This window comes from Rhodococcus sp. KBS0724, assembly GCF_005938745.2.
In the GTDB taxonomy this organism is placed as follows: Bacteria; Actinomycetota; Actinomycetes; order Mycobacteriales; family Mycobacteriaceae; genus Rhodococcus_F.
Map to the genome: position 1 here is coordinate 3,001,370 of NZ_VCBX02000001.1, position 230,686 is coordinate 3,232,055.

Here is a 230,686-nt window from a genome sequence, read left to right on the forward strand (position 1 = left end):
TTGGTTGTATTCACGACAACCACCTCCTTCGTCGACCATTTGAATCCTTGTCACTGTGTCAAGGTCAAGCGTGTCAAGGTCAAGCCTGGTTGTCAGGAGTGGTCCACGCGCCGCTGCGGTGTGGAAAGCTACCAACCGCGCCTACGGAACGTACAAGGTCGCGATGCCCGGGGTGATCGCTCCGGCCACAAATGTGACGGCGATTGCGAGTTGCCCCGTGCCGGTCCGTAGGGTCGCCTCGGCAGGGAATCCGTTGAGTCCGTCCGAAAGCCGGGCGAAACCGGATGCTCCGGTCGACAGGTTCAGCCAGCGCACTTCTGACGAAAGCAGGCAACCCCACCTGCCATCTTTGCCGCCGGTGATTGTCACTTCCCCTGGTTGTTCGCCTACGACGGCCACACAGCGGACTGGAGGAGCGTCGAAGCTACCGTTCGGGTTACCGTACGGCGCTGGGTTGATCTGGAACGGAACCGTCACCGCTGCGGAGGCTGCGGCTACCGACACCAGAGCCGAAGCGGCCACGACGGACGTGCAGACGGCCAGTCGGCGAACGAGATTCAACACGGTGACCTCCGGTGGGCGGGCAACTAGGCGTGGCGCTCATCCTACGCCGGGACCGTCTCGAAATATGCAGTGTCCGCACATGTTCCCGTGCTGCCGAGGAAGCAATTACCCGTATTTTCCTCAGGAACAGCCACACCCCGAGTTTGGGATTCTTAGCGCAGGATGCGGCGCAGTTGTCTGGCCTGCGCTGCGAGTTCACCTGTTGCAGTGAATAACTCTGTTTCGTCGACGCAGAGCGTCTCTGTTGACCACACTGTGCGATGACGCAGGCGATGCCACGGCGAATCTGTGTCCGTTGTCGGAGCGAAATGCGCACTGAACTCGACCGTCGGGATAGCGACGGGCATCGTGAAGGTGGCAAAAAGGCCAGGTGGCAAGGCATCGAGCAAGACTGCGGAGCGTTCTACCGTGGTGAAATCGAGATCGGCGTGCAAGCGAATCCAGACGTCGAACTCGGGGGATTCGCCGCCCGCAAAAGGGCGTGCGGCGTTAATCGGACGAATGTCGAGATGCTGTGAGAACGGGACGAAGTCGACCGGAATTTCGAGTTGCGGCAGAGTCGACGGGTCGTCCAGCGCCGGCGCGACAGACGATGTCGACAGGACGGTGGGACCGTTGTCGCGGACAAGTCGAACAAGGGCAGTGGCGGAGCTATCAAGTGTGACATGGCAACTGACGGTGCGTCCGCCATGCGCGTCGTCGACGGTCAGGTTGGCTGGGCCGGGCGGAATCGGCCGATCGAGATGTGCACTGACCGCAGCCGGGACGGCGCCGGTTGCGTCGGCTGCTGCCCGCATCATGCTCGCGACGACGAGCCCCCCGTGAATTCCGTCGAAGCTTCTCCAACTCGCCTCGAAGGCTGCGGTGTGGGGTTTTGCGGCGGTAGCGGTCATCAACGTCTCCATGGCTCGACCAGAAAGCTGACTTGCAATATGTATAGCCAGAACCATACGAGCTGGCTTCGCATTTCACAAGTCAGGTAGCGGGTCGGTCGATGGGAGATCGCATGGTTGAGATTCCATGAGGCCTTGACCATTCTCGGTTCCGGCGATCTTGCACCCGAGATGGCCGAACGCGTCGGCCAGTTCGACAGTAAGCGTCAGTGCGCGCCTAGATCACTGCTCCGCCGCTAAGTACGCTGACCAGCCCGATTGCGATGAAAGCCACGACGTAGAGCGGACCCCTGATCGGATCTCCGGCACTTGCTCCCTCATGAAGCCAATTGAGAACGTCGATGGAACCCATGTGTGTACCCTCCTGATCCAGTCCGGACAATCGTTCACGGGTTCAATCGCGCCTGTGCTCATCAGTGTTACTCAAAACGGACAAGATTGACGTGACTCAGTTGCTCAGAGTTCGGTGAAAAATGCCTGATCGGGATCTTCGGATCCGATCACCGGGGGAGTGACCATGGGGAGTTCCCCGATGACAGCGTTGTTGTCCGATACGTCGATCAGGTAACCGGGTGTCGTCCTCGAACCGTCCTGTTGTCCCCGAGGGCCACCCATCGCTCCGGCTCCGCCACCCATCATGGCGTTTCCTGGGCCGGTGCTCGTCACAGCGCCACCGCCGGTTCCCGACTGAGACAAGGCGGCGGAGGATTGGCCGGCCGACGAAAGGGGTTGTCGCGCCGCAATTCCCGAAGGCCCGACGATGCCACCGCCGCCTGAGGCGGCTCCGAATGTTCCGCTGCCCGCGCGTGCGGTGGCTACGGACCCGATTGCACCACCAGGGTTTCCGAGTTGGAGCGACGCACCTGCACCGGAAGCGGCGAACGGACTTCCAGCGCCCCAGAGTTTGTCGACGCCGGAGTTCAACGCCGCTGCGGCCTGAGCTGCGCTTGTTTGCGCCGGTCCGGATTGTGTGACGCCGGCCGGTGATCCACCGACGGCTGACTGTAATTGTGTGTCCCCGCCACCGGTCGCGCCGTCAATGAGCTGTGATGATTGTCGGGCGAGCGGTGCGGCAGTGAGTGCGTCGCTGATCGGTGGCGCCGGAACCGGGATCGACCCGGCGAGGGAGTTCATCGTGGCAGTGTGCGCAAGCATTTCCGACCGGGTCGCAGTGACGGCTGCGATCGCGGCCTGCATATGTTCTGCCGCGGACGCTAGGAGCATGGCCTGCCCGGGCGGGGTCCACGCTATCGGCGCTGCAGCCACCACAGCCGAGGCGAATGACTGTGCGATGGTCGCCAATTGAGCATTGCCGCGTTGCACTGATTCTGCCGCTGCAGCAGTGGTGTCGGCGATTGCATTTCCGCGCCCACTGAGTTCGGATCCGCTTCGTTGAGCTTCCTCGTTGATCTGTGTGGCGGCCTCGTTGCCTGCACCGTTCCATGTCTGGCTCACTGAGGACAGTCCTCGAGTGGACAATCCGGCGGCCTTGTCGATCAGCGCACTGGCCTGGCTGAGGACGTTGACAGGATCAACGCCGCGGAAGACTCCGGAACCGAGACTCTGGGCCAGTTGGATCAGCGGTGTGAACAGCTGCTCCACGCCGGGCAGGGACGGTAGTGAAATTCCTTGCATGATCAGCTCGGTGGCGTCCGGAGGGAGTTCAGATGCTGGTGGCGCCGTGAGGAAGTCAGGAATCGTCGAGTTCTCGACGGGCTCGGGGAGTTCCAGCCCGAGAATGGGTGCGAGCGCACTGCCCTGGACAAATTCGAGGACCGTCGTGGGGTCCTCCGGGGTGCTCATGCGAGGTCCCCGTCACTGGCAGCGGCGCGTCGGAGGTCTGCGGCGCCGGTTTGGTCGGTGCCGTCGTACGCGGCGGCAGCCGCACCTGCCGTCGCAGAAGTTCCGGCATAGTAGGCGGCAAGTGCCGCAACGTCTTTGGTGTGTGTTGCCTGTGCACGTGCGAAGGCTTCGAGGAACTCGAGTCCGACGGGTCCCACTGCCGGCGCGACGGCCGCGAGATTGGCGTTCAGATCCACTACTGCGGCGTGGGCAACGTGACCGGCAGCTTCTGCTGCAGTAGCACCGTACGTGCGGATGTCGTCGGTGACGACAGAAAGCTCGCTCATCATTACCCCCGTAGTTGGTAAGCGTCTGCTCAGGACTCTAACGGAACGAATTGGTCGAGTGCATGTTCGTGCGCGCCGATACCTTTGAGAGACTGAACCCATGAAAACTGCTTCGGACGTAATTGCCCGACTCGCGTCCGATCCCGCCCGTTCCGCATTGGTGATGGATTTCGACGGTGTGCTTGCTCCCATCGTCGACGATCCGGCGACGAGCGCTCTGCTGCCGGGCGCAGCCGGGGTACTCGACGTGTTGTCACGTCATCTCGGAATGGTGGGTTTACTTTCCGGTCGTCCCGTCTCTTTTCTTCGTGAGCGGGTGCCAGGAGAGAGTGTTGTCCTCATGGGCTCGTACGGAGTGGAGACCTGGGTTGACGGCGGGATCCGAGTATTACCGTCGGTCGCGCAGTGGAAGCCGGCGGTTGCGGAGGCAGAAGCCGAACTGCGACGCGTATTTGCGGCGGCAGATTCGCCGGGGATTCATGTCGAGGGGAAGGGGCTTGCCGTCGCTGTGCATTGGCGGCAGGCAACCGATCGGGTCGCCGCTCGGAGAATGGTCGAACAGGTAGTGACCGACATCGCGGCGAGAACTGGACTGCGGCGCGAGCCGGGCAAGCTCGTCGAGGAGTTGCGCACTCCTGTGGACGAGGACAAGGGGACAGGCTTGCGGCGTGCGATCCGGGCCGCCGGCGTCGACGCGGTGGCGTACGCGGGCGACGACCGGGGCGACTTGCCGGCATTTGCGGCTGTGTTGGCGCTCGGCGGTGACGCATTGGTAGTAGGTGGCATCGATATCGCACCTGAAGTTGCCGCAGTGGACGGTGTTGCGTTCAGTGATCCGGAAGAGTTTTTGGTGTGGATGAAGGAACTGGCGACGGTTCTCGATGCACAGATTTGATAACGAGGCCGAGATTTCGGTGCGGCGAGTCACAAAAATCGCGTGATGGTCGTCACATAACGGTGGGATAACGATCGGTATGGTTGAAGCTCGAATCAAACCATCCACCTGCAGTTATCTTCCCATTTCGGACCAATTAATGATACGGGCGTACCGAAAAATTGCCCCGTGACCTTTCCGTGACCATCGCCTAGCGTCGTTGGCAGTCCGAAACAGCCGGACAAACACCGGCCCGCAACTGCGTGCTTCTGCCCCGCGGGTCCGGTACTCCCCAAACCTTCGCGGGGCAGGAGTGAAACAGGCGAGTCGTTCGATACGGCACACATGTGCCAGGTCCGACGTCGTCCGCGGTAGCGGAGAGGATTTACCTGATGACCAGCATTACTTTCAAGCGCGCCCTCGGCGCAGTTGCAACGGCCGGCGCAGTAGTAGCCATCCCGCTCGCGATGAGCACTGGCACCGCCTCCGCTGCAGGCCACGACTGGTCCGGAGTCGCGAACTGCGAGTCCTCCGGAAACTGGGCAGCCAACACCGGAAACGGCTTCTACGGCGGCCTGCAGTTCACGCAGAGCACGTGGGAGGCATACGGCGGATCGGGCAACGCTGCCAACGCAAGCCAGTCCGAGCAGGTCCGTGTCGCCGAGAACGTTCTCGAAGGCCAGGGTGTCGGCGCATGGCCCGTCTGCGGCCAGTACCTGACCGGCGGCACCACTGCTGCCACCTACCAGGAAGCGTCGGCACCGATCACGGCTGAGACCACCGTCGAATCCGCTCCTGTTGCCACCACCGGCGGCAACTACGTGGTCAAGGCAGGCGACACCCTGTCCAAGATCGCTGCAGCTCATGGCATCTCGCTCGATGCGCTCGCAGGCCAGGTTGCGAACATCAACCTGATCTTCCCCGGACAGAGCCTGTCCGTCTAAATCATCGTTGTGGTTGAACACTTCTGAATGTGTCCGGAGCTATCACGCTCCGGGCACATTCGGCGTTTGTGCAGCAGACGGGTACCTACGGTTCGATATCCGGTAGCGGCGACGCCGACGCGTCGTACTCGAGTCGGCGCTGAACCCCGGCTACTTCTCTCACCGCGTTACCGAGCAGGCTGCGCGAGAGGGGAGTGAGGTCGGCAACCACGATCTCGTCCGTGGGCGCAATGCCCATGGCAAACTGATCCGTCTGGTGGCGCACTCGGATTTGCTGGAGGACCTCGAAGGACTCGATAAGCACTCGTGCGTCGTCGCTCGGGAGGAAGCCGGTGTCCGCGGCAACCTTCAGGCGTTCGACGGTGGTGCTCGTACGTGCGCCGACGGATGTGCCGGCCCAGCGCGCGATATTCACGATCGGTTGCACAGCTGTCGATTTGAGGTTGACGGTCCCGGTACGACGCGTCACCACATCGCGCAGCGAATGCAGTTTGGCCTTCTCGCCCACGGCTTCTCGAAGCAGTAACCGCATGACGGCGGGGTTGAGGCGAAGCTGATCCAAGGCTTCGGGTCTCGGATCGAGGGCGGGATCTCCGGCGACAACGCGGGCATCTGCCAGCATCGACAACATGACGAGGGCTTGGTCCTGGTAGGGATTGGACACCCACTTGCGTAAGGCGTTGCGCCACTGCGGAAGTGTGCGCGCGAACCTGGCCTGAGTTGCGACCGCGTTCTGCGCGTCGCGAGGGAATCCGCACCGGTCGAGAATCTCGTGGATGCGCTGCGCCGCATCCGCACCTTCGCGGTGGGATTCTCCGCCCCACACCAAGGCGCTGTCGATATCCGACGATGGCAGTGCCTCGCGCCGGGCTGCGCTGCCGAGGGACAGCCAGGCAAAGTCCGGGCGTTCGTCGCCGCCGACCACCAGTTCGATCGCGCGCCGCACCGTCACGTCGATCAAGACCGACAGTGTGCCGCTGATGTCGATGGGCGAGACCCGGGCGTCGACCAGGCCGGTGACCAACTCGGGTACAGCGCGGGCGGTGGCGATGAGGTCGACGTCGGTCCTGGCAGTGGCGAGGGCAGCGCGCAGTTCGAAGCCTTGATTTGTTGCCGACGTCAGAAGGTCGCTCAGTTCGAGCACGCCGAGCAGTTCTCCGGACGCCGTGACAACGGGAAGATGCCGCAATCCGTGTTCGAGCATATCCGTGACCGCGTCGGCTCCGAGTCGATCCGGATCCACCGTTACGGCAGACGGCGTCATCACCGTCGAGACGGGGAGAGCGCTGTCGATTCCTCCGACAACAACTCGGCTACGGAGATCGCCCTCGGTGAAGATTCCGTAAGTGCTTGCATCTGTGGGAATTACGACGGCTCGACGCCCGGCTTCTGTCATCAGTGCGGCAGCAGTGCGTATGGAGGATTCGCCGGAGCACACAATTGCCGGACCCCGCAACAGATCTCGTACCGCACGCATGGCTGGGTTCGGTACTGAGATTCGCGCGGTATAGCCCGTCATGTCTTTATTGTCGCAGGCGTACCCGTTGACTGATCGGCGACGTCGAAACTTGTGATCACAGTGTTCGGATTCGGCCGAGGCGCAAAATAACTCTTGCCCGGACCCGGCATTGCGGATCCGGGCAAGAACGTGATCAGAACTGCGTCAGCTCAGAACTGCGTCAGCTTCGATCTCGATGAGCAAAGCGGGGTCGATCAACGAGCTGACCTCGAGGATTGTCGTAGCCGGACGGATGTCGCCGAATACTTCACCGTGTGCGAGTGCAGCCTGCTCCCACTGCGACATGTCGCGCAGGTACATGCGGGTGCGGATGACATCACCGAGCGAAGCGCCGGCTTCTTCCAGTGCAGCCTTGATGGTGGCGAGTGCCGCACGGGTCTGATCGTTGAGGGTTTCTCCGGGGGCGGTGGTGCCGGAGACGGCAACCTGGTTGCCGATGCGGACGGCGCGGGAGTAGCCGATCTTCGGTTCCCATTCGGAACCGGACGAGATGTTGATTCTGTTGGACATGGCGTTGATTCTGCCAACAACTCATCGACCGTAGTGAAGCACGGGTCGCTTCCACGGTTCATCTTGACATAGCATAGAACAAGTGTTCGACTTGGGGCTATGAGGTGGTCGGGTCAGGCATTGGATGCAGACGACGGAGCGTTGCCCGGGCTCGAGCGAGCCGGGTTGGTCCGCTCGGTGCAGACGCCGGAGTTCGAGGGCATCACGTTCCACGAGGTGCTGTGTAAGAGCGCACTCAACAAGATGCCCGAAGCGTCGACGCTGCCGTTCAACTTCACGGTCAACGCTTTTCGGGGCTGTTCGCATGCATGCCGTTACTGCTTCGCTCGGCCAAGTCATGAGTACCTCGACCTTGACGCGGGCCGCGATTTTGATTCGCAAGTTGTCGTCAAGACCAACATTGCTGCTGTCCTACGCAAGGAACTTGCTCGAAAGTCCTGGAAGCGTGAACCTGTTGCGCTGGGTACCAACACCGATCCGTATCAACGGGCCGAGGGCCGATACCGATTGATGCCCGGCATCATTCGAGCGCTGACAGAATCCGGTACACCATTTTCGATCCTGACCAAAGGGACTTTGCTGCGGCGCGATCTGCCGCTGCTCAAAATGGCAGCGACCCAGGTCGATGTCGGTATCGGAGTGTCGCTGGCCATTAACGATCCCGTCTTGCAGAAGCAGATCGAGCCGGGCACACCCTCACCACGAGCTCGACTGGAGATGATCCGGGCAATCACCGACGCCGGATTCTCGTGCAACGTGATGGTCGCGCCGGTCATCCCCTTTCTCACAGATTCGAGCCAGCACCTCGACGGACTGTTCGCTGCGCTGGCCGAGGCCGGGGCCACCGGGGTGACAGTCTTCCCGATGCACCTTCGTGGCAGTACACGCGGGTGGTTCCTGAACTGGCTGGCTGAAGAGCACCCGGCACTGATTCGCAGATATCGCGAGCTGTACGGGCGAGGTGCGTACGTCACGCCGGAGTACAAGAGTTGGCTCAAGAAACGCGTCGAGCCGCTGGTTGAGCGTCATGGATTGGCGGGGCCGTCGCAGCATCGTGAGCTCGAGAGCCCACCTGTCGAGCGCGAACTTGTCGGTGCCGGAGCAGCATTGACACTTTTCTGAGAGCGCTGCTTGGTACGGTCGGGCATGAATACTCCAGTGGTGATCGACCGGTTCCGCTTTCGGTGGTTTGTGCCGCCGACGCTGGGAGACACCATCCGCTGGGGGCTGTCATGGAACTCCGACAGTCCACGAAGGTGGGCTGTGCTGGAACCGGACTGGACGTGCACGGCAGACGTGCGAAGAAGTTCGGCACCGACGACACGAAGGTTGACCGCCGACCCGGATGTCGATGTGACGCAACAACCTTCGATCGGCCGTGTCGGTAACCTGCAGTTCATGTTCAACGCCGACCTGCCGGTTCCGACGCAGATCGAGGTGTCAGGGGCTCTGCATCTTCTGGCGGGCACCGCGCGCGAGAATTCGAATGCGCGGCAGGCCTGGCGGGATTTCGACGCCGACGCCCTCACAACAGGAGTTGTTCGTGGGCTTCGGCTCGTGTCCATCGCTTCGGATATGCAGTTCGATCCGCGTCAACCGCACGGACCGAACTGGGGGTGGACGTCGATGCAGTTCGTTTCCGGGACCGCTCAGTTCTACGAGTTGGCACACCCGCCACAGGGGTTGCGTTCCTACCGGTTGACCGATCGGGAGAACGGGCCGTACCGGGAGGATTTCCTGGTGGTCGACCTCGAGACGGATTAGATCACGCTGCCCGTAAATACGTTGCGTGAGGTAACGATCGTGCGTAGCGTCGGTTCGGCTTGATTCACCTGTCGAAATGGAGTTCCATCGTGCGCCCGCTCACCGAACGCGAAATCCGCGCGTCGTTCGTTAATTGTTCGAAAGGCGACGCCAAACGGTTGCCGGTGCCGCGGGATCTCGAGAAGCGCCCATGGGAAGACCTGGACTTCTTCGGTTGGAACGATCCGACCATGCCCGGTCGGGGATATCTGGTGATACCTCAGGGCGACGAAGTGGTAGGCATCGCTCTCCGGTATCAAACCGGCAAATCGGGTCGCGCTCAAATGTGCACCATCTGCCTCACGACGCACGGCAGCGGGGGAGTATCACTGCTGTCCGCCGCCAAGATCGGTGAGGCCGGCCGACGCGGCGACACAATCGGCACCTATATGTGCACTGACCTGGCCTGTCCGCTGTACGCGCGCAACAAGCGTCGACCGTCGGCGGGCAATCGTTACCAGGAGAATCTGACCGAGCAGGAGAAGGCTGATCGCGTTGTTGCAAACATCTCTGCGTTTGTGGCCATGTTGCGGTCGTAGGTAGCTTCGCCCCGATATCGGCGAGAACGTGCGCGGACATGGCACGATCGAACCTGTGACAAGTAGACCCGCGGCAGCGCAACAACTGCGCGATCTCGCGCTGCTCCGCCGTGTTCGTGACCGGATCGACCGCGAGTACGCGCAACCCCTCGACGTCGAAGCCCTTGCCCGCGGAGTGAACATGTCGGCCGGGCACCTCAGCCGCCAGTTCAAGGTGGCGTACGGCGAGCCGCCGTACTCCTACCTGATGACCCGGCGCATCGAACGCGCGATGGCGCTGCTGCGTCGCGGTGATCTCAGCGTCACCGAGGTGTGTTTTGCCGTTGGCTGTTCATCGCTCGGTACTTTCAGCACTCGTTTCACCGAGTTGGTCGGCGTTCCACCCAGCGTCTACCGGGACGAGGCTGCCGGCGTGACCGAGGGCATGCCGTCCTGTGTGTCGAAACAGGTGACAAGACCGATCAGGAATCGAGAAGCGCCGGCCGCCAGCCGCAGATAGCGTGACATTCATGGACATCACCATTGCATCGAGTTTCCTTCCGCAGGACGACCCCGAGGCCGCCCTGTCCTTCTACCGCGACACGCTCGGCTTCGAGGTCCGCCTCGACGTCGGCTACGACGGGATGCGCTGGATAACCGTCGGGCCGCCCGACCAGCCCAACACGTCGATCGTGTTGCATCCTCCGGCCGTCGATCCGGGCATCACCGACGAGGAGCGTCGCACCATCGTCGAAATGATGGCCAAGGGCACCTATGCCGGTATTCTGTTGGCCACCAAGGATCTCGACGGTACCTTCGAGCGGCTGCAGGCCGGCGACATCGACGTCGTCCAGGAGCCGACCGAGCAGCCGTACGGTGTTCGGGACTGCGCCGTCCGCGACCCAGCAGGCAACTTGATCCGCATCCAAGAGCTCCGCTGAGTCAACTGAAGAGATCCGCGGCCACCCGCACGGGGCGACACTGTGTGGGTGGCCCTCACCTGAGAGATGGAGACATGATGAGCACGGCTGAAATGGCGGAGCGAGAGCTACATGTCGCGGACACCCACGACCTGATCCGCGTGCAGGGCGCGCGCGTGAACAACCTCCAGGACATCAGTGTCGAGATTCCCAAGCGCAGGTTGACTGTCTTTACCGGAGTCTCGGGTTCGGGCAAGAGTTCATTGGTGTTCAGCACCATCGCCGCGGAGTCGCAGCGGATGATCAACGAGACGTACAGCGCCTTCGTTCAGGGTTTCATGCCGACCCTCGCGCGGCCGGACGTCGACGTACTGGATGGGTTGACAACGGCGATCATCGTCGATCAGCAACGGATGGGCGTCGACCCTCGCTCGACGGTCGGAACTGCCACCGACGCCAATGCGATGCTTCGTATTCTCTTCAGTCGACTGGGTAAGCCGCATATCGGTTCGCCCCAGGCATTTTCGTTCAATGTCGCCTCGGCCTCCGGCGCGGGTGCGCTCACCGTGGAGCGCGGTGGGCGTCAGACTAAGGAGCGACGGACCTTCAGCATCACCGGTGGCATGTGTCCGCGGTGCGAGGGGCGCGGTTCGGTCAACGATTTCGACCTGACGGCGTTGTACGACGACACCAAGTCGCTCAACGAGAGTGCGATCACGGTTCCGGGCTACAGCATGGACGGCTGGTACGGCCGGATTTACCGGGGGTGCGGCTTCTTCGACCCGGACAAGCCGATCAAGAAGTACACCAAAAAGGAACTGAACGATCTGCTCTACAAGGAGCCGACGAAGATCAAAGTCGAAGGCATCAACCTGACGTACACAGGGCTGATTCCTCAGATCCAGAAGTCGTTTCTGTCCAAGGACGTCGATGCGATGCAGCCGCATATCCGGGCGTTCGTGGAGCGGGCAATCACGTTTACTACGTGCCCCGAGTGCGACGGAACGCGGCTGAGCGAGGGCGCCCGTTCGTCGAAGATCAAGGGCATCAACATCGCCGATGCCTGTGCGATGCAGATCAACGATCTCGCCGTGTGGGTGAGCGGTCTGAAGGAACCGTCGGTGGCGCCGCTGCTGACGACGCTCGGTGAAACGCTCGACTCGTTCGTGGAGATCGGGCTGGGCTACCTGAGCCTGGACCGCCCGTCCGGGACACTGTCGGGTGGTGAAGCTCAGCGCACCAAGATGATTCGACACCTCGGATCCTCGCTTACCGACATCACGTATGTTTTCGACGAACCCACGACGGGTCTTCATCCCCACGATATTGCGCGGATGAACGACCTTCTGCTGCAGTTGCGCGACAAGGGAAATACGGTGCTTGTCGTCGAGCACAAGCCGGAGACGATCGTCATTGCCGATCACATCGTCGATCTCGGTCCCGGCGCCGGCTCCGCGGGTGGAACTGTCTGCTTCGAGGGCAGTGTCGACGGCTTGCGGGCCAGTGACACGGTCACGGGACGGCACTTCGACGACCGCGCCGCACTCAAGGCGAGCGTGCGAAAGTCAACGGGTGCAATGGAAATCCGCGGCGCGACGTCGCACAACTTGCAGAACGTCGACGTCGATGTGCCGCTGGGCGTGCTGGTCGTGGTGACCGGCGTCGCCGGGTCGGGGAAAAGTTCGTTGATCCACGGATCGCTTGCGAAGAGAGACGGCGTGGTGTCGATCGATCAGGGCGCGATCCGCGGTTCGCGTCGCAGCAACCCGGCGACGTACACCGGTCTGCTCGACCCCATTCGCAAGGCATTTGCAAAGGTCAACGGTGTGAAGCCGGCGCTGTTCAGCGCCAATTCCGAGGGCGCCTGCCCCACCTGCAACGGCAACGGCGTCATCTACAGCGATCTGGCGATGATGGCCGGTGTTGCGACGGTGTGCGAGGAGTGCGAGGGCAAGCGGTTCCAGGCCGATGTCTTGGAGTACAAGTTCGGCGGGAAGGACATCAGCGAAGTGCTCGCGATGTCGGTCGCCGAGGCCGAAGAGTTCTTCGGTGTCGGTGAGGCGAAAACCCTGGCCGCACACAAGATTCTGGTGCGACTCGTGGATGTGGGACTCGGCTATCTCACCATCGGCCAGCCGCTCACGACATTGTCCGGTGGTGAACGCCAGCGCATCAAGCTCGCCACGCACTTGGCTGAGAAGGGCGGCGTGTACGTCCTCGACGAGCCGACCACGGGACTTCATTTGGCTGACGTGGAGCAACTGCTCGGCCTACTGGATCGACTCGTCGACTCCGGGAAGTCAGTGATCGTCATCGAGCATCACCAAGCGGTCATGGCGCACGCAGACTGGATCATCGATCTCGGTCCGGGAGCCGGGCACGACGGCGGACGGATCGTATTCGAGGGCACGCCGACCGATCTTGTCGCTGATCGCTCGACCCTGACCGGCCAGCATCTCGCGTCGTACGTCGGCGCCTGATCACCGTAAATTGACCCGCTTTGTCCTGATCCACAAAATCAGGACAAAGCGGGTCTTTCGTGCCTAGGCTCGAAGTAACTGGGCCGACGCACGGTGCAGGGGCCCTGCTCTGGAGTTCGCATGACGACTTCACACAGCCCTGCCGCAGGGTGGGCAATCGCCGCAGCAGTGATGACGCTGGTCATCGCCGGGTGTTCGTCGTCGATCGACACCACCGGGCCGACTGTGCTCACGACGTCCACCATCGACAGCCGAGGTGGAATCCCGCGCGGCTATCCGACCGAAACCGATGCCACGTCGCCGTTGGTGATCTCGGCGCTCGGGCCGAATCCGATTCCGGTAACCGGGACAGACGGAATGCTGCATGTGGCCTACGAGATCGAAGTGCTGAACTTCTCGCCGCGACCCGCGACCATCACAAAGGTCGAGACGCTGGCCGGGGGACCGGACGGGACGGTCGTGTCGACGCTCGATCAGGGCCAGGTCTCGGAACGCTCGATTCTGGTGGGGAACTTTGCCTGGGCGCCGTTCACCGAGATCCCGGTGGGGCGCACTGTGCTGGTGGTGCTCGACGACGAGTACGAGAGTCCCGACGATGTTCCGTCAATAGTGACCCATCGACTGACCGCGACGTTCGGCCAAGCGGCGCCGGAGGACGCTGCACAAGCCGCGCGGTACCCCGAAGTGATTACCCAGATCGGCGGAACGGTGACGACAAGTACAGACGCGCCGGTGGTGATCGGTCCGCCCCTCGCCGGCGACAGTTGGGTGGTCGGGGACGGTTGCTGCGGGCTCTCGCAACACCGCGCCGGAATGATGGCGGTCGGTGGCAGAATCAACGGCACCGAACGGTATGCCGTCGACTGGCTGAGGATCGACCCGGATGCAGTGCCGCTCATCAGATCTCGTGGTGATGGATCGAAGAACGAGGACTACTTCGCCTACGGTGCGCCGCTGCTGGCGGTGGCCGACGGCACCGTCGTGGCCGTGGTGTCCGGTGAGCAGGACGAAGTGCCGCAACAAGTTCCGGCCGACATGCCGTTCGATCAGTTGGGCGGAAATTACGTCATCATCGATATCGGCCACGGAAACTATGCGTTCTATGCCCACCTGAAACCGGGATCGGCGTCAGTAAATATCGGAGATCAGGTGACCAGGGGACAGGTGATCGGGGACCTTGGCAACTCCGGTTACAGCTCAGAGGCGCATCTGCACTTCCACGTGTCACGGGCGGCGGTGCCGCTGTCCGGGGACAACGTGCCCTACGAGATCGACAGCTTCACGTTTGTCGGATCGGCAGCCACCGGGGTTCTCGTCAAGGGACCGAACGAGGGCGACCGCACGGACCAACTGCCGCTCGACGGGGCAGTCGTCAACTTTCCGCCTGTGCCCTGATTTCACTGACCCTTGGTGTTTGCCGGTCTACTGTGACCCCATGGGGAGAAGGATCGGACACGCTGCAGTGGCGCTCTCAATCGGGACGATGGTGCTGACCGGTTGTGTGTCGAATACCGATGATCCGACAACCTTCACCGCCGTGGTGACCGTCGTCGGGGACGCCACCCGAGCCGACCCCGATTCCGGGCAGTGCATTGTCGGAACAATCCCGGTCGCGCCGAACGACACCGTCTTCCTGTACGGAGAAAGCGGAGCCGCATCGACAAAGTCTGTGCTGGAAGTCGACTCCGTCGAACGAAATCCCGACGGCATCGGTGTCTGCACTTATGTGGCGCGCTTCGATGCGATCCCCGCGAATCAACGCAACTACTCGCTCACGGTGAGCAGCGCGGTGCCTTACGCGGGGACTTTCATGTCGTCGGACTTCACGTCGGACGAGCTCGAGAAAGGCGCGACGATCTACCTTCGTGCGTCCACGCCCGAACCATGATTCCACCTCTCGCGTGGGCTACGGGCGTCAGGAACGCGGCCGGACCGGCGCCGCCGATCGAGCAGAAGACCTCCGAGTTTTGTTGTCGCGCGGGGGCTATCCGTCTCCCATGGCCGCGTGCATGACGTCCCCTCGCGATATTTCGCAAGAGGACGTCGCCGTGGTCTAGTAGACGGTGATGACAGTTTTACCAACGAGCTTGCCGCTCGCGGCGTCTTCATGAATGGCTTGTAATTGCTGCAGTGGCCGGTGATCAACCACGGTGAGCTCGAGGCGGCCCTCGTCGAGACGGGACACCAGGTCGGCCAGATGGGAACCGTTGGGCGTCACCCACACGCTCGCAGTTCGCACCGCTCGCTTGTCGTCGGCGGGCACGGCGCCCGCGGAGCTGACCGCGATGCCGCCGTCGGAAACGTACGAGGTCAGCTTCGCAAGTCCGTCCGCATCCAAACGCACGTGATTGACGACCACGTCGAAAGGGCCACCGACCGCGACAGGCCCCGCATCGAGGTCCAGAGGGCCGACAACATTCGTGGCCCCGTAACCGTGTAGACGAGCGGCGTGCTGCGCTCCGTCGACAGCGGTGACGGTAGCGCCGGCGTCGACCGCAAGCTGGACGACGAGGCTGCCCACCGCGCCACCGGCTCCGTTGACGAGCACATTCTGCCCTTTCTGGATGTCGGCCAGCTCGATCGCGGCCTGCCGGGCGGCGAGGCCGGCGAGGGGAAGTGCTGCGGCATCGGTCAGGGAAACAGTGCTGGGCGCGGCGGCGAGCAGATCGGCCGCGATCACTGCGTACTCTGCCGCGCCGCCATGCTGGTCGAGGGGAAACATGCCAACGACCTGGTCGTCGACCTGCAGGCCGCTGACATCTGCGCCCAGTTCGATGACCGTGCCGGCAACGTCAAGACCGGGCGTGATCGGCAATGGGGTGGGAATGGCTTCTGCGAGCACCCCCAGGCGGATGTGGTCATCTACCGGGTTGAACGACGTGGCGGCGACCTTGACCAGCACCTGGCCGAGGCCGGGCACGGGGCGTGCCACTTCCTCTTCTCGCAGAACCTCGGTGCCGCCGAACTGGTGGTAGCGAATCGCTTTCATGGACTCTCCTCGTGTGTGTCGTTGCCGGGTCGAGCACTAAGTAGGGCCGCCTGCCCGGGCTATTCGGTCGGACTGTCAGCCGTCGTGACAAGGCGCTCGACGAGTGCTTGACTGCGTCTACTGACTTGCCTAGGCAAGTGAGAGAAGGATGACTGACTTGCCTAGGCAAGTCAAATGGTGGTGAAGGATGTACGCTTTGACACCATGACAACTTCGCCGCGATGGCTTGACGAAGACGAGCAGGCGGTGTGGCAAGACCTGCTCACCGTTGTCATCGCACTGCCAAATTTGCTCGATCGTCAGTTGGAGCAAGACGCCGAGACATCGAACTTCGAGTACAGCGTCCTCGCACGCCTGTCCATGGCCGCCGACCTGACGATGCGACTCAGCGACCTGGCCGCGCAGTGTGACAGCAGTCAGCCCCGACTGTCGAAGGTGATGGTCCGTTTCGAGCAGCGCCAGTGGGTCACGCGCCGCCCCGACCCGGATAACGGGCGCTACACGCTTGCCACGCTGACCGAGACCGGCTTGCAGAAGGTCGTCGACAGTGCGCCGGGCCACGTCGAACGTGTGCGCGAGCTGGTCTTCGACCCTCTCAGTGGGGCGCAGCAGCGTGCTCTCGGCGCCGCGCTTGCCCGCATCGCAACCACGGTGCGCCAGCAGTTGAATGGCACCGAACCTGAAACCGGCAGTTCCCGCTCGCAGGCCTAGCGAAGATGAGCGGCCTCTCCGCCGCAACGAATGACCGCACTGCGGTGGTCCGTCGGATTCTTCTTCGCCAGTGGTTTCGTGTGGGTGGTCGACGAGCGTTACCCCGTGCGGCGCTTATTGATCCGCACACAGACGTTCGAACGTCACGGGCACGTTCAGTACTGCCTGAATGGCCTCGGCCGAATGCGCTTCTCGGACAAGGTCGGCCTACGTCAGGTGTGCCATCGTGTTCGTAGGCGAAGGTATGACGGGTTGGCGAGGGAGGATGAGCGTATGAGCCTGAGCGTGTGTACTGATGTGTCGGCGTCCGATTGGTTGGTGAGGCAGGATATGCCGTTCCGTGGCGCGCTCACGGAGTGGAACGACTGGGGTCGCGATGTCCAGTTCGACCCGCGGGGTGCGTCTGACGCTTACCCGGCCTTCCTGTGGCCGGCGGATCACTCGTGGTGTGTCGCAAACGATGTCGACCCCGACTTCGCAGTGATCGGAGGGCCGGCCGCGGCGATCGAACTCCTCATCGCGGATCCGCGGATCGACGCGGTGACCGTTGCCCCGTATACCCCTAGCGACCCAGACCGCTACTACTGAATGCAATCGGATCACGACCTCGAGATGGTGTTCGCAATTTTGAAGAGGGGAACCTGTGAGCAATTTGTTTAGTCGCTACTCGGCTGTTCTGTTCGATTGTGATGGTGTACTTGTTGATTCGGAGCCGATCACGAATAGGGTGCTGCGCGCCATGCTCCGCACACTGGGATGGCAGATCTCCGCAGATGAATGCGTCCGACTGTTCGTCGGGCGGGCGTTGAAGGACGAATGGGCGGTGATCGAAGAGCACACTGGCTTCGTCATCACTGATGATTGGCTTGGTGAATTCCGTTCGAGACGCAACGCAGCACTCCAGGCGAACCTGAGTGCCATCGATGGGGCCGCTGATGCGCTCGCCGAGGTTGCGGAGGTGTTCGGAGACCGGATCGCATGCGTGACCGGTGCCGATCGAGGCAAAGTCGAGATGCAGCTTTCCGTTACCGGGTTGGACCGCTGGTTCGGCGATCGTGTGTTCAGTGGGATGGAGGTGCCGCGGAGCAAGCCCGCGCCGGATGTGTATCTGGCTGCCGCGCAAGCGCTCGGAATCAAGCCGGTAGAGGCGATTGTTGTCGAGGACTCGGTTGCGGGGGTCACTGCGGGTGTCTGCGCTGGAGCGACTGTGTTCGGCTTTGCGCCTGAGAGTCCGGTTCACACCACGCCGGAGGTGCTCCGAGCGGCGGGCGCGAGCGTGATCTTCACCCACATGTCCGAACTGGCAGCGTTGATTCGGAGCTGACGAAGATACCTTGCAAACGTCGTGGCGTCGGGAAGTGTTGAGGGTCTGCGGGGTTCAGATGAGACTCAACCCACTGAACTCTGGAGGGATAGGCGATGAATCGCCCCAGCCATGACGAAGCGGTCCGAATTCTGTCCGGCCTGACCGGCGGGGCATAACTTTCGACTGCTGAGCCAAGCGATGGAAGGCGCCGTTTATGCGATCGACCATGCTCGAGTTGCGAAGATCTGGGTCGGGGAGTCGGAGATGTCCCTGCAGCAGGATCGGACCTTCTATGACACGTTGGCGGTCAAGTCGTTTCGGTTCGCGACCCCTCGAATCCTCGAAGTTCATTTGATTGAGAATCGCTGCGTCACGATCGAGCAGCGACTGCCCGGCACGACCATGTCCCACCATCTCCGGTCCGGCCGGATCACCCTCGACAGGGCACGGTCCACGTTCGTCGACGTACTGGCAGATCTTGCGGCGAGCGGGCCACTGCCCGCGGCGCGAATCCTGCCCGCGGCGCGAGTCCTGCCCGTCATGGACGAGCACATCACGCACTATCACGCAGCCCAGAACTTCCCGGAGGCTCTCGGGGCCTTGGTGCAGCGTCGCGTCGGCCGCTTTCGGCAGGTTCTCGACAGTGCCGTCGAGGCACTCGATGCCGAGGTCGACGCACTGCGTGGTCGCTTGTATGAGATCGACACTGGCGACAGGACAGTCATCCATGGAGACCTCACGCTGGACAACATCCTGACCAACGATGACGGTGCCCTGACCGCAGTTCTCGACTGGGGTTTCTTCACCACGGAAGGCGACCCGGCGTTCGATGCCGCCGTGGCCGCCTCGATCTTCGACATGTACGGAGAATCCGCCCTGGACACCGAACTAGGCCTCTACACGGAAATCGAGGAGCGGCTGGGCTATTCGCGTGAGGCCCTCCTGGTGTACCGAGCGGCGTATTCGTTGATCACGGCGAACGCGTACGACGCCGACGGTAACGACGGTCACTTCGCCTGGTGTGTAGCTGCGCTGAACCGCCCGGACGTCGCACGCGCGCTCATCGGCTGAGCCATCGAGACTGCCCAGCAAGCTCCCTGCGCTTCGCGAGCGGTGTTGTGGAAAACCATCGTTTACAGCTTCGGGTCAGGGTGCTCGGTTCGGAATAGCCGAGTTGCCGTGACACTGCCGAGAGCGGGACGTCTGTGTTGGCGAGCAGGCTGTGTGCTAGTTCGCGTCGAGAATCGTCGACGAGTGATTCGAAGGTTCTGCCTTCCGAGGCCAGTCGTCTCTGCAATGTTCGCGGGTGCAATAGCATCAATGACGCGACTTGATCCAGCGTAGCCACGCCGGCGGGCAGGGATCGCACTATCAACGCGGACACAGCGTCGTGGAACGCGACATTCGGATTTCGACCTGCCATGAAGCGCACGGCAAGGTCGTACGCCAGCGGATCTACACGAGGTAGATGGCGATGCATGACCCCACGCGGAAAAGTCAGTAAATTCCGGTCCGAGCCGAACTCGACAGAACACCCGAAATAGTCTGTGTATACACGCATCTCGGAGATGCGTGGATGCTGGAACGAGATATGCGTCGGATGGAAGTCGTGGCCGGCCATCATCCGGAACGTCTGAAGCGTAACTCCCAGTGCCAGTTCCACGACGTGCGACCGGTGCGGCAGTCGATGCAGCACGGTGTCGAGCCCATAGGACACTTCGGTGTCCCCCATAATCAGCTCGACCGCCAACGCTGGGCTGTACACGTGGGCGTATCGAGCAACACCGTGCAACGCGTCGCCGATTGTCTCGGCACTGCGCACCGCGATCGCCACCGGGCCGAGGATGTCCGGGTCTTGCCTGCTCGCGAGCCTGAGAGCGAAGTCCGGCGTCCCTAGCTCCTGCGCGCAGAGTCCGAGCAACGTAGACAACGCACTGAACGGTACGAAGTTGTCGTAGGTGCCGATGATGGCCGGATTGATGCCTACCCGATCGCAATACTCGTGCGAATCTCCGCCGAGTTCGGAAATCAACTCGGGCAGCCGGGTCAGTGACGAGGCGCTGATGAGATCGGCCATGTGTCGAAATGTAAATAAATTGGCGCCTGATGTCAATTTTACTTACGCCTGGGCAGTGATGATCGACACAGGTTGGATTGTTCAACGTCGAACGCCGTCCCTGGAGGAGCCAAAAATGACATCACTCACCGACCGAACTGCGCTGTTCATCGACGGAGCGTGGAGAGCGCCGGACAGTTCCGAAACCATCCGAGTCGTATCGCCTTTCACGGAGCAGGAGATAGGCTCGTTCCCCGCTTCCGCGCCGACGGACGTCGACGCAGCGGTATCAGCGGCTCGAAAAGCATTGCGGCGGGCCGACTGGGCCGAACTTTCACCCGCCGAACGTGCGGGTGCCATCCGCAGGTTCGCCGACGAACTCGAAAAACGATCCGAAGACCGCGCGGTGACGGTCACCCACCAGAACGGCATGCCCATCGAGCTTGCCCGCTTCGCCGAGGGTGCCGCGCCCGTCCAGCTTTTGCGCTATTACGCAGGACTCGCCGAGTCGACGCCCACCGAAGAGCGGCGCGCCAGCCAACCGATTCCGGGCACGACAATCGTGCGACGAGAGCCCGTCGGGGTTGTCGCTGCCATAGCGCCCTGGAACTTCCCGGCTGTGCTTTCGATGTTCAAGATCGCCCCGGCTCTTGCGGCGGGCTGCACCGTCGTCCTCAAGCCGTCGCCCGAAACTACTTTGGATTCCTACGTATTGGCCGAAGCCGCCATCGCGGCAGAACTTCCCGCGGGCGTCATCAACATCGTCACTGGTGGACCGGACATCGGTCAGTATCTCGTCGCGCATCCCGGCGTCGACAAGGTCGCGTTCACCGGATCGACGGCGGCCGGTCGACACATCGGCACGGTATGTGGCGGAATGCTTCGCCCCGTTACCTTGGAGTTGGGTGGCAAGTCGGCGGCCCTGGTTCTCGACGACGCGGACGTCGAGGAGACGGTGACCGGTCTGGCAACGGCATCACTGCTCAACAGTGGGCAGACGTGCTATATGTCGACTCGAATTTTGGTTCCGCGCAGCCACAGTCAAGCCTACATCGACGCCATCACTGCCATGGCTGAGAGTCTGCAGGTCGGCGATCCGATGGACCCGTCGACGTTCGTCGGTCCGATGGTGAGCGCAAGGCAACAGGAACGCGTGCTGTCCTTGATCGACCAGGGTCGCTCGGAGGGCGGAACTGTCACCACCGGTGGCGGACGCCCTACCGATCTCGACACCGGATTCTTCGTGCAGCCCACGGTGTTCGCTGATGTCGACAATGCCAGCACCATCGCACGGCAGGAGGTGTTCGGGCCGGTACTGTCCGTTATTGCCTACGACGACGTCGATGATGCTGTCGCACTTGCCAACGACTCCGAGTACGGCCTCGGTGGGACTGTGTGGACCTCCGACGAGGAACGCGGTATCGCAGTTGCCCGACGCGTCGAGACCGGTTCGTTCGGTGTCAACACCTTCAACCTCGACTGGGGTTCACCGTTCGGCGGTGTCAAAGCCAGCGGCCTGGGTCGTGAACTCGGTCCCGAAGGGCTCGCGTCGTACCAGCAGCTCAAATCCATCTTCCTTGCATCCTCGTAAGAATCGAGCCACTATGTCCGACGCAGGACTCGCCGGCGCCCGTGCGCTGGCAGAAAACACAGTGAAAATCGCCGAGCAGTTTGGGACCGCCGAGTGGGAAGCCGACAGTGCGTGCAACGGCTGGCGAGTCCACGACCTCATTGGCCACATGGCGTTTTTCTTCAACTTCATCGCTGATCCGAACCTAGTGTTCCCGCAGAACCCCAGTGGAAAGTCCGAGCGGCTCAACGACGCTGCTGTTCGCGAGCGCGCCGAACTACCGCATGAGCAGATCCTGAACTATTACCGGGAACAGTCCGAAGCCGGCCTCGCGACGTTGGCGGCGCTGCAAGGAGAAGAACTGCGCGACAACCCGATCGAGATGCTCGACCTCGGAACTTATCGCCTTCATCAGCTCAGTGACGCGGTGTCGTTCGACCATCTCGTCCATCTGACGTCGGATCTTCTGGCGCCGTTCGGTCCGATTACCTACAGTGAGATCGATTTGGCGGCCGCTATCGATCCGGCGATCGACTGGATGGTCTCAGGACTCCCGCAGATGTGCGGCGAATCAGTCGCTGTCGCTCTGACATCCCCTGTGGCACTGCGACTCAACGGTGCCACCGAGCGAACTTTCGTCCTCGCCCGTGGCGATGGGGGAGTGACCGTCACCGAAACCGACGACGTGCCGGAGAACGTCGCGACAACCCAGGCCACCGAATTCCTGCGGTGGGGGACCACCCGCTCGGCATGGCGATCCGCCGTCGAGGTTTCCGGCGACCGCACAACCGTCGCGGCGGTTCTCGATGCCATCGACATCGTCTGATCCACAAGAACCCACGATTTTGAAGAGGAAATAACTATGTCTCAGTACTTGCAGGACAAGGTCGTTCTCATCACCGGTGCAGGCGGTGGATTCGGTCAACTCATCGCAGAGAAGGTGGCAGCGCAGGGCGCCAAGGTCGTTGGCGTCGACATCAACGAAGCCGGCCTGAAGACCGTGTTCGACGGCATCGCGGCCGCCGGATTCACCGGCACCTACAAGGTCGCCGACGTCACCGACATGGAGCAAGTCTTCGCTGCAGCGCAGCACGGCATTTCGGAGTACGGAGCGCTCGACGTACTGGTCAACAATGCAGGCGTCATGCCGCTCGCATATTTCGCCGACCACGAACGTGCGTGGCAGAAGTGGCACAAGGCAATCGACATCAACATCAAGGGCGTCGTCAACGGAATCTCTGCCGTCTACGACCAGATGATCGAACAGGGGCGCGGCCAGGTTGTCAACATCTCGTCGATCTTCGGAAATGCCGGCATCGACGGTTCCGGCGTCTACAGCGCGACCAAGGCTGCAGTCACCACGATCTCGGATTCGCTGCGAATCGAGGCCAAGGGCAAGATCAAGGTCACGACGGTCAAGCCCACGGGTGTGACGGGCACAAACTTGGCGAGCTGGATCGTCAACGAGAATGCGATCCTCGGTCTCACCGGCCAGCGTGCCGCGACCTTCACCGAGAACATGGGCGCGGCGACCACCGACTCGTTGCGCCCGGAGCAGATGGACGTCGACAACATCGAATACTGGCTCATCAAGCCCGACGACCTGGCCGACGCCGTAGTTCACGTCATTGATCAGCCGTGGGGGATCAGCATCAGTGACATCACCGTCCGCGCCAGCGGTGAGGACTACCTGTACTGACGGATGCATAGGAGCCCTCTCCCTTCGGACTTGGTGCACCAGAGTTCGAAGGGAGAGGGCCGGCCGCAGATCGAATTTCCTGGTCACGCGGACAGAGATTCGCTACCTGAGTCCGAGCGGCGAATGTCGAAATTTAGCCAGGTTTACCAGGTTTGAATGCTGTTGAGAGAGAATAGAATTTCAGCTCATTTGTAAGTTGTTGTGTACTAATCAACTGGGCATCTCGAAAATCGTCTCGACGAGTTTTGTAACCGGTTGGGGATCAGAAGATTCCGCCGATTCCCTTGCCGATCAGGACAACTCCGATCACCAAGATCAGCACACTCATTACCGTGGTGTTGTTCTCCTGGAGCCAGACTTTGAGCTTGGCCAACGGTTCGCGGAGTCGATCTGCAGCCACCAGGTACCCGAGGACGGGGATCGCTACGGTGGAAGCAGCGATGATCGTGAACACCAGAATCGAGATGATCACCTCGCCGGTTGCCAGCGACGCCGAACCGATCGACACGCCTGCCGCGATGCACATGAGCAGGTTCTTCGGATTGATCGCCGCCAGCGCGAATCCGAGACCTAATCCCTTGAGTGCGGTCATTTCGTCGATGGCGTGCATCCACTTCGGTGTCTCGTGCTCGCCGCCGCGGCTACGCCACTGCTTGACTCCGAAGGTCAGCAGGAGGGCGCCGAGCGTTAGTTTGATCCATGAGACTGTGGTGGACTGTCCGTCGTCGGAAGCGCTGATGGTGCTGGACAGGACGACGAAAAGAACTGTCGCGATGATGATTCCGAGTATCCAGCCTGCGGCGAATCCGATGCTGGTGCTGCCGGCGCGTTTGGAGAGCAACATCAATATCGTGGCGATGATGGGAACCGGCGACACTGCGACTCCGATGGAGAGGGGGAGGAGGTCTCCGATGACGGAACCCATGTCGAAACTCATTTCTCATCGTGGTGGTAGAGACGGTGGTCGAGCGAACGCGTCCGGTTCGCCAGTACAGGCAATCAGGACGCGTGGTGGAGCGGGAACGATTCTTCTTCTAGGCGAGGTTTGTCGAGATCAGCCCGGAAGAGTGCCCGGCGAACGCCTCGCGGACCTGGCCGACCGTCGAATATCAGTCCCTTGCTTCCGTGTTTTCACGGTGCCGATCGCCTCGTGCGCCCTTGTGTGGACGGGAACCTCCACACAGTAAGTGTGCGAGCCACAGAAAAGCCTCCAACCGATAATGCCGCCAATGCTGCTGCGGGACAATGCTGACACGATGGATGTCGACGTAGTTCGCGCCTCATTCGAAAGGGATGAGAGGTTCATCCCCATCTGTCTCCTCTCATACGATTCCCACATGAAACGTGTGTGGGAAGGTGTGCGGCGCTATTGCAAGACGCTGCATTCGGTCGGCCTGTCGTTCGGTTTGGTGTTTTTCGTCCTCTCTATGAGCCCGTCCCTGTTACCACGCGCGTGGTATCTGCAGGGCGTGGCAACCGGTATTTCCGTCGCCACGGGATACGGCATCGGTGTGACCGTGGCGTGGATGATCCGCAAATGCGGAGTCCAACCAACCTGGTCGGCTCGGACAAAGAAGATTGGCTGGATCGTACTCGCGGTTCTGGCAGTGATCCTGGTACCTCTCTTCCTGATCCTGGGATCGTGGTGGCAGCAGATCGTCCGTGATCTGGTCGAGGCACCGCGCGCCAACCGGGCGAACTACATACTGGTACTGCTGATTTCGGCAGCAGTATGGTTCATCCTGCTCGAGGCGGGTCGCGGTCTTCGGTACCTCACCAGAGGGCTCGCTGCCGTCGCTCTGCGGTTCATTCCCAAGGAGGCAGCGAAAGTTGCCAGTTTGGTCGTCGTCTTCGCGTTGGCGATCTTCGTCGTCAACGGTGCCCTCTACAACGGGCTCATCGCTTTCGCGAACTGGAGTTTCTCCGGCGCGGACAACGACACACCGGACGGCATCAACCAGCCGCCGATCGCCGAACGCAGTGGTTCACCCATGTCTGCTGAGGCATGGGATTCGCTCGGCAAGGAAGGGCGCACCTTCATGGGTAGCGGCCCGTCCGCCGAGAAGATCGCCGCAGTGACCGGCCGGGACGCAAAGCAACCGATCCGCGTGTACGCCGGCCGCGAGTCGTCCGATTCGGTCAACGGCGTCGCACTGCGGGTCGTCGACGAACTCGAGCGTACCGGTGGCTTCGATCGCGGGACCCTTGCCGTCGTGACCACCACCGGCCGCGGCTGGGTCAACGACGATGTGGCGTCCGCCTTCGAATACGTCCAGGGCGGAGACACCGCCATCGCGGCGATGCAGTACTCGTTCCTTCCCAGCCCTTTGGCGTTCATCGCTGACCGTGAAACCCCGATGGCGGCCGGCCGGGCGCTGTTCAACGCCGTCTACGCGAAGTGGATCGATCTGCCGCTTGACAAGCGTCCCAAGCTTGTCGTCTTCGGTGAGAGTCTCGGATCGTACGGTGGGCAGGCTGCATTCGCGGGAGCACAGGACATGGCGACGCGTGTTGATGGGGCATTGTGGTCGGGGACACCGAACTTCACCGCACAATGGCAGGAGATCACCGATAGTCGGGACTCCGGCTCGCCGGAAGCTGTGCCGGTGATCGATGGCGGTCGGGCGATCCGGTTCGCCGCTTACCCGGAGGATCTCGCGTTGGATGCGCCATGGGACGACTCACGTGTGGTGTATTGGCAGCATGCCAGTGACCCGATTGTCTGGTGGTCCTTCGACCTGCTTCTCAACAAGCCGGACTGGCTGGCCGAGCCTCTCGGCCGTGACGTCGACCCGGGTATGAGGTGGATACCGCTGGTGACGTTCTGGCAGGTGACTCTCGACATGGTGTTCTCGGCTGATGTGCCGTCCGGTCACGGCCACAACTACGGTGCCGAGGCAGCGGACATGTGGGCGCAGATCCTGCACCCCGAGGGCTGGTCTCAGTCGGACACCGACACGATCCGCGAGGCCCTGACGAACAATTTCCAACCCACCAAGTAGTAGTCGCTTTCCAGATCTGATTCAGGAATTCCCGGCGGCTATTTCGTCGAGATACGGGGAAAACTGAGCTACTCACATGGAAATTGGTCAGTCCGGATTCCGTAAGTAGCCTGAGCGCCAGGTCATTTGCGGACTCGTACCTGCCCGAGTTGGCACCTAATGCCGTGCGGTGGTTTGACGGTGAAAACGCGAGATCAAGTTTGTTCGAGACGCTGATCGATATCACAGTGTGAAAACGAAACCAGTGCCCGGACTTTTCGAGGCGAAAGATTCCGGCCTCTCGTGCGCGGAGATAAGTGAGGCTGGACAGATAACAACACGTATTTTTCCGGGTCTACGCAATTCATTTTTTGAAAGGGTCTCTTCATGCTCATCATCGGAATTATTCTGTTCGGAATCCTCGTCGGTGCGGGAGCCCAGTTGATCTTGGGTACGGACACTGCGCGACTGGACTGGACCTTCGCCTTCATCGCCGGGATTGGTGGTTCGTTGGTGGGTGGGTTGCTCGCGAGTCTGATCGCGGGTGACGGAGTATCGCTGCGCCCGAGCGGAATTCTGGGCTCACTTGTCGGTGCTCTGGTCATTACTGCGGGCTGGCAATGGTACCGCCGGAGCAATACGGGCGCAGCTGACTCTTCCTCGGACCGCTGAACTTTCCCGGACCCGCGAGTTCGTCCTTGCATCAAGGAATCGTGACTTTCACCCTGTCCTGCAGATGATCATCGTCGATGCAATTCGGAAGCGAGGTGGACCTCGTCGATTTCGGACTGTGGTTGTAGCCGGCCGGGGCAGGCATTCGGTGAGGGGATCGTTGTCCTGCCCTCGGACATCGCTTCACCCAGGGGCCGCGACCCCTGAATACCTTGAGGTGCACGGTCGATCGAGGGTAATGGCCTGGATTGGAGTTCTGGTGGATACGGTCGTGGCGTGCGTCTAAGCCACTCGGTGTGGCTCGATCTTTTCACCGAAAAGGCCAAGAAATCATGGGAGAGGTTATCGGTAATGAACCAACCGACGACCGCCGGTAGAGGGGTACTGATGTAAAGCGGGTGCATCAATGCCTGAAATAAAACCAACGAACTCCGGAAAACTCGGGGCACATCAGAGTCTCCGGACTCACCGGTGCGATTCACCTCTTTGGCTAGCGAGGGGTCCGATGGGTCAGTTACGGCCTGGTAGGTTTTGCGAAACTGAAGAAACGGAGTTTCAGCGTGACAATTCGCCGCGTGCTCATTGTTTTCGTCTCGCTCATTGCTGCGGTCGCACTTGTTGCGGCTGGATGTTCGTCGGATTCCGACGCAGGCTCGGGTACCACTGCGACGGCGTCACCGCCGGTCGACTCTATTGTCGGTGTGACTGTGCCGGATGCGTTCACCGCGATCACGCTCAATCCGATCGGGAATTCTCCGCTGCCGTTCCGTGGAACGGACGGCAAATACCACGTCGCTTACGACCTGCAACTCACTAACGCCACTAAGGTGCCGGCGAGTTTGGACAAGATCGATGTCGTCGACGGGGTAGATCCGACAAAAATTATCGCCAGCTTCTCCGGTTTGGCTCTGGTTGATCCGGCCTGTATCTTCGGTGACTGCAATCGATTGCGTGACCTGCCTGCGGGCTACGTCGACAGTGCTGCGATCCCGCCGCAGGAGAGCCGGGTTCTGTTTATCGACTTCACTCTGGACTCGCTCGATCAGGCGCCGAAGGCTTTGCTGCACCACCTCTACGGGACCGGTGCTGCCTCACCGGCGTTCGGTGCGCCGGGGCCGATCGACTACCTGGCGAGGCCGGTTGCTGTGTCCACGCAGGCCGTGCCGGTTATCTCGCCGCCGGTGCGTGGCGACAACTGGATTGCGCTCAACGGTTGCTGCGAACCGGGTTTCCCGCATCGCAGTTCGGTGATGTCGGTGAACGGCAAATTGAACAACAGTCAGCGCTTCGCGATCGACTGGAAGCGCACCAATGACCAGGGCGAGTTCTACACCGGTGACAAGACCTCCAATGAAAGCTACGTCGACTACGGGACCGACATCCTCGCTGTCGCCGACGCTACGGTGGTCTCGATCCTCGACGGTATGGAGGCGAATGCTCCGGGTGTTCTGCCCGCCAGCGACCCGGCATTGGCCGCAAAATTGACTGTCGAGAATGTCGACGGGAATCACGTTGTGCTCGATCTGGGTGACGGCGTGTACGCGATGTACGCCCACATGATCTCCGGTTCGGTCACGGTCAAGCCCGGCGACAAGGTGACCGAAGGTCAGGTGCTCGGAAAGCTCGGCAACACCGGTAACGCCAATGCTTCGCACCTGCATTTTCAGCTGATGGACGGGCCGAGCCTGCTGGAGGCGGATTCGTTGCCGTACGAGCTGAAGAGTTTTGATTATGACGGGCAGGTCGCGCCACAGAAAATCGCTGATGCAGACGATTACCTGAGCGGGATGTTCCTGCAGGGTAGGTTGCCGAAATCGGAGTCGCGGACCAATGAGATGCCGCTCAACTTGGCGATTGTGAACTTCCCGACGGCTGGGTAATCCCGCACCCGCACCTGGGGCACGTTCGAAGGTGGTTCGTGGCGAGATCGCCGAGCACACAGGTGTTGCCAATGCCCAAGAATCTGTAAGTGACGGTCTGGACGCATTGCCCGCGATCATGTGAGATGCGCAGTGGTACCCGGCTAACTTCGGCACGGGAGAACTCGCGATCAGCGTGTGATCAGCACAGGCGCAACGAGATTCCGGTTTCCGCTCGACCTCGTGGACGATTGTGTTCGTTTCGGGGGCCGTCGAGTTAGTTTGGTGCTGGTTCCAGCGCGGGAGGTCGCCAGCTGCTGTCAAGTATTGCGGTCCTTGGCCGGTACAACCGTACGAGGTAGTTCCATCCGTCGGTGGTGGAGATGGCGTTACGGGTTCCGTCTGCAAAGTAGTCCGCGGCGACTGTGTCGTATTCGGTTCGCGTCGTCTGCAGGTAGGAAGGTTCGGTCATGTCGAGGACCATATGGCATACGCGACGGTTTCCCGTCCACCACGAGGAATCCTGAGCCGAAACACCACGCGGACTACGTGTTTGACGGCAATCGATTGGCTAGCGATATCGATCGTCAAACAGGGCGCCAACCGACGGGCGCCCGTGCCCGCGCGGTTACCTGCCCTCGGCCAATTGTCGCTCGAGGAACCAGTCATCGAGGCCGTTGATGTCCGGCGTCGACCTCGCAGTCCCACTACGAACTTAGCTAAGGGGTCCGCATCTGATGTCAAAGCGCTCACGAACGGCGCCAAGTGTCTGCCGATGGTGTTCCCGGTCCCTGTGATGCGTCCGCATGAATCGGAGGGTTTCAAGTATCCTGCGCGGAATGGGGTACCAGCGATCGAAGTCGAGACCGCAGTTCAGGAAGACCTTGTTTGGGACGGCGTCGAAGATGATGCTGAGGTTGTACTGACCAAGCGTAAGCGCTGTCCAGATCAAGGTCTCTTTGGACTTGTGAGCCAGATCTTCACCATCTAGCTCGTAGAGTGGTGTCTCGTCGAGCTTGCCGAGGAACAATAGATGGGTCAGAAAGTAGCTGGCGAACGATGTGAATCCAATCGTCACTGACCGCGTGTTGATCGATAGCGTCGTGCCGTGAGTCGAAACGTAGGGTTCGTATTCAGTGTCAGTTCGGAGAAGGTAACCGGAGCAGTTCACCAGCCAGCTCCCGGGCTGTATGAGCCTCGTTGCTCCACTGCGATATAGGATTTCGAGCCCGTTGGGTTGGTCAATTGCGTCGTCAAAGTACTCCATGTCGACGGTGTTGAGTCCGGACGAGATCGTTGCGGCTTCCGATTCCGAGAGCAGTCCATTGAAGAATCGTCGTGATGGCCGGATTGGTTCGAGTCCGTGGGTAGTCTGAAACCATTCCCTGACTTCGTCCTCGTTGGTCCCATCGAATCGAAGAGCGGTCTCGTTGAACATCCGGGTTGGTAGCTTTCCCTTCCACAATCGTCGGGCACCGTTGGGAAACATGCTGTCCCTGTTGATGAAGTAGGTTCCGGCCCCGGCGATGATGTTGACTTCCCTGCCCGGGTATTCGGTTACCGCAGCGTAGGCGGTATCCATTGCTGTTTTTCCGCCGCCAACGATCCAGATCGGCGTATTGCTTGCATGCATCTCCTCGCTTCGGATGTCGAAGAAGTCGGGCGAAACAGAGTGGATCTGTTCACTCGATACCGACAGCGGTTCGTTTGGGCTGATCCCGAAGCCATTCGCTTTGATGACGCGCTTTGCGGCGATCGCAAGGCGTTGCCCTGTTTCCGATTGCGCAATGATGTGGTTGCCATCCGCCGACTCAGTGTGGGAGTCGACTGTCCACCCGAAGTACTCGACGACCTGGACGCGTTTCTTGATGATGTCGAGACAATGCGTGAAGTGGTCCAGAACCTCGGGCTTGGCCGCCAGATACGATCTGTCTTTGTCCAAGGTCCATTTGATGTTTCCTGCGGTGAACAGTGGGTGGGGCTGGTGCAACCGAACGTAAGGGTAGGTGTCGCCCCACATCCCGCCGGGCTGGTGTCGTCGGTCGATGAGAATGATCTTGTGGTCGCGCGATAGATACTGTGAAGCGACCGCTGCAGCATTCAGACCGGCGAGCCCAGCGCCGACAATGCAGACATCGCACTGATTAATGAGTGGCCCTGGTAGTGCTGGACTTTGACTATTCATCGCAGCCTGCCTAGCTCGGAGTGTTTGGAACAGTTTCGGCCGACCCGACCTGGAGAGGTTGGTCTGTGAGCGACCTGGACGGGGCATTGTGATCGATCCCGGGTTCGGGATCCACCACCAGCACATCACTCGTTGTGGGTTTTGTCCTCGTGTAAACAGATGAGATCAGTGATAATTGAGTGGACTCGCGTGATGCCGTACACCTGACCCCCTAGGGGTGGTCGATGATCACTGTTGATGAATTTTCCCGACTCGTGGCTGCGATCTACGCATCGGCGGTCGATCCCGAACGGTGGAATTCAACGCTTGCCGATTTTGTGCGAGCCTTCGACGGTGTCGGTTGCGGTTTGCTGACTTCGGGACCGACCAACCGGAAATCCGACGTGATGGTGAAGCAGATAGGTAGGGATCCTTCCGCACTCGCGACCTACAACGCCTATTACGGTCGGCTGGACTACGTGGCGGAAGCCGTGGAGAAGTCTCCGATCGGCCATATACACACGGGGACAGAACTGATCCTCCCGAACACGAACACGGAGTTCTACGCCGATTGGTGCCGCCCCAACCGTTTCGGTGATGGCCTGTTCGTTCGACTGACCGGTGGTAAATCGAGTGCATGGTTGGGGATTGCCGCGCCTAGGGGTTCGGAGCCGTTCGGAACCCCTGATCGACTCAGGCTGATCAGGCAGTTGGTTCCGCATCTACGGCAGGCGATTGACACCCAAGGCAAACTCGCAGACCTCAAGCAGGGCGAATGTGCTCTCTCTGCAGCGATCGAGCAGGTCGAGCGCGGTATCGTGATCGTCGGTCTGGATGGTCGATTTATGCACCTCAACTCCGGCGCTGAGAGAATCCTCGCTTCCGGTGACGGCCTGCATCTCAGTCAGCATGGGTCCATTGGAGCGTCGCTCGCTCGTACCGATCGAGAACTACGACACCTCATGCACCTCGCGATGGATTCACACGATGACCGGGTTCCTCGCGGCGGCACACTTTCCTGCCCTCGCCCATCCGGGCGCTGCGACTACGCCGTTCATGTGGTTCCTCTCGCAGCGGACACCGTCGAAGTCGGTACTGTCGGACTGAGTGATGCGCGAGCTGCCGTGCTCATCGTGATCGACGACCCAGATCGCGAACCGGAGTTGAACGCCACCGTATTGCGCCGGCAGTATGCACTCACCGGCACCGAGTCGGAGGTCGCTCTGCGGCTAGCGCAGGGCGACAGAGTGGAGTTGATCGCCGAGAATTTCTCCGTCTCGATCACCACTGTCAGGACCCACCTCCAGCACATCTTCGAAAAGACCGGCACGCACCGCCAAGCTGAACTTGTGCGGCTTCTCCTCTCGTGACCCGTGAGAACGGAGGATCGGTGCTTCGGCGCTGCGCTGTCGACGCGGTGCGTGTCGCTTCCGGTCTGGTCCTGATGATGTTTCGGCTTCCGTGTTCGTCCTCGTCCAAGTTTCCATTGGGCAGTGCCACGAATCGTGTAGTCGAGTTGCCCACAATGTCCTCCGGGCCTTGCGCGGCTTGTGATCACGTAGGTGCCTGACCGCGGTCGAGCCGAATCGGCCGTCCTGAATTGCGACAGTGCGATAGCCTCCGTTCAGGCAGTACTTCTGACACCCAGATCTGCGGTGTGGTGCTGGCCTGACTTGTCGAAATATCGAGCGCAGTATCTCTGCCCTCAGTCCGTTCCAGGCGCCGGGTATCTGGCTCCTCTCCTCTAATGGGCCATCTTCGTGTTAACCCAATCCGACGGATCGATATTCATCCTTGACCCCACGGCAGAATTGAGTGAAAGTCAATGTATACCAACATAATTACCAACGGAACTGAACGGTCAATTATTGAGAACATGCTCGACCGGAACCGTGAGGCACTGATCGAGACAGTCCGTGGGTTGTCCGATGACGACGCCCGTCGACGGCTTGTCGCGTCGCTGACGACACCGATCTCGTTGATTAAGCATGCCGCTGCCGCTGAACGGATCTGGTTCCAACGATTTTGGGCGGGACTCGACGAATCCGAATGCGATGGATACTCACGCCGGGACGAGGGCACCTTTGCCGTCGCCGATGATGAGTCGCTGGCAGAGGTTATCGCGGAATTCGAGCGCGCAAGCCAACGATCACGTGCGATCGCGTCGCGGTTTCACCTCGACGACACCATAGACACTCCCCACGAGGGAACCGTCAGCATGCGGTGGACGCTACTTCTCATGCTCCAGGAGTTCGCCAGGCACGCAGGTCATGGCGACATCCTTCGTGAACAGATTGACAAACCTGGACCGAGGCAGACGATTTCGTGACAAAAAGGGCTGTACGGTCGCAGGGTTCTCACAGCAAACGTCCAGGTTCCTCGCGGTGGGTCTGCAGGATTACCGAATACCTTTTGTGTCATGACGATTCACAGTTCTCCGGTTGGTCCTTCGAACAAACGTGGTCGCCGCCGCATGGCTTTTGTGTCAGCGATGTTGGCCGGCGGTCTGCTGCTGGGCGGGTGCGCAGCCGAGACGACCGACAGCAGTGCGGCATCTCCTGTGTCGGTCGCTGAGAGCGTCGATTCGATTACTACTACGGACGATTCGACGACCACAGCCGAGACCATCACCAGCACCGCAGAAGCGGCCGGGGCATTTCTGCAGACCCTGTCGGATGAGCAGCGCGAGCAGGTGACATACGAGTTCGACGACGAGACCAAGACCACTTCGTGGTCGAATTTTCCGGTGACATTTGTCGACCGTGCCGGACTCAACATCTCCGAGTTGACCGACGAACAGCAAGCGGCGGCATTGAAGGTGCTCGAAGCACTCCTCAGCGACGAAGGATACGAGACCGTCACCGGCATCATGGGCGGCGACGAGTTCCTGCATGAGAACAGCAGTGCGGCCGAGGAATCACTCGGTCAGTACTACATTGCGTTTTTCGGTGACCCGTCGGACTCCGGCGAGTGGCAGCTTCAATTCGGTGGCCACCATCTCGGTATCAACGCCACTTTGGATGGTTCGGCTGACTCCATCACATTCGCCCCGACTCACCTTGGACTTCAACCCGCTGTCTATACGGACTCAGACGGCAATGAGGTGCAACCGTTCGCAACCACATACGAGTCCGCATTCGCGTTCTACGACAGCTTGACCGAAGACCAGCAAGCTCAGCTGTACCAGAGCGAGAGCGTATCCAACCTCGTGTGCGCTCCAGGAAGCACATGCGACTACCCCACGGGAGCGGGTATTGCCGGCTCGGACTTGACGGAGGAACAGAAACAACTGCTGCTCGACGTAATTGCGAACTGGGTGGGCCTGGCCGACGAGGAGACGACGTCAGAGCAACTCGCTGCCATCGAGGCCACTTTGGACGAGACTGACGTGAACTGGTCCGGGGCAACCGAATACGACATGACGCAGGGGGAGGGGATCTACTTCCAGATCTCCGGCCCGAACGTGTACATCGAGTTCGCCAACCAGCAGGGATCGGCCGGCGCCGACGTCGCGGGATACACAACCTCGGGTTGGGGCCATATCCACACCATCTACCGAGACCCCACCAACGACTATGCCAACAGTGTCACGCAGCAGGCAGCTTCGGGCATGGGTGGCGCGGGTGCGCCGGGTGGCGGTGCAGCGCCGAACGGCGGCTGAACCACCGAATTGAGCGTGCGCGGGGGACCGCTCGACACCCTGTATCCGGACCTGTGTACTGTCGACCGTTATGCGAATGTTAGCCTACGCTAACCTAAATCCTGATGTGTTGGTGCAACCCACTCACCACACTGTGGCCTAAATGAAATTGGCCGCCAGGAAGACCCGAGCGCCTAACGGAGACAACGCAATGAGCATTCAGACGGACTACGACCTCGATGAGTCGAGAGACGAGGACGTCGGTCGCTATCCGCAAGCCGCCGTGCCACGCCGCGGTGTTCATTGGCCGACTGTGGCGGTGTCCGCGTGTGCGGCAATGGTTGTAGGGGTAGCGATTCCTGGACTCGTCCTGTTCGGCATGCACCTCGGTGACCAGGAACGTCAGGTCGTCGTGACTATGGCTTCCCCTGCCGGGGCTGGTACCGCGGGCTCTACTGCCGACGCGGCCAGTGGTGGCGTCACCGTGCTCGATCCCCAGGTTCCGGCTGCGGCGCCCACCTCGGCAGCCGCGGCTCCGGCACCGGCTGCAGCCCCAGCGGCGCCTGCTGCGACCAGCGCGCCGGCTGCGAGCGCCGCCCCTGCGGTTGCATCTGCACCCGAGGGGCCGTCGACGCCGGGCATCGCCGAACTTAACGGTCAACTGCAGCGCGGACTTAACTCGGCCACAAGTGACGCGGATGTTGCTGCGGCGATCGAAGGTGGCGCCGCCGGCGTCCCCACCGTTCGCGCAGTAGGAAACGCGCTGAACATCGCAGCCGGTATCTATCGCTGGGATCTCACCGACCCGGTCACGGTGACCGACGAGGTGGCGCGCGCCCAACTCGTGACCTCGTTGCCCGGCACTGCGGCGTCGGAAGCGACTCTCAAATGGTATTGGATGGACGGGCAGTGGAAATTGAGCAACGACAGTCTCTGCTTCCTCGCGCACCGCGCTATGGCCACGTGCACCGTCCCCGGTAATCCTGGCGGACCGAATGGGCACCCGCTGTGAACCGCGCACTGTCTGCGGCATTTGTTGCCCTTGCCCTGCTCCTGACCTCGTGTGGCGGGAACTCACTCAACACCGCCGATGGGGAAACAGTCACTGTCAGTGGCAAGTTCGGCGAAGCCCAGGTACCCGTCGGCGCCGAGCGGGTGCTTCCCTTGTCGCCCCAGGACGCGGACATGGTGATCTCGATGGGTGTCGCACCCATTGCCCTGCCTACGGATGCGAACATTCTCGTCTCCACGAACGGAGTGGGGGCGTGGCCCTGGCAGGTCGACGCCCTGACGGACATGGGGTACCAGGTGCTGCCGCCTAACCCCGGCGGCGGCGTCGACGCACTGCTGTCCACCGGTGACAAGGAGATTCCGTCACTGCTGTTCGAAGGCGACCCACAGTCGTACATCGAACAGATCGTGGCCCTCGATCCTGACGTCATCGTCGCCACTGGGCAGTGGAGTCTCAATGAGCGTGCCTACGAGCAACTTTCGAGTATCGCCCCGGTCGTGCATTTCGACGAACAGGCGAACGTGGAGCCATGGCAGGATTCGACTCTCAAGATCGGCAAGGCGCTCGGTCGAGAGGACGCAGCGCAGACCGCTGTCGACTCGGCTGAGGCCGATCTGGCCGCTGTCCGCGCTGCTCACCCCGAATTCGAGGGCGTGAATTTCAACGCGGTAATCGGAGACCTGAACGGTCAGCTGTACATCCTCGCCGGTGAGGACCGAGGAATCGGAATGCTGATGAAGGACTTGGGCTTCCAATTGACCGACTGGGCGCAGACTGTGCCGACCGATGCAGACGGGCGAGGAGTGATCAGCTACGAGTACGTCGCCCAACTCGATACAGACGTCGCGGTTGTGATCTCACCGGCGGGGGACATCGACTACATGCGCGACAACGAGCAGTGGCGCAACCTGTCGGCGGTCCAGCGCGGATCGGTCGTGTCGATCGCCCGCAACTCCGGAGTGCCGAATGCACTGGGTTTCCCGTCCCCGATCTCACTCCCGTGGGGTGCGGACCGTATCACCGACGCGCTGAGTACTGCGGTCTCGCGCGCCTCGTAAAACTCTCGTGGGGAGGGTTGGCAGAGCATCTGCCAACCCTCCTGATTTTGTTGGGCGCGGAGCGGTTTCTCGCTGGTGGGGAGGTGGCGCACGCGTCCGCGTCCGCGGATTGACTCCGTTGGGGGATCGGCGGACGACGGCCACGTCCAGCGGTCGGCGAATCTGATTGACAGCAGACTTTCATTCACCTGGGTAAATACTCGGACAACGACGGAAACATGGGATTTTCCGAATATAGTGAGTAAGTCTCATCGAACCAACGCACACCAGAATCCGATCACGTCACCAACCATTGCAAAACGTCACACCATCTACGACGCGAGGGAATCGTTGCACTGCGTCGTCAGAACGCGCCGAACCCCACGATGCCGGCAACATCGTCAGGGTTGAACCGGTGAAGCATCACGGAGTTGTTCTCGTTGCCGCCAACAGTGGTGACAACGCCGGCATCATTGCGGAGCACGATGTTGACGTGTTGCCCGAAGGGACTGGAATCGTCGTAGAGGATCGTGTCACCGGTCTTCAGTCGATAGTCCTGACCGAGTGGCACAAAGGTTCCGACGGATTGGTAGTACTCCTGCAACGTGTAGACGCCGGGGATTCGCCACGAACCGGAATTGGGGTTGGAATACGGCGCACCAATCTGGTTCATGTTCCAGCTGACAAAATCGGCACACCAGGATTCTTCGACGCCTTCGGCATACGTGGTGCCGGGCGCACCGGACTCCCATTCGTTCTCGAGGGTGATCACCAGCTCGTTCTGTGACTGGCTGAGTGTGCTGGGGTCGAGAGTGGGGAAGGCGTCGAGTGTTTCGCCGGCAAGCGCATCGTTGCTACGGGTGATCCACCACGATCCGCCGGCGATGACCAGTACAAGCGCAGCGCAGAATCCGACCAGAACCACAAACTTGTGTCTGGTCGGATTCTTCGCGGCGGGCATCACGCCACATTAGCGAACAATCGGTAACTATTCGATCGGTGCTACCGATCGATCGATGGTGGTGGCCAACGGCTTTTCCTTCACGAAGAGCAGAAGGATGACGGCGGCGACTACCAGGGGAACGAGGTACATGAAGATCGGCGCCAGTGCGTCGTTGTAGGCGCCCACAATGATTTCGCGGATTTGATCGGGTAATTTCCAGAGGATTCCCGGAGTCAACGAGTTTTCTTCCCCTCCGACGCCCCCACCGCCGGCAGGCAAGCGCTCCGCGAGCAGGTTGGACAACCGCGACGCGAAGAGGCTTCCGACTATCGCGCTACCCAACGATGCACCGATCTGGCGGAAGAAGTTGTTCGACGCGGTTGCGGTACCGACTTCGGCTGCGGGGAAGGTGTTTTGAACGATCAAGATCAGGATCTGCATCACCAGGCCAAGGCCGATACCCATGATGGCGATATAGATTCCGAACACGACAAGTGATGTCGACGGAGTCAGCCTGGACAGTAAGACCAGCGAGAGCGCGACGATTGTCGTGCCGACGATCGGAAAGGCCTTGTAGCGCCCGGTCTTGCTGACGATCTGCCCGGAACCGATCGACGACACCAGGAGTCCTGCCATCATCGGAATCATCATGAGTCCGGCTTCGGTGGCGTTCTTGCCGGTCACCATTTGAATGTAGGTGGGGAGGTAGGCGAGAGCCCCGAACATCGCTATGCCGATGATCAGTCCGGCGGTAGTGGTCAGGACGAAATTGCGCTCCGCGAACAGATGCATGGGAATGACGGGTTCGGTTGCTCGTCGCTCGACCATGACAAAGGCAATTGCGCTGACGATGCTGCCGATGATCAGCCCGATGATGACGGCGGAATCCCAGTCGTAGGTGTTGCCGCCCCACGTCGTGAACAGAATCAAGCAGGTTGCAGATGTAGCAACCAAGACCATGCCGAGGTAGTCGATCGCCGGTTTGCCGAGCTTGGGCTTGGGTAGATGCAGGAACGCCGACGCGCTGGCTATCGCGAGCAGGCCAAGCGGCACGTTGATCCAGAACGCCCACCGCCAGCCGATGCCTTCGGTGAACCAACCACCCAGAAGTGGACCTGCCACCGATGCGAGGGCGAAGACGCCGCCCATCGCGCCCATGTAGCGACCTCGCTGTCTGGCCGGCACCACGTCGGCGATGATCGCCTGCGACAGCAGAATCAGACCACCACCGCCGAGTCCCTGAACTGCGCGACCGGCGATGAGCGTGGTCATGTCGTGGGACAGACCACCGATCACAGAACCGACGATGAAGATGCTGATCGCACCGATGAACAGGCCTTTACGGCCGATCAGATCTCCCATTTTTCCGTAGACCGGCATCATGATCGTCGACGCCAGGATGTACGCGGTTGTCACCCACACCATGTGATTGACGCCGTTCAACTCTCCGACGATGGTGGGCAACGCAGTGCTGAAGATCATCTGGTCGAGGGATGCCAGAAGCATCGTGATCATCAGGCCGACGAACACCAGAATGATGGATCGCTTGTCCGTCGTGGTGTCGGGTTCGTCTGCGCTTGTGGGCGTGACTTCTCGAGTCGACATGGGGCTCCTTGGAGGCGAGAGCGGAAGGCGAACTAGTGGGTGGGCCGCAGGATGTGGGCCATCAACGTCAATGCGGGATCCACGAGTTCGGCTCGTGGACGATCTTTTTCGCTGTTCTGCCAGGCTCGGAATACGTAGCGCATTGCGGCTCCGGCAATGATCACGGTGGCGGTGGCCTCGTCGGCTGCCGCCATATCGGTGGGTAGGCGGCCACGGGTTGGTCGTTCGATCAGTTCCTCCGTGAGCATCCGGGTGAGCGTGTCCTCGAGTTCGTGGAACGTAGCCAGATGCTGTTGGAGCAAAGTCGGGTGTCGCTCGAACAACTGGCGTCGATGGGCGAGAAGATCGGGTCGTTCGTCCATGATCTTCATGGCTTCGGCAAAAACGGCTAGGGCTCCGCGGAGAGGGTCGCTCGGGTGGGCGTCGAGTAGTTCCGCGATCACGGCCGTGGGCGGGACAACTATCGCGATTCCGCCGATCGCTGCGTCCTTGGTGGGGAAGTAGTTGAAGAACGTGCGCGTGGATAGATCGCAGGCTTCGCAGATTCGTTCCACAGTCACTTCGTCGTAGCCCAGTTCCAGCACGAGTTCGACGGCGGTGCGTTCGATCAGTTCGCGTGTCGCAATTCGCTTACGTTCTCGAAGACCCAGTGTTTCGGTACCCATACCTTCGATAATTGCACAGAATGCAAACTTTCATTAAGTGCAAAATATTTGCCAATCACGGGTTATGAAGTGCAAAAATCGGGCAGACGGGGCGGCAGATAGGGTGATCGAGTGGAAGACACCTTGCCGCCGTGCCCTGAATGTTCCAGTGAGTTCACCTACGAGATGGGTGCGCTCATGGTGTGCCCTGAATGTGCACACGAGTGGGCACCGGACGACTCGACCGCCGAAGAGGATGGCGTCATCAAGGACGCCGTCGGAAACGTACTCACAGACGGCGACACCGTGACGGTTATCAAGACGCTCAAGGTCAAGGGCAGCCCTACCGGAATCAAGTCCGGCACGAAAGTGCGAAACATCCGCCTGGTTCAGGGAATCGGCGATCACGACATCGACTGCAAGGTCGACGGTATCGGCCCGATGCAGCTGAAGTCGAGCGTCGTCAAGAAGGTCTGACGCACCCCGTTAGTTCCGGGGTGCTCCGTCGGCAATTCTGGATCGCTCGGCCATGCCGTCACTTTTCACGATCACGTAGACGAGTCCCGAGACGAACGGGACCAGGAGCAGAAAGCACACCCAGACAGCGCGCATCCACCCCGATATCTGACGATCGCGGAAGAGGTCGGCGCTGATCTCGAATAGCAGAACCAGATACGACAGCAGCGCGAGAGAGATGACGCTGAGCCAGAAGAGTGTCCAGAAGGAATCCATTTCTCGTGCTCCTGCTTACCGGTCAGTCGACGTGTCAGTGTTCCCGCTTCGGCTGCGGAACTCGTCGACGGCAGCTTCGAGGGTGGGGAAGAAGTGCGTCGAGTCGAACCGGTCGCCGACGCCGAAGCGGATGAGTCGGTCCTTGATCGGCCCCTTCATCTCAGCGAACGCGAGTCGGATTCCCTTGCCTTCGAGGTAGATGTCGAGGTCGACCAACTCGTCGACGGCTGTGGTGTCGAGGCCGGTAATCGGCTCTGCCGCGATGACTACCCATTCGACGGGTGTCGGCGCTGCGGCGACTACCGAGCGCACGTACTCGTCGAAGATCTCACCGTTCGCGAAGAACAGGGGCGCGTCGAAACGCACCAAGACCAGGCCGGGAATGCGATGTCCATTCGGATGCCGTTCCACGTCGTGGAATCCCGGTAGGTGTGCGGTTTCGACGAGTTCGGTGCGGTGGGGTTGCCACACCTGTGCAATGACCGCGGCAAACGACAGGCCGATCGCGACGAGAATTCCTTGTAGAACGCCTACCAGTGCAACGCCGAGAAACGCTGCGACGGCGAGTGCAAACTCGACCGTGCTCATGCGCCACATCCGGACCATGCCACCCACATCGATCAGTGCACAGGCCGCCACGATGACCACGGCCGCGAGTGTTGCATCGGGCAGATACGCGGTGAGTCCAGGTGCAATCAAGACAAACGCCAACACTGCGAGCGCGCCGACCACTCCCGCCAATTGTGTACGGGCGCCGCTCTGTTCGGCTACCGGTGTCCGTGAGCCGCTCGCCGAGATCGGAAATCCGCCGAAGAGTCCGCCTGCGACATTGGCGACGCCGATCGCCTTCATCTCGGTGCTGCCGTTGACGTCTTCTCCGTGCCGGGCGGCAAAGGTGCGGGAGAGAACGCCGGTGTCGGCAAAAGCGATAAGTGCGATACCGGCCGCAGGCCCGATCAGGTGCCCGACGTCCTGCCAGCTGACACCTCCAACAGAGGGCAGGGGGAGACCTTCCGGGAGCGCGCCGACCATCCCGATGTCATCCGTCAGACCCGCCGCGGCGGACAAAATGATTGCGCCGACGACGGCCACCAGGACTCCGGGTACAACCGGGACCCAGAGTCGGAACGCGACGATGACAGCAAGCGAGCCGATCCCGACGGCGGCAGCGACGGGATCGATATCCCCGCCTACCACTGACTTTCCGATCTCACCTATCTCACCGAGCAAGCCTGATGCGTCGACGGAGAACCCCAGCAATTTGGGAATCTGACCGACAACAACGACAAGTGCAATGGCATTGAGGTAACCGAGTCGGATGGGCTTCGATAGTAATTCGGTGACAAAGCCGAGGCGCAGGAACCCGCCGATCAGGAGGATGAGCCCGACAAGGATGGCCAGGACGCCGGCAAGGGCAAGTGCGTTGTCTTCGTCGCCGACGATTGCCAGTGGCAGGATCGCCGCGGCGATAAGAGGTGCGAGCGACGAATCCGGTCCCAGGACAAGGATTTTCGACGGCCCCACCAGTGCGTACGCGAGGAGCGGCACGATGGTCGCGTAGAGACCGGCATACGCGGGGAGTCCGGCGGCTTCTGCGTATCCCATGCCGGCGGGGATCAGCAGGGCCGTGAGGACAAGTCCGGCTGTGATGTCGGTTCGCAGCCATTCGCGGTGGTACTCCCGGGCTGTTGCGATCCCGGGTAGCCGACCTAGACCCTCTGTCCACGACATTTGTCGATTATCCTTCCCGTCGCAGCCGCAAAGCTCAGAAATCCGTCAAATCGGTCGCCGAGTATCGGTAGGACGAGTGTGCATCATTGCGCGTGAGCACGCTGAGGGGCGACCGCAGCGGTCGCCGGGATGCGGATATCCGACTTCGGGAGGCGTCGGCGTCGGATTGCCTTGTCCAACTCGACCACGATCGGAATGATCAGCGACCATCCGATGCAGGCCAGCCACTGGCTGCCCGACAACGAGGTTGTCATGAGGAGATCCTGGAGTACTCCTGCCTCCACCGCGAACACGGTGACCACGGTCGGGATGGCCAAGATCTTGAGTGCGCCGAGCACCGGTGCGACGAGGCCGGATTCCGGATCGCGACGCATGGTCAGTCCGGCGAGGATCGAGCCCAACGACAGCACCACAAACGCCATGGTCATGGGAACATTTGCCTCGTCTGTACTCATCTCGCCCGGGGCGAGAAGCATCGCGGCAAGGGTGACGGCAAACTGCAGGATGCCGTACGCCAACCACTGGATGACCGCCCGTCGGTTGGCTATCGGTGTCTTGGGGTCGCGGGGCGGCTTCTTCATCAGGTCCGGCGGCGGCGGGTCGAGCATGATGACCGCAACGGGGAACAGGGTGATGAAGAAGTGCTGGAACAGCACCATCAGCGGGGTGAGCGCTACACCTTCGTTGATATCGAAGATGCTCGCGGCGAGGAAGAGCAGAACCAGCGAGAACAGTTTCGACATCTGGTAGCGGATGTAGGACACGATCTTGCCGTAGATGTTGCGGCCCAAACTGATTGCGGTGATCAGGGTCCCGAAGTTGTCATCGGTGAGCACCATCTTGCCCGCCTGTTTGGTCACTTCACTGCCTGATCCCATGGCGACGCCGATGTCGGCTTTCTTCAGTGCGGCAGCATCGTTGACAGCGTCGCCGGTCATAGCGACAACCGCGCCATCCTTCTGCATGATGTCGACCAGGCGTAATTTGTCGGCGGGGGTGACGCGGCCGAAGACATGCAGATTCGGCATCGCGGCCGCCAGGTCTTCGTCAGTCAGTGCCTGGAGTTCCGGGCCGCCGATGGCGCCCGGTCCAAGTCCGAGTTCGGCGCCGATCGCAGATGCCGTAATTGCGTGATCGCCGGTGATCATGCGGACATGGATGCCGGCCGTGTGTGCAGTGCGGACCGATTCGATCGCCTCCGGGCGAAGCGGGTCGATAATGCCGGCCATGCCGACAAACGTGAGGTCCTCGACAAACGACATGGGGTCCGTCCCCACGGCTGTTTCCTGCCCATCGAGTCGCCGAACGGCGAAGGCCAGCACGCGAAGACCCTTCTCGGACATAGTCCGGTTCGCGGCTGTCAATTCTTCACGGACCTCGTCGATCGGAACGGGTCGACGGCCAGGTAGGAACGCTGTCGAGCACCGAGCCAGGACCACGTCGGGGCCGCCCTTGACCAGTTCCACGAATTGGTTACCGCCGTCCACTTCGAGATGGTGGAACGTCGCCATGAACTTGTATGCCGAGTCGAAAGGAACTGTTGCGACCCGGGGGTACGTCCTTCTGGTGAGTGGAGCGTCGACGCCGATCTTTGCCGCGAGTACAACAAGCGCGGCCTCGGTCGGGTCGCCGACAACCTCTCCGGCATCGGAGACGGTGGCGTCGCTGTCAAGGCAGAGACCGTAGGCGAGCAGCGTGAAATCCGGCGGCGCCTCGCCCGCTACCTGCGTGATTCTTCCGATCTTGGCGTAACCCTCGCCCTCGACGAGGTACCACCGGCAATGGACGTACAGCGACCGCACCGTCATCTGGTTCATCGTCAGCGTGCCGGTCTTATCGGAGTTGATGGCGCTCGTGGCACCGAGTGTTTCGACGTCGGTGAGGTTCTTTACGACGGCCTTCGCGTCAGCCAGTTGGCGAGCACCATATGCCAGCATGGCCTGGACGAAAGTCGGAAGGCCCGTCGGGATTGCGGAGACTCCCATCGCAATACCGAGCAGAAGAAGCGTTGTCAGGTCCTGACCACGGATTACGCCGATGACCACAATGATTGTCACCGCACCCCACGCAATGATGCCGAGCAGTTTGGTGAGCGAGTCGAGTTCGCGTTGTAGTGGCGACTTGCCAGGTGCGACCGCCGACAGCATCGACGCGATCTGCCCAATCTGGGTGTGCATGCCGGTTTCGGTGACCACCATGGTGGCGGTGCCGCGGGTGACCGAAGTGTTCTGGAACACCATATTGCTTCGGTCGCCGAGGGGAATGTCTGTGGTGCCCAGTGTTTTCGGGTCCTTCGGGATGGGTGCACTTTCGCCCGTCAGTGCCGCTTCCTGAGTTTCCAACGTGGTGGACGTGAGGAGGCGTCCGTCGGCGGCGACGATATCGCCCGCTTCGAGTTCGACGATATCGCCAGGCACCAGCTCGGTGGCGTCGAGCTGGATCAAAGTCCCGTCGCGGACAACCCGAGCTTGTGGCGTTTGCATCTTCGCCAATGCGTCCACACTGGCGCGGGCTTTCATCTCCTGGCGGGTGCCGAGGACGATATTGAGCACTACGAGTACCGCAACCACTATGGCAGTGGGGATTTCACCGATGACAATGCTGACTACGGCAACCGCGACCAGCATCAGATTCATCGGATCCCTCAACTGCGCCAGCGCAATCGACCACATCGAGGGCGGCGGCGTCGAGGCAATTTCGTTGGGCCCGTACTGCCGGCGACGGTTTGCGACGTCGTCAGCACTCAGGCCCGACTCCCGATCAGACGTCAGGGTGGCGACAACGGTTTCGACGCTCTGGGCGTGCCAGGTCGCGCTCTGGGCTGAGTCTGTGTGCGCTCGATCCTGCGGCGCGGCCTCCGGGTGGCTCATTGCCGCACGTCCTTTCCGAGCAGATTCTCAGTAGGCAAAATTCTCAGTAGGCAGATTATTCAGTAGGGGGTAGGGATCCAGTGCAGTGGTTGCTGGGGTGCCTTGTATCCGTCGGGCTGTTGTCGGTGTGGCAGTTTGATATCAGGATGTTCCAAAGGTTCATACGGAATCTGACTCAGTATGTGACTGATGATGTTGAGCCGGCCGCGTTTCTTGTCGTCGTTGACCGCGACATACCAAGGCGCCCATCCTGTGTCGGTGTAGCGGAACATCTCGTCGCGGGCCCGCGAATAGTCGTACCAATGGCTGTACGACTTCAGGTCGAGGCCCGACAACTTCCAGATTTTCCGTGGGTCGTCGATTCGGCTCTGCAGGCGCAGCATTTGCTGTTCCTCACTCACCTCGAGCCAGTACTTCAACAGAATGACCCCGGATTCCACGATTGCGCGCTCGACTGTCGGGATGAGCTGGAGGAATTCGTGTGCTTGTTCGTTCGTGCAGTAGCCCATGACCCGTTCGACCCCGGCGCGGTTGTACCAACTGCGGTCGAAGATGACGATCTCGCCGGCGGCTGGTAGATGTGGCACATACCGCTGGATGTACATCTGGGATTTTTCCCGTTCAGTCGGGGCTGGGAGGGCGACAACGCGGAACACACGCGGGCTCACCCGTTCGGTGATCGCTTTGATCACCCCACCTTTTCCTGCAGTGTCACGGCCCTCGAACACGATGCAGACCTTTGCACCGGAAGATTTGACCCACTCCTGCAATGCGACGAGTTCTGCGTGAATCGGCTTGAGATCCCGTCGATAAGTCTTGTATTTCATCGGCTTGTGCGTCGAGGTCGAGGAGGGTTCCACGTCACTGGCTGGGGGAGCTTCGAGCTCAGAGTTCTTGTGTTTCTTGTTCTTCGACTTCTTTCCCACGCTCGCTCCTCGGCATCCATATTCCGGACAGTTCTTCCGCGCAGGAAGTCCTTGGTCATACACACCCTTTGCTTGTGTATGCCCCGTGATCGACCGATGTATTCCTGACTTGATCGAGTTTCGAATCGTGATGCTTTCGAACCTGTTTCGAGTCTTGACGGCCGCGTACCGCTGGGCAGACGATTAGCCGATGACCGGCGACGAAGAGTTGCTCCAGGTCGAACAGGTGATTGCACGGCTGATCACCCGCTATCCGGCCGTCTCACCCCTGGACATCGAACGTAGTGTGCGCAGAAATCACCAGCGCCTGCGGAGTGGGCGGATACGCACTTTCGTACCACTACTCGTGGAGAAGGCCGTACTGCGCGACATCGCCCTTTCCTTCTCCGCGGGCGAATGTGAAATTCAGGGGAACAAGGCATCTCGGGTGTTTCCAAGGCTCGGCCACGCTCGCGGCATCGGGGCCTGAGCGCCAACGTACTAGCGGGGAGTTGAAGCAAAATGGAAGGTTTCTGGGAGTTCTTCTGGTTCATGTTTGTGTGTCTTGCGTTTGTGGCTTATCTGAGCGTGTTGTTCTCGATCATCACCGACCTGTTTCGCGATCACGAGATGTCCGGTTGGGTGAAGGCAGTCTGGATCATCTTCCTGTTCGTCATCCCCTTCTTGTCCGCGATGATTTACGTGATCGTGAGAAATGACGGAATGACTCAGCGGTCGATGGCTGCTGCCCACCGGCGTATGAACGCTCAGGGCGTCTACGTCCGTGACGACGGCGGACAATCTTCGGCTCAGCAGATTTCGGCGGCAAAAGGGCTTCTCGATTCCGGGGCGATCAACGAAGAGGAATTCCGGGCACTCAAAGCGAAAACCATAATGCAGTGATGGACGATCCGGTGTCTGACCGCGATCCATGCTCGGCCTGACCGCGGATAGGTAATCGATACGCCGCCGCCGAAGAATTGGATCCTGGTGAATTGCCTCTGTGAAGGATCAGTCGCCCCGGCGGGCGCCGGTCAGGCTCGGTGGCCGGGAAAAGAGTTGGACGGGATTCGGCTCAGGTTGATAGCGTGCGTCAGACCGTGACATCAGGCGAGGAGGTGAGACCCATGAACGCAACAACCATGTGGGTGCTCCACTCGTGTTCACGGTTCGGCGATTGACGTAGGTGTCGCCGGGAGCGCTTCGACTACAAAGCAATCCCGAAAGGCAACACCATGCATTTCACCTCTGAGGCATCGTCAAACGGTGTCATTGAACGTAATTTCATTCTGGATGAGATCACCGGCGTGCTCTGGTCGCCCGCATCCGGAACCAGCGGCTCGCCGCTGCTGCTGTCGGGGCATTCCGGCGGCATGCACAAGAAGGCGCCAGGGTTGGTGGCCAGTGCACTCCACAGCGTGACCACCTATGGGTTCACCGTCGCCGCCATCGACGCCCCCGGACACGGTGACCGGCCGCGTAACCTTCAGGATCAACGCTGGGCGGAAGCAATACACAGGGCCAGGGCGTCAAGGGAACCAATCGCCCCGATTGTCGTCGACTACAACATGTCGGTGGCGGAACGTGCTGTACCGGAATGGCAGTCGACCTTGGACGCACTGCTGCCAGAGCTTGGCGTCGACGCGCAGATCGGTTTTGGCGGTGTGTCGTTGGGCGTCGTGACCGGGTTGTTGTTGGCGGCGGCCGAAACCCGGATTGCGGCCGTGAGCTTCGGCGGGGTCTTTGTGAACGACGCGCTGATCGAGGCGGCACAAAAGCTCACTGTTCCGGTGGAGTACCGGATCCCTTGGGACGACGAGGAATTCGACCGCGCGTCCGGGGTCGCCTTGTTCGACGCCTTCGGATCGAAGGAGAAGACGTTGCACGCGTACTCGGGCAGGCACTATCCGGTGCCCGAATACGAGCGTGACAGTTCGGCTCGGTTCTTCGTCCGTCATCTCGGCCGGGTCGCTGACACGGCATTGGAGTGACGTGAACCGGTATCGGCGTCCGGCCCGTGGAGGGCGCCGATACCGACTATTGCGGCACCTGAGCACTCCATCGAAGCTCGATTTCACCGCTCCCACACGCCCCAAGCGGTTCTCATCGGATCTGCCGCATGACCTGGCCGACTGCTAGGACGCCGCTCGGATCGTGAGTGTTCGCCAGCGCGCTGAGCCAGTGCGCGGTGTCCTCGTCGTACGTGCGGGCAATCTGCTCGGGGTCGTCGCTCGGCGCGAAGTTGGGCAGTGCGCGTCCGGTGGTCCAGGGTGCCATCGCGCGTCCCAAGGCCTGGGCATGCGGAACTACTGCATCGGCCACAGGCGGCGCCAGAACTCCGATGGTGAACAACGTGAAAGCAGCATCGCGATGACAGAAGGCGCTGCGGTGCTTCGGTTCCCGAGCCAGAGCGCCGCCCAGAAGACGTAGTTCTACGACGGTTTGCGGGGACTGAGACCCGGGCCCGGCGGCGCCGAGAAGGGCGTCGACAGCCTCGTGTGACAGGTCGGTGGTCAGTGCAGTGGATTCGTGTGTCGGCATCGGATCTACGGGATCGGCGTGTACTGCCGCGATGGCTGCATACGGCAACGTGCCGACGGCGTCGATCAGCGGTGTTGCCACCGAACGGATTCGGCTGATGAGTTCTGCTGCCTCGGCTTCGTCAGTGAGACTCGCGAATCTGACGGCAAACGTCAACCGCCCGGCTAGTGGCGGCGGAACCTGGGGGAGCGGCGGGAGTTGAAGAAAGGCGATAGAGGTGGAGCTGTGCTCGGGAAGGTCGGCGCACCAGTCCAGCCAGGCGTGTGCCACGGCGGGTGCATCCGCCCCGTCGAAATAGACCGCGCCGCCGTAGAAGTGGGTAATCGGCATGAGCTCGATGTCGATCGAGGTGACAATGCCGAGAGTTGCCTTGCCGCCACGCAGTCCCCAGAACAATTCGGCATGCTCGTCCGGGGTGACGCGGACGAGTTCGCCACTACCGGTGACGATGTCGAATGACCGGACATGGTCGGACGAGAGTCCGTACGTTCTGACCATCGGACCGATACCGGCTCCCGTGAGGAAGCCGGCGACACCGACGGTGGGCGACGACCCGGTCAATGGCGCCAAACCGTGCGGTGCTGCGGCGTCGATGACGTTCTGCCAGATCAGTCCGGCTCCGATTTTGGCTGTGCGAGATACGGGATCGACGACGCACTCGGTCAGTTTGCCGGTATGCACGAGGAGAACATCATTGCCCAGGGATACCGCACCGTGGCCGGTTCGTTGAACAGCGACGCGGAGGTTGTGCTTTGCTGCGAACCGTACTGTGGCAGCAATGTCCTGCGCGTTTTCCACTGCCACTACGGCCCGCGGGTTCACCGGTACTGCGACGTTCCACGGAGTTGCCAATTCGTATCCAGCCTCGCCGGGTAGCGCCACAGATCCGGTCACCTCTGTGCGCAGCGATTCCAGTGTGGTGTCGAGCGTGGGGGGCTGAAGGTTCATGATCTTCCTCTCTCATCCGTCTTTCGGGTGTGTAGGAAGAATGTCCGAATGCGCTTGGCTGGTTCTTGACGGGAAAACTCGGCAGGATCCAAGTTTTCTCCAAGCGCATCTTCGCAGTTCAGGAAGATTCGTCGTTCAGGAAGCCATGGATAGTGCCCGCTCGGCGATGTCGGTCATCCCGAGATCCTTCGATTCGGCTGCAATGGCGGCCAGTTCCCGATCCCGCTCACTCGACGGCGGTTGGAGCTGAGCCCGAAGCAGTCGGCATCGGAGCAGCGTGGGTACACCATCGGAGTCGGCAGCGATCATTTCTGCCTGATCGAGGAGCGTCGACGCCTGTTCGGCGCGACCCAGGAGCGCGTGCAGGCGTGCGGACGCTTCGGCGACGGAGCCCAGTTCGCCCACATGTCCCACCGTCGCGATGCGATCGGTGTGCGGTGCGAGCAGGTCGATGAACGTATCGGCGTACTCGATCAATTCCAGATCTGCGACGACCCGTGCGAGCAACGTCTGGTGGCCAAGAGTTGTCCACGTCTGCGGCCCGAGATTCATCAGCCACTGTTCGATGCCTGCGGTGACGGATACTCGATCGCCGCGTGCGCCGGCAATGGCGATGCTCCATGAATCAGGCTCGACAACACCGGGATCCGATTGCGCCAAAGCGCCTCGTTCCCATTCCAAGGTGTTGAATGCCAGGTCCGCGCTCCCCGCGGTGTACAACTCGGTCTGCAGGTGGATTTGTCTGGCCGTCTCGTATTGTCGCCGCGCCTGCGCGAAGTCTCCTCGCCACTCGGCGAGAGTTGCTTCCATCCAGCGCAATTGGACTCGAATGACGGGGAGCCTCAACAGATCGCAGCCGATGATGCCGTGCCGAGCGTGTGTGACGGCGGCGTCGACGTCGGCAAGATTCATCAGCGTCATGCTGGCGACCGCGTGGGCTATGACGTCGTCCACGCGCGACTGATGATGTGGTAGCTCGAAAAGCTCGTGCAGTAGCCGCGTCGATTCGATGCTGTGGACTGCGACTCCGGAGAACAGCAGAATCCGCCCGAGAAGGGCGTCGGCTATGACGTCAGGATCGCCGAGATCGCGAGCGATGTCGAGCGCCTGTGTGCTCCAACGGTCGGGGACCGCCGCGTCAGAGTGGTAACAACTACCGACGGCCAAGGCGGCAAGAACCCGTGCATGAGCCGCTCTGTCGTTCTCCACCAGCGGCTCAACCGCTGCGAGCCGTTCGAGTAGTGGGCCAGGATCACTGCCATACGAAACCCAAGGCCAGGCGCCGGCAGCGCGAAGTAATGCACCCGCGAGCCGTCCGACAGCGGACGTTCGATCTTCCCGAACAGCATCGAGGAGACCGGCATTCACGACGTCGAGCACCGTTTGCCCACGCCCAGCCCGTGCAAGAGCCTCAACTCTGGCCACCAACAGATCGTCCCGGGCGTCAGCCGACTGCTGGGAAGCAGGCAGTAGGTCGAATGCGTGCACCGCGGCTTCCCACCACTCCGCGGCCGTTTCGGAACTCCACCTGTCGGTCGCATCCTGCGCTGCTGCCGTGCAGGCCGCCAACACGATGTGTGGATCGACGAGGGGTAGTGCCGACATCAGATGTTGTGCGCGCCGGCTCAACCGGTCCGGATCAGGCGAGTCTGCAAGCACTTCGGCAACTCGGGCATGAATACGTTGAAGGCGCAGAGCGGGTATCGATTCGAGTACTTCGTCTCGAAGAAGGCCGTGGGCGAAGGCATAACCTCCGATCCCCGGGTCGGCAACGATGATTCGTTCGTCGGCGGCTTCGTCGAGATAGTCGGCGAGCGTGTCGAGGTCGAGTCCTGTCGCTGCAGTCAACGTGTCCATCTCGATGGCGTCGCCGATGACCGCCGCAACCCGAAGGGCCTGCAGTACCGCCGGTTCCACGGCAGCGAGCCGACGGCCGAGTACAGACCGAACTGCGCTCGGAATGCTGTCGCCGAGTCGTTCGTTCCGAGGAAGCCTGGCGTACTCCGAGACGAACAGTGGATTGCCGCCAGTCCTTTCTGTGAGAATTCGCGCTTCCGTCTCGTCGAGTTCTTCCCCGGATACACAACTGGCGAGGGCCGCCACCTCGGTCTGGACCAATGCCGGGACCACGATGTGCCGGTTCCCTTCACCGTGGAGCACGGCGTCCTGGAGTTTGCGCACCGTGGGTCCGACCTCCGAGTCGCGCAGTGTCAACACGAACCAGACTCTGCCGCGCGATAGGGCGCCGACGAGATAGGTCAGGCAACGAATCGAAGTTGGATCGGCCCACTGAATGTCGTCGATGACCACGGTCAGTAGGGTGTCGGTGGCCGCCGATTCGAGTGTGGTGCGAACCCGTTCGTAGACAGCGAATCTGGCCTCGTCGGGGTCCACGTCGGTGGGTGGGGTCAACACGATGTCAGCGTCGGCGCCGAGTTCGCGAACCAGCCGCCTGATCGGCCACCATGGCGGTGCTCCGTCGTCCTCGGGGCACCGTGCCCAGACGGCTCGCCCGTGAGCGGATGCTGTTCTGGCCGCGCACTCTTCGGCAAATCGGGTCTTTCCTATCCCCGCCGGACCAGTCAGTGTCAACCAACGGGGCAAGGCGCGCCGGACGTCGTCGAGCATCGCGGCGGTGATGCTCGACTGCGCGTCGCGCCCGAAAAACAGTCGGGTGGGCAGAGGATCAGGGGGCGGCGCGGGTACCGGGGGAGTGGTGGGTGCTGGAACATGCTCTGCGCCGGTCCATCCCGGAACTCGGGGCCAAGCGGCCAGGCCTGGCTCATGGCGCAGTATTGCGCCTTGAAGTGCCGTCAGTTCCCCGCCGGGTTCCAGCCCTAATTCGGCGTCCAGGCGGGACGCATGTGAGTGGAACTGTTCCAAGGCTTCCGGCGACCGTCCCGCCTGGTGCAGCGCCACCATGCGCAGCCAGCAGGTCCGGTCACGAAACGGGTATTCGCTGCAGAGTTGGGCGGCGTCGACCAACGCCGGAGCCAACCGGCCCAAGGCGAGGAGCGCTGTTATCCGGGTCTCGCGGCATTCGGTCCGTACCTCTTCGAATGCCGCGGCCTCCACCTCCACCCAATGCTCGTCGCTCAGGTCGTCGAGGAGTTTCCCGCGGACCGCGCCGAGAGCGTGGCCAGTCGTGGTCAACGCATCCCGCCACTCCCCGTTCTCAGCGTGTTGTCGCGCGGATTCGGCGTCGTCGAGAAAGCCCGAAAGATCGACGTCGGCCGCAGGGATGTCGAGAAGGTATCCGGGTGGTTGACGCACGATCGGTGACGTCGCACCTGTTTCTGTGCGGAGTGCTCTGCGAAGGTTGGAGATGTAGGCCTGGATGCTGGATATCGCACTGGCGGGCGCGTCGTTCTGCCAGAGAGCGTCGATCAATCGGTCGGTGGACACGACGCGACCCCGGTTGAGGAGGAGGACAGCGAGCACTGTTCGCTGCTTCCGTGGGCCCAGATCGATCACGTCACTCGCCGCGGGACTTCGTGCAACTTCCAACGGCCCGAGTAGTCGATAGATCATCTGTATCCCCTCGTACCCGCAGACGCAGGACGGTTCGATTCTAAGGACTGAAATCCATACATGCAGTACAAAACGGTCAACTTGTGGGCGACAGGACCTTGGTGAGTTCCGCGGAAGGAGTCCGGTCGGCGCGGGTGGTGCGCAGCGTCGCCGCGCACACGAGCGCACCGAGAGCAGCGATGAAGGCAGCGACGAACAGCGCGAGTTGAAGTCCGCTGACGAACTCGTGCGGCGATCCACCCGGCAGCATCGACTGCGCCGGCAAGAACGCACCGAGCCCCGCAACTCCGACCGCGATGCCGGTCTGACGGAACGCGTCATTGATCCCCGCCGCCAATCCTGAATGGTTCGAGGTACTTTCGCCCAGAACCAGCCCGCTCATGACGGGATTGAACACTCCGGCGCCCACGCAGGCGACGACGAATCCGGGGAGTATCGCGTACGGAGAACTCGCCTCGTCGACGACGGTCATCATGACCAGACCTACGGAGACGAGGATGAGGGAGCAGGTCAGCGAGATCGCGACGGGGATGCGGCCGTCCAATTTCGCGGTGGCACCCGCGACAACAAACATCGCAACCGTTGCCGGTAGATAGACCAAGCCGGCGTCCACCGGAGACAGATGCAGCACGTTCTGGAGGTAGATCGTCGTGTAGACAAAGACCGCGAACAGGGAGGCCGAAATCGAGAACGCCGCGATCTGCGCTCCGGCGAAGGCTCGGTTGGCGAGAAGATGCGGCGGCAGCATCGGCTCGGCAGTGCGATGTTCGTGCAGGTAGAAGCCGATCAGGGAGACTGTAGCGATCACCGCGGCGGTCACCGGCGCGGGTTCGGTCCACCCGGCCTCGTTGCCGCGCAGCAATCCGAAAACCAGCGCTGCCAGACCTGTCGACACCAGAATCTGCCCGAGTATGTCCGCTCCGCGAGGTCGAGGATCGCGTGATTCGGGAACCCACCGCACCGTCAAAGCCAGTGTGATCAACCCGATCGGGATATTGATCAAAAAGATTGCGCGCCAATCCAACAAATCGGTGAGTAGTCCGCCGACCAGTGGGCCGACGGCAAACGCGCCGCCGATCGTGGCGCCATAGGCAGCCAATGCCGTTGCGCGCTGTGGTCCCTTCTCGAACACGTCCGCCAGCAATGCGAGGGAGCACGCGAAGAGCACTGCGCCGCCGATACCCTGCGCTGCTCGCGCGATGTCGAGTACCCAGATGTTCGGTGCGACCGCGCAGAGCAGCGAAGCCGTGGTGAACCACAGAATTCCGAGGAGGAACACGCACCGTCGACCTCTCCTGTCAGCCCACGATCCGGCGCTGAGAACCACTGTCGCCAGTGCCAAGGTGTACGCGTCGATCACCCATTGCAGGGCACTGACGCCGGTGTTCAGGTCCACCGCGATCGACGGCAGTGCGGTGTTGACCACGGCGATGTCGAGCATGAGCATCGCGGTACTGACGCAGACTGCCAGCAGGGTGGCTCGCCGTACGGCGGCGGTCTTAACTATGGCGGTCTTCGGAATGATCGGTGCGGTCATGGCCCGTCCTGAGGTATCGAAGGAGTGAGTACTCGGCACACTCTGCGCTTCGACGCTTGGGACAAATCGGGCGAAATTCTTGGAACATTCATGGTCTTCCGTCGTGAGCGTGATGCGACGTACAAGCAATGCATTGACACAGAGCGAGCGTCGGAGTTTGACTGAGACACAAGCTCGTGTTGATTTGCCCGCAGGATTCTCCGGGAGGTTGACGAATGCGCGGAATGAGTTCACCAAGTCCGAGGAATCGACGCGGAGCAAGATCCCACCGCGGAGCCGTGTCGGTTCTGGCATTGGTCGGGGTGTGCATTCTGTCCCTGGCATCGACTCAGACGGCTAGCGCCGAGCCAGTCGCAGAGGCAGTCGACACCGGGTTCGTGATCCCCTTTGTCGGGGCACCCGGCTACGAGACCCTGGCACCGACGCAACTCGCCGATCCAAGTCAGCTCAATCAGCCGCTCGGTCAGCAATGGGCGGACGAGATTGCCGGACGGATCGGGCTGGACAGGGCAGACGCATTGTCAGAGCAGCAGTACCGCGACCTCATCACGGGCGGCGGAGTCGGTGGAAGCCGAGACGCTGCCGAGGTGATCGACGCGTGTGTCCGGATCCTGACCAATACCACCGGACTTCCCCTCTATTCGGATGTCGACGGCCGGCCCACACCGTCGGTCTTGGCCAGCTACGGGCTCTATGTGAATACCAGTGGATTGCTGGAAAGCCCGGCCAACGCAGACGCTCCGACGAGGCAGGTGAACTCCTTGATCGCTCCAGGCGGTTTTGTGGGCACCTGGTTGAGGAATAACGGTGCGAGCCGATCGCTGATAGCGCTCTACCAGTCGGCCTACACCGTGCAAGCCGTCTACGGCTTTGCCTCGCAACAAATTTCGGGCACAGCTCAATTGGTGACCAACACCAAAGGGAGTGTGAGTTCGCAGGTGGGCATGTCGATGGCGCCACCGCTCTGGATGGTGAACTTCGCCTTGCTCTACGTATTGAATCCTTCCTTGGCGGCCGCGATGCCTGCTTACTGGTCTCCCATTCCGTCAGTGGTTGCCGACGCCGTGAAGGCGAGCCCCACGGGTCAGGTTCCTTTCGGTGATTATGCGTCCTACTTTCAGTGACAGGTCTCGCCCCGATCCTCTCGGAGATCCTCGCGCAATGTTTGGTTGCGCTTGCGATTGAGGACCGATAGCCTGATTAGCAACCAAACGTTGCACAAGGGGTTGCGGACATGGAGTACGGACGAATCGAGCGGTCTATCTACGTCGAAGCCGCGCCGGACGTGGTTTACGAGGTCATCAGCAGTCCGGAGCACTTGAAGGAGTGGTGGGCCGACGAGGTTGTCGATCTGGAACCGGTCCCTGGTTCAGTTGGTGAACTCGTGTGGGGTGACAGATCCTCGACTGACGGGCATGTCGCGCGGATCACGGTGGTCGACGCTCAGCCGCCTCGATTGTTTTCCTTCCGATGGGTTCATCTGGAAAACGATGCGGCTATCCCCGGGAGCGCCCTGCTGGTGACGTTCGAACTCGTTCCCTCGGGAGAGGGGACGACGGTCCGGATGACGGAAACGGGGTTTCGCGAAATGGGCTGGGAGGTAGCCATTCTCGAGGAGCAATACAACTCGCACGTCGACGGTTGGGACCTGTATCTGCCGCGGCTCGTCGAGTACGCCGGCAGCCTGGGGACGAACCGATGAATTTCATCGTCGACGACGACCTTTGGACGGCGATCGGGGATCCGACACGGAGACGAATGCTCGATCTGCTGCTGGCAGACGGCGAAGGGACGGCGACCACGCTGAGCGAACAGCTGCCCGTGACTCGACAAGCTGTCGCGAAACATCTCACTGCGCTCGACCGCGCCGGTCTGGTGCATGTGAGGCCTGCGGGCAGGGAGAGGCTTTACCGGGTCGATCCCGCGCAACTCGCGCGAGCCGTAGCGCAACTCAATGCTGTCGGATCGACGTGGGACGGCAGGTTGCAGCGCATCAAGCGAATTGCAGAAGCAATCGAACGAAACAATAAGAACTGAGAAGAGGAAGGAAATCGAAATGGTCGACATCTTGCACAGGGTCGCGATCAAGTCGTCCTCCATCGACGATGTGCACGCGGCACTGACGACGATCGAAGGTCTTGCCGGCTGGTGGGCCACCGACACACACGGAGATCCGAATATTGGAGGGACGCTCCAATTCCGCTTCGGAGCGGGCGGATTCGATATGAAGGTGTTAGAGCTCGCGCCTGCGAAACGAGTGGTGTGGGAGGTGATCGACGGGCCTGAGGAATGGATCGGCACCCGAGTGGTGTGGGACCTTCAACGCGACGGCGACTACACAGTCGTTCTCTTCACGCACGAAGGATGGAAAGAACCCGTGGAGTTCATGCACCATTGCAGCACCAAATGGGCGCTCTTCCTGATGAGCCTGAAGTCGATGGTCGAAACCGGCACAGGCGCACCAGATCCCCGTGACGTCAAGATCGACAACTGGAATTAGGCGACCCCTAAACCGGTACGATGCAGCACAACTCGAGTGGATTGGTGAATCATGGACCCGATTACCCTGCTTGGTGACGAGATTGCTCAGCGAGGATTGCTCGCGGAGCTACGCGCCGACGACGGAATCGTCGTCGGCGTGGCTCGGATGCATGCCACAGGAACGGACGTGACGGTGAACGTCGACCCCGAGTTCGACGACCGGTCTGACATGGATACTGGTGTGCTGCTTGCTGCTGTCGAACGAGTGCTGGCCATCACGACCGTGCGATGGGATCAGCTCGTCAACGAGGTAGCCGGGGAGATCGAGGACGCAGTCGGAGATCAGCAGGTGAGTGAAACCGTTGATTTGCGTGATGATCTGACTCTCGAGTCCGTGGTCGTCTTCCACGATGCGATATTGCTCTCGTTCGGTGCGCCGAAGCAGTTCCCGGACAGTTGGATTCGAATCCAACTCGATGAGGAATTTGCCGTGGACGACGTCGTCATCGACGACAAGGACGACGATGACGAGGTCGTAGAGTTCGAGTCTGTCGACGATTTGTTGGATCACCTGAGTTCGACTGGTGAACGCTAGGGCGGTCAACGGCGCGCTTGCTCGACTTTTGAGCGATATACCTCGAGAATCATCGACATGGACAAGATTAAGTTCTTCGAGTGGGTCACCGAATGGTTTGAAGTGCTTGGTGTTGTCTCGATGGTTCTCGGATTCGTTTTTGCATTCGTGGTGGCCGGACGTTCGTGGTTTCGCACTCGCAACGGCGGCGCGGCATTCAAGACTCTCCGGGAAACCCTCGGCGCGGTCATTCTTCTCGGACTGGAGATTTTGGTTGCTGCAGATCTCGTCAAAACCGTAACGTCGTCGCCGTCGCTGACAGATGCCGCCGTACTCGGCATGATCGTCTTGATTCGAACTGTTCTGAGCCTGTCGATTCAGATAGAGATCGACGGGGTACTTCCTTGGCGCAAGGCGTTGGTGTCGAGTCCCCAATTGCTGGTCCGCGCAGCACGCGGATCAGGTGGTGGCGCGACGTCCGACGCCTCGCAGCCGTAGCAGGGCCGTCAACACCGCAGGCCCCGAAGAGTGAAAGGTCGCGCAGATGACTGCAGTACCGGTCGACAAGGTAGCGCCAGCCGACAAGGCAGTTCCTGCGCAGCATCCCACCGTCGACGAGCGGAGGGCGCACGGTCGGCAGGGGCGCCGCGATACACCGCTCGCGATGTTGGCCGAACTTGCCGACAGCGACCGCGACCCGATTTCGCTCCTGGAATCGCAAGCCGAATCTCGAGTGCCCGAGTTGGTGCCGATTCGCTACGGCCGCATGTCGGCGTCGCGGTTCTCGTTCTTTCGTGGGGCCGCGCTGGTTATGTGCGACGACCTTTCACGCAACCGGAATTCCGATATGAATACGCAGCTGTGCGGCGACGCGCATCTGAGCAATTTCGGGGTTTACGCGACGCCCGAACGAAAGCTGGCGTTTGATATCAACGATTTCGACGAGACCTACCCCGGGCCTTTCGAATGGGACGTCAAACGCCTGGCGGCGAGTTTGGCGATAGCAGGTAAAGACAACGGATATTCAGGTAAGGAACGCCGGAAGATCACGCTTGGTTGCGCCGCAGAATATCGGGAAACGATGATCCGTCAGGCGGAACTTGGAAACCTCGCGGTGTGGTACTCGCACATCGAACCAGAGGACGGTCTCGAAGAGTTGAGCAATCAGATCAAGAAGCGAATGCTCGAACGGGCTCGGTCGACTCTTGATAAAGCACGCCGACGGGACAACATCCAAGCTGCGTCGAAATTTACCGAGATAGTCGATGGCCGAAGGCGGTTCATCAGTGATCCGCCGTTGATCGTGCCAGTGGAGGAATTGTACGACGGACCGGCTCTCGAGCAGGTCGAGGAGGTGCTCCGCGGACGAGTTCGTTCCTATCGCAGCACACTTCAATGGGACCGGCGCGTTTTGCTGCAGAGTTTCGAGATGATGCACATCGCGCGCAAGGTGGTCGGTGTCGGCAGCGTCGGCACGCGGGCCTGGATGATCTTGATGAAGGGTCGGGACGCGGATGATCCGTTGATCCTGCAGGTCAAGCAGGCGTTGCCGTCAGTATTGTCCGGCTACGTGAACGGGCCGATATTCCGGAACGAGGGGGAGCGGGTGGTGAACGGTCAGCGGCTGATGCAGGCCAGCAGCGACATCTTTCTCGGTTGGGAGCGCGGGCCAGGTCCGGACGAGGTGGAGCATGATTTCTACATCCGTCAACTTCGCGACGGCAAGGGATCAGCGGTGATCGAAGGCATGAAACCCGAAGGTATGGAAGCGTATGGGCGTTTGTGCGCTCGTGTTCTCGCTTATGCACACTCTCGATCTGGTGACCGCATCGCTATTGCCGAATATCTCGGCGAGGGAACGGAATTCGACTTCGCTATCAGCGAGTTCGCCTCGGCGTACACCAAACGCAATGCTCGCGATCATGCTGCTCTACTGACAGCGATCGACAAGGGACGGGTGTCCGCACAAACCGGAATCTGATCAGCCTGACTTCGGCCACCACTGATGTTCCCGACTGCCCTGCGGGGATCCGGAACAGTCGGCGCGCGGCCCTACGACTGTAGGTTTTGAGGCGCAGCGTAGGCGCCGGCCAGCCAGGCATTCCAGGCTGCCGCGGCAGCTTCGCTATCGACGTTCGAAGCAAACAGGTGGTGCGCGGCATCGACGTTGCCACCGAAGGCATTTCGGCCGTAGAACCGAAGAAGTGAATCGTCGGTGCGCAGTCCGACAAACCAGTCGTTGAGGTAGTCGACCACAGCAGTGATCGTGCCGATTCCAGGAACGTCGAAAGTCACAGAGTCGCCGACGGCGGTGTCGGATCCGATCCCGAGTGCGCTGCGTAGGGTTGCCATCGCTTCGGGTGTGCCGGATGCTTCCGGTCCCTCGGCGCTGACGTAGGTGACGTTCTGCCCGGCGAAGTAGCGCACGTACTGGCCGAGGCTGTGGAGGTAGAAGTCGGTGTGCTTGCCGGCTCCGTCGTACTGGTTGTCCCAGTCGTCGGCAAATACGCCGGCATGGACGTAGCGCACCACGGCCGCGCTGTTGTCGCGGGCTTCGACAAGGTACTCGAGGTGATTGAACCAGCCATCTGGACCATCCATGTGGATGCCGAGTTCGGTGGGCGGTTCCCACGTGGCGATCACGGGACTGTCGGGGCGGGAACCGTCGGCCGGGATCTCGAGAGGCGACGGGAACATCCATCCGGCGGTTTCGGCGGAAATGGCAGCCCAAATCTGCTCGGGAGTTCCGGGTACAACAACTTCGCGGCGGATTTCGAACTTCTTCGACATAGTCAGTTCTCCGAATCAGGTGAGTGTGTGGACGGTTTCAAGCTGGGATGCAGCGCGACGACAAGGCGGTGCCGGCGGCCGTTGTCGGTGTTGCCGTCGTGATATTTGGCGACCAGTCCGTTGACTGCTTCGCCGAGTTCGCGGGCGAAGTCCGCTCTGTCGGTGGCGCTCGCGAAAGTGATGTCGCTGTCGATGGCGTAGGACGCGAGGGGTTTTCCAGCGGCGGTTGCTCCGGCGATCAACTCACCGACTTCGCGGACCACTCGGGCCGCAACAGCGACGAGCCACCGCGCCGAAAGTTGGTCAGGGAACTTCCGTGGATCGGGAGCTAGCGCCGACATCGCGGCGGGGGAGATGACGTACGACGCCGCACTGGCTTGCATGACTCGTTCGGTCATGTTTCCGCGTTTGCGCTCCTCCACGAGATGGACGAGTCCGTGTTCCTCGAGGGTTCGCAGGTGGTAATTGACTTTTTGGCGGGTCAGTCCGATGAGGGGCGCCAGCGCAGCAGCCGACGCCGGGGTCACCAGTGCGGCCAGGATTTGCTGACGGACCGGGTCGAGTGACGCTTCCGCGGCGGCGGGTTTGTCGATGACTGCGACTTCCAACATGAGAAAACCATCCCACCGACAGTAAATCTTGTCAAGACAAAAATAGTTGTCGGTGGAATGGTTTGTGTGGGGGTTCTACTTGGCCATTGCTGCGGGGTTGTTCAAATCGCGCGCCGAGTAGGTGTCGCAAGCGGATACCTGACCGGTCTTGTATCCGGCGGCAAACCACAACTGTCGCTGTTGGGATGAACCGTGAGTCCAGCCTTCGGGGTTGACCCGCCCGCTGGTCGACTGCTGGATCCGGTCGTCGCCCACGGACGACGCTGCCGACAATGCATCGCGGATGTCGTTCTGCGACAGCGTCTTCAAGAAGGGCTGGCCGGTGGCTTCGTCGGGAATCGTATCGGCGTAATGCGCCCACACGCCGGCGTAGCAGTCGGCCTGGAGTTCGGTACGTACGGCTCCGGACTCGGCACCCTGCGGGTCGGCCTGTGCGCGGCTGATATCCCCGAGTTGATTTTGGATGTGGTGACCGAATTCATGGGCAACCACATATTCCTGGGCCAAGGGGCCGGCGCTGGATCCGAATCGGTCGACCAGCAACTGGAAGAAACTCGTGTCGAAGTAGGCGGTCTGATCTGCGGGGCAGTAGAAGGGGCCGACTTCGCTGGTCGCCTGACCACAACCAGTGCTGACCGATCCGCTGAACAGGATTACCTCCGGGCGCACGTATGCCGTCCCGGTCTGTTTCATCAGTTGTTGTTCCCAGACGTCGTCGAGGCTTCCCACCGTGAGCGTGACGCGGCAGTTCACGTCGTTGTTCGCGTCGGTACCGGTGCAGTCGTCGACAGAGGTGAGGCCACTGGAGGAACTCGAGGTTTCGGTGGAAGTGCCCAGGAGTGAACCGGGATCTCCGCCGAACAACAGCGCAAGAATGAGCACGATGATGCCACCTGCGCCGCCGCCGATCGCCAGCTTGCTGCCCCGGCTACCGCCCCCGCCGCCTTGAACCTGAACGCGTCCCGCTTCACCGCGGGCCCCCTCGTTGAAGGTCATCTATGTCCGCTTTCTGCTGTCGTGAACAAGTGCTTGCCGTCACTTCTGGTGCATAGCTTCGCACGCGAGGCGGGTCCGCGTTTCCGGTCTGGGCTGTTCGCTCCGTAGGATCGCAGGCAAAGTAGTCGGTCGTCGGTTATTGAAGTTGTTCGAAAGGAATCCCGTGCTGCGCACACATCTCGCCGGTTCATTGCGACCCGAGCAGGCAGGGCAGACCGTAACGCTCACCGGTTGGGTAGCCAGGCGTCGTGATCACGGCGGAGTGATCTTCATCGATCTCCGTGATGCATCCGGAGTTTCGCAGGTAGTTTTCCGGGCCGGTGAGGTCGCCGAGCAGGCGCACCGTCTGCGCGCGGAATACTGCGTTCGCGTGACTGGTGTGGTCGAGGTCCGCCCCGAGGGAAACCAGAATTTCGAGATCCCCACCGGCGCAATCGAGGTCAACGCCACCGAACTCGAGGTTCTCAACGAGAGTGCTCCGCTGCCGTTCCAGCTCGACGATCAGGTCGGTGAGGAAGCACGTCTGAAGTACCGCTACCTCGACTTGCGTCGTGAAGGACCCGGACACGCAATTCGCTTGCGTTCCAAGGTGAATGCTGCTGCTCGCGGTGTCCTCGCACACCACCAGTTCGTCGAGGTCGAGACCCCGACGCTGACGCGTTCCACTCCTGAAGGTGCCCGCGACTTCCTGGTTCCGGCGCGCCTTCAGCCCGGTAGCTTCTACGCGCTGCCGCAGAGCCCTCAGCTCTTCAAGCAGCTCCTCATGGTGGGTGGCATCGAGCGCTACTACCAGATCGCGCGCTGCTACCGCGACGAGGATTTCCGCGCCGACCGTCAGCCGGAATTTACACAGCTCGACATCGAGATGGCTTTCGTGAACCAGGACGACGTCATCCTGTTGGCCGAGGAAGTCCTGACAGCACTGTGGAAGCTCGTCGGCCACGAGATCAAGACGCCGATCGCGCGCATGACCTACAACGAGTCGATGCGTCGCTACGGCAGCGACAAGCCCGACCTGCGTTTCGACATCGAACTCGTCGAGTGCATGGAGTTCTTCAAGGACACCACGTTCCGCGTGTTCCAGGCCGAGTACGTCGGCGCTGTTGTCATGCCGGGTGGCGCAAGCCAGCCGCGCAAGCAACTCGACGCGTGGCAGGAATGGGCCAAGCAGCGCGGCGCCAAGGGACTTGCCTACGTGCTGGTCGGCGAAGACGGAACACTGGGCGGACCGGTCGCGAAGAACCTCACTGACACCGAGCGTGAGGGCCTGGCCGCTCACGTCGGCGCACAGCCGGGCGACTGCATCTTCTTCGCGGCGGGTGCAACCAAGCCGATGCGCGCGCTGCTCGGTGCTGCTCGCGGCGAAATCGCCCGCAAGAAGGATCTCATCGACCCCAAGGCCTGGGCCTTCGTCTGGATCGTCGACGCTCCCATGTTCGAGCCGGCCGCCGACGCCACCGCGTCCGGTGACGTCGCTCTCGGTCACTCGGCGTGGACCGCTGTGCACCACGCCTTCACGTCGCCCAAGCCGGAGTTCTTCGACACGTTCGATACCGATCCGGGAACGGCACTTGCCTACGCCTACGACATCGTCTGCAACGGTAACGAGATCGGCGGCGGCAGTATCCGTATCCACCGCAAGGACATTCAGGAACGAGTGTTCAAGGTGATGGGTATTTCCGAGGAAGAGGCGCAGGACAAGTTCGGCTTCCTGCTCGACGCATTTGCCTTCGGCGCACCCCCGCACGGCGGAATCGCCTTCGGCTGGGACCGCATCACCGCGCTCCTCGCCGGTATGGATTCCATTCGTGAGGTCATCGCGTTCCCGAAGTCGGGCGGCGGTGTCGATCCACTGACGGATGCACCTACCCCGATCACGGCGCAGCAGCGTAAGGAATCCGGCGTCGACGCGAAGCCGGAGAAGAAGGCTGACACTGCCGGTGGCGACACCGCAGACAGCAAGTAGAACCGACCCCAGATCGCCGTGCTGCACCTGAGGGTGATCTGCCCGTCCGAGCGCACCGAGGCCGTCCTCGGTGCGCTCGAGGCGGTACGTGGTGTCACACACACAGTCATGTTGCGTGGCGCTGCGATCGACCCGCGCGGCGATCTGGTGCAGGCCGATGTCGCCCGCGAATCAGCCAACGACGTCATCGCCGCGATGAAGGAACTCGGAATCCCCGAGCAAGGCGCGGTGACGCTCGTTCCGGTGGAGACGGTGTTGTCCGCGTCGGCGCGCAAAGCTGAGCACGAAGCTCCCGGTGACGGCGCGGAAACTGTGGTGTGGGAAGAACTGTTGTCCCGCACTCGTGAGGAATCAACTCTCAACGGATTGTTTGTCGCTTTCCTAACGATCGCCTGCCTCCTGGCGGCAATCGGTGTAGTCACGGATTCACCGGTTACGATCGTCGGCGCGATGGTGGTGGGGCCGGAATTCGGCCCCCTGGCAGCACTTGCGGTGGCCCTGGTCCGACGTGATCGAAAGCTACGCAGACGGTCGATTCTTGCGCTGGTCGTCGCCTTCCCTGTCGCGATGGGCATCACGCTGCTTGCCACGTTCGTCGTAAAGTTCTTCGACTGGATGGACGTAACCACTCTCGAATCACTGCATCAAGTCGATTTCATCTACAAAGTGGGTCCGATTTCGTTTGTTGTCGCTCTCCTGGCAGGTTCCGCAGGAATGTTGGCTTTGATATCGGCGAAATCCGCCGCGCTGGTCGGCGTGTTCATCTCGGTGACAACAGTCCCGGCGGCCGGTTTCGCGGTAGTTGCTGCAGCTAACGGAGAATGGCGTATCGCCGGCCTGTCGTCGCTGCAACTCGCCGTCAACATGCTGGGTATTGTCACCGCCTGCGCTCTCGTGTTGTGGTTCAAAACGAAGGCCGATGAAGAGTTTGCTGCAGCGCTGAAAGGCATTTCAGGTCTGATCGGTGAAGAGAAAGCGCACTGACGGTGCGAGGCGAAGACGCATGATTCCAGTCACTTACGGGTAAGTTGATCAGTGATGACCGTATTACTGGCAGACCCCGTATCCGAAGTTGTGGCAGCTGCCGAGCAGTTGCTCACACGCCGCACCGGAGCACCCGTCACCCTCGTGGATCCCACGGATCTCGGTGGCAGTGGACGCACCATCGTGCTGCGCGTTCGCGTTGCCGAGAACCCGTTTTCCCTGCCCCGAACCCTGGTGATCAAGCAGGTCCGTGATCCCTATCTCGGTGTGAAGAACGGCGTTACCCCGCCCGCTGAGGCAATCCACGTGTTCGATCCCGACACCGCATTCCTGCGCGAAGCCGTGTCGTACCAATTTGCCAACGCATTGGCCAAGGACGCCCGTCCCGGCGCGGAACTCCTGGCGTACGACTTGAGTGCCCGACTCCTCGTGCTCAGTGACCTCGGTGACGCAACCGCGATCAGTGTCCTCTTCCAGGACAGCGACTCCGACACCGTCACGAATACGTTGATGGCGATGGCCCAGGCAATGGGTCGCATGCACGCCGCCACCGTCGGCCGTGAAGAAGATTTCACAGCGCTGCTTCGACGCGCCGAAGTTGTTCACAGTTCCGACGAAGTGGCTGATCAGGTGGCGCGCGTAGTCACCGACGTGCCGTCGATGTTGGCGAACACGTTGGGTGTCGACGTCGATCCGAATGTTCTCGACCAGGTCCACCATGCGCAGAATCTGTTCAGCGGCGGGCGATACCGTGCGTTCAGCCCATCCGATCTGTGCCCGGACAACATCATCGTCAACGGCGAGGGTGTTCGATTCCTCGACTACGAGTGGGGTGGATATCGAGATGCACTTCTCGATATCACCTACGCGCTCGTGTCCTTCCCCGGATGCCTGTGCAACGTCGATCTGACCGAGGAGCGCGCGTCGGCCATGGTCGACGCATGGCGTTCGGAAGTGGTGGGCCTGTGGCCGGCACTCGCCGACGAAGCCGAACTGGGTCGTGGGCTGGTCGAAGCTCAACTCATCTGGGTATGGCTGAGCACTTACATGTTCCTGCCGAATGATCATTCGCGGATTGCTGCTGTGCGAGAGCACTACCTGTCGATTCCGCGGTCGGATGCGTTGCTGCGCCGGTGGGCACGGTTGGCGCGATCGGCTGAACTCGCGGGCAACACCGCTGTGCAGGCTCACGCGAGCGAGGTTGTCGCTGCTCTTCGCGAACGCGCCGAGTAACACTCCCACGAACCGACAAAGCGCCCGTGCTCAGCACGGGCGCTTTTGTGTGCCGAATCTCAGTTGTCGGCGAGAGCGTCCGCCTCGGACAAGTCCGTTGCCGCCAGAGCCGTCGCGAGATCGGGATGCCGGAAGGTGGATGTGACCTGATCCTCGACCACCCGGAACGCCGACGCAATGGTGGCGCTCTTGCCGGGTTCTGCGGCCCACGTCGCAGTCTGTTCGACAACGACAACTCCGTGGTGGACGTACATTTTGCCGGGAACGAGCGTCAAGCCGGCGTTTGAAGCCCACTCGCTCAGTGCTGCCAATCCTTGCGTAGCCCCATCGGGTCCGCCCACCTCGATGTCGTCACTCGACAACTGCAGGAGCGTGTCGATGTCTTGGCTGTTGAGTGCGTCATGCCACGCGAGGACGGTGGCGATCTCAGAAGTGCTCATGGCGACACGTTATCTAATTCGACTCGGCTGTGCGTTCCAGATGTGACTTCGACGCGTCGGTACCTTCTAGTAGCGTCGTTTTGTGAGCGATTGGCAAGCTGAAGACAGCGTGGTGGCAGAAGACGGCCTGTTCGAGGCAACTCCGGAAGATCCCGAGATCGTGGACGAACCAGATGTGGTCTCGGCAGCCGAGCGTGCCTTGTCCTCGGTCCCGCCCAGTGCTCCTTTGGCTGTCCGGATGCGCCCACGCACTCTTGGTGAGGTTGTCGGCCAGCAGCACCTACTCGGACCCGGAGCGCCGCTGCGGAGAATGGTCGAGGGATCCGGCGCCGCGTCGGTACTTCTGTACGGGCCCCCTGGGACCGGCAAGACCACACTGGCGTCGTTGATTTCCGGCGCGACCGGTCGGCGATTCGAGGCGTTGTCTGCGTTGTCGGCCGGCGTCAAAGAGGTTCGCGGTGTGATCGAACTGGCCCGTCGCCGGCTCCTGAACGGTGAGCAAACCGTCCTGTTCATCGACGAGGTGCACCGATTCTCGAAAACGCAGCAGGACGCGTTGTTGGCCGCTGTCGAGAATCGGATCGTGCTGCTGGTGGGTGCCACCACCGAGAACCCGTCGTTCTCCGTGGTGTCGGCACTGCTGTCCCGCTCTCTGGTTCTGCAATTGCAGGCGCTCACCGCCGCGGACGTCCAGGAACTTCTCGAGCGAGCCGTAAGCGACGAGCGAGGGTTCGGCGGTGCTGTCACCATTGCCGACGACGCGATGGAACACCTGGTGCGACTGGCATCGGGTGATGCCCGCCGCGCACTCACCGCGCTCGAGGCGGCGGCCGGTGCTGCGCTCGACACCGCAGGCGGCCAACCGGGACCCGTCGAAGTTGATCTCGCGACGGTGGAGGCCAGCGTCGACAAAGCTGCCGTTCGGTACGACCGCGCCGGGGATCAGCACTACGACGTCATCAGCGCGTTCATCAAGAGCATTCGAGGCTCCGACGTCGACGCGGCGTTGCATTACCTTGCGCGCATGCTGACAGCGGGGGAGGACCCTCGCTTCATTGCCAGGCGGCTGGTGGTGCACGCCAGCGAGGACATCGGGATGGCCGACCCGATGGCACTGCAAACCGCGATGGCCGCAGCTCAAGCCGTGCAGTTGATCGGAATGCCGGAAGCACGCCTCGCGCTTGCCCAGGCGACGATCCATCTCGCGACCGCGCCGAAATCAGGTGCAGTCATCGAGGCGCTGGGCGCGGCCATGGCTGATGTGGCCGCCGGAAAGTCGGGCCTCGTACCGCCGCATCTACGTGACGGTCACTACAAAGGTGCCGAGAAATTGGGCAATGCGGTCGGCTACAAGTACCCGCACGAGAGCCGCGACGGTGTTCTCCGGCAGCAATATCCACCGGACGAATTGGTCGGTGTCGACTATTACAAGCCGACTGCCCACGGAAATGAGCGGGAGATCGCCGATCGAGTGGGAAAATTGCGCCGAATCGTGCGGGGTTGAAGCTGTAATCGTGCGGGGTTAAAGCTGTAAGGTCCCTGCACGCTACGCTGGACAACGACAGTTCGACGCTCATGAAGGTAAGGACCGGTTAGTGCAAACCCACGAGATCCGCAGGCGATTCCTCGACCACTTCGTCAAGGCCGGCCACACCGAGGTGCCCAGCGCGTCGCTGATTCTCGACGATCCGAACCTTTTGTTCGTCAACGCCGGCATGGTTCCCTTCGTGCCGTTCTTCCTCGGCCAGCAGACTCCGCCGTACTCGCGCGCGACGTCCGTGCAGAAGTGCGTCCGCACGCTGGACATCGAAGAGGTGGGCATCACCACCCGCCACAACACGTTCTTCCAGATGGCCGGTAATTTCTCCTTCGGTGACTACTTCAAGAAGGAAGCCATCTCGCATGCCTGGGCGCTGCTGACCGGTTCGGTTGACGACGGCGGTTACGGCATCGACCCGACGCGTCTGTGGGCCACTGTCTTTCACGACGACGACGAAGCATTCAACATCTGGCGCGACGAGGTCGGCGTGCCGGAAGAGCGCATTCAGCGCCGCGGGATGAAGGACAACTACTGGTCCATGGGCATCCCCGGACCGTGTGGCCCCTGCTCGGAAATCTTCTACGACCGCGGCGCCGAATACGGCGTCGAGGGCGGTCCGGAAGCCGACGAGGATCGCTACATCGAGATCTGGAACCTCGTGTTCATGCAGAACGAGCGCGGCGAAGGCACCAACAAGGGCGACTACCCGATCCTCGGACCCTTGCCGAAGAAGAACATCGATACCGGCATGGGCGTCGAGCGTGTTGCATTCCTCTTGCAGGGTGTCGAAAACGTTTACGAGACAGACCTTCTCCGCCCCGTCATCGAGAAGGCTGCCGAGCTGACCGGAAGTGTGTACGGCACCGATCACACCTCTGATGTTCGTTTCCGCGTCATCGCCGACCACGCCCGCACCGCCGCGATGCTGATTGCGGACGGCGTCAATCCCGGCAACTACGGCCGCGGCTACGTGCTGCGCCGGTTGCTGCGTCGCATCGTGCGCTCGGCAAAACTGCTCGGCAGCGAGCAGCCCACCATGCGCGAGTTCATGATTGTCGTCCGCGACACGATGGCTCCGTCGTACCCGATCCTCGAAACCGATTTCACGCGCATCGAGAATGTTGCCGTCGGCGAGGAAACAGCGTTCCTCAAGACTCTGGCATCAGGATCGGCGTTGTTCGAGAATGCTGCCGAGACGGTCAAGTCGTCCGGAAAGTCGATCATTGCCGGCGATCAGGCGTTTGCCTTGCATGACACGTACGGCTTCCCGATCGACCTGACGCTCGAGATGGCATCCGAGGCCGGTCTCACCGTCGACGAAGACGGATTCCGCACCCTCATGGCCGAGCAGCGCAAGCGCGCCAAGGACGACGCTCAGGCGCGCAAGCACGCGCATGCCGACCTGACGGTGTACAAGGAACTGCTCGATCGTGGTCCCACTGAGTTCACCGGCTTCAACGAGTTGGTCTCCGAAGCTCACGTTCTCGCGCTCATCGTCGACGGCGTTCGGGTGCCGGTCGCCAAGGCCGGACAGTCGGTTGAGGTCATCCTCGACCGCAGCCCGCTCTACGCAGAATCCGGCGGACAGATCGCCGACATCGGATCGCTCACGGCGCCGGGACTCGAAGCCAAGGTCAACGACGTTCAGAAGATCGCCAAGAAGGTCTGGACGCACAAGGTCACCGTCCAGAAGGGCGAGATCACCGAAGGCGACGTCGTCCTCGCACACGTCGACGCCGAATGGCGTAAGGGCGCAACCCAGGGGCACTCCGGTACTCACATGGTGCATGCAGCACTGCGTCAGGTACTCGGCCCCAACGCCGTGCAGGCCGGTTCGCTCAACAAGCCCGGCTACCTCCGATTCGACTTCTCTTGGCAGGGAGCACTTTCCGAGTCCCAGAAGCAGGACATCGAAGTTGTCACCAACGAGGCTGTCGCGTCCAACTTTGCCGTCAACACGTTTGTGACAGACCTCGACAAGGCCAAGTCGATGGGTGCCATGGCACTCTTCGGTGAGAACTACGGCGACGAGGTTCGCGTCGTCGAAATCGGCGGCCCGTTCTCGATGGAACTCTGCGGCGGCACCCACGTCGGAAGCTCGGCTCAGATCGGACAGGTCACGCTGCTCGGCGAGCAGTCCGTCGGCTCCGGGATCCGTCGTGTCGAGGCCTACGTCGGTTTGGATTCCTACCGTTACCTGGCCAAGGAGCGCGCGCTCCTGGCCGGACTGTCCGCATCGCTCAAGGTCCCGTCCGAAGAGGTTCCGGCTCGCGTCGAGGCGCTTGTCGAGCGTCTCAAGGTGGCGGAGAAGGAACTCGAGCAGACCAAGGCCAAGGCCGTTCTGGCTGCAGCCGGCGAGTTCGTCGGCAAGGCCAAGCGCATCGGCAGTGTGCTCGTGATCGCAGAACCCGCACCGGCCGGTGTCGGCGCCAACGATCTCCGCACACTTGTCACCGACATCAAGGGCCGTCTGGGCTCGGAGCCCGCGGTGGTCGCGTTGCTCGGCGACGCCGACGGCAAGGTGCCATTCGTGGTTGCCACCAGTAAGGCTGCGCAGGCGCTCGGTGTGAAGGCCGGCGACCTCGTCGGCTCGTTCGGACCGAAGATCGGTGGCCGCGGCGGCGGAAAGCCCGACATGGCTCAGGGGTCGGGTTCCGACGCCTCCGGAATCCCGGCGGCGCTCGATGCGATCCGGGACCGGGTCGCAGAACTGGCGGGCGGCAGCTAACGGTGGCAGCGGCTGTGCAGGGTCCCGATCGCCCCGGCGTTGACGACCCTGGCCGCGGCCGACGTGTCGCGATCGATGTCGGTAGCGTCCGGATCGGGGTTGCGTCCAGCGACCCCGACGGGATTCTGGCGACACCGGTCGAAACTGTGCCTCGCTCCAAGCAACGTGGACCCGACGCGCCGGATATCCGGCGGATTATCGACATCGTGTCCGAATACGAGGCCGTGGAGGTTATCGTCGGACTGCCACAGACGCTGCGCGGCGAGCAAGGTAAAGCCGCCGGCATCGCCACTGCATTCGCAAAACGACTGCAGCGGGCCGTCGAACCGATTCCGGTGCGACTGTCCGACGAGCGACTGACGACGGTCACGGCTGCGCGCAACCTCCGCGAAAGTGGAGTCAAAGCTCGCGGTCAGCGTCCGATGATCGATCAGGCTGCGGCAGTGGAGATCCTGCAAGGCTGGCTGGACGAGCGGAGTAGAGCAGTGAAACCAGGGGAGTCGTCGGGGGACACACCTGTGTCGGAGTCCGATCGGTGAGCGGGCGGTGGGATGAGGGCGGCTCCGGCCGGCCCACCGGTTCATTCGATTTCGACAACGACGAGACCATGGTCATGCGTGCGCTGCCTCAGACCATCGAGCCGCCGCACATGTCCAGGGCTGAAGCCCGCAAGCAACGTGAAGCGCAGTCCAAGCGAGCGAAACGTGGCAAGAAGGTTGGTGTTCTCGCGGTCCTCGTTTTGGTGATCGCGGTTCTCGGCGTCGGCGCCTACGGCGCCACCTGGTACATGAACCGCACGCAAGCGGCGGCAGATTACGCCGGTCCGGGCGGGGCGCCTGTCGTGATTCAGATCCTTCCTGGTGAAACTGCGTCGGAGATCGGTGCCACGCTCGCCGAAAAGGACGTGGTTGCCAGTTCGGCGGCGTTCTACAACGCGGCTGTGAGTAACTCGGCGGAGATCCAGAAGGTCCAGCCCGGTTTCTACCAGGTGCCTGTGCAAAGCAGTGCGGCAGAAGCTCTGGACACATTGGTGACTCCCGAATCTCGTGTCGGCCTGGTTGTGGTCGCCGCGGGCCGTCAACTCCATGACAGCAGTGATGCGCAAACCGGAGCCCTCAAGAAGGGCATATACAACCTGATCGAGGAAGCCAGCTGCGTCGGATCGGCCAGTGCACAGACCTGTGTCACTGCCGACGAATTGAACACTGCGGGAGCATCTTCCGATCTTGCTTCATTGGGTGTTCCGTCGTGGGCGATGTCATCCGTGCAGGGTGTGCCGGACAAAGACCGTCAACTCGAGGGCCTCATAGCGGCGAGCAGTTGGGATTTCGATCCCACCGCAACGCCGACCGAAATTCTGCGGACATTGGTCCAAGGCAGTGCTGAAAAGTACGAAAGCACCGGCATTCTGACAGCCGGATCCGGTGTCGGACTCTCGCCGTACCAACTGCTGGTCGCGGCGTCGCTGGTCGAGCGTGAGGCTTTGCCCGACGACATGTCGAAGGTCGCTCGCGTGATCGTGAACCGCTTGGCCGTCGATCAGCCGTTGCAGTTCGACTCCACGGTCAACTACTCGCTCGACACCACCGAAGTTGCGACGACCGATGACGATCGTGCCCGAGTGACACCGTGGAACACTTACGCAATGCCAGGATTGCCTGCCACTCCGATTGCGTCTCCGAGCATCGAAGCGCTCCAGGCGGTCGAATCCCCGGCACCCGGTGACTGGCTGTACTTCGTCACCATCAACATGCAAGGCGAAACGCTCTTCACCCACAGTTACGACGAGCATCTCGCCAATATCGTTCTAGCGCAGGAAAGCGGGATTCTCGATAGTGGTCGGTAGTGCGCGCAAGGCAGCGGTTCTCGGCAGCCCCATTCAGCATTCGAAGTCCCCGCTGCTGCACCTGGCGGCATACGAGGCATTGGGTCTGACCGACTGGACCTACGAGCGGATCGAATGCACAGGGGAGCAGTTGCCCGCCCTGGTCGACGGACTCGGACCCGAATGGGTCGGACTGTCTGTCACCATGCCAGGCAAGATCGCGGCCCTCGAATACGCGTCCGAGCGCACCCCCCGTGCCGTTGTCATCGGATCGGCAAACACGTTGGTGCGCATCGACGGCGGATGGCGGGCCGACTGCACCGATGTCGACGGAGTCAGCGGTGCGTTGATCGCCGGTGGTGTCGGTGATCTCACCGGAGCCCCCGCTGTTGTTGTCGGTGCCGGCGGAACTGCTCGGCCGTCGCTGGTTGCCCTGGCGGATATGGGTGTTCGTAACGTGACGGTTGTCGCCCGGGATCCCAGGCGTGCATCGGGCGCCATCGAATGTGGTTCCGCGGTTGGCTTGGACATTGATCTTGTTGCCTTCGACGATCCTCGTCTCGGTTCTCTCTGCGCCGATTCGGCTGTTCTGGTGAGCACCGTTCCTGCTGACGCTGCAGCGCCATTTGCCTCGCAACTCGGTCAGGCCCGGTTTGTCCTCGATGCGATTTACAACCCCTGGCCGACGCCTCTCGCCTCGGCGGTCGAGGCGGTTGGTGGCACCGTGATCGGCGGCCTGGCGATGCTGCTCAATCAGGCCTTCGGCCAGGTTGAACAGTTCACGGGTAAGCCTGCTCCGCGTGAAGCGATGGCTGCCGCGATCGCTTAGCTTCATCCACAGGGGCGGGGTAGTCCACAGCACGATTCAGGCATCTGCGGGTGACGCACGTTCAGTCGCATGCTCAGTGTCATGTGGACGTTGGTGGTGTTGGCAGTTGTGGGTGCAGTGGCTGGTTGTGGTGCTCGTCTTCTCGCGGACCGGTGGATTAGCCGCAACAGTAGTGCGGGAGCGCTCGTCCGTCGTGGAGTTCCCGAGTTAGCTGCCGCCATTGGTTGGGTTCTCGTCGGCGGCGCGACTTCATCTGTGGTGCAGCTTGTTTCGGGCCTCGTGTTCGTGTGGTGGTGTGTCGCGATTTCGACTGTCGATGCATCTGTGCGGCGATTACCCAACAGTTTCACCTTGGCGGGGTATGCCGTCGTGCTGGCGGTTTCGGCGTGCTCGGGCGCGTTGTGGACCGCGGTGATTGGATCGGCTTTGCTGGCGGGAATCCACCTGGTGCTGCACTTGATTTCACCAGGATCCCTAGGCGCAGGTGATGTGAAACTGGCACTTCCGCTGGGCGCAATTACCGGGTTGGGTGGCGCGCAGATCTGGCTGCTATCGGCTTTTCTGGCGTCGGTGATCACCCTCGCCGTTTCAGTTCTGCTGCCTCGGCGATCGCAGATCCCTCATGGTCCGTCGATGTGCGTGGCCGCACTACTGGCTTTGTCCAACTGGTAGCAGTTTTCAAAATTGGTATCGAGGCTCACGCGGGCCGGTGGTCGATGTTCGTCGAAATGCTCACCACGTGCGGCGTGTCAATGGCCATCGTGGACGTAGTCCGGACTAGATCCCCGATGCGCGTGGTGCTTCCCTTCCTGTCCTTCCACATCGCAACTTCACCGATGAGCCCAGAGCTCATGAAACCACCCTCGTCGCCCCACAGCCATGCGGTACACACATCGGCCACCTCGTTTTGAACGAGGTCCGCCATGGACACCAAAATGATCTCTTCATCAGCGTCAACGGGCGCGCCACTTCCGCTGCAGCCAAGTCTGCCCGGCCTGCGGCCGGCGATGGTCACCGAACTCATGAGCCATCCCGCGCCGCCTTCGGGGTCGTATTCGGCAACCCAGTCGATGTGCTCGATACAGCCGCCGTACTGGCGCACCAGCAAGTCGTGGCTCAAGCGATCGAGCGCACTTAGCCACGGGTCAGGCAAGTCTGAGTACGTCACCTCGACTCCGCGTGACGCTGTCCACGTCGCGGTCAGCACTTGCTCTCGACGACCGAAGGGGTACACGATGCCAGTATCTCAGCTGTCGCCTCACAGACTCTGTACCGCAGAAGTTGGGTTCCGTTCTCCGAAACTCGCCGATGAATTTGTTCGCTCCGTCAGGTCAGTATCTGAGTACGAGCGCCGTCGTCTACGTCGAGAGGTACAAACTCATGTCGATCGATCATGTCCTCGCTGTTGTCCCCGTTCGAGACCTTGCAGAGGCAGTGCAGTGGTACACAAGTTTGTTCGGACGCGAGCCTGACAATCGCCCGATGGTGAACTTGGCAGAATGGCGTGTCACTGAAACCGGTTGGGTACAGGTCACGGTGGACGCTAGTCGCGCGGGTCAGGCGTTGCTCAATTTTGCCGTGGACGACCTCACGACACACCGTGAGGCAGTCGGTATGCGAGGGCTGACGATGGGTGCGGTGGTGGATGCAAACAAAGGCGTGCAGTTGTCGAGTATCGGCGATCCTGACGGCAACACCCTGACATTCATCGGCGGTTTCCGGATCCACTACTGACCGGAACTACGCCTCACGTCTGAGTTCGTAGTGTTCAGCTGTTGGGAACGGGACTGGGAAGTAGTGCAACAGTGCACAGGACCGCCCCGGAGTGGGCTATTGGTGTCCGCGGGCCGGCCGCGTCTGCAGTTCGGGCGCGGCGGCGGTCAGTAGGGCGGCCCGATCGCGGGTCAACGGTGGATAGATGCGTTGGGTGTTGATGGTGTTCTTGGTGGCCTTTGCCTCTGCGCCGGTCGCTACAACTTGCCGATCCCAGCCTTCGGTGTAGACCGCGCCCGCCGGGCCTAGGTCCAAAACCGTGACATACCAAGGGATGCGGAGGGTCAGCATCGGATTGCCGAGCAGATCGCTGATCACGTTGTAACCGGCGTATCGGCCCATCGGTCGGCTGTGCTGACAGGACATCACTGACTGATGCTGATCGTCCATCTTCGCGGCGGCGACGTCGCCGGCAGCGAACACGCCTGGCACACCGATCACCTGGAGATAGTCGTCGACCGGGAGCCGCCCGAGCCGATCACGCTCGACCGGGAATTGCGCGGTCAACGGGTTTGCTTTCATGCCGGCGCACCAGATGACCGTCGCGGCGGGCACCAACTCACCCGACGACAGCGTCACCCCGCCCTGGCTGACGGGGGTCACGCTCACGCCGGTCAGTGTCTCTACACCGGTGTTGGACAATGCCGCTTCGATGACCGGCCGGGCCGACGCGCCCATATCTGATCCGACGTGGGGGTTGTGGTCCACCAGCACCACGCGCGACGCCGTGTCGGCGCCGAACAGGGCCGCGAGCCGACCTGGCAGTTCGCACGCGGTCTCGATGCCGGTCAGGCCGGCCCCGACCACCACCACGGTCGCCGCGGCTGATGTCACGGGTCCTTCGGTCAGCAGGGTCAAATGGGCGTCGAGTTTCATTGCGCCGTCGTAGGTATCGACGTCGAACCCGAACTCCGTCAGGCCCGCGATATCGGGCCGGGCTACACGGCTACCCGCTGCCAGCACCAGACGGTCGTAGCTATACGCCTGCACTTGACCGCTGGCGTTGGCGATGACCGTCCGTGTATCGGTGTCGATTGCGGTCACCTCCGCGGCGACATGGGCGATCCCGACCGGGGCGAGGACATCGGCCAACGGGATACGGCAGGCTCTGAGATCAACCTCGTAGTTGCGCACCCGGATGTCGTGGAATGGCTGGGCACTGAGCACCGTGATCGACACCTGCCCGGCCGGTATCCCGAGTTCGTCGAGCTGCCGGGCAGCGCCGAGCGCGGCCCATAGTCCGGCGAATCCGGAACCGATGATGATGACATCGCTCATGCGTACGGCTCGAATAGGTTCCGGACGAAGGAGAGGCTCTCGGGGAGTGCAGCTCGCATGGTCTCGATATGCCCCGTCGGATACGTGCGGAATGTGACTGGCTGGCGGTTGGCGGCGAGTTCGGCCGCGAGTTCCACCGCCAGCGGCGCCGGCACCATCTCGTCCGTCAGCCCCTGCCCGAGGAAGACGGGCCGGTCGTACCCGGTCGTCGGGATCTCCAGCATGCCGCGAGCAGCGGCCAGCACCGCGGGATCGTCGAGCGGCCGGTTCACCAGATCGCCGATCGTGACGTCGCCGAGGTCCGATGCCATTTCCTGGTAGCAGTCGGTTTCGGCTCGGGCCAGGGCGTCCGTGCCGCGCGGTGTCAGGTAACGATCGATGTCGAGATCTGGTCGCGCCGCCCGGAGTCCGGACAGGATGTACGAGACGAACACGGTGCTGCCGGTCAGTGGCAATCGAGGAAAGTCCGGCCCTACGAGTGGTGCAAGGTTCTCCAGATTCGACGGCGCTCCGGTCGCGACCGCGCCCCGGTAGTCCAGTTCGGGTGCGTACCGTGTCGCGATCGCTGCCGTGACCATCGCGGACTGCCCGCCCTGAGACTGTCCGAGTGCCACCCACCGCGGCGAGAGCGACGGTTCGACCGCACGTGCAGCACGCACCATGTCGATCACGCTGTGTGCCTGCGACGGTCCGTCCAGGTACGGGTGGATTCCCGGCGTGCCGAGTCCCACGTAGTCGGTCGCGACGATCGCGTAGCCCTGCGAGAGCCAGTTCGTGAGGTATGGACTGCCGACGGTCCCGGTCACGGTGGGGGCGCACTTGTCGGAAATGCCTACGGTGCCGTGGGCCCACGAGATGACCGGCCAGCCGCCTTCGGGTGGATCACCGGGAGGAAGGAAGAGCGCACCCGTACTCAACGCGGGCCGGCTGAGCGGGCCCGTGGACCAATAGGTGAGCTTTGATCCGTTGACGGCGCCGGGGATCCAGAAGGATTGGGGCAGGGGATCTGTCGCGGTGACTGTGCCCGGCGCCGTGACTGGTGACGGCACCTGCGCTTGGGCGGGTGCGGTCGAGATGACCGCGGAGGCGAGCGCGATCACCATCAATGTTTGGCCGAGCCGTCGTCGGATCATTGCACCGCTCCCGGGGTTCGTCGGTGTGTACGCCAACTCTCATTCTGCGCGTACGGGAGGTGCCGGGATACCGGTTCGACCATCTTCGGGTGCCGCTCCCGCGGTCGAGGGCCGGTCTGTGATCCGAGACGCGGGCGGGTGCAGCGTAGTTCGCGTGGCATTGTCACGGTGGTAGGGGTGGATTCATGGGCCCGGAGAGAGTCCGGGCGAGCTGGTGGTCGTCGCGATGATCCCGATCCTGCCGACGGCACGCGTCAACACGATCGAACCTCGGGCAGCGATGCGATGCTCAGCGAAGGCGCTGCCGCGCTCGTCGGTGATTCTATTCGCCCTGATCAGGTGGAGCCGATAGAACAGACGGTGGAAGCTGTTGTTGCGCTGCGTGACTGCGCACCCTACATCACCGCAGGCCGCTATGTCAGTCTCGATCTGATCGACGAATGATCTTTGGCCGCTTGCGGATTGGACGGACCACCCACTATGGCGGAGCAGCAGGAATCGATCCAGGTGGCAGGACTTGCCATGGAACTGAATGGTTTTGGTGCCGAGATCGCCACGGACGACGTGCTCGCAAACCGTCGACGACGGGAGGCACCGCCAACCTGCTGGCAGTGCCTCCCGTAGTCATGAGCTGCGCACCTGGATCAGTACGGTTCATCTCGGCTGGGATCGATGTCAGTGCGTGACGAGTTCCGCCTCGAGCCGCTGGGCGTTGGTGGGCCAGCTGCTGGCGGCCTCGGTCTCGAGAGCGACCTCACCGATCCGGCCGGTGTACGGATACTCACCGCCGCGGACGTAGTCGGAGGTGACCGGCGTGCCGGGATTTGCACCCACGGTCAGCCGGCCTGAGCCGAACAGCGCCGTGCGTTCGACGCGCCCCTCGCCGACGACCTGACCGTCGATGAGAACCTGACCGGTCCCGCCTCGCCCGATGCCTCCGCCGTCATAGGTGAACAGGTATTCGAGCAGGTGCTCGCCCGCCGACAGCGGTTGTGTGGCGCGCACGTGCGTGACGACCAGGCTGCACAGGTTGTGGGCGAACGTCACTACCCCTTCACGGACGTAGAACGAGAGTCCGTTGAAGGAGTTGCCCAGGCTCACCAGGACGCCGTCGGACCCGTCGCTGTCGGCCACCATGGGCACGCTCAGCCGGAACGACGTGTTCGACGTGCTGGGGAACGCCGCGGTCGGTAGCCGGCGAGTGCCGGCCGGCACGGTGACCCGCCCGCCCAGTTCGGGGCTGCGGCGCCCGGCGACAGCTGCGTCCATGCGTTCGACGCCACGGTCGTCCAGCGGCAGTACCTGGTGCAACCGAGCCTGCTCCAGGAACAGCTCCTGCAGCGCGGCCAGCCGTTCCGGATACTCGGAGGCCAGGTCGGTGGCCTGCGAGAAGTCGCGAGTGATGTCGTACAGCTCCCACGTGTCCTGATCGAACGGGATGGGGTCGGTCCGCGACAGGTCCCATGGCGAACGGTGCTTGGTGACCGCGGTCCAGCCCTCGTGGAAGATCCCGCGGTTGCCGAAGATCTCGAAGTACTGGGTGATGTGCTGGTCGGGCGCGTCGCCGTCGCGCAGCGCGTACAGCATCGAGGTGCCCTCGATGGGGCGCTGGCTGATCCCGTCGACCCGGTCGGGGTGCGGGATTCCGGCGGCCTCCAGGATCGTCGGTGCCACGTCGATGACGTGGTGCCACTGCGTGCGGACGTCACCGCGTTCGGAGATCCCCTGTGGCCAGTGCACGACGAGCCCGTTGCGGGTTCCCCCGAAGTGCGACGCCACCTGCTTGGTCCACTGGAACGGGGTGTCCATCGCCAGGGCCCAGCTGACGGGATAGTTCACATAGCTGGTCGGCCCCCCGATCTCGTCGAGGCGACTACGAATCTCGGCGGCGGTCTCAGGCAGACCGTTGTAGGTCCGCGACTCGTTGAACGTCCCCGTCAGGCGCCCCTCGCAGGAGGCGCCGTTGTCGCCCAGGATGTAGAAGACCATCGTGTTCTCGAGCTCCCCGCTGGCGCGGAGAAACTCGACCAGCCGACCGACCTGCTCATCGGTGTGCTCGGCGAAGGACGCATACATCTCCATGAGCCGCTCAGCGACGGCGCGCCCGTCGTCGTCGAGTTCGTCCCAGTGCGGAGCACCGTCAGGCCAGGGCGAGAGGAGCGTGTCGGGCGGGACGACGCCCAGCTCCTTCTGCTTTTCGAGGGTCTGCTCACGCTGCTCGTCCCAGCCGTGGCTGAACTTCCCGCGGTACCGGTCACGCCACGAGTCGGGAACCTGGAAGGGGGAGTGGGTGGCACCGAATGGCAGGTACGCGAACCAGGGGCGCTCCTTGTCGACGTCGCGCACCGACCGGATCCAGTCCCTGGTCTTGTCGACCAGGTCCTCGGAGAGGTGATAACCCTCCTCCGGCGTCGAGGGCGGCTCTACCTGCGCGGTGCCGGAGTACAGGTTCGGGTGAAACTGGTCGTCAGCTCCGCCGATGATCCCGTAGAAGGTGTCGAAGCCCTCCTGGGTCGGCCAGTGCGTGAACGGACCGACGGGCGTGATCTCGTCTTGCGGTATTTGGTGCCACTTGCCGAAAACGCCTGTCGCGTAGCCGTTCTCCCGCAGGGTCCGGGCCAGGGGAGCGGCGTCCAGGGGGCGGACGCCGGTGTAGCCCGGGGCGCTGGAGGAGAAGTCGGTGACGACCCCCATCCCCACGCTGTGGTGGTTACGCCCGGTGAGCAGCGCCGCCCGCGTCGGCGAGCAGATCGCCGTGGTGTGGAAGCGGTTGAACCTCAGCCCGTCGGCCGCCAGCTGCTCGGCGACCGGCATCGAGCACGGTCCGCCGAAGGCCGACGAGGCACCGAAGCCCATGTCGTCGAGCAGAATCACCAGGACGTTCGGTGCACCGTCGGGGGCGGTGACCCTCGGGGGTCCGGGGAAGGGTTTCTGCTGATGGCGGACGTCGTGCGCGGCTTCGACTGTGTCCTGGGTGAGGTGGATAGGTAGCTGAGTGCGATCCATCGGGACTCTTCCTTGGTTTGTAGGGACGGGCGTGTGAGCGGCCGACGAGATCGATGCGCAGCTGCTTGGTCCTTGGTTACCCCGAAGCCACGCCGCCCGGTAAGTACACGTCAGTTCGTCGCGAAGCCCGGCAGCCGAACCGGCTGGTCCACCACGGAGAAGTGCGAGGCGTCGCCCGTGCGGACGCGGCTGGACTCGCCATGCACGCTCACCGGCACATCTCCGGCGAGAGTGGTGCGGTAGAGCTTCCTGGGCTGCTCGCCGAAGTCGGCGACGCCGTAGTGCTGGGTGGAACGGTTGTCCCAGATGGCGACATCGCCCAGCTGCCAGGTCCAGCGCGTTGTGTTCTCGAGCTTGGTGATTCGGTCTTGAAGCAGCTGGAACAACACCGTGGACTCGGCGGGCTTGAGCCCGACGAACTCCTTGAAGAAGTTGCCCAGCAGCAGCGACTTCTCGCCGGTCTCCGGGTGGATTCGCACTACCGGGTGTTCGGTCTCGAAGACGGTGCGGGTGAACTCCTCTCGGTAACCTTCCGGCTCCACGGCCTGCGCGGGGCCGCCCACGATCCTGCTGGACACCTCGGCGTAGTCGTACGCGTTCGAGTGCACCGACCACAGGTTCTCCACCAGTGCCTTCAGCGGGGCGGGCAGTTGCTCGTAAGCCGCGATGGTCGAGGCCCATGTGGTGGCGCCGCCATAGGCGGGCACGATCGCGGAACGCAGGATCGACGCTTTCGGGATGCGGTCGATGAACGTGACATCCGTGTGCCACACGTTGGCCCGCGCGCCCTCTACGAGCAGAGTCCTGTTGTCGTCCGAGCGCAGCGTCGGGTGGGTGGTGGTCTGGGAGCCGATTCGGCCGCCGAAGTCGTACTGGATCTCATCAGTCAGGTGATGCTGGTCGCGGAAAAAGATGACCCGATGCGCGGCGAGCGCGTACTGGATCGCGTAGGCCGTCTGGTCGGAGATCTCTCCCGAGAGGGCGACGCCGTCGATGATCGCGCCGATGTGGTGGCCGTGCTTGCGGACGGTGATGCCGCCGGCGGCGTAGATGTCGGCGGCGACGTCGGGCCGGATGTCGAGGATGGTCATGGGTTTTCCTTCTTCCTTCGCAAGTTAGGGCTGATCTTGGTGTTATCCGCGGAACGGGCAGCTCAGAGAGGGGCCGACTAGCGGGGATTCGCTGCTAAGCCAGGAAGGTGTTGGTGAACTGCGGCTGACTGTTCTTGGTCCAGGCAAGATCTCGGGCGGTCGCTGCTGCCGATACTTGTGGGACCACCACACCGATCTCGATCAGGAACAATTCGTCCAGCATTTGTGTCCCCAGATCGGCATACAGTTTCTTCGCTTCATCGCTCGAACCGTCCGACACTTGCCACGCTGCTTCTGCGGCCGCCGAATATGCCGGCGAGCTGAACTTCGATGCATTGTGGGCAGCGTTGAACGGGTACGCGCTGACAGTCAATGTCGACGGAACAAATTGTGCAAAACCATGACTGGTCAACCACAAGCCCTTGAACTCGGCTCCGATCAACTGTTTGACGAAGACCGATGATTCGACGGGATCCAATTCGACGGTAATTCCGGCCTCGGCGAGATTTGCCTGCACGATCTGTGCCACTGCTTCGTAATCCGGACTCACACCGGTGTACGTCAACGCGATGGTGGGCAGTGCGCCCACTTCACTCACCAAGGCGCGCGCCTTGGCAACATCCCGGGTGTAGACGGAGTTCTTCGCGGCGTCGTACGCCGGTGACGACTTCGGCCACGGAAGATTCACGGCGTAACCACTATCGCGGTACACCTCACTAATGATGCGATCGCGGTCGATCGCATACGCGACGGCTTTGCGGGTGCGCACGTCGGTCAGTCCGTCGGCAGCCACGTTGGCACCGAGATACGTCTGCATTTCCGCGCCATCGAGAGACGTCGTCTCGAAGCCACTTGTCCTGGATACGGTCTGCGAGTCGCGGAAGGTCAATGATGCCGGCATGACGAGTGTGACCTGACCTGATTTCAGCGAAGCCAGACGTGCTTGCGAATCGGGAATGATGCGTGCCTCTACTCGATCGAGGTACGGGCGCTCCGCAATCCAGTAGTCGGGGTTCCGATCGAAAGTGATCTGACTGTTCGGCGTACGCGAGTTGAACACGAAAGGCCCTGTACCGATGAAGGATTCACCCGCCACGGTTTTGTCGAACGTCTCGGAGTCAAAAATCGGGGCCAACTCGAACAGGTCGAAGATGTTTCCCGTGCGGTGCGCAAGTGTCAGGACCAGCGTATGAGGGTCCGACGAATCGAAGCCTGTGATAGTTGTCGCTGTACTTCTCAGCTGTGCGGAGTACTTGGGATCGGAATAGGTGCGTAGCGAGAACTCGGCGTCCGCCGACGTGAACGGTCGTCCGCTGTGGAATGTAACGTCGTCCCGCAGATTCAGGGTCACGGTCAGCCCGTCGTCGGACAGATTCCAGGATTTCGCGAGAACAGGCTGTGGCACTACGGAATCAAGCGGATACCGGGTCAGCGTCTCGTAGACGAGTCCCATTATGGTGGCACCCGCAGTGGTGGTGTTGGTCAGCAACGCCGACGGACTCACGTCGTCCCGAAGTGCCAAAGTCAGCGTGCCCCCGCGAACCGGATTCGCGGATTCTCCTGCGCTCGAAGCCTGTTCGCCGACAGCCGATGAGCATGCGGCCAGCGATCCGGAACCGAGAATTGCGAGCGCGGCAATGGCACTGCCACGAAGAAATGCACGGCGATCGAGTCCGGCCGTTGAAAGAGTCGAGTTCACGACAGGTGTAGTCCTTCATATCAGGGCGCGCAGCGCCGCGAACTGAGCGCGGGACTACGCAGAAGTGGGATGTCGCCCTACGGGCGAAATGAAATGTGATCGTCCTGGCGCCTCGACCAACCAGAACTGAAAAACAGTTCAGTGGGTAGTGATTGCTACACCAGCAGGTGTGGCGCTGAAGAAGTCAGCGCAGACATCGCACACGGACGAACACGGCAACCTTCCGGTCAGATTTCAGGCTTTTACCTCGGTGAACACACTCAATCATTTCCCCCGTATTTGGGGGAATAGTTGGATTCAGGGTGATCTTAACTGTCGATCCACGTATCCATTCGCCGACGCATGTGCTATTCCTCGGTGCAATTCTGTATTGAATTTCAGGCCGATTGGTCACGCTGGCCAATCCACAATCACGCAGACGTGTCGCTGAAATCAGGACACACTCCCGCGTCGTCGCGCATCATGGTTAGGTGACCGGCGATCATCGCGCGAGATCGACAGCAGGCCGTACGCTCGAGGTAATTCCTCCGGGCGCGGGAGCCGCCGCGATGTCTTCTGGAATCGTGTCGGTTGCATTGCATCTGGTGGGCTTCGAGACTTTTTCGCTGGTGTGGCTGGTGATCGGCGCAGTAATCTGGCTGGTCCTGTCTGTGGTGTTCGCGTCGAGATTGATCGACGATCGCGCCCGCTGGGTCGACGAGGCTGACACTCCGCCGGCCCTCACGGGGGTGGCAGCGACAACGGTGCTGGGTACCCGCGTTGTACTGCTCGATTGGGACCTGGTCGGGTACGCCGCGCTCGCGATCGCACTGGTGGCGTGGATCGTGCTCATACCGGCGGTCATTCGGCATTGGACATCGCCAACCGTCGGCGTGCATTTTCTGCTGTGCGTTGCGACGCAGGGTGTGGCCGTACTCGGTGCCACGCTTGCGGCTACGACCACGGCTCACTGGATCGCGATTCCATCGGCTGCTGCTTTTGTACTCGGCCTGGGATTCTATGTGTTGGTGCTCGTGCGGTTCTCGTTCAATCAGCTACGTGTCGGCGCCGGTGATCACTGGGTTTTCGGTGGCGCCCTGGCAATTTCGACGCTCGCGGCCGGAAAACTGTCCGCCGCAGCACAGGCGGTGGGCTGGCCGGAATCGCTGCACCTTCTGTTTCAACGATCGAGCGTCGTGCTCATGATCCTCGTCCTGGGTTGCTACGGCGTGTTGGTTGTCTGCGAATTGATCTGGCCTCGACTGAAATACGACGTCAGGCGTTGGTCTACCGCCTTCCCGATGGGGATGACGTCGGCCGCATCACTGACTGTTGCGGCGACGGCGTCGGCTCCCTGGTTGAAACCGGTGGGCCAAGTCCTGGTGTGGCCGGCGGTAGCGCTGTGCGTCATTCTGCTGATTGCATCTGCGCGGCAATTGTGGACTGTGAGTTCACCAACCCCGACGGTGGGGGCGTGAGCCGACAGGTTCGCCCTTCCGGGCGTCGTCGCGGCTGCGGTAGACGATGTACGGCCGAAACAGGTATGCGACAGGTGCGCTGAACACGTGGACCAGGCGCGTGAACGGCCACAGGGCGAACAACACCATGGCGATCGTGACGTGAATGTGGAAGTCGAGTGACGCCTGTGCCATGAGGTCGCCGCGGGGTTGGAAGATCCAGATGGATCGGAACCACGGGGATACCGTCGTCCGGTAGTTGGATTCTTCGCCGAACGCTCCGGATCCCAGCACTGTCGTGGCGAGACCAGCGACGATTGCAGCGATCAGCACGACATACATCAGCTTGTCGTTCCAGGTGGTAGCCGTGAACACCGGCCCGCGGGTCCGCCTGCGGTACACCAGAATCCCGGCGCCCACCAGCGTCGCCACTCCCGCGATCGACCCGAGTACGAGGGCTTGCAGGTGATAGACGTGTTCACTCATCCCGATTGCGTCAGTCCACGACTGTGGGATCACCAGTCCGATGAAGTGCCCGATGATGACTACGAGGATTCCGAAGTGAAACAGCGGACTACCGATCCGCAACAGACGGTGCTCGTACAGTTGCGATGACCGCGTCGTCCAGCCGAACTTGTCGTAGCGATACCGCCACCACGTGCCGCTCACAAAAATTGCCAACACGACGTACGGCACTATGTCCCAGTAGATTTCACCGGCAGACATCTCACATACCTCCATCGCGACGAGGTGGGACGGTCAGAGTGAAGAGTGGGAGCCCGACAGATTCGGCAGGTGGTCCCGATGCTGCGAGTTGCTGGGCACGGCGTACGTCGTTGGCGGAAGCCGGCGGCAGTGTGCTGCACACTGCCCTGAGAACCGGCGCGTACGGCGAGTCCGAATCGGTCAGTGACGCACTGATCATGTCCAACGGAACCCGATGCGCTGAAAGTAGTTTCGCACCGGAACTCGGGTCGACGAGAGCAGCGAACTCGAGGACAACCGTCAGGTGATCTGCCGCTTCGCTTTGCGGTGGATCGACGCCGGCAGCGCGGTAGGCGTCGGCAAAAGCGAGGATTTCGCGACCGCGATTGCGTGTGTCGCCCGCGGTCCAGTACGTGAGGTACAGCGTGCTTCGTCGCCGGAGGTCGAATGTCTCGACGTACTGCGCTGCTGCGACAAATTCATCGCAGTCACGCAGAAAACGGTGCGTCTGTGCGAGTTGGTCTCGGGGCGCCGGCGGGAGATGGCTGAGAATGTCCTCGACAAGTCGGAGTCGTTCGCCTTGGCCGCTGTCGGGATACGCCAACAACAGGCCGGCGGCATGCCACACCAGTCGATCCTGCTCGACCCCGCGTCGGCGGCGGCCGAACCCGATCATCGGGTGTCACCTCGATCGGGAAAGAGCCCGGTTGGTGACCCTTTCCCATCCCAATTCAGGAGATTGACCCTGGACGGATTAGTCGAGTTGGCGGACAGTTCGCCCGTGGTCTGACGTTCGCGCAGCGCGTGAAACGTCTCGACTGCCACCGGGACCGGGCCGCCGCTGGTCTCACCGAAAGGACCGGACTCGTGCATGCCCGGGCCACCGTCGAAGTCGAGCGCGCATTCGGTGGCTGTTTCTTCGAGCTTGTGTCCGTCAACGGCGTAAGCGGTGGGAATGATGTAGCGCTCGTCGTACTTTGCCAATGCCAGCAGTCGGTACATCTCGTAGATGGCTTCCTCGGTCATGCCCACGGCCTCCGGTATGTGAGGCTGTGGCTCGCCTCCGAGGTTGATGTCGCGCATATACGAGCGCATGGCAGCCAGCCGTCGCAGAACCCCATCGATCACATCGGTATCACCTGCGGAGAAAAGGCCGGCGAGATATTCGATCGGAATACGCAACGAATCGAGAGCCCCGAAAAGGTTTCCGACATCTTCCCCGTCATGACCGTCGCGGCTAACGGCGTCGACAACGGGGGACAGTGGCGGGACGTACCAGACCATCGGCATGGTGCGGAATTCCGGATGTAGCGGCAGGGCGACGCGGTAGTCCTTGATCAGTGCGTGGATGGGAGACTTCTGTGCTGCTTCGATCCACTCGTCCGAGATTCCCTCTTTGCGAGCGCCTTCGATGACCGCGGGATCACGGGGATCAAGCAGTACGTCGAGTTGAGCCTCGTACAGGTCTTTGTCATCCGGAACCGTTGCGGCCCCCAGAACCTTGTCGACGTCGTAGAAGATGAGGCCGATGTACCGCAGACGGCCGACGCAGGTCTCCGCACACACTGTCGGCAGCCCCACTTCGACGCGTGGATAGCAGAACGTGCATTTCTCGGCCTTGCCGGTCTTGTGGTTGAAATACACTTTCTTGTACGGACATCCGGATACGCACATTCGCCAACCTCGACACTTGTCCTGGTCGACGAGCACGATCCCGTCCTCGGAACGCTTGTACATCGCGCCCGACGGACAGGACGCAACACACGACGGATTGAGGCAGTGCTCGCAGATGCGCGGTAGGTAGAACATGAACGTGTCTTCGAGTTGAAGTTTGACCTCCATGCCGATTTTCTTCAGAATCGGGTCTTCAGGCAGGATTTCGGGTGAGCCGGCAAGATCGTCGTCCCAATTCGCCGACCACTCCACCTTCATGGGTTCACCGCTGATGAGGCTTCGCGGCGCGGCTACCGGCATGTGCTCACCGAGGGGAGCCTGGGTGAGATTTTCGTAGTCGTAGGTCCAGGGCTCGTAGTAGTCCTGAATCGACGGCATCTTCGGATTTGCGAAGATGCGCGAGAGCTTCTTCAATCGGCCACCATCACGAAGTCGAAGGCGGCCGTTCTTGTCGCGAATCCATCCGCCGTTCCATTTCTCCTGATCTTCGTACGTGCGCGGATAGCCTTGCCCCGGGCGGGTTTCCACATTGTTGAACCACACGTACTCGGTTCCGGATCGGTTGGTCCATGCCTGTTTGCACGTCACCGAACAGGTGTGACAGCCGATGCACTTGTCGAGATTCATCACCATCGCCAGTTGCGCCATGACTCGCATCAGTACGTCACCTCCTGCGAGCGACGACGCACCACAGTGACTTCGTCGCGTTGGTTTCCGGTGGGTCCGAGGTAGTTGAAGGCGAACGACGTCTGCGCATAGCCGCCGGCGAGGTGGGACGGTTTGATCAACAGCCTGGTCAGTGAATTATGGATGCCACCACGCTTTCCGGTTGTCTCCGTGAGTGGCACGTCGATGGTCCGTTCCTGGGCGTGATAGACGAAGACCACACCGTCCGGCATTCGATGAGACACGATCGCCCGGCACACGACGACGCCGTTGCGGTTGACGGCTTCGACCCAGTCGTTGTCCGATACCTCGATCTTGGCAGCGTCGCCGGGGCTCATCCACATCGTCGGCCCGCCCCGCGAGAGCGAGAGCATGAACAAGTTGTCCTGGTATTCCGAGTGGATCGACCACTTCGAATGGGGCGTCAGATAGCGGACGCTGAGACCGATTCCGCCGCCGCGGTCCCCGAGTGCAGGTTCGCCGAACAGGCTCGCCATATCGAGTGGTGGCCGGTAAATCGGTAGTTGTTCGCCCAGTTCCTCGATCCAGTCGTGATCGAGGAAGAAATGCATGCGACCGGTCAGGGTGTGGAAGGGTTTGAGTTCCTCGATATTGACAGTGAACGGCGCGTATCGACGGCCACCGGTTTCGCTGCCTGACCACTCCGGGCTGGTGATAACCGGGACAGGTCGAGCTTGTGTGTCCGCGAACGTGATTCGGCGTTCCTCGCTACCCGCAGCCAGATGTGTGAGCGGGCGCCCCGTTCTCTTTTCCAGTTGAGTGAACCCTTCCACCGCGAGCCTGCCGTTGGAGGTTCCCGACAGCGCGAGGATTGCCTCCGCCATCTTCTCGGCAGTATCGAGAGCAGGCCTACCAGCGGCAGCACCCGAATCGAAGACCCCGTGCTTGGCGGCGAGTTCTTCCACTTCTCGTTTCGGGTGCGTCGTGACGCCTTTGGTGGTGAGTCCGGCCTTCTCGACCAACGGCCCGAGTGCTGCCCACTGTTCGGCGACGGCGGGATAGTCACGCTCGACGACGACGAGGGGACCCATCGTCTTGCCCGGGACAGGCATTTCTCCTTGTGAGCGCCAATCTTGTTCTCTACCTGAGGGGTAGGCCATCGCGCCGGGCGTGTCGTGTTGCAGTGTTCCCATCACGACGTCTCGGCGTTTTCCGAGATGCTTCTTCGCTAGTACGCTGAACGCCTTGGCAACCGCGCCGAAAGCGTCGAAATCCGAGCGGGTTTCCCACGGCGGATCGATAGCGGGGGAGAAGGCATGAAGGAACGGATGCATGTCCGTGCTCGACAGGTCGGATTTCTCGTACCACGTTGCCGCAGGGAGAACCACGTCGGAAAGCAAAGTTGTGGATGTCATGCGGAAGTCGATCGACATCAACAGATCGAGTTTCCCTTCCGGGATGTCGTCGGTCCACGTTATGTCATTGGGGCGCAGGTCCTCCGGCGTCGGCTCAGCCTGCAAGTTCGAGTCCGTGCCGAGTAGATGCCGAAGGAAGTATTCGTTGCCCTTGCTTGACGACCCCAGCAGATTGGCGCGCCACACGCTCAGCACTCGCGGCCAGTTCTGGGGATTGTCCGGATCGGTGACTGCGAGTTTAAGTGCGCCCGAGGATAATTGGCTGGCTAAGTGTTCGGCGACGTCACTTTCGTGCGCATCGGCCTCGTCAGCCAAATCGAGGCTCGATCGATCGAACTGAGGATAGAAAGGGGTCCACCCCATCGACACCGCCGATGTCATTACGTCCATCGTGTGTCGGCCACTGAAATTTCCGCGGCCGACGGGACTGGAGAGTGCGTCCGCCTGGTAGCCGTCGTAACGCCACTGGTCGGTGTGGACATACCAGTAGGAAGTGCCTGCCATCTGCCGCGGCGGCCGGAGCCAATCCGTCCCCATGGCCACCGTCGCCCAGCCTGTGACGGGTCTGCATTTCTCCTGGCCGACGTAGTGCGCCCACCCGCCGCCGTTGCGACCCATCGACCCAGTGAGTAGCAGCAGGCTCAGGACCGCTCGATACGTCGCATCGCCGTGGAACCACTGACAGATACCAGCACCCATGATGATCATCGACCGGCCGCCCGATTCCACGGCGTTGTTGGCAAATTCGCGCGCAATGCGAATTACCTGCGCAGCGCTGACGCCGGTGATCGATTCCTGCCACGCGGGCGTATACGGCTCGCTCGGGTCGTCGAAACCGGACGGCCACTGCCCTGGCATCCCGTTGCGCTGCACCCCGTATTGCGCAAGCATGAGATCGAAGACAGTGCACACCAGGCGGTCTCCCACCCGGCGCACCGGCACACCGCGAATCATGCTCTCGCCATGACCATCCGGAGTGTCGAAACGTGGAAGGTGTATTTCTGCTGTTTCGACCCACTCGCTGTCGACAGTCAGAGCGGGAACGATCTCTCCGAGATCGAGGTTCCACTTGCCGACACCTTCATCGCCGTAGCGGAAACCGAGAGAGCCATTCGGTACGACCACTTCATCTGTGGCGCTGTCGAGGAGAACCGGTTTGAACGCAGCGTTTTCGCTCGATTCGCCCAGGTCAGCAGCCGTCAGGTTCTTGCCAGCGACAAGAAGGCCGTCGCGGTCCTCGATGGTGACGAGGAACGGCAGGTCAGTGAACTGCCGCACGTAATCGTCGAAGAACGGCTCACTTTTCTTCACGAAGAACTCGGACAGGATGACGTGGCCCATTGCCATCGCCATGGCTCCGTCGGTGCCCGCAGCGCACGGCATCCACTCATCGGCAAACTTGGTGTTGTCGGCGTAATCGGGGCTGATCGCGACGACTTTGGTTCCGCGATAACGGACTTCCGCCATCCAATGAGCGTCGGGGGTGCGGGTCACGGGAACGTTGGATCCCCACATCATCAAGTACGACGCGTCCCACCAATCCCCGGACTCGGGCACGTCAGTCTGATCGCCGAATACTTGAGGTGATGCCACCGGGAGGTCCGCGTACCAGTCGTAGAAGGACGTCATGACGCCGCCGATGAGTTCGATGAACCTCGACCCCGCAGCGAACGACACCATCGACATCGCCGGAATGGGGGAGAACCCCGCAATACGATCGGGACCGTATTTCTTTATGGTGTGCACATGTGCAGCAGCGATCATCTCGGTGGCCTCCGCCCACGTGACCCGCACCAGTCCGCCTTTCCCTCTGGCCTGCTGGTACTTTCGGCGACGCTCGGGATCGGCCTGAATGTCTGCCCACGCATCCACCGGATCACCGAGGCGAGCCAGGGCCTCGCGGTACATTTCGACGAGAACACTACGGGCATAGGGGTAGCGGACTCTCGTGGGTGAGTACGTGTACCACGAGAACGCGGCACCACGTGGACAGCCGCGCGGTTCGTACTCGGGACGGTCCGGTCCTACCGTCGGATAGTCGGTCTCCTGGGTTTCCCAGGTGATGATGCCGTCCTTGACGTAAATCTTCCACGAACACGAACCGGTGCAGTTGACTCCGTGCGTGGAGCGCACCACTTTGTCGTGGCTCCAACGATCACGGTAGAAGATGTCGCCTTCGCGGCCGCCAGTGCGGTTCACGGTACGGAGATCGTCCGAGAACTTCCCAGGAGTGAAGAAACGACCGCCGCGGAGTAAAGCGTTTTCGACGCCACTGCCGATATGTTCGACCACTTCTGCACTTCCTTCACGTCTTCACGATCACCTCGGGGTGATCGAGAATCTGACGAACGAGCATGCTTGTCCCATAGAACCGTAAATTCGGACTTGTCGCGACCGTTCGGACGAAATGGGCAGCAAGATGGAAGTCGCGTGTAGGAAGAGTGAAAGGTCGAATCGGAACTTCGAATACGCCGATTGCGGTTACAGGTCAGTGGCGTTCTTCGAGTCCAACGGCTTGGCGGAGTCGTCGAGCAGCAGTTCGGAGCTCGGGATCGTCGAATGCGGACGAATCCAGCATCGCCGCGAGTGCTTCGGCGATGACGTTGAGTTTTTCTTGCGACGCTTCACTTGCGCGGCGCCCGGCATTCTCGAGCAATACGACCAGCAGCAGTGTGAAAACACTCGCTACGGTATGGATCGCAACCTGCCAGGTCTTGAGATCCGTCCACCACGGCAAGCTGATAAACCAGGCCACGACAATGACGACACAGAGAAAGAAGAACGGTGCCTGACTGACTCGCAACTCTGCATGCTCGACGAATCTGTCAAACCGCGACCGGCGGTTACCTCCGCTGCGGGTTTGAGCAGCGTCGCTGCTTCGCTCCATTACCGAAACTTTAGTCGCACCGTGTGCTTGCGCGCCCTCAATTGGATGGGCCGGTTTCAAGTGAAATGTGCCGATGCGTCCGTAGATCGGCGACGATTCGTTGCGCGTGCTTGGCTGCAGTGTGAAGTGCCTGGCTGCAGCGTGAATGTGTCAATCCCATTCAGGTCCAGCAGGGCGGCTTGATCCGGACCCACCCTGATGCTGTGGCTGGATTCTCTGCCGAGGGAGACCCTTTAGTGCAGATGACGACCAGCCTTCATACCGGACGCGGTCGAAGTGCGATCAGCCGCGGGCACGTTGACCGATGGCCGCTTGGTTGACGATATGGGCGATTCGACCTTCCCGTGTTGCGTCCCGGGCGGCACTGACGATCCACCACAGCATCTGTTTGCGGGCGCTGGGCGGAAAACCGTCCCAGTTGCTTCGAGCTTGCGGGTCCCGGTCCAGCGCCGCCTGCAAGTCAAGTGGTTCCTCGAGGTCTTCGACTTGGTCGAGAATCGTCCACCAACCAGTGGATTTCGCGGCAGCAATTGCATCGCGACCAGCAACGGTCATGAGGCCACGCACCTCCATATCGGCTGCGCGTTCGCGGTTGAGTCGGGTCCAGGAACTCTTGCGTCTGCGCGGCGTGAACAGTTGCAAATTGCGTTCTTCGTCGGGGTTGGCGTTGGTGGAGTCGATCCAACCAAAGCAGATGGCTTCCTCGACGGCCTGAGGGTAGGGGCAGCGTGGTCGGCTGATGGTGTTGCGCCAGGAGCACAACCACACACCTCGGGCCGACGTGTGGTTGTCCGTCAACCACGTTCGCCACTGTTCCCGAGTCTCGGCGTGGATGATCGGGTAGTCGAACTTCCACGTTGGGGGGTGGACGGAACTCGGTGGCGATGATTTCGAATTGGTCACTTGGTCTCCCAGCTCAGAGTGAAGCGGATATGTGTCTCGATAGAAGAAAAGCCGGCGTGGGGAACATGTCCGCGAACTCGTCTCAGTAATGACCTGAACATGAATGGTCTTGTCGCGCAATCCTCTTCTGACTTTCATGGTGGCGAGACCCTGAGGTGAAGGGCGAGCCGACTGACGGTGTTGGCGAGCTCGGTTGGTTCGATGACGACCACTGGGGCGGTGAGCGCGATGCGCGCAACGGTCATGGTGAGCCTGCCGAGATCTTCGCTGCGGATTTGGACAAGGCAGTGGTCCGCTGCCACTTCGATTGGTGTGTGGTCAATCCATCTGAGCACACCCTCGAGGTCGGCGAATGTGGCTGCGATGGCGAGTTTTGCCTCGTGGTGACGGGGTGGCGGGCCGACGGATCTCGCGACGAAGCCTGCCGCGTCACCGCCCGGGATCTCGCGTGGCGTGAAATGGCTGCCTGCCAGCCAGGGCTCGGAGAGCCGGTCCAGTCGAAATGTTCGCCAGTCGGCACGATGGTGGTCCCATGCTACGAGATACCAACGACGTCCCGCCGTGACAAGGCGGTGCGGCTCGACGAGCCGTCTGCCGCTCTCGCCATCACCTCGCCGGTAGTCGAAACGCACGTGCTCGTGGTCGCGACATGCCGCAGCGAGCACACTGAGCGCTTCGGGGTCGACGATGTCGTCGTCGGCCCGCCGCACGGAACTGACGCTCGAATGCAGAGCCGACACACGTCGGCGTAGCCGATGGGGCAGGAGTGTTTCGATCTTCGTCAGCGCGCGAAGCGACGTTTCTTCGATGCCGTCGATGGCGGCTTCGGCGGCGTAGCGCAGTCCGACGGCTACCGCCACGGACTCGTCATCGTCGAGGATCAGGGGCGGCACGTGCGCCCCCGTTGCAAGTCGGTAGCCCCCGTATTTTCCGGACGTGGAATCGACCGGATAGCCGAGGTCGCGTAGGCGATCGATGTCGCGGCGCACCGTTCGCTGCGTGACATCGAGTCGTGCGGCAAGTTCGGCACAGTTCCAGAAACGATGGGTCTGAAGGAGCGAGAGCAGTTGCAGTGCTCGGCCTGTGGGATCGTTCCGCATTTCTTCAGATTGCCAGCAATCTAGGACTTCATGTGTCCACGATGCTCCCTATCGTCGGAGCAATCGGTCGATCCAGACATTAGATCGGTACTCAACCCAAAGGAGCATCCGTGAATCCATCCGACTTCCCCAGGCCCGTCCTTATCCCAGTCAACGGCGTGGAACTCGAAGTCTTCGAAGCAGGGCAACACAATGCCGGGAAACCCATCGTGCTGTGTCACGGATGGCCAGAGCACGCCTATTCTTGGCGATACCAGGTGCCTGCCCTTGTCGCGGCGGGCTACCACGTCATCGTCCCGAACCAGCGCGGCTACGGCAACTCATCAGGTCCGACCGAAGTGACGGACTATGACATTGAACATTTGTCGGGTGATCTCATCGCACTTCTCGATCACTACGGTTACGAAGATGCCACCTTTGTCGGTCACGATTGGGGCGCCTTTGTCGTGTGGGGCCTGACCCTGTTGCACCCGGACCGGGTAAACAAGGTGATCAACCTGAGCCTGCCCTACCAGGATCGCGGAGAGCAGCCCTGGATTGAGTTCATGGAGGCCGTGCTTGGCAGTGACTTCTACTTCGTCCACTTCAATCGACAGCCGGGCGTCGCGGACGCCGTGTTCGAAGACAACACCTTTCGGTTCCTCCGCAACCTGTACCGGAAGAACGAACCCGTCAGGGAGCCTCAGCCGGGCATGGCGCTGATCGATCTCGCCAGAGCCGAGACGCCACTCGGTGAGCCACTGATGAGCGATAGCGAATTGGCCGTTTTCGTCTCCGCCTTCGAATCGACAGGATTCACGGGCAGTGTGAACTGGTACAGGAACCTTGACCGCAACTGGCATTTGCTGGCGGAGGTGGACCCGATCATTCAACAGCCCGCACTCATGATCTACGGCGACCGTGACGCGATCGCGAGGGCTGAGAACCTGACAGAGTTCGTGCCCAATGTGGAAGTAGTCAATCTCGACTGTGGTCATTGGATCCAGCAAGAAAGACCCGATGAGACCAACCAAGTGATCTTGAACTGGCTGGAACGGCAGGATGCCACATAGTTTCAAGGCTAGGTGCGGTCTCAGTGAAGGGGATGCGGTCACCTCGGTAACCTGTGGCCCAAGGGTCGACCAACAAGGCGATTGCCGCTCAACACGTGATCTCGCAGCGAATCGCTCAGAGCACGTTGAGCACGTGCCCACCTGACTCGCACGGTCGACAGTTGCGACTACGACAAACCACCTCAGAAGTGACCGCCGTGCGAGGTGTCGCGCGACGACCTTTCGAGTTCGGGGGTTTGACGGCCAAGTTGATGGAAATTCTGTTCAGGTCCGAGGAATTGCTCTCGATCGAGACTGAGGCGCAAATTCGACAAAGGGGGCGATGGAATGCTCAACGTGACACTGCTTTTTCTCGTCTTGTGCGTCGGCTTGATTCTGGTTGCGCGCCTTGAATTGCCGCGCCTTGAATTGCACTGACTCCGCTCCACCCCACGATGACCTCTCCGTTGATGCGTCGGCTGACGTGGGCGAGTAACACTCGGGCGGTTGAAACCGACCTTTTGGTATGACACTTTCCCGTACTACCCGAGTTGCATCGCTCGCCGTGGTTGTTTGTGCAGCGGTTGCCACATGGTTTGCGCCAACTGCCTCTGCCGAGGTCGTCGACGTCACGGTCATTCCTGGACTCGGAGGAGGCCCGACCACCCCGTATGGTGCCGGGTGCACGTACCTAGTGGTGGCCAGGACGTCCGATATGTCGGAGCGCGGGGTCTCCATCGTCGACTTCAACCGCGCATCGACGTTCTTTCCGCAGGAACTTATCTGGGACACGATTAATCCCTACTATGTTTCACCGGTGATTTTCGGTCATGCGTTTACTCTGTGGACTCCCACTGCGCCTGGCGAGCATTCACTGATGGCGTACCAGACTTCGGCAGGCGGGCCGATCGAAACGGTGACGGTTAACCCGGGAGTGTCGCTCGGGCCCGGTTGTATCGTCGCGCCCTGACGGCACAACTTGCCGGATGTAGTCGCGAAAACTACTCTGCTGCAATATATCTCACCGGATCGTTGTGCATGGTGCGGGATAGCTGAATCGACTCTGTTGGTGATTGTGGCGACAGAATGCAGGGTCTCGATCAGGCGAGTGTTTCCGGGCGATCGACATATACAACCAATTGGTTGTATGTTTGGGGTGTGAACGGAGACGACGAGGACCGCACGGACGCACTGTTCCGTGCGCTGTCCGACCGGACACGGCGCGACATCATGCGCCGTGTACTGGCCGGCGAGCACTCGGTTACCGCACTCGCTGCGAAGTATGAGATGAGCTTCGCAGCGGTGCAGAAGCATGTCGCCGTTTTGGAGAAAGCCGGCCTCATCACCAAGCGACGCATCGGTCGAGAGCATCTCGCCAGCGGCGAGGTGACGGCGTTGTGGTCGGTGGCGGCCATGCTCACCGAGTTGGAGCAAGTGTGGCGCGGCCGCATCGGACGTATTGACGAACTCATCGCTTTCGACTCACTCCAGGAGGACTGAACCATGCCTGTGACGGACGTCCAGCAGGACATCGATACCCGAACGCTGACCATTGTGGCGGAATTCGCTGCGCCGGTGGAACGTATCTGGCAGGTCTACGCAGACCCACGTCAGTTGGAAAAGGTTTGGGGCCCACCGACATACCCGGCGACCGTGGTGGAACACAATCTCACGCCGGGGGGTCGTACTACCTACTTCATGACGGGTCCGGACGGTGAGAAGTATGCAGGGTACTGGGAGATTACGGCCACCGATGAACCGAGGAGCTTCTCGTTCGACGACGGCTTCGCCGACGAGGATTTCAACCCGAATGCCGAGATGCCGGTGTCGAAGAACGTCTTCACTTTTGCCGAGTTCGACGGCGGTACTCGTGCGACCTACGTGAGCACTTACGAGTCTGCAGAGGCGTTGCAGCAGGTGCTCGACATGGGTGTCATAGAGGGTGCGTCGTCAGCGATCAATCAGATCGACGAACTGGTTGCGTCCTGACTAGGCGACTGCGGTATCGAATTTGGACTCGGTAGCTGCGAACAAACGCAACTAGGCAAAGTAGTCACCGAAGTTGTTGGCGCCGAGCGTTTTCGCTGCGTGTGTGTTGGTGCAACGGTGCTGCGGATGAGGGTTGTGTCTGGAGATTCAGCCAGAGGAGCGCCGGTGGCACGCGATTCGCGCCACCGGCGTTCAGTGCATCAGGATTGCGGCTTGATCACATTCGCGTTCTGGTACTTCGTGGAGATACGATCGGCATCCAGTTCGGTGCCCCAGATGGCCTTGTCCGTGGCGATCAAGTACTTCGGGTCGCACTTGAACTCGCCGGCCGTGGTCGGGAAAACCTGTGAGTATTCGTCGCCTGTCAGCGCGGTCATCAGGCCGCAAGTGGCAGGCATGTTCTTGCCCGGATCGGTCACGGCGTGCAATCCGCCGCCATCCCACTCATGGATGCTCGAGAGCTCGTTGACCATGCACTGACGCGTCAGATCGCTACCGCACTCATCCGCCGCGGTAGCCCACAGCAGGAACGACGACGCCGCCTGCATGCCGAGGAGTGCCGTCTTTCCACCCTGTTCGCTGACCATGTCGGCGTACTGCTTGACGGCCGGAACCTTGTCCGCATTCTCGAGCATCTGGAAAATCATGTCCGCGTTCAGATTATCGAGCAGTCCGGTGTCCTTGTTCCAGGCCGAAACGGCCTCGCCGTACCACGTGGATTCGCCGAAGAAGATCGGATCGATACCGACCTGATCGAGGGACTTGACGAAGTTGAGCTCGGCCGGACTTGCTGAACGGGACGTCCAAATACCCTTGACACCACATTCTTTGAACTTCTCGGCGAACGGGACATAGCTGGATTCGCCCTCGTAGTTGAGAGTCACGCCGCAGTCCTTGAGCTTGAAGCCCGCAGCAGCGGCCATTGACCGAGTCTTGGTGGTGGAGGTGATGATCGTCGGCATCGTGCTGTTGACGACGTCGAAGTCGTTCAGCAAATCCGGATGCATCTCAGCCATCTGGAACCATGCTGCGGCGTTGGCATAATCGACAGGCATCGGGACACCCTGGAATGTCATCGGTCCATTCGTTGCGTCAGGCGACACCGTGAAACCGGGAACCGACACCATGTTGCAGGCCACGCGGGTCTGCTCTGCGGTCTGGTCCATCGCGAAGCCGTAGCCGACCATCATGAACTGGCTGGCGCACGCTTCCTGCATGACCGAGTTGGCCTGCGTCATCGCCGCGTCGTAGTCGGTACCGACAACCTTGCGGCCGTTGATGCCGCCCTGATCGTTGCACCAGGAGATGAGGGCGTTGACCGCGTCGCTCATTTCCTTGTTCAGGCCGGGCGACTTCACGTAGCCGCGGTCGTCGCCGAAGCCGATCTTGATCTCGGTGTCACTGACACCCTGATCCGTGGCGCCCTTCGCGTCCCCCTTGCCGCACGGAGAATTCAAGGTTCCGAACTTTGCATCGGAATTGCTCGATGCGGCCGTTGCATTCGCGCTGGACCCGCCGGTCGACGTCGCCGACGGGTCGTCCCCACGATCGCCGGAACAGGCGGACACCAGAGCGGCGGTGGCAGCAAGCGCCGCAACCAGCTTCGTGGTCTTGTTCAACTTCACTACGAGGTTCTCCTTCTTGCAGACGGCACTTCATGGCAGTCATAGGCAGAGCCGTAGGTAATCAGCGTTCGAGAAATAGCGAATGCGTTTTCCCGATGAGTGAGAAATAAAAGTGAGGCACAGCACAAAGTCGAGGTTGTATGACCCCAGTCATAAGTCTTGGGGCCTGTGCTGACCTGGAAGCATCGTCAGATCGTCTCTGCAAAATTCGTCTCTGGATTCCTGATTGTCTGTCGGGGGTCAGTGGAAACGAGCAGGAAACAGGAACGACGGCTCAGTCGGAATCGGTCGCGGGATAGTAGAAGTGCGGGGCGACGAAGGAGATGGTGGCGATTGCCAGCGCTGACGCACCGATCGCCTCGTCGTCGAGGGTTGTGCAGGAGAGCGCAGTCACGACGATTACTGCCGTCACCACAGCTGTTGTGATCGCGAATGCGAGCCTCCAGCTAGTCGGCGCAGCGGCACGGGAGTTGTGCTCGCCGATTGCGAGGACACCTTTTCCAGCCAGAATTGCGGAAATTCCCAGAAGCGCACCAGCAGGAAGAGAGCACAAAGATCCGAGGGCCACGGCTCCGACGACGCTCCCGATATCGCTCGAGTCTGCGAATTGAAGCGCAAGGTAGCTTCCGAATCCGGCTCCCGCGATCAGTGGCCACGCCATTGCTTGGGTTCGCCATGAAACACCGGAACGGGGCATACGGCGACGCTATCGTTTCGGAGGGCAGAATTGTCGAACTGGCCATCCTTCAAGGATCTGCGTCGGTGCCGCTTCGTCATACAACACGTGGCCGTCGACTCGTCACACTGTCGGACATATGTGGTGACTGCGGCAAAGGTCGCGGACGTTTCGTCGACGACTGTGAAGTCGTAGTGTGTCGTCACGCGAGTGGGTTCACTCTGCACGTGATTTCTTCGGGAAGGTATCGGTAATGAATCGTCGTTCCGTCCCCGCAGTTGCTGGCATGGCCGTCGTTTTCGCCGGATTTGTTTTGGTGGCGTGCAGTCCTGCGGAGAACCCGCACGATGTTGCCGGCACCGAGCAGACGTTGAATCCTAGATACTTCGCCGAACCGCCCGAAGACACACCAAAGGATCCGTCTGCGCGGTGCCTCGATGCGGATATGCCGAACATGAGCATCGACGAATCGGTTGCGTACTGGCAGAACATCTTCGACGACCAACGCAGCCACTACCCTGAGCAGTCGTTTCCCTCGCAACAGGAGGTGGAACGCCAGAAGCGGTCCGAGTGGTCCGACGTGGTAACCGATTTGGTGCCGCCGGGAGGTGACGCCGCCTTCGCCCAGGACGTGTGTGGATTACCGCCGTTGGATGGTGCGTTGTACAGCGGGATCCCGATGCGAGAGGTCCGCGGTCATGCTGCCGAACTAGGGCGTCGGGCATGTACCTCGATCATTGAGCAGGGGGCTGCTGGTCTGTGGCAGTCTTTGCAGGCTCAGGAATCTGATCGTTCGGATATTGCCGCCTACTCATATCTGATCCATTCTGCGATCGTCCATGTATGTCCACAGCTCTCGGATCTCACAGCCGGACCAACCGGCATCGTGAGATGTGCCAACGTGATTCCTGATCCGTCAGCACGGCCGGGTGAAGGCGTCTTCTGTGTCAACTAGTGCTGAGGTATTCAGCGCTATCCCGGCCGCCGCCGGCTACTCGCACGGTGACTACGGGTGGAATCGCTCGGTCACCGCGAACCATCCTGCTGCGGTCCATGTTTGATTCGTGAGAGTGTCGGTTCGTGAACACAAACGAGTGGGCAGACAACTACCGTCGCGCAAGCGAAAGATAGTCCATTCACTCTCATCGTCGACGGCGAGGTTTTCACCGTCACGGTGCGCGACGATGGTAGCGAGGACTACACCTGGGAATCCGGGCCGAACGAGAAGTACGGGTTCGGTGGCGGCCCAGCGCAGGTGGCCGTTGGTCCGGGTGTCAGTGTCCCGACTGCAGAGCTGTACCTATCGACGATCAGTGAACATCGCGAGTCGATCAGAAACTTCCTCGGCATGATCGACCCCGAAACCGGCTACATCGAATGAGCACGCGAGGGTGACGTTCACAGTTCCGGTTCGATTTGTATGCCAGGCGACTTGAGCCGCCGGTTTTTTGCGTTTTTTCGTGTCGCAAACAGGCTCTGGTCAGTGAGTCGGATTTTTCGGCACCATAGGGGTGCGATGGACGAGGCTCTGTCGGCAGCGCTCACTGGGAGCGGATCGAGTGTGATGCCGGCGCCAAGCTCGTCGAACCGTTCGGCGTTCAGTTCCCGATCGGCGGCGACGAAGCCTGGGCAGGGCGCGGCGAACTGCAACATGGCACGTTAATCGGAATCCAACATCGTGAACCGGAACCTACACTGCTGCTCGACGTAGTAGAGATCAGTGGATTCGAGCTTGGGTTGATCGGTGGGGCCGCGACGTTCGCGGCCCCAGCGCGTTCTCATTCGAATGGTTCAGTTGGTGGAGGCGTCCGTTCTCAAACCTTACGGCCGGCCATGTCGAGCGCGGCGAGGTGACTGAAGAGCATGCTGGTTCCAATCGGGTTTCCGCCGCCCGGATAAACGGTGCCGCTGGGTGCGGCCATCGTGTTGCCTGCCGCGTAGAGGCCCGGAATCGGATTTCCGGCGGTGTCGAGTACCCGCGCGGCGGTGTCGGTCCGCAGCCCTCCCTTGGTGCCGAGGTCGGAGATGCCGAAAGTGGCTGCGTGGTAGGGGCCACGATCAATTGCCACCAGGGGTGATTCACCGTTTGTGAACGCGCGATCGTAGGCCTCGTCGCCGCGGCCGAAGTCTTCGTCGACCCCCTCGGCGACCATCGTATTGAACCGCTCGACAGTCGCGACCAGGTGATCGGCCGGCACGCCGATTTTCTCGGCGAGTTCCTCGAGGGTGTCAGCTGTGTGCCACAGGCCGGCCGCCTCGTATTTCTCGGTCTCGACCATGGAGACGTTGGTGGCCCGAACCGGCGGACGCGCGCCTTCCTTGTCGTCGTAGATCATCCAGTACGGCAGGTTGACTGAGCCATCCTTCATCTGGTCGATGACGTCACGGCCGATGCGGTCGTAGGCCGACGACTCGTTGACGAACCGTTTGCCGTCCTGATTGACGAAGATGCCGCCGGTGAACCACAGTGCAAACACCGAGCGGCCGTCCGGATGAGTCATCCCCGGAGCCCACCAGGCTTCACCCATCAAGTCGATGTCGGCACCGACTGCCATTCCAGCCTGGTGCGCCGCGCCGAGGTTGCCCGGTGGGCTCACGGTGTCGCGGGCGATGCCGGGCACGCCGTACTTCAGTCGGAGCTCATCGTTGCCCTCGAAGCCGCCGGCCGCGAGAAGCACGCCTTTTCGAGCCCGAATGGCGCGGCGCCCGCCGGGGTGATCGACAATCGCTCCGACGACAACACCCTCCTCCACCACGAGCTCGACAAGTGGTGCGTCCAACCGCAGGGCGGCATTGGGATACTTCGCAATTGCCTTGAGCAGTCGCCCGATGAGCGACTGGGCCCCGACCAGCACGTCGGGTAGCGGAGCCCCGAGACGTTCCGTGTCGAGAGGTCCTCGCATTGATGTGCGGAGGTCCCCCACTTCTGCTGCCGAAATCGGCCTCGGGACGATGTGCCGCTGGCCGTCGAGTCTGGCCTTGGGCGCTTTACCGAAATAGTCAGGCCACGGCCGCATTTCGAACTCGAGGTTTTCATCCTGTTCGAGGTATTCGATCAACGGTGCTCCACCACGGACATACGTGTCCTGCAGTTCGCGCGGGGTGCGGTCGCCAACCACCGCGTGGTAGTACTCGAGCGCGTCTTCGATCGTGTCGTCGGTGCCGGCACGCCGAAGGACCGGGTTGCATGGGAACCACACACCACCGCCGCCGGAGTAGGCAGTGGTGCCTCCGAACTTGTCAGTGGCCTCGACCAAGATCACCTCGAGTCCTTCTCGTGCCCCGGTATATGCACCGGTGAGGCCGCCGCCTCCCGAACCCGCTATCAACACGTCACATTCTTCGTTCCAACTGACCATCGTGACTGTCCTCTCGATTGATACGGATTTCGGCGGAAGAGATGCTTCTTAGTGCATCGGTTAGGAGACTGTCGCCGAGGAGTTCGTAAGGGAACGTGAATTGCATACCAGGGCGACCCGTCAACGGCTTGCAGGCAACAACTGTCGGAAACCGTTGTGTTGCAATTGTATTTATCGGTAGATCGGATCATCTCCTGCAGTGTCCGGACCGAGAATAGGTCATTACACCTGTTGCGACAAGTGGACTCCGGCGCGGCACGGGACCGTCTAGTGCGCTGGGCTGAACAGTATCGGCGTATCGGCAAATCTGAGGATCAAAGCACCAGCTCGCAGCGTCATCGGAAATACAGAAACGGCGTAATGTCCCGGGCAACAATATAATTGAATATCTGTACTCCACTCGTAAGGACTCGTCAGAGATGGAGCGAGGTAGGTTGGATGAAGGCAAGACCTGATTCGGTTCGACGAACAAGGGATCTTCTCCGGGCAGCAGTGCTGCGTGGAGATTTTGTTGACGGCATCCTTCCTGGGGAGAGCGAACTCGTAGGCTCCTACTCGGTGACTCGGGGGATCGTTCGCGAAGTTCTGACGCTCCTGCGGGACGAAGGTTTGATCGCCCGGACTCAGGGCGTAGGGACGCACGTAGTCGCCCCTACAGCGCACAGGCGACTCGAAGACATTCAAGGAGTCGCAGAATTGAAGAGCGACAATCTCTTCGACGGGAGATTGCGTCTGACATCCTTCGACAGCACAGTGATCTCAGCGCCCGGTGCTGCATCGAGGGCGCTTGAGGTGACAACAGGAACACCATGTTTGCGCGTGGACTACGCGGCGGGCACGGTCAATGGGGATGTAGACGTCGCGGCTACTAACTACGTGTTGTTCCCGGAAGCGCAGCGATTGATCGACACTCCCTTCGTTGTCGACTGGTACGCCTATCTCGCGAGTGCGGGAGTGAAAATCGGCGGGTCTGATTTCACGGTCAGCGCGGTGCTCTCGGATGAAACTCTCGCGTCAGTATTGCGAACCACTGTGGGTGCGCCCTTGCTGTTGTTGGAACAAACCGTCCGGGACACATCGGGACGAATCTTCAACTACGCGATAGCCCACGCACGGCCCGACCGCCTGAGGGTCGTTTCCCATTCTGTGCGGGGCGCAGCCACTTTCGACAGGACGTCTGTCCCTGAACGAGGGGAAAGACCGAACCGAATTCGGTGACAGCACTTGGGTTGCACGAATCGAGTCAAACCTCCCACTTACACCGCAGGTGACAGCTGATGGAGATGTTCGGCGCCTTGAAAGGGGAGCCGGCACTGTGAAGCAACTGCTACTGGGTGCAGGGGTTGAGGTTGGAGTCAGTTGCGCGGGGTGTGTACCTTGCCGGGTATGATGAAGTCGCGCAACCAGATTCGACCTGTGGGTACAGCTTCATCGACTCTGCTTTCGGAGACGAAGGCGATCCGGGCGATGAGCTCTCAAACACAGGCCAGATTGTCGATCATGCCGACGACCTGGCCAGAGCTAGGAACTCCAGCGCAGGTATCGCTGTGCACCAACTCTTCCCGACGGAGCAGCGGACCGTTCGCCGACGTCATCACTTGTGCGAGTATGCGGTTACCGTCAGCGGTGCGCTTTTTGGCACCCATCCCGTCTGTGCGATCGGCCGCGAATGTCGCAGGAACTGTGCGATAGTGCAGGGATGATCACCAGGGGGTCGGCGTGACGAATTTCGAGCAGGATCGTGATCTCCTGATCCGACTGTGGCGGATGTGGGCCAAGCGCGCTGCGGAACTGTCGGACGAGCAGTGGACTGCCGATACCCGCCTACCAGGCTGGAATGTTCGAGACGTGTACGTGCACGTCACCCCTGACGTCATGATCGCGATGCTCGACGCGCCCCTCGGCGACGGTGACGCGAAGATCACGAGTGCTGCGGAGATGCTCCGTGTCTTCAATGCCGACCCGGCGACAGCAAAACCGATGCACGAACAGCTCGCTGAAATAGTCCGACAGATGGCGGCTGACGTCGATCGAGAAGTTATAGTTCAACGGTTCGATACCGAACTGCCGGAGGCGTTCGAAGGACTCACCGGGCTCAGTCGCGCCAGCGTGATTGCTCACCCGATCTTGGAGTCGGTCTCACTCGGTGCCTTCCTCGACATGGCAATCCTCGAATCGACGGTCCACTGGCTCGACGTCATTGCTGCAGTGGGTGGGCCCGAGCCCGAATCGATGGCTCTCGAGCGTGCCAGGGAAGTCTTGGCTGCAGTGCCCGACACGTTGGCATTCGTCGAGGCTGCCACGGGACGTTCGCGCGCGGCCGTGCTGCCGGTGATGCGGTAATGGACAATAGCGGGGCGGCATAATTTCGCGAGATTCAATTCCTCAGAGCCAAATCTGGTTCGATCGTTATATATCGTCGAACCCCGTATTAGAGAGTTGCTCCACTAGGTCTGCACGATGCCCGATACTGCAGATGCTTGTGCGGATCACGTCGAACCCTCAAGTGCCGCAGGCCGCCATGATCGCGCCGCTCGGCCGAGAATCGATCATGTCCTGCTCGGCTTTATGAATTCTCTCGACGATCATGTCGAAGTTCTCGTTGCGGTTGCGCTTGTTCCCTCGGTGATCTGCTCATTTCCAAAGGAATTCGTGTCGTTGCTCATCCATCTCCACTCTTACGCATGGTCAATGAAACCGATGGCTGCGAACAAGCACTGCATCCGGCACCGCCCGATCGTAACCGGATGGGCCACCGTCCCGTCTGAATCGACAGTCCGGGTTGTATTGGCTTTCCGTGGCCTAGGCTTCGAGTTCTCGGTTGGCCGACGGCTGGGCTTTTCGTGGTCTAGGCGGGTTGGCGTGGCGTTCGACCGATTGATGGACGAGCCGGATTCAATCGGAACATCGATCATTTCAGGACTCGACGTTCAGCAGTCAGACAGAGAACGACTGAGCGGTGATGCTCTCTTCTAGCGTGCAGTCGTCCTCTGAAAAATGCAGTCGTCTTATGAAACTTACACCGGGAGTCGAGCAGAGAAATCGGTGTGATGCGAACGTATGTGACATGAACAAGATCGAAGTCAGGTTGGTCGACGTGAACGTGCCGGGGGTGCAGGGATTCTGTCCTTCGCGGTAGGGCCGGGAGACGTGGACCGTCTCGGCAGAGCATCTGACCTCGATCGGAATGGAGATGGCGTTCTCGCTGCGGCGTATGTCTGCGGGAGTGTCGTCGGCGTTGCGGGTTGGCGACAGAGTGGGCAGAGAATCGAACTGCTGCACATCGCCACTGCGATGGCATACAGAAAGCAACGTGTTGCCCAAACACTGGTCGACTGGCTGCAGGGTCGTTCGCCTGAATCGGAAATTGTCGCCGAAACCTATAGGGACGCAGTCGGATTCTACGAGGCGACTGGGTTTATGGTGTGTTCACTTGGATACAAGTATCCAGGCGTCGAGCGTTTCGAGGTGGTACGCCAACCGGCGTCGCGATAATCCTTCACCGAGGGGCGAGACCGTCCTCGGTGGCCATCCCGGAGAACAGAACGTCGGCGGCTTCACAGGTCGGTGCCCGTCTTGCGCCTCTCGCCGATTAGTGTCCAACAATGGATCCTTTTCGCGGCGCATTTTCGTCAGGTGCAGGGACGCTCGGCACATTGGAGGTGTGCACGCCAGCGGCATATGTATCGACTGGGGACAACGGAATTGTCAGCTTGGTGACACCGGCTGTATCAGGACCGGACGGAATCCGCTTCGAGTACCTCGCGATGTCGCTTGATCACGACGAGCCAGCCTTGATGCGTCACGATGCACAGGCGTATCTCGAACACAGCGGAGGAGTGATTCAGGCAGGTTGGGGCCTGTCCGGATCGATGCGTCACTCCGCTATTCAGTTTCACTTCCGCAAGCCCAAAGGTGTTGTACCGGCCTCGTACGCGTTCACTTTGAAAGTGATCGATTCTTCGTTCAATTCCGGTTGGTCTTCGGAGTTTTCGCTTGCTGTCACTTAGTGAGCGATTACGCAGCCGCAAGGAATTATCCGTGCAGATCCGTTGAACCGAATTCTCCTCGGGGCGCCTTCGGTATGGTCCGGGGATGATGGTGCTTGGTGTTGGCTTACTGGTTTTCGGGGCAGGTGTGAACTGGCTGTACGCGGTGCGGTTGTCGATTCTCAATGCCGGGCGTCGATTGCCGATTGTCACTGGGCAGTACCCCGTCAGGCCGCCCGGGCGTACGACCATGCTTCGCGGAGGCGGCGCAGGTATTTCAATATTTGGCTCTTTGATACTGGCACAAGAGCTTTGGTCCGAGCGGCCGCTGCTTGGACCGATTCTCTGCGCGGCCCTCGCAGTACTAGCCGTCGTGGTGCCTGCGCTGGTCGTCACCGTAGCGCACAACCGGTCTCTTCGTGCGCGCCCACAATCTAGCTCCTAGGGTTCTGCGAATTTCACCGATTTTCGCCAGTTCGATCCGCCCCTCGAAAATCTGGCGCCACACTTCGTTCATCGCGCGCCAAGACATTCAACGCCACGCTGTAGACAGATCGGGCACGGGACTTGCTCGAATTGGTACTGTCGTCGATATGAACCCAGTGAAAGGCGCATGACGCGCCAACGCGCGCTTGTCGTGCAGATCGACGAAGTCGCAATCGAGGACGGCGAAATCGCGCCGCCGCGACTCGGTGACGTAATCGAATTCCCGCTCCGCTTCGTGGAACACCCCGCGACAGTTGCCGACACGGTGACGATTTGCGTTCTCCTCGAAGCAAGCAATCACGACCCGGTTTTTCAATACACCGGCCATGATTCGCCTCGCCGGTGGGAATGGAGTGGATTGCTGCGCGGTGACGGTTGGACAGCGTCATTGCGCGGTTTCACACCGCGAACCGGGCACGTCGAACTCACCGGCCGTTTCTACGGAGTGATGGGCTACAACACCCCCTCGTATGTACGTGGACGGGTGACCCGCGTGCAGTTGGTCAGCGAGCGCTACCGGCGACCGCCGGAAAATCACGGATGGAACATCGTGCCCGGCCACCGCACGTTCCGCGACGTCGAGGTGGCGCCACGTTTCTTCGACAACGACATGTTCATGCGCGACGATCTATTCGAGGTTGATCGCGGCGTAGGCGTGCTCGTGGACCTCGATCTCGACGACGTACCACCCGTGCCGGCCCGCCCGTCGATCGTTCCGGGTGACGTGTCGGCGTCGGGCGAGACGTTGTGGGTCATCGACAGTCAATTGCCAATCGTGGTGAGCATCGACCCCGATCACGTTGCCCACGAGCATGTTCTGCCCGGTCCAATCGGACAGTCGAGGCACCTGTGGGCAACCCCGACGGGATGTTGGGTGGGCGGCAACGACGGACTGTACCGGTGTGTGATCGGTGAGGAGCCTCGGAGAGTCTTTCCCCACTCGGTGCATCAGGGAGCAGTGATCGGCGAGCACTTCCTGGCCTGCCCATCCGGCACGAGGTGGTCGCTGCACACCCAGGACCACGAACCTATCGCGGTGGAAGTGCCGGACGGATACGTCAGTTCGATCGCCGTCGTCGATGAGTTCTTTGTCGTTCTGGCAGAGCAGCGACATACCGATGCAGTATCGAGCTACCGGCTGATTCGGGTGAACCTGTCCGGTGATGTGACCGTCGGTCCGGAACTGCCGCCGATGCAAGGTTTCCCTAGGCCATTTCTCGCTGGGTCACCACTTCGAGTTTTCCGCGGCAGTGTCGCGGTGGTGGTGCTTCCGGATCTGACGTACGGGGCGGTGGAGAAACTCGGAGGTGACGTCCGCCGTGGTGGTCAGATCGGGGACTTCGTGTGGATCATCGGTCACCCGCCGGACGGGACGTCGCGAACGCGATGGTGGCCGCTACCCGGCCCTGTCGATTACGACCGCACTCGCCAGTTCTGGCTTTTCACCTTGTTGGATGCGGGCACTCTCGAACCGGTGAAGAGCACACCGATTTTCGCCACAAACCCCGCGGTGACGATCGATAACAAGGGAACCATCTGGGTGAGAGGTGCCGGTGTGCAGTCGATTCCGGCGGAGACGATGCAGTGGCCGGATGACTTGGACGTAGCCGCCCTGCTCGATGAATCTCGCCGGCAGTAATCCCCGTCGACATCACCAGCGATCGAGGACTACGCGAGACATGGTCATCGATTCCGGTAACAGTGTCAGAGCAACGCGGCGGGTGCAGGAGAGCTGTGATCCGCCGAGTGGAGCGAGTACCGTTTCTCGGCTACGCAGTGGGCTGCTTCTCATCGGTGTAGTCAAGAAGTCGGTATCGGTCGAATGCGTCCCCTGATGCAATTCTGCTCAGTTTGGCACGAAGCCGTACGGAGCGTTGATCGCTCCGCACTAATACCAGCATGTCGACGACTGCACGACCTTCGGCCAGAACAGGGCGATGGTGTGCGCGGTCGGTGTCAGAGTCGGATCGACGTAGCGGTGCCGTTGATTGAGTGCAGGGCAAGGTATCTCGGCAAACGTTTTCCTCGGTTGCCCAGAGCTGTGCAGGTTCAGTGGACGAATCGCGGTGGTGGTCAGCTAGGTTCGTCGATTTTGAGTTGTCTTTCGATTCAGTGGCGTCAGCGAGTTGATCATTTCCAATCAGATGCAACACGGTAGCTTTTCGCGACTTCCACTACTACCTCGCCGCGCGGCAACCAGGTCGGCGACTCTGAACTCAGACGGTCACTCGCCACGTCGTTCGAACATGCACACACCCCAACGCCCGTCTTCGGCCACTAGTGAAATCTGTGTTCGACTAGGAGTGGCGGCAGCACCGTCGAATTGGACCGTGACCTCAACTGGCACTCGCGCCGAATCGCCCTCCACGATCGGCTCGTCGACGGCAGTCAGAATCGTCTTCGACGGAGGAACCGTTGCGCTCTGACTCTGCGCGGCGGAACATGAGTTCGCGTTGAGGCCTGCGACGTCGCCGGCGTTGTAGGCGTCGAAATACAGACGGACGGTGTTGGCGATATCACCGGGGTCTGCTGGCTCTGACGACGTGGGCTGGTCGCGGTCGTTGGCGCATCCCAAAAGCCCACCGAGTAAGACAATCGCGACCGCTGGGAGCACGAGCTTCCGCATCGCCGTACCGTACCGTACCGCCTATAGTCGCTTCCCACGTCAACTGGCACGACAAGGACAGCTCTTGGATATAGAAAAGGGCTGTACCGGTACCGGGAGCCGCGAGCCTTACGTTCACGCTGAGTGGGAATTATCCAACCTGCAGGCGGGTGCCGGTGTACTCGGTCTATGCGTGTTGCTGATCATCGCAGTCGCCGGCTAATTCGTCGCCCAAGAGTTCGCCTACATGGCCGTGTACAGGTCCCGTCTCAACGCTCGCAGAATCCGGGGATTCGTGAGCCCGAGTGGTCGATGCTGGTTGATCGGGGGTAGTGAGGTGTTTTCGTCGCGTGTGGTGACGGTTGTTGCCGACGGTTGAAAAGTAGTCCACTCCCGACGAGGCGGGTTCTAGTCAACTGTTGCAACGATGACTAGAACCCGCCCGTCGTTAACAGGCGCATTTCTCGTCGGTAGCGCTGGTTGGGTTCGGCGAGGTGGTTGAGCGGGGGAGTCGGCGGACTACCCTCGAGCGGCCACTGCCTGCTTGGCTGCCTCGACCAGGTGTTCGGCTGCGCGGTTCATCTTCGTCAATTCCGCAGAGGTCAGGTCCTGGTGTGTGGAGGCGGCCTTATTCTTCAAGTTCAGCAGTGTGTTCAGGTGCCGTTCGGATCCACTGTCCGCGCGTTTGAGTAGGGCAATGGCCTCGCTGTGGTTGCCGGTGTTCGAGTACACGCCGAGGCGCAGGCAGCAGAGTACGTCCGAGGCGGCGGTACCTGCGTCGACGTACAAGTCCCCGGCGGCGTTGGGCATCTCCTCTCCGAGATGGTCAGCGGCGTCGAAGAACTCGTTCGCTTTGGACATGCGCCCCGCGGTGACAACGGAGTCGCAGTCGCGTTGTCCCGCCATCAGGACCTCTTCGCGGCTGGGCGCAGTTGTGCGTTGAACCAGCTCCGTGTTCCCGCTACGGTCAGGCCTTGCTTCGCCACGTCGCGGAGCAGGGGTTCGCCGGCGGCGGCCGCGGCGCGGAACTCGTCTTCGGTGTACTCGACGACTCGGCCGTCGTTGCCGGTCCACGCGGTGACCAGTCGGGCGAGTTCGGTTACCTGTTCCTCCCATGCATCGTCCCCGTCGTGGTCGGCGTCGGCGGCGCGCACAAGGAATAGGTCGATGTCGCTGTCGAGTTTCATGCGCCCGGTTGCTGCCGATCCGAACACTGCGGCGTACCGGAGCGTCTTGCGCCACCCGTCCAGGTGCTTTTCGAGGCGCTTGAGGAAGGAGGAGTTCAGCTGTGACAGCGCCATAATGGGCTCGGCCGCGAGATGCTCGGTGTTGAGGCGGTAGGTGTTGGTCCTGCCTACCTGATCGTGCAGCACGACACCCTGCGCGACGAGGCGGGTGAGGACTTTGCGGATGCCTTCGCCGGACCTCATGGTGAGGATGCGCTGGATTTGGCTGATCGTGAACGTGACCTCCGCGCTCGCCAAGACGGCAAGTACGTCGCCGTCCAGGGTCGGCGTTACCGTGGCGAATGGTCTGTTCAGCTGCATGGCAGGGACCTCCTCGATTCCAACTAAAGTTGGACTATAGCAACTATAGTTGGAGTAGTGCGAAGAAGTCCGGACACGCGAACACCAGGGTTTTTTGCCAGTGCAACAATCGGGGGCCAGTTCAGAGTCGGGGCGTTCCTGCTGTCCAGCCCAATGGCTTCGGGTCAGGTCTGCTTGCGGCTCGCGATCTGGTCAGAGAGTTGCTGTACGTGGGTGGGGTCGGCGTCCCGGGCTAGGGCGACGTAGTGGTCCATGACGGCCGGCCGGTAGCGAAGGGGCAACGTCTGTCCTGGGGTGAGTCGGGTGAGCTCGGTGATCGTGAGGTCTTCGTCGGCGATTCCGCGGAACGTGATGCCGTTGGCGGTCTCCACGTCGAACATCAGGACCACGCGGGGGTTGCTGTTGACCTCTCGCCAGTCGACGAGAACGCCGAGTGCAAGCGTTCCTGTACGTAGTTCGGCAGTGCGTTTGCGTGCATCGCTGCTTAGGAATGGGTTCGGGGCGACGCCAGGGAAGTCGGGTCCGACGCCGAGCGATTCGCGACTCAGGTCGGGCCTGAGCTGCGCCATCAGATCGTTGAGCGTCTTCGTCGAATCGTTGCGCTTCTTCTTCGAACCGAACATCCTGACCCCTCCCTACAACGGTGCCGGAATCTCGGCCTGGCGCTTCGCCCTGATTGTGATTGTAGGTCGCGTGTGACCTGGGGTGATGACATGTCCCTGGGTGGGTGTGTGGTGCGCGTCGGGCGGGGTCGTTCCCGCGCTGGTGGTCTTGCTGGTCGCACTGGTGACACACTTCGAGGAAGTTTCGCTGCGGGATCAGTGGGGAGATGTAGCGCCCATCCTGCTCACGACCGGCGCATTAGGCGCTCTCATGGTAGTTGGCATATTCAAGGTAGCCAAACTCGTCAACAAGTGAAAAACGCACAAACGATCCATGCTTACGGGCGGCAGGTCAGGCATGGAAAACGCCGAGCTGTGAAGACATTCAAGCAACTGCGCCGACAAACGAAATCCGATTCGACGGCGCCACAATCGTCGCCAGAGCCGCGGCGTCGTCCATCTGCGAAAGTGCGCGCTCAGCAGCAGTTGCAGATGATCACGGGCGCGTACAGCGAACTCACCTCTTGAAGAGTTCGAGGGATTTCTTCGAGGCGGCAGGGGAGCTGAGCGCATCGGGGCGTGACCTCTGCCCGGTTCCCGCAACCGAGGGACAAGATTATCCACTATTTTGTGTATCCATAATTATCTGTACTATTTCCGGTGTGGATACTTTGTTGCATCGTGACGCACTGTCGAGGTTCGGATACGCCCTGTCAGACTCGACCCGGACCCAGGTATTACTCAGCCTGCGAGAGGCTCCGGGTTATCCGTCGGACCTCGCCGACCAGATTGGGGTCTCCCGCCAGATTCTTTCGAATCACCTTGCCTGCCTGCGTGGATGCGGACTCGTGGTCTCCGTTCCTGAGGGGCGCCGGACGCGGTACGAGTTGGCCGATCCTCGGATCAGGGACACTCTCGGCGCCTTGATGGATCTCGTTCTCGCCGTCGATCCCACCTTGTGCCCGAAATCGGATGACGAAAGCTGCTGCTGACCGCAGCGCGGAATCGAGCATTGCCATGTCGACACCTACCGCTGCAGTTCGCGCACTGTACGAGCGTGAAATGTCCTCCGCGCAAGCCGCTTCCGGCGATGCGGCGCGGTGGAGTCATCTCGAGCGCGCCCATATCCTCTCTCAACCGCACCCGTGGCTGCACACCCGCAATCACCTCTCGATGCTTAATCTTGCACTACGGCAACATGATCGACGTGAGGTATTCGGGCAGGTCCTGCGTATCGTGGTCGCTGCACCCGGATCGTTGAGCGGGCGGTATCCGGTCGGTAACACCGGACGCACTGCTGTCGGGCTGATGACGCAGATGCCGATCCCTGCGGATCTGCAGAAAGTGCTGGCGCGCAGCCACACTGAAACCGAAGATATCGATGCTGCAACCGAACCTGAGAGCACTCATGGCTGACGCATGCTGCGGCCCAGACCTCAACCCGCCGGCTACAACCGAAGCGCACGAGAATGGGCAGCGACTCTGGCAGGTTCGCGACCTGCAAATAGCCGCCGCCGCAGCGCTCTTGCTGGCGATCTCCTGGCTTGTCGGACACACCGGCGCCGACACTGCAGCAACAGTGGTTGCGCTGTTCGCAGCGGTAATCGCAGCATCGACCTTCGTGCCGAATACCGCGGCGAACCTGCGCCACGGCCGCATCGGCGTCGGAACCCTGATGACGATTGCCGCGGTCGGCGCGATTGCACTCGGACAGATCACCGAAGCCGCGATGCTCGGAATCTTGTTCTCTATCGCCGAGGGCCTCGAACACTATGCGGTGACGAAAACCCGCCGCGGCCTGCGAGCACTTTTGGCGCTGGTGCCCCCGACTGTCTCGGTATTGCGCGGCGGCCGTGAAGTCAGGATCGCCCCGGACGAATTGACCGTCGGTGACCGAATGCTGGTGCGTCCCGGTGAACGCGCCGCCACCGACGGCACCATTGCGGCCGGCAGCACCAGCCTCGATCTGTCGGCGATCACCGGCGAATCAGTGCCTGTCGAAGCGGGCCCGGGTGATCAACTTCATGCAGGGGTGATCAACGGTGGCGGAGCCATCGAAGTCGACGTCACCGCCCGCGCCTCCGACAGCTCCCTCGCTCGGATCGTGCACATCGTCGAAGAAGCCCAGGACCGCAAGGGATCCGGCCAACGTCTCGCCGACCGCATCGCCCGCCCGTTGGTGCCGGCCATCATGGTCCTCGCCGCACTGGTCGCCGCAATCGGTGCACTGCTCGGTGATCCGATGCTGTGGATCGAACGCGCACTGGTGGTACTCGTTGCTGCATCGCCCTACGCGCTCGCGATCTCGGTACCGCTCTCGGTCGTGGCAGCGATCGGTGCAGCAAGCCGCAACGGTGCGCTCGTCAAAGGCGGAGCGGCACTCGAAGAACTCGGCCGCATCACCGTGGTCGCCCTCGACAAGTCCGGCACCCTCACAGCCGGAGCGCCTGAGGTCATCGACGTCGTCACCGTCCCCGGCACCACACGCGAACAAGCACTTTCGGCCGCCGCTGCACTCGAATCACGCAGCGAACACCCTCTCGCGACAGCGATTCTCGCCGCCACCGAGACCGTCGACCCGGCCGATGACGTCACCGCCGTCGCCGGACACGGACTGCGCGGCACACACCACGGCGCCGCACTATGGCTGGGGAAACCGGGCTGGGTCACCCCCGGCCCCCTTGCAGCCGATGTCGATCGACTCCAATGCGATGGCGCCACCGTTGTCCTCGTCGAACGCGGCGGCGTGGTGATCGCGGCGATCGCCGTCCGTGACCAATTGCGGCCCGAAGCGCCCGAAGCGATCCGCCAACTCGCCGCACTCGGCATCGAAACGGCCATGCTGACCGGAGATAATCACCGAACCGCACAGGCTTTGGCCGAGCAAGCCGGAATCGGCACCGTCCACGCTGAACTACTTCCCGAGGACAAGGCTCGACTCCTCCCGGAGATAGCGCGAGGCCGCCACATCGCGATGGTCGGTGACGGAGTCAACGATGCCCCCGCCCTGGCAACCGCGAACGTCGGAGTCGCCATGGGTGCGATGGGCACAGACGTCGCCATCGAAACCGCCGACATAGCCCTCATGGGGGAAGACCTTCGCCACTTGCCGCAGGTTCTCGCTCACGCCCGCCATGCCCGGGCGGTGATGCTGCAGAACATCGGCCTCTCCCTGGCCATCATCGGCGTCCTCATCCCGCTCGCCGCGACCGGCGTCCTTGGACTGGCCACCGTCGTGTTCGTCCACGAACTCGCCGAAGTTCTGGTCATCGCCAATGCGATCCGCGCCGCCCGCACTACGCCTCTACCCGGCCAACCCGAGAATCGGCGAACAACAGGCCCGGTACATGTGAGCATGCCGCCGCCTCGCGATGATCTTGGTGACGACTGCTGTGCGTCTGCACCGCGACCTGTAGCTGCGCGGATCGACCGGCAGTGAAGTCGGGGGGGAGGGGGCAGCAACGAGCTCGCGGAATTGGTCTTCAAGTTGGGTGCCTATGTCGGTGAACTCTTGGTCCGTCACGCCGGCGGAGTATGGGCGGACCCGCCCGCGGAGATGGGTGGCTGGCCAGTCGTGAAGCTGCCTTCGGGTTACTACGCGAACCCGATCGACAAGGCATTCAAGCGCGTGGACAACGGTCCTGAGGACAGCGTTGTGTCGTTCTGGGCGGCCGTAGTTCCGACTTCGTCGGGCAACCCCCGCCGGTGGTTCCGGCGGCGTTGAACACTGGATCCGGCTGCCCGATCGAGGGTTGTGATTGCCGTGCGCCACGCTCCCGTGCTCCCGCGGAAACCGGATAAACGGATTCTCCTTCCGATGTGACGTTGTGCAATCGGACAGAGGTCGAAGGACCACTGTCACAACCACTGTCCGCGACGTGGAAAGATAGTCGTCGTGCTGCGTTGGATAACTGCTGGAGAATCCCATGGTCCCGCCCTCGTTGCGATGCTCGAGGGCATGGTCGCGGGGGTCGAAGTGACCTCTGAGGCCATCTCGTCCGAACTTGCCCGTCGTCGACTCGGCTATGGCCGTGGCGCGCGGATGAAGTTCGAGGCCGACAAGGTCACCATCATCGGTGGTGTCCGCCACGGCTTTACGCTCGGTGGCCCCGTTGCCATCGAAATCGGTAATACCGAGTGGCCGAAGTGGGAAACCATCATGTCCGCCGATCCGGTCGATCCGGATCTGCTTGCCGATCAGGCCCGCAATGCACCGTTGACGCGCCCGCGTCCCGGCCACGCCGATTACAGCGGCATGCTCAAGTACGGCTTCAACGACGCCCGCCCCATTCTGGAGCGCGCGAGTGCTCGTGAGACCGCAGCCCGTGTGGCTGCTGGAACTGTCGCTCGCTCCTTCCTCCGTCAGGTGTTCGGCGTCGAGGTTGTCTCGCACGTCATTTCCATCGGTGCTTCCGAGCCCTATGTCGGTCCGGTGCCCGAGGGCAAGGACCTGGACGCGATCGACGCGAGCCCGGTCCGCGCATTCGACAAGGCTGCCGAAGAGTCGATGATCGCCGAAATCGAAGCAGCCAAGAAGGACGGCGACACCCTTGGCGGTGTCGTCGAGGTTGTCATTCACGGCCTGCCTGTCGGCATCGGAACGTTCGTCAGTGGCGCAGAGCGTCTCGACGCTCGACTCGCCGCAGCCCTGATGGGAATCCAGGCCATCAAGGGTGTCGAGGTCGGTGACGGTTTTGAGACCGCGCGTCGCCGAGGCAGCGAAGCTCACGACGAGATCCGCCCCGGCCCGGACGGGATCGTCCGCTCCACCAACCGCGCAGGCGGCATCGAAGGCGGCATGACCAACGGCGAGGCACTGCGAGTTCGTGCCGCGATGAAGCCGATCTCAACGGTGCCGCGCGCATTGGCGACGGTCGACATGGAAAGCGGTGAAGAGGCAGTTGCCATCCATCAGCGCAGTGACGTCTGCGCGGTTCCGGCTGCCGGCGTCGTTGCGGAATCCATGGTTGCGCTTGTTGTCGCTCAAGCCGCACTCGAAAAGTTCGGTGGTGATTCCATTGCCGAGACCACAGCAAACTACCGGCGCTACGCCGACGGTATCGCAGCCCGGCCGCCTCGCTGAGAGCGTCCAAACGGAGGTTCCTGCCACGATGAAACCGAAGGCTGTACTCATCGGGCCGCCCGGCGCAGGCAAGTCGACCATCGGCCGTCGTATCGCGCAAGCGTTGGAACTCGACCTGGTCGATACCGACGCGGAGATCGAAAAGACGACCGGACGGACGATTCCCGAGATCTTCACGCACGACGGTGAGCCACGTTTTCGTGAGATCGAGGAAGAGGTGGTCCGGGAAGCGTTGGCCAGCACCGACGGCATTGTCTCGCTCGGTGGCGGGGCGATTCTGTCGGAACGCACCCGCGCATTGCTCGACGGACACACGGTGATCTATCTCGAGATCAGTGTTGCCGAAGGGCTGCGCCGGACGGGTGCCAACAATCACCGACCACTGCTGGCGGGCGGAGATCCCAAGGTGAAGTATCAGGAATTGATGCGACGCCGTCGGCCGTTGTACCGGCGCGCCGCCACCATCCGGATACGCACCGACGGTCGGAGTCCGTCACGCGTCGTCGCGCAGTTGGTGTCAAAACTTGAAGACAAATGATCAACCGGAGCGGAGTAGTGGAGCAGTGACCGAACCCGTAGTTGTAGAGGTGAAGACCGCAAGTCCCTACCCGGTTGTGATCGGGCGCGGTCTGCTCGGCGACATCGTTGCCGAGTTGGAAGGCACCCGGACCGTCGCGATTTTCCATCAGCCGCCGCTCGCAGAAACGGCTGAGGCTGTTCGTGCTGCTTTGGCGGAGAAGGGAATCGACGCGCATCGCATCGAGATCCCCGACGCCGAGGACGGCAAGGATCTGGCTGTGGCCGGTTTCTGCTGGGATGTGCTGGGCCGCATCGGCCTGACCCGCAGCGACGCGATCATGAGCCTGGGCGGCGGCGCCGCGACAGACCTCACCGGTTTTGTCGCAGCGACGTGGATGCGCGGCGTGAAGGTAGTGCACGTTCCGACCACGCTGCTCGCAATGGTCGACGCCGCTGTGGGCGGCAAGACGGGTATCAACACCGAAGCCGGCAAGAACCTGGTCGGCGCGTTCCACGAACCTGGCGCGGTGTTCATCGATCTCGCGACGCTCGAAACGGTGCCGCACAACGAGATCGTGGCCGGTTTGGCGGAGGTCATCAAGACCGGCTTCATTTCCGACCCGGTCATCCTGGACCTGATCGAAGCAGACCCGAAGGCCGCGCTCGATCCGTCGGGAACTGTTCTGCCCGAACTGATTCGACGTTCCGTCGAGGTCAAGGCCAAGGTTGTCGCAGCGGATCTTCGTGAGTCTGATCTGCGCGAAATCCTCAACTACGGGCACACACTGGCACACGCGATCGAGCGTCGTGAGCAGTACAAGTGGCGTCACGGCGCTGCAGTGTCGGTCGGTCTGGTGTTCGCTGCCGAACTGGGTCGCCTGGCCGGTCGCCTCGACGATGCTACGGCCGATCGTCACAAGTCGATCCTCGAATTGGTGGGGCTCCCGACGGCGTACGACGACGATGCCTTTTCCCAGCTGCTCGCCGGGATGCAGACCGACAAGAAGAACCGCGCCGGACTGCTGCGGTTCGTTGTTCTCGACGGCTTGGCCAAGCCCGGCCGGCTCGAAGGCCCGGATCCGTCGCTGCTGGTTGCGGCGTACTCGGCTATCGCCCGCCCACCGAGGTCGTCCGGCGGAACGGTTCGCCTGTGAAAATCAACGTCGTCAACGGACCGAACCTCGGACGTCTCGGCAAGCGTCAGCCTGAGGTGTACGGCGCGACCACACACGATGATTTGGTGGAACTGTGTGTCGCGGCCGGTAAGGAGTTGGGCGTCGAGGTGGTTGTTCGACAGAGCGATCACGAAGGCGATCTGCTCGGCTGGATTCACGACGCGGCGGATGCCGGCGAACCGGTGATTCTCAACGCCGGTGGATTGACTCATACGTCCGTGGTGTTGCGTGACGCCTGCGTGGAACTCACCGCCGGACTGGTCGAGGTCCACATCTCGAATGTCCATGCGCGCGAGGAGTTTCGGCACAATTCGCTCCTCAGTCCCATCGCGGCCGGCGTGATCGTCGGTCTGGGTGTTGCGGGATACCCGCTGGCTATCAGGTTCCTTGCCGAACGCGGCTGACATACGTCAACACGAAATACCTACACACGAACTGAGGGCTCCGAGGATGATTTCCTCGGAGCCCTCAGTGGTCGGTGGTGGACGTTACTGTTCGCGCTTGCCCGGATCGATGGCGGGAAAGACGGTGGTGTCGGCGTCGGATTCCTCGACTGTCATGGCAGCGCCGCTGTACGCGTGCTGGGTTGTGGGGGAGTCGTAGCCTTCGCTGACAGGAACAGGTTCGTGATGGCGCTCGTGCGACGGAGTTTGCGGCGCCGTGCCGTGCTTACGCTGCTCACGACTGGTGAGGAACCGGCCGCCGGTGGCGGCGATCATCGCGGGGACGAAGATCAGCAGAATTGTGAAGGCCGCTCCGGCGGTGATCTCGAAGAACAAGCCCTGCTGGGTCAGTTCGAGAGCCGGGACGAGGCTGAGGAGCCAGCTGGCTGCGCCGGCGACAAAGCCACCGAGAACTGCGGCTTTGAGCCACAGCATCAGGAGGTCTGCGCCGTCGTCGGGTTCGGGGAACTGGCGACGATCACGGATGCCGTCGATTCCGCCCCAGATCGCGGCAAGTGCAATGACGATGAACAGGGAGAGCCATCGCAGGGTGGAGCCCTGGAGTGGCCACTGCGCGATTGCTATACCGAGCAATGCGCGAAACACAACATGTATCAGGGCCATGCCGAGGCCACGTACTAACCACGCGTTCATACCTACAGCCTAACTAGAACAGATTCCATTTGTGGCCTAACCCACAATTATTGATGTAACCGCGTGTTTCGGGTTGGGGAGGAGAGCGGGGGGAGCGGGTAGGTTCGAGTCATGTCAGTTGATCATCGGTCCCGCCGCGATGCCCTCCGTGCGCTTCTGGTCGAGCGCGAACTCGACGCGATTCTCGTCACAAACCTCTTGAACATCCGCTACCTCACCGGGTTTACCGGTTCGAACGCCGCGTTGGTGGTGAGCGCACGAGATGCCAGTGGCGACGAGGATGCGACGGTCATCTGTACGGATGGTCGTTACGTCACTCAAGTCGGCGAGCAGGTGCCGGACCTGCGGGCCGAAATCGATCGTTCGAGCGCCGCGCATTTGATCGGGACTTACTCGGGCGACGTGCTGGCTTTCGAGGCGCACGTCGCGACGTTTGCCGAGCACCGATCCTGGACGGAGGCTGCGCCGTCGGTCCGGTTCGAACCGGTGAGCGGGCTCGTCGAAAAACTCCGCATGGTCAAGGACGAACACGAGATCGGATTGTTGCGGTCGGCGTGTGCAGCAGCCGATGATGCGTTGGCGCAGTTGATCACTCGCGGCGGACTGCGACCAGGTCGCACCGAACGGGAGGTGGGCCGCGAACTGGAAAACCTCATGTTCGACAACGGCGCAGACGGGATTTCGTTCGAGACGATCGTGGCTGCCGGAGCAAACTCGGCGATTCCGCATCATCGACCTACCGGCGCGGTGTTGGCGTCGGGTGACTTCGTGAAACTGGACTTCGGCGCCCAGGTCGGCGGGTATCACTCCGACATGACTCGCACCTACGTGCTCGAGACTGTTTCCGATTGGCAACGGGACGTCTACGACCTGGTTGCCAAGTCCCAAGCGGCCGGCCGCGCAGCCCTGATTCCCGGCGCGGAATGCGCTGCCGTCGACGCTGCGGCACGCTCGGTGATCGACGACGCAGGGTACGGCGAATTGTTCCTGCACGGCCTCGGGCACGGCGTGGGGCTGGAAATCCACGAAGCTCCCGGAATCGGGAAGCTCGGCACCGGTACACTTCTTTCCGGCGCGGCGGTGACCGTCGAGCCGGGCGTGTACTTCTCCGGGCGCGGAGGCGTACGGATCGAGGACACGCTCGTTGTTCGTGAGCAGGGGCCAGAGCTGCTCACACTGACCGCAAAAGACCTTACCGTCGTCTGAGACGGTTTCCCGACCCCTAGGAGACGCGAAGCAAGTGGCTTCCACCAGTGATTTCAAGAACGGTCTGGTTCTGCAGATCGAAGGCCAGCTGTGGACGATTATCGAGTTCCAGCATGTCAAGCCCGGCAAGGGCCCTGCCTTCGTGCGTACCAAGCTCAAGAACGTGCTCTCGGGCAAGGTAGTGGACAAGACGTTCAACGCCGGTGTGAAGGTCGAGACCGCCACGGTCGACCGCCGCGACATGACCTACCTGTACCACGACGGTAGCGACTACATCTTCATGGACGGCGACACCTACGACCAGATTCCGATCAGCGAAACCGTTGTCGGCGAGCAGTCGCGTTTCCTTCTCGAGAACATGGCCGTTCAGGTTGCAACCCACGAGGACGTTCCGCTTTTCGTCGAGCTCCCGGTTACGGTCGAGCTCGTCGTTCAGCACACCGATCCGGGTCTGCAGGGCGACCGCTCCACCGGCGGCACCAAGCCTGCCACCCTCGAGACCGGCGCCGAGATCAACGTGCCGCTGTTCATCAACACCGGTGACAAGCTAAAGGTCGATTCGCGTGACGGTAACTACCTCGGGCGTGTGAATTCCTAAAGTGTCCGGCACTCATAAGAAACTCGGTGCGCGCCACAAGGCGCGCAAGCGTGCTGTCGACTTCCTTTTCGAAGCCGAGGCACGTGACCTCGATCCGGTTGCACTGACATCGGAGCGTTCCGATCTGTCGGTCAAGGACGACGCGGTTGCTCCGGTTGCTCCGTACACGGTCACCTTGGTGTCCGGAGTTGCGGAGAACCTCGACCGGATCGATCAGGTCATCTCGTCGCACCTGCAGGACTGGACGCTCGAGCGTCTGCCGGCAGTCGACCGCGCGATCCTGCGTATTGCCGTGTGGGAACTCTTCCATGCGACGGACGTGCCGCCGGTTGTCGCCGTGGACGAGGCCGTCGAATTGGCAAAGCAGTTGTCGACGGATGATTCGCCTGGATTCGTCAACGGAATTCTCGGCCAGGTCGTCCTCGTCGCGCCGCAGGTTCGTTCGGCCGCTGCAGCGACATCGCAGCGGGCGCAGCAGGATACCGATTCGGGTACCGAGTAGCTCTACAGTTCCGCGTATTTCAGTACTACCGCCCGCCGTTCGAGCTTAGGTTGTGTGTCTGCACACAACCCGTCATCATGACGGCTCGCGCGGCGGGTTTCAGGTCTGTCGGCTGATAGGGTGGGGAACCGTCAGACATCCTTTAACGATCCGTCCAGTGAGGCGGAGAAGGAGGTCGCTGTATGAGCGTGCCCGAAGGGTCTCGCCCATCCGATCTTGCAGGTCCAGATACAACGCAGGCCAGTGACGCCGAGACCCGCGAATTGCTGTCCGCCCAGGATGTGGGCCGGACCGTCGCGCGAATCGCGCACGAGATCATCGAGAAAACGGCACTCGACGGACCCGAAGGTACTGCGCCCCGCGTCGTCCTGATCGGTATTCCGACCAGAGGCACCACCATCGCGACACGTCTTCGCGACAAGATCGAAGAATTCTCCGGTGTACGTACTCCCATCGGATCTCTCGATATCACGCTCTACCGTGACGATCTCCGCACCAAGCCGCACCGCCCCCTCGAACGGACGTCGGTCCCCGAAGGTGGCGTCGACAACGCGTTGGTCGTGCTTGTCGACGACGTCCTGTTCTCCGGTCGTACCGTCCGCTCTGCCTTGGACGCTCTTCGTGACCTGGGCCGTCCGCGTGCGGTGCAGCTTGCGGTACTGGTCGACCGCGGTCACCGCGAACTCCCACTGCGCGCCGATTACGTCGGCAAGAACGTTCCCACCGCGAGGTCCGAGGACGTCAAGGTCCTCTTGCAGGAACACGACGGCCGGGACGCTGTGGTCATTTCCGGAGGTAAGAGCGCGTGAAGCACCTTCTCTCCATCGCAGACCTCAACCGAGAGTCCGCGATCGAACTTCTCGACGAGGCCGAACGCTTCGAGCAGGCCCTCCTGGGCCGCGAAGTACACAAACTCCCGACTCTGCGTGGCCGCACAGTCATGACGGTGTTCTTCGAGAACTCCACCCGCACGCGGGTGTCCTTCGAGGTGGCCGGCAAGTGGATGAGCGCCGATGTCATCAATGTCAGTGCGTCCAGCTCTTCGGTGTCCAAGGGTGAATCGCTACGCGATACGGCGATGACCCTGCGCGCTGCCGGCGCCGACGCTCTGATCGTTCGTCACCCCGCGTCGGGTGCGGCTCATCAGATCGCCCAGTGGACCGGCAGTGCGTCGGACGGTGGCCCCGCAGTCATCAACGCCGGCGACGGCACTCACGAACATCCCACCCAGGCGTTGCTCGACGCTCTGACCTTGCGTCAGCGTCTCGGCGACATCGAGGGCAAGCGGATCGCCATTGTCGGCGACATTCTGCACAGTCGTGTCGCGCGCTCCAACGCGTTGCTCCTGTCGATGCTCGGCGCCGAGGTTGTCCTTGTTGCCCCGCCGACGCTGCTGCCGGTCGGCGCACATACCTGGCCGGTCACGGTCTCGCATTCGCTCGACGCGGAACTGCCCGGACTCGACGCCGTCCTGATGCTGCGGGTCCAGGCCGAACGCATGAACGGCGGATTCTTTCCGTCGCAGCGCGAGTACTCGATCAATTACGGCCTGTCCGAGAAGCGTCTCGGAATGCTGGCCGATCACGCGGTGGTCCTGCACCCCGGCCCGATGCTGCGCGGCATGGAAATTGCTTCCGCCGTCGCAGATTCCCCCAAAGCTGCTGTGCTGCAGCAGGTTACCAATGGTGTGCACATGCGCATGGCTGTCTTGTTCCGGCTTCTGGTCGGTTCGGAGGACGGTGCGCTGTGACAAGCAATCAGAACGGAGAATCACCCGTGAGTGTCCTGCTCCGCGGCGTACTGATCTACGGAGAAGGGGAAGCCGTCGACGTCCGTGTCGGCGACGGAGTCATTCTCGAGATCGGCGTGAATCTGGATCCGGCCACTGCATCCGAGGTGATCGACGGCAGCGGTCAGATCCTGCTTCCCGGATTTGTCGACCTGCACACGCATCTACGTGAACCCGGTCGCGAAGACACGGAGACCATCGAAACAGGCTCTGCTGCAGCTGCTCTGGGTGGGTACACCGCAGTGTTCGCAATGGCGAACACCAGCCCGGTTGCCGATTCCGTGGTCATCACCGATCACGTGTGGCGACGCGGCCAGGAAGTCGGCCTCGTCGACGTCCATCCCGTCGGCGCGGTCACAGTCGGCCTCGAAGGCAAGCAGCTCGCCGAGATGGCAACCATGGCCGCCGGTGTCGGCCAGGTCAAGATGTTCTCGGACGACGGCCATTGCGTCGACAACCCGCTGATCATGCGCCGCGCGCTCGAGTACTCCAGTTCACTGGGCGTTCTCATCGCGCAGCACGCCGAGGAACCGCGCTTGACCGTCGGCGCAGTTGCGCACGAGGGGCCCACTGCAGCTCGCCTCGGGTTGGCGGGCTGGCCGCGCGCAGCGGAGGAGTCCATCGTTGCTCGCGACGCATTGCTCGCCCGTGACGCCGGCGCCCGGGTCCACATCTGCCACGCGTCCACAGCGGGAACCGTCGAACTCGTCAAGTGGGCTCGCGGACAGGGCATTTCGATCACCGCCGAGGTCACTCCGCACCACCTGCTGCTCGACGATTCGCGTCTCGAGACGTACGACGCCATCAATAAGGTCAACCCGCCGCTTCGTGAGGCCAGCGATGTTGCTGCCCTGCGCAAGGGTCTGGCCGAGGGCATCATCGACTGCGTGGCCACCGATCACGCTCCGCACGCCGAGCAGGACAAGTGCTGCGAGTTCGCCGCTGCTCGTCCCGGCATGCTCGGCCTCGAAACGGCGCTCTCGATCATCGTGCAAACCATGGTCCAGCCAGGCTTGCTCGACTGGCGCGGCGTGGCTCGCGTCATGAGTGAGCGTCCCGCAGCGATTGTCGGCCTCGACGATCAGGGCCGTCCCATCGAGGTAGGGGAGCCGGCCAACCTCACGTTGGTCGATCCCGCCGCAGAGTGGACCGTGCACGGCAAGGCGCTGGCGAGTGTCGCGAATAACACTCCGTATGAGTCGATGACATTGCCTGCTCGGGTCACGACCACACTGTTACGTGGCCGCGTTACTGCACACGACGGATCGCCGCGGCTGCTGAGCAGCAAGGAGTAGGCGTCATGGAGATGGAACGAGTTCTGTGGATTGTCGGTCTGGTGGTCTTCTGGGCCGCGATGATCGGCCTGATGTTCATCGGCTGGCGTGGCCGCGCCCGACGACAGAAAGACAAGATCGGCGAGCTGCCCACGGTACCGGCAACGTTGGGTGAATTGCTGGTCATGCCCACCACCGGCCTGTACGTCGGCAGCACCATCGCGCCAAGCTGGCAGGACCGCATTGCAGTCGGTGATCTCGGATTCCGGGCGACCTGCGAGATCAGTCGCTACTCCAACGGAATTCTGGTCGAACGTGACGGGGCGTCGGCTATCTGGATTCCGGAGAAGTCGATCCGCGCGATCCGCACCGAGAACGGCCTCGCAGGCAAGGTGATGAGCAAGGACGGTGTCCTGGTCATCCGCTGGGAGTTGCCGAGCGGAACCGAGATCGACACGGGTGTGCGCGGCGACGACAAATTGGTGTACCCGGACTGGGTCAAGCCGGTTACTGCTTCGAACAAGACGAACAACAATGAAGACGCAAGCTCTGGCGACATCGAGCAGAACGGAAAGAACGCATGAGCGGCTTTGACAGCAGCCCCGCAGTATTGGTCCTCGAAGACGGACGGGTGTTCCGCGGAACCACCTTCGGTGCAGTTGGACAGACGCTGGGCGAAGCGGTGTTCAGCACCGGAATGACCGGCTACCAGGAAACGCTCACCGACCCCAGCTACCACCGCCAGATCGTGGTCTCCACTGCGCCGCAGATCGGCAACACCGGCTGGAACGACGAGGACGACGAGTCTGTCGGACCGACCGGCGAGCGTGCCGGAGCGAAGATCTGGGTTGCCGGATACGTGGTCCGCGATCCTTCTCGGGTTACCTCGAGCTGGCGCGCGACAGGTTCGCTGCAGGCCAAGCTCGAAGAGCAGGGAATTGTCGGCATCGCCGGGATCGACACTCGCGCCCTGGTTCGCCACCTGCGTACCCGCGGTTCGATGAAGGCCGGCGTCTTCTCCGGTGAGGCAATCGCCGCCGACGACGAGTTGGTCCGCCGGGTTCAGGATCAGCCGACCATGCTCGGCGCCGATCTTGCCGGCGAGGTCAGCACCACCAGCGGCTACGTCGTCGAGCCCAAGGGTGGCGAAGCGCTGTACACCGTTGCCGCCATCGACCTCGGTATCAAGACCAACACCCCGCGCATGTTCGCCGAGCGCGGCATCCGCGTGCACGTCTTGCCGTCCAACGCGAGCCTCGAGCAGATTCTCGACCTGAAGGCCGACGGAGTGTTCCTCTCCAACGGTCCCGGCGACCCGGCCACCGCCGACGGCGCCGTCCACCTCACCAAAGAGGTCATCGGACAGGGCTTGCCGCTGTTCGGCATCTGCTTCGGTAACCAGATCCTGGGCCGCGCCCTCGGTCTGAGCACGTACAAGATGAAGTTCGGCCACCGCGGCATCAACATCCCGGTGATCGAGCACCAGACGGGTCGCATCGCGATCACAGCTCAGAACCACGGCTTCGCGCTCGAAGGTGAAGCCGGCCAGGAATTCGACACCCCGTTCGGTCGCGCCGTGGTCAGCCACACCTGCGCCAACGACGGAGCCGTCGAAGGTGTTCGCCTGCTGGACGACTCCGCCTTCTCGGTGCAGTACCACCCCGAGGCAGCAGCCGGCCCGCACGACGCCGCGTACCTCTTCGACCGCTTCACCAGCCTGCTCTCCGCACGGAAAGAAACCGGAGTCAAGAACTAATGCCACGCCGTACAGATCTCAAGCACATCCTGGTAATCGGCTCCGGTCCGATCGTCATCGGTCAGGCCTGCGAGTTCGACTACTCGGGCACTCAGGCTTGCCGCGTCCTCCAGGAGGAGGGCCTGCGAGTCAGCCTGGTCAACTCCAACCCGGCGACCATCATGACGGACCCCGAGTTCGCCGACGCCACGTACGTCGAGCCGATCACGGCCGAGTTCCTCGAGAAGGTCATCGCCAAGGAAGCGTTGCAGGGCAATAAGATCGACGCCGTCCTCGCGACGCTCGGCGGTCAGACCGCTCTCAACGCCGCAGTGGCGCTGCACGAGCAGGGCATCCTCGAGAAGTACGACGTCGAGCTCATCGGCGCGGACTTCGACGCCATCCAGCGCGGCGAGGATCGCCAGAAGTTCAAGGACATCGTTGCCAAGGTCGGCGGCGAATCCGCCAAGTCGGCTGTCTGCTACACGATGGACGAAGTACACGCCACGGTTGCCGAACTCGGTTACCCGGTTGTCGTGCGCCCGTCCTTCACCATGGGTGGCCTCGGTTCCGGCATGGCGTACAACGTCGACGATCTCAACCGGATCGCCGGTGGCGGTCTGGCTGCGTCGCCGACCGCCAACGTCCTGATCGAGGAATCCATCCTCGGCTGGAAGGAATACGAACTCGAACTCATGCGTGACAGTCGCGACAACGTCGTGATCGTCTGCTCCATCGAGAACGTCGACCCGGTCGGTGTTCACACCGGCGACAGCGTCACGGTCGCTCCGGCGATGACGCTGACCGACCGCGAGTACCAGGCGATGCGCGACCTCTCCATCGACATCCTGCGTGAGGTGGGCGTCGACACCGGCGGCTGCAACATCCAGTTCGCGATGGACCCGGCCGACGGCCGCCTGGTTGTCATCGAGATGAACCCGCGCGTGTCCCGCTCGTCGGCACTGGCATCGAAGGCGACCGGGTACCCGATCGCGAAGATGGCCGCCAAGCTGGCCATCGGTTACACGCTCGACGAGATCGTCAACGACATCACCAAGGAAACCCCGGCGTGCTTCGAGCCGACACTCGACTACGTCGTCGTCAAGGCTCCTCGCTTCGCGTTCGAGAAGTTCCCCGGCGCCGACGGAACGCTGACCACCACGATGAAGTCGGTGGGCGAGGCCATGAGCATCGGCCGCAACTTCACCGAGGCATTCGGCAAGGTCATGCGCTCGCTCGAGACCAAGCGTGCGGGATACTGGACGGGCCCCGAGGTCGAGGCCGAGAGCCTCGAAGCTCTGCTTGCCGATATCAGCGTTCCGCAGGACGGCCGCATGTACGGCATCGAGAAGGCGTTTGCCCTCGGCGCAACCGTCGAGCAGCTTTTCGACGCCACCAAGATCGACCCGTGGTTCCTCGACCAGTTCCAGCAGATCCACGAACTCGGCGAAAAGCTGCGCGTTGCAGAGACTTTCGACGAGGTTGCGCTGCGTCAGGCCAAGTACCACGGCCTCTCGGACCGTCAGATCGCAGCTCTGCGCCCCGAACTCGGTGGTGACACGCACGCAGGTGAGGATGCAGTTCGCGCTCTGCGTGATCAGCTGGGCGTGCGCCCCGTCTACAAGACCGTCGACACCTGCGCGGCAGAGTTCGAAGCCAAGACGCCGTACCACTACTCCACGTACGAACTCGACCCCAACGCTGAGTCGGAAGTGGCTCCGCAGACCGAGCGTCCCAAGGTACTGATCCTCGGATCCGGCCCCAACCGCATCGGTCAGGGCATCGAGTTCGACTACTCGTGTGTCCACGCTGCGCAGACGCTGTCCGAGGCCGGCTACGAGACCGTCATGGTCAACTGCAACCCCGAGACCGTCTCCACCGACTACGACACCGCTGATCGCCTGTACTTCGAGCCGCTCACCTTCGAGGACGTGTTCGAGGTCTACCGCGCCGAAGCACAGTCGGGCACCGTTGCCGGCGTCATCGTCCAGCTCGGTGGCCAGACCCCGCTCGGGTTGGCAAAGCGCCTCGAAGCTGCCGGCGTTCCCATCGTCGGAACCAGCCCCGCAGCTATCGACCTCGCCGAGGATCGCGGCGAATTCGGTCGAGTGCTGACCGAAGCCGGTCTGCCCGCACCGAAGTTCGGTACCGCCACCACGTTCGACGGTGCCCGCGACATCGCAGCAGGCATCGGCTACCCGGTCCTGGTCCGTCCGTCGTACGTCCTCGGTGGACGCGGCATGGAGATCGTGTACGACGAGGCTTCACTCGCCAACTACATCTCCCGCGCCACGGAAATCTCCGACGACCGCCCCGTGCTGGTCGACCGCTTCCTCGAAGACGCCGTCGAGATCGACGTCGACGCTCTGTGTGACGGCACCGAGGTGTACCTCGCCGGCGTCATGGAGCACATCGAGGAAGCCGGCATTCACTCCGGTGACTCCGCCTGTGCGCTGCCGCCCATCACCCTGGGTCGCGCAGACCTCGAGAACGTTCGACGCTCCACCGAGGCTCTGGCCAAGGGAATCGGCGTCAAGGGCCTGCTCAACGTGCAGTACGCACTCAAGGACGACATTCTCTACGTCCTCGAAGCGAACCCGCGTGCCAGCCGCACCGTTCCGTTCGTCTCCAAGGCGACGGCTGTTCAGTTGGCCAAGGCGTGTGCTCGCGTCATGCTCGGCGAGTCCATCGCCGAACTGCGGGTCAGCGGCATCCTGCCTGCAGAGGGCGACGGCGGCAACACCCCGGCCGGCGCACCGATTGCCGTCAAGGAAGCCGTGCTGCCGTTCAACCGTTTCCGTCGCGCCGACGGAACCGGCGTCGACACCCTGCTGAGCCCGGAAATGAAGTCCACCGGCGAGGTCATGGGCATCGACTTCGACTTCGGCACCGCTTTTGCGAAGTCGCAGACCGCTGCCTACGGATCGCTGCCCACCGAAGGCGCCGTGTTCGTCTCGGTCGCCAACAAGGACAAGCGCTCGCTGATCTTCCCGGTCAAGCGTCTCGCAGACCTGGGCTTCACGATCCTTGCAACCGATGGAACTGCAGAAGTTCTGCGCCGCAACGGAATCCAGTGCACCAACGTGTACAAGCAGTCCGGTGAAGAAGTTCCTGAGGGAGCTGTGACCATCGTCGACCAGATCCGTAGCGGTGAGGTCGCCATGATCATCAACACCCCGTACGGCAACTCCGGCCCGCGAGTCGACGGCTACGAGATTCGCAGTGCAGCGGTGGCGTCGAACATTCCGTGCATCACGACGGTGCAGGGCGCTTCGGCGGCCGTTCAGGGCATCGAAGCTGTTCTGCGCGGCGACATCGGCGTTCACTCCTTGCAGGAACTGCACGCCGGACTGCGCCAACCGTCCGCACAGTCGTGACCCTCAGTTGGGGTCAGCGCCTTCGGTCCGCGACTGCGGACCGGGGGCGGCTGTGTGTGGGCATCGACCCACACCCGGCGCTCCTCGACGCGTGGGGCTTGCCCCGCTCCGCCGACGGCTTGGCGACGTTCGCGGCCATCTGTGTCGAAGCATTCACCGGTGAGGTTGCACTCGTGAAGCCTCAGGTCGCGTTTTTCGAGGCGTACGGCAGCGCGGGATTTGCCGTCCTCGAGCACACGATTGCGGCTCTTCGTGACGCGGGAACCCTCGTCGTGGCCGACGCCAAGCGCGGCGACATCGGTTCCACCATGGATGCGTATGCACAGGCGTGGCTCGGTGAATCTCCGCTGACCTCGGATTCGGTGACGGTGTCGCCGTATCTCGGGTTCGGTGCCTTGGCTCCGGCCCTGGACCTTGCCCGTGAGAATGCGCGCGGAATCTTTGTACTCGCGCGCACGTCCAATCCCGAGGGCGGTGGATTGCAGCAGTCTGCCGCCGATGGTGTGTCGGTGGCACAGTCGATCGTCGACGACGCTGTTGCCGCCAATGCTGACGGCCGCGACACCGTCGGACTCGTAGTGGGTGCTACTCGCGATCACGGCTTGGACCTGACCGACTTCAACGGTCCGATCCTCGCTCCGGGGCTTGGCGCCCAAGGCGCCACGGCCGCAGATCTGGCCGAGATCTTTGCCGGTTCGACGGAGTTGCTCCTGCCGAATTCGTCGCGCGGCGTTCTCAAACACGGACCGTCGGTGTCGGCGCTCCGCGAGGCTGCCAGGCGTGATCGGGACGAGATCGAAGCAGCGTTGGCGAACTGATCCGTGAGCGATCACGACGAGTCAAGTGCTGTCGGATCGCGGTGGTACCGTCCTGCGGTGAACGGATTGGACGGATTGTGGGCGCGTCGCTGGTGGCGCGTCGGGGTGCTTGTTGTGGTGTGCGGGTTGTTGGCCACCGCGTTTCAAGCCTTGACCGGTGTGCACGGCGACGACCTCGCGGTGTACCGCACTGCGGGGCAGGCCGTCCTGGACGGCACCAACCTGTACGACGGCACGTTCAATGCCAGATTGCCGTTCACGTATCCGCCGTTTGCCGCTGTCGTTGCCGTCCCGGTTGCGATCGGCACGTGGGGTTTCATGCAGTGGACGTGGAGTTTTGTCAGCCTCCTGATGCTGGCCGCGATCATCGCACTGAGCTACCGGGAAGTGCCGCTCACACGTAAGCGGCCGCTGTCGGTGTACGTGGGATTTTTGATTCTGTGGACGATTGCGTCGCCCATCTCGGACCATCTCGGGTACGGGCAGGTCGGACTGTTTCTGACATTTCTGTGCTTGATCGACGTCCTCGCGCGGCCGAAGTGGCTGCCCGAGGGCGTCTTGGTCGGCATAGCCGGAGCCGTCAAGCTCGTGCCTATCGTCTACCTCGGCTACTACGTCATCACCGGAAAGTGGAAGGCGTTTGCCGGGGGCGTCGCAGGTTTTGCCGGTGCCACTGCCGTCGGTTTTGCGATTCTGCCGCGCGCGAGCATCGACTACTTCGCCGACATCGCGTCGCTGTCGGGACGCGTTGCGGTGGGAGATCCGGCGGTATTCGGAAATCAGTCGCTCCGCGGAATGCTGTTGCGGGTACTTCCCGACGGCATGGTGGGGCCTGTGTGGCTGGCTACGTGTGTTGTGCTGGCGGCGCTGGGGATTCTTGCGACTCGGCGTGTGCAGCGCTTACGTGGGGATCTGGCGGCGTTTACCGTGGTCGCACTGCTTGCCGCTGTGGTGACGCCGATCGCCTGGACCCATCACTTCGTGTGGCTGGTGCCGGCCGTGGGCGTGCTCTTGACGCCGCCGCGGGGGAGAAGCAGCATTCCCGCGTGGTCGTGGGCTGCCGTTGCAGTCACTGCTGCAGTGGTGCTGTTCCGGCTGCCGCGGGTGGGAGCGGACCTCGACGTCCCCGTTGTCGGTTTCATCTTGGAGAACTCTTTACTCTGGGCTGCGTGTGCCGTCCTGGTGGCGTTGGTTGTGCCGGGTTCTGCCCGAATTACCGATGCTGACGCGAGTGCCGGCGATCCGAAATCTTCACTTTCGGCGTGAGATTCGGTCGCGACACGCGCAAACGCGTCGAATTGCGTCGAAAAATTTGACTGTGGCGCCGGGCACGTCCGGAGTCGGTGTGGTCGAGGCCTGGGGTAACCCGGGGTCATATCGGGTCCATTTATCGAAAAGTCTTGTGCTACAATTGATTTCGCAATCGTATTAACGTTCATATCGTTTTGTTTCGGTCGAGATCGCGATGTCGTGGACATCGATTTCGAGATACGTTCCAGAGCGCATAACCCACCGTGATCTGCACCGGACCGCGGGGGGTGGGTTAGCAATTCGCGCCAGGCGTGAGTACGGTCGCTATCGCTGCTGGTTATCCAGTGGAATAGACAAAATTTGCACACGACGAGACGGAGGAACCGTGGCCCTTCCCCAGTTGACTGATGAGCAGCGCGCTGCTGCTTTGGAGAAGGCAGCTGCTGCCCGCAAGGCCAGGGCTGAGCTCAAGGAGCGCCTGAAGCGTGGCGGCACCGACCTTAAAGAGGTCCTCAAGGACGCCGAAGACAACGAAATCTTGGGCAAGATGAAGGTTTCTGCACTGCTCGAGGCTTTGCCGAAGGTGGGCAAGGTCAAGGCTCAGGAGATCATGACCGAGCTGGAGATCGCTCCGACGCGTCGCATCCGCGGCCTCGGTGATCGTCAGCGTCGGGCTCTGCTCACCAAGTTCGACTTCGAGGTCTGAGTCGAACCGTGAGAAAAACTGGCGCAACAGTAGTGATGAGCGCTGCGAAAACAGTTTCTTATGAGTGCTGAGGCTGTGTCAGAGAGCAAGACTGCAGTGCGGAGGGGTCGGCTGGTTGTACTGGCCGGCCCCTCGGCTGTCGGTAAGTCGAGTGTGGTCCGCGAACTGAGGACCCGGTTGCCCGAGTTGATGTTCAGCGTGTCGGCAACGACCCGCGATCCTCGCCCGGGTGAGGTGGACGGCAAGGACTACCGCTTCACCACTCGCGACGAGTTCCAGCGGATGATCGACTCCGGTGAGCTCCTCGAATGGGCCGACATTCACGGCGGACTGCAGCGATCGGGCACCCCAGCGGCGCCGATCGAAGAAGCTCTCGAAGCAGGACGACCCGTACTGGTCGAGGTCGATCTGGCCGGAGCCCGTGCGGTACGCAAGGCAAAACCCGAAGCTCTCCTGGTATTCATGGCACCGCCGAGTTGGGACGTTCTCGTTCAGCGACTCACCGGACGAGGCACCGAATCCGACGAGGTTGTCGCGAGGCGTTTGGAGACGGCGCGAGTCGAATTGGCCGCCCAGGACGAGTTCGACACGGTCATCGTGAACGAGGATGTCAGCCGTGCTTGCGATGAGTTGGTATCCTTGTTGGTTGGGAACTGATTTTCATCCATCCAGGTGCATAAAATCGATTCATGTAGGCCTTCATTCAAGATCTAATTCAGGAGACACAAGAGTGAGCAGCACTTCAGCCGCGTCCACCGCAAGCCAGGGCGCTCTGCCTGCCTACGACACTCCGCTCGGCATCACCAACCCGCCGATCGACGAGTTGCTCGAACGCACCTCCTCGAAGTACGCCCTGGTCATCTACTCGGCCAAGCGTGCTCGCCAGATCAACGATTACTACAACCAGCTCGGTGACGGCATCCTCGAGTACGTCGGCCCCCTCGTCGAGCCGGGTCTGCAGGAAAAGCCGCTTTCCATCGCGCTGCGCGAAATCCACGCTGATCTGCTCGAGCACACCGAAGGCGAGTGAGCACGTCGTCTGCCGCTCCCGGATCGGTTTCGGGCACCGGGGGAGTAGCGGAAACTTCCGGTACGGCGCGTAAACGCATCGTTGTCGGTGTCGGCGGAGGTATCGCGGCCTACAAGGCGTGTGCGATCATCCGCAGTTTCACCGAGAGTGGTCATCACGTCCGCGTGATTCCCACCGAGTCCGCACTGGAATTTGTCGGCCGAGCAACCTTCGAGGCGCTCTCCGGCAATCCGGTGCATACCGGTGTCTTCGCCGACGTACCGCAGGTGCCGCATGTCCGACTCGGACAGGAAGCGGACCTCGTTGTCATCGCGCCGGCCACCGCCGATCTGATGGCACGTGCCGTCATGGGCCGAGCCGACGACCTGTTGACCGCAACACTGCTGACGGCTCGCTGCCCCGTCGTGTTCGCTCCGGCGATGCACACCGAGATGTGGGAACACCCCGCGACGGTGTCCAACGTCGCGACACTGCGTTCACGCGGAGTGCACGTGATCGAACCGGCATCCGGACGATTGACCGGCAAGGACACCGGCGCCGGTCGGCTACCCGAACCCGACGAGATCGTCGGCCTCGCGTCGTTGCTCCTCGAGCGCAGCGACGCTTTGCCTCGTGACCTCGAAGGTCGTCGAGTTCTGGTCACAGCCGGCGGTACCCGCGAACCCCTCGATCCGGTTCGTTTCCTCGGCAACCGCAGTTCGGGCAAGCAGGGGTACGCCCTGGCTCGCTTGGCTGCGCAGCGAGGCGCCCAGGTCACGTTGATCGCCGGGTACACGGCCGATCTCGCGGATCCGGCAGCGGTCGACGTCGTCCACATCAAGACAGCCGACGATCTTCGTTTGGCCGTCGAGAAGCATGCCCCCGGACAGGACGGCATCATCATGGCCGCCGCCGTCGCCGATTTCCGGCCCACCACGGTGGAGGGAAGCAAGATCAAGAAGGGCGCTAACGAACCCGACTCGATCAGCCTCACTCGCAACGTGGACATTCTTGCCGGCCTCGTGGAATCGCGTCGGGCCGGTGACCTTGCCGGCGATACCGTCATCGTCGGATTTGCAGCCGAGACCGGCGACGCCCACGGCGACGTGTTGAGCTACGCCCGTTCGAAACTCGCTCGCAAGGGCTGCGACCTTCTCGTGGTCAATGCAGTCGGTGAGGGCAAGGCGTTCGAAGTCGATCACAACGACGGTTGGCTTCTCGGCTCCGACGGATCCGAGTCGGCACTGGAACACGGTTCGAAAGCGTTGATGGCCAGCCGCGTACTGGATGCGTTGGTCACGTTATTCCCTTGACAGGGTGAGGGCCTTCTCACCCATTTCGGGTGAGCGGAAGGGTGTTGCGCCGGGCGTTCAACGGATATCGTCGGCGCAGCTACACCCTGAATAAAGCGACAAAACGGCCTCCGAACGGTGGTCGCGTTATTTCAATAAGCTGTAGTCATGAACTTAAGGCGTCGAGAGGGAGATCTGTGAGCAAGTCCGGCAGTCGGCTATTCACCAGCGAGTCCGTCACCGAGGGGCACCCGGACAAGATCTGTGACGCGATCAGCGACTCCATCCTCGACGCGATCCTCGCGCAGGATCCGCGTGCCCGCGTCGCCGTCGAGACTCTTGTCACCACGGGCCAGGTTCACGTCGCCGGTGAGGTCACGACCACGGCATACGCCGACATCCCCAAGATCGTCCGCGACACTGTTCTCGAAATCGGGTACGACAGCTCCGCCAAGGGCTTCGACGGCAACTCGTGCGGTGTCAACGTCGCGATCGGTGCGCAGTCCCCGGAAATCGCTCAGGGCGTTGATCATTCGCACGAAGCTCGCGTCGACGGAACCCTCGACGACGAGATCGACCGTCAGGGCGCCGGCGACCAGGGCCTGATGTTCGGCTACGCCACCACCGATACTCCGGAACTGATGCCGCTTCCCATCGCGATGGCTCATCGCCTGTCGCGTCGTCTGACCGAGGTTCGCAAGAGCGGCGTTCTGCCGTACCTGCGTCCTGACGGCAAGACTCAGGTCACCATCGAGTACGACGGTGACAAGCCGGTTCGCCTCGACACGGTTGTCATCTCCACCCAGCACGCCGCAGACATCGATCTCGACAACCTGCTGACCCCTGACCTTCGCGAGAAGGTGCTCAACTCGGTTCTTGCCGACGTCAATGTCGTTGATCTGGATACCTCCGACGTTCGTTTGCTCGTCAACCCGACGGGCAAGTTCGTCCTCGGTGGTCCGATGGGCGACGCTGGTCTGACCGGACGCAAGATCATCGTCGACACCTACGGCGGCATGGCTCGCCACGGCGGCGGCGCGTTCTCCGGCAAGGACCCGTCAAAGGTCGACCGCAGTGCTGCATACGCAATGCGCTGGGTTGCCAAGAACGCCGTTGCGGCCGGCCTCGCCGATCGCATCGAGGTTCAGGTTGCCTACGCTATCGGCAAGGCTGCTCCCGTCGGCTTGTTCGTCGAGACGTTCGGCACCGAGAAGACCGATCCGGCTCGGATCCAGCAGGCCATCACCGAGGTGTTCGACTTGCGTCCGGGAGCGATCATCCGCGATCTCGATCTGCTGCGCCCGATCTACGCGCAGACCGCGGCGTACGGTCACTTCGGACGCACCGATATCGATCTCCCGTGGGAGAGCACCGATCGTGCGGACAAGCTGCGCAGCGCAGCAGGTCTCTGATAACTGACGTACAGACGGGGCGCGGGTGGGCGCGGAAAGAGTAGCGGCAGAGGTCGATCCGGTAGCCCGGGTACTCCCGATGCTCCCGCTCGCCCACCTCGATCGAGAGTTCGACTACCTCGTTCCCCGTGAACTCGAAGCGGATGCGCAACCCGGTGTACGGGTGCGCATCCGCTTTGCTGGTCGTCTGGTCGACGGTTTCATCGTCTCCCGCGAGGCGACAAGTGATCATCAGGGCAAATTCGGGTGGCTCGAACGTGTCATCTCCGCCGAGCGAGTCCTCACCGACGAAATAGCGCAGTTGGTCGACCGCGTCGCCGAGCGCTACGCAGGCACCCGGGCGGACGTGCTCCGGCTAGCCGTCCCGCCGCGCCATGCCAAGGTCGAGGGCGAGCCGTGGGAACCCAGCGGCGACATTGCCGCTCCCACTCTGGACGAACGAGGCTGGCACCTCTATCACTACGGCGACGCGTTTGTCACCGCCGTCCGCGAACTGCGCGCACCGCGAGCGGTGTGGCAGGCATTGCCCGGTGAAGACTGGCCGCTGCGGTTGGCCGAACTCGCGGGCTCAGTGGCGTCGGCAGGCAAGAGTGCGGTCATCGTGGTTCCGGATCAGCGTGATCTCGATCGAGTCCTTGCCGCGTGCGAGAAAGTATCCGGACCTGAAGCGGTAGTGGGGCTTTCAGCGGGACTTGGCCCGGCCATGCGCTATCGGCGGTGGCTTGCGGCGCTACGCGGAAGTGCTCGCATCGTCGTCGGTACACGAAGTTCCGTATTTGCCCCCACTCCGGACACCGGACTTGTTGTCGTGTGGGACGACGGCGACGACAACTTGTCTGAGCCGCGCTCGCCGTACCCGCATGCCCGCGAGTCTGCGGTGTTGCGGGCGCATGTGGCGGGGTGCGCCGTGGTGATCGGTGGGTTCTCCCGAACCGCGGAGTCTCAAGTGCTCGTCGATTCCGGGTGGGCCCACGATTTGGTTGCCGCTCGCGATGTGGTCCGGCACTGCTCGCCCAAGATCACTGCACTGGCGGACAGCGATCAGGCGTTGGCCCGCGACCCAGGAGCGCGGGCAGCACGGTTGCCGGCGATCGCTTTTGCCGCTGCCAGGCGCGCATTGGCCGACGGCCGTGGCGTGTTGGTCCAGGTGCCGCGTCGTGGCTATGTTCCGACGCTCGCTTGCGGGAAGTGCCGGGCACCGGCGCGGTGCCGTCGTTGCAACGGGCCGTTGGCGTTGCCGTCTGCCGCCGGGCCGGACGGCGCCGGAATTCCCGAGTGCCGCTGGTGCGGCGTCGCCGACGCGGCCTACCGGTGCCATGCCTGCGGAGCCAAAGCACTTCGTGCCGTTGTGGTGGGGGCCGGCCGAACAGCTGAGGAACTCGGCCGCGCCTTTCCCGGGGTGAAGGTCGTACTGTCCGGTGGCGGCGATGTGGTCAAGGAAGTTGCCCAAGGCCCCGCGCTGGTGGTCTCGACCGTCGGCGCAGAACCGGTGATGACCGGGGGCTACGGTGCTGCGTTGTTGCTCGACGGGTGGGCATTGCTCGGTCGCGCCGACCTTCGCGCCGAAGAAGAGACGCTGCGACGCTGGATGTCGGCTGCCGCCTTGGTGATTCCGCTCTCTGACGGAGGCGAGGTAGTTGTCGTCGCGGATTCGGGAATCCCGACGGTCCAGGCCCTGGTGCGGTGGGATCCGGTCGGCCACGCCCGCAGTCAGTTCGACGAACGCGACGAGGTCGGCTTTCCGCCCGCCGTGCATCTGGCGGCAATCGACGGCGGTAGCGCCGCGATTGCCGAATTGGTGGCTTCCGCTGATCTGCCCGCCAGTGCAGTTCTTCTCGGGCCCGTGGAATTGCCTGCGGGGGAGAGGCTTCCGTATTCGGGTGAGGACGAGGCAGGGGTAGCTCCCGAGCGTCTGCTGATTCGGGTTCCGCGCAAGGACGGCCGGGCACTGGCTGACGCACTGGCTCACGCTCGCGCGGCTCGGAGCGCCCGCAAATCTTCGGGGCCGGTGCGTATTCAGATCGACCCGCGTCGAATCGGCTGAGGAATTTCTGTGTGGTGTTCGACCTGGGCGCCCTGCATGATCACGGACATGTGCTGCTTATACTGGCCACTGTCTGACGAGGGAATGCCGGTGAGAATCCGGAACTGACGCGCAACGGCGATGGGGTTTCCCACGAGTCCGAATACTCGTCCGGCACCACATCGAAGTGGTGATCGTAACTGCATCCTGTGATGCCGATTGCCGCATGTCGGGCTCCGCGACCGAGCCCCTGATCGAAGGACGACTTTCCGTGCCCACCGCACCGCTGACGCGCGCACTCACTGCCGCGACCGGATTACTCTGCACCACCGCACTACTCGCCGGTTGCTCCAACGCTTCGCCGCCGGACGCCACAACCCCGACAACAGTCGCCGCTGATGCAGCGGGCCCCACCAGCTACCCGTTGATACTCGAAAATTGTGGGGTGACAGTAACATTCGATTCGGCGCCGCAACGAGCTGTGTCGCTGTATCAGGGTTCGACGGAAATATTGCTCTCGCTCGGTCTCGGCAACCGGATGGTGGGTACCTCCACGTGGTTCGATCCCGTTCTCGCTCCTCTCGCAGCCCAGAATGACCTGGTGCCGAGACTCGCCGACAATGACGCGTCGCTCGAAGTGGTACTCGACACCGAACCCGACCTCGTGACGTCGGCGAGCGCCCACACTTTCACGTCCGCTGTCGTCGCAGAACGGTCGCGATTCGCCGAACTGGGAATTCCCACGTATCAGTCGCCGTCTGTCTGTACCGATGCCGTCGTGGAGGGTGAGAACGTCTCGCGTACGGAGACTCTGAACATCGACACGCTGTACCGGGAGATTCGTGAGTTGGCGGCGATCTTCGACGTGCAGGATCGTGGCGCAGAGTTGATCGCCGAACTACAGTCGCGCCTTTCGGTGGCCGCGGCTGATGTGGCCGGTTCGGGAAGAACAGTCGCTTTCTGGTTCTCCGGGCTCGAAGCTCCGTACATGGCCGGATGTTGTTCGGCTCCAGGGCTTCTTGCTGAACAGGTGGGTGCCGTCAACGTATTTGCAGACCTCTCCGATGATTGGCCGGAAGTGAGCTGGGAAGCGGTTGCCGACCGCGACCCGGATGTTCTGGTGCTCGGTGACCTTCACCGTCGGCGGGTAGACGGTGATTCGTTGGAGACGAAGATCGCCTTCCTCGAATCGAATCCGGTGACCGCGCAGATGTCTGCCGTGCGCAACCGTCACTACGTCACGTTGTCCGGGGCAGAGATGGACCCGGGGATCCGTGAGATCGACGCTCTGGAAAAGCTCGCGGACGGTCTGCGCGCGGCGCAGGGCTGATTCCGGCTCGCGTCATTGCACCCTCCAGTGATGCGATATATCGTCGAACTATCAGCGATATCGGTGGAAGGCAGTAGCTATGGACAGGCATTTTCCCGAGGGCGAGCGTGGACGCGGGCATCGTCGCGGGCGGTTCGGACCTGACGGTGGACAAGGCCCCGGCTTCGGTCCCGGCGCGCACTTCGGTCGTGGTCGCGGACGCGGCGGGCGGGGGCGCCGCGGCGACGTTCGTGCGGCTGTTCTGCTCCTCATCGCCGAAGAACCGATGCACGGCTACGAACTGATTCAGCAGATCGTCGAACGCAGTGGCGGAGTGTGGAAGCCGAGTCCTGGTTCCATCTACCCCGCGCTGTCCCAACTCGAAGACGAAGGCCTCGTGATCATCGACAAGGTGGCCGGGCGCAAGACAGCGAAGCTCACCGAAGAAGGCGTCGCGTACGTCGAGCAGCACCGGGAAGACCTCGGTGCACCGTGGGACGAGGTTCGCGACAGCGTCGGCGCCCCGGAACAGGATCTGCGTGAGCTGATCGGACAACTGATGGGGGCTGCCGGTCAGGTTGCCGCAGTGGGTACTCCGGAGCAGGTCAAGGCCGCCGCCGATGTTCTGATCGAGGCGCGTCGAGCGTTGTACCGCGTGCTTGCCGACGACGGGTCCACCGACGCCGACAGTTGAGCGCGGCCCAGGTTTGTGCGCCCGATCACGATCGCCGGGAAGTATGAACTAGCTTGGTAAGCAAGACAATCACTTCGATAATCAGGAGAATTCATGACCGTCCACAACTTTGCCGTCAAGGCTGCCGACGGATCCACCGAGGATCTGAGCCAGTACAAGGGCAACCTTCTGTTGATCGTCAACGTGGCAAGCAAGTGTGGATTCACACCGCAGTACGAAGGGCTCGACGCCCTGTACCGCGAGAACAAGGACCGTGGTCTTCGGGTCATCGGATTCCCGAGCAATCAGTTCGGAGATCAGGAACCGGGGCAGGACGCCGAGATCCAGGAGTTCTGCAGCACGACCTACAACGTCACGTTCCCGGTGTACGCCAAGATCGAGGTCAACGGAGACGACGCGGACCCGTTGTACAAGCATCTCCGCAGCGAGGCGCCCGGTGACTTCGGGCCCGAAATCGGATTCCTTTTCGACCACGTCAGCAAGACCCGCCCCGAGGCGATCGGTACCGACGAGGTGAAGTGGAACTTCACGAAGTTCCTTGTCGATCGTGACGGAGCAGTAGTTCGTCGCTTCGAGTCGACAGTCACCCCCGAGCAGATCGCTGAAGAAGTTTCGGAGCTGCTGTAACTATTAGCAGGTCTAGGTACTGAATATCTGGTCGTGATCCCGGGAGCCCCTTGCAGGGTCTCCCGGGATTGCTGTCTCGCCACCGTCGATTTCGACCAACGAAATCGGCAAGACAACAGTTGGAAGGATGCGTCCCATGGCACACGTACAACGTTTCGACCACATCGGCATCACCGTCGCGGATCTCACCTCGGCGACGGCGTTTTTCGTCGGACTGGGTCTCGAGCTGGAGGGCACCGGATCCGTAGAGGGCGAATTCGTGGAGACGGTGTGCGGTATCCCCGGCGCCCATTGTGAAATCGCAATGCTACGGCCGCCGGGCGGCGGGTCTCGGCTGGAGCTCTCGTCCTTCGTCACGCCCGACCACGTGCCCGGATCGCCAACGGCGATGGCCAACGAGCTTGGGCTGCGCAACGTGTCCTTCGAGGTCGTCGACCTCCAGGCTGCCATCGACGCTGTGGCGGCGGACGGGTACGGGCTCATCGGCGGCATCGGTGAGTACGAGAACAGCGTGCGGATGGCCTATGTGCGGGGGCCTGAGGGGATCATCGTGTCCCTGTTCGAGCAGATCGGCTGATGATGCGCAGTATTAGACAGGCATACTGTTGAAAAATACGGGTGATATCCGCCTCGAACTACTCATACGGGATTAATTAAACAGGTACCCTGGCTAATGAGACTAGGGAGAACCGCATGGATGAGCGAGCCGACCGACTGCGCGAAGACGTGGCGTTGTTCAGCCGAAGGATCCGAACCAAGAGCGCCGGGCATTTGTTGACTCCCACTCAACTGCAGGCCCTTGCGCATCTGGATCGGGTGGGCGCGATGAGCGCGCGGGCGCTGGCCGATTTGGAACAAGTGGCTCCGCAGACGATCGCACGTACCGTGCTCCTCCTCGAGGAGAAGGGCATGGTGACGCGCACCGTCGATCCACATGATGCCCGCGCCAGTCTGATCGCGATCACCGACAGCGGTCGCAGGACCCTGGACGTGGACCGCGCCACCCGTAGTGAATGGCTCACTTCTGTGCTGGAGGAGCAGTTCACCGATGTCGAACGTGAGTTGCTTTATCTGGCAGGACGATTGCTGCGTCGTGCTGCTGAGTCGACCGATGCAACACCGACACCGGAATCGGTGATTCGCGTATGACTGCCGTCGCGGACGAGGTAGACACCAAGGCATTGCCGGTTCCATTTCGGGTGAGCGGTGCCGGCGCGACCGGCAGTATTCTGCAGCCGCTGAACTCGTCGATGATTGCAGTGGCGATTGTCGCGATCGCCGCTCAGTTCGGTTCGACGTCGGGCGTTTCCTGGATCATCTCCGCGATGTACATCACGACCGCTGTGGGTGCCCCCATGATGGGTCGGCTCGGTGCATTATTTGGCGCCCGTCGCGTATTTCTCGGTGGTCTGGCGCTGGTCGCGATCGGATCGTGCGTCGGGATGCTCGCCCCGAATGTCGGGTGGTTGATCGGCGCATACGTGATACTCGGATTCGGTATTTCGGCGCACATGCCCAACGCGATGACGATGATTCGCAGCTACTCCGAGCGGTACGGTCGCCAGCCTCGTACTGCGATTGCGACCCTGGTCGTCTGCAGCCAGTCTGTCGCGGCTCTCGGCCCAACGGTGGGCGGTCTCCTCGTGGGGACATTCGGGTGGCAGTCGATCCTGTGGGTGAATCTTCCCGTCGTGGTGCTCAGTGCTGTTGTGGTCATGCATGCTGACGTGGGTTTTGCCGGCGGTGGGCGAGTGTCGGTCCGGGAAGCACTTCACGCTCTCGACGTACTCGGAATCGGGCTGTTCCTCGTGACGATTACGTCGGCAATGGTGTTGCTGATTTCGTTGCCGGGCAACCCGACGTGGTGGCTGCTTCCGGTTGCCGTCGTGGGACTCGGCTTATTTGTGTGGTGGGAACATCGCGCTCCGGAGCCGTTCTTGGATGTCGAGGCTTTGGCTCGAAATCGTGCGCTCAGTGCCACGCTGGGCCGGACATTGCTCACGTACACGTGCTTCTACTGCGTCTTCTTCGGAATTCCTCAATGGCTGCAATACGCGCGGGGGATGAGCCCGATCGAGGCGGGCTTGACGATGCTGCCTGTTGCGGGGGTCAGCGTGGTCGCAACCATGATCGGATCACGCACCTACCGGCGGTACGGCGCCCGCCGCACTCTTCTTGTCGGTACGTGTGCGCTACTTGTCGGCGGAGTGCTGATCGCTTCGGTTGAAAGTTCGACGGCACCGGTCCTGGTACTTCTCCTGGTGGCCGCGGTACTGGGTGTGCCGAACGGCTTCAACAACATTGGCAATCAAAGCCTGATCAAGCAGTGACAACCGTGGACGAGGTCGGTGCCGCTATCGGTGTGTACCGCACCGTCGCGTTCATCGGCGCGAATCTTGCCGTGGTGGTGCTGCAGGTGACCGCCGGTCATCAGATCGACGACGCCGGTTTGCACAAGACCGGGTGGTTCATAGCCGTCGCCGGTCTGGTCCTACTCGTGGGGATCATGTTCTCGCGCAACATGGGACCGGCCCGAGTCGCCGATTCCCAGAGTTCGTCTGCCTGATTTTGCTGTTGATCAGCCGGCAGCGGCGCGGCGGAGATCCTCGCACGTGTTCCGGTAGATCTGTGCAAGATCAGCGTCGGCACCGTTGTCCAGGCGTTCTGCCCAGGTGTCGACCGCGATACGCGTTGTCATTGCGGCACTTTCGACGAGTAGTCGAGCGTAAGGACGGGCAGCCTCGCCGCCGAGTTTGGCGGCGACTCGGTCTGTCAGCTTGATCAGTGCCATGGATTCTGCCGCGAACGACGATGCACACAGATGCGGATCGGACGCGAGAAGACGTCGAACACGTAGTATTCGATCCCGCCTGTCAGGCGAAGTCTCCAGTCTTTCGATGATGTTCCCGTAAATCGCCTGAATCCCCGTCAGGGTCAGTTCGTCGGCAGCGATTGCATCAAGCCATTCGACGATCTCCGTCTCGAACTCGACTTCGACGCTGAGGGCCGAGTCTTCTTTGGTGGCGAAGCATCGAAAGAAAGTGCTGGGCGAGACCCCGGCCCGGCGCGCGATTTCGTCCACTGTCGTTGCAGACGAGCCGTGGAGTTCGAAAAGTTCGAGGGCGGCCCGTGAAATTTCGAGGCGAGTTTCCTGACGGCGACGTTCGCGCAGGTCGGGAGCGCGTTTGGCCGCCGGGATGTTGACACTGTTGCGGGTAGTCATCCGCGTTCCTCCATGTGGCTCAACTTACCAGCCGAAATCAACTTGACAGTCACTGTCAAGATGATTGATATTGTCAGGCAATAGTTTGATTTGTCCTCTAAATCCAGAGAGTTCTCAGTAGCGCATGCACATTCAAGAGACGGAAGCTCAATCGGAATCGGTTGATCTCGACCGCGGTAGCAAGATGTTGATCACCGTGCTGGTCGTCGCGGCATTCGTGATGATCCTCAACGAGACGATTATGAGCGTGGCACTGCCACGATTGATGGTGGACCTGGACATCACCGCCAGCACAGCACAGTGGCTGACCACTGGATTCATGCTGACCATGGCCGTCGTGATTCCGACCACAGGTTATCTGTTCCAGCGATTCACCCTCCGGCAAGTATTCGCGGCGGCGATGACGCTCTTCAGCGTCGGTACGCTCCTCGCGGCGTCCGCACCGGGATTCGAACTTCTTCTGGCGGGTCGAGTGATCCAAGCCGGCGGTACCGCGATCATGCTCCCGTTGCTCATGACCACGGTCCTGCGGGTTGTACCGGTGCACAAACGCGGCGCCATGATGGGTGTGATCTCCATCGTGATTGCCGTCGCCCCGGCGATCGGACCCACACTGTCCGGTGTGATTCTGCGATCACTGGACTGGCGCTGGATGTTCTGGCTCGTGTTGCCGATCGCCCTGGTGGCGTTTGCCATCGGCTCGGCATTGGTCAAGAACCTCACTACTACCGGCGCTGCACCGTTCGACGGTCTGTCGGTTGTGTTGTCCGCGTTGGCATTCGGTGGCATCGTCTACGGACTCGGTAGCCTCGGACACTCGGCCGAAGGATCCGGTGTACCTGTTTGGATTCCGCTTGTTGTCGGTGTCGTCGCTCTGATCGTCTTCGTTCTGCGCCAGTTGTCGCGTCAGGAGGACGGACGAGCGCTCCTGGACATGCGGCCATTCCTCACGCCGACGTTCAGCATCGGGCTCGCCATGTTGGCGATCAGCATGATGGCACTGTTCGGTGCGCTGATTCTGCTACCCCTCTACCTGCAGAACGTGCTCGGCCTCGACACCTTGAAAACCGGTCTGCTGCTTCTGCCCGGCGGCCTGCTCATGGGCATTCTGGCGCCATTCGTCGGCCGGGTATTCGACCGCGTCGGCCCGCGCCCACTGGTCATCCCCGGCGTTGTCGTAGTCAGCGGAGCGTTGTGGCTGATGACGCTCCTGGGTACCGAGACCAGCCTGCCTGTAGTTGTCGGCATCCATTCGATGCTGATGATCGGTCTCGCACTGGTCATGACGCCGCTGATGACGTCGTCGCTGGGATCAGTCCCGTCCGAGTTGTATTCCCACGGCAGTGCCATCTTCAATACCGGTCAGCAACTGGCCGGTGCGGCAGGAACAGCGCTGTTCGTCACGATCATGTCGAACACGGCCGCTTCACGCCTCGCCGACGGTTCGACTGATATCGCTGCTCAGCAATCCGGCATTCACACCGCTTTCGTGTGGGGCGGCGTCATATCCTTGATCGCGGTGGCAGGGTCGTTCTTCATTCGGAAGCCGGCGGTGACCAGCTAGAGAAGCGTTTTCGCCTGCACTTATGATGGAACACGGTGTAGATCGGGATCGGGGCGGGAGTGCTGAACTATGTCGGGCATGACAAAACTTGCAGGATTGGCGGCGGTTGCATGCCTGGTGGCGCTACCAGGCGTCGCCGGCGCGCAGTCCGGAGCGAGTGTTCCCACACAGGTCGGGCCGGCGCAGGCAAGTCGTCACGCGGCCACCGCGTACGCCGAGACACACCCCGATTCGGCGCCGGCCGGGTCCAATGATTTCGATTGCCGGCCCACAGCCGAGCATCCGCGTCCGGTGTTGCTGGCACACGGAACCGACACTCAGGCGTACACCGATTGGGCAGCTGTGGCGCCGGCGCTCGCTGCCGACGGTTATTGCGTTTTTGTGCTCAACTACGGCGGGGACCCTGAGAAAGACACGTACGGCGTCGGCGACATCGTGACGAGTGCAGGCGAATTCAGCGCTTTTGTCGATCAGGTGAGATCGAGAACGGGCGCTGATCGCGTCGACGTCATCGGATACTCGCAGGGCGCCACCGTAACTCGCTACTACATCAACAAACTTGGTGGTGCGCAGTTTGTCGACCACTGGATCGGGCTGGCCTCGCCGACGTACGGCGGTGTGATGTACGGGCTGGTTCCGCTCGTTCGGGCTGTACCCGGCGGCGAAGAATTTGTCGAAGACACGTTCTCCGTTGCGGTGCGCGAACAAATGGAGGGATCCGATCTGTTGCGCAGTCTCAACAACGGCGCAGACACCGTGCCAGGGGTGCAGTACACCACTATCGGCTCGCGGGTCGACGAAGTGATCCAGCCGTCAGGCAACATCGCGTTGCGGGACCCCGGCGCCGAGAACATCGTCCTTCAGGACCTGTGCCCGCAGAACCTGACCGGGCACTTCCGGATGCCGTACGACCCATACGTGATCGACATCATCCGCACCTCACTCGATCCCGATGCCGAGCGGCACGCGTCGTGCACGACCGTCCCGCTCGGCGCCGATATTCCGCAAGTGGTGATCGACGCCAACTCTTGACGTCGACTGCGACCGGCTACGTCTACTCTGCGAGCTTGGCCGCTGCCTGCGCCCACAGGAAGAACTTGTTGGTACCCAGATCGCGCACCGTCTTGATATTGAATGCGGCCTTCAAATGCTCGGCGTCCGAATCACTTACGCCGTTCAGGGCCGCTACCGGAGCGTCGGCCAAGTCTTCGATGGATTTTCCTGCGTATGCCTTGTCGAACTTGCTGTCGATCCCTGCCATCGAAGTACCTCCGTGTGGTCGGTGCATGTTCTTTCGTGCAGTGCGACGCCCTGTGGCGACGCCAGCAACAGTCAATACCGTCGGTCGGTGAATCTGCAGCGTTCTGAGCAAAGAATTTGCTGAGAATTGCGCGCGACATGCCGCGCGGTACAACCGGGGCTCAGCACTCCCTAGACTGAAGGTTCCATTCGTACAAAAATCCGGGAGCGCTTTCGTGACTTGCAGTCCACCACGTTCGAGCGGCCAGCGAGCTGATCACAGTCTCTGCAGCCCTGAGAACAGGGAGGGCTGACATGCGCGTTGTATTCGCCGGGACGCCGGAACCTGCCGTCCCGTCCTTGCGTCGACTCATCGAGTCGGCCAATCACGAGGTTGTTGCCGTGGTGACGCGTCCTGATGCCGTCGCTGGTCGCGGACGTAAAGTCACCCGGTCACCCATCGGAATGCTCGCGGACGAATACGGCATTCCGGTGCTGACACCCGCCAAGGCGTCCGATCCCGAATTCGCCGCCGAACTGAAGAGCTACGAACCGGACTGCGCGCCCGTTGTCGCCTACGGAAATCTGTTGCCGCAGAACGTACTCGACATCCCGAAGTTCGGATGGGTAAACCTGCACTTCTCGCTGCTTCCGGCGTGGCGTGGTGCTGCGCCCGTGCAGGCAGCGATCAGTGCCGGCGACGAGGTCACCGGCGCCAGCGCCTTCCGTCTCGAAGCGGGTATGGACACCGGACCGGTCTACGGCGTGATGACCGAACGCATCCTTGACACGGACACTGCCGGTGATCTCCTGGGGCGGCTGGCCGATGGCGGCGCCGCCCTGCTCGAATCCGTGCTCGACGGAATCGAAGCCGGCGCGATCACGGCAGTTCCACAGTCCGACGACGGCGTCTCGTACGCCCCGAAGGTGACCGTCGACGCGGCCCGCGTGCGCTGGGATCGTCCAGCTGCGGCAGTTGACCGTCACATACGGGCCGTCACGCCTGCACCAGGTGCGTGGACGATGATCGGTGATCTGCGGGTCAAGCTCGGACCGGTCACCGTCACCGACGACGTACTGGCAGTGGGCGAGATCGCAGTACGCAAGGACGGTCTTTACATCGGTACCGCTACGACGGCGGTGCGACTCGGGCAGATACAGCCCCCGGGCAAGAAATTGATGTCGGCAGGGGACTGGGCACGCGGTGCCCGACTCGACGCGGAGGTACGAGCAGCATGACCGAATCACGACGACCAGCCCGCCAGGCCCAAGGCCCCGGCGACAAGCGCAACGGGTCGCGAAACAACAAGCCGAAGCAGGCCAAGCGCCCAGATCCGACGGCTGGACTCGATCAGCCGCGTCTCGCAGCGCTCGACGTGCTGCGAGCGGTCCGCGAGCGCGATGCCTACGCAAACTTGGTTCTGCCCGGATTGCTGCGCGATCGCAAACTCGACTCCCGCGACGCTGCCTTGGCAACCGAACTGGCGTACGGCGCCGCCCGCGCACAGGGGCTGCTCGACGCCGTGATCGTGCACGCGTCTGGTCGCCCGATCGAGGAAATCGACGGCAACCTCCTCGACGTGCTGCGGTTGGGTTCCTACCAACTCCTCCGCACGCGCGTCGCTCCGCACGCTGCCGTCGCGACGTCCGTCGATCTTGCACGCGCTGAATCCGGCCAGGGTCGAGCAGGATTCGTCAACGCGGTCCTGCGCCGGGTTTCCGAGCGCACGCAGGAAGAGTGGGTGGAACTGCTGGCGCCGAAGGACACGATCGGGCATCTCGCGTTCGAGCACGCTCACCCCGTGTGGATCGCTCAGGTCTTCGCCGATTCGCTCGGCGCTGCGGCCGGTGAACTCGAAGACGTCCTGATCGCCGACGACGCCCGTCCCGCCGTGCACCTCGTTGCGCGTCCCGGCGAAATCTCGGCCGAAGAACTGGCACTGGTCACCGGCGGCGAGATCGGCCCGTACTCGCCGTACGCCGTCCATCTCGACGGCGGCGATCCCGGCCAGCTCGACGCAGTGCGTCAGGGATTGGCAGGCGTGCAGGACGAAGGCAGCCAACTGGTTGCCCGGGCGCTGTCCATCGCACCGCTCGACGGCGAAGACAACGGCCGCTGGCTGGATCTCTGCGCCGGTCCCGGCGGTAAGGCGGCACTCCTCGGAGCGCTCGCCGGCATCGAAGGTGGGCGCCTCGACGCCGTCGAGCCCGTCGCTCACCGCGCTGAGCTGATCCGCAAGACCACCCGCGAGCTACCCGTCGACGTACACGTTGCAGACGGCCGCGAGTCCGGCCTCGAACCCGGATACGACCGCATCCTCGTCGACGCACCATGCACCGGGCTGGGCGCGTTGCGTCGGCGTCCGGAAGCGCGGTGGCGTCGTCAACCGTCGGATGTGGCCCCGCTCGTGAAGCTGCAGCGCGAATTGCTGGCCGCAGCAATCGAATTGGTGCGTCCCGGCGGCGTGGTGTTGTACTCCACCTGCTCGCCGCACCTGTCGGAAACGCTGGCCGTTGTGGCCGATGCGGTCCGCCGTCACGGCGTCGTCGAACTCGACACCAAGGAACTGGTGCCCGGTGTGCCGGACGTCGGAGACGGCAATTCGGTTCAGCTGTGGCCGCACCGGCACGGCACGGATGCCATGTTCATGGCGGCGTTGCGTAAGCCGCTGGCGTAGGCAACTGTGCGCCTTTGTTAACCGCGGGCGGTTAACAAAGGCGCGCAGGGGTGGGGAGGTGACTTCCGGCCCTCGGAGTCGTATGGTTCCCTCCATGGTTACGTGGGAACAGGTTGTCGTACTCGCTTCGGCGCTTCCGTGTGTGGAGGAATCGACGTCGTACAACACCCCGGCACTCAAGGTGTCAGGCAAGACATTTGCGCGCTTGCGGACCGAAGCCGAGGGCGCTTTGGTCGTGATGTGCGGGTTGGACGAGAAGGAAGCTCTGCTCGCCAGTGGTGAAGCACCGTTCTTCACGACGGATCACTATCACGGGCACGGTTCGATCCTGGTGCACCTCGAACTGATCGAGGAAGATCAGTTGGCCGAGATGCTCGAGGATGCCTGGCGGATCAAGGCTCCGTCGAAGGTGCGTAAGCTGCGCGCCGCAGTCAAGCACTGACAGATTTTCCGACGCACCGACGGGCGTGCGCAGGGGCGCAGATGCCACGGCTAAACTCGGGCACGTGGCTTCCCCGATGATTGCACCGTCCATTCTGTCCGCCGATTTTGCACGCCTCGCCGACGAAGCGGCCGCTGTTGCCGGTTCCGACTGGCTTCACGTCGATGTGATGGACGCGCATTTCGTTCCGAATCTGACGCTGGGTCTTCCGGTGGTCGAAAGCCTGCTCAAGGCAACGGATATTCCGCTCGACTGCCATCTGATGATCGACAACCCCGAGCGTTGGGCACCGCCGTACGCCGAGGCAGGCGCCTACAACGTCACGTTCCACGCCGAGGCCACCGATGATCCGCGTTCGGTTGCCCGCGACATTCGCGCTGCCGGATCCAAGGCGGGCCTGAGCATCAAGCCGGGAACCGACATCGAGCCCTACCTCGAAATCCTCAAGGATTTCGACACGTTGCTGATCATGAGCGTCGAGCCGGGCTTCGGCGGCCAGTCCTTCATGCCGCAGGTGCTCGAGAAGGCTCGCACGATTCGCAAGCTCGTCGATTTGGGTGAGCTGAAACTGCTCGTCGAGATCGACGGCGGCATCAACGCGGACACGATCGAACAGGCCGCCGAAGCGGGCATCGACTGCTTTGTCGCCGGCAGCGCTGTGTACGGCGCGAGCGATCCGGGCGAAGCGGTACGCAAGCTTCGCGCGCAGGCAGCATCCGCGTCACCGCACCTGACGCTGTCGGTCTGAGAACGCCGGCGATGGCAAAATCTGTTCCGGTGTCGAGTGCTGATCTCGACGCCGCAATGCAGATCGCGTTGACTGCTGCTGATTCCGCACGCGGGTTCACCAGCCCCAACCCGCCGGTGGGTGCCGTCATCCTCGCTGTTGACGGAACCATTGCCGGCGTGGGCATGACCCAGCCGCCCGGTGGTCCGCATGCGGAGATCGTGGCCCTCACCGAAGCCGGCCGGGCAGCGCGCGGCGGCACGGCCGTAGTCACACTCGAGCCCTGCAACCATCAGGGGCGGACGGGGCCGTGTTCACAGGCGCTGATCGACGCCGGTGTCGCGGCCGTGGTCTATGCGGTCGGCGACCCCAATCCTGAAGCGTCCGGCGGCGCCGCGACGCTGATGCGGGCCGGAATCTCGGTCACGTCCGGGCTACGCGCCGCAGAGGTCGAAGCCGGTCCACTGCGCGCCTGGCTGCACAAACAGCGCACCGGCCGTCCCCACATCACGTGGAAGTACGCGGCGAGCCTCGACGGGCGCAGCGCTGCCGAAGACGGCACCAGTCAATGGATCACCGGCCCGGTCGCCCGAGCGCGAGTACATGCCCAGCGGGCGCAGGTCGACGCAATCGTGGTGGGCACCGGCACGGTCTTTGCCGACGATCCCTGGTTGACCGCGCGTCAGCCGACGGGGGAGCTTGCGGCCCACCAGCCCGTGCGCGTAGTAGTCGGCAAGCGTGAAATACCGTCGACGGCAAGGATTCTCGACAGCTCGGCGTCGACGCTCGTCTTGAACACCGAGAGCATCGACGAGGTTGTCGAGGCGCTCTCCGAATACACGGATGTGCTGCTCGAAGGCGGACCGCGTCTGGCGGGCGCATTCCTGGCCGCCGGGTACGTCGACGTTATCGAGGCGTACATCGCTCCGATCCTGCTCGGCGCGGGAGCGTCGGCGCTGGTCGACGCGGGTGTGCACACCATCGCCGATGCTCGCCGGTTCCGTTTGGAGTCCGCGGTAACGATCGGCCCCGATATTTTGTTGAGTCTGGTTCCGGAGAATTCCGCTCCGGGGAACGAGGAGTAGGCACGCGTGTTCACTGGAATTGTTGAAGAGCTTGGCGAAGTTGTCGCCAAGGAAGAACTGGTCGACGCGGCGCGCTTCACGGTGCGCGGACCGCTGGTCACCTCCGATGCCGGTCATGGTGATTCCATCGCGGTGAACGGCGTCTGCCTCACCGTTGTCGACGTCCTCGCCGACGGTTCCTTCACTGCAGATGTCATGCAGGAGACGCTGAACCGTTCGAGCCTCGCGAGCCTGGCGGTGGGCAGCCGCGTGAATCTCGAACGCGCAGCAGCACTCAACAGTCGTCTCGGTGGTCATCTCGTGCAGGGCCACGTCGACGGTACCGGCCACGTCATTTCGCGTTCGCCGTCCGAGAACTGGGAGGTCGTGCGCATCTCGCTGCCCGATTCCATTTCGCGTTACGTGGTGGAGAAGGGTTCGATCACCGTCGACGGTGTGTCCCTGACGGTGTCGGCGCTGGGCGGTGAGCGTGGGTTCGAGTACTTCGAGATCTCACTCATCCCGACCACGTTGGAGTTGACGACGCTCGGAACCGCGACCATCGGCACTCCGGTCAATCTCGAGGTTGACGTGATCGCGAAATACGTCGAACGGTTGCACGCTGCCGGTAGGTAGGACCGCCTCGATCGGGCCTTGACGGACGGTCGTAGGGTTGGTAACAGGCTTGGTCAGTAGGCTTGGCCAGTAGGGTTGTCGGTGCATCTACATCGGATGTACTCGTTGTTTTCGATGATGACTAATAGTCAAGACTTTGGAGTGCGAGCACGTGACCAGGTTCGACAGTATCGAGCGGGCAGTAGCAGACATCGCTGCAGGTAAAGCTGTTGTCGTTGTGGACGACGAGGACCGTGAGAACGAGGGCGACCTCATCTTCGCCGCGGAGAAGGCCACGCCGGAACTGGTGGCGTTCATGGTTCGGTACACGTCCGGGTATCTCTGTGTTCCGCTCGACGGCAACGACTGCGACCGTCTCGGCCTGCCCCCGATGTACGCCACCAATCAGGACAAGCACGGCACCGCGTACACGGTGACCGTCGACGCCCGTGAGGGAATCGGTACCGGTATCTCGGCCTCGGATCGCGCTGCCACCATGCGTCTGCTTGCCGATCCCAACACCGGTGCCAACGATTTCACCCGTCCCGGTCACGTCGTTCCGCTACGCGCGAAGGAAGGCGGAGTTCTCCGTCGTCCCGGACATACCGAGGCTGCAGTCGATTTGGCTCGCATGGCTGATCTGCGTCCCGCCGGTGTCATCTGCGAAATCGTCAGCCAGAAGGACGAAGGCGCGATGGCTCAGACCGACGAGCTGCGTGTCTTTGCCGACGAGCACAACCTGGCGTTGATCTCGATCGCCGATCTCATCGCGTGGCGTCGTAAGCACGAAAAGCACGTCGTGCGCGTTGCCGAAGCCCGTATCCCGACGCGTCACGGTGAGTTCACCGCAGTCGGCTACACCAGCATCTACGACGAGGTCGAACACGTTGCGCTCGTGCGCGGCGACATCGCCGGCCCAGACGGTGACGGCAGCGATGTTCTCGTTCGCGTGCACTCCGAGTGCCTGACCGGTGACGTGTTCGGCTCACTGCGGTGCGATTGTGGCCCGCAGCTCGATGCCGCCCTCGACATGGTGGCGCAGGAAGGTCGCGGCGTCGTTCTGTACATGCGTGGACACGAGGGTCGCGGAATCGGCCTGATGCACAAGTTGCAGGCCTACCAGTTGCAGGACGCCGGATCCGATACCGTCGACGCCAATCTCGAGCTCGGTCTCCCCGCGGACGCCCGCGACTACGGTATCGGCGCGCAGATCCTGGTGGATCTGGGCATTTCGTCGATGCGTCTGCTGACCAACAACCCGGCCAAGCGCGTGGGTCTGGACGGTTACGGACTGCAGATCACGGATCGGGTTCCGATGCCACTGCGCGCGAACGCCGAGAACCTCACGTACCTGCGCACCAAGCGCGACCGGATGGGTCACGATCTGATCGGTCTCGACGAGTACGAAGCTGCTCAGGAAGCGGTCAAGCAGGACGGTGCGGTATGAGCGGTGAGGGACAGCCTCAACTTGCAATCGCCGAGGCCAAAGACCTGAAACTGGCGATCGTTGCCGGTCAGTGGCATGCGACGATCTCCGAGGCGTTGATTGCGGGCGCTCAGCGTGTGGCCGCCGAGGCACAGATCAAAGATGTGACGTTGATCCGCGTCGCCGGTGCCATCGAACTGCCCGTGGTTGCGCAGGCGTTGGCCAAGACCCACGATGCCGTCGTTGCGCTCGGTGTTGTCATTCGTGGTGGTACGCCGCATTTCGAGTACGTCTGCGACGCCGTGACCGCTGGTCTGACGCGGGTCTCTCTCGACGAGAGCACACCGGTCGGCAACGGCGTCCTGACCACGGATACCGAACAGCAGGCCCTGGACCGTTCCGGTTTGCCCGGTAGTGTCGAGGACAAGGGTGCGCAGGCCTGTGCCGCAGCATTGGACACGGCGGTCACCTTGCGCCACTTACGACAGCCATGGACTGAGGATTCGTTTCGATGAGCACACCTGACGACAACTGGGAACTGATCGCGAAGCCGCGTAAGTCGGCGCGGTATGCGATCGGGGTTGCGGTCCTTCTGGTCGTCGTCCACGTCACACTGGCAGTTTCCTTGCGAAGCGGATCGACGGGCGTGTACTTCCGTGCGGCAGATCAACTTGCCATGGCTACCATCGGCTGCGTCCTCGCCGGTGGTGTGCTGCTGCTCACCCGTCCGCGGGTGCGAGTCGGTCAGCGGGGCATTGCGGTTCGCAATATTCTCGGCGAGAAGATCGTCGAGTGGGATCTGTTCGAAGGCCTGTCGTTCCCCGACGGTGCGGCGTGGGCCCGGATCGAGCTGCCGGACGACGAGTACATGCCGGTCATGGCGATCCAGTCCAACGACCGCGAGTACGCGGTGGACGCTGTCGTGAAGCTGCGCGAAATCGCAGGCCGTTACGCCCCGGCAGCCCAGGGAAGCAACTGACGTTCGCCTGACCGATTCGCCGCACACCACCAGTGTGTTTCCGAATCGGTCGGTGCCGACGACTAACGTGGAACTGTGCCGGATCCCTCGACTTATCGCCCCGCCACCGGAACAATCCCGGTGGCGCCTGGCGTCTACAAATTTCGTGATCCGCATGGCCGGGTCATCTACGTCGGCAAGGCCAAGAGCCTCCGCTCACGTCTGAACTCGTACTTCGCGGACGTTACGACGCTCCATCCCCGTACCCGGCAGATGGTGACCACCGCCGGCAGTGTCGAGTGGACGGTCGTCAGCACCGAAGTCGAAGCGCTGCAACTCGAATACAACTGGATCAAGGAATTCGATCCACGGTTCAATGTCCGCTATCGCGACGACAAGACATACCCCGTTCTAGCGGTGACGCTGAACGAGGAGTTTCCGCGGTTGTTCGTCTACCGCGGTCCCCGGCGCAAGGGCGTCCGATACTTTGGCCCGTACTCGCACGCGTGGGCCATCCGAGAAACACTCGACCTCCTACTGCGGGTTTTCCCAGCCCGCACGTGTTCCGCCGGAGTGTTCAAGCGCCACAACCAGATCGGCAGACCCTGTCTGCTCGGGTACATCGACAAGTGTTCGGCGCCGTGTGTCGGCCGTGTCAGTCCTGAGGAGCACCGACAGATCGTCGAGGATTTCTGCGACTTCCTCGCCGGTCGGACCGACAAGTTGGTGCGCGACCTCGAGAAGAAGATGCAGCAGGCGTCCGATGATCTCGATTTCGAGACCGCGGCGCGGCTGCGCGACGACATCGGAGCCCTCCGGAAGGCACTCGAAAAGCAGGCCGTGGTGCTCGGCGACGGCACCGATGCCGACCTCGTCGCGTTTGCGACCGACGATCTCGAGGCCGCGGTGCAGGTCTTCCATGTGCGCGGCGGCCGGGTGCGTGGCCAACGCGGCTGGGTCGTGGAGAAGGCCGGCGACGCCATCGACTGGGCTGCTCTCGATGCAGACTCCGACCTCCCGATTCTGGTCGAGCAGTTCTTGACCCAGTTCTACGGTGAGCAGGCATCTCTCGAACCGGGTAGCAATCCCGAATCGGGTTCGAGCGCCGTTCCCCGTGAAGTGCTGGTTCCGGTGCTTCCGCCCAACGCCGCCGAGATCCAGGTGTGGCTCAGTACCCTTCGTGGTTCTCAGGTTCAACTGCGCGTTCCGCAGCGCGGCGACAAGAAGGATCTCGCCGAAACCGTACAGCGCAATGCGAAAGAAGCTCTGGCGCAACACAAACTCAAGCGAGCCGGAGATTTCACGTCACGGTCGGCCGCACTTCAAGGTATCCAGGAAGCCCTCGATCTGGACTCGGCTCCGCTGCGTATCGAGTGCGTCGACATCAGTCACGTTCAGGGCACCGACGTGGTTGCATCGCTCGTCGTGTTCGAGGACGGCTTGCCCCGCAAATCCGATTACCGTCACTACGCGATCAAGGAAGCTGCCGGCGACGGGCACTCGGACGACGTCGCGAGCATCGCCGAGATTACGCGTCGACGGTTCCTCCGCCACAACCGTGACCTCGGGATCCTGGCCAATTCGGCCGCGGGTATGGACGCCGACGGCGGCGATCTGGCACCGGAGGCGGCGATCGATCCTCAGACCGGACGCCCTCGGCGCTTTGCGTATCCACCGAATCTGTTTGTGGTCGACGGCGGCGCGCCGCAGGTCAATGCCGCCGCTGCCGTGCTCGACGAGCTCGGTGTCACCGACGTCGCCGTTGTCGGGCTCGCCAAACGACTCGAAGAAGTGTGGGTTCCCAACGAAGAGGATCCGGTGATCCTGCCTCGGACCAGTGAATCGCTGTACTTGCTGCAACGGATCCGCGACGAAGCGCACCGCTTTGCCATCACCTTCCACCGCAGCAAGCGTTCGCGGCGGATGACGGCGTCGGTGCTCGATTCGGTCAAGGGACTGGGGGAGACCCGGCGGACCGCTCTCGTGTCCCATTTCGGTTCCGTGGCAAAACTCAAGACCGCGACCGTCGAGGAGATCATGGAAGTACCCGGCATCGGTGCCGCCACGGCGCGGGCGGTCCTCGACGCGTTGGGCGGCGAACCTGCGCAGACCGCCAACCAAGCGGAAGCGCTACCGGCCGGGGTAGGGGATGATAAACAGGACGTGGAGTTCGAAATGTCGGATCAGTTGGTTCGGCAGGTGCCGGACTCCGTGTCGAGTGAACCATCCATATCGACGACAGGGCAGAGTGCCGAGTGACCACAGACAGCGCAAACGACAGCCGAACCATGGACTTTCTACTGGTCACGGGACTGTCCGGCGCCGGACTCAGTACTGCAGCCAAGGTGCTCGAAGACCTCGGCTGGTATGTGGCGGACAACTTGCCGCCTGAATTGATCTCGCGGATGGTGGGATTGAGCCTGACGTCCGATCCACCGGTCGACCGACTTGCCGTGGTCATCGACGTGCGGTCTCGGTTGTTCACCGGTGATCTCGGCTCGGTTCTCACGGAATTGGAAGCCGCGCCGATCCACACGCGTGTCCTGTATCTGGAGGCGTCCGACGACGTTCTGATCAGGCGGTTCGAGCAGGTCCGCCGTAGTCACCCGCTGCAGAACGAGGGTGTCGACGGCACACTCGCCGAAGGTATCGCGGCCGAGCGTCGGCAGCTGGCCGTGGTCAAGGCCGCCGCCGACTTGGTTATCGACACGTCTGCGCTCAAGGCGCATCAGTTGCGGCAGAAGATCGAAACGGCTTTCGGGGTCGAGGCGAACCGAACCATGAAGGTCACGGTGCAGTCGTTCGGCTTCAAATACGGCTTGCCCATCGACGCGGACCTCGTGTGCGACGTGCGTTTCCTGCCGAATCCGCACTGGATTCCCGAACTCCGTGATCACACGGGCCAGGAGGCCGGAGTCCGCGATTACGTCCTGTCGCAGGACGGTGCCGAGGACTACCTCGACACCTATCTGCATCTGCTCGAACTGACGATCGCCGGATATCGTCGAGAAGGAAAGCGCTACATGACAATTGCTGTGGGCTGCACCGGTGGCAAGCACCGAAGTGTGGCCATGTCCGAAGCTCTCGCACTCAAGTTGGGCAACGAGGCCGATATCGCGGTCAGCATCGTGCACCGAGATCTGGGCCGCGAATGAACGGATCGACGCAGCAGGATCTTCGGGAACCCGCAGTTGTCGCTCTTGGTGGTGGGCACGGATTGTTTGCGACGCTGCAAGCTGTTCGCCGGTTCACCGTCGACGTGACTGCGGTGGTCACCGTCGCGGACGACGGCGGTTCGTCCGGCCGCTTGCGCGCTGAACTCGGTGTGATTCCGCCTGGTGATCTTCGGATGGCGTTGGCGGCGTTGGCTGCCGACGAACCGGAGGTCAGGGACTGGACGCGCACCATCCAGCATCGATTCGGTGGTGTGGGTGCGTTGGCCGGGCATTCGGTGGGCAACTTGATTCTGGCCGGCCTCACCGAGGTGCTCGGTGACCCGGTCAAGGCGCTGGACGAGATGGCGCGACTGTTGCGGGTGCGTGGACGAGTGCTGCCCATGTCGCCGATCGCGCTCGACATCGAAGCCGACGTTCAGGGTTTGGAGGAAGACCCGCGCGTCAGTCGCTGTATCCGCGGTCAGGTCGCTGTGGCGACCACGCCGGGAAAGGTACGACGCGTACGCCTGTTGCCGGCCAGTCCGCCCGCGAGTCCGGACGCGGTGGATGCAATCGGGCGCGCTGACCTCGTCGTGCTCGGGCCTGGTTCGTGGTTTTCCAGTGTCATCCCACACGTGCTCGTCCCGGAATTGGTGGAGGCTCTCTCGTCCACCGAAGCCCGAAAGGTGCTCGTTCTCAATCTCGCCCCGGAACCAGGGGAGACCGCCGGATTCTCGGCCGAGCGTCATCTGCACGTACTCTCCCAGCATGTGCCCGATTTCCGGGTCGATTACGTCGTCGTCGATTCCGCGTCGGTTCCGCCGGGGCGCGAACGTGAACATCTGGCGCGGGCGGCGCAACAATTCCAGGCCGAAGTCCGATATGCGGATGTCGCCGACACCGCAGCGGGGTCGGCACATATCCACGATCCGGTGAAACTCGCCGAGGTCCTCGTCCAACTGGCCGGGCGGACAAGCGCTCTCGAACCCGCCAGCGGGGTCGGCACCGATCATTCAGCAGCAGAACAGAGGGAGAACACTTCGTGGCAATGACAGCGGAGGTCAAGGACGAACTGAGCCGGTTAGTGGTGACTCAGGTCAGCTGCCGAAAGGCTGAGGTCTCCGCACTACTCCGATTTGCCGGTGGACTCCACATCGTCGGCGGCCGGGTTGTCGTGGAGGCCGAGGTGGACCTGGGTTCCACCGCACGCCGACTTCGCCGCGAGATCTTCGATCTCTTCACGTACAGCGCCGACGTCCACGTGTTGAGCGCCGGTGGGCTCCGCAAATCAGCTCGATACATCGTGCGTGTTGCCAAGGAAGGTGAAGCCCTCGCCCGCCAGACCGGACTACTCGACCTGCGTGGCCGGCCGGTCCGTGGCTTGCCCGCTCAGGTTGTCGGCGGAAGCGTCGGCGACGCCGAAGCAGCTTGGCGCGGAGCGTTTCTCGCGCATGGTTCCCTGACCGAGCCCGGCCGGTCCTCGGCGCTCGAAGTGAGTTGCCCGGGACCCGAAGCGGCACTTGCGCTGGTCGGTGCTGCTCGGCGCCTGGGTATCTCGGCGAAGGCTCGCGAAGTTCGCGGAACAGATCGTGTCGTGATCCGCGACGGTGAGGCGATCGGCGACCTCCTGACTCGGATGGGCGCTCAGGACACTCGGCTCGTCTGGGAAGAGCGTCGGATGCGCCGCGAAGTGCGGGCAACAGCCAACCGCCTCGCGAACTTCGACGACGCCAATCTGCGACGCTCGGCCCGGGCTGCGGTGGCGGCTGCTGCGCGTGTCGAACGGGCCCTGGAGATCCTCGGTGAGGACGTTCCGGATCATTTGGCAGCTGCTGGTGCCCTGCGCGTCGAACATCGCCAGGCGTCGCTCGAGGAGCTGGGACAGCTGGCCGACCCGCCGATGACGAAGGACGCTGTCGCGGGACGTATCCGGCGTCTCCTGTCGATGGCCGATCGCAAGGCGAAGGAAACTGGCATTCCAGACACGGAATCCGCAGTCAACTCGGAGCTACTCGAAGAGGGATGATGGTCCCTCGCCAGCGGGGTCTTCAGGGTGGGCTGCGCACTCTGGAGCCAAGCACATTAGGGTAAGGGTCACATCGACCGATGAACCCCACGTCCGCGTCGTGCACACACGGATTCGGAACATGCGTGGGTCAAGTTGCACACCAGAATCATGGTCTAAGGAGCGAATTGTGACTGTCCGGGTTGGCGTAAACGGTTTCGGCCGTATCGGACGTAACTTCTTCAGGGCGGTGGATGCGCAGAAGGCGCTCGGAACCACCGATATCGAGATCGTGGCGGTCAACGACCTGACCGACAACGCGACACTCGCTCACCTGCTGAAGTACGACTCCATCCTCGGCCGTTTGCCGTACGACGTGTCGCTCGACGGTGACGACACGATCGTCGTCGGCGATCAGCGCATCAAGGCCCTCGCGCACCGCGGCCCCTTGAACGAGCTTCCCTGGGGCGAGCTGGGCGTCGACGTCGTCGTCGAGTCCACCGGCATCTTCACCGACGCTGCCAAGGCCAAGGGACACCTCGAAGCCGGCGCGAAGAAGGTCATCATCTCGGCTCCGGCCAAGGGTGAAGACATCACCATCGTCATGGGCGTCAACGACGACAAGTACGACGGCAGCCAGAACATCATCTCCAACGCGTCGTGCACCACCAACTGCCTCGGCCCCATCGCCAAGGTTCTCGATGACGAGTTCGGCATCGTCAAGGGCCTGATGACCACGATCCACGCGTACACGCAGGATCAGAACCTTCAGGATGCTCCGCACAGCGACCTCCGTCGCGCCCGCGCAGCCGCTCTCAACATCGTTCCGACCGGCACGGGTGCAGCCAAGGCAATCGGCCTGGTTCTCCCGCAGCTGCTCGGCAAGCTCGACGGATACGCGCTGCGCGTGCCGATCCCCACGGGTTCCGTCACCGACCTCACCGCGAACCTGAAGAAGTCGGCTACCGCCGACGAGATCAACGCCGCGATGAAGGCTGCAGCCGAGGGCCCCCTCAAGGGCATCCTCAAGTACACCGATGCACCGATCGTCTCGTCGGACATCGTCACCGACCCGCACTCGTCGATCTTCGACTCGGGTCTGACGAAGGTCATCGACGACCAGGTCAAGATCGTTTCCTGGTACGACAACGAGTGGGGCTACTCCAACCGCCTCGCCGACCTCATCGGCCTCGTCGCCAAGTCACTCTGAGCGGAGTTTCGATAACAGTGGCAGTTCAGACGCTGAAGGATCTGCTGGACGCTGGGGTCGAGGGGCGCACCGTACTGGTGCGGTCCGACCTCAACGTCCCGTTGGATGGCGGAGAAATCACGGACCCGGGCCGCATCGTCGCGTCCGCTCCCACCTTGCGGGCACTTGCCGAGGGTGGAGCGAAGGTCATCGTGACCGCGCACCTCGGGCGCCCCGACGGTCAGCCCGACCCCAAGTTCTCCCTCGCACCGGTTGCCGCGAAGCTGGCCGAAATCCTCGGTCGCAACGTGCAACTCGCCGGTGACGTCGTGGGACAGGACGCGCTGGCTCGTTCCGAAGGACTCACCGACGGTGACGTCCTGATGCTCGAGAACATCCGTTTCGACCCTCGCGAGACCAGCAAGGACGAAGCCGAGCGGGTCAAGCTCGCCAAGGCTCTCGTCGAGCTGGTCGGTGACGACGGCGCATTCGTCTCCGACGGATTCGGTGTTGTTCACCGCAAGCAGGCGTCGGTCTTCGACGTCGCGAAGCTGCTCCCGCACTACGCGGGTTACCTGGTCGGCGCCGAGGTCGAGGTGCTCGCCAAGCTCACGCAGGACGCAGCGCGTCCGTACGCGGTGGTGCTCGGTGGCTCCAAGGTTTCGGACAAGCTGGCTGTCATCGAGGCGCTCGCCCCCAAGGTCGACACACTGGTGATCGGCGGCGGAATGTTCTACACGTTCCTCGCGGCTCAGGGTGTGTCCGTGGGCAATTCGCTGTGCGAAGAGTCCATGATCGAGACCTGCAAGGGTCTCCTCGACCGGTACGCAGACGTCATCCACATCCCTCAGGATGTTGTTGTCGCGGACTCCTTCTCGGCTGATGCCGAGTCGAAGATCGTGCCCTTCGACAAGATTCCCGACGGCTGGATGGGTCTGGACATCGGACCGGAGTCGGTCAAGCGCTTCGCCGCGATCCTGACCGGAGCCAAGACGGTGTTCTGGAACGGCCCGATGGGCGTGTTCGAGTTCCCGAAGTTCGAGGCAGGCACCCGTGGTGTTGCCGAGGCAATCGTCGAAGCAACCGCCAAGGGCGCGTTCAGCGTTGTCGGCGGCGGCGACTCAGCTGCGGCTGTCCGTCAGCTCGGAATCCCGGACGAAGGCTTCTCGCACATTTCCACCGGCGGCGGCGCTTCCCTCGAATACCTCGAGGGCAAAGAGCTTCCCGGCATCGCAGTACTGGAAGGCTGATCCGACATGGCACGTAAGCCGTTGATCGCCGGCAACTGGAAGATGAATCTGAACCACCTCGAGGCTATCGCCCTGGTGCAGAAGATCGCCTTCTCCTTGCCCGCGAAGTACTTCGACAAAGTGGACGTCACGGTTATCCCGCCGTTCACCGACATCCGTAGCGTCCAGACGCTGATCGAGGGCGACAAGCTCCTGCTCACGTACGGCGCGCAGGACGTCTCCGCTCAGGACAGCGGCGCATTCACCGGCGAGATCAGCGGCTCCATGCTGGCCAAGCTCGGATGCACCTACGTCGTGGTCGGGCACTCGGAGCGTCGCACCCTGCACGGTGAGACCAACGAGCTTGTCCTCGCCAAGACCAAGGCTGCTCTGAAGAACGACCTGACACCGATTGTGTGCATCGGTGAAGGCCTCGAGATCCGCGAAGCGGGCGACCATGTCGCGTACAACGTGGAACAGCTCAAGGGTTCGTTGGCTGGCCTGAGCGCGGAGGAGATCTCCAAGATCGTCATCGCGTACGAGCCTGTCTGGGCCATCGGTACCGGCCGTGTCGCTTCTGCCGAGGACGCTCAGGAAGTGTGCGCAGCGGTTCGCGGCACCATCGCCGAGCTTGCCGACGCAGACGTAGCTGCAGGCGTACGTGTTCTGTACGGCGGTAGCGTCAGCTCCAAGAATGTCGGAGAGATTGTCGGCCAGGCCGACGTCGACGGCGCTCTTGTCGGTGGGGCTTCGCTCAAGGCGGACGAGTTCGCCACGTTGTCTGCGATTGCAGCCGGCGGGCCGCTTCCCAGCTAGCGTGTGATCTGAAACGAACTGTGGGCGCGTAACCGAAATGGTTAGGCGCCCACAGTTTTCTGCATGTGTCAGGCGATCAGTTTCGATCCGAGAGCGTCGATGGTGTCGGTGCTGAGACCGAGTCCGGCGTGTAGATAGTTCTCGATCGAGGAGAAGCTGGCGTCAACCTGCTCGAAGGCCGCACCGAGGTAACTTTCCTCGACAGTCAACATGACACGAACCACGTCGGCCCGACCGATCACTGCCGTTCGAGCAATACGCTCGGCAGCCGCATCGACGTAGGCCGCGGAGTAGGTGTTGGTGAGCAGGTAGTCGTCGACGATGGTTTCCTGCGGCACGCCTGCAAGCGTCTGCAGCAATGCGGCCGCCCAACCCGTGCGGTCCTTTCCGGCGGTGCAGTGGAACAACTGGGGTCCCGGTGTTGTCGCGAGCGCGGTAAGCAACTGGGAGAACCCGGCGCGCGTCGCGTCGTCGGTCACAAAACTGCGATTGAGTTCTCGCATGAACTCCTGCGCAGAGTCGACGGTGCGGATCGCCAGAGCTGCGTTCTGAATTGTTCCCGGAAGAATCGGGATGTGCGTGTACTTCGCGACGGAGAGAATGGTGTCGGGGGTTTCGGCGGCCTCGGCTTCGGAGCGAACGTCGTAGACGGCAGTCAAACCCAATGATTCGACGACAGCCAGGTCCGCAACAGTGGGGGTGAGGACGTTGGCACGGTAGAAGACACCGCGCCGCATGGTGGTCCCGCTCGAAGTCATGTATCCGTTTCCGGCGACGTCTCGGAAGTTGTGGACGGATTCGAGACGCGGAGTGCTCTCGTGTGTTGTGGGACCGGTGGTGTCGGTGTGCATCAGAACAAGCCTTCCGAAGGTGATGTCGCGTCACTTCGAAACTAGCGGGCCGGAAACTCGGAGTTGTGATCGGTACCACCGAACGAGACATCTTGTCGCACGGGTATGTGGTCGAGTTAGCTGTGATCGCCTGTATGGTGTTATCGGTTGTAGTTGTCCCTATTGGATTGGTGGCCGTAGACAGACATGGAACTGTTCTTGGATATCCTGCTGGTCATCACCAGCTTGCTCTTGATTCTGCTGGTGCTGTTGCATCGCGCCAAGGGCGGCGGCCTGTCGAGCCTGTTCGGTGGCGGTGTCCAGTCCAGCCTGTCCGGATCGACAGTGGTCGAGAAGAACCTCGACAGATTGACTGTCTTCACCGCTCTGATCTGGGTCATCTCGATCATCGGCATCGGCTTGGAGATCAAGTTCGCCTGATCGCCACCCGTCACGTCTTTCACCCGGAACCCCGCCATCGAGCGGGGTTCTCGGTTTCCGTTGATAATTGAACAATGACCGAATTTGTTTCGAATCAGCATCGTGAAACGCCACGCGAGGCCACCGAGCCATTGCGTGAAGACATTCGGCTTCTCGGCGGGATACTTGGGCAGATTGTTCGCGAACAAGCCGGCGACACCGTATTCGATCTTGTCGAACGCGCCCGGGTGGAGTCGTTCCGAGTGCGCCGGTCGGAAATTGACCGCGCCGAACTGGTGTCGTTGTTCGCAGGCGTCAGCACCGCCGACGCCATCCCGGTGATCCGGGCGTTCAGCCACTTCGCCCTGCTCGCCAATCTGGCCGAGGACATCCACCGTGAGCGTCGGCGCGCCATTCACATCAATGCCGGCGAACCGCCGCGTGACAGCACTCTGGCAGCCACCTACAGCAAACTCGACGGTGCCGACATCACTTCAGCGACCGTCGAAGAAGCACTGCGCGGCGCCCTCGTCTCACCCGTCATCACTGCTCATCCGACGGAAACGCGTCGACGGACAGTGTTCGAAACTCAGTCCCGCATCACCGAACTGATGCGCTACCGCGAGCGCACAGCCCTGAGCGTCGGCGAAACCGCGGACGTCGACCTGGATTTGCGTCGACAGATTCTCACTCTCTGGCAGACCGCGCTGATCCGGCTCTCGCGCCTACGCATTCAGGATGAGATCGAAGTGGGATTGCGCTACTACGACGCAGCCCTGTTCGAGGTCATTCCCAAGATCAATGCCGAAGTGCGCAAGGCACTTCGAAGCAGATGGCCCGACGCAGATCTCCTGCGTGAGCCGATCTTGCGTCCGGGTTCCTGGATCGGTGGCGACCGCGACGGTAATCCATATGTGACGGGGGAGATCGTGCAACGTGCGACGACGCGCGCTGCCGCCACCGCGATCGAGCATCACCTCGCCGAACTCGAACATCTCGAGCGTGAGCTGTCGATGTCGGCGCGACTGGTCACGGTGACACCGGAATTGGATCTTCTGGCATCGACCTCGGGGGACGATTCGGTGTTCCGGGCGGACGAACCCTACCGTCGAGCCGTCCGGGGAATCCGTGGACGACTCACCGCCACCGGCCTTTCCGTCCTGGGGGAGTTGCCGGCGCACGGCGTCGACTCCGGCCTCGAGGCATACGTCGAACCCGCGGAACTTCAGCACGATCTAGCCGTCATCGACACATCGCTGCGTCGCAACGGTGACGCGGTGATTGCCGACGATCGACTGGAGCGTCTGCGAGAAGCAGTGGAGGTGTTCGGTTTTCACCTTTCGGGGCTGGATATGCGGCAGAACTCGGAAGTTCATGAGAGCGTCGTAGCCGAGTTGTTGGCGTGGTCGGGTGTTCACCCGGATTACTCGTCTTTGTCGGAATCGGAGCGAGTGGACGTGCTCTCTGCCGAACTGACCACCCGTCGGCCGTTGACGTCGCCGGACGCAGAGTTTTCCGAACTGACGACAAAAGAACTGGCGATCATGCACGCCGGTGCCAAGGCGATTCGGGTTCTGGGCGCAGGTGCCGTTCCCAACTACATCATCAGCATGTGCAGCTCGGTGAGCGACATGCTCGAGGCTGCGGTCCTGCTCAAAGAGGTGGGGGTTCTCGATCCGGGTGTCGGCGGCGATCCGTCATGCCCAATCGGCATTGTTCCCTTGTTCGAGACGATCGAGGACTTGCAGGGCGGCGCCGCCACACTGCTGGCCACGCTCGATATTCCGATCTACCGCGCAATTGTCACGTCGAGGGGCAACAGCCAAGAGGTGATGCTCGGGTATTCGGATTCCAACAAGGACGGCGGATACCTGGCTGCCAACTGGGCGCTGTACCGCGCAGAACTCGATCTGGTTGACGCTGCGCGGAAGAGTGGAATCCGGTTGCGGCTCTTCCACGGTCGCGGCGGAACCGTCGGGCGTGGCGGTGGACCCAGCTACGAGGCAATTCTCGCGCAACCTCCCGGAGCTGTCGAAGGTTCGCTGAGGATTACCGAGCAGGGCGAGGTGATCGCAGCGAAGTACGCCGAACCGCGGTTGGCTCATCGCAACCTCGAGACGCTCATAGCAGCGACATTGGAGTCGACGTTGCTCGACGTCGAAGGACTCGGCAACGACGCAGAGGCCGCGTACACCGTTCTGGATGAGCTTGCGGCCCTGGCTCGTACTGCCTACAGCGAATTGGTCCATGACACACCAGGATTCGTTCAGTACTTCGAGGCGTCGACCCCGGTTGCAGAAATCGGTGCACTCAACATCGGTAGTCGGCCCGCGTCACGCAAGCAGACCAAGGCGATCTCCGATCTGCGCGCAATTCCGTGGGTATTGTCCTGGAGTCAGTCACGCGTCATGCTGCCCGGGTGGTACGGCACCGGCGCGGCGTTCGAGCGGTGGATCGACGGCAACCCCGAGCGTGCGGCAACGCTGACCAGTTTGTACGAGAAGTGGCCGTTCTTCCGTACGGTGCTCTCGAACATGGCGATGGTGATGTCGAAATCCGACATGGGCTTGGCGGCCCGCTATGCCGAGCTGGTTCCCGACGTCGAACTGCGTGATCGGGTCTTCGGAATGATCACGGACGAGCATGCCCGAACTGTTCGGATGTACAAGGCGATCACGGGCTACGACGATTTGTTCGCCGACAACTCAGGCCTGGAGCGTTCCGTCCACAACCGCTTCCCGTACCTCGAACCACTCAATCACCTGCAGGTCGAGTTGATCAGGCGCTACCGATCAGGTGACGAGAGTGACCAGGTCAGACGAGGCATTCAGCTGACCATGAACGGTTTGGCGACCGCCTTGCGCAACAGCGGCTAAGTAGCGGTCGTTTTGCCCACGCTGAGGGTTTCTCAGTGTCGCCAGGCGGCGTGAATTTTGTCTTGACGCATCCAGGAATCCGAATTGCCGCATTCAGCAATTGGACGACTGTTCATGTGGTAGACATCACAACGCCTGGCGTAATCGGGACGGCAGACGCAAGCGGTGGATCTCTCACGAGATTCGTTCACCGCGGCGGTTTTCGCGTGCCGTAACGCGCCGAGCCGCCGGCGCTTGCGCCGCGCGACACTGTTGTCTCGAGGAGGCTTGTCTACGATGTCCACTGCGCTGTTGAACACCCCTGGGCCACTCATGCTGGGAGGCGAACCCGCCTCCACTGCGGTTCGCGACTTCGTGCCGATAGCGGCCGAACTTGTGAAGGACTTCTCCCACGCCAGCCCGACCTTCAAAGCCTTCAACATGCAATCCGTGCAGGAAGACATGGTTGCGGTGACGGCGCAGGGATTGCAACTCGCGATCCAGCTCATGGACCACAGGAAACTCCCCACTGACCGCGACCTGGACAGTATTCACACGCTGACAGTTCGGCAGGCCCATAAAGGCGTCCCGCTCAGTGCCATCCTGGCACTGACAGACGAGGGCATCAGTGTCATCCGTAACCGCATCCTCAGCAGGGCGGATGCCGAGGATGCCGCCAACCTCAAGGAGCTCAACCAACTCATTTTCACAGCCGCGCAGCGGCTTCACTCGTTTGTCTCGGTCAGCTATCTGGCCGCGATCCCGGCCGGCGCGCAGCTCGAGGAAAGCTCTGCCGGCGCCCTCGTGAAGGCGATGCTGGACGGTGGCGATCCCACCGAGATCGCGTTGCAGATGGGCATCGAGCTCGCACCCCGCTATCTCGTCCTGCGGCTCCTCGTGAACCTGCCGAAGCCTCGGCCAGGAGCCCGGGACGGCGCGCATCAGCGTCTGCAGGCCTACCGTGATCTGGCCGCGGCACAAGCGAAGGTCGCTGCCCACTTCGGGGCGAAGTTGCTCGAAGCCCCTGCGCCGCAACGCGGCCTTGTTCTGATCGAGGGCACACCTCATTGGGGGTTGGTGTCTGAAGTCGTACGCCAGGCGCAGGCCAAAATCGGGGTGGAGATCACAGCTGTCGGCGAGAATGCCGCACTCGAGGATCTCGCCGCGGCCCAGCGGAGCACTCGCGAGTTGGTCCACCTCGTCCGGAGGTTGGGGCTACCCGCGCAGTCGTACCGGATGGAGGACCTCGCGCTCGAGTATCAGCTGACCCGGAGCGGCCCTGGCCGTGACAGCCTGATCGACCTACTCAGGCCACTGGACAACAACCCTGAACTGTTGCAAACGCTGTCCGTGCACCTGGCGAACGACCAACACCGGCAGCGCACCGCGTCGGCGTTGGGCCTGCACACAAACACTGTCGACAACCGGATCAAACGCATCGCACAACTGACCGGATTGGACCCGACTTTGCCCTCTGAGCTGCTCAAACTGCGCGCCGCGATGATCGCACTGACCTTCGTCAGCACCGATGTGGACGTCCGTCCAGTGAAACTGTGAAAACTCACATAACTCACTAGTAACAATCCACTTTTCACGGTTGGACTCCACCTTTCGGTTGAGAAACAAGTTATAAAAATGTGGCGCGAATCACCGCGCAGACCAGTAACGAAAAAGGGGAAAGACATGATCAACGGCCAGGAAAACGCTTTGCTCGGTGCCTTCTTCGACACCATCCTGCAGCTGTTCAATGCGGGCAGCACCGGCACCGGCTCGACGAATGGTGGCGGCGTCGCCTAGGGGCGCATTCGTGCCCCTGCGCGAAACTTCGCGCAGGGGCACGGCTCTCGCCCCCACTATCTGAGGGGGCGACCACACCGCCGCCCCGCTTAGACCAGGAGCAAATCCATGATCGCCGCACCAACAACCGGCGCTTTGGCCGTCGTCATGAACACCGTCCTGCAGATGTTCAACGCGGGCAGCAGCTTCCTCTTCACCAATAACGCACCGGTCGGGGGTGGGGGCGAAGTCCCCCCGGCAACCACGCCCTGATTGCCCCACTCGCTCGGACCGCAACGTCGCAGACAGGAATTATCGTGATCAACTCGCCGTACACCCAGGGCAGCCTGGTCATCGACTTCGGCTCTCTCGCAAGCGCACTCGGTCTCGGCAGCGCCGGCCCTATCGTCTCGTTCGGCAGCGCCGGAAGTATTGAATTCAGTAGCGTCGGCGGATCTTGACAGACCTCACCGTCTCGCCCGCACATCTTTATCCACTCGCGAACCAGAAAGCAGGTCTTCCTGTGCCCACAATTCCGCTTACCGGCGACCCCGTTGTCATCAACATCATTGTCCAGCTCTTCAGTGCGGGCAGCAGCAATGCGCTTGCCTTGGGCGGCGTCGGGAGCAGCGGCCTCGGTAGCACCGGGCTCGGTAGCTTTGACTCGGCGAGCCTCGGTAGCGCCGCGTAACAGCTGACCGGCGGCGGTTTTCGATCTGCGCCAGACGGTGCGATGGGTCTGCCTCTGCGTGAACTGCTCCCCGAAATTGGGACTGAAAAGAATCAGTTCCAGCTTCCGGGGAGCAGTTCCGTATGGGCGGCTTCTTGTGTACCAGTGAAGAATCTCAGGTCGAGTAGTCTCGCAGCGTAAAAACGAACCCGACGGCGATCGCAACGACCGCCAGGATGTACACCACAATCCGCAACCACGCCGGGCCGACAAAACTCACGGTAGTTGCTGCACCTAGAGCCACAATGATCATCACGACGCCGTAAGCCGGTGTGCGTTCCGGATGCTCCCCGTGCCGATGCTGTGAATTCTCCACTACTTCACTGTGCGCCACAGTGGTTGGCAGACGCAATGGTGCGGGTTTTGTCAGTGTGAGTACAACTGTGTCTCGAGAGCTGGATTCACGTGGACGGATTCGAGGCGGGCGAGATCGGCGGACACGACAATCGTGACCACGTCCTCGATCCCGGTTGCAGCGCACCAGGTTTGGTTCGCGGGCCACCAGAAGTTCGGAGTGCGCATCCGGGTTGCGGGCTGTGCGGGGGACCGGGTTGTCGTGACTACCTGGTAGTCCAGACCGTGTGGGCTTTCCGAGACTCGCGCACAACCTCGGATGGGTTCGTCGAGGAACCCGCCCCATCCGGCCCAGAAGAGTCCCGCGTGTGCGTCGTCGAAATGCTCGTACACGATATCGACGAGTTCCGGTGGTAGTGATCCCATTTCCGGCGAGGTATCGAAGATGCCGTCGATTGTGGCATTCGGATCCGGGGGCGTGGTGCTATCGGGAAACCACGCCCCGACGATCTCGGAAAAATGCGTTCCGGCCACTATCTTCGTGCCGACAGCAGCGGCGATCTGCGCCCATGTCACGGCCCGAGGTTCGCGGTCGTAATCGAGATAGGCCGGGTGCAGGATCCGTAGAACATGCGGGAAGCGGTCCGCCATCCAGTGATCACTCGGTTCTGCATAAGGATAGGGGTAGGGCGCGAGCCATGTCGCGCTATCGGGCGACGGATCGCCGATCCACCCTAGGCGTGGGGACATGCTGCGTTCATATCAGGAACAGACTTGCTGAAACGTTGTGGCTTCCGGTCGTACTCGATAGCGCTTCTCTTTTCCATCGGCTTCGAAAACAGCGGAGGTTTCCGATAATTGGGTCATCGTGCCCTTCTGATACGGATCATCCCAGCCGGAGGGGGAGTTGTTCTGCCGGGCATCAGAACTGATTGCTTCCCAGTACTTTCCTGCGAACTTGGCTTCTCGCGCACCGCAATGTGTGTACATCTTGTAGCTGTAGGCCGTCCCGATTTCAACCTTGTCCGGAGATGGTTCCGACGGTGTTCCGCATCCAGTTGCACACGCTGTGACCAGCATTGCCATGCATAGCCAGCGCGTTGCCGAATGCCTCGTCATGCATCGACAGTAGCGTTTCGGTTGGCATGTTCGATCGAACTCCTATATTTCGAATATCAACGTGAAGCGGCCTTCCGGAGTCCACACCCCTGCTGCTACGCGTCCTGCATCGAGGGAAACCAGCGTCTCGAGGTCGCCCTCGTCACGGAAGTCGAGCAGCAAACGGGCGCGCACTGGCTCACCGAGGCTCTCGTTCGTCACTACGAGAGAATCTTCCATGGCATAGATAGCAATTCGTTCCTCATTGATCCAGCACGCCGCTAGACCGATGCCGATCTCGGTGACCAGGTCATCTGCTGAGAGCCGACCGATTTCGTCCATCGAGGGCCATGCCAAAACGCGCGCCGTTTCGGGATCATCTGGGTACGGAGTGACGAGCAACCGGGTGCCGGACGGATTGAAGCCGGCGATCACGGGGTCTTGCCCGCAGAGGATTTCATCGACCCGAAGAGACCCGCTGATGACCTCGACCCGTTGCGCAACACAGCCATCCTGACCCATCGGAAACTCGATCACGACAACGAGTTCAGTCGGGTGCGGAATGATGAAGGCAGTCGCGCCGTCGGCGTCAATGGTGGCCTCGTCCACTACGTCACCAGTGGCCGGGTTGATGAGAAGAACGCGGTGCGTTTCCGCCGCTGGTGCGGTGGCGATCAGGAGGTCACCGACAAAAGCTGCTGCGTCGCAGTTCACATCCGCGACTGTCACTGCGGCTTCGGGTGTACCGGTGGCTGCGACTGTACCGGGGGCTGCGCCGAGGATCAGCAGGTTCGAGCCGTCAGATACCGCAAGATGTTCGAGCCCACGTGCGGCCAGCACACGGGATGCTTCAAGCTCGTGTGCTGCAATCTCTTCGAGTTGGTCGTCTAATAGTCGGACAATGCCATCTTGGTACTGGACGAACTGGCGATGTCCCTCAACGGTTCCGGCATCGACGAGCGACAACTGGCCGTCAATCATTGCTATGGCATTCGTTCGCGCGCGCATGCTCCAAGTATCTACTGTTCCAATGCCGGCTCGAATCGATCCGTGGCTGTTTACTTCGCGCATCCGAGTGTTGTGCCACTATCGGCAGATGGCGGTGCGATGGTACGAAAGTGAACGGCTGGACCGGTGGTATTTCACAGTGGCGTCGGTCTTGCTGATTGTCGTGATCGGCCCCTCCCAAGTCGGAGCGGTGACGTCGTCACCCTCAGCGTGGGATTGTGTTGTATTCGGGATCTGGGTGGTCGCTGCTGTCGGGTCGGTCGTTTTTGCGATTCGACATTGGCGCAATCGGAACACTCCCACGCAGAGCAGTCTTGCCGGCTCGATCGATCCCGCCGACATTCCGGTTGCCGACGTGCAGTCCGCAGTGTCATCGCACACGCAGCGGATCTCCGCCATCAAAATGCTACGAGAGCAGCATCGTGGACTAGGGCTCAAAGACGCCGCGGATCTGGTCGACACAGAGTTACGCCGCCGTGAGATAGGGGAGAGCGATATGTGAGCGATTAGGCCTCCAGAAACAGCCTTCACGCATACGAATGTAACCAGTGATACATTTTTCAATGTGAACATCGAATCATCCGTGAGTTGGCGGATAATCCTGATCAAGATTGCTGCCGAGCCGACGCGTCATCGCGTGGCAGTGTGGCGAGAACTTCGCAAAGTAGGAGCGTTGTCGATCGGTCAAGGCACCTGGGCCGTGCCCAACGTGCCGGCATTCACTGCCGGTGTCGACCGTGCAAAAGAACTTGTAGACCGCGCATCCGGTGAGATCGTCTTCCTCAACGCAACGGGTGCGAGCGACGAAGACAACTCGCGATTCGCCGCCATGTTCACCGCGGCTCGCGAGGAAGACTGGGGCGAATTCCTGTCGGACTGCGCAAAATACGAGGACGAGCTCGACAAGGAGATCCGGATCAAGAAATTCACACTCGCAGAACTCGAGGAAGAAGAGCAGAGCCTGGACAGGCTTCGTCGTTGGCATCGAGACTTGAAGGCGCGCGACGTATTTGGCGCGAGCAATGCCGCAAGCGCGACCGCGGCGCTCCAACAGTGCACCCTGCGGTTCGAGGACTACTCGGAGCGAGTGATCAACGCACTGCATTCTCCCGACGGTAATGACAACGGGATCGGTCATGAGTGACAACAAGGAACAGGTCGAAGGGGCGCGATGGCAGATGTGGCCGCTGTACGCGGCCGGATTCACGACTGCGTTCGGAGCCCATGCCGTTGCCGCGAACCTTGTGTTCGATCTCGACGATCTTGCGAGTTCTCTGCTCTATCTGGGTCTGCTGCTGGCTCTGTACGACGGAGCCGAAGTCCTGCTCAAACCCGTGTTCGGTACGCTCGCGGACCGGATCGGTGCCAAGCCGGTTCTGCTCGGTGGGCTCGTCGCATTTGCCGCAGCGTCGTTGCTGTTTGTTCTTGTCGCAGATACGGATTGGTTGTGGTTGGCGCGCTTGGGTCAAGGCGCGGCAGCATCGGCATTCTCGCCGGCAGCAAGTTCGTCAGTCGCCAGATTGACTCGAAAAGGCAAACACGGCAGTGCATTCGGAACCTACGGGTTCTACAAGAGCCTCGGCTACACACTGGGCCCATTGCTCGGAGGCGTGATCGTCTGGGTCGGCGGTCTCACACTTCTGTTTGCAGTCATGACCGTTCTGGCTCTGGTTGTCGCCATCTGGGCGCGGGTCTCGGTGCCGACACTTCCGCCGCTACCTCGGACACGGCAAACCGTCGTCGATCTGGCTCGACGCCTGAGCGATCGTCAGTTCCTCGGTCCCACCGCAGCTCTCGCGGCGTCGACCGCCGCATTGTCGGTAGGCGTGGGGTTTCTCCCGGTTGTCGGCGTTGACGCCGGACTTGGGCCGATAGCGACTGGTGCGGCCGTATCAGTACTGGCGTTGTGTGCGGCATTTGCTCAACCACGAACAGGACGTGCGCTCGACGCCGGAAAAATCACGGTGCAGCGCGGTGTGGCCTGCGGATTGGTTGTCACGGCTGCCGGTCTTGCGCTTGCCATGATTCCGGGGTTGGTCGGAATTCTCACCGCGGCAATTGCCGTCGGCATCGGCACCGGCATCATCACGCCCTTGGGGTTTGCCGCACTCGCTGCATCGACGCCCGAGGAACGGATGGGTCAGACGATGGGTGCAGCCGAATTGGGCCGCGAACTCGGCGACGCGGGTGGTCCGCTGATCGTTGCGGGCGTGGCGGCCGTCGCAACACTGACGGCGGGCTTCGGTGTGCTTGCCGTGATCACTCTGTTGATCGGCGCCGATTCCGCACGTCAACGCACGGTCCGCTCAACCCAATAGGATTCGGCCTCATGAATGCAGTCATCGACTACACATCGCCCGGACCGTTGACCGGTGTTGGCGGGGTCGATTTGCTCACGCTGGATCCGCTTCCCGCCGATCCGACGGGCATTTGCCGAGCAGTTCCTCACTTGGTGATCCAGCCCAGCGATGCGCAGTCTCTGAATCTGTCTGGCGATCGATTCGACGAAAATCAGATCCGCCCGGCGAGCGTTCTGTTCGAGCGGTTACTCGCACTCGATCCGGCTCCGGTGACCATTGCCCGGGAACCAGGCAAACGCGTCGTCGGGACCTGTCGGCATTTTGCCGTGATGAGTTGTGCGTTGCTGCGTCACCGCGGTATTGCCGCTCGTGTCCGCTGTGGTTTCGCGACGTACTTCCAGTCGGGTCAGGGCGTCGACCATTGGATTACCGAGTATCGGGACGAGGGCAGGGAGCGGTGGATTCGGATCGACTCGGAGATTCTCGGGCAGAAGGTGCTTTCGCACGCGGATGACCTTCGGCCTGGCGAGTTTCTCAGTGGCGGCGAGGCCTGGGTTGCTTATCGGCGCGGCGAGATCGACGCGTCCCAGTTCGGGGTTTACGGAACCCAAAACTGGGGGCCGGCCGAAATTCGCGGCAACGCCGTGAAGGATCTCGCCGCGATGAACAAAATCGAAATGCTGCCGTGGGATGAGTGGGGTCGCATGACCGATGCCTACGACGGAAAGACCGGAGCGGAGTACGACCTGCTGCTCGACGAGATTGCAGAAGTGTGCGCCGGTGATAATCCTGTCGCCGTTCGTGCACTGTACGAGCACGAGGATTTGCGTGTGCCGGAGAATCTCATCTGCTGATGATGCTCAAGATGGCATTGTCGGGAATTCGTCGCTCGCTTGAACTCGGATCACATGCGCGACAGTCGATGACGTGACGGACAGGACCATCCCGGAGATCATGACCAGCCAGAGTCCCCATCCGACCGACGGTCCGATGATTCTTCCCGCGATCTCGGTACCGCGTTGAAGGATGCAGGCGGCGTTGCCGACAGCAACGATCAGCACTGCGATTCCCACCAGGGGGCCGATGTAGTGGTTTTTCACCTCCGGGGTGACGCCCCTCCACAGAAGCGGGGTCAACGCAAAAGCCGCACCGATTCCGAGGACCAGCGTGATCACGCCGCATTCGCTGATTCCGGTCCGTTCCGATGCGAGGAACGACGTCCACGGACCGATGCTGCCGATGATGATGCCGGCGCACGAGAGCGCTGCCGCGATCAGATTCGGCCTGAAATGAGCAGGCACCGGCATCTGGGGTGCCCGCGGTCCCATCCCGAACGGCTGCTGCTCATACGGCTGATGTACCCCGATAGTCACTGGGTGGACCGACTTTCTCTCACACCGTTGTTGCTCATGACGAGCTTCTTTCGGAGTCTAGAGACCAGCCGTTATGGTGTGACCGATTCGGCGATATTCGATTGAAGTTGCCCGAGCTGTCAGCCCAAAGCAACGGGAAGGAGGCCTCGCGGAGTCTCCTGAACTATCTGGTTCAGCGCTGATGTCAGAGTCGGATATGTGAACTGGAAGCCGGTGTCGGAGAGAACACCCGGGGCGACCCAGCGACTCTTGAGAACTAGTTCGGCTTCGGTGCGTATGACGCGTGCGCCTAATTTCAGCATCCAGTCGGGCGTTGGCAACCCGCGTGCTCGACCCAGGGACGTCCGCACCTCATCCATCAGCACGCTGTTGGTCACTGCATCGGGTGAGGCGACGTTGACTGGGCCGGATACTTCCGGGTGCTCGTAGACGTGAATGATGGAGCGCGCGAGATCGTGGACATGAACCCAGCTGAACATCTGCCGACCGTCGCCCATTCTTCCGCCGAAGCCTAGGCGGGTCAGATTGATGAACGGATTGATCGTCCCGCCGCCGGCGCCGAGCACGATCGACATCCGAAGTGCCACCTTGCGAATGGGGGTCGGTGACTCGAACAGAGCTTGTTCCCAGGCCCGCGCGACGGCCACGGAGAATCCCGACCCCAGCTCGCCGGTGTTCTCATCCATCGGCCGGTCATGGGCGTCGCGATAGATCGTGCCGGTACTGGCATTGATCCAGAGCGACGGCGGCTGTGGTGTTCGGTCCAACGCCCGACCGAGCAGTGCGGTCGTTTCCACCCGAGATGAGAAGATCTCGTCCGCATTGTGCTTGTTGTAGCGACAGCTCACCGAGCGTCCGGCGAGATTGACAACCAGATCAGCTCCGTCCAGAACATCCACGACGCTTTGCATATCGGACCACACGCCATCGCACGAGTTGCCTCGCCCAATTGTCCGCACATTGATCCCGCTCGTTTCCAGCGAGCAGCGAAGGTACTGGCCGATATAGCCCGACGCACCGCAAATGACGACGTTGTTCATGGTGCTCATCGCACTGTCTCCTCTTCTCGCGCAGTGGCTTTGGCTATCAGCGTGGCGACATCGCCGACTAAGCTCCTGGCCACTGGCAACCGCGCGAGTTTGACCGCTTTCGCGACGACGGGGGCAAGGCCGTCGACCAGTGTGCGGGTGCGGCGCTGTCCGGGAGAAGAATCGGTGACCCAATGCAACGTCACACCCATGTAGGTGAGCCACAGAAGTGTGGGGAGCTGATTCTCCAATGACGACGGTGTCCGCTGGTGGGAGGCAGTCAGAGCCTCGCGCATCAGGTCGATCGCCATTGCTCGGGCATCGGCGGACTCGGCGGAAAACGGGCTGGATTTCGAGGTGGTTGGCAGCGCACTTTGCAGGAATGCGCCGCCGAAGCCGTGATAGGGCGTCATGACATCGAGTCCGGAGTGCAGAACCATCCTCAGGTTCTCGGCGAGCGAGCCACCCTCGCGTAGCAGCGGAAGCGCCTGATCGCGGTGAGCGCGCTGGACGACCAGATAGAGCTCGAGAACAAGTTCGTCCTTGCTGGCGAAGTAGTAATAGGCGTTGCCGAGAGAGACACCGGCCTCGCTTGCGATCCGGCGCATCGTGGTCGACTGGAAGCCATCGTCGCGAAAAAGCCGCAAGGCGGTTTCTACCAGCTTTTCGCGCGTCTGCGCCCCGCGATTACTCATCACGCCTCCTGTTTTTGAACGTGTTCAAATTAAGTGTACGCCTCAAAGTTGAACGTGTTCTATTTCAGACGTGTGGTTAGGGTGAATGCGCGAAATCCAGGGCTTCCTTGATCCAGGCGTTGAACTCCACAGTGGAACTGGTGCCCGTGCGATCGACCTCGATCCAACCTTTGCTCATCGGTTTTCCTCGCATGTCAGGCCAGTTCGCACCCTTGTGCAACAGCAGTTCGTCGACGTGTTCCGGTGCGCACCGAATCAACAGGTTGCCGTGAGAGTTCGCCGCGACCGCCAACTGTTCGCTCACCATGAAACTCAGGCCGCCGAACATCTTCACCTCGGTGACATCGTTCTCGTCCGCTAGTGCATCGCGGATCCGGTCTGCCAGTGCTTTGTCGTATGCCATGCGACCATCCCTCGATGTTGATATCGCGTCCCCGGTGCGGATACGTCTGACAAGCGTGACATGCAATGGCCGAGAAGCGTTACGAATGAGCAGGCTCTGCTGCCGTGAAGAACTCGACGAGTGAATACGGCGCGTGGTCGCCCAGGCAGAGTTCCAGGATCAGGTCTGCGTCCGCGGCCTCCGACTGGCTGCGGGAGAACATCTCGGATTCGTAGCCCGCGAGTGCCACTTCGACGTTGTCCGGGTGCACTGCGATCGCCTTCCCGAGTTCAGCGCCGTCGAACATTGCCAAATTCGCGCCCTCGCCGGACGGCGCCATCAAGTGCGCAGCGTCACCGAGGAGCGTCACGCCCGGAACACGGTCCCATGCGTGATCATTCGGGAGCGCATAGATCGGGCGCGAGATCGGCGCGGTTTCACCCGCGGTGATCAGAGCGGTGAGTTCTGGTGCCCACCCGTCGAATTCGGCCGCGACGCGGGCAATCGATGTGGCTGCGTCGGTGAAGTCGATACCCGCAATCCACTCGGCGGGCCGGTTCAGTTGAACGTACGTATGAATGACGCCGCCAGCCTCACGGTGCGCGGTGATTCCCTGGCCTGGTGCGAGTGCATACATAGCGCCGTCGCCGACTATGTCGGCTGTTGCGCGGTGCCGTTCGTCAACGTCGTGCAGGTATGTCTCGATGAACACGGTGCCGACGTACTCGGGTTTACTGTCGGACAGAAGCGGTCGTATTTTCGACCACGCGCCGTCGGCCCCCACGAGCAGCCCGGTGGCGACAGTTGCGCCGTCGTCGAAGGTGAGTTCGTGTCGGCCGTCGCCGAGAGAAACGGCGCTGGACACTTTCCGTCCCCACTCGATTGTCGAGTCAGGTAGTGAGTCGAGCAGTATCCGGCGAAGATCTCCGCGAAGTACCTCGGGACGTCCGCCTGTGCCGTCGTCCGGTTCGTCGAGCAGTACCGTGCCGCGCTGGTCGAGTATCCGCGAAGCCGCACCGCCCTCATGAATGATCGCGCGGAACTGGTCGGTGAGGCCGGCCGCCGCGAGCGCGAGTTGCCCGTTGTTTTCATGGATGTCGAGCTGGCCTCCCTGCGTGCGGGCTTCTGCGGAGGGCTCCGACTCGTAGATCGTTGCGGGGATGCCGTGGAGGTGGAGGACGCGCGCGAGGGTGAGGCCGCCGAGGCCTGCACCGATGATCGTGACTGGTGCTGTCATGGTCTTGATTCCTTCCAGCGAGATTGGAACGTTGTTCCATAAGCAATCTTGGAACAACGTTCCAGATCTGTCAAGATGGACAGATGGACTCAAAGTCGCAGCGGACCGAACGACGCACGGATGCACTGTCGAAAGAGCGAATCGTCGAGACCGCGATCGAGATTCTCGACAGCGAGGGCGAGAGCGCGCTGACATTCCGCGCGTTGGCATCTCGACTGGCAACCGGTAGCGGCGCGATCTACTGGCACGTGGCAAACAAGAACGAACTGCTTGCAGCGACGACTACCGCCGTCATCACGCGCGTCATGGCCGACGCTGCACCAGGGGCGACGCCGCGGGAAACCATACGCGCAACCGCTCTCGATGTCTTCGACGCGATCGACGCGCACCCCTGGGTCGGCACCCAACTCTCACGCGAGCCGTGGCAGTCTGCAGTGCTGCAGATTTTCGAAGGCGTTGGCCGTCAACTCCAAGAGTTGGGCGTCCCGGAATCCGCGCAGTTCGACTGCGCCTCCGCCCTGGTGAACTATGTTCTCGGCCTGGCGGGACAGTACGCGGCGGGTGCACGCCTTCATGCACGCGAGACGGATCGATCGGCCTTCCTTGCGACAATCGCCGCCGGATGGGAGCAACTCGACTCGGCTGATTACCCGTTCCTGCGTCAGGTGACAGCTCAGTTGCGCGACCATGACGACCGTCAGCAATTTCTGGCAGGGATCGATCTCATCCTGGCCGGAATCGCAACCGTTCGATAGATGGCCGTCGCTGTTCCCTCCGGCAGTGCATGTGGGTGTTCGAAGCCGCCGGGAAGGCCGGATTAGCCTCGGGCTACAAGCAATTCGGCAATCCTCGCGACAAGGTTGAGCGGAATCGGCTTGTTCAGCGGAAACTTCGCGGTCGCTTTGGCTGATCGATACGGGTCGATTGCCTTCTCGAATTCGGTGTCACCCTCGGGGAGTGGGTACATCGAAATGTGGTGTTTCCCTCCGGCGAAATGCACAACGCTTTTGCCGTGGACCGTAATGGTCGGCATCTGGTAGCTGATGGTTTCTCCGGCGCCGGGGACTGCCTCGTGGATGGTCTGACGTATGCTCTCGAGCGCATGTTGCACATCGTCCGGGAACGACGCGATGTACTGGTCGACGGTCGCGAATTTCGCCGGGCCCGAACTGTCGGGGCTCTCTGTGCTCACCAGTCGAACATATCGTCATCCGGCGTTGTCGACAGTGCATTCGTCAATCGATTGGTAACCATTGATTCGCTGGTCGTCGTGTCGATCGAGCAGTATGGTGCCTTATGCGCTATTCACGGGAATTGCTGGGCGTTGCGGCCGTCGCCTTGTTGGTCGGATGTGGTGCGCCGAGCAATAAGGCGGAAGAGGTACCAACACCGACGTCGCGGGCGAATGTGCCGGGCCTGGTGGAACCAACGTGCCTGGCAGCCAATCTCCTCGGATTCTCCGACTTGCCGCAGGCAGCAGCACCGGTTCCAGAACCCCGGCCGATCCCGGCCGATTTTGTGCCCGTCCGAGTGGTCACATGCGAGGGTGACTGGAGCGCCGGTGTCGTCGAGCACTCAGTGTCGTGGGTCGAGGAACGGCGCGAAGGCAATATGGACGCCGTTATTGCAGGCTACCGGCTTCCGTCCGATGCACCGCCGGAAGTCCGCACCTGTTTTGTGGACCAGCCGACGCCTCCGATTGTGTGGCTCGTAGACGATCAAGGCCTCGGACTGCTCGCTCCAGACCTGCCGACAGATGCGTGTGGCGGGTACAAGTGGGACGCGATCACTGTCATCCGGGCGTTGCCGGTCACCGAACGGATTGTCCACCTCATCCCCGTTTCGCCGACGATTGAAGCTCGGTTCGTCACACCGGACTGACGGCATCTGCGGACATGCTTGGGAGGCGCCATGAGTCGGGCGGCCGACTAATTGTGATTCGGTTGCCAGAAGTTGGGCCTGGAACCATCGATATCGGCGAAGCCGTACTCTGCTCCGAGTTCACCTGAACTGACAGATCGCTGATTCCATCGGGCCCGGTTCGGATCGGCAGCGAGAGCGGCCACCGCGCGTCCGACAAATCTCGGCGACTCCGAGCGAGCAAAATCCGGTGGCGCAGTGGGGCCATCCCGATCGGGCAGTAGCGCGTCTCGCCAATTCGATTCTGTGACACCAAAATTGTCGAGCATCATCTCTGACCGCAGGAAGCCCGGAGTAACGGCAACGGCGGTACATCCGAACGGGGCCAGTTCATGGCCTTGTGAATATGCGAGCCGGTTCACCGACACCTTTGCCAAGTCGTAGAACACCGAGATGCGATAGTTCGAGGCATTGTATTCGGTAGTGCCATCGGTTATTTCGACGACCAAGCCACCGGGCCGGCCGATCAGGAGCGGCAAGAGATGATGCGATGTGGTGATGTGGGTATCGATCGCCAGGCGCAAGATGTGAAAGCCCTTGTCCAGATCGTGTTCCCATAACGGTGTGTTCCACTCCGCTGGTCCGCCCTTGAGTAGCTCCGCGCCCCAGATGTCGTTGACCAAGATGTCGATATGGCCGTAGTCGGCGCGCAGTCTCCCAGCGAGATCAGCCACCTGAGTGCTCTTGAGGTGATCGACGGCAATCGGAACTCCGATGCCGCCTGATTCGGTGACAAGTGCCGCCGTCTCTTCGATGGTTTCGTTACGCGGATAGTCCGACTGAAGGATGCCGGTAGAGGTGCTCCGACCAGTGCAGATGACGGTTGCGCCGGCTTCGCCCAATGCTGCGGCTATTCCGCGTCCGGCGCCCCGCGTTGCCCCGGCAACTACTGCTACTCGCCCGCGTAGGGCATCTGGTTGAGGTGTCCACGCCATTGTCCGATTCTGCTCGCGGACGTTGTCTCGTTCAAGACCTCGAAGCAAGAAAGGAACCGAAAGCTCTCCGGGCGCGTCAAATTTCATGAGTGCAGAAGAACATGGACCGGGGGGAACATGAATCGTTGTGTCGGGCAGAGCGCCCAGTGGAGAAATGGTGTCACGCCGATGAGTTCGGTTGTGGCACGAAGAAATTCGAGCAGGCTAGCGGCTATGCGTAGCGGACACTGTGGGGGAGTGGCGACAGAAGTTCCGCCGGCGCGGGAGTCGCCCGAAGACGACTCCCGTCCGGAGTGAATCCGAGATCAGGGCAACTGCGAGGCAGCGTCCGAATCGAGGAACCATCGGGTGGCAACCAAACCCTTTGCACCAGCACAGGGCCAGTCAACAGCGGCAGCGCCGCCAACGGCAGCAGCAACAGCCTCAGCCTTGGCTGCGCCGGAAATAAGCAGCCACACTTCCTTTGCGCGCTGAACAGCGGGCAAAGTCAGAGTGATGCGAACCGGCGGGGGCTTGGGGGAGTCCGTCACCGCTACGACAAAACGAGACTCTTCACGTACGGCGTCAGTGTGCGGGAACAGCGAGTTGATGTGTCCCTCGCCGCCCATGCCAAGCAGGTGCACATCAAAAGTGGGGACCTGCTTGCCGTGCGCCTGCGCGCCCAGCAACTGCTCGTAGGCTGTTGCCGCGCCATCCGGATCGCCGTCGTAGATACCGTCGGACGCCGCCATCGGATGTACCCGATCCGGATCGACCGGAACATGGTCGAGGAGCGCCTCACGCGCTTGAACCTCGTTGCGCTCCGGATCGCCGGCCGGTAGGAAACGCTCATCGCCCCAGTACAGGTCGATCTGAGCCCAGTCGATATCACCAGGCGTCTTACGCAACTTCTCGAGCAATGCGATGCCGGTTCCGCCGCCGGTCAGAACGATGGACGCTACGCCACGAGCCTTCTGAGCGTCGACGATGGTTGTGACCAAACGTGCGGCAGCTGCATCGACCAGCTGACCGGCGTCCGAAAACTTCTCTACGACAACATCACTCATATGTCACCTTCTCGAGGCCGGCCAGTGCCTCTTCGTAGATTTCGTCAGGATCGAGTCGACGCAGTTCCTCGGCGAGGCAATCGCGAGTCTCCCGGCGACCAAGCGACACAAGCGCATCCGGCTGACCCGTCCGGATCAGTGTTGCGGTGGTGCCTTCCTGCGGGCGGCTGATGGAGATGCTGCGCGTCTCGAGCTTCAACTCCACATTCAGCGCGCCGGTGCGGCGGTACACCGGAACTCCGGTCTTTGCCGCCAGCCAGCCGGCCAGAATATCCAGTGCCGGTTCGGTTTTCAGGCCTGACACCACCGCGGAGGTGACATTCTCATGCGGCGGAAGATCGAGCGCCGACGCGAGAAGTGCACGCCAGTACGTGACGCGGCTCCACGCCAGATCGGTGTCCCCGGCGGTGTACGACGCGAGTCGTCCCTTGATGGTGGCCGTCGGATCAGGTGCTCCGGTGGCGTCGGTGATACGACGAACTGCGAGCTTGCCCACCGGATCCTTGGCCGGAATCGCGGGAGCCTCGAGCGGCCACCATGCGACAACCGGGGTATCCGGCAGCAGGAACGGGATGACAACACTGCTCTCGTGATCCGCCAACGGACCGTAGAGACGTAGCACCACAACTTCCGAGGCGCCGGCGTCGCCGCCGACCCGGATCTGAGCGTCGAGGCGCGGCTCGCTCTGCTCGTCGCCGCGCAGCAGCACGATGACGCGACACGGGTGCTCGCGGCTTGCTTCGTTGGCTGCCTCGATCGCTTCTTCGGCGTTGCCGGTGTCGCGGGTGCAGACAACAAGAGTCAACACACGACCCAAGGTGACGGCGCCGCCGGTCTTACGAACCTCGACCAGTTTCTTACTGACCTGGACCGTGGTGGTTGACGGCAAATCGAGAATCACTAGGGTCGCCTCCATTCGCGTCCGGTGCGGTTCAACATTTCGTCGGCAGACTCCGGTCCCCAGGTGCCGGCCTCGTACGGGTCCGGCTTGCCGCCGGCAGCCCAATGTTCGAGGACGGGATCGAGGATCTCCCAAGACAATTCGACTTCGGCGTTCACCGGGAACAGTGACGGTTCGCCGAGCAGGACATCGAGGATGAGCCGCTCGTACGCTTCGGGGGACGACTCGGTGAAAGCCTGGCCGTACGAGAAGTCCATGTTGACGTCGCGTACTTCCATGCTCGATCCCGGAACCTTCGATCCGAAGCGCATGGTGACGCCTTCATCGGGCTGCACCCGGATGACCAACGCGTTCTGGCCGAGATCGTCGGTCATGGTCTTGTCGAACGGCAGGTGCGGCGCACGCTTGAACACCACGGCGATCTCCGTGACCCTGCGTCCCAGACGCTTACCGGTGCGCAGGTAGAACGGAACACCAGCCCAACGTCGAGTATCGACCTCGAGGGTGATGGCCGCATACGTCTCGGTGATGGAATCAGCTGCGAAGCCGTCCTCTTCGAGAAGCCCGACAACCGGGAGGCCGCCCTGCCAACCGCCCGTGTACTGGCCACGGGCGGTGGTCTCGTCGAGAGGTTCCGCGAGCCTGGTGGCGGAGAGGACCTTGATCTTCTCCGCTTGCAGGTTGAGCGGCTCGAAGCTGATGGGCTCTTCCATCGCAGTGAACGCCAGCAGTTGCAGCAAGTGGTTCTGGATGACGTCGCGAGCGGCGCCGATGCCGTCGTAGTACCCGGCGCGACCACCGAGACCGATGTCCTCGGCCATCGTGATCTGAACGTGGTCGACGTAGTGCGCGTTCCAGATCGGATCGAACAACTGGTTCGCGAAACGCAAAGCCAGAATGTTCTGAACCGTTTCCTTGCCGAGGTAGTGGTCGATACGGAAGACCGTGTCCTCGGGGAACACCTTGTTGACCACTGCGTTCAGTTCACGAGCACTCTCGAGATCGTGACCGAACGGCTTCTCGATGACAACGCGTCGCCACTGGCCTTCTTCTGCCTGGGCAAGCCCGGATGACGACAACTGCTCGAGAACCTGCGGGAAATCATCCGGCGGGATCGCGAGGTAGAAGCCGTGATTGCCACCGATGCCCCGCTCGGTGTCGAGCGTGGCCAACGTGTCGGCCAGGTTCGTGAAGCCCTCGGAATCGTCGAAGTTGCCCTTGACGAATCGGATGCCGTCCGCCAGCCGCTCCCACACGCTCTGACGGAACTTGGTGCGAGCACCGTCCTTGACCGCTTCGAGGACGACGTTCGCGAAGTCCTCGTCCGTCCAGTCACGCCGGGCGAACCCGACCAGAGCGAATCCGGGCGGCAACAGTCCACGGTTGGCGAGGTCGTAGACGGCGGGCATGAGCTTGCGCCTGGCGAGGTCGCCGGTGACCCCGAAGATCACCAGGGCGCAGGGCCCCGCAATGTGCGGAAGCCGTTTGTCGGTGCTGTCCCGAAGGGGATTCACCCAATCTGATGCCGCCGCGGAATCGCTCACAGGCTCAGCTCTTCTGGGTTGCTGCGCGGAGCTGCTCGGCAGTCGCGTCGAGCAACTCGTTCCACGACACCTCGAACTTGTCGACGCCCTCGGTCTCGAGGACCTTGAACACGTCCGGGAGATCGATGCCGACGGCTGCGAGCTGATCGAAGACTGCCTGCGACTCCTGAGCGGTGCCCGAGATGGTGTCACCCGTGATCTCACCGTGGTCGGCAAGAGCGTCGAGCGTCTTCTCCGGCATGGTGTTGACCGTGTTGGGTGCTACCAACTCCGTGACGTACAGGGTGTCCGGGTAGTCGGGGTTCTTCACACCCGTCGACGCCCACAGCGGACGCTGCGCCTTGGCGCCGTCAGCCAGGAGTGCCTGGAAGCGCGGCTGCACCTCGAAGACCTGCTGGTACGCGTTGTACGCCAGACGAGCGTTTGCGAGTGCAGCCTTGCCGCGAAGCTCGAGAGCCTCCGGCGTGCCGATCGCCGTGAGGCGGTTGTCGATCTCGGAATCCACACGGGAAACGAAGAACGACGCAACCGACTCGATGGACGAGATGTCGCGGCCCGCAGCCTTCGCGGTGTCCAAACCTTCGAGGTACGCACCCATGACGGCTTCGTAGCGCTCGACCGAGAAGATCAACGTGACGTTGACGCTGATGCCTTCACCGATCACCTTGGCGATGGCGGGAATGCCGGCCAGCGTCGCGGGGATCTTGATGAGGACGTTCGGGCGGTCGACGATCTTGTGCAGCTCGATCGCCTGCGCGACAGTCGCGTCGGTGTCGTGTGCCAGACGAGGATCAACCTCGATGGACACACGGCCGTCGACGCCGTTCGACGCCTCGAACTGCGGAGCCAGAATGTCGCACGCAGCGCGCACGTCATCGGTGGTGACTGCCGTGATGGTGGCGTCGACGTCAGCGCCGCGCTGGGCCAGTTCACGAACCTGAGCGTCGTAGTCCGAGCCCTTGGACAGTGCTGCCTGGAAGATCGACGGGTTGGTGGTGACACCCACGATGGACTTGGTGTCGATCAGGTTCTGCAGGTTTCCGGACTGGATGCGATCTCGCGAAAGATCGTCAAGCCAGATGGAAACTCCTGCAGCGGAGAGCTTTTCGGTGTTCACATTCTGAGTCATCGAGATCATCCCTTCACAGCGGCGAGGGAGCGCTTCGCGGCTTCGACAGTCTTGTCGGCCGTGATGCCGAACTCCCGGTACAAGGTCTTGTAATCGGCGGAAGCGCCGTAATGCTCGAGCGAGACAGCCTGGCCGGCGTCTCCGAGGATGCGCCACCACGGCATTGCGATACCGGCTTCGACGGACACGCGGGCACGGACGGCCGGAGGAATGACCTCGTCGCGGTATGCCTGATCCTGCTCGAGGAACCAATCGAGGCAGGGAACCGACACAACCCGTGTTGCGACGCCCTGAGCTTCGAGGGTCTCGCGGGCCTCGGTGGCGAGGTGCAGTTCGGAACCGGTGGCCAGCAGAATGACCTCGGGTGCACCGTTGGCGGCATCGGCGAGCACGTATGCGCCACGCTTGACGCCCGCGGCTGCCTTTTCCTTGGTGCCTTCGAGAACCGGGACATCCTGGCGGGTGAGTGCCAGAGCGGTCGGGCCCGTCTTGTGTTCGAGCGCTGCCTGCCATGCGAACGACGTCTCGTTGGCGTCACCCGGACGAACGACGGAGAGGTTCGGGATGGCGCGCAGAGCAGCGAGGTGCTCGACCGGCTGGTGCGTCGGGCCGTCTTCGCCGAGTCCGATGGAGTCGTGGGTCCACACGTACGTGACCGGCGTCTTCATCAGAGCGGCGAGGCGAACAGCCGGACGCATGTAGTCGGAGAACACCATGAACGTTCCGCCGTAGGGGCGGGTCGGGCCGTGCAGCGCGATGCCGTTGAGGATCGAGCCCATCGCGTGCTCACGGATACCGAAGTGGAGCGTGCGGCCGTACGGCTTTGCGTTCCAGTCGTTGGTGGAGATGGAGTACGGACCGAAGGAGTCCGCACCCTTGATGGTGGTGTTGTTGCTGCCGGCGAGGTCGGCCGAGCCGCCCCACAGCTCGGGCAGGATCGGGCCGAGCGCGTTGAGCGCCGAACCGGAAGCCTTACGAGTCGCGACGCCCTTGGCATCGGGCTCGTACGTCGGGAGAGCGTCGGCCCAGCCGGCGGGGAACTCACCGGCGAACAGACGGTCGAAGAGGTCCTTACGCTCGGACTCGCGCGCCGCCCACGCGTCGAACTCGACCTGCCACGCCTTGCGTGCGTCGGCTCCGCGGGAGACGACCTCACGTGCGTGAGCCAAAGCGTCGGCGTCGACGTCGAACGACTTGGCCGGATCGAAGCCGAGAGCTTCCTTGACAGCCGCAACTTCGTCGGCGCCCAGAGCGGAGCCGTGAACGTCGCCGGTGTTCATCTTCTTCGGAGCGGGGAAACCGATGATCGTACGGAGCAGAATGATCGACGGACGATCGACGACGGCCTTTGCCGCTGCGACTGCGTCGAGAATGCCGGAGACATTCTCACCACCCTCGACATGCTGAACGTGCCAGCCGTATGCCTGGTAGCGCTTGCCGACGTCTTCACCGAGAGCGATGGTGGTGTCGTGCTCGATGGAGATCTTGTTGTCGTCGTAGAAGACGATGAGGTTGCCCAGTTCCTGGACACCAGCGAGCGACGATGCCTCGGACGTGACGCCTTCCTCGATGTCACCGTCGGACGCGATCACGTAGATGTGATGGTCGAAGGGGGAGGAACCGACCGGGGTTTCCGGATCGAACAATCCACGCTCACGACGAGAAGCCATTGCCATGCCGACTGCGGACGCGAGGCCCTGGCCCAGCGGACCCGTCGTCATCTCGACGCCGACGGTGTGACCGAACTCCGGGTGACCCGGAGTGAGAGCGCCCCACGTGCGGAGAGCTTCGAGGTCTGCCAATTCGAGGCCGTAACCCGAGAGGTAGAGCTGCGTGTACAGCGTCAGAGACGAGTGGCCACACGAAAGGATGAAGCGGTCACGCCCAACCCATTCCGCATCCGACGGATCGTGGCGCATGACACGCTGGAACAAGGTGTATGCCAACGGCGCCAAGCTCATTGCGGTTCCGGGGTGGCCGTTGCCGACCTTCTGAACCGCATCAGCGGCGAGCACGCGGGCGGTATCGACAGCCTTCGTGTCCAGGTCGGTCCAGTCCGAGGGGTGGACTGGTTGTGTGAGGACGTGGATCTCGTCTGTGATCGACACTGGCAGATGTCTCCTGACATTGTGTACGTGGATTGCGAGGGGAGAGGTGTCCCTCCGCTGCGTCACCTAGCCTAATGGTCCTGGCTGTCCGGGTCGATTCGGTTCCACGATGGCCGCGGTCTACCATCGTCCGTAGTAGAAAATGCGATAGTCCAGAAAAGTGTCAGCAGTGTGTCGTGAAGAGATAGTGCGGTAACGCGTGGTGCAAGGAGAGAACGTGCGGACAGGGCAACAGCCGAGCGGACATGGCTTCGGCAGCCCCGGAGCAGCCCCGCGGGCGACCAATCAGAACACCGTTCTGGGTCGCGCTTTGGGAAAGGTTCTGGCGTACATCGCGCTCACGAAGCCGCGAGTCATCGAATTGCTTCTGGTGGCAACAATTCCGGCGATGCTCATGGCAGATCGCGGAAACGTCGACCTGTGGCTGGTGCTGAGCACCCTTTTCGGTGGATGGATGGGCGCTGCGAGCGCGAACTCCCTCAACTGCGTTGTCGACGCGGATATCGACAAGGTCATGAAGCGCACAGCGAAGCGTCCGCTGGCCCGTGAAGCCGTCCCGACGCGCAACGCGCTGGTATTCGGCCTCGTGCTCGGACTGGCGTCGTTCCTGTGGCTGTGGTGGCGCGCGAACCTGCTGGCCGGTGTCCTCGTTGTCATCACCATCGCGTTCTACGTCCTGATCTACACCATGGTGCTCAAGCGCCGTACGTGGCAGAACGTCGTCTGGGGCGGTGCTGCCGGCTGCATGCCCGTCTTGGTCGGTTGGGCTGCCGTCACCGGTTCACTCAGCTGGGAACCGTTTGTTCTGTTCCTGATCATCTTCTTCTGGACGCCGCCCCACACGTGGGCTCTCGCCATGCGTTACAAAGAGGACTACAAGGCAGCCGGCGTCCCGATGCTCCCGGTCATCGCGACCGAAGAGCACGTCACCAAGCAGATCTTGTTCTACAGCTGGGCAATGGTTGTCACCAGCTTGATCCTCGTTCCCGCAGCCGGTCTCGTCTACGCGATCGTTGCTGTGCTGGCCGGTGCCTGGTTCCTGCTCCTCGCACACCAGCTGTACCGCGGAGTGCGCGGCGGCGCTGAGGTCAAGCCCCTCAAGCTGTTCCTGCAGTCCAACAACTACCTGTCTGTGCTGTTTGTCGGTCTGGCTATCGACTCGGTGCTGGGACTGCAGACGATCAGCGAAATGTTCAGCTGACCGCCTGCAGTCACGAATTCACGGAATCAGCACTATCGATCCCGTAGTTGCCCGGCCTTCCAGATCTCGATGAGCCTGGGCGGCGTCTGCCAACGGATACTGCGCGCCAACCCGGATTTTCAAGGTGCCCGCAGCTACGGCATCGAAGACGTCTCCGGCTCGCCAACGCAGTTCCTCGGGCGTGCGAATGTAATGAGCCAGGGTCGGCCGCGTCAGGAATAGTGAACCCGAGCTGTTGAGCCGTTGCGGATCAACCGGCGGCACCGCGCCACTGGCGGCGCCGAACAATGCGACGGTCCCGCGGATTCGCACCGACGCAAGGCTTGCGTCGAACGTCGTTGCACCCACACCGTCGTAGGCCACAGCGACACCTTCGCCGCCGGTCAGCTCACGTACCCGGGCCGCGATGTCGTCCTCGTACCGCAGAACTTCCGACGCACCGGCCTCGCGCGACAGTTGCTCTTTGGCGTCCGACGAGACCGTCGTGATGACCCGAGCGCCGAGAGTCACCGCCATCTGCGTGAGGATCAGTCCGACGCCGCCGGCACCGGCGTGCACGAGGACGGTGTCACCTGCCTGGATCGGGTAGGTCGACGTGGAGAGGTAATGCGCGGTCATTCCCTGCAGAAGCGCTGATGCAGCGACGGAGGCAGGAACACCATCGGGAACTTTTACTGCGACAGTGGACGAAACAGCCACCTTTTCGGCATAACTTGCGGTTGCCGCCGCCCACGCCACCCGCTCGCCGACGGCGAACTCCGTAACCTCGGAGCCGACTGCCTCGACGATTCCGGTTCCCTCGTCGCCCGGGATGTAGGGGAGATCGCGTGCGTACATCCCCATTCTGAAATAGGTGTCGATGAAGTTGACGCCGATAGCGTCGGTGCGGACGAGCAGATCGTGTGCACCGATCGTGGGTTCGGGTTGTTCGGACAGTGTGAGGACGTCTGGTCCACCGGTCTCGGAAACATGGATGGCTCGCATCTTTTCTGTTCTACACCTGAGGCCGCACAGACTCAGCCCCATGCCTCATGTTGCCTGCGCACTACCGACCAGTATTGTCGAGCTATGAGCACCGATACCGAGAAGTCGGACGCCACACCGTCCGCGACCGCGCCGGAACTTCCGAAGTCGACGGTCAAAGCGATCACCAAGTTCGTCGCCGAACACGGCGGCTCCGCCAGTGCTGTGATTCAGCCAGTTGGCATTGTCGGGGTGCGCATCACCCTCGTGGGTGCCGACGGCATTCTCGGTGACCAGGTGGTCAAGGATCTGGCTACGGCAAACGCTGTGGTCGCGTCTTTCGACAACGTCACCGTCGCCGAGTGGGAACGCGAACTGACGAGCGTCGTCACGCCGGCCGACGGCCACTTCAAGAAGATGGCCGGGTGGGTTGCCCACCAGACACGCTTCCCGAAGGCCCGCAACGGCGCCTGAGTTGATGATTGCGGCGAAGTTCTACACCTGAGGTGGGACTTCGCCGCAATTCGCTTGTCTAGTCGGTTTTATCGAGTCTGAAACTGGCAGCTTCCAGCGCGAGGCGCCGCACTTCGACTAGAGCTCGCTCGTAGATCACTGTCCCGATGAGCATTGTCTCGATGGCAGCAGTGCGATCCGGCATCGATCGAGCGTAGTGAACTTCGGCTTCGGCAGTTTGGTCGACGAAGTCTGCGGACGCGTCGAAATCCGTTGGTGCTGCGGGGAAACCGAACCGACGCAATGTCGCGATGAGTTCCGCGAGTCGGTACGGGGCCGGAGCGTCGTCCTCAATTCTCCAATTCCTGGCCTTCAGCCACGCCTGCACCTCGTCGTACGCTGCTCCGATATCGGCGGACGGGTTGTCGGTGGGAATTTCGTCGAGACCGTGCATCACCGCCCCGAATGCGTCGTGCATCGGGGTTGTTTCGTCTTCCATCGCGGCCAACGTGGCTCGTACTTTCGAGATCGACAACCCTCCGATATCGATCAGGGAACGTATCAGCCGGAGGCGCCTCACGTGCTGCTCGCTATAGACGGCCTGGTTGGCAGCTGATTGCTGACCACTGGTGAGTAGACCCTCGCGCAAGTAGTACTTGATCGAAGCGATCGATACTCCACTTCGGGCGCTGAGCTCGGAGATTCTCACAGTTCTACCCTTGACTTCACGCTTGGATAGTAGCACTATCCGTTATGGATAGAGATGCTATCCATAACGGGCATGGAACTGCGAGGGACGGGCTTCTCATGAATCGATATCAAGTTCGGAATGGCCGATACACCGCGGACGTCGACGGCGATTTTGTCGTCTTCCTCATCGGAATGAGATTCAACAAACTCTGGAAGATCCACAAGTGGTTCGGGCCGTTCCTGGCAATGCCTCGAATGCTCCGCGAACTACAGCGATCGCCGGACAAAGGGATGCTCGGAGCACGGATGTCCTGGGGTGGGCGCACGATAACCGTGATCCAGTACTGGCGAAGCTTCGATCACCTCGAAGCATTTGCGAAGAACCCGAACGATCCGCATCTGCCGGCGTGGAGAGCATTCAACCGAAGCGTCGGCAAAAGCGGTGACGTGGGTGTTTATCACGAGACCTACCGCGTCGGAAGCGGTCAGCACGAATCGGTTTACGTGAACATGCCCGTCATGGGATTGGCCGAGGCCACCGCCTCCGCGCCGGTGGGGATGCGGCGCGACACCGCACGGGGGCGGATGCTCGACTGACCGGCGGGTTGTTTCAGGCCGGCACGGCCGATGCCGCCGGAACGTCCTGTCTGATCTTTCCCGCTGCCCACACCGCAGCCGTTGCCGCTGTGCACAGACCCGCACCGGCGACATGCAGGATCACGAGAATCTGCGGTACATCGGTGAAGTACTGAACAACGCCGATCAACGCCTGGGCGACAATCAGGGCCAACAGAACGTGCAAGCGCTTTTTGACGGCTGCCGATGTTCCGACTGCGTACAGGCCGAACGTCAGGCCGACGACCAAGGCCAGATAGCCGACAAGCATCTGTGAATGCAGATGCACCAAGGTGACGATCTCGACCTCGAGGCGCGGAACCGTTCGGTCGAGGCTCTTGTCACCTGCGTGCGGTCCGGCACCCGTCACGAGCGTTCCCGCAACCAGAACGCCGGCAAGCGCCACACCGCTCAACGCCGCGAGCCAGCGAAGCGGTTTCGGCATCACGATCAGCGTGGTCGCGTCATCAGGTTCAGCGATCTTCGCGTACATGACTGTCGCGATCCACACCATCAACATCGACGCGACCAAGTGAATGGCAACCGTCCACCACAGCAACCCCGTGAGGACGGTGATTCCGCCGATGATCGCCTGAATGACAGTGCCGAGCGGAATCATCCACGCGTACACAAGTACCTCCCGGCGACGACGCGCACGCGTTACCGCCAGAACAATCGCAGCCGCCACAATCACGACCACAAACGTGAGCAGTCGGTTTCCGAACTCCACCATCTGATGGATGACCGCGACCTCACCATGGCCGACCGGAACAAAACTGCCCGGGAAGCACTGCGGCCAGGTCGGGCAACCCAGCCCCGACGCAGTCACACGCACAACCGCACCTGTGACAGCGATACCGCCCTGGGTCAAGATCACGATGAACGCGATGATCTTCTGCGTCTTCAGTGAGGGGAGAGGCAGTCGATCTACCAAGCTCAGAAATCCGGCATACACACGATTCACCACGCCACGATCGTAGTTCCCCGTGAACTACGCAGCGTAGTTGGGGCAGCCCGCTCCGCGTCTGCCCTCTGTAGTTGGGGCAGCCCGCTCCGCGTCTGCCCTCTGTAGTTGGGGCAGCCCGCTGGCCGACCGCCCTAGTGGAGAAGGTTGTCGGCACCCCTCACTACGATTATCCGAGTGACCGATTACGACGAACTCGACATGTTCGGTGGCCTTGACGCCTCCACCCTCCCGCTTCGCCAGCAGCAGATTCTCGCCACAATCCGGGACTGGGTGACAACGAACGGATCCTCGCCGAGCACCCGGCAAATCGGGGACGCGGTAGGTCTACGGTCGACGTCGTCGGTATCCAAGCACCTCAAGAGTCTCGAGGAAAAGGGATTCCTCCGCAGAGGCACGGCCATGGCTCGGCAACTGGACGTGCGGCCATTCCTCGTCGGAGTCAAGGGGAGTTCGTCGAACAACAGTGTCGAGGTGCCGGTAGTCGGTGATATCGCGGCCGGCGCACCGATCCTCGCAGAGGAGCACACGGATGAGGTTCTGGAACTCCCGCGTGAACTCGTCGGCTCCGGAACTGTATTCGGGCTTCGGGTGCGCGGTGAGTCGATGGTGGACGCCGCGATCTGCGACGGCGACGTTGTTGTGGTGCGCCGCCAGGACGAAGCCCATTCCGGCGAGATTGTCGCTGCGATGATCGACGGTGAGGCCACGGTGAAGGTTCTCAGGCGCCGTAACGGCCACGTCTATCTCGAGCCCCGAAACTCGGCGTACAAAGTCATTGATGGTGATCAGGCAGCGATCCTGGGCAAAGTGGTTTCAGTGATGCGGCGGATCTGAGTAGACGGCCTGCCGCGGCTATCCGTTGTGAGCGGCCCGAGTGCGTACGAACATCGGGTTTCCGCCGCATGGGAACTCATGCGGCGTGGTTATGGAAAGTGCGTTGACCTGAGGGAATGGCTTCCGGCTATTCTGCTGCGACGGCGCCCCTTGTTCAACTTCTGATCAGGTCCGAGCTGTCCCGTGCCAGGCTGACTAAGACGTCAGTCTGTGGCTTTGGGGTGCGCTGTGCCGGCGGCTTTGATCCACAAGATGCGGCGATCGGCGTCGACGAGGTACCAGAGGCGCCCACTGGCAGTAACTTCGTACTGCCACTGCTCCATCGTCGTTCCACCGTGTGCGGGAGTCGCGAGAGAGCCTTTGAGTTGGTGGTGCCGCGAGGTCGGCGCGGGGGCATCAGGCCGGGTGCGCAGTTCGGTCCATGCCGTCAGAGTGTTCGCTGCCGCCTGCTGGCACAACGCATCCCAGCCCTTGACTGCGTCTGTGGTAGCGAACCGCAGGTCCCACCCACCGGCGGGATCTGCGGGCGGGGCAACCCGGTCGCCGCGTTTCGGACTCACGAAACATTCGGCGCCGCAACGACTCCGAGATCCTCATCGGTGTCGGCGGCTAGAATCGCAGCCAGCTCGGGATCAGCCAACACCTCCGCGGTGTGTCGCCAGGCTTCGATCACCTGCACCACCGGAACCGGGGTGTCTAACGATTCCGCCGCGCGCAGTGTCGCCACTAACTCGACCACGAACTCGTGCACTTCCTCCTTGGAAAGGAAAGCCACCCACGGAAACACTTCGGGCAGCACATCGGCGACCAGCTCACGCATTCCGCCGTCGCGTTGCATCAACGCCACGAACATCCGCGTCGTCACCGATGCTGCCGTGTGCTCGAGCTCGACCCGTGCCGCCGTGGTCAACACCAGATCCTCGGCGTCGCGCCGCCGTATCAGTAGCGACTGGGCCGGGGACTTCCGCAGTCGCTCGACCGTCGCCTTGCCCTGCAACTGCAGTTCCGAGAACGTCACCTCGTGCACACTCATACATTAAAACTACTTCTAAAGTCCTGTCTTGTCGAACATGACATTGAATGTGTGCCCAAAACACGGCATCGACGAATGGGCGGACTGTTACATCGGTGTGTGTAGTTGGCATCTCGTGTGAGTGCTACGGATTGCGTCGTGAAGATCGAGACATCCATTGCGACTCGAGAGGTTTGCGGCGTGCGTCGGATTGCCGCCGAATTGAGGACTCGCGACCTGGATCGAATTCTCGTCGTAAGTCAACACACTAGCCGCCACCTCCCTGGCGACAGCCAATTCGATTGTCTTGGTAGTCCTGAGTCAGTACGCGCGAACGCGCACAATCCCGGATATCGTTCCCTGGAAATATTCACCCGACGCGGTGATGAGAGCCGACATCTGCAGGGTGTCGTGCACCACGGTGGCGGGCATCGTGGTGGACCCGATCTGGGTTCCGTCCTTCGAGTCGATGACCGCAAAAGAGTAACCGTCGAGTGGCGTTGTGTCGGCTGCGCCGTCGCGTGTCACTGTGTAGATGTTGCCGTCGGCCGTGGAGAGATGCGGGACTGCGGCGCTTCGAATCGTGTTGTCCCACACAACATGACAGCCAACTGGATCGATGTCGACGCGTGTCATTCCACCATTGAAGGGTGCGGTGGCGGGAACCGCCGGTCCGGCGCCTTCCGGTGTGGCCGGATACGGATAGCCGTAGGTGCCGGCTACGTAGATGGAGTGGCCGATCGCAATGGGGGAGTTCTCACTACCACTCGGTGAGCCATCCTTGCCGGCCGCGGCGAGAACTGGTTGGGAGCACACCTCGGCGCCGGTATCGGACCGATAGACCCGAACGCTGACGGTTGGGTGGGCGTTGTCGACGATCGTGACAAAATCACTGCCCGTCGACGGTCCGAAGTAGGTGGGCGTGGACCCCGTGCCCCAACTCAACTGGCCGGGGTTCCTCGCGGGGCCGCGGTCGTAAGGCTGACGCCAGTCGATGGCAATATCGTCACCCTTGCGGCTCAGTTGATACAGCGCGTGTGTGGTCGCGACTGCTGTTCCCGTGGGCGAGGTGGAAATACTGTTCTGAACTTGTTCGCCTTCGGGGAGGGCGATCGTGTGAGCGATCCGATCGGTGCCGACAACGCCGACGGTGCCGTGCCCTGTCGCGAACCAGACGTTGCCAGTCCAGTCAGGTGCCAGTCCGGTGACATTGTCGTCGGCTGCGACGACGCCGGAGAGGTCTATGGCGTCGGAGAGTTCCAGCCGCCAGGTTCCGTCGGGGTTCTGAGCATGCGCGATGCGAACTAGTTGACGGTTGCCGTCGACGGCAACGAGACGGTTCTCGTGGTCGAGATATGCGTACACACCGCCGAGCAGGCTGCCCTTCGCCAGAGGCAGTTGTGCGACGGACCGGCCGAACGGTGACGCGTCAGTCTTGGGGTCGATGAGGTGGATTGTCGGGATCTGACCGAGCATCGTGGTGCAGAGCGAGACGATCAGGCCGTCGGAACCTTGAAGGATCGTGGGGCACGCTGACATCAGGGGAAACGCAGTGACCTCGTGAGATTCGATGCCAGGACCTGGGAGGGGAGTGACGTCGGACGAACCCGCATCGCCGTGCATCGTTGCGGTACCGACCGGACCGAGGTAGGGATTGGCGGGTGCCAACGGGCCCGCTGTCGGCAATGCCGCGGTCGACGGTACGGCAGCCAGGAGCATCAGCGCACTGGTTGCGCCGACTACTCGGAGTGCCTTCCGCGTGATGCTCACGTGAATTTGAACCACCGTGCGGCGCAGGCTCCGCCGACCGCGGCCCAGATGAGCAGCACGAGGATCGAGAACCAGTCCATCGAGGACGCGAGGGCAGCGTCGAGTGCGTGGGCCAAGGCGCCGGACGGAACGAGGCGTACCAAGGTGTGCAACGCGTCGGGGATGTCTTCGCTGATCAGTCCCACGCTGCCGATGCCGGCCATGACGAACCACAGGACATTGGCAAGTGCCAGAACGATTTCCGCGCGCAATGTGCCGCCGAGAAGTAGTCCGAGCGCGGTGAAGGTGACGGTACCCAGGGCGATGACCACCGCGCCGATCGCGAGTTCTGCCAGCGTGGGGCGCCATCCCAACGCCAGGGAGATCAGACCGAGGAGGACCGATTGCAGTGCCACGACGATGATGACGGCGGCGCTCTTGCCTGCGATGATTCCCCACCGCGGAAGTGGTGTGGCGCCGAGACGTTTGAGGGCGCCGTATCGCCGGTCGAAGCCCACGGCGATGGCTTGCCCGGTGAAACCGGTCGACATCACGGCGACCATCATGACGCCGGGCAAAACTTTGCTGACCCTGGACTCGCCCAAATCGCCCAGAGGGAGAAGTGAGAGTCCGATCAAGAGGGTGATGGGAATCAGCATCGTGAGCAACAACTGCTCGCCGTTGCGCAGCAACAACGTCAATTCGAGCTTGGTCTGGGCCGCCAACATCTTCGCCGCAGAGTTGGGGCGAGGATCGGGGGCGAACGTACCGGGTTCGAAGCGATTGTCTGCCAACCGTCGGTCCCGGGCGCTGTTCGCCGAAGCATTGTTCTGGCTATTCGACACGGCTCTGTTCACGACCTTGTTTCCCGTCATCCTCGCAGATCACGACCCGTCAATTCGAGGAAGACGTCTTCCAAACTACGTTGATCGACGCGAATATCATTGATCAGGACATTTTGTTCGGCGCACCACGATGCCACCGTCGCCACCGTCGCCGGTTCGATCGAGCCTTCGATCAAGTATGTCCCCGGATTGGATTCGCTCACTCGGAAAGCGCCGGCGAGGGACATGGCCAGCGAATCGACACTCAGTCCGGACACCGTGGTCAGTCGCAACTGCCCTTCGGCTCCCTTGCTGGTGACTTCGGCGGGAGTGCCAGACGCGACGATGCGGCCGTGGTCGATGATGACCAATTCGTCAGCAAGCGCTTCCGCCTCGTCCATGAGGTGCGTGGTCAGGAGAATGCTGACACCGTCGCGGCGCAATGCATCGATCAACTCCCAGACGAGCAAGCGGGCCTGGGCGTCGAGGCCTGCGGTGGGTTCGTCGAGGAAAACCAGTTCCGGTCGGCTCACCAGTGCACACGCCAACGACAGGCGTTGTTGCTGGCCACCGGACAGGCGTCGATACGGTGTTCGGCGAGCTTCGGTCAATCCCAGCTTGGACAAAAGCCAGGTGGGATCGAGCGGATCAGCGGAGTACGAGGCAACGAGGTCGAGCATTTCGCCGGCTTTGGAACCGGGGTACGCGCCGCCGCCCTGGAGCATGACGCCGATCCGCGAACGAACCTCGCCGGAATCGGCGATCGGGTCCAACCCGAGCACTCGGACAGTCCCGGAATCAGGGGTGACAAAACCTTCGCACATCTCGACTGTAGTGGTCTTACCAGCACCATTGGGGCCGAGAAGCGCAACGACCTGCGCGGTTTCAACGGTGAGATCGATACCGTCGACGGCACGAACACCGTCAAACGATTTGACGACGCCTTCTATCCGCACGGCAGGCGTCGACGATCTTGTTGCACTCGAGGTCACGGAGAATCAGCGTAAGCCCCGGCAGAGTTGCCTTCGTCCACTGGTCTGGTTTTCGTGATTTCCGCTACTGGTTTCTCGCTACGCCAGGGCAGCGAATTCCGGGTCAGGTAGATCAGCGCGAAGGCGGTGATGATCGTCGCGACGACAGCTTGGACGATCATGAACGGCAGGTACTCGGCGCCGTTCGACATGAGCATGACGCTCACGATCGACGTGAACACGACGGCAGGTACCCGGAAGATTGGAGCTGTCGCCCAAGCAGCCAGGGGGAGTATCGCCCAGAGCAGATACCACGGTTGGACAACCGGGAAGAGGAGAACGATCGCGCCGAGGGCGATGCCGAGTCCGCCGACGGGATGGATGCGTCCCATGTAGACCGAGACCATCATTCTGGCTGTGATCAGGACCGCGACCAGATATGCGATCGGACGGGTGATGGTGAGAATCGCGGTTGTGTGGTCGCCGAGTCCGAGGAGCACGCCGACCAGTCCGGTGCCGACGCCCAAGATTGTGGGTATCGACATCCAGCTTCGCACGACTGTCGCGGTATTGAGTGTGTTGACCCATCCCATTCCCAGACCGCTGGCGACGCTGATGAAGCCGATCACGACAACGGTCACGCCGGCGAGGAGTAGCGCCGCCGAGAAGAACGACTTCCAGGTGCTTCCCCACCTGCGGGCCAAAGCCATTCCGACAAATCCGAGTGCAAGCAAAGACGGAATCTTGACGGTCGCCGACAAGGCGATCAGGCCGGAACCGGCAATCAGCAGGGCGAGCGAGCGCCCACGGATCGGGCCCGCACCTTCGACAGCGCGTAGCGCCACCTCGATTCCGGCGAGCATGAGGCCGAGCATCAGGGCTTCGTTGTGAATTCCGGCAACCAGATGGAACAGCAGCAGGGGATTGGCGGCGCCGAGCCACAGGGAGCTGACCGCAGAGACACCGCACCGCTTGGCCAACCGGGGTAGTGCCCACACGATCAAGGCAACACCGACGAGGACGAGGAGGCGATGCAGGAAGATTCCGGCCACGATGTTGTCGCCGGTCAGAGAGCTGATGCCACGTCCCAGCCACAGGAAGAACGGCCCGTACGGAGCGGGCGTGTCGCGCCAGATCGTCGGAACGGTCCGGGTGAGTACGTGATCGACGCCGAGCGCGGCTTTGGGGCCGATGAGATAGGGATCGAGGCCGCGCGCCGCAATTTCACTTTGCGCCAGGTACGAATACACGTCGCGACTGAACATCGGCGGCGCAACGGTCAGCGGCAGAATCCACAGCAACAGCGTGCGGTCCAGTTGTGATCGGTTCATGCGCCGTGGCGCGCCGGCGCGGCTGCGAAGATCCCCGACTGCAAATCGGCCCAGCATCAGCCAGGCGAGGACAACCAGAACAGTTCCGGTCATCGTCATCGTCAGGGAGACGGTCGGCATCCGTCCGGGCAGGCTCAGCACCCGCAAGCCCGCCGTCGGATTCTGAAGAACGGGCTGGGCGCCGGCGCCGAGTGCGCCGACTGCCATCAATACGGTGCCTGTCGCACCGAAACGCCTGATCCCGCGAAGCTGAGCGGTCTCTTTCGCGTTCAGGCCGGGACGCTCGTCCTCGTCGCCGTGAAGCGTCGCCGTCACGGATTGTCGGGGCTTGGATCCGAACGGCCGGACACCGAGGGTGGAGAGGACAAGATGTTTCGGCTTGTCCAGCAGGATCGCGCGGGTCGAGCGCGCGGTCGTCTTCTGCATGGGGGTCTTCGGCACTCAGGAAGCCTAGCGGCTCGTGAGATGGGCTCGGACAACTGTGAACAATGCGGGCAGTCCGACTATTCCCGAATGTAATGCAGGTTGCCCTTAGTAGACCTGCGAAAGGAATTCCGTCACACTTGTGTTGTGAAAAGAAATGCGGCTCGTACTCAATGCAAGGAAGATGCAGGTCAGTCCACTGCAGCTGCCTCGCAGAGTCCTGTCGTAATGCCGGTAGCGGTGGGTGGTGAAGGCCAGACTCGGGCAGCGGTGGTCAAACTTCTCCTCGAAGAGGGACCCATCACGGCCTCCGAAATCGGCACGCGACTCGGTTTGAGTGCCGCCGGTGTCAGGCGTCACCTGGACGCGTTGATCGAGTCCGGTGAAGCCCGCGCGGCATCCGCGTCGTCGCTCCGTCAGCGTGGACGTGGGCGTCCGGCCAAACAATTTCAGATCACTGCCACTGGACGTGGCCGTCTCGGTCACGCGTACGACGATCTTGCCGGGGCGGCAATGCGCCAACTCCGCGAAATCGGTGGCGACGCGGCTATCGAGGAGTTCGCCAAGCGTCGAGTCCAGGCAATTGTGGGAGATGTCGAACCGGCAGATCCCACCGACCTCGGCGGCGTGGCGGAGACGGCAGACGCCATCGCCGACGCTTTCAGCGCCGCCGGATTTGCCGCGTCCACCAGACCAGTGGGTAACGGCGTTCAGATCTGCCAACACCACTGCCCGGTTTCCCATGTGGCAGAGGAGTTTCCGGAACTGTGTGACGCGGAACAGGAAGCGTTCCGTCAATTGCTCGGCACACACGTCCAGCGTTTGGCCACCATCGCGAACGGTGACTGCGCGTGCACCACACACGTTCCCCTCGTATCGAACGGGAGTAGATGAAACCTCCTGATCCGTTAGTTCCCAAAGATTTTCGATAGTTCTTCACAGTCAGAATTGCTCCTCGCGTCGAATTCAGCCCTCGTCGCGGCGGAGCAGCCGTCAAGAAACAAGACTCCGGAAGGAGCTCGCATGACCGTCACATCAGACCAGGCGACTACCACTGCAGCTGCAGGCACCGAGCCGCTCTCGCAGGAAGAGGCCATCGCGTCCCTCGGTCACTACGGCTACGGCTGGTCCGATTCCGACGTAGCCGGAGCCAGCGCCCAGCGCGGACTCTCCGAGGCTGTCGTGCGGGATATTTCGGCGAAGAAGAGCGAGCCGGAGTGGATGCTCGACATCCGCCTCAAGGCTCTGCGTACCTTCGACAAGAAGCCGATGCCGAACTGGGGCAGCGACCTCGAAGGTATCCACTTCGACAACATCAAGTACTTCGTGCGCTCGAGCGAGAAGCAGGCCGAGTCGTGGGAAGACCTGCCCGAGGACATCAAGAACACGTACGACAAGCTCGGCATCCCCGAGGCGGAGAAGCAGCGTCTCGTTGCCGGTGTTGCAGCTCAGTACGAGTCCGAGGTCGTCTACCACTCGATCCGTGAGGATCTCGAGCAGCAGGGCGTCATCTTCCTCGACACCGACACCGGTCTCAAGCAGCACCCGGAGCTGTTCAAGGAGTACTTCGGATCGGTCATCCCGGCCGGCGACAACAAGTTCTCGGCACTGAACACCGCTGTGTGGTCCGGTGGCTCGTTCATCTACGTTCCGCCGGGAGTCCACGTGGACATCCCGCTGCAGGCGTACTTCCGCATCAACACCGAGAACATGGGTCAGTTCGAGCGCACCCTGATCATCGTCGACGAGGATGCCTCCGTGCACTACGTCGAAGGTTGCACCGCGCCGATCTACAAGTCCGATTCACTGCACTCGGCAGTTGTCGAGATCATCGTGAAGAAGGGCGGCCACTGCCGCTACACGACCATCCAGAACTGGTCCAACAACGTCTACAACCTTGTCACCAAGCGCACCAAGGTCGAAGCGGGCGGATCCATGGAGTGGATCGACGGCAACATCGGTTCCAAGGTCACCATGAAGTACCCGGCCGTATGGCTGATGGGCGAGTACGCCCGCGGTGAGGTTCTCTCCGTCGCATTCTCGGGCGAGGGACAGCACCAGGACACCGGCGCCAAGATGCTCCACCTGGCTCCGCACACGTCGTCCACCATCATCAGCAAGTCCGTCGCCCGTGGCGGTGGACGCGCGTCGTACCGCGGTCTGGTGCAGGTCAACAAGGGTGCCCACGGTTCCAAGTCCACCGTCAAGTGTGACGCTCTGCTCGTTGATCAGATCAGCCGCAGCGACACCTACCCGTACGTCGACATCCGCGAGGACGACGTCACGATGGGCCACGAGGCCACCGTCTCCAAGGTCAGCGACGATCAGCTGTTCTACCTGATGAGCCGCGGACTGACCGAGGACGAGGCCATGGCCACCATCGTGCGTGGATTCGTCGAGCCCATCGCGAAGGAACTCCCGATGGAGTACGCGCTCGAGCTCAACCGCCTTATCGAACTTCAGATGGAAGGGGCTGTGGGTTAGTGACCACGCCAGACAGTGCAGTTGGAAACACCACCACGGGTGTCATCGGAGCCGTAGCCGGGGAGAACCCGACGGCTCCGGTAAAGGGTGCAGCCACCGGCTCACCCATCACGAACAAGGGCGAGCAGTTCTCCTCGTTCGACGTCAATGCATTCGAGGTTCCCGGCGGACGTGACGAGATCTGGCGGTTCACCCCGCTGCGTCGTCTTCGCGGATTGCATGACGGCAGCGCTGTTGCCACTGCTCAGATCACCGTCGACGTCGAAGCCGGTGGCGATGTCACCGTCGAGACCGTCGGTCGCGACGACGAGCGCCTCGGCAAGGCCGGCGTTCCCGCCGATCGTATTGCAGCGCAGGCATACTCGAGCTTCGAGTCCGCTACCGTCATTTCGGTTGGTGCCGAGGTCGAGGTCGAGAAGCCCGTCGTCGTCACGATGACAGGTGCAGGCAGCGACACAGTTGCCTACGGCCACACCCAGATTCGTCTGGCACAGTTCGCCAAGGCAACTGTCGTTCTCGATCAGCGCGGCAGCGGAACCTTCGCGGAGAACGTCGAATTCGTTCTCGGCGACAGTGCGCACCTGACCGTCGTCGCAGTTCAGGATTGGGCCGAGGACGCCGTGCACGTCACGTCGCATCACGCTCGTCTGAACCGCGACGCGGTCCTTCGCCACACGTCGATCAGCCTGGGCGGCGACCTCGTTCGTCTCTCGGCAACGGTGAAGTACGACGGACCGGGCGGCGACGCCGAACTGCTCGGCGTGTACTTCGCTGACGACGGACAGCACCTGGAACAGCGTCTGCTCGTGGATCACAGCCAGCCCAACTGCAAGTCCAACGTGGTCTACAAGGGCGCACTGCAGGGCGATCCGAATTCGAGCAAGCCCGATGCGCACACCGTGTGGATCGGCGACGTCCTGATTCGTGCAGCAGCCGAAGGAACCGACACCTTCGAACTCAACCGCAACCTGGTCCTCACCGATGGTGCCCGCGCCGACTCGGTGCCGAACCTCGAGATCGAGACCGGCGAGATCGTCGGAGCCGGACACGCCAGCGCAACGGGACGTTTCGACGACGAGCAGTTGTTCTACCTTCGTGCTCGCGGTATCCCGGAGGATCAGGCGCGTCGTCTGGTCGTACGTGGGTTCTTCCACGAAATCATCAACAAGATCGCTGTTCCCGAGGTGCGCGATCGCCTTGAAGCTGCGGTCGAAGCCGAACTCGCAGCTGTCGGCTCCTGACCGCCCAGCTACTTCTCATCTTGAAGGAATTTCATGTCTACCAGTGACAACAACACCACGGAAAACACCAACTCGGTCCTCGAGGTTCGCGACCTGCACGTCGAGGTTGCCAACAGCGACGCCAACGCTGAGCCCATCCAGATCCTCAAGGGCGTCGACCTGACGGTCCGCTCCGGCGAAACCCACGCGATCATGGGCCCCAACGGCTCGGGCAAGTCGACGCTGTCGTACGCCATCGCGGGTCACCCCAAGTACCAGGTCACCTCAGGTTCAATCACCCTCAACGGTGAAAACGTCCTCGAGATGAGCGTCGACGAGCGCGCTCGCGCCGGGCTGTTCCTGGCGATGCAGTACCCCGTCGAGGTTCCCGGCGTTTCCATGTCCAACTTCCTGCGCACCGCCGCTACCGCAGTGCGCGGCGAGGCTCCCAAGCTTCGCCACTGGGTCAAGGAAGTCAAGGAAGCACTCAACGAGCTCGAGATCGATCCTGCGTTCATCGAGCGTTCCGTCAACGAAGGTTTCTCCGGCGGCGAGAAGAAGCGCCACGAGATCCTTCAGCTGGGCATGCTCAAGCCGAAGATCGCGATCCTCGACGAGACCGACTCCGGTCTCGACGTCGACGCGCTGCGTACCGTCTCCGAGGGCGTCAACCGCTACAAGGAGCGCGAAAACGGCGGCGTTCTGCTGATCACGCACTACACGCGCATCCTGCGCTACATCGCTCCCGATTTTGTGCACGTCTTCGTCGGCGGCCGCATCGTCGAGTCCGGCGGACCGGAATTGGCGGACGAGCTCGAGACCAACGGTTACGTTCGTTTCACCGCGGACGCTTCAGCAACCCAGGGAGCATAAGAGCGATGACCACCTCGGTGCGCGAGCTCGACGTCACCAGGATTCGGAAGGATTTCCCGATCCTGGGACGTACGGTGCGCGATGGAAAACCCTTGGTGTACTTGGATTCCGGTGCCACGTCGCAACGGCCCCTCCAGGTACTCGACGCCGAGCGGGAATTTCTCACCACGTGCAACGCGGCGGTTCACCGAGGTGCTCACCAGCTGGCGGAAGAGGCCACCGACGCCTACGAGGACGCACGAGCTCTGATCGCCGAGTTTGTCGGGGCGGATTCCGACGAACTCGTTTTCACCAAGAACGCCACCGAAGCCCTGAACCTGGTGACGTACGTTCTCGGTGACAACCGGTTCGATCGGCACGTCGGTCCCGGCGACGAGATTGTCATCACCGAACTCGAGCATCACGCCAATCTTGTTCCGTGGCAGGAACTTGCGCGGCGCACCGGCGCGACGTTGAAGTGGTACGGCGTCACGGACGACGGCCGGATCGACCTCGATTCGCTCGAGCTGACGGACGCCGTCAAGGTTGTTGCTTTCACGCATCAGTCCAACGTGACGGGCGCGATCGCTCCCGTCGAGGAATTGGTTCGTCGGGCACGTTCGGTGGGCGCTCTTGTGGTTCTCGATGCGTGCCAGTCGGTTCCGCACATGGCAGTGGACTTCCATGCGCTCGATGTCGACTACGCAGCCTTCTCAGGCCATAAGATGCTCGGCCCCACCGGCATCGGCGTCCTGTACGGCAAGGCAGCATTGCTTGCCGCGATGCCTCCGTTCATCACGGGTGGGTCGATGATCGAAACCGTCACGATGGAGGCCAGCACGTACGCGCCGGCGCCACAGCGGTTCGAGGCAGGCACGCAGATGGTCTCGCAGGTGGTCGGTCTCGGTGCTGCGGTGCGTTACCTGAACGAGTTCGGGATGGACGCCGTTGCCGCGCATGAGCATGCGCTGATCGAAGCGGCACTCGAGAAGCTCTCGGCAATCGACGGCCTCCGCATCGTGGGTCCGCAGACCGGCGAAAACCGCGGTGGTGCAATCTCGTTTGTCGTCGACGGCATCCATGCTCACGATCTCGGTCAGGTTCTCGACGACGAGGGTGTAGCCATCCGCGTCGGCCACCACTGCGCCTGGCCACTGCACCGCCGTCTCGGGGTTGCGGCTACGGCCCGAGCGTCGTTTGCTCTCTACAACACCGCTGAGGAAATCGACGTGCTCGTTGCAGCGATCAAACGGGCTCAGGAATTTTTCGGTGTCGCAGGGGAGTTGAACTGAGTCATGCGTATGGAGCAGATGTATCAGGAAGTGATCCTCGATCACTACAAACATCCGCATGGCCGTGGATTGCGTGAGCCGTTCGGCGCCGAGGTTCATCACGTCAATCCGACGTGCGGCGACGAGGTAACACTGCGCGTGCACATCGCGGACGACGGCACTGTCGCTGACGTGTCGTACGACGGCCAGGGTTGTTCGATCAGCCAGGCGTCGACGTCGGTGCTCAACGACCTTGTCATCGGTATGAAGGTCACGGATGCACTCGAGACCGTGGCTGCTTTCAACGAGATGGTGAGCAGTCGCGGCAAGATCGAGGGCGACGAAGACGTTCTCGGTGACGGGATTGCCTTTGTGGGAGTTTCGAAGTACCCGGCACGTGTGAAGTGCGCGTTGCTCGGATGGATGGCGTTCAAGGATGCAGTTGTCCAGATTGTGGACGGCAGCAATGATTTGGTCGACACGACTAGAGGACAGGGATCATGACCGAGACACAAGCAACACAGGAGTCCGAGGCCACCGCTCCGGTGAACCCGAATCCTGATTCCACTGCGGAATTCGGTGGCGCGCAGGGTTCCGGAACGCTGCCCTCACCGGAGCGGCTCGACGAGCTCGAAGAAGCCATGCGCGACGTCGTCGACCCCGAACTGGGAATCAATGTCGTCGACCTCGGTCTTGTGTACGGGATCTTCGAGGACGACGGCGTTGTCACGATCGACATGACGCTGACGTCGGCGGCCTGCCCGCTGACCGATGTGATCGAGGATCAGGCACGCGGCGCGTTGGTTCGCAGCGACCTGTGTACCGACATGAAGATCAACTGGGTGTGGCTGCCGCCGTGGGGCCCGGACAAGATCACCGAAGACGGACGCGAACAGCTTCGCGCGTTGGGCTTCACCGTCTGAGTTACTGATACTTTTCTCCGCCGAACGCCGGTACCTGATCAAGGTGCCGGCGTTCGGCGTTGTGTCCGGTAACGGAGTTATGCGTTCGCGCGATGTTTACCAGCGTAGGCATTTTGCCGCTTTCGTACCGAACATCCCAAAGGGAGATCCGCGTGAAAGGCAACTCCGATAGGCGACAAGCATTCGGAACCTCGCGTGATCGCCGGTCGCCTCGTCAGGGTCAACTCAGCGTGCTTTCGCCGCAACAGCAGGAACTCCTTGATGCGCAGCAGTCTCGACCCGACGTGCCACTTACTGTCAGCCACTACGTCGACGCAGTAGGAAGAGTGGACCTCGAGGCCCTGAATGCGGCTAGTTCACTGGCAAGCCGTGAATTCGGATGCCAATCGCTGCTGCAGACACAGAATGCCGTCCTGCGTCACGTCGATCAGCGGGGCTCGAATTCGTTCGAAATAGTCGACCTGCGAGCCGAGGCGGATCCGGGCTCCGCGGCCCGGAACTGGATGCAGGGCGAATCGGCTAGTCCGATGGACCCGTCCACTGAACACCTGGCACAGTGGGCCGTTCTCGTTCTCGCTGACGAGCACTGGTATTGGTATGCCCGAGCGCATCGCATCGCACTTGATGTCGCCGGTGCGCGATCGATGATGATTCGAGCGGCCGAGATCTACACCGCTCTCGTAGCGAATTCGACTCCTGATCCGGCAGAATCAGCTCGCCCGATGGTCGATACCGAGGTCGCCTACCGGGTGTCGAAGCGTTGGAGCCAGGATCAGAAGTACTGGGACGCAACGCTTGCGGGCGCGCCGGTCCGGACGTCGCTGGCTGCTGAAACCGCGATCGCAGTTGCGTTGCCCGGCGTCCGATCCGGAACTGTTCCGCGACATGTCATTGCCTCTCTGGAGGACATCGCAGAAGCCGAGAGCGTGAGCCTGTCCACTGTGCTCATCGCATCGTTTGCCTTGTACTTCGGACGTATGACGGGCTCCGGCGACGTTGTTCTGCGAATCCCGATGCCGGCGCCGACGTCGTCGACGGCTCGGGTGACCGGTGTTGATGCGTCGAATATCGTCCCGCTGCGCGTGATGATCGATCCGCATTGCAGAGTTGGCGAATTGGTGCGGGCAGTCAAAGTCGAACTGGTGGGTGCGCTTCGCCACCGGCGATACCGTGACCAGCAACTGCTTCACGCACCGATTCTGACGCTGAATCTGTTTCCATCTGGAATCACTCTTGGTGACGCGCTGGGTGTGCTGCATGTTGCGTCCGGCGGTCCGGTGGACGATCTGGAGGTCACGCTGTCCGCGCTCTCCGAAACGAGCGGGATTCAGGTCGATTTTGCCGCCCATCCTGATCTGTACTCCGAGGAATCACTCACCGGGCACCACCGCAGTTTTTGCGAATTTCTCGCAATGATCGGTTCCGGTGACGCAGAAATCCATGTGGCAGATGTCGATCCGCGAGCCGACACGGCACAAGATCCAATCGGGTTGCAGGCCCGTAACTTGTCGTATTGGCGTGAGACGCTCTCGACTCCCGCGCCTTCCTTGGGGTTGACTCCGGCCCCTACCGGAGAGCGCTCGTCGGCACAGATCGTCATTTCCCCGCAGCTGTATCGAGGACTCGAATCGCTGGCAGCATCGATGTGCACCAGCATGTTTGTGCTGTACCACGCGGCCGTCGCTGGTTTGCTGCGTCGACGCAGTTCGTCGTCGGAAGTCTCGATCGGGATTCCAGTACGAGGGTATGGTGCGCCGCGCCCGGACACTTTCGCCTCGATGTACGCCCATCACGTGGTACTTCGTTCGAGCATCGATACGGCGGAGAGTTTGACCCGGTTGATCGAGCGGACCGACGACGCTGTTGTCGACGCGTTGATTCACGCGGATATCCGGTTGTCCTCGGTGGCGGCTGCACTGGATGCGCGTCGTTCGCTCGATTACGGGCCGCTGTTCAGGACACTGGTGTTCGCGCAGACGCCGATGGACACTCATCCGCGATTCCGGGCCGTGATGGGCGGGCTACCTGTCGGATTCGAACTCGCCGAAATGCCGGAACTGTATTTCGCGCTCCCGACTCGGGGGGGAAACACTCGCGCGGTAGGCTATTTGGATTGCATTGCTCCACCGAAGCAGGCGCGCGACCTCGCCTTCGGGTTTGCGCGAATACTTGGTGCAATGGTCGAGGATTCACGCCTGCCGCTCGGTCTGGTAGATCTTCCGCGCCAGGGCGTGTGAGGTCTTATTCTCTTTAGTCCGGGCATCTTTAGCTCGGGCATCGAGCTGCGGATTTCGGGTATCTGACCCGCCAGTTTGTTTGGTGGATGACTTTTAGCCATTATATGCAGGACGATAGTCCTGTTTTGCCGCATTTGTGATCCTCTCTCGTATATCTGTGTGGTAACGCCGCGGCGGATTGTCACGATGAGATCTCAGGTGGGCAATTTGTCAGCTTTCGGCATTTGCTCCTTTCTGGGCTCGGCTTGTCAACTGGTTCGTTTGTGCACGTGTGTCACGACTACTTCGTTCAAGGGAGATCCGTGTGGAAGACAGCCCCTATCGAGGAAGCATGTCCGACACTTTCCCGCTATCACCGTCGCAGCTGTCCCTACTTGTCGCGCAGCAGCTGAGGCCGGAAGTTCCCGTCACCATTGCTCAGTACGTCGACGTGGACGGACCGTTGGACATCGCGGTCCTGACAGCGGCGAGCAAGCAGACGGGGCGCGAGATCGGATCCGGATATCTCCGATTGGTCGAGGTGGACGGCACACCGCGGCAATGGCTCGACGTGGATATGGATGACCACCTGGATGTGGTGGACTTGCGCGGCGAGCCGGATCCTGAAGCAGCAGCCCAAGATTGGATGCACCGCGAACACACCACTCCGATGGATCCGTTCGTCGATCGTCTGGTGCGGATGGCAGTTCTCCTGCTTCGCGACAACCGTTACTACTGGTACAGCCGGATCCACCACGTAGCTCTCGACGGCTTCGGAGCGATGTCGATGATGAATCGCACTGCCGAGATATACACCGCATCTGTTCGGAACGAACCGGTTCCCGACCAGGAGGCGGCGTCGCTCCCCGCTCTGGTCAAGTCCGAATCCGACTATCTGGATTCAGCGCGATGGAACCGCGATCGTGAGTACTGGAACACGAAGATGGCTGATCAGCCAGCCGGGACGTCCCTGGCATCGACGACGGCCCCGTCCCAGTCGTGGGCCAGAATCCGGTCGGCGACTGTGCCTGTGGCGCTGCGAAACACACTCGCAACTATCGCGGACGCTCATGATGCGACAACCGCGTCAGTCGTCATCGGAGCCTTGGCGGCATACCTGGCTCGCGCGATCGGCACCCGTGACGTGGTCCTGAGTCTGCCCGTGTCCGGACGGACGACAAAGGCGGCCAGGCGGTCCGGCGGAATGATGTCGAACGTTGTGCCGCTTCGGGCAACGATCGACCCGAACTTCTGCGTCAGGGACGTGCTCCGCGAGGTGAAACTCGAGCTCACCGGCGCATTGCGGCATCAGAAGTATCGGCACGAGGATCTGCGACGAGATCTCAACGCGGGTAGTAAAGCCATTGCCGATGGCCGTGGATTTCACGGTCCCCTGATCAATCTGATGTTGTTCCATTCCGGTATTACTCTCGGTGCTGCCGCCGGTGAACTCAGGGTGATCTCGACGGGGCCGGTGGAAGATTTGTCGGTCAACGTCTATCAGCCGTCCACAACCGGCGACATTCAGATCGATTTCGCGGCTAACCCGAATCTCTATACCGACGAGACGATCACAACCCACCATCGTGGATTCCTCGATTTCCTCGCATTGTTCTGCGCTGCTGGTCCCGACACGAGGTTGTCGGATATCGATTTTCAAGGGGCGCGGAGCTGGGTCGACAATGTCCGGCATTCACGCAACATCGAATACTGGGCGCGGAAACTCTCGACCCCGGCAGAAGAACTGGGATTGCCGGTCTCGGCGGACGGAGTGCGCTCCCAGGCGCCTGTCGTCATCGAATCCGATGTGTTCCGGCGTCTCGAATCGATGGCCGCTGCGATGGACACGAGCATGTTCGTGCTGCTGCAGTCCGCGATGGTGGGTCTGCTGCGGCGTCACGGTTCCGCTGAACAAATTTCACTCGGGGTGTCGGTGCGTGGATACGGTTCGCCGAGCCCCGATGATTTTGTGTCGATGTTCGCCAATCAATTGGTCCTGAGAACCGAAGTGTCGACGTCCGCGACGTTGGCGGATGTGGTCGAACTCGTGGACGGCGTCACCGTCGAAGCATTCGAACATGCGGACACCCTTCTGGCGTCGGTCACCGCGGCGCTCGGTGACGGACGCACGGTGGAGACCGGGCCGTTTTTCCGGGCGATGCTCTGCTTCGACGAACCTCTCGACGCGCATCCTCGGTTTCCCGGACTGATGGTGGGCGTACCCACCGGGTCCGACATCGCTACCGATCCGGATCTTGTTGTCGCTGTGACGGTTCCGACGGGGAATCACGGTCAGGCCGACCAGGAGATCGTCGGGGTTGTGGACTGGCTCGGCCCGAAGCAGGCTGCCGGGGATCTTGCAGACCGCTTCACTCGCATTCTGACCGCGATGGTGACGTCACCTCTTTCGGCTCTGGGTGCGGTCACGTTATTGCGTGCAGACGAGCGCGTTGCGCTCGTACCGGCGGCGCCGGCGCCGATACCGGTCCGCACCCTGACCGACATTCTGGCCGGTCGAATCCGGGACCTGCCACATGCTGTTGCCGTGGTCGCCGGCACCGAGCGGATGTCGTATCGAGTGCTGGACGAGCGATCGAACCAGCTGGCCCGCAAGCTGATCCAGACGGGCGTGCACTCCGAATCGCTTGTCGGCATCATGCTGACGAAATCGCTCGACATGATCGTCGCGGCCGTTGCCGTGTTGAAGGCCGGCGGTGCTTATCTTCCGCTCGATCGTGCGCACCCGGCCGATCGTGTGAGCTTTGTGATCGACGACGCGAAGCCGGTGTGCATCATCTCCGACTCCGAGATACCTGATGCTGTGGTGGTCGGCGTCGAATCCGCCGAATTCTCCGCAGACGCGCTCGGCGACCTCCTTGGCTTTCACAGCGCCGACAATCTGGCGTACGTCATCTACACCTCGGGTTCGACAGGGCGGCCGAAGGGCGTACCCGTAACGCACGCGGCGGTGATGCGGCTGTTCGAGAACACCCGGCGCGATTTCGGGTTCGACCACACCGATGTGTGGACGATGTTCCACTCGTTTGCCTTCGACTTCTCGGTGTGGGAATTGTGGGGAGCGCTGCTGAACGGCGGAACGCTGGTACTCGTCGACCACGACCTGTCGCGTGATCCCGATGCCTTCCGCGCCCTTGTCGCCGATGAGGGCGTCACCGTGCTCAATCAGACACCGTCGGCGTTCTACCAGTACATCGAGGCGGATGCGCGCGCGATGTCGGAGACCGCACTTCGCTACGTGATCTTCGGCGGCGAAGCGCTGGACCTGCGTCGACTCGGGCGTTGGTATGACAACCACAGTGATAGCGGTAACCACAGTGATTCGGCACCGACTCTCGTCAACATGTACGGCATCACCGAAACAACGGTGCACGTCACTCGTCTCGAACTCGACAGTGCACACGCACGCTCCGGGACGGGCAGCCAGATCGGTGACGCCATCGCCGGGCTTCGGGTCTACCTACTCGACGACCATCTCGCACCCGTCCCGGTCGGTGTTGCGGGGGAGATCTACGTGGCCGGCGGCCAACTTGCCCGCGGCTACCTCGGCCGCCCGGACCTGACTGCGTGCAGGTTTGTCGCCGACCCGTTCAACGCCGGTGGAGGACGGCTGTACCGATCCGGAGACCGGGCTCACTGGATCGAACCCGGCCGGCTCGAGTACCTCGGCCGCGGTGACGCTCAAGTCAAGATTCGTGGATTCCGGATCGAACTCGGTGAGATCGACGCCGTAGTCCTCGCCGCTCCTGGAGTAAACGACGCCGTGACGTTGGTGGCACCCACACCGGCCGGCGATGTCCTTGTCACGTACGTGACCACGACGGATGCCTACGACGCTGCGGCGTTGCGAGCTCATGCGGCCGGAATGCTCCCGACGTACATGGTTCCCGACGCGTTCATGATGATCGACGCAATTCCCTTGACCACCAACGGAAAACTCGACCGACGGAGTCTGCCCGCCCCGATCCTGGGTTCGCAGACGGCATTTCGGTCGCCGGTTACCGCGACCGAAATCGCTGTTGCCGCTGTACTTGAGGACATCTTGGGCAGTGGCCCGCTCGGACTCGACGACAACTTCTTCCATCTCGGCGGAAATTCCTTGGTTGCGACGACGGTCGTGGCCCGCGTAGCCGAGGCTACGGGTGTGCGAATGCCCCTGCGGGCACTGTTCGATCACCCGACCGTGTCCGGAATCGCCGCGACGGTCGAACAGGCAACGCAGTCGACAGATGAGGATGCCCTCCGCGTTGCCCCACGGCCGGAGACGCTACCGCTCGCGCCCGCACAGCAGCGATTGTGGTTCCTCGGGCGTGTGGCCCCGGAGTCCGGTGCGTACAACATTCCGTTTGCGATATCGCTTCGGGGCAGCGTCGACACCGCTGCGCTGTCGCAGGCTCTTCTCGACGTCGTGACTCGGCACGAATCGCTGCGCACGGTGTTTCCGCAACGAGGTGACCAGGCAGTTCAGGAGATCCTCGATCCCCGCGAGAGCTTCGAGGCGCTGGAATCCATCGACGTCGAACCGAGCGTGCTCGATGCCCGGATCTTCGAATTTGCTTCGGCCGGATTTGATCTGATGCGTGAATCGTCGGTGCGGTTCCTGCTGATCCAGGTTTCCGGTACCGACGAATCTGTCCTGGTGGTTGTCCTGCATCACATGGTTGCGGACGGGTGGTCGCTCGCTCCGCTGGCCGCCGACCTCACCAGCGCTTACGCAGCCAGGGTTACGGGCAACGCTCCGATGTGGAATCCGCTTGCCGTCCAGTACGCCGATTACGCCGTGTGGCATCGTCAGCTTCTCGGTGACATCGACGACTCGAATTCGCTTGCATCCAAACAGATTCTGTTCTGGAATGAGCAACTCGCGGGCGCGCCCGAACAACTTGATCTGCCGATCGATCGACCTCGCCCGATCGAGCCGTCGCTGCGAGGTTCGCACGTGGACTTCACAATCGACGCGTCCATTCATCAGAAGTTGGCGGCGCTCGCCGCCGGCCACGGTGCCACGCCGTTCATCGCTCTGCACGCCTGTTTCGCGTTGCTCCTGGCCAAGTACAGCGGCACGGACGACATCGTCATCGGAACGCCGGTCGCCGGTCGAGGGGACAGGTCTCTGGACCCGATCGTCGGGATGTTCGTCAATACACTCGCGTTGCGGACGGTCATCGATCGCGGCGTGACGTTCCACGAGTACCTCGAGCAGGTCAGAAGCATCGACCTCGACGCTTTCGACAACGCCGACCTGCCGTTCGACGTTGTGGTGGACGCACTCGAACTCGATCGCTCGTCGTCGCACAACCCGGTGTTCCAGGTGGCAATCACCTCGCGGATCGCGACTGCCCACACCGGAGAAATTGCCGGGATTTCGATGTCGGCCAGCGCGGTCGATACCGGCCTCACCAAGTTCGATCTCGAATTGACGATCGCCGAACGGCACGAAGCTGTGAGCGGGGAGATCGCGCATCCAGGCGGCATCGACGCCGTCTTCACGTATTCCACCGATCTGTTCGACTGCTCGACGATCGAAGCGATCGCCAGGAATTTCGTGACGTTGGTCGAGTTCGCAGTTCTGAACCCGACAACTCCGGTCGGTGATCTTCATACGCTCGGCGGCGGAGAAACTGCCGCCCTACTGCCACGACGTGGTCAGGCCGGGGTGCCGGACGCGACATTGGCGCAGATTCTGGGCGAAACGGCAGGGGCGTATCCGGACCGGATTGCCGTCGACGACGGTGAGCGAGCACTGTCGTATCGCGAGCTCGACAGCGAATCCAATCGAATCGCTCGGTACCTCATGGACCTGGGAGTCTGCGGTGAGGTGCCGGTAGCCCTGGCAGTGGCGCGGTCGGTCGACTCGGTTCTTGCGGTGTGGGCAGTCGCCAAATCCGGTGGAGTTTTTGTTCCCGTCGACCCGCGGTACCCGGAAGATCGCGTCGCACACATGCTCGAGGACTCCGAAGCGCGGATCGGCATCAGGTCAGTCGACGCTGCCGCAGGTGGCAGCATCAGTGCGTGGATCGACTTCCGTGACCCGGACACTGCGGCGGAGGTCGCGGCGTACCCGGACTCGCCGATCGTCTGGGACACGCAATCCACACCGATTACACCGGCGTCAGCGGCCTACATCATCTATACGTCCGGATCGACAGGTGTCCCGAAGGGTACGGTCGTCACGCACTCGGGGCTGGCAAATCTTGCGCGGGAACAGCAGGATCGGTATCGGATCACCGAGAATTCACGGACTCTGCATTTTGCGTCACCGAGTTTCGACGGTGCCGTACTCGAACTTCTGCTCGCGGGTTCCACGGGCGCAACGATGGTGATCGCGCCGGCCGACATCTACGGTGGCGACGCGCTCGGGAAGTTCCTTCGAACCAGTTCGGTGACACACGCCTTCATCACGCCCGCGGCGCTCGCGACGGTGGATCCCGCCGGTATCTCCGACCTTGAATGTGTTGTCGTCGGTGGCGATGTCTGCACACCGGAACTCGTCGAGAGTTGGGGCCGGGGACGTCGACTGCACAACGGATACGGGCCCACCGAAACCACAGTGATGGTGGCGATCAGCGACCCGATCGAACCCGGCGAGTCGATCACCATCGGCGGACCGATTCGCGGTATCGACGCTGTTGTCTTGGACTCGCGGCTGCGGCCGGTGCCGGTCGGCGGTGTCGGCGAGTTGTACATCGGTGGACCGGGGCTGGCTCGCGGCTATCACCGTCGTGCCGGGCTGACATCGGATCGTTTTGTCGCACATCCCTATTCGGCAAACGGCGCACGGATGTACCGAACCGGCGATCTCGTTCGGTGGACCAAGGACTTCACACTTCGCTACGTCGGGCGCAGCGATCATCAACTCAAGATCCGCGGATTCCGCATCGAACTCGGCGAGATCGACGCTGCCCTGATGGAGTCACCGTTTGTGCAGTTCGCGACGACAATCGCCGTCGAATCCTCGATCGTCGAATCCTCGGTGGGGACCACTCTGGCGTCGTACGTGCTGTTCAGCGGCGAGAACCGCGATACGGAAGCTCTGTTCGGGTTGCTCGGGGAAACCCTGCCGCGCTACATGATTCCGTCGTCGATCACCGCAATCGACGCCATCCCGCTGACTCCGGTCGGAAAGCTGGACCGCCGGGCGCTACCCACGCCGGTTGCGCGTGAAATCCTCGGCACCGGGCGTGCGCCGGAGCCAGGTTTCGAACAGGCAGTGGCGGATGTCTTCGCTTCGCTCCTGGATGTGACCGACGTGCGGGCAAGCGACAGTTTCTTCGATCTCGGAGGTAACTCGCTGATCGCAACGCAGGTCACCGCACGACTGACCGCTGCGACGGGCATCGCGGTAGAAGTGCGTTCGATCTTCGAGAACCCCACCGTCGAGGGGCTTGCATTGCGACTGAAGTCGTGGGCACAGGCGGTGGACGATCGCCCGACGCTCACTGCCGGAGTCCGCCCCGATCGCGTGCCACTCTCGGCCGCGCAACAGCGCCTGTGGTTCGTCAACCGGTTTGATCCGACGTCCTCCGCGTACAACATTCCGTTCGCGATTCGGATCACCGGAGACGTCTCGGTCGATGCACTCGAAGCGGCATTGGCCGACGTCATTGCACGTCACGAAGCGCTTCGGACCATCTATGTCGAGGACGCCGACGGTCCCAGTCAGATTGTTCGTGCGTGGGCCGACGTGAATTTTGCAGTGGAACGGCCCACTGAGGACGCGAATACCGCGACGGACCAGTTCACCGGGCGAGGTTTCGACCTGAGTTCGGACCTGCCGCTGCGGGCGCTGCTGGTACGCGAAGGCCCGGACGTGCACCGTCTGGTGGTAGTTATCCACCACATTGCTTTCGACGGTTGGTCGTTGACGCCGTTCGCCGCGGATTTCATTGCTGCCTATTCGGCTCGGGCAGTGGGCGACACACCGGCATTCATACCGCTGGACGTGCAGTACGCCGATTACGCACTGTGGCAGCACAGCGTTCTCGGGGATGCACACGATCCCGAAAGCCTGCTTTCTCGTGAGCTGCGATTCTGGACAGCAGCAATGGCCGGCGCGCCGGACGAATTGCCAGTGCCCCGGGACCGTCCACGCGGATCCGAGTCCACCACCTCGGTCGGTTCCGTCCCCGTCATTCTCGACGCCGATGCCGGCAGGCGCATCGGAGCAATCGCCCGCGAGACCGGAACAACGCAGTTCATGGTCCTGCACGCGATTCTTGCCGTTGCACTTGCCCGCCTCGGTGCGACCGACGACGTAGTGATCGGGACACCGGTCGCCGGCCGTGGGCGCCCCGAACTCGACGCGCTGATCGGAATGTTCGTCAATTCGGTGCCGCTGCGCACTGCGGTTGATCACCGAGCGTCGTTCACCGACCTCCTCGATGCCGTGCGCGAGAGTGACCTCGCCGCCTTCGAACACGCCGATCTGCCCTTCGACCTGCTGGTGGACGCACTGGATTTCGATCGGTCGACGCCGCGTCACCCGGTGTTCCAGGTCATGCTGTCCTACCACCAGAATCTTGTGTCTCCGCAGGTGAGTGTGCACGGAGTCCATCTGCACGCGGAGCCCCTCGATCCTGAAACAGCGAAATTCGATCTCGAACTGACGCTCGTGGCAGGTGATTCCGACAACCCGGAGATCACCGGTTCCCTTCGTTTTGCGCAGGCCTTGTACGACGAGGACACCGCAGCCCGGATTGCCGCACGATTCGACTCGGTGGCGCGAGCTGTGATCGCCGATCCGCAGATCACGATCGCCGATATCGCATTGCTCACCGCAGACGAGCATGCGTCGCTGATGCCGGTTCGCGGACCGGCCTGGGTCGGATCGCGAACCCTGGCAGACATATTCACGCAGACGGCAATGGAGTCCGGACAGTCGATTGCGCTCCGATCCGGAAATGTCACCGTGCGTTATCGCGAACTGTATTCCCGCGCCTGCGCCGTGGCGCATCGGTTGGCGACGGCGGGAATCGGCGCCGAAGACATTGTGGCGATTGCGATTCCGCGATCCGTCGAATCGATAGTGTCGCTGTGGGGTGTGGCATTGACCGGTGCAGCCTTTGTCCCCGTCGATCCGCGATATCCGGCTGATCGAATCCTGCACATGCTCATCGATTCCGGGGCGTCACGCGGCTTGACGACGCAGTCCGTGTTCGAGTCGCTACCACGGTCTGTGCCCTGGTTGACGATGGACGAAGTGGCCTTCGAACCGCGCGATCACGTGGTTCCGGCAGCGCCCATCCGCATCGACAACCTCGCATACATCATCTACACGTCGGGTTCGACGGGTAAACCAAAGGGCGTCAGCGTCACTCATCGTGGACTGAGCGCTTTGGCCGCAGAACAATCGCAGCGATACGGCATCTCCGCCTCGTCGCGGACGCTTCATTTTTCGTCACCGAGCTTCGACGCTTCCATCCTCGAACTACTGCTCGCCGTCGATACCGGCGCGACGATGGTGATTGCCTCACCGGATGTGTACGGCGGTCAGGATCTGGCTGAACTCATTGTCGACGAAGGCGTCACGCACGCCTTCATCACACCGGCCGCGCTTGCATCGGTCGATCCCACCGGGCTCGACGTACTTCAATCGATCGTGGTCGGCGGCGAAGCGTGCCCGCCCGAACTGGTGCGGCGATGGGCGCCGGGGCGCCGATTGTTCAACGGCTACGGACCCACCGAAACCACGGTCATGGTGTGCATCAGCGACGCGTTGACCGTGGGAGAGCCGGTCACCATCGGTGGACCGGTTCGGGGAGTGTCCGCTGTTGTTCTCGACGGATCCGGAAACCCGGTACCCGTCGGTGTGACGGGGGAGCTGTACATCGCCGGTCTCGGTCTGGCCCGCGGATACTTCGGTCAGCCCGCGCTGACCGCATCACGTTTTGTAGCGGCGCCCTTCGGCCCCAGTGGAACTCGGATGTACCGGACCGGTGATCTGGTGCGATGGACTGTCGGCGGAACCATCGACTACGTCGGACGGTCCGATCATCAGGTGAAAGTTCGTGGGTTCCGCATCGAACTCGGCGAAATCGATTCGGTTCTCAGCAGCCACCCCGGCGTCGAATTTGCCGTCACCGTTGGAGTGGACGGCCCGGCAGGCGAGACGATGTTGGCGTCGTACGTTGTGCTGGCGACGGAAACAGTTGCGGTAGAAGAACTTCTGAGCCACGCCCGACGATCCCTGCCGGCGTTCATGGTGCCATCGGCGATCACTCCGATCGGCCACGTCCCGCTCACCCCCGTCGGAAAGCTGGACCGCGCCGCACTACCAGAGCCGGTACTGGGCCTGATCGAGCGAACGGTTGCGCCCCTGGTCACGGCCACCGAACTGATGGTCGCCGACGCATTCGGAGAACTACTCGGTACCGAGGACATCGGCGCCCTGGACAATTTCTTCGAACTGGGCGGCAATTCACTTCTCGCGACCAGGCTGGTCGCGCGTCTGGGTGAGTCACTGGGCCGCCACGTTCCGGTCCGTATGCTGTTCGAATATCCCGACATTCGAGACCTTGCAGCCACGCTGGATTCAACGGCCCCGGTCCGGGCGCTGCCGCGGATCGCCGTCGGCGAGCGCCCCGAGCGAATTCCCCTGTCGTACGCGCAGGCACGCATCTGGTTCCTCAACCACCTCGATCCAGCCTCGCCTGCCTACAACATTCCGGCGGCAATTTCGCTGGGCGGCAGCCTCGACGTGCCCGCTCTCGAAGCTGCAGTGCTCGACGTGATCGAGCGTCACGAGATCTTGCGAACGGTTTTTCCCGACTCCGACTCGGGGCCGCATCAAATGGTGCAGCGCAACGTCACCGCCGTGGAATTCGAGACCGCGGGCGACCGCGGGTGGATGTCGACCGCCCGCGACTTTGCCTCTCGCGGCTTCGACGTCACCTCCGAAGCGCCCATCCGCGCACTACTGATGGAGACGGCACCGGATCGCCATACTCTTGTCGTCGTCGTGCACCACATTGCGGCGGACGGATGGTCCGTCGCCCCCTTGATGAAGGACGTGCTCACCGCCTACGTGGCGCGATGCTCCGGTCATGCTCCACACTTCACACCCCTTGACGTGCACTACGCAGACTTCGCGCTGTGGCAGCGCCAGGCACTGGGAACTGTGGACGAGCCGGAAAGTGTGCTCGGCGCACAGGCGTCTTACTGGCGGGAAACCTTGCTCGGGGCACCCGAGTTGATCGATCTTCCCGCCGATCGGCCGCGCCCGCTCACCCAAACGCTGGCCGGCGCCCACGTCAGCGTCACTCTGCCGGCGCACATTCGCGGAGCCGTGGAAGTTCTGGCCACCTCGAACGCGGCCACACCGTTCATGGTGTTGCACGCGGCCTACGCCGCGCTGCTGTCTCGCCTGAGTCGCAGCAGCGACATCGTGGTCGGCTCACCGGTGGCCGGTCGTGGCCACCGCGTTCTCGACGATCTGGTCGGAATGTTCGTCAATACGATTGGCCTGCGAACGATTGTCGATCCCGCAGCGACATTCCTCGACGTACTGCGCACCGTTCGCACCGTTGACCTGGACGCGTTTGCGCACACAGACATTCCGTTCGAGCAGGTTGTGGAGGTCGTTGCCCCGACACGTACTACCGATCGCCATCCGCTGTTCCAGACGATGTTCTCGTTCCACGCCGCGCATCAGGTGGCGTGGGAACTACCCGGACTGAACGTGCGGGTAGAGGAGATCACGCCAGACGTCGCGAAGTTCGATCTGCAATTCACGGTTGTGGAACAGACGGACGACGAAGGCGGCGGCTACACCGCGTCGCTGACGTATGCAACAGATCTGTTCGACGCCGACACCGCTGCGTCGTTCGCGACAATGCTGGAGACCCTCATCGCCGAGGTGACCGTCAATCCGACCGTTGCGGTCGGTGATGTGCCACTCGCCGGATCGAACGAGTCTCGTGCTGTGCGCGGTGCCACGGCCACCGGCGCCATGACGCTGCCGCAACTTCTTGCCCGCGCCGCATCCGAGCCATCGGCACTGGCATTGATCGACGCGGCGGGGACACACTCGCTGACCTACGGCGAACTGGATCACCGCTCTGACGCTTTGTGCCGCGCGTTGGTACGCAGTGGCGCCGCCCCGGAAACAATTGTCGCGATAGCACTACCGCGCTCCGTCGACTACGTGATCGCAGTGTGGGCCGTTGCCAAGTCCGGCGCGGCGTTCCTGCCCGTCGACCCGGCGTACCCGGCCGAACGCATCGAACACATGCTTACGGACAGCGGCGCGGTTCTGGGCGTGACAGACGGTGACTATGTCGCCGGCCTTCCGGACGCCGTGCGATGGCTGACACCCTCGTCCCTCGACCTCACAAACGGCAGTGCAGACGTCCGTTCGGTGCCGCTCGAACTCGATCAGCCGGCCTACCTGATCTACACATCCGGTTCGACGGGAAAGCCGAAGGGTGTGTTGGTCACCCATGCGGGACTGGCGGCTTTTGCGGAGGAACAGCGCGAGCGATTCGCCGTCACAGCTGATTCCCGCACCCTGAGTTTTGCGTCTCCCAGCTTCGACGCTTCGGTTCTCGAATTGCTTCTTGCCGTCGGCGCCGGCGCAACCATGGTGATTGCACCGCCGACGGTCTACGGCGGTTCCGAACTGCGGGATGTACTGCAGCGCTGTGCGGTCACTCATGCCTTTGTCACCCCCGCAGCCTTGGCGACGGTTGATCCCGGCGGGCTCGATCAGCTCGATGTTGTGATCGTGGGAGGCGACACCTGCTCAGCCGATCTGGTGTCCCGGTGGGCTCCACGGCGACGGATGTTCAACGCCTACGGTCCGACCGAGGCCACCGTCGCGGTCACTATCAGCGACGCGTTGACCGTAGGGGATTCGGTATCGATCGGCGGCCCCATTCGAGGCGTCGATGCACGTGTTCTCGATTCGCGCCTGCACGCGGTACCCGCGCGACTCGTCGGTGAGTTGTACGTCAGCGGAGCCGGACTCGCGCGCGGGTACCTCGGCAATCCCGCGTTGACCGCAACACGGTTTGTCGCGGACCCTCACGGCCAGGCCGGTACGCGGATGTACCGCACCGGCGATCTTGTCCGTAGCGATCGCACAGGCTCGCTGAACTACCTCGGACGTGCGGACCATCAGGTCAAGGTGCGTGGTTTCCGCATCGAACTTGGGGAAATCGACGCTGTCGTGGCATCGGAGCCTTCGGTCCGCGCCGCCGTGACGGCCGTCGTGGGAACCGGCAGCGATTCCAGGATCGTGTCGTACGTCGTCCCCATCGCCGGCGGAAGTATTGATGCGACGGTGGTGCGCCGTCATGCCGCCCGCTTGCTGCCGACGCACATGGTGCCGTCTGCCTTCGTGACGATCGAGTCGATCCCGACATCGCCGGCAGGCAAGGTCGATCGCTCCGCGCTCCCGGCCCCGACGTGGGACGACAACGGCGGGCGCAGGCCGGAAGGGGCCGACGAGATTGCTGTCTGCGGGGCGTTCGCCGAGGTACTCGATCTCGACGTGGTCCATGCCGATTCGAACTTCTTCGATCTCGGCGGAAATTCGCTGATGGCAACACGTCTGGTCGCAGCGATCGAAGCGAAGACCGGCAGCACAGTTCCCGTCGGGTGGTTGTTCTCGGATCCGACTCCGGAGGCTCTTGCGCGCAAGGTTTCCGGCGCAGTCTCGCCCGAGTCGGATACAACAGCGTTGTCGGTTCTACTGCCGATTCGAACGTCAGGGGAAGCCGAACCGCTGTTCTGCGTCCATCCGGCGATCGGCTTGGCCTGGTGCTACGGCGGGTTGGCCCAATACGTCGATCCGGCCCGGCCGCTGTACGGTCTGCAGTCGCCAGTCCTCACGGACCCGGAATTCCGGGCAGAGTTGATCGAGGATTTTGCGGCGTACTACGTCGCGGAGATCCGCCGAGTTCAGCCGCACGGTCCCTATCACGTACTCGGATGGTCGATCGGGGGACTGATCGCGCACGCAGTTGCGGTGCAACTGCAGGCACTGGGGGAGAACGTTGCCGAACTGATTCTGCTGGACAGTTTTGTCCTCGAGGATCCGACAATGGACGGCGCGCAACCCACCCTCGCAGAATTGGTGGCGGGGCTGGGGATAGCGGTCCCTGATGCTGGGGAGTTGACGCCGGCAGCCGCAGAAGTGCTCATTCGTCAGAATATCGGCGATCATCCGTTGGCCTCCAGCGAGACGATCGCGCGACTGTACGACGAGTACTGCGCCGGGGCTCACCTTGCGCATCACTATCGACCCGGCAGATTTGTCGGTGATCTGCTGTTCTTCTCGGCGCAGACGGACACCTTCGACCCGCTGCGCACTGCGTCGGCGTGGCGACCGTTCGTATCCGGAGCAATCATGGACCGTCCGGTCCCGACCTCGCACGCGGACATGTTCACGGACGTCGGACTGGCGGCGATCGGGCCCGCGGTGACACTGGGCATCGCATCGGACGGTGATCGAGGCCCTGACGTCGATGCTGAACTGGATGCCTTGATCGACGAACAGGACATCCGGCGGTAACGGTTCAGGCGCGCTTGCGGGTCTTCGACGCGTTGGATTTAGCCTCGTCGACGCTTCGCTGCAGTGCTGCCACAAGATCGACGACGTCGGCGTCCTCGCCGCCCTGTTCCACCTCGGCTGCGGGGATGACCTTCTTGCCGCCGCTTTCGATCATGTTGTCGAGGAGCTCGCGCAGTTGCAGTTGGTAATCGTCGGTGAATTCGGTCGGATCGAAATCGCCCGCCATGCTGTCCACCAGCGTCTGGGCCATCTTGAGTTCCTTCGGCTTCGGCTTGTCCACACCGTCGAGGGAAGGGAACTCGGCAGCGCGGACCTCATCCGGCCACAGGAGCGTCTGAATCACCAGGACACCGTCTCGGGCGCGCAACGCCGCCAGACGCGTTTTCTGCCGGAGCGTGAAGTGGACGAGCGCGGTGCGGTCGCTTTCCGTCAGCACCGTGGAGAGTAGGACGTACGCCTTCGGTGACGCGGAATCCGGCTCGAGGAAGTAACTCTTCTCGAAGAGGATGGGGTCGATCTGATCGTTCGCCACAAATTCGAGCACCGGAATTTCATGCTTTTCCGCAGCGGGCAGTTTGGTGAAATCCTCGTCGGTCAGAACAACACGCGTACCGTCTTCTGCGTCGTATGCCTTGTCGATATCGGCAAATTGCACGGTGTTTCCGCATTCGGAGCACACGCGGTTGTACTTGATCCGGCCACCGTCCTTGGCATGGACCTGGTGAAACTTGATGTCGTGATCTTCTGTTGCGGAGTACACCTTGACCGGAACATTGACCAGACCGAACGCTATCGAGCCTTTCCAAATCGATCGCATGGTTCCCATGATGGTCGCTGCAACGCAATTGCGCGAGAGAAAACCATGGGCTCGATGTCGGATTGTTGTGTGCGATCACCGCACCGGCGGGTCACGACGAGGCGATACGCAACACCAATGCGGCAACGGCGAGGAGTGCGAGCATCGCGGGAGGCAGGATGTTCTGGTCGCCGGATCGCAGGTGAGCGGCTACGGCGCCGATGAAATACAGGATCAGTCCGACGGCAGCGGCAATTCCGATTGCAGGCACCACAAGCCCGACCAGCAAGCCGACGATGCCGACCAACTTGATCACGCCGAGCCCTGGAATCCATTCTTCGGGAACGCCCAAACCGGTCAGCGTGTCGACCAGTTTTTCTTCGCGGGTGATGTCGAGATAGGCAGATCCGGCGAGAGTGGCCGTCAGGATGACAGCGACGACGGCATAGAGGATGAACAAGGAAACTCCAATGATGTGGCGGGCGGCAGACAATTCTCAGGCGAGTGTCATTGAACGCTATCAATGACTGTCATTTCGATCTCGAGGCCGAAAATGGCGCTCCCATCAATGTTCGTCTGACCCGCCACGGTGAGGCGGCAAACAATGACGTCATGACTTTCGCAGTCGCGGTCGCATCGCGGCGCTCGGACAGATAGGCCCGTTGCTGTTCGACGGGGAGAGCAAAAAACGTCGCGAAGAATGTCTCGACATCACTGGCCTCGAGAGCGAGAAGCGCGCTCAGTCCTACTTGTCGTAGTGCCGCGACGCCTCGTGCCGAGCGCGGCCAGAGTGCGCGCTGAGGGTCGTCGCCGCGGGCAATCGCCAACGCAACAACATCCGCTTCGTTCAATGCCGTGGCGACGCTGTACCCGGTGCCGGGATGCATCAGTCCGCCGCGCGCGCCGAACCGGAAAGGATCTCCGCGTCGGCCAGGTGGTGACTCCACAGCGAATCGGACGCGTTCGACAGGCGAGTCTTCCGGAACGGTGACGCCCCGGTTGCGGAGCCGAATGTGCAGTCGGCGTTTCAACTCGCCGAGCGCCAGCGGTGGCCGACCCACAAGGCACGTCTCCTCGAGAAGCATCCGGTTGCTGTCGAGGGGAACGGCATAGAGGAACGACGGGCTTGCGTTTTCGGCCGTTCCGTTGTCGCGTCGCCAATCCATGAACCAGGCCGCATTGCCGTCGAGTGCGGGTTCCGCGGCGGCGTGATCGAGCACAACTCCGAAGGCGGTTTGCTGCGCCGTTCGCGGAGTGAGCGTCGTGCCGCGGGCATCGACGACCACCTCTGCGCGGACACGAGTTCCGTCGGCGCACTTGACCGTGTCGGCGGTCAGATGGTCGCCCTTTGTTGCTATGACCTGGGTAGATCCGGTCGACAGTATTGATTGCAGTATTGATGTATTCAATACGCAATAGGTGCGATCAAGGTTTGTCTGTCGTTCCGCCCACGCCGACGGGTGGTCGATGCTGCTGGAAATTGCGGCGTCAGGAAGCCATGTCGGAAGCTCATCGCGCCACGCCGCATACGTTGCCGTCCACACTCGTGCGGGGTGCGGATCGACCAGAATGACCGACAGATTGCGGGCGACGCATCGCGTCGCCAGCGCCCGCCCGGCCGGTCCGCCGCCCACGATGGCGACGTCTGCGGTGTGCGATCGGGTTGTCATCCCCCGAGGATTCCATCTGGATCGCAGATGTCCCACTGTTAGCGGATTCACACGCCGCTGGTCGGAGACGGCCTCAGCTCACGGTAAAATTGGAAGTTCTTGTGTCTGCCGTCAGACCACGATTGCCCGTAGTTGTCTTTAGTTCTGAGGAGTTCTGCTTGATTACCGCCACTGACCTCGAAGTTCGTGCCGGTGTCCGCACCCTTCTCACGGCGCCCGGTCCGTCCTTGCGAATTCAGCCCGGTGATCGCATCGGTTTGGTCGGTCGTAACGGTGCCGGCAAGACCACCACACTGCGTCTGCTCGCCGGCGAAGGTGAGCCGTACGCGGGCAAGGTAGTGCGTACCGGCGACCTCGGCTACCTGCCCCAGGACCCCAAAGAGGGCGACCTGAGCGTGCTCGCCAAGGATCGCGTCCTGTCCGCTCGTGGCCTCGACACGATGCTCCGCGACATGGAGAAGCAGCAGATTCTCATGGGCGAGGTCCTCGACCAGGAATCACAGGACAAAGCAGTCAAGAAGTACGGCCAGCTCGAAGATCGCTTCTCCGCCCTGGGCGGCTACGAAGCCGAGAGTGAAGCTGCGCGCATCACCAGCAGCCTCGGTCTCGAAGATCGCATCCTCGGACAGCCGCTCAGCACACTGTCCGGTGGTCAGCGTCGACGCGTCGAATTGGCCCGAATTCTCTTTGCCGCTTCCGATGGCAGCGGTGCGCGTTCGGACACGACCCTGCTCCTCGACGAGCCCACCAATCACCTCGACGCCGACTCCATCACGTGGCTGCGCGGATTCCTCCAGAATCACGAGGGTGGCCTCGTGGTCATCAGTCACGATGTTGACCTGCTCAACGACGTCGTCAACCGAGTCTGGTTCCTCGACGCCGTGCGCAGTGAAGCCGACATCTACAACATGAACTGGAAGAAGTACCTCGACGCCCGGGCCACGGACGAGCAGCGTCGACGCCGTGAGCGCGCCAACGCCGAGAAGAAGGCCGGTGCTCTGCGCATCCAGGCAGCCAAGATGGGCGCCAAGGCGACCAAGGCTGTTGCCGCTCAGAACATGGCGAAGCGCGCTGACAAGTTGATGGCCAACCTCGATGCCGAGCGTGTTTCCGACAAGGTAGCGAAGATCCGCTTCCCCGAGCCGGCAGCGTGTGGCAAGACGCCGCTCATGGGTAAGAACCTCACCAAGGTGTACGGCTCGCTCGAGATCTTCACCGGTGTCGACCTTGCGATCGACCGCGGATCTCGCGTTGTCATCCTCGGCCTCAACGGTGCCGGCAAGACGACCTTGCTGCGCATTCTTGCTAACGCCGAGAAAGCTGATGCGGGTGAGCTGATCGCGGGTCACGGACTGAAGATCGGTTACTTCGCGCAGGAGCACGACACCCTCGACGACAACGATTCGGTGTGGGAGAACATCCGCCACGCGGCTCCGGATACGGGGGAGCAGGAACTGCGTTCGCTCCTCGGTGCCTTCATGTTCACGGGCCCGCAGCTCGAGCAGCCGGCCGGCACGCTCTCCGGTGGTGAGAAGACACGTCTAGCACTGGCCGGCCTCGTGTCGTCCGCAGCAAACGTACTGCTGCTCGACGAGCCCACCAACAACCTCGACCCGATCTCCCGCGAGCAGGTCCTGGACGCGCTCCGCAGTTACACCGGCGCCGTTGTCCTGGTGACTCACGACCCGGGCGCGGCTGAGGCACTGAACCCCGAGCGTGTCATCCTTCTGCCCGATGGCAACGAGGATCACTGGTCGCAGGAATACCTCGAACTGATTCAGCTGGCCTGATCAGACCTAATGACAATGCCGGTCAACTCGACACGAGTTGGCCGGCATTGTCATTGAGGCCAGGCCCGAAGGCACACCGGTTCACATGACCTGTAATCCTGATGCCAGGTACTTGGGAGGGCGTCTGTCGATGGGAAATCGAGCGAACATCGTCGTTATCGACGATGAGGTCGAGCTGTATTACTCGCACTGGGCGGCCAACACGCTACGTTTCGATCTCGCCTGGGGTCCGGAGCACGGATTGAGATTTGCACGAAGCCAAAGCGCTTGCGACGCATCCGACCCGGAGTCGTGGTTGGACACGACCTGGTGTGAGGGAGTCGCGCTGATCGACGTCGGTAGGAAAGTTCTCGCGATTGGAGATTCCGAGGCGGGTCTCGAACGTCGACTCCTGCATCAGTTGCACCAACGAACGTGGAATGGCTGGAAAGTTGTCTGGGCACCCGACTCGTTGTGCTCGATCTACGACTACCTCGACATCGATCGCGGTCGCGCACACAGTTGGGAAGAATCAGGTGTTGCAGCGTCTGGCAGTGAACCGCTGTCCGAACGCCAACGCTATGCACGATTTTGGGATGAGGATCAGGGTAAACGTGGGGGCATACTGCTCTCGACCAGGAATGCAGGCAGTGTTCGGATGTGGACGACAAACGGGCATATCGAGGACGAGTTCCTGATTGGACCGGAAATCTTCGCCGGATACGAACCCGACCCGGTTGTGCCGGTGATCATCGACAATGAAGACCCTACGGGTGGGATTCATATCGACTTCGATGCGGCGACGATTTCCATGTGGAACTCCGGCATCACTGAAACGGACATTCACTATCTCGCGCCACAGATTTGGCCTGGGTTCACCCTCGTACGCTGGTACGACCGATTCGAAGCACACAACAAAGCGCTCGGATTCGAAATTGTGGCGCCTCTCGTGAATAAGCGCAGGATCCGTGAGACCTTCGCGAGAATCGCAGCACAAAACCTGCCGGAAAATTGGAT

The 230,686-nt window shown here is 61.9% G+C and carries 216 protein-coding genes, 1 pseudogene and 1 riboswitch (2 of these 218 cut by a window edge); of the genes and pseudogenes, 136 read left to right on the forward strand and 81 right to left on the reverse strand.

The window, feature by feature from the left end:
* The 6 genes from FFI94_RS13840 to FFI94_RS13860 form a co-directional block, all read right to left on the reverse strand.
* On the reverse strand, positions 1 to 23 hold the start of the coding sequence (locus FFI94_RS13840) for a HEAT repeat domain-containing protein (protein WP_185993197.1). Its footprint begins 643 nt before the window's first position; 23 of the gene's 666 nt are visible here — the first part of the coding sequence; it begins with the start codon at positions 21 to 23; its stop codon lies beyond the left edge, outside the window.
* Between the two features lie 118 nt (positions 24 to 141).
* The gene (locus tag FFI94_RS13845) at positions 142 to 561 is read right to left on the reverse strand and encodes a hypothetical protein (RefSeq protein WP_138873175.1); all 420 of its coding nucleotides are present in this window, start codon (positions 559 to 561) and stop codon (positions 142 to 144) included.
* A gap of 155 nt (positions 562 to 716) precedes the next feature.
* Positions 717 to 1,457: a thioesterase family protein gene (locus FFI94_RS13850; protein WP_138868368.1), complete on the reverse strand. Its 741-nt coding sequence runs from the start codon at positions 1,455 to 1,457 to the stop codon at positions 717 to 719.
* Positions 1,458 to 1,674: 217 nt separating this feature from the next.
* Positions 1,675 to 1,809: a hypothetical protein gene (locus FFI94_RS34190; protein WP_260684109.1), complete on the reverse strand. Its 135-nt coding sequence runs from the start codon at positions 1,807 to 1,809 to the stop codon at positions 1,675 to 1,677.
* 104 nt (positions 1,810 to 1,913) lie between these two features.
* Positions 1,914 to 3,260 carry a hypothetical protein gene (locus tag FFI94_RS13855; protein ID WP_138868369.1) on the reverse strand — a complete coding sequence of 449 codons (1,347 nt, stop codon included), beginning with the start codon at positions 3,258 to 3,260 and terminating at the stop codon, positions 1,914 to 1,916.
* Entirely contained in the window at positions 3,257 to 3,586 is a 330-nt protein-coding gene (locus FFI94_RS13860) for a type VII secretion target (RefSeq protein WP_313905527.1), read from the reverse strand. Before FFI94_RS13860 ends, FFI94_RS13855 begins: the two co-directional genes overlap by 4 nt.
* Before the next feature lie 100 nt (positions 3,587 to 3,686).
* On the opposite strand from FFI94_RS13860, the gene otsB reads away from it, so the two are divergent.
* Both otsB and FFI94_RS13870 read left to right on the forward strand, forming a co-directional pair.
* Complete coding sequence (gene otsB, locus FFI94_RS13865; RefSeq protein WP_138868371.1) at positions 3,687 to 4,481, forward strand: trehalose-phosphatase; 795 nt, start codon at positions 3,687 to 3,689, stop codon at positions 4,479 to 4,481.
* Positions 4,482 to 4,852: 371 nt separating this feature from the next.
* A complete protein-coding gene (locus FFI94_RS13870; RefSeq protein ID WP_138868372.1) occupies positions 4,853 to 5,404 on the forward strand; it encodes a transglycosylase family protein in 552 nt (183 codons plus the stop codon).
* Positions 5,405 to 5,489: 85 nt separating this feature from the next.
* Here the strand turns inward: FFI94_RS13870 and FFI94_RS13875 are convergent, their stop codons facing one another.
* Both FFI94_RS13875 and FFI94_RS13880 read right to left on the reverse strand, forming a co-directional pair.
* On the reverse strand, positions 5,490 to 6,923 hold the full coding sequence (locus FFI94_RS13875) for a putative nucleotidyltransferase substrate binding domain-containing protein (protein ID WP_260684111.1): 1,434 nt from the start codon (positions 6,921 to 6,923) through the stop codon (positions 5,490 to 5,492).
* 144 nt (positions 6,924 to 7,067) lie between these two features.
* Entirely contained in the window at positions 7,068 to 7,433 is a 366-nt protein-coding gene (locus tag FFI94_RS13880) for a RidA family protein (RefSeq protein ID WP_138868373.1), read from the reverse strand.
* Between the two features lie 99 nt (positions 7,434 to 7,532).
* Here FFI94_RS13880 and FFI94_RS13885 point away from each other — a divergent pair, with 99 nt between their 5' ends.
* The 8 genes from FFI94_RS13885 (at position 7,533) to FFI94_RS13920 (ending at position 15,042) form a co-directional block, all read left to right on the forward strand.
* Positions 7,533 to 8,555, forward strand: coding sequence for an Rv2578c family radical SAM protein (locus tag FFI94_RS13885; protein ID WP_138868374.1), 1,023 nt, complete (start codon positions 7,533 to 7,535; stop codon positions 8,553 to 8,555).
* A gap of 24 nt (positions 8,556 to 8,579) precedes the next feature.
* Complete coding sequence (locus tag FFI94_RS13890) at positions 8,580 to 9,197, forward strand: hypothetical protein (RefSeq protein WP_138868375.1); 618 nt, start codon at positions 8,580 to 8,582, stop codon at positions 9,195 to 9,197.
* 89 nt (positions 9,198 to 9,286) lie between these two features.
* Complete coding sequence (locus FFI94_RS13895) at positions 9,287 to 9,775, forward strand: FBP domain-containing protein (protein WP_138868376.1); 489 nt, start codon at positions 9,287 to 9,289, stop codon at positions 9,773 to 9,775.
* Between the two features lie 55 nt (positions 9,776 to 9,830).
* Positions 9,831 to 10,274: a helix-turn-helix transcriptional regulator gene (locus FFI94_RS13900; RefSeq protein WP_138868377.1), complete on the forward strand. Its 444-nt coding sequence runs from the start codon at positions 9,831 to 9,833 to the stop codon at positions 10,272 to 10,274.
* Positions 10,275 to 10,284: 10 nt separating this feature from the next.
* Complete coding sequence (locus tag FFI94_RS13905; RefSeq protein ID WP_138868378.1) at positions 10,285 to 10,695, forward strand: VOC family protein; 411 nt, start codon at positions 10,285 to 10,287, stop codon at positions 10,693 to 10,695.
* Between the two features lie 77 nt (positions 10,696 to 10,772).
* Complete coding sequence (locus tag FFI94_RS13910) at positions 10,773 to 13,154, forward strand: excinuclease ABC subunit UvrA (RefSeq protein WP_185993198.1); 2,382 nt, start codon at positions 10,773 to 10,775, stop codon at positions 13,152 to 13,154.
* A 120-nt stretch (positions 13,155 to 13,274) separates the two neighbouring features.
* A complete protein-coding gene (locus FFI94_RS13915; protein WP_260684114.1) occupies positions 13,275 to 14,549 on the forward strand; it encodes a M23 family metallopeptidase in 1,275 nt (424 codons plus the stop codon).
* Between the two features lie 40 nt (positions 14,550 to 14,589).
* Positions 14,590 to 15,042, forward strand: coding sequence for a hypothetical protein (locus tag FFI94_RS13920; protein ID WP_260684115.1), 453 nt, complete (start codon positions 14,590 to 14,592; stop codon positions 15,040 to 15,042).
* A gap of 165 nt (positions 15,043 to 15,207) precedes the next feature.
* Here FFI94_RS13920 and FFI94_RS13925 read toward each other — a convergent pair whose 3' ends face one another.
* On the reverse strand, positions 15,208 to 16,143 hold the full coding sequence (locus FFI94_RS13925; RefSeq protein WP_138868380.1) for an NADP-dependent oxidoreductase: 936 nt from the start codon (positions 16,141 to 16,143) through the stop codon (positions 15,208 to 15,210).
* Positions 16,144 to 16,347: 204 nt separating this feature from the next.
* Between FFI94_RS13925 and FFI94_RS13930 the strand changes: the two genes are divergently transcribed.
* The 4 genes from FFI94_RS13930 (at position 16,348) to FFI94_RS13945 (ending at position 19,231) form a co-directional block, all read left to right on the forward strand.
* Positions 16,348 to 16,854: a MarR family winged helix-turn-helix transcriptional regulator gene (locus FFI94_RS13930; protein WP_138868381.1), complete on the forward strand. Its 507-nt coding sequence runs from the start codon at positions 16,348 to 16,350 to the stop codon at positions 16,852 to 16,854.
* Positions 16,855 to 16,884: 30 nt separating this feature from the next.
* Positions 16,885 to 17,442: a hypothetical protein gene (locus tag FFI94_RS13935; RefSeq protein ID WP_138868382.1), complete on the forward strand. Its 558-nt coding sequence runs from the start codon at positions 16,885 to 16,887 to the stop codon at positions 17,440 to 17,442.
* Positions 17,443 to 17,497: 55 nt separating this feature from the next.
* Positions 17,498 to 18,178 carry an HAD family phosphatase gene (locus FFI94_RS13940; RefSeq protein WP_138868383.1) on the forward strand — a complete coding sequence of 227 codons (681 nt, stop codon included), beginning with the start codon at positions 17,498 to 17,500 and terminating at the stop codon, positions 18,176 to 18,178.
* Between the two features lie 180 nt (positions 18,179 to 18,358).
* Positions 18,359 to 19,231 (forward strand): phosphotransferase, encoded by an 873-nt coding sequence (locus FFI94_RS13945; RefSeq protein WP_138868384.1) that lies wholly within the window; start codon positions 18,359 to 18,361, stop codon positions 19,229 to 19,231.
* On the opposite strand, the gene FFI94_RS13950 is transcribed toward FFI94_RS13945, so the two are convergent.
* Positions 19,221 to 20,237 (reverse strand): AraC family transcriptional regulator, encoded by a 1,017-nt coding sequence (locus FFI94_RS13950; RefSeq protein ID WP_138868385.1) that lies wholly within the window; start codon positions 20,235 to 20,237, stop codon positions 19,221 to 19,223. The genes FFI94_RS13945 and FFI94_RS13950 overlap by 11 nt on opposite strands.
* 115 nt (positions 20,238 to 20,352) lie before the next feature.
* Here FFI94_RS13950 and FFI94_RS13955 point away from each other — a divergent pair, with 115 nt between their 5' ends.
* The 3 genes from FFI94_RS13955 to FFI94_RS13965 are packed head-to-tail and all read left to right on the forward strand — an operon-like array spanning position 20,353 to position 23,485.
* Positions 20,353 to 21,807 carry an aldehyde dehydrogenase gene (locus FFI94_RS13955; RefSeq protein WP_138868386.1) on the forward strand — a complete coding sequence of 485 codons (1,455 nt, stop codon included), beginning with the start codon at positions 20,353 to 20,355 and terminating at the stop codon, positions 21,805 to 21,807.
* 13 nt (positions 21,808 to 21,820) lie between these two features.
* Positions 21,821 to 22,612 (forward strand): maleylpyruvate isomerase N-terminal domain-containing protein, encoded by a 792-nt coding sequence (locus tag FFI94_RS13960; protein ID WP_138868387.1) that lies wholly within the window; start codon positions 21,821 to 21,823, stop codon positions 22,610 to 22,612.
* Between the two features lie 36 nt (positions 22,613 to 22,648).
* Positions 22,649 to 23,485: an SDR family oxidoreductase gene (locus tag FFI94_RS13965; RefSeq protein ID WP_138868388.1), complete on the forward strand. Its 837-nt coding sequence runs from the start codon at positions 22,649 to 22,651 to the stop codon at positions 23,483 to 23,485.
* Between the two features lie 262 nt (positions 23,486 to 23,747).
* Here FFI94_RS13965 and FFI94_RS13970 read toward each other — a convergent pair whose 3' ends face one another.
* On the reverse strand, positions 23,748 to 24,410 hold the full coding sequence (locus tag FFI94_RS13970) for a GAP family protein (RefSeq protein ID WP_138873180.1): 663 nt from the start codon (positions 24,408 to 24,410) through the stop codon (positions 23,748 to 23,750).
* 412 nt (positions 24,411 to 24,822) lie between these two features.
* Between FFI94_RS13970 and FFI94_RS13975 the strand changes: the two genes are divergently transcribed.
* The 3 genes from FFI94_RS13975 (at position 24,823) to FFI94_RS13985 (ending at position 29,018) form a co-directional block, all read left to right on the forward strand.
* Positions 24,823 to 26,487 (forward strand): alpha/beta-hydrolase family protein, encoded by a 1,665-nt coding sequence (locus FFI94_RS13975; RefSeq protein ID WP_138868389.1) that lies wholly within the window; start codon positions 24,823 to 24,825, stop codon positions 26,485 to 26,487.
* 366 nt (positions 26,488 to 26,853) lie between these two features.
* Positions 26,854 to 27,138 (forward strand): hypothetical protein, encoded by a 285-nt coding sequence (locus FFI94_RS13980; RefSeq protein ID WP_138868390.1) that lies wholly within the window; start codon positions 26,854 to 26,856, stop codon positions 27,136 to 27,138.
* Between the two features lie 560 nt (positions 27,139 to 27,698).
* On the forward strand, positions 27,699 to 29,018 hold the full coding sequence (locus FFI94_RS13985; protein ID WP_221937749.1) for a M23 family metallopeptidase: 1,320 nt from the start codon (positions 27,699 to 27,701) through the stop codon (positions 29,016 to 29,018).
* Between the two features lie 256 nt (positions 29,019 to 29,274).
* Here FFI94_RS13985 and FFI94_RS34710 read toward each other — a convergent pair whose 3' ends face one another.
* Both FFI94_RS34710 and FFI94_RS13995 read right to left on the reverse strand, forming a co-directional pair.
* A complete protein-coding gene (locus tag FFI94_RS34710; RefSeq protein WP_397495442.1) occupies positions 29,275 to 29,469 on the reverse strand; it encodes a hypothetical protein in 195 nt (64 codons plus the stop codon).
* A 243-nt stretch (positions 29,470 to 29,712) separates the two neighbouring features.
* Positions 29,713 to 31,182, reverse strand: a complete 1,470-nt coding sequence (locus FFI94_RS13995) for an FAD-dependent oxidoreductase (RefSeq protein WP_138868391.1) — start codon at positions 31,180 to 31,182, stop codon at positions 29,713 to 29,715.
* A gap of 224 nt (positions 31,183 to 31,406) precedes the next feature.
* Here FFI94_RS13995 and FFI94_RS14000 point away from each other — a divergent pair, with 224 nt between their 5' ends.
* The 5 genes from FFI94_RS14000 to FFI94_RS14020 all read left to right on the forward strand — a co-directional run bounded on the left by FFI94_RS14000 (position 31,407) and on the right by FFI94_RS14020 (position 36,871).
* On the forward strand, positions 31,407 to 32,531 hold the full coding sequence (locus FFI94_RS14000) for a helix-turn-helix transcriptional regulator (protein WP_138868392.1): 1,125 nt from the start codon (positions 31,407 to 31,409) through the stop codon (positions 32,529 to 32,531).
* Positions 32,532 to 32,986: 455 nt separating this feature from the next.
* The gene (locus FFI94_RS14005) at positions 32,987 to 33,490 is read left to right on the forward strand and encodes a DinB family protein (RefSeq protein WP_138868393.1); all 504 of its coding nucleotides are present in this window, start codon (positions 32,987 to 32,989) and stop codon (positions 33,488 to 33,490) included.
* Positions 33,491 to 33,634: 144 nt separating this feature from the next.
* A complete protein-coding gene (locus FFI94_RS14010) occupies positions 33,635 to 34,822 on the forward strand; it encodes a DUF3500 domain-containing protein (protein WP_185993200.1) in 1,188 nt (395 codons plus the stop codon).
* 190 nt (positions 34,823 to 35,012) lie between these two features.
* On the forward strand, positions 35,013 to 35,813 hold the full coding sequence (locus FFI94_RS14015; RefSeq protein ID WP_138868395.1) for a hypothetical protein: 801 nt from the start codon (positions 35,013 to 35,015) through the stop codon (positions 35,811 to 35,813).
* Positions 35,810 to 36,871 carry an ABC transporter substrate-binding protein gene (locus FFI94_RS14020; protein WP_138868396.1) on the forward strand — a complete coding sequence of 354 codons (1,062 nt, stop codon included), beginning with the start codon at positions 35,810 to 35,812 and terminating at the stop codon, positions 36,869 to 36,871. Before FFI94_RS14015 ends, FFI94_RS14020 begins: the two co-directional genes overlap by 4 nt.
* A 343-nt stretch (positions 36,872 to 37,214) precedes the next feature.
* Here FFI94_RS14020 and FFI94_RS14025 read toward each other — a convergent pair whose 3' ends face one another.
* The 3 genes from FFI94_RS14025 to FFI94_RS14035 are packed head-to-tail and all read right to left on the reverse strand — an operon-like array spanning position 37,215 to position 40,063.
* Entirely contained in the window at positions 37,215 to 37,811 is a 597-nt protein-coding gene (locus FFI94_RS14025; protein ID WP_138868397.1) for a CHAP domain-containing protein, read from the reverse strand.
* Positions 37,812 to 37,838: 27 nt separating this feature from the next.
* Entirely contained in the window at positions 37,839 to 39,398 is a 1,560-nt protein-coding gene (locus FFI94_RS14030; protein WP_138868398.1) for an MDR family MFS transporter, read from the reverse strand.
* A gap of 32 nt (positions 39,399 to 39,430) precedes the next feature.
* Entirely contained in the window at positions 39,431 to 40,063 is a 633-nt protein-coding gene (locus tag FFI94_RS14035; RefSeq protein WP_138868399.1) for a TetR/AcrR family transcriptional regulator, read from the reverse strand.
* A gap of 111 nt (positions 40,064 to 40,174) precedes the next feature.
* Here FFI94_RS14035 and FFI94_RS14040 point away from each other — a divergent pair, with 111 nt between their 5' ends.
* On the forward strand, positions 40,175 to 40,519 hold the full coding sequence (locus FFI94_RS14040) for a zinc ribbon domain-containing protein YjdM (protein WP_138868400.1): 345 nt from the start codon (positions 40,175 to 40,177) through the stop codon (positions 40,517 to 40,519).
* A gap of 9 nt (positions 40,520 to 40,528) precedes the next feature.
* Here the strand turns inward: FFI94_RS14040 and FFI94_RS14045 are convergent, their stop codons facing one another.
* The 4 genes from FFI94_RS14045 to ppk2 form a co-directional block, all read right to left on the reverse strand.
* Positions 40,529 to 40,774 (reverse strand): hypothetical protein, encoded by a 246-nt coding sequence (locus FFI94_RS14045; protein ID WP_138868401.1) that lies wholly within the window; start codon positions 40,772 to 40,774, stop codon positions 40,529 to 40,531.
* A 15-nt stretch (positions 40,775 to 40,789) separates the two neighbouring features.
* Positions 40,790 to 42,505, reverse strand: a complete 1,716-nt coding sequence (locus FFI94_RS14050; RefSeq protein WP_138868402.1) for a SulP family inorganic anion transporter — start codon at positions 42,503 to 42,505, stop codon at positions 40,790 to 40,792.
* A gap of 83 nt (positions 42,506 to 42,588) precedes the next feature.
* A complete protein-coding gene (locus FFI94_RS14055; protein ID WP_138868403.1) occupies positions 42,589 to 45,375 on the reverse strand; it encodes a cation-transporting P-type ATPase in 2,787 nt (928 codons plus the stop codon).
* Positions 45,376 to 45,434: 59 nt separating this feature from the next.
* Positions 45,435 to 46,301, reverse strand: coding sequence for a polyphosphate kinase 2 (gene ppk2 / locus FFI94_RS14060; RefSeq protein ID WP_260684117.1), 867 nt, complete (start codon positions 46,299 to 46,301; stop codon positions 45,435 to 45,437).
* Positions 46,302 to 46,491: 190 nt separating this feature from the next.
* On the opposite strand from ppk2, the gene FFI94_RS14065 reads away from it, so the two are divergent.
* The 3 genes from FFI94_RS14065 to FFI94_RS14075 all read left to right on the forward strand — a co-directional run bounded on the left by FFI94_RS14065 (position 46,492) and on the right by FFI94_RS14075 (position 48,271).
* Entirely contained in the window at positions 46,492 to 46,770 is a 279-nt protein-coding gene (locus FFI94_RS14065) for a three-helix bundle dimerization domain-containing protein (RefSeq protein WP_260684119.1), read from the forward strand.
* Positions 46,771 to 46,802: 32 nt separating this feature from the next.
* Complete coding sequence (locus FFI94_RS14070) at positions 46,803 to 47,183, forward strand: SHOCT domain-containing protein (RefSeq protein ID WP_138868404.1); 381 nt, start codon at positions 46,803 to 46,805, stop codon at positions 47,181 to 47,183.
* Between the two features lie 332 nt (positions 47,184 to 47,515).
* Positions 47,516 to 48,271, forward strand: a complete 756-nt coding sequence (locus tag FFI94_RS14075; protein WP_138868405.1) for an alpha/beta hydrolase — start codon at positions 47,516 to 47,518, stop codon at positions 48,269 to 48,271.
* Between the two features lie 112 nt (positions 48,272 to 48,383).
* Here the strand turns inward: FFI94_RS14075 and FFI94_RS14080 are convergent, their stop codons facing one another.
* From FFI94_RS14080 to FFI94_RS14090, 3 genes are all read right to left on the reverse strand, one after another.
* Complete coding sequence (locus FFI94_RS14080) at positions 48,384 to 49,769, reverse strand: FAD-binding oxidoreductase (protein ID WP_138868406.1); 1,386 nt, start codon at positions 49,767 to 49,769, stop codon at positions 48,384 to 48,386.
* A gap of 135 nt (positions 49,770 to 49,904) precedes the next feature.
* Positions 49,905 to 53,300, reverse strand: coding sequence for a BTAD domain-containing putative transcriptional regulator (locus FFI94_RS14085; protein WP_138868407.1), 3,396 nt, complete (start codon positions 53,298 to 53,300; stop codon positions 49,905 to 49,907).
* A 76-nt stretch (positions 53,301 to 53,376) separates the two neighbouring features.
* Positions 53,377 to 54,837 (reverse strand): MFS transporter, encoded by a 1,461-nt coding sequence (locus FFI94_RS14090; protein ID WP_138868408.1) that lies wholly within the window; start codon positions 54,835 to 54,837, stop codon positions 53,377 to 53,379.
* A 215-nt stretch (positions 54,838 to 55,052) separates the two neighbouring features.
* On the opposite strand from FFI94_RS14090, the gene FFI94_RS14095 reads away from it, so the two are divergent.
* From FFI94_RS14095 to FFI94_RS14125, 7 genes are all read left to right on the forward strand, one after another.
* The gene (locus FFI94_RS14095) at positions 55,053 to 55,961 is read left to right on the forward strand and encodes a hypothetical protein (RefSeq protein WP_138868409.1); all 909 of its coding nucleotides are present in this window, start codon (positions 55,053 to 55,055) and stop codon (positions 55,959 to 55,961) included.
* A gap of 110 nt (positions 55,962 to 56,071) precedes the next feature.
* Positions 56,072 to 56,539, forward strand: coding sequence for an SRPBCC family protein (locus tag FFI94_RS14100; RefSeq protein WP_138868410.1), 468 nt, complete (start codon positions 56,072 to 56,074; stop codon positions 56,537 to 56,539).
* Positions 56,536 to 56,874 (forward strand): metalloregulator ArsR/SmtB family transcription factor, encoded by a 339-nt coding sequence (locus FFI94_RS14105; protein ID WP_138868411.1) that lies wholly within the window; start codon positions 56,536 to 56,538, stop codon positions 56,872 to 56,874. Before FFI94_RS14100 ends, FFI94_RS14105 begins: the two co-directional genes overlap by 4 nt.
* A 19-nt stretch (positions 56,875 to 56,893) precedes the next feature.
* Positions 56,894 to 57,337 carry an SRPBCC domain-containing protein gene (locus FFI94_RS14110; protein ID WP_138868412.1) on the forward strand — a complete coding sequence of 148 codons (444 nt, stop codon included), beginning with the start codon at positions 56,894 to 56,896 and terminating at the stop codon, positions 57,335 to 57,337.
* A 51-nt stretch (positions 57,338 to 57,388) separates the two neighbouring features.
* Entirely contained in the window at positions 57,389 to 57,913 is a 525-nt protein-coding gene (locus tag FFI94_RS14115) for a cytochrome C5 (protein WP_138868413.1), read from the forward strand.
* A gap of 57 nt (positions 57,914 to 57,970) precedes the next feature.
* Positions 57,971 to 58,390, forward strand: coding sequence for a DUF1622 domain-containing protein (locus FFI94_RS14120; protein ID WP_138868414.1), 420 nt, complete (start codon positions 57,971 to 57,973; stop codon positions 58,388 to 58,390).
* Between the two features lie 46 nt (positions 58,391 to 58,436).
* Positions 58,437 to 59,873 (forward strand): DUF2252 domain-containing protein, encoded by a 1,437-nt coding sequence (locus tag FFI94_RS14125; RefSeq protein ID WP_138868415.1) that lies wholly within the window; start codon positions 58,437 to 58,439, stop codon positions 59,871 to 59,873.
* Between the two features lie 71 nt (positions 59,874 to 59,944).
* Here the strand turns inward: FFI94_RS14125 and FFI94_RS14130 are convergent, their stop codons facing one another.
* The 3 genes from FFI94_RS14130 to FFI94_RS14140 form a co-directional block, all read right to left on the reverse strand.
* Complete coding sequence (locus tag FFI94_RS14130; protein ID WP_138868416.1) at positions 59,945 to 60,682, reverse strand: SRPBCC domain-containing protein; 738 nt, start codon at positions 60,680 to 60,682, stop codon at positions 59,945 to 59,947.
* A 2-nt stretch (positions 60,683 to 60,684) separates the two neighbouring features.
* Positions 60,685 to 61,293 carry a helix-turn-helix domain-containing protein gene (locus FFI94_RS14135; RefSeq protein WP_138868417.1) on the reverse strand — a complete coding sequence of 203 codons (609 nt, stop codon included), beginning with the start codon at positions 61,291 to 61,293 and terminating at the stop codon, positions 60,685 to 60,687.
* 75 nt (positions 61,294 to 61,368) lie between these two features.
* Positions 61,369 to 62,289, reverse strand: a complete 921-nt coding sequence (locus FFI94_RS14140; protein ID WP_138868418.1) for a neutral zinc metallopeptidase — start codon at positions 62,287 to 62,289, stop codon at positions 61,369 to 61,371.
* A 163-nt stretch (positions 62,290 to 62,452) separates the two neighbouring features.
* Between FFI94_RS14140 and aspS the strand changes: the two genes are divergently transcribed.
* Genes aspS through FFI94_RS14155 form a run of 3 tightly spaced genes read left to right on the forward strand, consistent with a single transcriptional unit; the run spans position 62,453 to position 66,472 of the window.
* On the forward strand, positions 62,453 to 64,255 hold the full coding sequence (gene aspS / locus FFI94_RS14145; RefSeq protein WP_138868419.1) for an aspartate--tRNA ligase: 1,803 nt from the start codon (positions 62,453 to 62,455) through the stop codon (positions 64,253 to 64,255).
* An 18-nt stretch (positions 64,256 to 64,273) separates the two neighbouring features.
* Positions 64,274 to 65,239, forward strand: a complete 966-nt coding sequence (locus FFI94_RS14150) for a DUF389 domain-containing protein (RefSeq protein ID WP_138868420.1) — start codon at positions 64,274 to 64,276, stop codon at positions 65,237 to 65,239.
* A gap of 54 nt (positions 65,240 to 65,293) precedes the next feature.
* Complete coding sequence (locus FFI94_RS14155; protein WP_138868421.1) at positions 65,294 to 66,472, forward strand: kinase; 1,179 nt, start codon at positions 65,294 to 65,296, stop codon at positions 66,470 to 66,472.
* Positions 66,473 to 66,531: 59 nt separating this feature from the next.
* Here the strand turns inward: FFI94_RS14155 and FFI94_RS14160 are convergent, their stop codons facing one another.
* Positions 66,532 to 66,912 carry a nuclear transport factor 2 family protein gene (locus FFI94_RS14160; RefSeq protein WP_138868422.1) on the reverse strand — a complete coding sequence of 127 codons (381 nt, stop codon included), beginning with the start codon at positions 66,910 to 66,912 and terminating at the stop codon, positions 66,532 to 66,534.
* A 157-nt stretch (positions 66,913 to 67,069) separates the two neighbouring features.
* Between FFI94_RS14160 and FFI94_RS14165 the strand changes: the two genes are divergently transcribed.
* The 6 genes from FFI94_RS14165 to FFI94_RS14190 all read left to right on the forward strand — a co-directional run bounded on the left by FFI94_RS14165 (position 67,070) and on the right by FFI94_RS14190 (position 74,506).
* Complete coding sequence (locus FFI94_RS14165) at positions 67,070 to 68,416, forward strand: replication-associated recombination protein A (protein WP_260684486.1); 1,347 nt, start codon at positions 67,070 to 67,072, stop codon at positions 68,414 to 68,416.
* Between the two features lie 91 nt (positions 68,417 to 68,507).
* Complete coding sequence (gene alaS / locus FFI94_RS14170; protein WP_138868424.1) at positions 68,508 to 71,180, forward strand: alanine--tRNA ligase; 2,673 nt, start codon at positions 68,508 to 68,510, stop codon at positions 71,178 to 71,180.
* Positions 71,181 to 71,182: 2 nt separating this feature from the next.
* Positions 71,183 to 71,719 carry a Holliday junction resolvase RuvX gene (gene ruvX, locus FFI94_RS14175; RefSeq protein WP_138868425.1) on the forward strand — a complete coding sequence of 179 codons (537 nt, stop codon included), beginning with the start codon at positions 71,183 to 71,185 and terminating at the stop codon, positions 71,717 to 71,719.
* Positions 71,716 to 73,026 (forward strand): endolytic transglycosylase MltG, encoded by a 1,311-nt coding sequence (gene mltG, locus FFI94_RS14180; RefSeq protein ID WP_138868426.1) that lies wholly within the window; start codon positions 71,716 to 71,718, stop codon positions 73,024 to 73,026. The genes ruvX and mltG overlap by 4 nt, the downstream gene beginning before the upstream one ends.
* On the forward strand, positions 73,016 to 73,834 hold the full coding sequence (locus FFI94_RS14185; protein ID WP_397495443.1) for a shikimate dehydrogenase: 819 nt from the start codon (positions 73,016 to 73,018) through the stop codon (positions 73,832 to 73,834). Before mltG ends, FFI94_RS14185 begins: the two co-directional genes overlap by 11 nt.
* Positions 73,835 to 73,903: 69 nt before the next feature.
* The gene (locus tag FFI94_RS14190; RefSeq protein ID WP_260684121.1) at positions 73,904 to 74,506 is read left to right on the forward strand and encodes an A24 family peptidase; all 603 of its coding nucleotides are present in this window, start codon (positions 73,904 to 73,906) and stop codon (positions 74,504 to 74,506) included.
* Between the two features lie 25 nt (positions 74,507 to 74,531).
* On the opposite strand, the gene FFI94_RS14195 is transcribed toward FFI94_RS14190, so the two are convergent.
* Positions 74,532 to 75,002, reverse strand: coding sequence for a hypothetical protein (locus FFI94_RS14195; RefSeq protein WP_185993201.1), 471 nt, complete (start codon positions 75,000 to 75,002; stop codon positions 74,532 to 74,534).
* Between the two features lie 212 nt (positions 75,003 to 75,214).
* Here FFI94_RS14195 and FFI94_RS14200 point away from each other — a divergent pair, with 212 nt between their 5' ends.
* On the forward strand, positions 75,215 to 75,568 hold the full coding sequence (locus FFI94_RS14200) for a VOC family protein (protein WP_138873184.1): 354 nt from the start codon (positions 75,215 to 75,217) through the stop codon (positions 75,566 to 75,568).
* Positions 75,569 to 75,664: 96 nt separating this feature from the next.
* Here the strand turns inward: FFI94_RS14200 and FFI94_RS14205 are convergent, their stop codons facing one another.
* Positions 75,665 to 76,885, reverse strand: a complete 1,221-nt coding sequence (locus FFI94_RS14205; protein ID WP_138868428.1) for an NAD(P)/FAD-dependent oxidoreductase — start codon at positions 76,883 to 76,885, stop codon at positions 75,665 to 75,667.
* Positions 76,882 to 78,018, reverse strand: coding sequence for a lipase family protein (locus FFI94_RS14210; RefSeq protein ID WP_138868429.1), 1,137 nt, complete (start codon positions 78,016 to 78,018; stop codon positions 76,882 to 76,884). The genes FFI94_RS14205 and FFI94_RS14210 overlap by 4 nt, the downstream gene beginning before the upstream one ends.
* A 177-nt stretch (positions 78,019 to 78,195) precedes the next feature.
* Here FFI94_RS14210 and FFI94_RS14215 point away from each other — a divergent pair, with 177 nt between their 5' ends.
* Positions 78,196 to 78,462, forward strand: a complete 267-nt coding sequence (locus tag FFI94_RS14215; protein ID WP_138868430.1) for a hypothetical protein — start codon at positions 78,196 to 78,198, stop codon at positions 78,460 to 78,462.
* A 231-nt stretch (positions 78,463 to 78,693) separates the two neighbouring features.
* Here the strand turns inward: FFI94_RS14215 and FFI94_RS14220 are convergent, their stop codons facing one another.
* From FFI94_RS14220 to FFI94_RS14230, 3 genes are all read right to left on the reverse strand, one after another.
* The gene (locus tag FFI94_RS14220; RefSeq protein WP_138868431.1) at positions 78,694 to 81,024 is read right to left on the reverse strand and encodes an arylsulfatase; all 2,331 of its coding nucleotides are present in this window, start codon (positions 81,022 to 81,024) and stop codon (positions 78,694 to 78,696) included.
* Between the two features lie 110 nt (positions 81,025 to 81,134).
* Positions 81,135 to 82,115: a TauD/TfdA family dioxygenase gene (locus FFI94_RS14225; protein ID WP_138868432.1), complete on the reverse strand. Its 981-nt coding sequence runs from the start codon at positions 82,113 to 82,115 to the stop codon at positions 81,135 to 81,137.
* A gap of 94 nt (positions 82,116 to 82,209) precedes the next feature.
* Complete coding sequence (locus FFI94_RS14230; protein ID WP_138868433.1) at positions 82,210 to 83,814, reverse strand: ABC transporter substrate-binding protein; 1,605 nt, start codon at positions 83,812 to 83,814, stop codon at positions 82,210 to 82,212.
* A 470-nt stretch (positions 83,815 to 84,284) separates the two neighbouring features.
* On the opposite strand from FFI94_RS14230, the gene FFI94_RS14235 reads away from it, so the two are divergent.
* Positions 84,285 to 85,271: a tellurite resistance/C4-dicarboxylate transporter family protein gene (locus tag FFI94_RS14235; RefSeq protein ID WP_260684122.1), complete on the forward strand. Its 987-nt coding sequence runs from the start codon at positions 84,285 to 84,287 to the stop codon at positions 85,269 to 85,271.
* On the opposite strand, the gene narI is transcribed toward FFI94_RS14235, so the two are convergent.
* The 7 genes from narI to FFI94_RS14270 form a co-directional block, all read right to left on the reverse strand.
* The gene (narI, locus tag FFI94_RS14240) at positions 85,245 to 85,976 is read right to left on the reverse strand and encodes a respiratory nitrate reductase subunit gamma (RefSeq protein WP_138868435.1); all 732 of its coding nucleotides are present in this window, start codon (positions 85,974 to 85,976) and stop codon (positions 85,245 to 85,247) included. The two genes, FFI94_RS14235 and narI, sit on opposite strands and share 27 nt — an antisense overlap.
* A 1-nt stretch (position 85,977) precedes the next feature.
* Positions 85,978 to 86,631, reverse strand: coding sequence for a nitrate reductase molybdenum cofactor assembly chaperone (gene narJ / locus FFI94_RS14245; protein ID WP_138868436.1), 654 nt, complete (start codon positions 86,629 to 86,631; stop codon positions 85,978 to 85,980).
* Entirely contained in the window at positions 86,628 to 88,286 is a 1,659-nt protein-coding gene (gene narH, locus FFI94_RS14250; RefSeq protein WP_138868437.1) for a nitrate reductase subunit beta, read from the reverse strand. Before narH ends, narJ begins: the two co-directional genes overlap by 4 nt.
* The gene (locus tag FFI94_RS14255) at positions 88,286 to 91,963 is read right to left on the reverse strand and encodes a nitrate reductase subunit alpha (RefSeq protein ID WP_138868438.1); all 3,678 of its coding nucleotides are present in this window, start codon (positions 91,961 to 91,963) and stop codon (positions 88,286 to 88,288) included. Before FFI94_RS14255 ends, narH begins: the two co-directional genes overlap by 1 nt.
* Before the next feature lie 196 nt (positions 91,964 to 92,159).
* On the reverse strand, positions 92,160 to 92,558 hold the full coding sequence (locus tag FFI94_RS14260; RefSeq protein WP_138868439.1) for a low affinity iron permease family protein: 399 nt from the start codon (positions 92,556 to 92,558) through the stop codon (positions 92,160 to 92,162).
* Positions 92,559 to 92,840: 282 nt separating this feature from the next.
* Positions 92,841 to 93,461, reverse strand: coding sequence for a YdeI family protein (locus FFI94_RS14265; RefSeq protein WP_138868440.1), 621 nt, complete (start codon positions 93,459 to 93,461; stop codon positions 92,841 to 92,843).
* A gap of 134 nt (positions 93,462 to 93,595) precedes the next feature.
* On the reverse strand, positions 93,596 to 94,561 hold the full coding sequence (locus FFI94_RS14270; RefSeq protein ID WP_138868441.1) for a YafY family protein: 966 nt from the start codon (positions 94,559 to 94,561) through the stop codon (positions 93,596 to 93,598).
* Between the two features lie 110 nt (positions 94,562 to 94,671).
* Between FFI94_RS14270 and FFI94_RS14275 the strand changes: the two genes are divergently transcribed.
* The 4 genes from FFI94_RS14275 to FFI94_RS14290 all read left to right on the forward strand — a co-directional run bounded on the left by FFI94_RS14275 (position 94,672) and on the right by FFI94_RS14290 (position 97,581).
* Positions 94,672 to 95,613 carry an alpha/beta fold hydrolase gene (locus FFI94_RS14275; RefSeq protein WP_138868442.1) on the forward strand — a complete coding sequence of 314 codons (942 nt, stop codon included), beginning with the start codon at positions 94,672 to 94,674 and terminating at the stop codon, positions 95,611 to 95,613.
* Between the two features lie 505 nt (positions 95,614 to 96,118).
* Complete coding sequence (locus tag FFI94_RS14280) at positions 96,119 to 96,562, forward strand: hypothetical protein (RefSeq protein WP_138868443.1); 444 nt, start codon at positions 96,119 to 96,121, stop codon at positions 96,560 to 96,562.
* A 188-nt stretch (positions 96,563 to 96,750) separates the two neighbouring features.
* Positions 96,751 to 97,092: a helix-turn-helix transcriptional regulator gene (locus FFI94_RS14285; RefSeq protein WP_260684123.1), complete on the forward strand. Its 342-nt coding sequence runs from the start codon at positions 96,751 to 96,753 to the stop codon at positions 97,090 to 97,092.
* Between the two features lie 3 nt (positions 97,093 to 97,095).
* Positions 97,096 to 97,581 carry an SRPBCC domain-containing protein gene (locus FFI94_RS14290; RefSeq protein WP_138868445.1) on the forward strand — a complete coding sequence of 162 codons (486 nt, stop codon included), beginning with the start codon at positions 97,096 to 97,098 and terminating at the stop codon, positions 97,579 to 97,581.
* 200 nt (positions 97,582 to 97,781) lie between these two features.
* Here FFI94_RS14290 and FFI94_RS14295 read toward each other — a convergent pair whose 3' ends face one another.
* Together FFI94_RS14295 and FFI94_RS14300 are read right to left on the reverse strand one after the other, a co-directional pair.
* Positions 97,782 to 99,206 (reverse strand): ABC transporter substrate-binding protein, encoded by a 1,425-nt coding sequence (locus FFI94_RS14295; RefSeq protein WP_138868446.1) that lies wholly within the window; start codon positions 99,204 to 99,206, stop codon positions 97,782 to 97,784.
* A gap of 274 nt (positions 99,207 to 99,480) precedes the next feature.
* Positions 99,481 to 99,903 carry a hypothetical protein gene (locus tag FFI94_RS14300; protein ID WP_138868447.1) on the reverse strand — a complete coding sequence of 141 codons (423 nt, stop codon included), beginning with the start codon at positions 99,901 to 99,903 and terminating at the stop codon, positions 99,481 to 99,483.
* Between the two features lie 232 nt (positions 99,904 to 100,135).
* Between FFI94_RS14300 and FFI94_RS14305 the strand changes: the two genes are divergently transcribed.
* Both FFI94_RS14305 and FFI94_RS14310 read left to right on the forward strand, forming a co-directional pair.
* Positions 100,136 to 100,837: a hypothetical protein gene (locus FFI94_RS14305; protein WP_138868448.1), complete on the forward strand. Its 702-nt coding sequence runs from the start codon at positions 100,136 to 100,138 to the stop codon at positions 100,835 to 100,837.
* A 219-nt stretch (positions 100,838 to 101,056) separates the two neighbouring features.
* Entirely contained in the window at positions 101,057 to 101,263 is a 207-nt protein-coding gene (locus FFI94_RS14310) for a hypothetical protein (protein WP_221937750.1), read from the forward strand.
* A 17-nt stretch (positions 101,264 to 101,280) separates the two neighbouring features.
* On the opposite strand, the gene FFI94_RS14315 is transcribed toward FFI94_RS14310, so the two are convergent.
* The gene (locus FFI94_RS14315) at positions 101,281 to 101,535 is read right to left on the reverse strand and encodes a hypothetical protein (RefSeq protein WP_138868450.1); all 255 of its coding nucleotides are present in this window, start codon (positions 101,533 to 101,535) and stop codon (positions 101,281 to 101,283) included.
* Between the two features lie 161 nt (positions 101,536 to 101,696).
* A complete protein-coding gene (locus FFI94_RS14320) occupies positions 101,697 to 103,241 on the reverse strand; it encodes an FAD-binding protein (RefSeq protein WP_138868451.1) in 1,545 nt (514 codons plus the stop codon).
* 438 nt (positions 103,242 to 103,679) lie between these two features.
* On the opposite strand from FFI94_RS14320, the gene FFI94_RS14325 reads away from it, so the two are divergent.
* The 5 genes from FFI94_RS14325 to FFI94_RS14345 all read left to right on the forward strand — a co-directional run bounded on the left by FFI94_RS14325 (position 103,680) and on the right by FFI94_RS14345 (position 109,355).
* Positions 103,680 to 104,459 (forward strand): GntR family transcriptional regulator, encoded by a 780-nt coding sequence (locus FFI94_RS14325; RefSeq protein ID WP_138868452.1) that lies wholly within the window; start codon positions 103,680 to 103,682, stop codon positions 104,457 to 104,459.
* Between the two features lie 501 nt (positions 104,460 to 104,960).
* A complete protein-coding gene (locus tag FFI94_RS14330; RefSeq protein ID WP_260684124.1) occupies positions 104,961 to 105,584 on the forward strand; it encodes a maleylpyruvate isomerase N-terminal domain-containing protein in 624 nt (207 codons plus the stop codon).
* An 807-nt stretch (positions 105,585 to 106,391) separates the two neighbouring features.
* A complete protein-coding gene (locus FFI94_RS34715; protein ID WP_185993202.1) occupies positions 106,392 to 106,736 on the forward strand; it encodes a GNAT family N-acetyltransferase in 345 nt (114 codons plus the stop codon).
* 110 nt (positions 106,737 to 106,846) lie between these two features.
* On the forward strand, positions 106,847 to 107,251 hold the full coding sequence (locus FFI94_RS14340; protein ID WP_138868454.1) for a hypothetical protein: 405 nt from the start codon (positions 106,847 to 106,849) through the stop codon (positions 107,249 to 107,251).
* A 592-nt stretch (positions 107,252 to 107,843) separates the two neighbouring features.
* Positions 107,844 to 109,355, forward strand: a complete 1,512-nt coding sequence (locus FFI94_RS14345; protein ID WP_138868455.1) for a DUF6578 domain-containing protein — start codon at positions 107,844 to 107,846, stop codon at positions 109,353 to 109,355.
* 12 nt (positions 109,356 to 109,367) lie between these two features.
* On the opposite strand, the gene FFI94_RS33655 is transcribed toward FFI94_RS14345, so the two are convergent.
* The 5 genes from FFI94_RS33655 to FFI94_RS14365 form a co-directional block, all read right to left on the reverse strand.
* Positions 109,368 to 109,508: a hypothetical protein gene (locus tag FFI94_RS33655; RefSeq protein WP_185993203.1), complete on the reverse strand. Its 141-nt coding sequence runs from the start codon at positions 109,506 to 109,508 to the stop codon at positions 109,368 to 109,370.
* A gap of 432 nt (positions 109,509 to 109,940) precedes the next feature.
* On the reverse strand, positions 109,941 to 110,342 hold the full coding sequence (locus FFI94_RS14350) for a hypothetical protein (protein ID WP_138868456.1): 402 nt from the start codon (positions 110,340 to 110,342) through the stop codon (positions 109,941 to 109,943).
* Between the two features lie 498 nt (positions 110,343 to 110,840).
* Entirely contained in the window at positions 110,841 to 111,227 is a 387-nt protein-coding gene (locus FFI94_RS14355; RefSeq protein WP_138868457.1) for a hypothetical protein, read from the reverse strand.
* A complete protein-coding gene (locus tag FFI94_RS14360) occupies positions 111,227 to 111,868 on the reverse strand; it encodes a nucleotidyltransferase domain-containing protein (RefSeq protein WP_138868458.1) in 642 nt (213 codons plus the stop codon). The genes FFI94_RS14355 and FFI94_RS14360 overlap by 1 nt, the downstream gene beginning before the upstream one ends.
* Before the next feature lie 164 nt (positions 111,869 to 112,032).
* Positions 112,033 to 112,491 carry a hypothetical protein gene (locus tag FFI94_RS14365; protein WP_138868459.1) on the reverse strand — a complete coding sequence of 153 codons (459 nt, stop codon included), beginning with the start codon at positions 112,489 to 112,491 and terminating at the stop codon, positions 112,033 to 112,035.
* A gap of 85 nt (positions 112,492 to 112,576) precedes the next feature.
* Here FFI94_RS14365 and FFI94_RS14370 point away from each other — a divergent pair, with 85 nt between their 5' ends.
* From FFI94_RS14370 to aroQ, 9 genes are all read left to right on the forward strand, one after another.
* Positions 112,577 to 112,786 (forward strand): hypothetical protein, encoded by a 210-nt coding sequence (locus tag FFI94_RS14370; RefSeq protein ID WP_138868460.1) that lies wholly within the window; start codon positions 112,577 to 112,579, stop codon positions 112,784 to 112,786.
* Positions 112,787 to 113,132: 346 nt separating this feature from the next.
* On the forward strand, positions 113,133 to 113,462 hold the full coding sequence (locus FFI94_RS14375) for a helix-turn-helix transcriptional regulator (protein ID WP_138868461.1): 330 nt from the start codon (positions 113,133 to 113,135) through the stop codon (positions 113,460 to 113,462).
* Positions 113,463 to 113,487: 25 nt separating this feature from the next.
* Positions 113,488 to 113,886, forward strand: a complete 399-nt coding sequence (locus tag FFI94_RS14380) for a DUF3703 domain-containing protein (protein WP_138873187.1) — start codon at positions 113,488 to 113,490, stop codon at positions 113,884 to 113,886.
* A complete protein-coding gene (locus FFI94_RS14385) occupies positions 113,879 to 115,909 on the forward strand; it encodes a cation-translocating P-type ATPase (protein WP_138868462.1) in 2,031 nt (676 codons plus the stop codon). The genes FFI94_RS14380 and FFI94_RS14385 overlap by 8 nt, the downstream gene beginning before the upstream one ends.
* A 36-nt stretch (positions 115,910 to 115,945) precedes the next feature.
* A complete protein-coding gene (locus tag FFI94_RS14390) occupies positions 115,946 to 116,194 on the forward strand; it encodes a hypothetical protein (protein WP_138868463.1) in 249 nt (82 codons plus the stop codon).
* 171 nt (positions 116,195 to 116,365) lie between these two features.
* Positions 116,366 to 117,553, forward strand: a complete 1,188-nt coding sequence (gene aroC / locus FFI94_RS14395) for a chorismate synthase (protein ID WP_033232168.1) — start codon at positions 116,366 to 116,368, stop codon at positions 117,551 to 117,553.
* A gap of 28 nt (positions 117,554 to 117,581) precedes the next feature.
* On the forward strand, positions 117,582 to 118,091 hold the full coding sequence (locus FFI94_RS14400) for a shikimate kinase (RefSeq protein ID WP_138868464.1): 510 nt from the start codon (positions 117,582 to 117,584) through the stop codon (positions 118,089 to 118,091).
* A gap of 25 nt (positions 118,092 to 118,116) precedes the next feature.
* Entirely contained in the window at positions 118,117 to 119,226 is a 1,110-nt protein-coding gene (aroB, locus tag FFI94_RS14405) for a 3-dehydroquinate synthase (RefSeq protein WP_138868465.1), read from the forward strand.
* Entirely contained in the window at positions 119,223 to 119,651 is a 429-nt protein-coding gene (gene aroQ / locus FFI94_RS14410) for a type II 3-dehydroquinate dehydratase (RefSeq protein WP_138868466.1), read from the forward strand. Before aroB ends, aroQ begins: the two co-directional genes overlap by 4 nt.
* Before the next feature lie 84 nt (positions 119,652 to 119,735).
* Here the strand turns inward: aroQ and FFI94_RS14415 are convergent, their stop codons facing one another.
* Positions 119,736 to 120,344, reverse strand: a complete 609-nt coding sequence (locus FFI94_RS14415; RefSeq protein WP_138868467.1) for a B-4DMT family transporter — start codon at positions 120,342 to 120,344, stop codon at positions 119,736 to 119,738.
* A 111-nt stretch (positions 120,345 to 120,455) separates the two neighbouring features.
* Here FFI94_RS14415 and FFI94_RS14420 point away from each other — a divergent pair, with 111 nt between their 5' ends.
* From FFI94_RS14420 to FFI94_RS14530, 23 genes and pseudogenes are all read left to right on the forward strand, one after another.
* Positions 120,456 to 121,550, forward strand: a complete 1,095-nt coding sequence (locus FFI94_RS14420; protein WP_138868468.1) for a Xaa-Pro peptidase family protein — start codon at positions 120,456 to 120,458, stop codon at positions 121,548 to 121,550.
* Between the two features lie 34 nt (positions 121,551 to 121,584).
* Positions 121,585 to 122,148: an elongation factor P gene (gene efp / locus FFI94_RS14425; RefSeq protein ID WP_033232162.1), complete on the forward strand. Its 564-nt coding sequence runs from the start codon at positions 121,585 to 121,587 to the stop codon at positions 122,146 to 122,148.
* A 1-nt stretch (position 122,149) separates the two neighbouring features.
* The gene (nusB, locus tag FFI94_RS14430) at positions 122,150 to 122,650 is read left to right on the forward strand and encodes a transcription antitermination factor NusB (RefSeq protein ID WP_138868469.1); all 501 of its coding nucleotides are present in this window, start codon (positions 122,150 to 122,152) and stop codon (positions 122,648 to 122,650) included.
* 182 nt (positions 122,651 to 122,832) lie between these two features.
* On the forward strand, positions 122,833 to 123,459 hold the full coding sequence (gene pyrR, locus FFI94_RS14435) for a bifunctional pyr operon transcriptional regulator/uracil phosphoribosyltransferase PyrR (protein WP_033232160.1): 627 nt from the start codon (positions 122,833 to 122,835) through the stop codon (positions 123,457 to 123,459).
* Positions 123,456 to 124,400 (forward strand): aspartate carbamoyltransferase catalytic subunit, encoded by a 945-nt coding sequence (locus tag FFI94_RS14440; RefSeq protein WP_138868470.1) that lies wholly within the window; start codon positions 123,456 to 123,458, stop codon positions 124,398 to 124,400. Before pyrR ends, FFI94_RS14440 begins: the two co-directional genes overlap by 4 nt.
* Complete coding sequence (locus FFI94_RS14445; protein ID WP_138868471.1) at positions 124,397 to 125,734, forward strand: dihydroorotase; 1,338 nt, start codon at positions 124,397 to 124,399, stop codon at positions 125,732 to 125,734. Before FFI94_RS14440 ends, FFI94_RS14445 begins: the two co-directional genes overlap by 4 nt.
* 11 nt (positions 125,735 to 125,745) lie before the next feature.
* On the forward strand, positions 125,746 to 126,297 hold the full coding sequence (locus FFI94_RS14450; protein WP_138873188.1) for a transporter: 552 nt from the start codon (positions 125,746 to 125,748) through the stop codon (positions 126,295 to 126,297).
* Positions 126,294 to 127,469 (forward strand): glutamine-hydrolyzing carbamoyl-phosphate synthase small subunit, encoded by a 1,176-nt coding sequence (carA, locus tag FFI94_RS14455; protein ID WP_138868472.1) that lies wholly within the window; start codon positions 126,294 to 126,296, stop codon positions 127,467 to 127,469. Before FFI94_RS14450 ends, carA begins: the two co-directional genes overlap by 4 nt.
* Positions 127,469 to 130,825 carry a carbamoyl-phosphate synthase large subunit gene (gene carB, locus FFI94_RS14460; protein WP_138868473.1) on the forward strand — a complete coding sequence of 1,119 codons (3,357 nt, stop codon included), beginning with the start codon at positions 127,469 to 127,471 and terminating at the stop codon, positions 130,823 to 130,825. The genes carA and carB overlap by 1 nt, the downstream gene beginning before the upstream one ends.
* Entirely contained in the window at positions 130,822 to 131,643 is an 822-nt protein-coding gene (gene pyrF / locus FFI94_RS14465; RefSeq protein WP_138868474.1) for an orotidine-5'-phosphate decarboxylase, read from the forward strand. Before carB ends, pyrF begins: the two co-directional genes overlap by 4 nt.
* Before the next feature lie 57 nt (positions 131,644 to 131,700).
* Positions 131,701 to 132,909 carry a glycosyltransferase 87 family protein gene (locus FFI94_RS14470; RefSeq protein ID WP_260684125.1) on the forward strand — a complete coding sequence of 403 codons (1,209 nt, stop codon included), beginning with the start codon at positions 131,701 to 131,703 and terminating at the stop codon, positions 132,907 to 132,909.
* Between the two features lie 370 nt (positions 132,910 to 133,279).
* Positions 133,280 to 133,600, forward strand: a complete 321-nt coding sequence (gene mihF, locus FFI94_RS14475; protein WP_033232153.1) for an integration host factor, actinobacterial type — start codon at positions 133,280 to 133,282, stop codon at positions 133,598 to 133,600.
* 60 nt (positions 133,601 to 133,660) lie between these two features.
* On the forward strand, positions 133,661 to 134,257 hold the full coding sequence (gene gmk / locus FFI94_RS14480) for a guanylate kinase (RefSeq protein ID WP_092808094.1): 597 nt from the start codon (positions 133,661 to 133,663) through the stop codon (positions 134,255 to 134,257).
* A gap of 73 nt (positions 134,258 to 134,330) precedes the next feature.
* Positions 134,331 to 134,630, forward strand: a complete 300-nt coding sequence (gene rpoZ, locus FFI94_RS14485; protein ID WP_138868476.1) for a DNA-directed RNA polymerase subunit omega — start codon at positions 134,331 to 134,333, stop codon at positions 134,628 to 134,630.
* The gene (gene coaBC, locus FFI94_RS14490; protein ID WP_138868477.1) at positions 134,627 to 135,922 is read left to right on the forward strand and encodes a bifunctional phosphopantothenoylcysteine decarboxylase/phosphopantothenate--cysteine ligase CoaBC; all 1,296 of its coding nucleotides are present in this window, start codon (positions 134,627 to 134,629) and stop codon (positions 135,920 to 135,922) included. Before rpoZ ends, coaBC begins: the two co-directional genes overlap by 4 nt.
* A 176-nt stretch (positions 135,923 to 136,098) precedes the next feature.
* Positions 136,099 to 137,313 (forward strand): methionine adenosyltransferase, encoded by a 1,215-nt coding sequence (gene metK / locus FFI94_RS14495; protein ID WP_138868478.1) that lies wholly within the window; start codon positions 136,099 to 136,101, stop codon positions 137,311 to 137,313.
* Positions 137,314 to 137,338: 25 nt separating this feature from the next.
* The gene (locus FFI94_RS14500; protein ID WP_138868479.1) at positions 137,339 to 139,357 is read left to right on the forward strand and encodes a primosomal protein N'; all 2,019 of its coding nucleotides are present in this window, start codon (positions 137,339 to 137,341) and stop codon (positions 139,355 to 139,357) included.
* Positions 139,358 to 139,438: 81 nt separating this feature from the next.
* A riboswitch (cobalamin riboswitch) is annotated at positions 139,439 to 139,503 on the forward strand.
* Positions 139,504 to 139,607: 104 nt separating this feature from the next.
* Positions 139,608 to 140,666: an ABC transporter substrate-binding protein gene (locus tag FFI94_RS14505; protein ID WP_260684126.1), complete on the forward strand. Its 1,059-nt coding sequence runs from the start codon at positions 139,608 to 139,610 to the stop codon at positions 140,664 to 140,666.
* A 79-nt stretch (positions 140,667 to 140,745) separates the two neighbouring features.
* Positions 140,746 to 141,339 (forward strand): PadR family transcriptional regulator, encoded by a 594-nt coding sequence (locus FFI94_RS14510; protein WP_138868481.1) that lies wholly within the window; start codon positions 140,746 to 140,748, stop codon positions 141,337 to 141,339.
* 93 nt (positions 141,340 to 141,432) lie between these two features.
* Positions 141,433 to 141,966, forward strand: a complete 534-nt coding sequence (locus tag FFI94_RS14515) for a glutathione peroxidase (protein WP_138868482.1) — start codon at positions 141,433 to 141,435, stop codon at positions 141,964 to 141,966.
* Positions 141,967 to 142,102: 136 nt separating this feature from the next.
* Positions 142,103 to 142,543 (forward strand): VOC family protein, encoded by a 441-nt coding sequence (locus FFI94_RS14520; protein ID WP_138868483.1) that lies wholly within the window; start codon positions 142,103 to 142,105, stop codon positions 142,541 to 142,543.
* A 116-nt stretch (positions 142,544 to 142,659) separates the two neighbouring features.
* A complete protein-coding gene (locus FFI94_RS14525; RefSeq protein WP_138868484.1) occupies positions 142,660 to 143,115 on the forward strand; it encodes a MarR family winged helix-turn-helix transcriptional regulator in 456 nt (151 codons plus the stop codon).
* Positions 143,112 to 144,532, forward strand: a pseudogene (locus FFI94_RS14530) (MFS transporter). Before FFI94_RS14525 ends, FFI94_RS14530 begins: the two are co-directional and overlap by 4 nt.
* Positions 144,533 to 144,544: 12 nt before the next feature.
* Here FFI94_RS14530 and FFI94_RS14535 read toward each other — a convergent pair.
* A complete protein-coding gene (locus FFI94_RS14535; protein ID WP_138868485.1) occupies positions 144,545 to 145,189 on the reverse strand; it encodes a TetR/AcrR family transcriptional regulator in 645 nt (214 codons plus the stop codon).
* 124 nt (positions 145,190 to 145,313) lie between these two features.
* On the opposite strand from FFI94_RS14535, the gene FFI94_RS14540 reads away from it, so the two are divergent.
* Positions 145,314 to 146,753 carry an MDR family MFS transporter gene (locus tag FFI94_RS14540; protein ID WP_138868486.1) on the forward strand — a complete coding sequence of 480 codons (1,440 nt, stop codon included), beginning with the start codon at positions 145,314 to 145,316 and terminating at the stop codon, positions 146,751 to 146,753.
* 69 nt (positions 146,754 to 146,822) lie between these two features.
* Positions 146,823 to 147,785 (forward strand): triacylglycerol lipase, encoded by a 963-nt coding sequence (locus FFI94_RS14545; RefSeq protein ID WP_138868487.1) that lies wholly within the window; start codon positions 146,823 to 146,825, stop codon positions 147,783 to 147,785.
* A gap of 22 nt (positions 147,786 to 147,807) precedes the next feature.
* On the opposite strand, the gene FFI94_RS14550 is transcribed toward FFI94_RS14545, so the two are convergent.
* Positions 147,808 to 148,014 carry a hypothetical protein gene (locus FFI94_RS14550; protein ID WP_138868488.1) on the reverse strand — a complete coding sequence of 69 codons (207 nt, stop codon included), beginning with the start codon at positions 148,012 to 148,014 and terminating at the stop codon, positions 147,808 to 147,810.
* A gap of 293 nt (positions 148,015 to 148,307) precedes the next feature.
* Here FFI94_RS14550 and fmt point away from each other — a divergent pair, with 293 nt between their 5' ends.
* The 16 genes from fmt to tpiA all read left to right on the forward strand — a co-directional run bounded on the left by fmt (position 148,308) and on the right by tpiA (position 164,296).
* On the forward strand, positions 148,308 to 149,231 hold the full coding sequence (gene fmt, locus FFI94_RS14555) for a methionyl-tRNA formyltransferase (RefSeq protein WP_138868489.1): 924 nt from the start codon (positions 148,308 to 148,310) through the stop codon (positions 149,229 to 149,231).
* The gene (locus tag FFI94_RS14560; protein ID WP_138868490.1) at positions 149,228 to 150,670 is read left to right on the forward strand and encodes an RsmB/NOP family class I SAM-dependent RNA methyltransferase; all 1,443 of its coding nucleotides are present in this window, start codon (positions 149,228 to 149,230) and stop codon (positions 150,668 to 150,670) included. Before fmt ends, FFI94_RS14560 begins: the two co-directional genes overlap by 4 nt.
* Before the next feature lie 94 nt (positions 150,671 to 150,764).
* Entirely contained in the window at positions 150,765 to 151,112 is a 348-nt protein-coding gene (locus tag FFI94_RS14565; protein ID WP_138868491.1) for an MmcQ/YjbR family DNA-binding protein, read from the forward strand.
* A 64-nt stretch (positions 151,113 to 151,176) separates the two neighbouring features.
* Positions 151,177 to 151,860: a ribulose-phosphate 3-epimerase gene (gene rpe / locus FFI94_RS14570; RefSeq protein WP_138868492.1), complete on the forward strand. Its 684-nt coding sequence runs from the start codon at positions 151,177 to 151,179 to the stop codon at positions 151,858 to 151,860.
* An 11-nt stretch (positions 151,861 to 151,871) separates the two neighbouring features.
* Positions 151,872 to 152,924, forward strand: coding sequence for a bifunctional diaminohydroxyphosphoribosylaminopyrimidine deaminase/5-amino-6-(5-phosphoribosylamino)uracil reductase RibD (gene ribD / locus FFI94_RS14575; protein WP_138868493.1), 1,053 nt, complete (start codon positions 151,872 to 151,874; stop codon positions 152,922 to 152,924).
* A gap of 6 nt (positions 152,925 to 152,930) precedes the next feature.
* A complete protein-coding gene (locus FFI94_RS14580; protein WP_138868494.1) occupies positions 152,931 to 153,539 on the forward strand; it encodes a riboflavin synthase in 609 nt (202 codons plus the stop codon).
* 151 nt (positions 153,540 to 153,690) lie between these two features.
* Entirely contained in the window at positions 153,691 to 154,965 is a 1,275-nt protein-coding gene (locus tag FFI94_RS14585; protein WP_138868495.1) for a bifunctional 3,4-dihydroxy-2-butanone-4-phosphate synthase/GTP cyclohydrolase II, read from the forward strand.
* Positions 154,962 to 155,459 carry a 6,7-dimethyl-8-ribityllumazine synthase gene (gene ribH / locus FFI94_RS14590; RefSeq protein ID WP_033232136.1) on the forward strand — a complete coding sequence of 166 codons (498 nt, stop codon included), beginning with the start codon at positions 154,962 to 154,964 and terminating at the stop codon, positions 155,457 to 155,459. The genes FFI94_RS14585 and ribH overlap by 4 nt, the downstream gene beginning before the upstream one ends.
* Positions 155,456 to 155,923, forward strand: coding sequence for a PH domain-containing protein (locus FFI94_RS14595; protein WP_138868496.1), 468 nt, complete (start codon positions 155,456 to 155,458; stop codon positions 155,921 to 155,923). The genes ribH and FFI94_RS14595 overlap by 4 nt, the downstream gene beginning before the upstream one ends.
* 75 nt (positions 155,924 to 155,998) lie before the next feature.
* Positions 155,999 to 158,161 carry an excinuclease ABC subunit UvrC gene (gene uvrC, locus FFI94_RS14600; protein ID WP_138868497.1) on the forward strand — a complete coding sequence of 721 codons (2,163 nt, stop codon included), beginning with the start codon at positions 155,999 to 156,001 and terminating at the stop codon, positions 158,159 to 158,161.
* A gap of 29 nt (positions 158,162 to 158,190) precedes the next feature.
* Positions 158,191 to 159,057, forward strand: coding sequence for an RNase adapter RapZ (gene rapZ / locus FFI94_RS14605; protein ID WP_138873189.1), 867 nt, complete (start codon positions 158,191 to 158,193; stop codon positions 159,055 to 159,057).
* The gene (gene yvcK / locus FFI94_RS14610; protein ID WP_313905528.1) at positions 159,054 to 160,109 is read left to right on the forward strand and encodes a uridine diphosphate-N-acetylglucosamine-binding protein YvcK; all 1,056 of its coding nucleotides are present in this window, start codon (positions 159,054 to 159,056) and stop codon (positions 160,107 to 160,109) included. The genes rapZ and yvcK overlap by 4 nt, the downstream gene beginning before the upstream one ends.
* Positions 160,106 to 161,083 carry a DNA-binding protein WhiA gene (whiA, locus tag FFI94_RS14615; protein ID WP_172935629.1) on the forward strand — a complete coding sequence of 326 codons (978 nt, stop codon included), beginning with the start codon at positions 160,106 to 160,108 and terminating at the stop codon, positions 161,081 to 161,083. Before yvcK ends, whiA begins: the two co-directional genes overlap by 4 nt.
* A gap of 169 nt (positions 161,084 to 161,252) precedes the next feature.
* Positions 161,253 to 162,272, forward strand: a complete 1,020-nt coding sequence (gap, locus tag FFI94_RS14620; protein WP_033232131.1) for a type I glyceraldehyde-3-phosphate dehydrogenase — start codon at positions 161,253 to 161,255, stop codon at positions 162,270 to 162,272.
* Between the two features lie 17 nt (positions 162,273 to 162,289).
* A complete protein-coding gene (locus FFI94_RS14625; protein ID WP_138868498.1) occupies positions 162,290 to 163,501 on the forward strand; it encodes a phosphoglycerate kinase in 1,212 nt (403 codons plus the stop codon).
* A 6-nt stretch (positions 163,502 to 163,507) separates the two neighbouring features.
* Positions 163,508 to 164,296: a triose-phosphate isomerase gene (gene tpiA, locus FFI94_RS14630; protein ID WP_138868499.1), complete on the forward strand. Its 789-nt coding sequence runs from the start codon at positions 163,508 to 163,510 to the stop codon at positions 164,294 to 164,296.
* Positions 164,297 to 164,364: 68 nt separating this feature from the next.
* On the opposite strand, the gene FFI94_RS14635 is transcribed toward tpiA, so the two are convergent.
* Complete coding sequence (locus FFI94_RS14635; RefSeq protein ID WP_138868500.1) at positions 164,365 to 165,147, reverse strand: tyrosine-protein phosphatase; 783 nt, start codon at positions 165,145 to 165,147, stop codon at positions 164,365 to 164,367.
* 186 nt (positions 165,148 to 165,333) lie between these two features.
* On the opposite strand from FFI94_RS14635, the gene secG reads away from it, so the two are divergent.
* From secG to FFI94_RS33670, 6 genes are all read left to right on the forward strand, one after another.
* Positions 165,334 to 165,567, forward strand: coding sequence for a preprotein translocase subunit SecG (gene secG / locus FFI94_RS14640; RefSeq protein ID WP_138868501.1), 234 nt, complete (start codon positions 165,334 to 165,336; stop codon positions 165,565 to 165,567).
* A gap of 74 nt (positions 165,568 to 165,641) precedes the next feature.
* Positions 165,642 to 168,422: a phosphoenolpyruvate carboxylase gene (gene ppc / locus FFI94_RS14645; protein ID WP_138868502.1), complete on the forward strand. Its 2,781-nt coding sequence runs from the start codon at positions 165,642 to 165,644 to the stop codon at positions 168,420 to 168,422.
* A gap of 276 nt (positions 168,423 to 168,698) precedes the next feature.
* Positions 168,699 to 169,958: a CdaR family transcriptional regulator gene (locus FFI94_RS14650; RefSeq protein ID WP_138868503.1), complete on the forward strand. Its 1,260-nt coding sequence runs from the start codon at positions 168,699 to 168,701 to the stop codon at positions 169,956 to 169,958.
* Positions 169,959 to 170,306: 348 nt separating this feature from the next.
* Positions 170,307 to 170,450: a hypothetical protein gene (locus FFI94_RS33660; protein ID WP_185993205.1), complete on the forward strand. Its 144-nt coding sequence runs from the start codon at positions 170,307 to 170,309 to the stop codon at positions 170,448 to 170,450.
* 44 nt (positions 170,451 to 170,494) lie between these two features.
* Complete coding sequence (locus FFI94_RS33665; RefSeq protein ID WP_185993206.1) at positions 170,495 to 170,638, forward strand: hypothetical protein; 144 nt, start codon at positions 170,495 to 170,497, stop codon at positions 170,636 to 170,638.
* A gap of 62 nt (positions 170,639 to 170,700) precedes the next feature.
* Positions 170,701 to 170,868, forward strand: coding sequence for a hypothetical protein (locus FFI94_RS33670; RefSeq protein ID WP_185993207.1), 168 nt, complete (start codon positions 170,701 to 170,703; stop codon positions 170,866 to 170,868).
* 154 nt (positions 170,869 to 171,022) lie between these two features.
* Here the strand turns inward: FFI94_RS33670 and FFI94_RS14655 are convergent, their stop codons facing one another.
* From FFI94_RS14655 to FFI94_RS14665, 4 genes are all read right to left on the reverse strand, one after another.
* Positions 171,023 to 171,223, reverse strand: a complete 201-nt coding sequence (locus FFI94_RS14655) for a hypothetical protein (RefSeq protein WP_138868504.1) — start codon at positions 171,221 to 171,223, stop codon at positions 171,023 to 171,025.
* A gap of 50 nt (positions 171,224 to 171,273) precedes the next feature.
* Positions 171,274 to 171,951 carry a hypothetical protein gene (locus FFI94_RS14660; protein ID WP_138868505.1) on the reverse strand — a complete coding sequence of 226 codons (678 nt, stop codon included), beginning with the start codon at positions 171,949 to 171,951 and terminating at the stop codon, positions 171,274 to 171,276.
* 265 nt (positions 171,952 to 172,216) lie between these two features.
* Positions 172,217 to 172,348, reverse strand: coding sequence for a hypothetical protein (locus FFI94_RS34195; RefSeq protein WP_260684127.1), 132 nt, complete (start codon positions 172,346 to 172,348; stop codon positions 172,217 to 172,219).
* Positions 172,349 to 172,362: 14 nt separating this feature from the next.
* The gene (locus FFI94_RS14665; protein ID WP_221937751.1) at positions 172,363 to 173,307 is read right to left on the reverse strand and encodes a hypothetical protein; all 945 of its coding nucleotides are present in this window, start codon (positions 173,305 to 173,307) and stop codon (positions 172,363 to 172,365) included.
* An 88-nt stretch (positions 173,308 to 173,395) separates the two neighbouring features.
* On the opposite strand from FFI94_RS14665, the gene FFI94_RS14670 reads away from it, so the two are divergent.
* The 4 genes from FFI94_RS14670 to FFI94_RS14685 all read left to right on the forward strand — a co-directional run bounded on the left by FFI94_RS14670 (position 173,396) and on the right by FFI94_RS14685 (position 176,461).
* Entirely contained in the window at positions 173,396 to 173,809 is a 414-nt protein-coding gene (locus tag FFI94_RS14670; RefSeq protein ID WP_138868507.1) for a ribosomal protein L7/L12, read from the forward strand.
* Between the two features lie 63 nt (positions 173,810 to 173,872).
* Positions 173,873 to 174,451, forward strand: coding sequence for a Chromate resistance protein ChrB (locus FFI94_RS14675; protein WP_260684128.1), 579 nt, complete (start codon positions 173,873 to 173,875; stop codon positions 174,449 to 174,451).
* Positions 174,444 to 175,625: an MFS transporter gene (locus FFI94_RS14680; protein WP_260684129.1), complete on the forward strand. Its 1,182-nt coding sequence runs from the start codon at positions 174,444 to 174,446 to the stop codon at positions 175,623 to 175,625. Before FFI94_RS14675 ends, FFI94_RS14680 begins: the two co-directional genes overlap by 8 nt.
* Before the next feature lie 11 nt (positions 175,626 to 175,636).
* Positions 175,637 to 176,461, forward strand: coding sequence for a transglutaminase-like domain-containing protein (locus tag FFI94_RS14685; RefSeq protein WP_138868508.1), 825 nt, complete (start codon positions 175,637 to 175,639; stop codon positions 176,459 to 176,461).
* 6 nt (positions 176,462 to 176,467) lie between these two features.
* Here the strand turns inward: FFI94_RS14685 and FFI94_RS14690 are convergent, their stop codons facing one another.
* The 5 genes from FFI94_RS14690 to FFI94_RS14710 all read right to left on the reverse strand — a co-directional run bounded on the left by FFI94_RS14690 (position 176,468) and on the right by FFI94_RS14710 (position 180,322).
* Positions 176,468 to 176,980: a hypothetical protein gene (locus FFI94_RS14690; RefSeq protein WP_138868509.1), complete on the reverse strand. Its 513-nt coding sequence runs from the start codon at positions 176,978 to 176,980 to the stop codon at positions 176,468 to 176,470.
* A gap of 119 nt (positions 176,981 to 177,099) precedes the next feature.
* The gene (locus FFI94_RS14695) at positions 177,100 to 178,029 is read right to left on the reverse strand and encodes a TIGR01777 family oxidoreductase (RefSeq protein WP_260684130.1); all 930 of its coding nucleotides are present in this window, start codon (positions 178,027 to 178,029) and stop codon (positions 177,100 to 177,102) included.
* Positions 178,026 to 178,703, reverse strand: coding sequence for a TetR family transcriptional regulator (locus tag FFI94_RS14700; protein ID WP_138868510.1), 678 nt, complete (start codon positions 178,701 to 178,703; stop codon positions 178,026 to 178,028). The genes FFI94_RS14695 and FFI94_RS14700 overlap by 4 nt, the downstream gene beginning before the upstream one ends.
* Positions 178,704 to 178,779: 76 nt before the next feature.
* Entirely contained in the window at positions 178,780 to 179,106 is a 327-nt protein-coding gene (locus FFI94_RS14705; RefSeq protein WP_138868511.1) for a TfoX/Sxy family protein, read from the reverse strand.
* Between the two features lie 79 nt (positions 179,107 to 179,185).
* On the reverse strand, positions 179,186 to 180,322 hold the full coding sequence (locus FFI94_RS14710) for an NAD(P)/FAD-dependent oxidoreductase (RefSeq protein WP_138868512.1): 1,137 nt from the start codon (positions 180,320 to 180,322) through the stop codon (positions 179,186 to 179,188).
* Positions 180,323 to 180,405: 83 nt separating this feature from the next.
* Between FFI94_RS14710 and FFI94_RS14715 the strand changes: the two genes are divergently transcribed.
* Positions 180,406 to 181,077, forward strand: a complete 672-nt coding sequence (locus FFI94_RS14715; protein ID WP_138868513.1) for a TetR/AcrR family transcriptional regulator — start codon at positions 180,406 to 180,408, stop codon at positions 181,075 to 181,077.
* Positions 181,078 to 181,139: 62 nt separating this feature from the next.
* On the opposite strand, the gene FFI94_RS14720 is transcribed toward FFI94_RS14715, so the two are convergent.
* A complete protein-coding gene (locus FFI94_RS14720; RefSeq protein WP_138868514.1) occupies positions 181,140 to 181,514 on the reverse strand; it encodes an iron chaperone in 375 nt (124 codons plus the stop codon).
* 104 nt (positions 181,515 to 181,618) lie between these two features.
* Here FFI94_RS14720 and FFI94_RS14725 point away from each other — a divergent pair, with 104 nt between their 5' ends.
* Complete coding sequence (locus FFI94_RS14725) at positions 181,619 to 182,203, forward strand: hypothetical protein (protein WP_138868515.1); 585 nt, start codon at positions 181,619 to 181,621, stop codon at positions 182,201 to 182,203.
* Positions 182,204 to 182,250: 47 nt separating this feature from the next.
* Here FFI94_RS14725 and FFI94_RS14730 read toward each other — a convergent pair whose 3' ends face one another.
* From FFI94_RS14730 to tkt, 6 genes are all read right to left on the reverse strand, one after another.
* Positions 182,251 to 183,177 (reverse strand): SDR family oxidoreductase, encoded by a 927-nt coding sequence (locus FFI94_RS14730; RefSeq protein WP_138868516.1) that lies wholly within the window; start codon positions 183,175 to 183,177, stop codon positions 182,251 to 182,253.
* A gap of 305 nt (positions 183,178 to 183,482) precedes the next feature.
* Positions 183,483 to 184,223, reverse strand: coding sequence for a 6-phosphogluconolactonase (pgl, locus tag FFI94_RS14735; RefSeq protein ID WP_138868517.1), 741 nt, complete (start codon positions 184,221 to 184,223; stop codon positions 183,483 to 183,485).
* A complete protein-coding gene (gene opcA / locus FFI94_RS14740; RefSeq protein WP_092808104.1) occupies positions 184,216 to 185,124 on the reverse strand; it encodes a glucose-6-phosphate dehydrogenase assembly protein OpcA in 909 nt (302 codons plus the stop codon). Before opcA ends, pgl begins: the two co-directional genes overlap by 8 nt.
* On the reverse strand, positions 185,124 to 186,668 hold the full coding sequence (zwf, locus tag FFI94_RS14745; protein WP_138868518.1) for a glucose-6-phosphate dehydrogenase: 1,545 nt from the start codon (positions 186,666 to 186,668) through the stop codon (positions 185,124 to 185,126). Before zwf ends, opcA begins: the two co-directional genes overlap by 1 nt.
* 4 nt (positions 186,669 to 186,672) lie before the next feature.
* Positions 186,673 to 187,797: a transaldolase gene (tal, locus tag FFI94_RS14750; protein ID WP_138868519.1), complete on the reverse strand. Its 1,125-nt coding sequence runs from the start codon at positions 187,795 to 187,797 to the stop codon at positions 186,673 to 186,675.
* Positions 187,798 to 187,802: 5 nt separating this feature from the next.
* Positions 187,803 to 189,905, reverse strand: a complete 2,103-nt coding sequence (tkt, locus tag FFI94_RS14755) for a transketolase (protein WP_138868520.1) — start codon at positions 189,903 to 189,905, stop codon at positions 187,803 to 187,805.
* A gap of 217 nt (positions 189,906 to 190,122) precedes the next feature.
* On the opposite strand from tkt, the gene FFI94_RS14760 reads away from it, so the two are divergent.
* Positions 190,123 to 191,106 (forward strand): heme o synthase, encoded by a 984-nt coding sequence (locus tag FFI94_RS14760; protein WP_138868521.1) that lies wholly within the window; start codon positions 190,123 to 190,125, stop codon positions 191,104 to 191,106.
* 18 nt (positions 191,107 to 191,124) lie between these two features.
* Here the strand turns inward: FFI94_RS14760 and FFI94_RS14765 are convergent, their stop codons facing one another.
* On the reverse strand, positions 191,125 to 192,090 hold the full coding sequence (locus FFI94_RS14765; protein WP_138868522.1) for a quinone oxidoreductase: 966 nt from the start codon (positions 192,088 to 192,090) through the stop codon (positions 191,125 to 191,127).
* 84 nt (positions 192,091 to 192,174) lie between these two features.
* On the opposite strand from FFI94_RS14765, the gene FFI94_RS14770 reads away from it, so the two are divergent.
* Positions 192,175 to 192,543: a hypothetical protein gene (locus FFI94_RS14770; protein ID WP_138868523.1), complete on the forward strand. Its 369-nt coding sequence runs from the start codon at positions 192,175 to 192,177 to the stop codon at positions 192,541 to 192,543.
* A gap of 58 nt (positions 192,544 to 192,601) precedes the next feature.
* Here FFI94_RS14770 and FFI94_RS14775 read toward each other — a convergent pair whose 3' ends face one another.
* Complete coding sequence (locus FFI94_RS14775; protein ID WP_138868524.1) at positions 192,602 to 193,231, reverse strand: MerR family transcriptional regulator; 630 nt, start codon at positions 193,229 to 193,231, stop codon at positions 192,602 to 192,604.
* Positions 193,232 to 193,329: 98 nt separating this feature from the next.
* On the opposite strand from FFI94_RS14775, the gene FFI94_RS14780 reads away from it, so the two are divergent.
* Complete coding sequence (locus FFI94_RS14780) at positions 193,330 to 193,809, forward strand: DUF4188 domain-containing protein (protein WP_138868525.1); 480 nt, start codon at positions 193,330 to 193,332, stop codon at positions 193,807 to 193,809.
* A 13-nt stretch (positions 193,810 to 193,822) separates the two neighbouring features.
* Here the strand turns inward: FFI94_RS14780 and FFI94_RS14785 are convergent, their stop codons facing one another.
* Positions 193,823 to 194,794 carry a heme A synthase gene (locus FFI94_RS14785; protein WP_185993208.1) on the reverse strand — a complete coding sequence of 324 codons (972 nt, stop codon included), beginning with the start codon at positions 194,792 to 194,794 and terminating at the stop codon, positions 193,823 to 193,825.
* Between the two features lie 198 nt (positions 194,795 to 194,992).
* Here FFI94_RS14785 and lexA point away from each other — a divergent pair, with 198 nt between their 5' ends.
* Positions 194,993 to 195,628: a transcriptional repressor LexA gene (gene lexA, locus FFI94_RS14790; RefSeq protein ID WP_185993414.1), complete on the forward strand. Its 636-nt coding sequence runs from the start codon at positions 194,993 to 194,995 to the stop codon at positions 195,626 to 195,628.
* A gap of 203 nt (positions 195,629 to 195,831) precedes the next feature.
* Here the strand turns inward: lexA and FFI94_RS14795 are convergent, their stop codons facing one another.
* From FFI94_RS14795 to mptB, 6 genes are all read right to left on the reverse strand, one after another.
* Complete coding sequence (locus tag FFI94_RS14795; protein WP_138868527.1) at positions 195,832 to 196,188, reverse strand: hypothetical protein; 357 nt, start codon at positions 196,186 to 196,188, stop codon at positions 195,832 to 195,834.
* Positions 196,185 to 196,661, reverse strand: coding sequence for a hypothetical protein (locus FFI94_RS14800; RefSeq protein ID WP_138868528.1), 477 nt, complete (start codon positions 196,659 to 196,661; stop codon positions 196,185 to 196,187). The genes FFI94_RS14795 and FFI94_RS14800 overlap by 4 nt, the downstream gene beginning before the upstream one ends.
* Before the next feature lie 300 nt (positions 196,662 to 196,961).
* The gene (locus FFI94_RS14805) at positions 196,962 to 198,359 is read right to left on the reverse strand and encodes a hypothetical protein (RefSeq protein WP_260684487.1); all 1,398 of its coding nucleotides are present in this window, start codon (positions 198,357 to 198,359) and stop codon (positions 196,962 to 196,964) included.
* Between the two features lie 47 nt (positions 198,360 to 198,406).
* Positions 198,407 to 199,264: an ABC transporter permease gene (locus tag FFI94_RS14810; RefSeq protein ID WP_138868530.1), complete on the reverse strand. Its 858-nt coding sequence runs from the start codon at positions 199,262 to 199,264 to the stop codon at positions 198,407 to 198,409.
* Positions 199,261 to 200,205, reverse strand: a complete 945-nt coding sequence (locus FFI94_RS14815) for an ABC transporter ATP-binding protein (protein ID WP_138868531.1) — start codon at positions 200,203 to 200,205, stop codon at positions 199,261 to 199,263. The genes FFI94_RS14810 and FFI94_RS14815 overlap by 4 nt, the downstream gene beginning before the upstream one ends.
* Positions 200,202 to 201,956 (reverse strand): polyprenol phosphomannose-dependent alpha 1,6 mannosyltransferase MptB, encoded by a 1,755-nt coding sequence (gene mptB, locus FFI94_RS14820; RefSeq protein WP_138868532.1) that lies wholly within the window; start codon positions 201,954 to 201,956, stop codon positions 200,202 to 200,204. The genes FFI94_RS14815 and mptB overlap by 4 nt, the downstream gene beginning before the upstream one ends.
* A 210-nt stretch (positions 201,957 to 202,166) precedes the next feature.
* Here mptB and FFI94_RS14825 point away from each other — a divergent pair, with 210 nt between their 5' ends.
* From FFI94_RS14825 to FFI94_RS14865, 9 genes are all read left to right on the forward strand, one after another.
* Positions 202,167 to 202,832 carry a metalloregulator ArsR/SmtB family transcription factor gene (locus FFI94_RS14825; protein WP_138873195.1) on the forward strand — a complete coding sequence of 222 codons (666 nt, stop codon included), beginning with the start codon at positions 202,167 to 202,169 and terminating at the stop codon, positions 202,830 to 202,832.
* A 129-nt stretch (positions 202,833 to 202,961) separates the two neighbouring features.
* Complete coding sequence (sufB, locus tag FFI94_RS14830; protein WP_138868533.1) at positions 202,962 to 204,422, forward strand: Fe-S cluster assembly protein SufB; 1,461 nt, start codon at positions 202,962 to 202,964, stop codon at positions 204,420 to 204,422.
* Positions 204,422 to 205,663, forward strand: coding sequence for a Fe-S cluster assembly protein SufD (sufD, locus tag FFI94_RS14835; protein WP_138868534.1), 1,242 nt, complete (start codon positions 204,422 to 204,424; stop codon positions 205,661 to 205,663). The genes sufB and sufD overlap by 1 nt, the downstream gene beginning before the upstream one ends.
* A gap of 33 nt (positions 205,664 to 205,696) precedes the next feature.
* Positions 205,697 to 206,515: a Fe-S cluster assembly ATPase SufC gene (gene sufC, locus FFI94_RS14840; protein WP_138868535.1), complete on the forward strand. Its 819-nt coding sequence runs from the start codon at positions 205,697 to 205,699 to the stop codon at positions 206,513 to 206,515.
* Positions 206,516 to 206,520: 5 nt separating this feature from the next.
* Positions 206,521 to 207,786, forward strand: a complete 1,266-nt coding sequence (locus FFI94_RS14845) for a cysteine desulfurase (protein ID WP_138868536.1) — start codon at positions 206,521 to 206,523, stop codon at positions 207,784 to 207,786.
* Between the two features lie 3 nt (positions 207,787 to 207,789).
* Entirely contained in the window at positions 207,790 to 208,269 is a 480-nt protein-coding gene (gene sufU / locus FFI94_RS14850; protein ID WP_138868537.1) for a Fe-S cluster assembly sulfur transfer protein SufU, read from the forward strand.
* Positions 208,266 to 208,688, forward strand: coding sequence for a metal-sulfur cluster assembly factor (locus FFI94_RS14855; RefSeq protein WP_033232097.1), 423 nt, complete (start codon positions 208,266 to 208,268; stop codon positions 208,686 to 208,688). The genes sufU and FFI94_RS14855 overlap by 4 nt, the downstream gene beginning before the upstream one ends.
* A gap of 152 nt (positions 208,689 to 208,840) precedes the next feature.
* The gene (locus FFI94_RS14860) at positions 208,841 to 210,925 is read left to right on the forward strand and encodes a condensation domain-containing protein (protein ID WP_185993210.1); all 2,085 of its coding nucleotides are present in this window, start codon (positions 208,841 to 208,843) and stop codon (positions 210,923 to 210,925) included.
* Positions 210,926 to 211,256: 331 nt separating this feature from the next.
* Complete coding sequence (locus FFI94_RS14865) at positions 211,257 to 225,434, forward strand: non-ribosomal peptide synthetase (protein ID WP_138868539.1); 14,178 nt, start codon at positions 211,257 to 211,259, stop codon at positions 225,432 to 225,434.
* Between the two features lie 4 nt (positions 225,435 to 225,438).
* Here FFI94_RS14865 and FFI94_RS14870 read toward each other — a convergent pair whose 3' ends face one another.
* The 3 genes from FFI94_RS14870 to FFI94_RS14880 form a co-directional block, all read right to left on the reverse strand.
* Positions 225,439 to 226,260, reverse strand: a complete 822-nt coding sequence (locus FFI94_RS14870) for a Ku protein (RefSeq protein ID WP_138868540.1) — start codon at positions 226,258 to 226,260, stop codon at positions 225,439 to 225,441.
* 82 nt (positions 226,261 to 226,342) lie between these two features.
* Entirely contained in the window at positions 226,343 to 226,690 is a 348-nt protein-coding gene (locus FFI94_RS14875; protein ID WP_138868541.1) for a DoxX family protein, read from the reverse strand.
* Positions 226,691 to 226,760: 70 nt separating this feature from the next.
* Complete coding sequence (locus tag FFI94_RS14880; RefSeq protein ID WP_138868542.1) at positions 226,761 to 227,900, reverse strand: lycopene cyclase family protein; 1,140 nt, start codon at positions 227,898 to 227,900, stop codon at positions 226,761 to 226,763.
* Positions 227,901 to 228,058: 158 nt separating this feature from the next.
* Between FFI94_RS14880 and FFI94_RS14885 the strand changes: the two genes are divergently transcribed.
* Together FFI94_RS14885 and FFI94_RS14890 are read left to right on the forward strand one after the other, a co-directional pair.
* Complete coding sequence (locus FFI94_RS14885; RefSeq protein WP_138868543.1) at positions 228,059 to 229,690, forward strand: ABC-F family ATP-binding cassette domain-containing protein; 1,632 nt, start codon at positions 228,059 to 228,061, stop codon at positions 229,688 to 229,690.
* A gap of 130 nt (positions 229,691 to 229,820) precedes the next feature.
* Positions 229,821 to 230,686, forward strand: the 5' portion of a protein-coding gene (locus FFI94_RS14890) for a hypothetical protein (protein WP_138868544.1). Its footprint extends 217 nt past the window's final position; the window shows 866 of its 1,083 coding nt (coding positions 1–866); its start codon is at positions 229,821 to 229,823; its stop codon lies off the right edge, out of view.

Excerpts from the sequence above, each read along its gene's own strand:
- FFI94_RS13850 (WP_138868368.1), bottom strand. The coding sequence starts at position 1,457 with ATGACCGCTACCGCCGCAAAACCCCACACCGCAGCCTTCGAGGCGAGT.
- FFI94_RS34190 (WP_260684109.1), bottom strand. The coding sequence starts at position 1,809 with ATGGGTTCCATCGACGTTCTCAATTGGCTTCATGAGGGAGCAAGTGCC.
- FFI94_RS13855 (WP_138868369.1), bottom strand. The coding sequence starts at position 3,260 with ATGAGCACCCCGGAGGACCCCACGACGGTCCTCGAATTTGTCCAGGGC.
- FFI94_RS13860 (WP_313905527.1), bottom strand. The coding sequence starts at position 3,586 with ATGAGCGAGCTTTCTGTCGTCACCGACGACATCCGCACGTACGGTGCT.
- otsB (WP_138868371.1), top strand. The coding sequence starts at position 3,687 with ATGAAAACTGCTTCGGACGTAATTGCCCGACTCGCGTCCGATCCCGCC.
- FFI94_RS13870 (WP_138868372.1), top strand. The coding sequence starts at position 4,853 with ATGACCAGCATTACTTTCAAGCGCGCCCTCGGCGCAGTTGCAACGGCC.
- FFI94_RS13875 (WP_260684111.1), bottom strand. The coding sequence starts at position 6,923 with ATGACGGGCTATACCGCGCGAATCTCAGTACCGAACCCAGCCATGCGT.
- FFI94_RS13880 (WP_138868373.1), bottom strand. The coding sequence starts at position 7,433 with ATGTCCAACAGAATCAACATCTCGTCCGGTTCCGAATGGGAACCGAAG.
- FFI94_RS13885 (WP_138868374.1), top strand. The coding sequence starts at position 7,533 with ATGAGGTGGTCGGGTCAGGCATTGGATGCAGACGACGGAGCGTTGCCC.
- FFI94_RS13890 (WP_138868375.1), top strand. The coding sequence starts at position 8,580 with ATGAATACTCCAGTGGTGATCGACCGGTTCCGCTTTCGGTGGTTTGTG.
- FFI94_RS13905 (WP_138868378.1), top strand. The coding sequence starts at position 10,285 with ATGGACATCACCATTGCATCGAGTTTCCTTCCGCAGGACGACCCCGAG.
- FFI94_RS13910 (WP_185993198.1), top strand. The coding sequence starts at position 10,773 with ATGAGCACGGCTGAAATGGCGGAGCGAGAGCTACATGTCGCGGACACC.
- FFI94_RS13915 (WP_260684114.1), top strand. The coding sequence starts at position 13,275 with ATGACGACTTCACACAGCCCTGCCGCAGGGTGGGCAATCGCCGCAGCA.
- FFI94_RS13920 (WP_260684115.1), top strand. The coding sequence starts at position 14,590 with ATGGGGAGAAGGATCGGACACGCTGCAGTGGCGCTCTCAATCGGGACG.
- FFI94_RS13925 (WP_138868380.1), bottom strand. The coding sequence starts at position 16,143 with ATGAAAGCGATTCGCTACCACCAGTTCGGCGGCACCGAGGTTCTGCGA.
- FFI94_RS13930 (WP_138868381.1), top strand. The coding sequence starts at position 16,348 with ATGACAACTTCGCCGCGATGGCTTGACGAAGACGAGCAGGCGGTGTGG.
- FFI94_RS13935 (WP_138868382.1), top strand. The coding sequence starts at position 16,885 with ATGACCGCACTGCGGTGGTCCGTCGGATTCTTCTTCGCCAGTGGTTTC.
- FFI94_RS13945 (WP_138868384.1), top strand. The coding sequence starts at position 18,359 with ATGGAAGGCGCCGTTTATGCGATCGACCATGCTCGAGTTGCGAAGATC.
- FFI94_RS13950 (WP_138868385.1), bottom strand. The coding sequence starts at position 20,237 with ATGGCCGATCTCATCAGCGCCTCGTCACTGACCCGGCTGCCCGAGTTG.
- FFI94_RS13955 (WP_138868386.1), top strand. The coding sequence starts at position 20,353 with ATGACATCACTCACCGACCGAACTGCGCTGTTCATCGACGGAGCGTGG.
- FFI94_RS13960 (WP_138868387.1), top strand. The coding sequence starts at position 21,821 with ATGTCCGACGCAGGACTCGCCGGCGCCCGTGCGCTGGCAGAAAACACA.
- FFI94_RS13965 (WP_138868388.1), top strand. The coding sequence starts at position 22,649 with ATGTCTCAGTACTTGCAGGACAAGGTCGTTCTCATCACCGGTGCAGGC.
- FFI94_RS13970 (WP_138873180.1), bottom strand. The coding sequence starts at position 24,410 with ATGGGTTCCGTCATCGGAGACCTCCTCCCCCTCTCCATCGGAGTCGCA.
- FFI94_RS13975 (WP_138868389.1), top strand. The coding sequence starts at position 24,823 with ATGAAACGTGTGTGGGAAGGTGTGCGGCGCTATTGCAAGACGCTGCAT.
- FFI94_RS13980 (WP_138868390.1), top strand. The coding sequence starts at position 26,854 with ATGCTCATCATCGGAATTATTCTGTTCGGAATCCTCGTCGGTGCGGGA.
- FFI94_RS34710 (WP_397495442.1), bottom strand. The coding sequence starts at position 29,469 with ATGACCGAACCTTCCTACCTGCAGACGACGCGAACCGAATACGACACA.
- FFI94_RS13995 (WP_138868391.1), bottom strand. The coding sequence starts at position 31,182 with ATGAATAGTCAAAGTCCAGCACTACCAGGGCCACTCATTAATCAGTGC.
- FFI94_RS14000 (WP_138868392.1), top strand. The coding sequence starts at position 31,407 with ATGATCACTGTTGATGAATTTTCCCGACTCGTGGCTGCGATCTACGCA.
- FFI94_RS14005 (WP_138868393.1), top strand. The coding sequence starts at position 32,987 with ATGTATACCAACATAATTACCAACGGAACTGAACGGTCAATTATTGAG.
- FFI94_RS14010 (WP_185993200.1), top strand. The coding sequence starts at position 33,635 with ATGGCTTTTGTGTCAGCGATGTTGGCCGGCGGTCTGCTGCTGGGCGGG.
- FFI94_RS14015 (WP_138868395.1), top strand. The coding sequence starts at position 35,013 with ATGAGCATTCAGACGGACTACGACCTCGATGAGTCGAGAGACGAGGAC.
- FFI94_RS14025 (WP_138868397.1), bottom strand. The coding sequence starts at position 37,811 with ATGCCCGCCGCGAAGAATCCGACCAGACACAAGTTTGTGGTTCTGGTC.
- FFI94_RS14030 (WP_138868398.1), bottom strand. The coding sequence starts at position 39,398 with ATGTCGACTCGAGAAGTCACGCCCACAAGCGCAGACGAACCCGACACC.
- FFI94_RS14035 (WP_138868399.1), bottom strand. The coding sequence starts at position 40,063 with ATGGGTACCGAAACACTGGGTCTTCGAGAACGTAAGCGAATTGCGACA.
- FFI94_RS14045 (WP_138868401.1), bottom strand. The coding sequence starts at position 40,774 with ATGGATTCCTTCTGGACACTCTTCTGGCTCAGCGTCATCTCTCTCGCG.
- FFI94_RS14050 (WP_138868402.1), bottom strand. The coding sequence starts at position 42,505 with ATGTCGTGGACAGAGGGTCTAGGTCGGCTACCCGGGATCGCAACAGCC.
- FFI94_RS14055 (WP_138868403.1), bottom strand. The coding sequence starts at position 45,375 with ATGAGCCACCCGGAGGCCGCGCCGCAGGATCGAGCGCACACAGACTCA.
- FFI94_RS14065 (WP_260684119.1), top strand. The coding sequence starts at position 46,492 with ATGACCGGCGACGAAGAGTTGCTCCAGGTCGAACAGGTGATTGCACGG.
- FFI94_RS14070 (WP_138868404.1), top strand. The coding sequence starts at position 46,803 with ATGGAAGGTTTCTGGGAGTTCTTCTGGTTCATGTTTGTGTGTCTTGCG.
- FFI94_RS14075 (WP_138868405.1), top strand. The coding sequence starts at position 47,516 with ATGCATTTCACCTCTGAGGCATCGTCAAACGGTGTCATTGAACGTAAT.
- FFI94_RS14080 (WP_138868406.1), bottom strand. The coding sequence starts at position 49,769 with ATGAACCTTCAGCCCCCCACGCTCGACACCACACTGGAATCGCTGCGC.
- FFI94_RS14085 (WP_138868407.1), bottom strand. The coding sequence starts at position 53,300 with ATGATCTATCGACTACTCGGGCCGTTGGAAGTTGCACGAAGTCCCGCG.
- FFI94_RS14090 (WP_138868408.1), bottom strand. The coding sequence starts at position 54,837 with ATGACCGCACCGATCATTCCGAAGACCGCCATAGTTAAGACCGCCGCC.
- FFI94_RS14095 (WP_138868409.1), top strand. The coding sequence starts at position 55,053 with ATGCGCGGAATGAGTTCACCAAGTCCGAGGAATCGACGCGGAGCAAGA.
- FFI94_RS14100 (WP_138868410.1), top strand. The coding sequence starts at position 56,072 with ATGGAGTACGGACGAATCGAGCGGTCTATCTACGTCGAAGCCGCGCCG.
- FFI94_RS14105 (WP_138868411.1), top strand. The coding sequence starts at position 56,536 with ATGAATTTCATCGTCGACGACGACCTTTGGACGGCGATCGGGGATCCG.
- FFI94_RS14110 (WP_138868412.1), top strand. The coding sequence starts at position 56,894 with ATGGTCGACATCTTGCACAGGGTCGCGATCAAGTCGTCCTCCATCGAC.
- FFI94_RS14115 (WP_138868413.1), top strand. The coding sequence starts at position 57,389 with ATGGACCCGATTACCCTGCTTGGTGACGAGATTGCTCAGCGAGGATTG.
- FFI94_RS14120 (WP_138868414.1), top strand. The coding sequence starts at position 57,971 with ATGGACAAGATTAAGTTCTTCGAGTGGGTCACCGAATGGTTTGAAGTG.
- FFI94_RS14125 (WP_138868415.1), top strand. The coding sequence starts at position 58,437 with ATGACTGCAGTACCGGTCGACAAGGTAGCGCCAGCCGACAAGGCAGTT.
- FFI94_RS14130 (WP_138868416.1), bottom strand. The coding sequence starts at position 60,682 with ATGTCGAAGAAGTTCGAAATCCGCCGCGAAGTTGTTGTACCCGGAACT.
- FFI94_RS14135 (WP_138868417.1), bottom strand. The coding sequence starts at position 61,293 with ATGTTGGAAGTCGCAGTCATCGACAAACCCGCCGCCGCGGAAGCGTCA.
- FFI94_RS14140 (WP_138868418.1), bottom strand. The coding sequence starts at position 62,289 with ATGACCTTCAACGAGGGGGCCCGCGGTGAAGCGGGACGCGTTCAGGTT.
- FFI94_RS14155 (WP_138868421.1), top strand. The coding sequence starts at position 65,294 with ATGACCGTATTACTGGCAGACCCCGTATCCGAAGTTGTGGCAGCTGCC.
- FFI94_RS14160 (WP_138868422.1), bottom strand. The coding sequence starts at position 66,912 with ATGAGCACTTCTGAGATCGCCACCGTCCTCGCGTGGCATGACGCACTC.
- FFI94_RS14190 (WP_260684121.1), top strand. The coding sequence starts at position 73,904 with ATGCTCAGTGTCATGTGGACGTTGGTGGTGTTGGCAGTTGTGGGTGCA.
- FFI94_RS14200 (WP_138873184.1), top strand. The coding sequence starts at position 75,215 with ATGTCGATCGATCATGTCCTCGCTGTTGTCCCCGTTCGAGACCTTGCA.
- FFI94_RS14205 (WP_138868428.1), bottom strand. The coding sequence starts at position 76,885 with ATGAGCGATGTCATCATCATCGGTTCCGGATTCGCCGGACTATGGGCC.
- FFI94_RS14210 (WP_138868429.1), bottom strand. The coding sequence starts at position 78,018 with ATGATCCGACGACGGCTCGGCCAAACATTGATGGTGATCGCGCTCGCC.
- FFI94_RS14220 (WP_138868431.1), bottom strand. The coding sequence starts at position 81,024 with ATGGATCGCACTCAGCTACCTATCCACCTCACCCAGGACACAGTCGAA.
- FFI94_RS14225 (WP_138868432.1), bottom strand. The coding sequence starts at position 82,115 with ATGACCATCCTCGACATCCGGCCCGACGTCGCCGCCGACATCTACGCC.
- narI (WP_138868435.1), bottom strand. The coding sequence starts at position 85,976 with ATGTCTGCCGGTGAAATCTACTGGGACATAGTGCCGTACGTCGTGTTG.
- narJ (WP_138868436.1), bottom strand. The coding sequence starts at position 86,631 with ATGATCGGGTTCGGCCGCCGCCGACGCGGGGTCGAGCAGGATCGACTG.
- narH (WP_138868437.1), bottom strand. The coding sequence starts at position 88,286 with ATGCGAGTCATGGCGCAACTGGCGATGGTGATGAATCTCGACAAGTGC.
- FFI94_RS14260 (WP_138868439.1), bottom strand. The coding sequence starts at position 92,558 with ATGGAGCGAAGCAGCGACGCTGCTCAAACCCGCAGCGGAGGTAACCGC.
- FFI94_RS14270 (WP_138868441.1), bottom strand. The coding sequence starts at position 94,561 with ATGCGGAACGATCCCACAGGCCGAGCACTGCAACTGCTCTCGCTCCTT.
- FFI94_RS14280 (WP_138868443.1), top strand. The coding sequence starts at position 96,119 with ATGACACTTTCCCGTACTACCCGAGTTGCATCGCTCGCCGTGGTTGTT.
- FFI94_RS14290 (WP_138868445.1), top strand. The coding sequence starts at position 97,096 with ATGCCTGTGACGGACGTCCAGCAGGACATCGATACCCGAACGCTGACC.
- FFI94_RS14300 (WP_138868447.1), bottom strand. The coding sequence starts at position 99,903 with ATGCCCCGTTCCGGTGTTTCATGGCGAACCCAAGCAATGGCGTGGCCA.
- FFI94_RS14305 (WP_138868448.1), top strand. The coding sequence starts at position 100,136 with ATGAATCGTCGTTCCGTCCCCGCAGTTGCTGGCATGGCCGTCGTTTTC.
- FFI94_RS14315 (WP_138868450.1), bottom strand. The coding sequence starts at position 101,535 with ATGTTGCAGTTCGCCGCGCCCTGCCCAGGCTTCGTCGCCGCCGATCGG.
- FFI94_RS14320 (WP_138868451.1), bottom strand. The coding sequence starts at position 103,241 with ATGGTCAGTTGGAACGAAGAATGTGACGTGTTGATAGCGGGTTCGGGA.
- FFI94_RS14325 (WP_138868452.1), top strand. The coding sequence starts at position 103,680 with ATGAAGGCAAGACCTGATTCGGTTCGACGAACAAGGGATCTTCTCCGG.
- FFI94_RS14340 (WP_138868454.1), top strand. The coding sequence starts at position 106,847 with ATGGATCCTTTTCGCGGCGCATTTTCGTCAGGTGCAGGGACGCTCGGC.
- FFI94_RS14345 (WP_138868455.1), top strand. The coding sequence starts at position 107,844 with ATGACGCGCCAACGCGCGCTTGTCGTGCAGATCGACGAAGTCGCAATC.
- FFI94_RS33655 (WP_185993203.1), bottom strand. The coding sequence starts at position 109,508 with ATGAGAAGCAGCCCACTGCGTAGCCGAGAAACGGTACTCGCTCCACTC.
- FFI94_RS14350 (WP_138868456.1), bottom strand. The coding sequence starts at position 110,342 with ATGCGGAAGCTCGTGCTCCCAGCGGTCGCGATTGTCTTACTCGGTGGG.
- FFI94_RS14355 (WP_138868457.1), bottom strand. The coding sequence starts at position 111,227 with ATGGCGGGACAACGCGACTGCGACTCCGTTGTCACCGCGGGGCGCATG.
- FFI94_RS14360 (WP_138868458.1), bottom strand. The coding sequence starts at position 111,868 with ATGCAGCTGAACAGACCATTCGCCACGGTAACGCCGACCCTGGACGGC.
- FFI94_RS14365 (WP_138868459.1), bottom strand. The coding sequence starts at position 112,491 with ATGTTCGGTTCGAAGAAGAAGCGCAACGATTCGACGAAGACGCTCAAC.
- FFI94_RS14370 (WP_138868460.1), top strand. The coding sequence starts at position 112,577 with ATGACATGTCCCTGGGTGGGTGTGTGGTGCGCGTCGGGCGGGGTCGTT.
- FFI94_RS14380 (WP_138873187.1), top strand. The coding sequence starts at position 113,488 with ATGTCGACACCTACCGCTGCAGTTCGCGCACTGTACGAGCGTGAAATG.
- FFI94_RS14385 (WP_138868462.1), top strand. The coding sequence starts at position 113,879 with ATGGCTGACGCATGCTGCGGCCCAGACCTCAACCCGCCGGCTACAACC.
- FFI94_RS14400 (WP_138868464.1), top strand. The coding sequence starts at position 117,582 with ATGAAACCGAAGGCTGTACTCATCGGGCCGCCCGGCGCAGGCAAGTCG.
- FFI94_RS14415 (WP_138868467.1), bottom strand. The coding sequence starts at position 120,344 with ATGAACGCGTGGTTAGTACGTGGCCTCGGCATGGCCCTGATACATGTT.
- FFI94_RS14420 (WP_138868468.1), top strand. The coding sequence starts at position 120,456 with ATGTCAGTTGATCATCGGTCCCGCCGCGATGCCCTCCGTGCGCTTCTG.
- pyrR (WP_033232160.1), top strand. The coding sequence starts at position 122,833 with ATGAGCGTGCCCGAAGGGTCTCGCCCATCCGATCTTGCAGGTCCAGAT.
- FFI94_RS14450 (WP_138873188.1), top strand. The coding sequence starts at position 125,746 with ATGGAACGAGTTCTGTGGATTGTCGGTCTGGTGGTCTTCTGGGCCGCG.
- carA (WP_138868472.1), top strand. The coding sequence starts at position 126,294 with ATGAGCGGCTTTGACAGCAGCCCCGCAGTATTGGTCCTCGAAGACGGA.
- carB (WP_138868473.1), top strand. The coding sequence starts at position 127,469 with ATGCCACGCCGTACAGATCTCAAGCACATCCTGGTAATCGGCTCCGGT.
- gmk (WP_092808094.1), top strand. The coding sequence starts at position 133,661 with ATGAGTGCTGAGGCTGTGTCAGAGAGCAAGACTGCAGTGCGGAGGGGT.
- FFI94_RS14510 (WP_138868481.1), top strand. The coding sequence starts at position 140,746 with ATGGACAGGCATTTTCCCGAGGGCGAGCGTGGACGCGGGCATCGTCGC.
- FFI94_RS14515 (WP_138868482.1), top strand. The coding sequence starts at position 141,433 with ATGACCGTCCACAACTTTGCCGTCAAGGCTGCCGACGGATCCACCGAG.
- FFI94_RS14520 (WP_138868483.1), top strand. The coding sequence starts at position 142,103 with ATGGCACACGTACAACGTTTCGACCACATCGGCATCACCGTCGCGGAT.
- FFI94_RS14525 (WP_138868484.1), top strand. The coding sequence starts at position 142,660 with ATGGATGAGCGAGCCGACCGACTGCGCGAAGACGTGGCGTTGTTCAGC.
- FFI94_RS14535 (WP_138868485.1), bottom strand. The coding sequence starts at position 145,189 with ATGACTACCCGCAACAGTGTCAACATCCCGGCGGCCAAACGCGCTCCC.
- FFI94_RS14540 (WP_138868486.1), top strand. The coding sequence starts at position 145,314 with ATGCACATTCAAGAGACGGAAGCTCAATCGGAATCGGTTGATCTCGAC.
- FFI94_RS14545 (WP_138868487.1), top strand. The coding sequence starts at position 146,823 with ATGTCGGGCATGACAAAACTTGCAGGATTGGCGGCGGTTGCATGCCTG.
- FFI94_RS14550 (WP_138868488.1), bottom strand. The coding sequence starts at position 148,014 with ATGGCAGGGATCGACAGCAAGTTCGACAAGGCATACGCAGGAAAATCC.
- fmt (WP_138868489.1), top strand. The coding sequence starts at position 148,308 with ATGCGCGTTGTATTCGCCGGGACGCCGGAACCTGCCGTCCCGTCCTTG.
- FFI94_RS14560 (WP_138868490.1), top strand. The coding sequence starts at position 149,228 with ATGACCGAATCACGACGACCAGCCCGCCAGGCCCAAGGCCCCGGCGAC.
- FFI94_RS14565 (WP_138868491.1), top strand. The coding sequence starts at position 150,765 with ATGGTTACGTGGGAACAGGTTGTCGTACTCGCTTCGGCGCTTCCGTGT.
- ribD (WP_138868493.1), top strand. The coding sequence starts at position 151,872 with ATGGCAAAATCTGTTCCGGTGTCGAGTGCTGATCTCGACGCCGCAATG.
- ribH (WP_033232136.1), top strand. The coding sequence starts at position 154,962 with ATGAGCGGTGAGGGACAGCCTCAACTTGCAATCGCCGAGGCCAAAGAC.
- FFI94_RS14595 (WP_138868496.1), top strand. The coding sequence starts at position 155,456 with ATGAGCACACCTGACGACAACTGGGAACTGATCGCGAAGCCGCGTAAG.
- rapZ (WP_138873189.1), top strand. The coding sequence starts at position 158,191 with ATGGACTTTCTACTGGTCACGGGACTGTCCGGCGCCGGACTCAGTACT.
- yvcK (WP_313905528.1), top strand. The coding sequence starts at position 159,054 with ATGAACGGATCGACGCAGCAGGATCTTCGGGAACCCGCAGTTGTCGCT.
- whiA (WP_172935629.1), top strand. The coding sequence starts at position 160,106 with ATGACAGCGGAGGTCAAGGACGAACTGAGCCGGTTAGTGGTGACTCAG.
- tpiA (WP_138868499.1), top strand. The coding sequence starts at position 163,508 with ATGGCACGTAAGCCGTTGATCGCCGGCAACTGGAAGATGAATCTGAAC.
- FFI94_RS14635 (WP_138868500.1), bottom strand. The coding sequence starts at position 165,147 with ATGCACACCGACACCACCGGTCCCACAACACACGAGAGCACTCCGCGT.
- secG (WP_138868501.1), top strand. The coding sequence starts at position 165,334 with ATGGAACTGTTCTTGGATATCCTGCTGGTCATCACCAGCTTGCTCTTG.
- ppc (WP_138868502.1), top strand. The coding sequence starts at position 165,642 with ATGACCGAATTTGTTTCGAATCAGCATCGTGAAACGCCACGCGAGGCC.
- FFI94_RS14650 (WP_138868503.1), top strand. The coding sequence starts at position 168,699 with ATGTCCACTGCGCTGTTGAACACCCCTGGGCCACTCATGCTGGGAGGC.
- FFI94_RS33660 (WP_185993205.1), top strand. The coding sequence starts at position 170,307 with ATGATCGCCGCACCAACAACCGGCGCTTTGGCCGTCGTCATGAACACC.
- FFI94_RS14660 (WP_138868505.1), bottom strand. The coding sequence starts at position 171,951 with ATGTCCCCACGCCTAGGGTGGATCGGCGATCCGTCGCCCGATAGCGCG.
- FFI94_RS34195 (WP_260684127.1), bottom strand. The coding sequence starts at position 172,348 with ATGCCAACCGAAACGCTACTGTCGATGCATGACGAGGCATTCGGCAAC.
- FFI94_RS14665 (WP_221937751.1), bottom strand. The coding sequence starts at position 173,307 with ATGCGCGCGCGAACGAATGCCATAGCAATGATTGACGGCCAGTTGTCG.
- FFI94_RS14670 (WP_138868507.1), top strand. The coding sequence starts at position 173,396 with ATGGCGGTGCGATGGTACGAAAGTGAACGGCTGGACCGGTGGTATTTC.
- FFI94_RS14680 (WP_260684129.1), top strand. The coding sequence starts at position 174,444 with ATGAGTGACAACAAGGAACAGGTCGAAGGGGCGCGATGGCAGATGTGG.
- FFI94_RS14685 (WP_138868508.1), top strand. The coding sequence starts at position 175,637 with ATGAATGCAGTCATCGACTACACATCGCCCGGACCGTTGACCGGTGTT.
- FFI94_RS14695 (WP_260684130.1), bottom strand. The coding sequence starts at position 178,029 with ATGAGCACCATGAACAACGTCGTCATTTGCGGTGCGTCGGGCTATATC.
- FFI94_RS14700 (WP_138868510.1), bottom strand. The coding sequence starts at position 178,703 with ATGAGTAATCGCGGGGCGCAGACGCGCGAAAAGCTGGTAGAAACCGCC.
- FFI94_RS14705 (WP_138868511.1), bottom strand. The coding sequence starts at position 179,106 with ATGGCATACGACAAAGCACTGGCAGACCGGATCCGCGATGCACTAGCG.
- FFI94_RS14710 (WP_138868512.1), bottom strand. The coding sequence starts at position 180,322 with ATGACAGCACCAGTCACGATCATCGGTGCAGGCCTCGGCGGCCTCACC.
- FFI94_RS14715 (WP_138868513.1), top strand. The coding sequence starts at position 180,406 with ATGGACTCAAAGTCGCAGCGGACCGAACGACGCACGGATGCACTGTCG.
- FFI94_RS14725 (WP_138868515.1), top strand. The coding sequence starts at position 181,619 with ATGCGCTATTCACGGGAATTGCTGGGCGTTGCGGCCGTCGCCTTGTTG.
- FFI94_RS14730 (WP_138868516.1), bottom strand. The coding sequence starts at position 183,177 with ATGGCGTGGACACCTCAACCAGATGCCCTACGCGGGCGAGTAGCAGTA.
- pgl (WP_138868517.1), bottom strand. The coding sequence starts at position 184,223 with ATGAGTGATGTTGTCGTAGAGAAGTTTTCGGACGCCGGTCAGCTGGTC.
- tal (WP_138868519.1), bottom strand. The coding sequence starts at position 187,797 with ATGACTCAGAATGTGAACACCGAAAAGCTCTCCGCTGCAGGAGTTTCC.
- FFI94_RS14765 (WP_138868522.1), bottom strand. The coding sequence starts at position 192,090 with ATGCGAGCCATCCATGTTTCCGAGACCGGTGGACCAGACGTCCTCACA.
- FFI94_RS14770 (WP_138868523.1), top strand. The coding sequence starts at position 192,175 with ATGAGCACCGATACCGAGAAGTCGGACGCCACACCGTCCGCGACCGCG.
- FFI94_RS14780 (WP_138868525.1), top strand. The coding sequence starts at position 193,330 with ATGAATCGATATCAAGTTCGGAATGGCCGATACACCGCGGACGTCGAC.
- lexA (WP_185993414.1), top strand. The coding sequence starts at position 194,993 with ATGTTCGGTGGCCTTGACGCCTCCACCCTCCCGCTTCGCCAGCAGCAG.
- FFI94_RS14800 (WP_138868528.1), bottom strand. The coding sequence starts at position 196,661 with ATGAGTGTGCACGAGGTGACGTTCTCGGAACTGCAGTTGCAGGGCAAG.
- FFI94_RS14805 (WP_260684487.1), bottom strand. The coding sequence starts at position 198,359 with ATGCTCCTGGCTGCCGTACCGTCGACCGCGGCATTGCCGACAGCGGGC.
- FFI94_RS14810 (WP_138868530.1), bottom strand. The coding sequence starts at position 199,264 with ATGACGGGAAACAAGGTCGTGAACAGAGCCGTGTCGAATAGCCAGAAC.
- FFI94_RS14825 (WP_138873195.1), top strand. The coding sequence starts at position 202,167 with ATGCCGGTAGCGGTGGGTGGTGAAGGCCAGACTCGGGCAGCGGTGGTC.
- sufB (WP_138868533.1), top strand. The coding sequence starts at position 202,962 with ATGACCGTCACATCAGACCAGGCGACTACCACTGCAGCTGCAGGCACC.
- sufC (WP_138868535.1), top strand. The coding sequence starts at position 205,697 with ATGTCTACCAGTGACAACAACACCACGGAAAACACCAACTCGGTCCTC.
- FFI94_RS14845 (WP_138868536.1), top strand. The coding sequence starts at position 206,521 with ATGACCACCTCGGTGCGCGAGCTCGACGTCACCAGGATTCGGAAGGAT.
- sufU (WP_138868537.1), top strand. The coding sequence starts at position 207,790 with ATGCGTATGGAGCAGATGTATCAGGAAGTGATCCTCGATCACTACAAA.
- FFI94_RS14855 (WP_033232097.1), top strand. The coding sequence starts at position 208,266 with ATGACCGAGACACAAGCAACACAGGAGTCCGAGGCCACCGCTCCGGTG.
- FFI94_RS14865 (WP_138868539.1), top strand. The coding sequence starts at position 211,257 with ATGTCCGACACTTTCCCGCTATCACCGTCGCAGCTGTCCCTACTTGTC.
- FFI94_RS14870 (WP_138868540.1), bottom strand. The coding sequence starts at position 226,260 with ATGGGAACCATGCGATCGATTTGGAAAGGCTCGATAGCGTTCGGTCTG.
- FFI94_RS14880 (WP_138868542.1), bottom strand. The coding sequence starts at position 227,900 with ATGACAACCCGATCGCACACCGCAGACGTCGCCATCGTGGGCGGCGGA.